This is a genomic window from Ensifer sp. Root1252, assembly GCF_001425885.1.
GTDB classification, from domain to species: domain Bacteria; phylum Pseudomonadota; class Alphaproteobacteria; order Rhizobiales; family Rhizobiaceae; genus Ensifer; species Ensifer canadensis.
Genome location: NZ_LMDT01000005.1, coordinates 1 through 189,987 on the forward strand (window position 1 = coordinate 1; position 189,987 = coordinate 189,987).

Annotated in this window: 167 protein-coding genes and 19 pseudogenes; 90 read left to right on the forward strand and 96 right to left on the reverse strand. The window is 59.4% G+C overall.

Annotated elements, in window-relative coordinates; translation table 11 throughout:
• Positions 1-207, forward strand: a 207-nt coding sequence (locus ASD02_RS39390) for a hypothetical protein (RefSeq protein WP_210178848.1), incomplete at its 5' end; no start/stop codon positions are given.
• On the opposite strand, the pseudogene ASD02_RS07135 reads toward ASD02_RS39390, so the two are convergent.
• Positions 160-288 (reverse strand): annotated as a pseudogene (locus tag ASD02_RS07135) (PhzF family phenazine biosynthesis protein); the annotation flags it as partial. The gene ASD02_RS39390 and the pseudogene ASD02_RS07135 sit on opposite strands and share 48 nt — an antisense overlap.
• 83 nt (positions 289-371) lie before the next feature.
• Positions 372-1,559, reverse strand: a complete 1,188-nt coding sequence (locus ASD02_RS07140) for a PLP-dependent aspartate aminotransferase family protein (protein ID WP_347376820.1) — start codon at positions 1,557-1,559, stop codon at positions 372-374.
• A 41-nt stretch (positions 1,560-1,600) separates the two neighbouring features.
• Between ASD02_RS07140 and ASD02_RS07145 the strand changes: the two genes are divergently transcribed.
• Entirely contained in the window at positions 1,601-2,224 is a 624-nt protein-coding gene (locus tag ASD02_RS07145) for an XRE family transcriptional regulator (RefSeq protein ID WP_057220401.1), read from the forward strand.
• Between the two features lie 280 nt (positions 2,225-2,504).
• Here ASD02_RS07145 and ASD02_RS07150 read toward each other — a convergent pair.
• Positions 2,505-3,066: pseudogene (locus ASD02_RS07150) on the reverse strand (acyl-homoserine-lactone synthase).
• A gap of 363 nt (positions 3,067-3,429) precedes the next feature.
• Between ASD02_RS07150 and repA the strand changes: the two are divergent.
• The 3 genes from repA (at position 3,430) to repC (ASD02_RS07165) (ending at position 7,104) form a co-directional block, all read left to right on the forward strand.
• Positions 3,430-4,653: a plasmid partitioning protein RepA gene (gene repA / locus ASD02_RS07155; protein WP_057220402.1), complete on the forward strand. Its 1,224-nt coding sequence runs from the start codon at positions 3,430-3,432 to the stop codon at positions 4,651-4,653.
• Positions 4,650-5,675, forward strand: a complete 1,026-nt coding sequence (gene repB, locus ASD02_RS07160; RefSeq protein WP_057220403.1) for a plasmid partitioning protein RepB — start codon at positions 4,650-4,652, stop codon at positions 5,673-5,675. The genes repA and repB overlap by 4 nt, the downstream gene beginning before the upstream one ends.
• 196 nt (positions 5,676-5,871) lie before the next feature.
• Positions 5,872-7,104: a plasmid replication protein RepC gene (gene repC / locus ASD02_RS07165; RefSeq protein ID WP_057220404.1), complete on the forward strand. Its 1,233-nt coding sequence runs from the start codon at positions 5,872-5,874 to the stop codon at positions 7,102-7,104.
• Positions 7,105-7,319: 215 nt separating this feature from the next.
• Here repC (ASD02_RS07165) and ASD02_RS38930 read toward each other — a convergent pair.
• The 3 genes and pseudogenes from ASD02_RS38930 to ASD02_RS39575 form a co-directional block, all read right to left on the reverse strand.
• A pseudogene (locus ASD02_RS38930) lies at positions 7,320-8,032 on the reverse strand (ATP-binding cassette domain-containing protein); the annotation flags it as partial.
• 24 nt (positions 8,033-8,056) lie between these two features.
• Positions 8,057-9,376 (reverse strand): annotated as a pseudogene (locus tag ASD02_RS40335) (ABC transporter substrate-binding protein); the annotation flags it as partial.
• Between the two features lie 112 nt (positions 9,377-9,488).
• Entirely contained in the window at positions 9,489-10,112 is a 624-nt protein-coding gene (locus tag ASD02_RS39575; RefSeq protein WP_063978342.1) for a hypothetical protein, read from the reverse strand.
• A 124-nt stretch (positions 10,113-10,236) separates the two neighbouring features.
• Between ASD02_RS39575 and ASD02_RS07185 the strand changes: the two genes are divergently transcribed.
• On the forward strand, positions 10,237-10,488 hold the full coding sequence (locus ASD02_RS07185) for a transcriptional regulator (RefSeq protein WP_057205229.1): 252 nt from the start codon (positions 10,237-10,239) through the stop codon (positions 10,486-10,488).
• Positions 10,489-10,616: 128 nt separating this feature from the next.
• Here ASD02_RS07185 and ASD02_RS39580 read toward each other — a convergent pair.
• From ASD02_RS39580 to ASD02_RS07190, 3 genes and pseudogenes are all read right to left on the reverse strand, one after another.
• Positions 10,617-10,727: pseudogene (locus ASD02_RS39580) on the reverse strand (VapC toxin family PIN domain ribonuclease); the annotation flags it as partial.
• Positions 10,728-11,022: 295 nt separating this feature from the next.
• Positions 11,023-11,319 carry an HAD hydrolase-like protein gene (locus ASD02_RS40530; protein ID WP_347376822.1) on the reverse strand — a complete coding sequence of 99 codons (297 nt, stop codon included), beginning with the start codon at positions 11,317-11,319 and terminating at the stop codon, positions 11,023-11,025.
• On the reverse strand, positions 11,214-11,801 hold the full coding sequence (locus ASD02_RS07190) for a hypothetical protein (protein ID WP_347376821.1): 588 nt from the start codon (positions 11,799-11,801) through the stop codon (positions 11,214-11,216). The genes ASD02_RS40530 and ASD02_RS07190 overlap by 106 nt, the downstream gene beginning before the upstream one ends.
• A gap of 150 nt (positions 11,802-11,951) precedes the next feature.
• Here ASD02_RS07190 and repC (ASD02_RS07195) point away from each other — a divergent pair.
• The 3 genes and pseudogenes from repC (ASD02_RS07195) to ASD02_RS07205 all read left to right on the forward strand — a co-directional run.
• Positions 11,952-12,163: pseudogene (gene repC / locus ASD02_RS07195) on the forward strand (replication initiation protein RepC); the annotation flags it as partial.
• Between the two features lie 441 nt (positions 12,164-12,604).
• On the forward strand, positions 12,605-12,850 hold the full coding sequence (locus ASD02_RS07200; protein ID WP_057214015.1) for a type II toxin-antitoxin system ParD family antitoxin: 246 nt from the start codon (positions 12,605-12,607) through the stop codon (positions 12,848-12,850).
• Between the two features lie 2 nt (positions 12,851-12,852).
• Complete coding sequence (locus ASD02_RS07205) at positions 12,853-13,170, forward strand: type II toxin-antitoxin system RelE/ParE family toxin (RefSeq protein WP_057214019.1); 318 nt, start codon at positions 12,853-12,855, stop codon at positions 13,168-13,170.
• Positions 13,171-13,652: 482 nt separating this feature from the next.
• Here the strand turns inward: ASD02_RS07205 and ASD02_RS07210 are convergent, their stop codons facing one another.
• Complete coding sequence (locus tag ASD02_RS07210; protein ID WP_057258457.1) at positions 13,653-18,794, reverse strand: hypothetical protein; 5,142 nt, start codon at positions 18,792-18,794, stop codon at positions 13,653-13,655.
• Positions 18,795-18,992: 198 nt separating this feature from the next.
• On the opposite strand from ASD02_RS07210, the gene ASD02_RS07215 reads away from it, so the two are divergent.
• Positions 18,993-19,682, forward strand: a complete 690-nt coding sequence (locus tag ASD02_RS07215) for a type I restriction enzyme HsdR N-terminal domain-containing protein (RefSeq protein WP_057220407.1) — start codon at positions 18,993-18,995, stop codon at positions 19,680-19,682.
• Positions 19,683-19,686: 4 nt separating this feature from the next.
• Positions 19,687-20,817, forward strand: coding sequence for a hypothetical protein (locus tag ASD02_RS07220; protein ID WP_057220408.1), 1,131 nt, complete (start codon positions 19,687-19,689; stop codon positions 20,815-20,817).
• Between the two features lie 435 nt (positions 20,818-21,252).
• On the opposite strand, the gene ASD02_RS36760 is transcribed toward ASD02_RS07220, so the two are convergent.
• From ASD02_RS36760 to ASD02_RS07250, 5 genes are all read right to left on the reverse strand, one after another.
• Complete coding sequence (locus tag ASD02_RS36760; RefSeq protein ID WP_082555473.1) at positions 21,253-22,074, reverse strand: putative phage abortive infection protein; 822 nt, start codon at positions 22,072-22,074, stop codon at positions 21,253-21,255.
• Between the two features lie 122 nt (positions 22,075-22,196).
• Positions 22,197-23,864, reverse strand: coding sequence for an NERD domain-containing protein (locus ASD02_RS07235; RefSeq protein ID WP_057220411.1), 1,668 nt, complete (start codon positions 23,862-23,864; stop codon positions 22,197-22,199).
• Between the two features lies 1 nt (position 23,865).
• Positions 23,866-25,689, reverse strand: coding sequence for a DUF1998 domain-containing protein (locus tag ASD02_RS07240; RefSeq protein ID WP_057220412.1), 1,824 nt, complete (start codon positions 25,687-25,689; stop codon positions 23,866-23,868).
• Positions 25,686-28,844, reverse strand: a complete 3,159-nt coding sequence (locus tag ASD02_RS07245) for a DNA helicase (RefSeq protein ID WP_063978345.1) — start codon at positions 28,842-28,844, stop codon at positions 25,686-25,688. The genes ASD02_RS07240 and ASD02_RS07245 overlap by 4 nt, the downstream gene beginning before the upstream one ends.
• Before the next feature lie 22 nt (positions 28,845-28,866).
• Positions 28,867-31,230 (reverse strand): UvrD-helicase domain-containing protein, encoded by a 2,364-nt coding sequence (locus ASD02_RS07250; protein ID WP_082555474.1) that lies wholly within the window; start codon positions 31,228-31,230, stop codon positions 28,867-28,869.
• Positions 31,231-31,354: 124 nt separating this feature from the next.
• On the opposite strand from ASD02_RS07250, the gene ASD02_RS07260 reads away from it, so the two are divergent.
• The 4 genes and pseudogenes from ASD02_RS07260 to ASD02_RS07275 all read left to right on the forward strand — a co-directional run bounded on the left by ASD02_RS07260 (position 31,355) and on the right by ASD02_RS07275 (position 39,829).
• Positions 31,355-34,318 (forward strand): hypothetical protein, encoded by a 2,964-nt coding sequence (locus ASD02_RS07260; protein ID WP_156408371.1) that lies wholly within the window; start codon positions 31,355-31,357, stop codon positions 34,316-34,318.
• Complete coding sequence (locus tag ASD02_RS07265; RefSeq protein WP_057220416.1) at positions 34,318-37,245, forward strand: SNF2-related protein; 2,928 nt, start codon at positions 34,318-34,320, stop codon at positions 37,243-37,245. The genes ASD02_RS07260 and ASD02_RS07265 overlap by 1 nt, the downstream gene beginning before the upstream one ends.
• Positions 37,246-37,570: 325 nt before the next feature.
• Positions 37,571-38,122: a hypothetical protein gene (locus ASD02_RS07270; protein WP_057220417.1), complete on the forward strand. Its 552-nt coding sequence runs from the start codon at positions 37,571-37,573 to the stop codon at positions 38,120-38,122.
• A 194-nt stretch (positions 38,123-38,316) separates the two neighbouring features.
• Positions 38,317-39,829, forward strand: a pseudogene (locus ASD02_RS07275) (ISL3 family transposase).
• Positions 39,830-40,069: 240 nt separating this feature from the next.
• On the opposite strand, the gene ASD02_RS07280 reads toward ASD02_RS07275, so the two are convergent.
• Positions 40,070-40,540, reverse strand: a complete 471-nt coding sequence (locus ASD02_RS07280) for a very short patch repair endonuclease (RefSeq protein ID WP_057220418.1) — start codon at positions 40,538-40,540, stop codon at positions 40,070-40,072.
• Positions 40,541-40,628: 88 nt separating this feature from the next.
• Here ASD02_RS07280 and ASD02_RS07285 point away from each other — a divergent pair, with 88 nt between their 5' ends.
• Positions 40,629-42,140: a DNA cytosine methyltransferase gene (locus tag ASD02_RS07285; RefSeq protein ID WP_244494187.1), complete on the forward strand. Its 1,512-nt coding sequence runs from the start codon at positions 40,629-40,631 to the stop codon at positions 42,138-42,140.
• A gap of 15 nt (positions 42,141-42,155) precedes the next feature.
• On the opposite strand, the gene ASD02_RS07290 is transcribed toward ASD02_RS07285, so the two are convergent.
• The 5 genes from ASD02_RS07290 to ASD02_RS07310 form a co-directional block, all read right to left on the reverse strand.
• Positions 42,156-47,276 carry an FtsK/SpoIIIE domain-containing protein gene (locus ASD02_RS07290; RefSeq protein WP_057220420.1) on the reverse strand — a complete coding sequence of 1,707 codons (5,121 nt, stop codon included), beginning with the start codon at positions 47,274-47,276 and terminating at the stop codon, positions 42,156-42,158.
• Positions 47,277-47,288: 12 nt separating this feature from the next.
• The gene (locus ASD02_RS07295; RefSeq protein WP_156408372.1) at positions 47,289-48,572 is read right to left on the reverse strand and encodes a hypothetical protein; all 1,284 of its coding nucleotides are present in this window, start codon (positions 48,570-48,572) and stop codon (positions 47,289-47,291) included.
• A gap of 19 nt (positions 48,573-48,591) precedes the next feature.
• Positions 48,592-50,445, reverse strand: a complete 1,854-nt coding sequence (locus ASD02_RS07300) for a hypothetical protein (protein WP_156408373.1) — start codon at positions 50,443-50,445, stop codon at positions 48,592-48,594.
• A gap of 257 nt (positions 50,446-50,702) precedes the next feature.
• Complete coding sequence (locus tag ASD02_RS40340) at positions 50,703-50,825, reverse strand: hypothetical protein (RefSeq protein ID WP_277996345.1); 123 nt, start codon at positions 50,823-50,825, stop codon at positions 50,703-50,705.
• Positions 50,826-51,447: 622 nt separating this feature from the next.
• Positions 51,448-52,293, reverse strand: a complete 846-nt coding sequence (locus tag ASD02_RS07310) for a LysR family transcriptional regulator (RefSeq protein ID WP_057220424.1) — start codon at positions 52,291-52,293, stop codon at positions 51,448-51,450.
• Between the two features lie 100 nt (positions 52,294-52,393).
• Between ASD02_RS07310 and ASD02_RS07315 the strand changes: the two genes are divergently transcribed.
• Genes ASD02_RS07315 through ASD02_RS07330 form a run of 4 tightly spaced genes read left to right on the forward strand, consistent with a single transcriptional unit; the run spans position 52,394 to position 55,791 of the window.
• Positions 52,394-52,855: a RidA family protein gene (locus tag ASD02_RS07315; protein WP_057210749.1), complete on the forward strand. Its 462-nt coding sequence runs from the start codon at positions 52,394-52,396 to the stop codon at positions 52,853-52,855.
• Between the two features lie 11 nt (positions 52,856-52,866).
• Positions 52,867-54,024 (forward strand): aminotransferase class V-fold PLP-dependent enzyme, encoded by a 1,158-nt coding sequence (locus ASD02_RS07320; protein ID WP_057220425.1) that lies wholly within the window; start codon positions 52,867-52,869, stop codon positions 54,022-54,024.
• A 20-nt stretch (positions 54,025-54,044) separates the two neighbouring features.
• Entirely contained in the window at positions 54,045-54,833 is a 789-nt protein-coding gene (locus tag ASD02_RS07325) for an SDR family oxidoreductase (protein ID WP_057210753.1), read from the forward strand.
• 16 nt (positions 54,834-54,849) lie between these two features.
• The gene (locus ASD02_RS07330; RefSeq protein WP_057220426.1) at positions 54,850-55,791 is read left to right on the forward strand and encodes an arginase family protein; all 942 of its coding nucleotides are present in this window, start codon (positions 54,850-54,852) and stop codon (positions 55,789-55,791) included.
• A 244-nt stretch (positions 55,792-56,035) separates the two neighbouring features.
• Here the strand turns inward: ASD02_RS07330 and ASD02_RS40345 are convergent.
• Positions 56,036-56,155: pseudogene (locus ASD02_RS40345) on the reverse strand (WGR domain-containing protein); the annotation flags it as partial.
• 119 nt (positions 56,156-56,274) lie between these two features.
• A complete protein-coding gene (locus ASD02_RS07335; RefSeq protein WP_057210762.1) occupies positions 56,275-56,718 on the reverse strand; it encodes a MarR family transcriptional regulator in 444 nt (147 codons plus the stop codon).
• A gap of 112 nt (positions 56,719-56,830) precedes the next feature.
• Between ASD02_RS07335 and ASD02_RS07340 the strand changes: the two genes are divergently transcribed.
• The 5 genes from ASD02_RS07340 to ASD02_RS07360 all read left to right on the forward strand — a co-directional run bounded on the left by ASD02_RS07340 (position 56,831) and on the right by ASD02_RS07360 (position 63,688).
• Positions 56,831-58,276 (forward strand): aldehyde dehydrogenase, encoded by a 1,446-nt coding sequence (locus ASD02_RS07340; RefSeq protein ID WP_156408374.1) that lies wholly within the window; start codon positions 56,831-56,833, stop codon positions 58,274-58,276.
• A 12-nt stretch (positions 58,277-58,288) separates the two neighbouring features.
• On the forward strand, positions 58,289-59,119 hold the full coding sequence (locus ASD02_RS07345) for a p-hydroxycinnamoyl CoA hydratase/lyase (RefSeq protein WP_057220427.1): 831 nt from the start codon (positions 58,289-58,291) through the stop codon (positions 59,117-59,119).
• 21 nt (positions 59,120-59,140) lie between these two features.
• Entirely contained in the window at positions 59,141-60,583 is a 1,443-nt protein-coding gene (locus ASD02_RS07350) for an AMP-binding protein (RefSeq protein ID WP_057220428.1), read from the forward strand.
• Positions 60,584-60,970: 387 nt separating this feature from the next.
• Positions 60,971-62,161, forward strand: a complete 1,191-nt coding sequence (gene mhpT, locus ASD02_RS07355) for a 3-(3-hydroxy-phenyl)propionate transporter MhpT (protein WP_057210768.1) — start codon at positions 60,971-60,973, stop codon at positions 62,159-62,161.
• A gap of 117 nt (positions 62,162-62,278) precedes the next feature.
• On the forward strand, positions 62,279-63,688 hold the full coding sequence (locus tag ASD02_RS07360) for a serine hydrolase (protein ID WP_200951666.1): 1,410 nt from the start codon (positions 62,279-62,281) through the stop codon (positions 63,686-63,688).
• Positions 63,689-64,087: 399 nt separating this feature from the next.
• On the opposite strand, the gene ASD02_RS07365 is transcribed toward ASD02_RS07360, so the two are convergent.
• The 6 genes from ASD02_RS07365 to ASD02_RS07390 form a co-directional block, all read right to left on the reverse strand.
• The gene (locus tag ASD02_RS07365) at positions 64,088-64,690 is read right to left on the reverse strand and encodes a hypothetical protein (protein WP_057220429.1); all 603 of its coding nucleotides are present in this window, start codon (positions 64,688-64,690) and stop codon (positions 64,088-64,090) included.
• 27 nt (positions 64,691-64,717) lie between these two features.
• Entirely contained in the window at positions 64,718-65,035 is a 318-nt protein-coding gene (locus tag ASD02_RS07370; RefSeq protein WP_057220430.1) for a PepSY domain-containing protein, read from the reverse strand.
• A gap of 311 nt (positions 65,036-65,346) precedes the next feature.
• Positions 65,347-66,333: a quinone oxidoreductase gene (locus tag ASD02_RS07375; RefSeq protein WP_057220520.1), complete on the reverse strand. Its 987-nt coding sequence runs from the start codon at positions 66,331-66,333 to the stop codon at positions 65,347-65,349.
• A gap of 51 nt (positions 66,334-66,384) precedes the next feature.
• Positions 66,385-66,951 carry a TetR/AcrR family transcriptional regulator gene (locus tag ASD02_RS07380; protein ID WP_057220431.1) on the reverse strand — a complete coding sequence of 189 codons (567 nt, stop codon included), beginning with the start codon at positions 66,949-66,951 and terminating at the stop codon, positions 66,385-66,387.
• A gap of 410 nt (positions 66,952-67,361) precedes the next feature.
• Complete coding sequence (locus ASD02_RS07385) at positions 67,362-69,410, reverse strand: hybrid sensor histidine kinase/response regulator (RefSeq protein WP_057220432.1); 2,049 nt, start codon at positions 69,408-69,410, stop codon at positions 67,362-67,364.
• Positions 69,394-70,905, reverse strand: a complete 1,512-nt coding sequence (locus ASD02_RS07390; RefSeq protein WP_057217470.1) for an ATPase domain-containing protein — start codon at positions 70,903-70,905, stop codon at positions 69,394-69,396. The genes ASD02_RS07385 and ASD02_RS07390 overlap by 17 nt, the downstream gene beginning before the upstream one ends.
• Before the next feature lie 444 nt (positions 70,906-71,349).
• Here ASD02_RS07390 and ASD02_RS07395 point away from each other — a divergent pair, with 444 nt between their 5' ends.
• Positions 71,350-72,021: a DUF938 domain-containing protein gene (locus ASD02_RS07395; protein WP_057220433.1), complete on the forward strand. Its 672-nt coding sequence runs from the start codon at positions 71,350-71,352 to the stop codon at positions 72,019-72,021.
• A 386-nt stretch (positions 72,022-72,407) separates the two neighbouring features.
• Here the strand turns inward: ASD02_RS07395 and ASD02_RS07400 are convergent, their stop codons facing one another.
• Together ASD02_RS07400 and ASD02_RS07405 are read right to left on the reverse strand one after the other, a co-directional pair.
• A complete protein-coding gene (locus ASD02_RS07400) occupies positions 72,408-74,705 on the reverse strand; it encodes a hypothetical protein (RefSeq protein ID WP_057220434.1) in 2,298 nt (765 codons plus the stop codon).
• Positions 74,706-75,207: 502 nt separating this feature from the next.
• Positions 75,208-75,678, reverse strand: coding sequence for a cyclophilin-like fold protein (locus ASD02_RS07405; RefSeq protein WP_057220435.1), 471 nt, complete (start codon positions 75,676-75,678; stop codon positions 75,208-75,210).
• Positions 75,679-76,014: 336 nt separating this feature from the next.
• On the opposite strand from ASD02_RS07405, the gene ASD02_RS07410 reads away from it, so the two are divergent.
• Positions 76,015-77,592: an adenylate/guanylate cyclase domain-containing protein gene (locus ASD02_RS07410; protein ID WP_082555477.1), complete on the forward strand. Its 1,578-nt coding sequence runs from the start codon at positions 76,015-76,017 to the stop codon at positions 77,590-77,592.
• On the opposite strand, the gene ASD02_RS07415 is transcribed toward ASD02_RS07410, so the two are convergent.
• Positions 77,552-78,448 carry a LysR family transcriptional regulator gene (locus ASD02_RS07415; protein WP_057220437.1) on the reverse strand — a complete coding sequence of 299 codons (897 nt, stop codon included), beginning with the start codon at positions 78,446-78,448 and terminating at the stop codon, positions 77,552-77,554. The genes ASD02_RS07410 and ASD02_RS07415 overlap by 41 nt on opposite strands.
• A gap of 152 nt (positions 78,449-78,600) precedes the next feature.
• On the opposite strand from ASD02_RS07415, the gene ASD02_RS07420 reads away from it, so the two are divergent.
• The 7 genes from ASD02_RS07420 to ASD02_RS07450 all read left to right on the forward strand — a co-directional run bounded on the left by ASD02_RS07420 (position 78,601) and on the right by ASD02_RS07450 (position 85,553).
• The gene (locus ASD02_RS07420; protein ID WP_057220438.1) at positions 78,601-79,047 is read left to right on the forward strand and encodes a (2Fe-2S)-binding protein; all 447 of its coding nucleotides are present in this window, start codon (positions 78,601-78,603) and stop codon (positions 79,045-79,047) included.
• Positions 79,048-79,060: 13 nt separating this feature from the next.
• Entirely contained in the window at positions 79,061-81,307 is a 2,247-nt protein-coding gene (locus tag ASD02_RS07425; RefSeq protein WP_057220439.1) for a xanthine dehydrogenase family protein molybdopterin-binding subunit, read from the forward strand.
• Entirely contained in the window at positions 81,304-81,678 is a 375-nt protein-coding gene (locus ASD02_RS07430; protein ID WP_057210708.1) for a cytochrome c family protein, read from the forward strand. The genes ASD02_RS07425 and ASD02_RS07430 overlap by 4 nt, the downstream gene beginning before the upstream one ends.
• A 184-nt stretch (positions 81,679-81,862) precedes the next feature.
• Positions 81,863-83,053, forward strand: coding sequence for an MFS transporter (locus ASD02_RS07435; RefSeq protein WP_057220440.1), 1,191 nt, complete (start codon positions 81,863-81,865; stop codon positions 83,051-83,053).
• Complete coding sequence (locus ASD02_RS07440; protein WP_057220441.1) at positions 83,050-83,499, forward strand: cyclophilin-like fold protein; 450 nt, start codon at positions 83,050-83,052, stop codon at positions 83,497-83,499. The genes ASD02_RS07435 and ASD02_RS07440 overlap by 4 nt, the downstream gene beginning before the upstream one ends.
• A gap of 22 nt (positions 83,500-83,521) precedes the next feature.
• On the forward strand, positions 83,522-84,538 hold the full coding sequence (locus ASD02_RS07445) for a zinc-dependent alcohol dehydrogenase family protein (protein WP_057220442.1): 1,017 nt from the start codon (positions 83,522-83,524) through the stop codon (positions 84,536-84,538).
• Positions 84,539-84,626: 88 nt separating this feature from the next.
• Complete coding sequence (locus ASD02_RS07450) at positions 84,627-85,553, forward strand: XdhC family protein (protein WP_057220443.1); 927 nt, start codon at positions 84,627-84,629, stop codon at positions 85,551-85,553.
• Positions 85,554-85,614: 61 nt separating this feature from the next.
• Here ASD02_RS07450 and ASD02_RS39590 read toward each other — a convergent pair whose 3' ends face one another.
• From ASD02_RS39590 to ASD02_RS07475, 6 genes are all read right to left on the reverse strand, one after another.
• Positions 85,615-86,160: a LysR substrate-binding domain-containing protein gene (locus tag ASD02_RS39590; RefSeq protein WP_234908021.1), complete on the reverse strand. Its 546-nt coding sequence runs from the start codon at positions 86,158-86,160 to the stop codon at positions 85,615-85,617.
• Positions 86,063-86,482 carry a LysR family transcriptional regulator gene (locus tag ASD02_RS40535; RefSeq protein ID WP_337797736.1) on the reverse strand — a complete coding sequence of 140 codons (420 nt, stop codon included), beginning with the start codon at positions 86,480-86,482 and terminating at the stop codon, positions 86,063-86,065. The genes ASD02_RS39590 and ASD02_RS40535 overlap by 98 nt, the downstream gene beginning before the upstream one ends.
• A gap of 96 nt (positions 86,483-86,578) precedes the next feature.
• On the reverse strand, positions 86,579-87,787 hold the full coding sequence (locus tag ASD02_RS07460) for an MFS transporter (RefSeq protein ID WP_156408375.1): 1,209 nt from the start codon (positions 87,785-87,787) through the stop codon (positions 86,579-86,581).
• 235 nt (positions 87,788-88,022) lie between these two features.
• Complete coding sequence (locus ASD02_RS07465; protein ID WP_057220444.1) at positions 88,023-89,060, reverse strand: nucleotidyl transferase AbiEii/AbiGii toxin family protein; 1,038 nt, start codon at positions 89,058-89,060, stop codon at positions 88,023-88,025.
• On the reverse strand, positions 89,053-89,646 hold the full coding sequence (locus ASD02_RS07470) for a DUF6088 family protein (protein WP_057220522.1): 594 nt from the start codon (positions 89,644-89,646) through the stop codon (positions 89,053-89,055). Before ASD02_RS07470 ends, ASD02_RS07465 begins: the two co-directional genes overlap by 8 nt.
• Before the next feature lie 132 nt (positions 89,647-89,778).
• Entirely contained in the window at positions 89,779-90,105 is a 327-nt protein-coding gene (locus ASD02_RS07475) for an NIPSNAP family protein (protein ID WP_057210717.1), read from the reverse strand.
• Between the two features lie 537 nt (positions 90,106-90,642).
• Between ASD02_RS07475 and ASD02_RS07480 the strand changes: the two genes are divergently transcribed.
• On the forward strand, positions 90,643-90,969 hold the full coding sequence (locus ASD02_RS07480; protein ID WP_057220445.1) for a hypothetical protein: 327 nt from the start codon (positions 90,643-90,645) through the stop codon (positions 90,967-90,969).
• Between the two features lie 294 nt (positions 90,970-91,263).
• On the opposite strand, the gene ASD02_RS07485 is transcribed toward ASD02_RS07480, so the two are convergent.
• Both ASD02_RS07485 and ligD (ASD02_RS07490) read right to left on the reverse strand, forming a co-directional pair.
• Positions 91,264-92,037 carry an SOS response-associated peptidase gene (locus tag ASD02_RS07485; protein ID WP_057220446.1) on the reverse strand — a complete coding sequence of 258 codons (774 nt, stop codon included), beginning with the start codon at positions 92,035-92,037 and terminating at the stop codon, positions 91,264-91,266.
• Between the two features lie 63 nt (positions 92,038-92,100).
• Positions 92,101-93,165, reverse strand: coding sequence for a non-homologous end-joining DNA ligase (gene ligD, locus ASD02_RS07490; protein WP_057215837.1), 1,065 nt, complete (start codon positions 93,163-93,165; stop codon positions 92,101-92,103).
• Positions 93,166-93,446: 281 nt separating this feature from the next.
• Between ligD (ASD02_RS07490) and ASD02_RS07495 the strand changes: the two genes are divergently transcribed.
• The 3 genes from ASD02_RS07495 to ASD02_RS07505 are packed head-to-tail and all read left to right on the forward strand — an operon-like array spanning position 93,447 to position 98,885.
• Complete coding sequence (locus tag ASD02_RS07495; RefSeq protein ID WP_057220447.1) at positions 93,447-94,199, forward strand: ImuA family protein; 753 nt, start codon at positions 93,447-93,449, stop codon at positions 94,197-94,199.
• Positions 94,120-95,631, forward strand: a complete 1,512-nt coding sequence (locus ASD02_RS07500) for a DNA polymerase Y family protein (protein ID WP_057220448.1) — start codon at positions 94,120-94,122, stop codon at positions 95,629-95,631. Before ASD02_RS07495 ends, ASD02_RS07500 begins: the two co-directional genes overlap by 80 nt.
• On the forward strand, positions 95,628-98,885 hold the full coding sequence (locus ASD02_RS07505) for an error-prone DNA polymerase (RefSeq protein WP_057220449.1): 3,258 nt from the start codon (positions 95,628-95,630) through the stop codon (positions 98,883-98,885). The genes ASD02_RS07500 and ASD02_RS07505 overlap by 4 nt, the downstream gene beginning before the upstream one ends.
• Positions 98,886-98,960: 75 nt before the next feature.
• Here ASD02_RS07505 and ASD02_RS07510 read toward each other — a convergent pair whose 3' ends face one another.
• Positions 98,961-100,028 carry a Fic family protein gene (locus tag ASD02_RS07510; protein ID WP_234908023.1) on the reverse strand — a complete coding sequence of 356 codons (1,068 nt, stop codon included), beginning with the start codon at positions 100,026-100,028 and terminating at the stop codon, positions 98,961-98,963.
• Between the two features lie 252 nt (positions 100,029-100,280).
• Here ASD02_RS07510 and ASD02_RS07515 point away from each other — a divergent pair, with 252 nt between their 5' ends.
• Positions 100,281-100,652: a hypothetical protein gene (locus tag ASD02_RS07515; RefSeq protein ID WP_057215852.1), complete on the forward strand. Its 372-nt coding sequence runs from the start codon at positions 100,281-100,283 to the stop codon at positions 100,650-100,652.
• 424 nt (positions 100,653-101,076) lie between these two features.
• Complete coding sequence (locus ASD02_RS07520; protein ID WP_057215855.1) at positions 101,077-101,658, forward strand: intradiol ring-cleavage dioxygenase; 582 nt, start codon at positions 101,077-101,079, stop codon at positions 101,656-101,658.
• A gap of 42 nt (positions 101,659-101,700) precedes the next feature.
• Here ASD02_RS07520 and ASD02_RS07525 read toward each other — a convergent pair whose 3' ends face one another.
• The 3 genes from ASD02_RS07525 to ASD02_RS07535 form a co-directional block, all read right to left on the reverse strand.
• Positions 101,701-103,023 (reverse strand): type II toxin-antitoxin system HipA family toxin, encoded by a 1,323-nt coding sequence (locus ASD02_RS07525; protein ID WP_057215858.1) that lies wholly within the window; start codon positions 103,021-103,023, stop codon positions 101,701-101,703.
• Positions 103,013-103,297 (reverse strand): helix-turn-helix domain-containing protein, encoded by a 285-nt coding sequence (locus tag ASD02_RS07530; RefSeq protein WP_057211187.1) that lies wholly within the window; start codon positions 103,295-103,297, stop codon positions 103,013-103,015. Before ASD02_RS07530 ends, ASD02_RS07525 begins: the two co-directional genes overlap by 11 nt.
• Before the next feature lie 661 nt (positions 103,298-103,958).
• Positions 103,959-104,354 (reverse strand): Ohr family peroxiredoxin, encoded by a 396-nt coding sequence (locus tag ASD02_RS07535; RefSeq protein WP_057215861.1) that lies wholly within the window; start codon positions 104,352-104,354, stop codon positions 103,959-103,961.
• Between the two features lie 326 nt (positions 104,355-104,680).
• On the opposite strand from ASD02_RS07535, the gene ASD02_RS07540 reads away from it, so the two are divergent.
• The 5 genes and pseudogenes from ASD02_RS07540 to ASD02_RS07565 all read left to right on the forward strand — a co-directional run bounded on the left by ASD02_RS07540 (position 104,681) and on the right by ASD02_RS07565 (position 111,059).
• The gene (locus ASD02_RS07540; RefSeq protein ID WP_082555479.1) at positions 104,681-105,988 is read left to right on the forward strand and encodes an epoxide hydrolase family protein; all 1,308 of its coding nucleotides are present in this window, start codon (positions 104,681-104,683) and stop codon (positions 105,986-105,988) included.
• 78 nt (positions 105,989-106,066) lie between these two features.
• The gene (locus ASD02_RS07545; RefSeq protein ID WP_057215867.1) at positions 106,067-106,477 is read left to right on the forward strand and encodes an Ohr family peroxiredoxin; all 411 of its coding nucleotides are present in this window, start codon (positions 106,067-106,069) and stop codon (positions 106,475-106,477) included.
• 92 nt (positions 106,478-106,569) lie between these two features.
• Entirely contained in the window at positions 106,570-109,416 is a 2,847-nt protein-coding gene (locus ASD02_RS07550; RefSeq protein ID WP_057220451.1) for a winged helix-turn-helix domain-containing protein, read from the forward strand.
• A gap of 973 nt (positions 109,417-110,389) precedes the next feature.
• A complete protein-coding gene (locus ASD02_RS07560) occupies positions 110,390-110,644 on the forward strand; it encodes a hypothetical protein (RefSeq protein ID WP_057220453.1) in 255 nt (84 codons plus the stop codon).
• Positions 110,641-111,059: pseudogene (locus ASD02_RS07565) on the forward strand (type II toxin-antitoxin system VapC family toxin). The gene ASD02_RS07560 and the pseudogene ASD02_RS07565 overlap by 4 nt, the downstream one beginning before the upstream one ends.
• A gap of 133 nt (positions 111,060-111,192) precedes the next feature.
• On the opposite strand, the gene ASD02_RS07570 reads toward ASD02_RS07565, so the two are convergent.
• A complete protein-coding gene (locus ASD02_RS07570) occupies positions 111,193-111,936 on the reverse strand; it encodes a 3-keto-5-aminohexanoate cleavage protein (RefSeq protein ID WP_082555480.1) in 744 nt (247 codons plus the stop codon).
• Between the two features lie 217 nt (positions 111,937-112,153).
• On the opposite strand from ASD02_RS07570, the pseudogene ASD02_RS39595 reads away from it, so the two are divergent.
• Positions 112,154-112,598 (forward strand): annotated as a pseudogene (locus ASD02_RS39595) (hypothetical protein); the annotation flags it as partial.
• Positions 112,599-112,624: 26 nt separating this feature from the next.
• Here the strand turns inward: ASD02_RS39595 and ASD02_RS07580 are convergent.
• Positions 112,625-112,921: a type II toxin-antitoxin system RelE/ParE family toxin gene (locus tag ASD02_RS07580; protein ID WP_057220456.1), complete on the reverse strand. Its 297-nt coding sequence runs from the start codon at positions 112,919-112,921 to the stop codon at positions 112,625-112,627.
• Positions 112,918-113,184 (reverse strand): type II toxin-antitoxin system ParD family antitoxin, encoded by a 267-nt coding sequence (locus ASD02_RS07585; protein WP_057220457.1) that lies wholly within the window; start codon positions 113,182-113,184, stop codon positions 112,918-112,920. Before ASD02_RS07585 ends, ASD02_RS07580 begins: the two co-directional genes overlap by 4 nt.
• Before the next feature lie 168 nt (positions 113,185-113,352).
• On the opposite strand from ASD02_RS07585, the pseudogene ASD02_RS36790 reads away from it, so the two are divergent.
• Positions 113,353-113,575 (forward strand): annotated as a pseudogene (locus tag ASD02_RS36790) (GMC family oxidoreductase N-terminal domain-containing protein); the annotation flags it as partial.
• A 13-nt stretch (positions 113,576-113,588) separates the two neighbouring features.
• On the opposite strand, the gene ASD02_RS07590 reads toward ASD02_RS36790, so the two are convergent.
• Genes ASD02_RS07590 through ASD02_RS07605 form a run of 4 tightly spaced genes read right to left on the reverse strand, consistent with a single transcriptional unit; the run spans position 113,589 to position 118,147 of the window.
• Positions 113,589-114,428, reverse strand: coding sequence for an alpha/beta hydrolase (locus ASD02_RS07590; RefSeq protein ID WP_057220458.1), 840 nt, complete (start codon positions 114,426-114,428; stop codon positions 113,589-113,591).
• A gap of 15 nt (positions 114,429-114,443) precedes the next feature.
• The gene (locus ASD02_RS07595) at positions 114,444-115,907 is read right to left on the reverse strand and encodes an NAD-dependent succinate-semialdehyde dehydrogenase (RefSeq protein WP_057220459.1); all 1,464 of its coding nucleotides are present in this window, start codon (positions 115,905-115,907) and stop codon (positions 114,444-114,446) included.
• A 14-nt stretch (positions 115,908-115,921) separates the two neighbouring features.
• The gene (locus ASD02_RS07600; protein WP_057220460.1) at positions 115,922-117,121 is read right to left on the reverse strand and encodes an iron-containing alcohol dehydrogenase; all 1,200 of its coding nucleotides are present in this window, start codon (positions 117,119-117,121) and stop codon (positions 115,922-115,924) included.
• A gap of 21 nt (positions 117,122-117,142) precedes the next feature.
• A complete protein-coding gene (locus ASD02_RS07605; protein WP_057220461.1) occupies positions 117,143-118,147 on the reverse strand; it encodes an Ldh family oxidoreductase in 1,005 nt (334 codons plus the stop codon).
• A gap of 94 nt (positions 118,148-118,241) precedes the next feature.
• On the opposite strand from ASD02_RS07605, the gene ASD02_RS07610 reads away from it, so the two are divergent.
• From ASD02_RS07610 to ASD02_RS07630, 5 genes are read left to right on the forward strand one after another with little or no spacing between them, the layout of a single operon-like run.
• The gene (locus ASD02_RS07610; protein ID WP_057215981.1) at positions 118,242-118,934 is read left to right on the forward strand and encodes a GntR family transcriptional regulator; all 693 of its coding nucleotides are present in this window, start codon (positions 118,242-118,244) and stop codon (positions 118,932-118,934) included.
• Entirely contained in the window at positions 118,931-120,523 is a 1,593-nt protein-coding gene (locus ASD02_RS07615) for a sugar ABC transporter ATP-binding protein (RefSeq protein WP_057220462.1), read from the forward strand. The genes ASD02_RS07610 and ASD02_RS07615 overlap by 4 nt, the downstream gene beginning before the upstream one ends.
• A complete protein-coding gene (locus ASD02_RS07620) occupies positions 120,489-121,484 on the forward strand; it encodes an ABC transporter permease (RefSeq protein ID WP_057220463.1) in 996 nt (331 codons plus the stop codon). The genes ASD02_RS07615 and ASD02_RS07620 overlap by 35 nt, the downstream gene beginning before the upstream one ends.
• Positions 121,485-121,513: 29 nt before the next feature.
• Positions 121,514-122,479, forward strand: coding sequence for a substrate-binding domain-containing protein (locus tag ASD02_RS07625; protein WP_082555481.1), 966 nt, complete (start codon positions 121,514-121,516; stop codon positions 122,477-122,479).
• A gap of 60 nt (positions 122,480-122,539) precedes the next feature.
• Positions 122,540-123,127 carry a DJ-1/PfpI family protein gene (locus ASD02_RS07630; protein WP_057215991.1) on the forward strand — a complete coding sequence of 196 codons (588 nt, stop codon included), beginning with the start codon at positions 122,540-122,542 and terminating at the stop codon, positions 123,125-123,127.
• Between the two features lie 101 nt (positions 123,128-123,228).
• On the opposite strand, the gene ASD02_RS07635 is transcribed toward ASD02_RS07630, so the two are convergent.
• From ASD02_RS07635 to denD, 3 genes are read right to left on the reverse strand one after another with little or no spacing between them, the layout of a single operon-like run.
• Positions 123,229-125,013: an IlvD/Edd family dehydratase gene (locus ASD02_RS07635; RefSeq protein WP_057220464.1), complete on the reverse strand. Its 1,785-nt coding sequence runs from the start codon at positions 125,011-125,013 to the stop codon at positions 123,229-123,231.
• Positions 125,010-125,921, reverse strand: a complete 912-nt coding sequence (locus ASD02_RS07640) for an NAD(P)-dependent oxidoreductase (RefSeq protein ID WP_057220465.1) — start codon at positions 125,919-125,921, stop codon at positions 125,010-125,012. Before ASD02_RS07640 ends, ASD02_RS07635 begins: the two co-directional genes overlap by 4 nt.
• Entirely contained in the window at positions 125,918-126,904 is a 987-nt protein-coding gene (gene denD / locus ASD02_RS07645; RefSeq protein ID WP_057220466.1) for a D-erythronate dehydrogenase, read from the reverse strand. Before denD ends, ASD02_RS07640 begins: the two co-directional genes overlap by 4 nt.
• A 355-nt stretch (positions 126,905-127,259) precedes the next feature.
• Between denD and ASD02_RS07650 the strand changes: the two genes are divergently transcribed.
• The 5 genes from ASD02_RS07650 (at position 127,260) to ASD02_RS07670 (ending at position 132,211) form a co-directional block, all read left to right on the forward strand.
• The gene (locus tag ASD02_RS07650) at positions 127,260-127,976 is read left to right on the forward strand and encodes a FadR/GntR family transcriptional regulator (protein WP_057220467.1); all 717 of its coding nucleotides are present in this window, start codon (positions 127,260-127,262) and stop codon (positions 127,974-127,976) included.
• 154 nt (positions 127,977-128,130) lie between these two features.
• Positions 128,131-129,333 carry a fumarylacetoacetate hydrolase family protein gene (locus ASD02_RS07655; RefSeq protein ID WP_057220468.1) on the forward strand — a complete coding sequence of 401 codons (1,203 nt, stop codon included), beginning with the start codon at positions 128,131-128,133 and terminating at the stop codon, positions 129,331-129,333.
• A gap of 19 nt (positions 129,334-129,352) precedes the next feature.
• Positions 129,353-129,886, forward strand: a complete 534-nt coding sequence (locus ASD02_RS07660; RefSeq protein ID WP_057220469.1) for a TRAP transporter small permease — start codon at positions 129,353-129,355, stop codon at positions 129,884-129,886.
• Positions 129,886-131,163, forward strand: coding sequence for a TRAP transporter large permease subunit (locus ASD02_RS07665; RefSeq protein WP_057220470.1), 1,278 nt, complete (start codon positions 129,886-129,888; stop codon positions 131,161-131,163). Before ASD02_RS07660 ends, ASD02_RS07665 begins: the two co-directional genes overlap by 1 nt.
• A gap of 43 nt (positions 131,164-131,206) precedes the next feature.
• Positions 131,207-132,211, forward strand: coding sequence for a TRAP transporter substrate-binding protein (locus ASD02_RS07670; protein ID WP_057220471.1), 1,005 nt, complete (start codon positions 131,207-131,209; stop codon positions 132,209-132,211).
• An 82-nt stretch (positions 132,212-132,293) separates the two neighbouring features.
• Here ASD02_RS07670 and ASD02_RS07675 read toward each other — a convergent pair.
• From ASD02_RS07675 to ASD02_RS07685, 4 genes and pseudogenes are all read right to left on the reverse strand, one after another.
• Positions 132,294-132,527, reverse strand: a pseudogene (locus tag ASD02_RS07675) (DMT family transporter); the annotation flags it as partial.
• Between the two features lie 149 nt (positions 132,528-132,676).
• A complete protein-coding gene (locus tag ASD02_RS36795) occupies positions 132,677-132,865 on the reverse strand; it encodes a hypothetical protein (protein WP_162255904.1) in 189 nt (62 codons plus the stop codon).
• A 7-nt stretch (positions 132,866-132,872) separates the two neighbouring features.
• The gene (locus ASD02_RS36800) at positions 132,873-133,064 is read right to left on the reverse strand and encodes an ATP-binding protein (protein ID WP_244494188.1); all 192 of its coding nucleotides are present in this window, start codon (positions 133,062-133,064) and stop codon (positions 132,873-132,875) included.
• 114 nt (positions 133,065-133,178) lie between these two features.
• Positions 133,179-133,874, reverse strand: a complete 696-nt coding sequence (locus ASD02_RS07685) for a GntR family transcriptional regulator (RefSeq protein WP_057220474.1) — start codon at positions 133,872-133,874, stop codon at positions 133,179-133,181.
• 119 nt (positions 133,875-133,993) lie between these two features.
• On the opposite strand from ASD02_RS07685, the gene ASD02_RS07690 reads away from it, so the two are divergent.
• The 15 genes and pseudogenes from ASD02_RS07690 (at position 133,994) to ASD02_RS07755 (ending at position 147,702) form a co-directional block, all read left to right on the forward strand.
• Positions 133,994-134,776 carry an SDR family oxidoreductase gene (locus tag ASD02_RS07690; RefSeq protein ID WP_057220475.1) on the forward strand — a complete coding sequence of 261 codons (783 nt, stop codon included), beginning with the start codon at positions 133,994-133,996 and terminating at the stop codon, positions 134,774-134,776.
• Between the two features lie 9 nt (positions 134,777-134,785).
• Positions 134,786-135,985 (forward strand): AGE family epimerase/isomerase, encoded by a 1,200-nt coding sequence (locus ASD02_RS07695; protein WP_057220476.1) that lies wholly within the window; start codon positions 134,786-134,788, stop codon positions 135,983-135,985.
• 7 nt (positions 135,986-135,992) lie between these two features.
• Positions 135,993-137,132, forward strand: coding sequence for a galactonate dehydratase (gene dgoD / locus ASD02_RS07700; protein ID WP_057220477.1), 1,140 nt, complete (start codon positions 135,993-135,995; stop codon positions 137,130-137,132).
• Positions 137,133-137,160: 28 nt separating this feature from the next.
• Positions 137,161-137,931 carry an ATP-binding cassette domain-containing protein gene (locus ASD02_RS07705; protein WP_244494189.1) on the forward strand — a complete coding sequence of 257 codons (771 nt, stop codon included), beginning with the start codon at positions 137,161-137,163 and terminating at the stop codon, positions 137,929-137,931.
• Positions 137,928-138,911 carry an ABC transporter permease gene (locus ASD02_RS07710; protein ID WP_057220478.1) on the forward strand — a complete coding sequence of 328 codons (984 nt, stop codon included), beginning with the start codon at positions 137,928-137,930 and terminating at the stop codon, positions 138,909-138,911. The genes ASD02_RS07705 and ASD02_RS07710 overlap by 4 nt, the downstream gene beginning before the upstream one ends.
• Positions 138,912-138,976: 65 nt before the next feature.
• On the forward strand, positions 138,977-139,936 hold the full coding sequence (locus ASD02_RS07715; RefSeq protein WP_057220479.1) for an ABC transporter substrate-binding protein: 960 nt from the start codon (positions 138,977-138,979) through the stop codon (positions 139,934-139,936).
• Between the two features lie 95 nt (positions 139,937-140,031).
• Positions 140,032-140,784, forward strand: a pseudogene (locus ASD02_RS39600) (enolase C-terminal domain-like protein); the annotation flags it as partial.
• A 1-nt stretch (position 140,785) separates the two neighbouring features.
• Positions 140,786-141,380: pseudogene (gene dgoD / locus ASD02_RS39605) on the forward strand (galactonate dehydratase); the annotation flags it as partial.
• On the forward strand, positions 141,352-141,480 hold the full coding sequence (locus tag ASD02_RS40350; RefSeq protein ID WP_277996346.1) for a hypothetical protein: 129 nt from the start codon (positions 141,352-141,354) through the stop codon (positions 141,478-141,480). The pseudogene dgoD (ASD02_RS39605) and the gene ASD02_RS40350, both read left to right, overlap by 29 nt.
• 654 nt (positions 141,481-142,134) lie before the next feature.
• Positions 142,135-142,280: pseudogene (locus ASD02_RS39610) on the forward strand (LysR family transcriptional regulator); the annotation flags it as partial.
• 203 nt (positions 142,281-142,483) lie between these two features.
• On the forward strand, positions 142,484-143,479 hold the full coding sequence (locus ASD02_RS07735; protein WP_057220483.1) for an ABC transporter ATP-binding protein: 996 nt from the start codon (positions 142,484-142,486) through the stop codon (positions 143,477-143,479).
• On the forward strand, positions 143,472-144,290 hold the full coding sequence (locus tag ASD02_RS07740; RefSeq protein WP_057220484.1) for an ABC transporter ATP-binding protein: 819 nt from the start codon (positions 143,472-143,474) through the stop codon (positions 144,288-144,290). Before ASD02_RS07735 ends, ASD02_RS07740 begins: the two co-directional genes overlap by 8 nt.
• 44 nt (positions 144,291-144,334) lie before the next feature.
• The gene (locus tag ASD02_RS07745) at positions 144,335-145,855 is read left to right on the forward strand and encodes an ABC transporter substrate-binding protein (RefSeq protein WP_082555485.1); all 1,521 of its coding nucleotides are present in this window, start codon (positions 144,335-144,337) and stop codon (positions 145,853-145,855) included.
• A 40-nt stretch (positions 145,856-145,895) separates the two neighbouring features.
• Entirely contained in the window at positions 145,896-146,813 is a 918-nt protein-coding gene (locus ASD02_RS07750; RefSeq protein WP_057220486.1) for an ABC transporter permease, read from the forward strand.
• A 4-nt stretch (positions 146,814-146,817) separates the two neighbouring features.
• Complete coding sequence (locus tag ASD02_RS07755; protein ID WP_057220487.1) at positions 146,818-147,702, forward strand: ABC transporter permease; 885 nt, start codon at positions 146,818-146,820, stop codon at positions 147,700-147,702.
• A gap of 14 nt (positions 147,703-147,716) precedes the next feature.
• On the opposite strand, the gene ASD02_RS07760 is transcribed toward ASD02_RS07755, so the two are convergent.
• Complete coding sequence (locus ASD02_RS07760) at positions 147,717-148,649, reverse strand: LysR family transcriptional regulator (protein WP_057220488.1); 933 nt, start codon at positions 148,647-148,649, stop codon at positions 147,717-147,719.
• 302 nt (positions 148,650-148,951) lie between these two features.
• Here ASD02_RS07760 and ASD02_RS07765 point away from each other — a divergent pair, with 302 nt between their 5' ends.
• The 7 genes from ASD02_RS07765 (at position 148,952) to ASD02_RS07795 (ending at position 153,955) form a co-directional block, all read left to right on the forward strand.
• Positions 148,952-149,737, forward strand: coding sequence for an SDR family oxidoreductase (locus tag ASD02_RS07765; protein ID WP_057220489.1), 786 nt, complete (start codon positions 148,952-148,954; stop codon positions 149,735-149,737).
• Positions 149,738-149,741: 4 nt separating this feature from the next.
• The gene (locus ASD02_RS07770; RefSeq protein WP_057220490.1) at positions 149,742-150,110 is read left to right on the forward strand and encodes a cupin domain-containing protein; all 369 of its coding nucleotides are present in this window, start codon (positions 149,742-149,744) and stop codon (positions 150,108-150,110) included.
• Positions 150,111-150,270: 160 nt separating this feature from the next.
• A complete protein-coding gene (locus ASD02_RS07775) occupies positions 150,271-151,053 on the forward strand; it encodes a transporter substrate-binding domain-containing protein (RefSeq protein ID WP_057220491.1) in 783 nt (260 codons plus the stop codon).
• A 25-nt stretch (positions 151,054-151,078) separates the two neighbouring features.
• Complete coding sequence (locus tag ASD02_RS07780) at positions 151,079-151,756, forward strand: amino acid ABC transporter permease (protein WP_063978343.1); 678 nt, start codon at positions 151,079-151,081, stop codon at positions 151,754-151,756.
• A complete protein-coding gene (locus tag ASD02_RS07785; protein ID WP_057220493.1) occupies positions 151,753-152,520 on the forward strand; it encodes an AroM family protein in 768 nt (255 codons plus the stop codon). The genes ASD02_RS07780 and ASD02_RS07785 overlap by 4 nt, the downstream gene beginning before the upstream one ends.
• Entirely contained in the window at positions 152,517-153,158 is a 642-nt protein-coding gene (locus ASD02_RS07790; protein ID WP_057220494.1) for an ABC transporter permease subunit, read from the forward strand. Before ASD02_RS07785 ends, ASD02_RS07790 begins: the two co-directional genes overlap by 4 nt.
• Entirely contained in the window at positions 153,155-153,955 is an 801-nt protein-coding gene (locus ASD02_RS07795; protein WP_057220495.1) for an amino acid ABC transporter ATP-binding protein, read from the forward strand. Before ASD02_RS07790 ends, ASD02_RS07795 begins: the two co-directional genes overlap by 4 nt.
• Before the next feature lie 177 nt (positions 153,956-154,132).
• On the opposite strand, the gene ASD02_RS07800 is transcribed toward ASD02_RS07795, so the two are convergent.
• The 17 genes from ASD02_RS07800 to ASD02_RS07885 form a co-directional block, all read right to left on the reverse strand.
• Positions 154,133-155,059 (reverse strand): dihydrodipicolinate synthase family protein, encoded by a 927-nt coding sequence (locus tag ASD02_RS07800; RefSeq protein WP_057220496.1) that lies wholly within the window; start codon positions 155,057-155,059, stop codon positions 154,133-154,135.
• Between the two features lie 13 nt (positions 155,060-155,072).
• Complete coding sequence (locus tag ASD02_RS07805) at positions 155,073-156,434, reverse strand: amidohydrolase family protein (protein WP_057220497.1); 1,362 nt, start codon at positions 156,432-156,434, stop codon at positions 155,073-155,075.
• Positions 156,435-156,457: 23 nt separating this feature from the next.
• Positions 156,458-157,840 (reverse strand): amidase, encoded by a 1,383-nt coding sequence (locus tag ASD02_RS07810; RefSeq protein WP_057220498.1) that lies wholly within the window; start codon positions 157,838-157,840, stop codon positions 156,458-156,460.
• Between the two features lie 1,046 nt (positions 157,841-158,886).
• A complete protein-coding gene (locus ASD02_RS07820) occupies positions 158,887-161,004 on the reverse strand; it encodes a type IV secretory system conjugative DNA transfer family protein (RefSeq protein WP_057220500.1) in 2,118 nt (705 codons plus the stop codon).
• A complete protein-coding gene (gene virB11, locus ASD02_RS07825; protein ID WP_057220501.1) occupies positions 161,001-161,999 on the reverse strand; it encodes a P-type DNA transfer ATPase VirB11 in 999 nt (332 codons plus the stop codon). The genes ASD02_RS07820 and virB11 overlap by 4 nt, the downstream gene beginning before the upstream one ends.
• Positions 161,996-163,417, reverse strand: coding sequence for a type IV secretion system protein VirB10 (virB10, locus tag ASD02_RS07830; RefSeq protein ID WP_057220502.1), 1,422 nt, complete (start codon positions 163,415-163,417; stop codon positions 161,996-161,998). Before virB10 ends, virB11 begins: the two co-directional genes overlap by 4 nt.
• Entirely contained in the window at positions 163,414-164,196 is a 783-nt protein-coding gene (locus tag ASD02_RS07835) for a TrbG/VirB9 family P-type conjugative transfer protein (protein ID WP_057220503.1), read from the reverse strand. The genes virB10 and ASD02_RS07835 overlap by 4 nt, the downstream gene beginning before the upstream one ends.
• Positions 164,196-164,930, reverse strand: a complete 735-nt coding sequence (locus ASD02_RS07840) for a type IV secretion system protein (protein ID WP_057220504.1) — start codon at positions 164,928-164,930, stop codon at positions 164,196-164,198. The genes ASD02_RS07835 and ASD02_RS07840 overlap by 1 nt, the downstream gene beginning before the upstream one ends.
• A gap of 153 nt (positions 164,931-165,083) precedes the next feature.
• Complete coding sequence (locus tag ASD02_RS07845; protein WP_057220505.1) at positions 165,084-165,455, reverse strand: hypothetical protein; 372 nt, start codon at positions 165,453-165,455, stop codon at positions 165,084-165,086.
• A gap of 16 nt (positions 165,456-165,471) precedes the next feature.
• Complete coding sequence (locus ASD02_RS07850) at positions 165,472-165,723, reverse strand: hypothetical protein (RefSeq protein WP_156408377.1); 252 nt, start codon at positions 165,721-165,723, stop codon at positions 165,472-165,474.
• A 29-nt stretch (positions 165,724-165,752) separates the two neighbouring features.
• Positions 165,753-166,772 carry a type IV secretion system protein gene (locus ASD02_RS07855; protein WP_057220507.1) on the reverse strand — a complete coding sequence of 340 codons (1,020 nt, stop codon included), beginning with the start codon at positions 166,770-166,772 and terminating at the stop codon, positions 165,753-165,755.
• Positions 166,773-166,956: 184 nt separating this feature from the next.
• On the reverse strand, positions 166,957-167,673 hold the full coding sequence (locus ASD02_RS07860) for a type IV secretion system protein (RefSeq protein WP_057216039.1): 717 nt from the start codon (positions 167,671-167,673) through the stop codon (positions 166,957-166,959).
• Positions 167,670-168,848, reverse strand: coding sequence for a transglycosylase SLT domain-containing protein (locus ASD02_RS07865; protein ID WP_057220508.1), 1,179 nt, complete (start codon positions 168,846-168,848; stop codon positions 167,670-167,672). Before ASD02_RS07865 ends, ASD02_RS07860 begins: the two co-directional genes overlap by 4 nt.
• Positions 168,841-171,252 carry a VirB4 family type IV secretion/conjugal transfer ATPase gene (locus tag ASD02_RS07870; protein ID WP_057216049.1) on the reverse strand — a complete coding sequence of 804 codons (2,412 nt, stop codon included), beginning with the start codon at positions 171,250-171,252 and terminating at the stop codon, positions 168,841-168,843. The genes ASD02_RS07865 and ASD02_RS07870 overlap by 8 nt, the downstream gene beginning before the upstream one ends.
• The gene (locus ASD02_RS07875; protein WP_057216052.1) at positions 171,249-171,539 is read right to left on the reverse strand and encodes a VirB3 family type IV secretion system protein; all 291 of its coding nucleotides are present in this window, start codon (positions 171,537-171,539) and stop codon (positions 171,249-171,251) included. The genes ASD02_RS07870 and ASD02_RS07875 overlap by 4 nt, the downstream gene beginning before the upstream one ends.
• 1 nt (position 171,540) lies before the next feature.
• On the reverse strand, positions 171,541-171,864 hold the full coding sequence (locus ASD02_RS36810) for a TrbC/VirB2 family protein (protein WP_057216055.1): 324 nt from the start codon (positions 171,862-171,864) through the stop codon (positions 171,541-171,543).
• 49 nt (positions 171,865-171,913) lie between these two features.
• Positions 171,914-172,471, reverse strand: coding sequence for a lytic transglycosylase domain-containing protein (locus ASD02_RS07885; protein WP_082555490.1), 558 nt, complete (start codon positions 172,469-172,471; stop codon positions 171,914-171,916).
• Positions 172,472-172,551: 80 nt separating this feature from the next.
• Between ASD02_RS07885 and ASD02_RS07890 the strand changes: the two genes are divergently transcribed.
• Positions 172,552-173,178 (forward strand): hypothetical protein, encoded by a 627-nt coding sequence (locus ASD02_RS07890; protein WP_057216060.1) that lies wholly within the window; start codon positions 172,552-172,554, stop codon positions 173,176-173,178.
• Positions 173,179-173,268: 90 nt separating this feature from the next.
• Here ASD02_RS07890 and ASD02_RS07895 read toward each other — a convergent pair whose 3' ends face one another.
• The 4 genes and pseudogenes from ASD02_RS07895 to ASD02_RS07910 form a co-directional block, all read right to left on the reverse strand.
• Positions 173,269-173,499, reverse strand: coding sequence for a helix-turn-helix domain-containing protein (locus ASD02_RS07895; RefSeq protein WP_156408035.1), 231 nt, complete (start codon positions 173,497-173,499; stop codon positions 173,269-173,271).
• 158 nt (positions 173,500-173,657) lie between these two features.
• The gene (locus ASD02_RS07900; protein ID WP_057220524.1) at positions 173,658-174,653 is read right to left on the reverse strand and encodes a hypothetical protein; all 996 of its coding nucleotides are present in this window, start codon (positions 174,651-174,653) and stop codon (positions 173,658-173,660) included.
• Between the two features lie 337 nt (positions 174,654-174,990).
• A pseudogene (locus ASD02_RS07905) lies at positions 174,991-175,328 on the reverse strand (GSU2403 family nucleotidyltransferase fold protein); the annotation flags it as partial.
• A 251-nt stretch (positions 175,329-175,579) separates the two neighbouring features.
• Positions 175,580-175,816, reverse strand: coding sequence for a hypothetical protein (locus ASD02_RS07910; RefSeq protein ID WP_057210353.1), 237 nt, complete (start codon positions 175,814-175,816; stop codon positions 175,580-175,582).
• 256 nt (positions 175,817-176,072) lie between these two features.
• Here ASD02_RS07910 and ASD02_RS07915 point away from each other — a divergent pair, with 256 nt between their 5' ends.
• The gene (locus ASD02_RS07915) at positions 176,073-176,279 is read left to right on the forward strand and encodes a hypothetical protein (protein ID WP_057216068.1); all 207 of its coding nucleotides are present in this window, start codon (positions 176,073-176,075) and stop codon (positions 176,277-176,279) included.
• Positions 176,280-177,048: 769 nt separating this feature from the next.
• Here ASD02_RS07915 and ASD02_RS07920 read toward each other — a convergent pair.
• The 7 genes from ASD02_RS07920 to ASD02_RS07945 all read right to left on the reverse strand — a co-directional run bounded on the left by ASD02_RS07920 (position 177,049) and on the right by ASD02_RS07945 (position 180,052).
• The gene (locus ASD02_RS07920; RefSeq protein ID WP_057210354.1) at positions 177,049-177,288 is read right to left on the reverse strand and encodes a DUF982 domain-containing protein; all 240 of its coding nucleotides are present in this window, start codon (positions 177,286-177,288) and stop codon (positions 177,049-177,051) included.
• 441 nt (positions 177,289-177,729) lie between these two features.
• A complete protein-coding gene (locus tag ASD02_RS39615) occupies positions 177,730-178,278 on the reverse strand; it encodes a hypothetical protein (protein WP_244494190.1) in 549 nt (182 codons plus the stop codon).
• 130 nt (positions 178,279-178,408) lie between these two features.
• The gene (locus ASD02_RS38025) at positions 178,409-178,555 is read right to left on the reverse strand and encodes a hypothetical protein (protein WP_156408130.1); all 147 of its coding nucleotides are present in this window, start codon (positions 178,553-178,555) and stop codon (positions 178,409-178,411) included.
• A gap of 106 nt (positions 178,556-178,661) precedes the next feature.
• Complete coding sequence (locus ASD02_RS07930; RefSeq protein WP_057218640.1) at positions 178,662-178,919, reverse strand: acyl carrier protein; 258 nt, start codon at positions 178,917-178,919, stop codon at positions 178,662-178,664.
• Positions 178,920-179,002: 83 nt separating this feature from the next.
• On the reverse strand, positions 179,003-179,128 hold the full coding sequence (locus ASD02_RS36815) for a DUF3606 domain-containing protein (protein ID WP_082555491.1): 126 nt from the start codon (positions 179,126-179,128) through the stop codon (positions 179,003-179,005).
• Positions 179,129-179,268: 140 nt separating this feature from the next.
• Positions 179,269-179,490: a hypothetical protein gene (locus ASD02_RS07940; protein WP_057210360.1), complete on the reverse strand. Its 222-nt coding sequence runs from the start codon at positions 179,488-179,490 to the stop codon at positions 179,269-179,271.
• Between the two features lie 358 nt (positions 179,491-179,848).
• Complete coding sequence (locus ASD02_RS07945) at positions 179,849-180,052, reverse strand: hypothetical protein (protein WP_057210362.1); 204 nt, start codon at positions 180,050-180,052, stop codon at positions 179,849-179,851.
• An 84-nt stretch (positions 180,053-180,136) separates the two neighbouring features.
• Here ASD02_RS07945 and ASD02_RS07950 point away from each other — a divergent pair, with 84 nt between their 5' ends.
• The 3 genes and pseudogenes from ASD02_RS07950 (at position 180,137) to ASD02_RS40355 (ending at position 181,343) form a co-directional block, all read left to right on the forward strand.
• A complete protein-coding gene (locus ASD02_RS07950) occupies positions 180,137-180,397 on the forward strand; it encodes a hypothetical protein (protein WP_225906552.1) in 261 nt (86 codons plus the stop codon).
• Positions 180,398-180,640: 243 nt separating this feature from the next.
• A pseudogene (locus ASD02_RS07960) lies at positions 180,641-181,033 on the forward strand (DUF2280 domain-containing protein).
• Positions 181,034-181,235: 202 nt separating this feature from the next.
• Positions 181,236-181,343: a DUF1515 family protein gene (locus ASD02_RS40355; RefSeq protein ID WP_082555492.1), complete on the forward strand. Its 108-nt coding sequence runs from the start codon at positions 181,236-181,238 to the stop codon at positions 181,341-181,343.
• A gap of 127 nt (positions 181,344-181,470) precedes the next feature.
• Here the strand turns inward: ASD02_RS40355 and ASD02_RS07965 are convergent, their stop codons facing one another.
• Positions 181,471-181,668, reverse strand: coding sequence for a hypothetical protein (locus ASD02_RS07965; protein WP_057258458.1), 198 nt, complete (start codon positions 181,666-181,668; stop codon positions 181,471-181,473).
• Positions 181,669-181,838: 170 nt separating this feature from the next.
• On the opposite strand from ASD02_RS07965, the pseudogene ligD (ASD02_RS07970) reads away from it, so the two are divergent.
• A pseudogene (gene ligD, locus ASD02_RS07970) lies at positions 181,839-182,664 on the forward strand (non-homologous end-joining DNA ligase); the annotation flags it as partial.
• Between the two features lie 332 nt (positions 182,665-182,996).
• Positions 182,997-183,611, forward strand: a complete 615-nt coding sequence (locus ASD02_RS07975; protein ID WP_057218647.1) for a GrpB family protein — start codon at positions 182,997-182,999, stop codon at positions 183,609-183,611.
• Positions 183,612-183,739: 128 nt separating this feature from the next.
• Here the strand turns inward: ASD02_RS07975 and ASD02_RS07980 are convergent, their stop codons facing one another.
• The 6 genes from ASD02_RS07980 to ASD02_RS08000 all read right to left on the reverse strand — a co-directional run bounded on the left by ASD02_RS07980 (position 183,740) and on the right by ASD02_RS08000 (position 186,076).
• Positions 183,740-184,075: a helix-turn-helix domain-containing protein gene (locus ASD02_RS07980; RefSeq protein WP_063978344.1), complete on the reverse strand. Its 336-nt coding sequence runs from the start codon at positions 184,073-184,075 to the stop codon at positions 183,740-183,742.
• A 168-nt stretch (positions 184,076-184,243) separates the two neighbouring features.
• Positions 184,244-184,492 carry a hypothetical protein gene (locus tag ASD02_RS07985; RefSeq protein WP_057218648.1) on the reverse strand — a complete coding sequence of 83 codons (249 nt, stop codon included), beginning with the start codon at positions 184,490-184,492 and terminating at the stop codon, positions 184,244-184,246.
• A gap of 68 nt (positions 184,493-184,560) precedes the next feature.
• Positions 184,561-184,734, reverse strand: coding sequence for a hypothetical protein (locus ASD02_RS39150; protein WP_164474907.1), 174 nt, complete (start codon positions 184,732-184,734; stop codon positions 184,561-184,563).
• 80 nt (positions 184,735-184,814) lie between these two features.
• Positions 184,815-185,060, reverse strand: a complete 246-nt coding sequence (locus ASD02_RS07990) for a hypothetical protein (protein ID WP_057218650.1) — start codon at positions 185,058-185,060, stop codon at positions 184,815-184,817.
• A gap of 286 nt (positions 185,061-185,346) precedes the next feature.
• Positions 185,347-185,685, reverse strand: a complete 339-nt coding sequence (locus ASD02_RS07995; RefSeq protein WP_057220510.1) for a hypothetical protein — start codon at positions 185,683-185,685, stop codon at positions 185,347-185,349.
• A 124-nt stretch (positions 185,686-185,809) separates the two neighbouring features.
• Positions 185,810-186,076 carry a helix-turn-helix transcriptional regulator gene (locus tag ASD02_RS08000; RefSeq protein WP_057220511.1) on the reverse strand — a complete coding sequence of 89 codons (267 nt, stop codon included), beginning with the start codon at positions 186,074-186,076 and terminating at the stop codon, positions 185,810-185,812.
• A 48-nt stretch (positions 186,077-186,124) separates the two neighbouring features.
• On the opposite strand from ASD02_RS08000, the gene ASD02_RS08005 reads away from it, so the two are divergent.
• From ASD02_RS08005 to ASD02_RS08015, 4 genes and pseudogenes are all read left to right on the forward strand, one after another.
• Positions 186,125-186,634, forward strand: coding sequence for a hypothetical protein (locus tag ASD02_RS08005; RefSeq protein WP_057220512.1), 510 nt, complete (start codon positions 186,125-186,127; stop codon positions 186,632-186,634).
• A gap of 830 nt (positions 186,635-187,464) precedes the next feature.
• A partial coding sequence (locus tag ASD02_RS39625) for a DUF932 domain-containing protein (RefSeq protein ID WP_244494191.1) occupies positions 187,465-187,789 on the forward strand: 325 nt, incomplete at its 3' end.
• A 1-nt stretch (position 187,790) separates the two neighbouring features.
• Positions 187,791-188,325: pseudogene (locus ASD02_RS39630) on the forward strand (DUF932 domain-containing protein); the annotation flags it as partial.
• Positions 188,326-188,404: 79 nt separating this feature from the next.
• Positions 188,405-188,620 (forward strand): hypothetical protein, encoded by a 216-nt coding sequence (locus tag ASD02_RS08015; protein ID WP_063978346.1) that lies wholly within the window; start codon positions 188,405-188,407, stop codon positions 188,618-188,620.
• Between the two features lie 51 nt (positions 188,621-188,671).
• Here the strand turns inward: ASD02_RS08015 and ASD02_RS08020 are convergent, their stop codons facing one another.
• Both ASD02_RS08020 and ASD02_RS08025 read right to left on the reverse strand, forming a co-directional pair.
• Entirely contained in the window at positions 188,672-189,055 is a 384-nt protein-coding gene (locus tag ASD02_RS08020; protein ID WP_057258460.1) for a hypothetical protein, read from the reverse strand.
• 24 nt (positions 189,056-189,079) lie between these two features.
• Complete coding sequence (locus ASD02_RS08025; RefSeq protein ID WP_057258461.1) at positions 189,080-189,835, reverse strand: ParA family protein; 756 nt, start codon at positions 189,833-189,835, stop codon at positions 189,080-189,082.
• Positions 189,836-189,987 lie beyond the last annotated feature (152 nt).

The window sequence follows — 189,987 nt, forward strand, 5'->3', positions numbered from 1 at the left end:
CTCGTCGACGACGCGAACGAGGTGCTGGACCGACCGGATCATACCGCCAAACCGCCGCCGGAAAACTGTCCGGGATTTAGCGGAATCACTGTCCGGGAATTACTGAAAACGGTGTCCGGAGATTACCGGAAACCCTGTCCGGACTTTGCCGAAACCCGCAGCCAGGTTGTTCTCGTGTGTAATCGCCAGCATCAGTTCATCCGGTAGCCAGTCGTCAAGCACAAGAACGGCCGCGGGGTTCCCCGCGAAGAGGCGGTCGGTGAAAGCGTCGACCTGATACATGCGCATGGCAAATTCCGTACTGCAGATGATTTATCTTTGTTACTATCGGCCTGAATATCAGTCCGGGACGCAATAAGGCATCGGCGGATTCAGCCAGGGCCCTTCAGAGCTTGTATCAGATCGTCGATGATGTCCTGAGGATGCTCCAGCCCGACCGAGAGGCGGAGCAGTCCCGCCGGCGCCATTGTTTTCGGGCCTTCGACGGATGCGCGATGCTCGATGAGCGTGTGTGTCCCGCCGAGGCTTGTGGCCCGCGTCACGAGCTTGAGCCGACCGACGACCCCCATTGCGGCCTCGGCCCCACCCCGAATAACAAAGGACAGCATTGCGCCGTAGCCGCTCATTTGCTGCTGCGCGAGACCATGGCCCGGATCGTCATGCAGGCCAGGGAATAGCACCTTCTCGACATCTGGATGAGCAACCAACGCTTCCGCTATCTTCTGCGCGCCTTGGCAATGTGCCCGCATTCGGATGGGCAAAGTCTGCAAACCCCGCAGAGCCAACCAGCAGTCGAAGGCCGCAGCCACACTTCCCTTGTGTCGCTGGATCATGCGCAACGGTCGCTCCAGCGGCGATCCCTCGGGAACGACGACGACACCCGCCATGAGATCGGAGTGCCCGCCAATATATTTTGTCGCCGAGTGCATGACGGCATCCGCGCCCAGTTCAAGCGGACGCTGAAGCACCGGTGTCGCCCATGTGTTGTCCACTACGGCAAGCGCGCCGCCCTCGTGCGCGATCGCACATGCCGCCTGGATATCGACAATACGGATCAGCGGATTTGACGGAGTTTCGATCCAAACAAGCCCTGTCGGCGCTACCGTGACCGCGACACGCAAGGCATCGAGATCGCGCATATCGACCGGCTTGAATTCAAAACGCTTGCCGATGTCCGTCTCGTCAATGAGCGAGCGGATACCAAAATACATATCGTCCGGAACGATGATACGGCCACCGGTGGCATGCCCCTCGAACACGGCGGTGATCGCCGCCATGCCAGACGAAAAGGCCAGAGCCGCGCTCCCGTCTTCGAGCGAGGCCATCGCAGCCTCGAAGGCGTTGCGCGTCGGGTTCGCATCCCGGATGTATTCAAAGCCGGAGGGAAACGTACCGTCAGCGCCGCGTTGAAAGGTCGTACTCGTGTGCAGGGGGAGCGAAACAGCGCCGGTCGCCGGATCGACGCTGCGGCCGATATGGATTGCCTTTGTCTCGATACGCATCCACGAACCTCCATGTTGGATCTCGACGGCGAAGTTGAAGATTGCGACGCCGGTCATTATAGTGACTGTATAAGGCATAAGGAGTGAAAGTCAATATAATGACCGATATGATGATGGTGGCTGAGACGGAACAACAGCTCGGCTCGGTGCTTGCGAGCCGAATCCAGAATCTCCGGCATGAGCGGACGCTGAGCCTCGACGCACTCGCCAAGCTCACCGGCCTCTCCAAAGGCACCGTGGTGGCACTCGAAAAAGGCAAGGCGAACCCCAGTATCGGCGTCTTGTGTCGGCTGGCTGCCGCCTTTTCACTCTCTGTCTCCGATCTCCTGAGCAATCTGGTAAATGACGCGCCCGATAGTCCGCTTGAGCGCACCACACCAAAGATACTGTGGAGCAGCACCAATGGCAGCCAGGCACAGCTTCAGGTGTCCACGACCGGCCGGACCATGTTCGAGTTGTGGTCGTGGACCATTATGCCGGGCGAGGAGTATCGAGCCGATGCACACAGCCCGGATACACGCGAGCTGATTTCCGTTGCTGAAGGCAGCCTCAGCGTTCGCGTCGGTGCCGAAACCTTGATCCTGAATGCTGGGGAAGGTGCCCGGCTGGTCACGGATCAGGAACACTCCTATGCCGCAGCGGGCAATCGGCCCGCTCGCTTCACCATGGCCGTGCTGGAACGGGGAGGACCGGCCGACGAAACGCCATCCGTGGAGAACTGACGAAATGCCGAATCCGCCGGGCCAAACTGCCGGTCCGCGACGATCCCTTCGCTCGAAAACTGCGGCTTACCTCGTCTCTCTCGACGGTCGCAAAACGGCAATGTTTCGAGATGTAATTCCGCTGTTTCCGGGTGTTGATCGGGCCCCCCAGGGGGAGCACCCTGTTTCGTATCTCAGACCAGCCTTGACGATAGCCCGCCAGTGCAATGCGTGACCGAAGCGCTCGATGAACAGTTCGGGGCCAAGCGGGATGAGCGCGAGCGGGATCACGCATTTCTCCTTATGCTATCTGCTGGGGTGGCAGTTTAGAACGGTATCCAGAAGGACGGAGCTTCGACATTGGTGGACAGTATCCGGGCGACCGCCATCGTTTTACTGATGGGCCCGTCCAAGCGATGTAATGGCCATCCAACGCGCGCAAGAAGGCGCTCGAAACGAAGATCGGTCACGGTGGCGATTTCGATGTAACATTGGCCACGCACCACTCGATGATGCCTGCGGGTTGCCCCGGGGACGCCCCTCTTCCCTCCGCCGGGGCAGCGTCGACGCAGAAACGCGAGCTCTCGACCATGAAAGGGTGGGCGTCCGACCTCCCGCTTGGCAGAAGCGATGGCCCCAAGCGCGGGCAGAAGTCCAGCGCATCCTGCAACCTCGCCACTCGTCGACAGCGCAAGGATATAGTCCGGTTGAAGTGCGTCGAATGCGTCGGTTTCCCGACCATCGGTGACAGCGACTTCCCAACCTAGTCTGCCCGAGAACACCTTAGCTCGAAGCCTATGATGGGCGTCGAGTAGTTGTTGTTTGGACGTGCCCTGCTCTTCCGAAATCGCGATGACCCGCATGCCTTTCTGGACTACGGAAATCGCGGTGGAGATGAGCACGAAATAGAATCGCTGCGCTGTGGTTGGATTATACAGGCTCCAAACAGGTGTTCGGGTCCCAATGCGGTGCGAAGAGATCTCTGTCGCTGCTCGATGATGACCTTCGCTCGTGCATGATTCACAGTAGAACAATTGGCAGCGTGTTCGCGCTAACAAACGGAAAAGATTAGGGAAAGACCAGAAAGTCCACCTGCAGTCCTGTGCCAGAAGGCCGGTGTCGTTAACCTTTTGTTAACCCTAAACTTCTGGACCGCCTCGGAGAAACATGTCTATCCTTGGCGGGTAACGGCCTTCAAACCGACCGAAGGCCGCCAAGAGGTAAAAATGGCGATAGCAAACCGAGTAGAACCCGTCGTGGGCACCAAGGAAGATGCCGGCGACAAAATCATGCGGCATGCCGGGATTCTGTCCGGGCAATTGCAGCAGCTCAGAACTCGCATGTATCCGCCAAAGTCGGAAAAGGCCCTGCGTTCGTTCCTCACCAATGAAGTGTCGAAACTGACGTCCATACCCAATTCCACCCTCAAGCTCCTGTCCACCGAAGGACGTGGACCGGTGCCCAATCGGCTCGAGAACAATCATCGCGTTTACACGCTGTCCCAGATCAATGAGCTGCGGGAATTGTTCGCCAAGCAGAAGCCGGCGGAGGCCTTGCGGTTCCTCCCACGCCGCCGTGCCGGGGAGCATCTCCAAGTTGTTGCGATTGCCAACTTCAAAGGCGGCAGCGCAAAGACGACGACCTGCGTCCACCTATGTCATTATCTGGCTCTCCACGGCTACCGCGTCCTTGCACTCGACCTGGACCCTCAGGCGTCCCTGTCGGCCATGTTCGGCGCGCAGCCGGAGGTCGATGTGGGGCCAAACGAAACAATTTACGCCGCACTTCGCTATGATGAGGCCGAACGTCGGCCAATCCGCGATATTATCCGCAAGTCATACTTCGATGGCATCGACCTGATCCCGGGAAACCTGGAGGTCATGGAGTATGAGCACGAGACACCCCGCGTTCTGGCAAACAAATCGGGTTCTGGCGCCATCTTCTTCGAGCGATTGAAGCTTGCACTCTCCGAGGTCGAGGCCGATTACGACGTCGTTATTCTGGATACGCCGCCGTCGCTCGGATTTCTCACGCTGAGCGCGATATACGCCGCGACCAGCATGATCATAACTGTCCATCCAGCCATGCTCGATGTCGCATCGATGAACCAGTTCCTCCTGATGATGGGCGATCTCATTAGCGTTCTGAACGAGAGCGGAGCCCAGCTGGATCAGGATTTCATTCGATACCTGATAACACGGCACGACCCTAATGACGCCCCGCAATCCCAGGTCGTCGCGATGCTGAGGCACCTGTTCGGTTCCGATGTGCTGTTGCCGACCGCCATTGAGAGTACTGCGGTCGAGGCCGCCGGGCTTGCAAAGCGCTCCCTCTATGAACTCGAGATGGGACAGATTGGACGCGATACGCAAAAGCGTGCCCGGGAAGCTGTTGACGCAGTAAATGAGGCAATTGTTCGCTTGATCAATGACAGCTGGGGACGGGCATGAGCAAATCTCCTCGCAAATCAATCGTCGCCAGTTTTGGGCTGCTGTCAGCGGAGCTGGAAACTAAATTGGTCGAGCAAAAGCCAGCTACCCCGGTGCCGTCAGGCGGCAATCGTGTCGGAGCCGGTGTCGTCGCCGCCGCGCACCGCGCAATCGACGACATCCGATCAGAACGGGACCGGCTGAAAGCCCTCGTTGAGTCGGGTGCAGCCGCCGTTCGGCACTTGGATCCCTCACTCGTTGATCCCTCCCCGTACCCGGACAGACTGCCTGATGATGATGGGGCGAACTTCGAGGCATTTAAGCGCTCGATCGAAACCGAGGGACAGAAGGTTCCGGTTCAGGTCCGCAAGCATCCCTCCAGTCCCGATCGCTTTCAGATTGTCTACGGCCATCGCCGTTGGCTTGCTGCTCGACAGCTTGGCAGGCCCGTACTGGCCCTGGAAGTCGAAATTTCGGATCTCGACCTTGTCCTCGCACAAGGCATAGAAAATGCGAACCGCCAGGATCTCAGCTGGATCGAGCGGGCGTTGTTTGCATCGCGGATGGACCAGGCAGGGATCAAACCGCGCTATATCTACGCTGCTCTGGCGGTAGAAGACGCCGAATTGGCGAGAATGCGAAACGTATACAGGGTCGTTCCTGCCGATATCATCGAGGCTATCGGCCGTGCCCCAAAGATCGGACGGCCACGTTGGCTCGAACTTGCCAAGACGGTTAGCGACGTCCCGACGGCCATCGAAACACTCCGGGCTGCGCTGGTGGAGAAATTAGACGCGACTGAAACCTCCGATCAGCGTTTCCAGCGTCTTCTGAACACCGTCAAGCCCGTCCCTCCAAGGAGGGTTGCGCCGGCGATATCGGATAAACGCGGTAATCGGCTTGCCACCTTGGTGGCGTCTCCAAAAGAGGTCCGAATTGCAGCCGAGGGATCGCTTGGGAGCGAGTTTCTGAAGTTTCTACAGGCGGAGTTGCCCAGCCTTGCTGAGCGCTTTGCCAGTGAACATGAACAGGAGCAATCCTGACAGCTGTCAGGGTTTTCGAGACGTAACAGGAAAGGAAGCGCTGCAAAAGAAAAAGGCCCCCTAAACGTTGCCGTCGTGGAAGCCTCTCTCAAAGTGTGACAACTCGAGAATCGCATTTCCCCGAATCCCAGTCAAGAGTCTTGGCACCGTTAATTTGGTGAGCGGATTTCTTTTGCCTCTTGAAAGGTGAAAGAAAATGGAAAGCAGACATGTAACGACGCCCTTTGGGCGGCGGCCGATAACGCTTGCCTTGGTGAGCCGGCAGATAGCGACGAAAGAAATCAGATCCGACAAAACGACAGACAAGTGGAAGGTCTTCCGGGATGCATCCGAGGCGCGGAAATTCCTAGGCGTCCAGGATCGCAGTTTGGCGGTCCTGGAAGCTCTCCTCAGTTTCTATCCCGAGAATGAATTAAGGCAGGGTTGCCAACTTGTCGTTTTTCCGTCGAACGCGCAACTGACCCTCAGAGCCCACGGTATCGCGGGCGCGACGCTTCGGCGGCACTTAGCGCTGCTCGTCGAAGCTGGGCTGATTGTTCGAAGGGACAGTGCCAACGGCAAGCGCTACGCACGCAAAAACAAGAGCGGCTCGGTCGAGAGTGCCTTTGGATTCGATTTATCGCCGCTGCTCATGCGCGCGGAGGAGCTCGCCCAGTTGGCACAGCGAGTTTGCGCGGACAGGATCGCATACCGCAGGGCCAAGGAAGATCTCACGATATGCCGGCGTGACGTCCGCAAGCTCATCTCCGCCGCAATCGGAGAGGGGGCCGACGGCCACTGGCAGAAGCTGGAGGCCGTTTACCTCGAGCTCGTGCGCCGAATCCCACGTGCACCCGTCTTGTCCGATCTTCATGGCCTTCTCGAGGAAATGGAGATGCTGCGTGAAGCAGTCCTCAACGTATTGAATATAAAGCAAAAAGCGGAATTTTTGAGCGCCAATGATGATCACAATGAGCACCACAAACAGAGTTCAAATACCGAATCCCTCTATGAACTTGAACCGGGCTCTGATGTCGAAGAGCGAGCTATGCCTTGCCAAAACAGGGAACCGGCTAACGTAGCGCTGAAGGTGTTTCCGTTGGACATGGTGTTGCGGGCATGCCCTGAAATCGTTGCATACGGCCCGAATGGGCGGGTAGCCAGCTGGCGGGATCTGACGTCGGCATCCGTCATCGTCAGGTCGATGCTTGGTGTTACTCCATCGGCTTATCAGGAAACGTGCGATGCGATCGGACCGCAAAATGCGGCTGTCATGATCGCCTGCATCCTCGAGCGGGCAGGGCACATAAACTCGGCAGGCGGATACATGCGGGCTCTAACTTCGAAATCAAAACGAGGGCAATTTTCGCTAGGGCCGGTTTTGATGTCGTTGTTGAGGGCGAAAGGAATTTGCGCTCGCAGCGTTCATGATCACGGAGCGTTGCCATGACCTCACAGAAAACCCTGACAGCTGTCAGGGTTTCCAGAGCATGGGATCTCTGACCCGCCCCGCCAGAGCTGTCGAACCGGCGAGCATTTACTGTCAGCAAGTCAGGGGCCGGCGCCAGCGGTGTCGAGAACCTGCCCCTGTCGCCACACGGGGCGGTGGGTTGGCCGCTGCTAGTAGACAAACCTCAAAGGCAACATCCAGAGACTTTTCGCGGCGGGCCCTAAGTCCACCACCTGACCATCCTTGAAGATGTAGACGGTGCTGCAGACCTCCTGGACGACCGCCAGATCATGGGAGATGAAGATCATCGTCATGTCCCGCTCGGCGATCGTGTCCTTCAGAAGCGCGACGATTTCGGCCTGAACGGACACGTCGAGCGCTGATGTCGGCTCATCCGCGACAATGATCTGAGGTCTTGCCAGCAAGGCCCGGGCGATACCAACGCGCTGCGTTTGTCCGCCGGAGAGCTGATGCGGATGGCGGTTGAGCAGGCTTCGGGCAAGACCCAGCCGATCCATCATGGTCGAAAGGTCGGGGAGCGCTCCCCTGGGGCCTATCCTTGCGCCGAACCGAATGCTCTCGCCAAGCGTCTCGTCGATGCTCATCCTGGGGTTCAAGGATACGGAGGGATCCTGGAAGATCATCTGCACGCGACCAAGCAGGCGGCCGCGGCGGCCGCTCTTCGAGACATCAAACTCGATTCCATCGATGGTAACCGTGCCAGCTTGGGCACTGTTCAAGCCTGCGATGATGCGCCCGATCGTCGTTTTGCCGCTTCCACTCTCGCCGACGATGCCGGTGACAGTGCCGCGCGCAAGCCGAAGTTTATGTCTCGCAATCCAAACGTCGGCGCGTTGGCGTTAAAGCTCCACGCAAACCCTCGGGGAGAGAACTGCTTCGAGACGCCTTTTACCGCAAGAAGCAAGTTCCCGCCGCTTTCCGAAGCAATGTGCGGCGACGCCAGAAGCGCGTGCAGAATGAAGTCGACCGCCTCGCCGGAGGTGCCGCCGTACCAGACGGCATAGTCGCCGGCCGCCCGTTTCGTGTTGAACACCGAGAAGGGTGCTGCTGCCGGCTGGGCGATCACGCGCCAATTCGGGCCCAGCTTTGTGCGACAGCCTGAAGGCTTTCGGCGTCGCCGGAATAGCGACCAGCGGGTCCGGCGAGGATAAGATTGAAGCCATCAGGGAAGCCGGCCTTGGCCAGAAGCGCCTTTGCCTCGTCGTAGTTCGGCTCCTGCGACTGCAGTTTCGCCGACGTGCCGGCAGGCCAGTGGGAAACACTTGTGCTGCCGCCGTGCCATAGCCCGCCAGGATCAGAATGCCCCGGTCCACAGCCAGCGCAAGCGCCCGCCGGACCAAGGGGTCCTTGAATGGATTGGGGATCTGCTTGCTCGACTTAGCCGTCACACCGAAAAGCACCTCTCGTGCGACATCGAACTGCACGAAATTGAGGCAGCTCCCACACTCGCAACCTTCGCGTTGCGCTGTTTCACGGAAGCAACATCGCGAGCCGGAATGGCATCGGCTACATCGACTTCACCAGTGCTGAGCGCCGCCACGCGCGCGGCGGGATTTTCGATCACCCGAAACGTGACCTTCGCCCAGCCAGGCTTACCGCCCCAGTAGCTGTCGTTTCGCACGAGTTGCAACGTTTCGCCCGAACTCCAGCTCTCGAGCCTGTACGGTTCTGTGCCAATGGGGCTACGACCTGCGTTCAAGTCTTCCGTCGTCTGGAATCCCTCGGAGGGCCGGTTCATCACGAACATGGAGGAGAAAAAGAGGGTAGGTTGGGAACGGCGCCATTGGTCTCGATGACGACGGTGAGGGGATCCGGTGCCGAGACCGATTTGATGGCGCTCACATAGGAGCGAAAGCCGCCGCCGGGCGGTTTGAGAAAGTCCCGAATGCGCTCGATCGTGTAGACGACAGCGTCCGAAGTAAACGCTGAGCCGTTATGAAAGCGGACGTCGTCGCGGAGCTTGAACTCCCACTGGGTGTCCAGACAGTGGTCGTCAGGACGTCGCAAGACCAGGCTTCAGCTCCAGCTTCTCGTCCTGATAGACGAGCCGCTCGTAGATGTGCGACAGCAGCGAGGTGTTCTCGTTGAGACTGGCGTATTGCGGATCGAGCGTCATCAGCTTTTAGGACGTGGCGATCCGCAGCTCTCCGAGGTCTTGTGCCTGGACCGGCGTCAACGGAGCACTTCCGAGCATGATCGAGATCACAAGTGTCGAAAATAGGCGTCGGCGAAAGGGGCTTCCCAGTTTCATGTGCGGTTCCTTGTTTTGGTTCTTGATAGAGTCGGAACGCCGCGTTGGAGTACTCCCCAACGCGTGGCTTCCAGGGCGAAACGCGTGCAAGGCGTGGTCGCGCGGTCTTCTGTCAGACTGACGCCGAACCGCGGATCACACGCGCACTTGGGACATCACTGTTCAGCCGCCCTGAAACATCGACAGGCGCTGGGACGACAACAGCTGAATGCGCCGGTCCCCCGGCCGAGGCGCTATTGATCTTCAGGAGATCGGCGATGACGGAGCGGATTTGTGGCCATGGATCTTCTTGGCTTGTGGGGGACGGTTGCGACCTGGTGACAACGGCTTGGAGCTTGGCCGTTGCACCGGCAACAGATTGCGCCGGAGTATTCCACAAGTCCTCCGCTGCTCGGTCCTCTGCAATAGACGCACGGTCCTCTGCTTCGAGGGCCTCGTCGTAAGCCCGCGAAGCCGCCGTTGGCGCGGATCCGGATGCGTCCCGGATTGCCGCGGCAACCGAGAGGAGTGACGTTTCGAGTCGCTGCTGACGCAACTGTGATTCGTCCAGACGCTGCCACGCAATGCGCCATTGATGCCAAACCGCGAGTACGGGATCGTCATCGAATGGTCCCAAGGTCGGGGTCTTGGTCGCGGAAAGCTCTTGATATGTGGGTAAAGGGGCCGTCGATCCGAGGGAAGGGCAGTCTTCCATCGTGACCGCAGACAAAGTTCTGCTATTGTCGGAATCAGCCATGATCCGAGCTCCCTACAGCTTAGGTTGTGGTCAGGCTGTGCCAGGTGGTGCGAGCACCGGCACGGCCGATCTGAACCTTTAAGTGCCATATGAACGAAAAAAGTTCAACCGGAAAACGAACTTTATGAACGAAATAACGGGAGCTCAAATTCGCGCGGCAAGGGCCTTAGTTAGATGGACCGCTGAAGACCTAGCCGATTCAGCAAGTGTCGGTATCTCAACGATACGACGCGCAGAAGCGGAAGACGGGCTGCCGACAATCACTGCTGCAAATTCAAAGCTCATCCGAATTGCCCTTGAGGGCGCCGGCATCGAGTTCATCTCTGAAAACGGTGGCGGCGTGGGTGTTCGCTTCAAGAAGCAGCTTAAGTTGTGATGGGGACTTCAGCGGCGGACCACACTCCAACAAACCATTCGACCGCGGCTAACGAGCTAGTCGCTGGCGAGATGCTGAGCGTGGCGACATCGTCGTCGGTCAGAAGCGCAGCAAGCTGATCGCCAAGCCTACCGCTCGAAGTCCGATACATTCAATGTTGCCAATGAGGCGCCACAGGAAAGCGCGCTGGAGGCGATCTTACCATCGAACTGGCTGATCGGGCGATCTGCCTTGCGCCGCTAGATGGGGCCCCAGATTCCATCACTTCGGGGTTTCAGACGCTGTTTAACCGCATCGTCGAGATTTCGGATCGTCATGCTGGCCATTGGCACCTCTCCTTCATCATTGATTGCAGTTCGTCATTGATTGCGTGAATTTCAATGGTAGCTAAGCGGCACCCCGGATGCTCTCGGCGCAGACAGAGCGCACCAGCGACCGCGGAGTTGGAATCTTTTCAGTTAGACGCTGAAAAACCAGTAGCCACCACCCCAAGCTCTGATGATCGCTGTCTGGCAGCGCGCCCGCTTATTCCACTCACCCCGCTTCTCTGCGCTTTGCGAGAATCCAATCGACCGCGGCGGAAATATCGCGCAGTGTCGCCGTCGGTGCAGGCTCGAAACGGCCTTCGTCGCCGTGGCGATACTTTCCGGTGCGCACCAGCAGCGCATGGGCAAAACCGATCCTCAAGGCCCCAGCGACGTCCGTTTCCGCATCGTCGCCGATCATCACGGCCTCTCCTTCTGTGCAGTTGATGGTGGCGAGTGCCGAGCGGAAGAATGCCGGAGCCGGCTTCCCAAGGACAATGGCGTCTCTTTGGCTTGCGAATTCCAGTGCAGCGACGAACGCTCCCGCGTCAAGGCTGAGTTTTCCGTCGGAACCCTGAACGTCCGATTGGCTGCGAGAGCGAGCAATTCCGCTCCGTCGACCAACTCTCGAAATGCCGCATTCAGCGCTTCGTAGTCGAATGCGTCTCCCGCGTCGCCAACAACGATCGCCTTCCCGCGACTGCCTTCCAGGCCTTGAAATTCCTGAATTAGATCGGGGTGTAACAGAAGATGTGGCGATCGCTCGTGCTTGCGAAGCCAATTGCGCGCCGCCTGCGCCGGAGTGAAGAGTTCGTCGCTTGTAACCGAAAAACAAAGCCTGGCGAGCCGGTCGAGTACGGCTTGCTTGTTTGAGCGGGTGGTGTTGCTCACAAAGCAAACCAGGAGACCGGCCTCGTGCAGGCGCGCCACTGCTTCAGTCGCGCCAGGCACGGCATCTTCGCCATCATAGATCACGCCGGCGAGATCCAAGAGCACACCTTTGATCATCACATCACGATGACACGGAGAGACAATGGGCAAGCTCTTCCGACATAGCTGGTTGCAATCTCCCGGAGGATCGGATGCGGGATCCAATCGACCATCACCTGTGTGCGGTCATCAGTGGATCATCCCGAATCCGTCACTATCGATACGGAGGCCAACCAGGACGCCTGCGAGGCGATGGGGCCGGAGAACGCGGCCGCGACGATGGCCTGCATTCTCGAAAGGGCAGGGCACATTAATTCCGCCGGCGGATATCTGCGCAATCTGAGCGACAAGGCGAGGCGAGGCGAGCGGAATTTTCGCTCGGACCAGTGCTGATGGCGTTGATGCGGGCGAACGGCGCCCCGGGGCGCAAGGCGTCGTGACGCAGAAAATGAAGGAATCTTCCAGAGAGAATCGGGTGGATGCCACCTTTTGGGAGGCAGCACGGTCAGCTACGCTGAACCTTACCCAGCATCCGGACACGAGGTTCAGACTTCATTGCGGTCGTTTCCGGTGGGGAGTTCGAGCAGAGACGGATTGATGTAAAGGTTCGCGCGGCCAGATTACACCTCTGTGCGGCTTCGTCTCAATGTCTTCGCCTGGCGGCAATTGGCAGATCGTTGTAGGGGCGGTCGGGCCGGAGCCGCCTAAACGTGTCGATGAATCGGAATTGATCGACATATTCGACTGCTTTCAATCGATAAAAGTTCCGTCACGTCAACCGCATCTAGGTTTGATCATTTGCATCGGAGGTATTGCCGTAATGTCAGTAATTGCGCAAAGATCGTTATTGTGGCATCCTACCAAGCGATAGGAGGTGCGACATGAACGTATCTATTGGTGACCGCTGGGAAGCCTTTGTATCCACCATCGTGAAGGACGGTCGTTACGGTTCCGCCAGCGAAGTTGTGCGCGAAGGTCTGCGCCTGGTCGAGGAACGGGAACAGAAGCTGAGGGCTTTGACTACCCTGCTCAATAAGTCGATTTCCGATGGCGGTGAAGCGTCGGATGCAGAAATTGATGCTGCGCTGGAGGCAAAGGCCGCCCAGCTGACCAAGGAAGGGTTCTAAGCGTGCCGCAGCTTCGCATGCTGCCTTCGGCACTCACTGACCTGCTCAATATTCTCGAATACATCACCCGACAAAGCGGCAGCTTGGTCGTGGGCCGTCGCTTTATCGGGGAACTCCGACAAAAATGTCGGACACTGGCCGACCTCCCCGGCACGCTCGGCCGATCACGGCCAGAATTACGAGCCGATATCCGCAGCTCGGCGTTCAAGGGATATGTTATCTTCTTCCGCTATGTCGACGAACGTTTCGAGGTGGTCAACATCATCGAGGGACACCGTGACATCGACGAGCTGTTTTCCTCGGCCGACACGGACGAGTAGCACCCCGAGACCCAGCTACCAATATCCTCGCGCTCTGCGGGGTGATCGCCCTCGGCAACCAGACGGCGCCTTTGCGGCTCACCATGGCGACAATGGGGCGATGGCTCCGCACAACTGGAAACGCTGGGCGAAACGATCCACTTACTGACCACAATTTAGATTACTGACCAAAATTTAGATAAAGTAGGGCCAGTTGATCTCGACTGCGGATCGCAACTTACAAGGACAATGTTAGAACCTGTTAAGCCGTGACATTGCGGGCAGGGTAGACGTCGAGCTTCTTCGACTCCAAATCCTTCACTATCGATACTCGAGACCTATCGATAGTTATGTGCCGTGAAAATGTGCGTCTGGATGACGGAATTTAAACCTATGTTGACTACCGTTACGGAAATTCTGAAAGTTAAAACAGGTGGTTAACAGACAATTAAACGGCCGCATCGCATGACGATTGCGTTGGAGTCGACAAGCCAAGGTGCGCTCTAGAGAGACGCTTGCGCGATTTGGCGTTCCAGCCGGTGAGCCTTTGGGACGCCCTCTCTCACCAACTTCCCGAGCACGTCCTCGATTCGTGCGCGCAGCGAACTGCCCGTCGCCAATAGTGACGGGTCGAGCGAAACGACCTTTTCCATCCAGGCGACCAAACGATTGCCGAGTCCAGCGTCGACCCAAATATCTGCATTGTTCGGTTGCCGAGTGAGCCAAGCGTCAGCGCTGCTCACGAAGAACGGCATATGCTTCGGAAGGGGGGAAACTTCTAGGAGATTCATCGTAAGCATGGCCGTGAACGGAACTGGGCCTGTGCCAATCAACTCGGCGAGTTTTGGCAAAAAAGGATCGACCTGCTCAACACCTTTGGCATAGAGGTAGCATCTGGACTTCGTCAGTGGATTGTATTCGTTAAAAAAGAGCACTGCAATTGCGGGGCCGATCCGCGTTTCGACCGAAAGTTCTGACCGGCCTTGCTCCCGGCGCCATCCGGGACTGTCCACGAGCCGATCGGCCAATATCTCTCTTAGCCTCACAGCCACGCCGAGGCTTAGCCCCTCACCGTTTAAGAAGGAAGCATCGATTGGGCGAACGAGTTCAACTAAAATATCGAAAAATGAGCGATCGGGGACATTGATGGCGCTTACTGCCAAAGCTTCCGCAGTGTTTGGGTCGAGACGCGCTAATGACCGCGCAAAGATTGAAAAGTATGCATTGTTCCATTCACTAAGGCGGAGGTCTACGTCGGCCGTTCGTTCGAGACCAGCGCCATTAGCGTCGGCGGTCCATTCGGCGTAGGCGTCGACAAATGCAGCCTGCCAATCAAGGTCTTCTGACGCGACGTCGCTCGTCACCATCCGAAGCCATAGGGCAACAGACTGTGTGTAAACGGTCTCCTCCCGCTGATCGCGTTGTGGGGCTGGCGGATTCTTCCCCCCCTGACCAAACGTGATCCCGCGCCTGGTACGAATTTCGTGGCGCGGAAACTCCGGCCAACTGGGTTCCGGACCACCCTCCAGCCAGGCGCGCTCTGCGCTGATCGCGGATTGCACCCGCCGTCGAAAATTGGCCCGGTCTGCCACTTTCTCTTCTTCAGTCGCATCCCATCTGAGGGACTGTCTGATGTTGGCCTGAACCGCGCATCGCAGCAGAGCAGGAATCATTCGACCGTCGATTTGCCGGATGATGGGAAGCGCGGCACCAATTCCCTGCGCAGCCTCAGGGGTATCTCGAGCAGACAAGGCTAGCAATGTATCCCGATCCGAATTCTTGCCAAGACGGCGCCAGAGATTGACGAGTGCGACCGCGGCGATGGCGACCGAGTTGTAGCGAATGCCATCACGCAGAGCCGCGCCGAAATCGCGCTGTTCATTCGCGAAGGTTTCATTGAGCACAGTCCGCACCCACTTCTCGTTTGCATGTAGTAATGGGTCGGAACCATCTCTCGCTACAATCATGGCCGCCGAGGCAAAGGCAGTCCTGCGATCGACGATTTCGTCCTCTTCCGAAGTTGATCGGGCGTTTTCCAGGCGCCCTGCATATGCCATCGCCTGTTCTGCGAGTTCCGCGCCCGATCTTGTCGGGTCCTCCAATGCGTTTTGGATGGCGAGGCTGACATTCACATCGTGCAGACCGTCGGTGTGTTCGGCTTCGAGCGCCGAGAGGTGGCACTCTTCGTCGGGCGGCGACTTGTAGGCCCAGCCGCCGTCGACGGGATGCCAGTTGGCGGGATCTATTTTGTTCAAGGCGTGGCGCGCCATGAATCGTGGTGCATTGAAAGTATCGCCAGATTCGGGAGGACCGTGCCGCGCCACTGTCGATAGGAGCAAGGCGCGAAGCTCGGTAACCTCCGCACCGGCACGATGCGCAAAGTCGCCAATTAGATAGTCCAGAGGGACTTTGCGGGACGGTCGCGCTTTCAGATCGGTTAGTCGAACAACGCCGAACGGCTCTTTCCGTTGAAAAACTCCCAGGCCAAGCGGGTCGAACGCGGGCATTGTATCATGCGCCAGTCGGTCCCTATCCAACGACATGAGTTCGGGGCACCCCAAGTAGGGCACCGCCAATGGCACCGTATTTGGCCAATGCGAAATGAGAACATCAACAGCCACAAGCAAGAAGGCCGCCGATGAGCCCTTCGGTCCCAGAATATCGGCAATAACGTCGGCAGGCGCCTCGCCGCGATCGAGACGGGCGTGTGACCATGCTTCCAACGCCATAAGCCCGGATTCCATCGCGTAGAAGCCACTTGTGCCGCGCGACCACGTATAGGTCTTCGTCCAAGGGAAGAAGCGCGGACCCGACGGCAGGATCAGAGTTATCCCATTGTCACCAGGGTCTCGTCTATTCGTCAGCGTGGCGACCGCGTGGTCCACCAAATCGCGAATGAGAGCCAAGCCGGTCTCAGGTGAGGCGTTGAGAAGGGCCAAAAATGGCCCTTGGGCGGGAGAACTTGGAAGGAAATCCGAATCTAAGTGAGTGAAAACACGATCGCGCAACGGGGACCCATGGTCGCCATCATCGTCTGACGGCGTCGGGATGAGGCCAGTTCGAACAAGCTCGGCAAGCTCCGATGGCGCAGCGTTGGCCAGCATGCCACTGAAGCTGAGGATGCTTTGGATGGTGGGGTTGTTGTGACTTCGATCCAGCACGCTCTTAAGGTACGACCGCGCGCGGTCGGGGGCGCGCCCTGCCATAAGCGCGAAAGCACGTCGCATGATGTCGGCGAGCTTCTCGAGATCATTGTACAAAAAGGCGCCCAAAAAGCGTGGTCTCGGAGCGTGCTTTGAATACAGTCTATAATCGCGTGCCTCATCGATTTCGTCGAGCCAATCGGCCAACGTCTCAGCCATTTTGGGCGTTAACGGGTCAGCGAACAACATTGAGGCGCCCAAGGATTGGAAAAGCTCGACGGTGTCAAAGAGCGCAGGGAGGGGGATATCCTTCTTTCGGCTGAGCAGCCAAAAGACCAGCTTCGTCCAAGAGGTGTTGTTGGGCGCATTGAGTCCTTCGGGGACTGGCGCCGGCAAGGTAACGCCCGCCTGATCGAGTGTCTCCTTGAACGGACGCGATTCCACTGCCATCGCGGTACGGATGAGCTCGCGCAGGAGAGATCCTTCGCCCGCGAAAAGTGTGTTTGCGGCCCTATCAAGCAGTGTATTGGAAATTTCAGATCTGAGAATTGCCAGAAGGGACCAGCGACGCCACGAGGGGTGCGCGCCAGTGATGCTCACGCGGTCAAGCAATTCGCCCCACTGAAGCCCATCTGGTGATCGCTCGAGAACGAAACGCGCTACAAGTTCGACGCCTCTGACCAAGGGGGCAGCAGCGGCGCTAGATAGGGGCAGGCGATCCAATCTGGACAAGTCGCTTCTTAAGATCGAGGCAACGCCCCACTCGCGTAACACGTCATGCCGGAACGACACGCGATCAAGGTCAAGCTCCATCAGCGTTCCGCTGGCGATGAGTGACTCCACTGTTGCGGACGAACAGCGCGTGATGATGTGGTCGGCGCCGGCAAGCGTTTGTTCTGATAGATCTGATAGAAGACGAGCGCGTTCGCGCCGTCCTTCGACGCCGCCGTCCGCCGTTTTCCACCACCGCTCGATGAGATCTATTTCCGAGCGAAGGTCATCGATTGAACCTTGCACCTCAAGGAGGCGCGAAAGCCGGAATAGGTTTCGAGCAATTGATCCCGCTGGGTGGTCGTCGGCAAGCAGCGCCCGGAGGGCGGGTGCAGCTTCCTTCAGCTCTTCAACCTCTTCTGGACCAAGTTCGGCAATTGTAATGGTCGGAGCGCGGCCAAGGCGTTCCAAGGCCTCTGCCGGCAACCAGTTTGGCTCCTCTTTGTCGAAGTCGGTGCGAGCGGTAACGATGACCTGAAAACCCGGTACATTAACTGCGGATCGAACTAGATCGACCACTGTCGCTTTTTTGTCCGCGTCCTGAAAGAAATCCAGGCTGTCAACGAACAGTACCGCTCCGCCATCACTCGCTAGATCTGAAAGAAACTCGTGCGGACTTCCCTCAAGGCCGAGTGCTGCTTTGAACCCGAGCCAACCTCCCGGCGGTGTCCTTTCAGGCGTAAGAACCATCGCACATCCCTGGGCGAGCACCTCGTTCACGATCAAGCCAAGGACGCCGGACTTTCCGACGCCTGGGCCGCCGCGGATCTCGACATAGCGTCCGAGGTCTCTCGATTCCCTCACGATGTCCAATTGAGCTGTGCGTGCTAGCGTGACGCCCCCGATTTTACGCCGGAGGCCTTCGGCGGCGAGCGCCGAAGCATGCTGTAGTGTCTGGCGCGGTCCGTGGTTGCGTCGCGTTCCGCGAAGACGGAAGCCGTCGACCGAGGACAACTCTGTTACCAGCTTTTCACGATCGAATTCTCCACCCGAAGCAGCGGAGCGAATTGCCGCTTCAGTGAGCACCCTCCAGATAGCACTTGCCCTGGGAGCTTCATCCAGATCGAGTACGGCTCGACAACGCTCAGTGGCGAGCTCAAGCGATTGCGATCCTGGCGCACCGTAATCAAAGGTGAGGATTTGGAACCGCCGCAGAAGCTGCCATATGGTCTCGTCGTCGTTCGCACAACCGTACCTGCTAAGATGACCGCGAACCGTTTCTATGAAGGTGCGCATGTCGTCATTGCCGACATTCTTCCGACTAATGCGACCGATGAAGGTAGATGCTGTGCCGAGCTCACGGGCCCATCGAAGCACATCCTGGTAGGCGCCAGTGATCTTGAACGAATTGCGTTCGGTCGCAACGGCGAATTGATGGTCTAGATTGCTGAGGTCGAGATCGCGAAAAGCTCGCCCGAGTTGCTCGACCACATCTTTGAACACAGGGTCGGCCGGCGCAAAGGTGATTGTCCGCTTAACCTGCACCTCCAGCACGGCTGGCGAACCGGTACGCGTCTTTCCTCGAATGACAACATCATCGAGAGGATGCCCTTCTCCAGCCCTTTGCAGTTCGACCTTTTCCGGTACTACACCTGGCAGTCCGCGGGCGTCTGCTTCAGCCAATAGCGTCAGGAGATAATGGGCACCGACTTGCCCCTCAAACAAAGCGCCGGCCGGCCCGCTGGCTGCTGGATTGGCTGCCTGGGTGTCTTTAACGGGACGGTTATTCATGAGAAACCACTCTTATGCCGAGGCGTGCGTTAGCCTCGGGGCGATCAACGCGAGGCACGTTAATTCTTAATCACGAACCATGCAACTTTGACGCTACCGTTTCGCATGGCAATTGATCATAGTCCCCTGAAGTGTTGGTCTGCTGTGAGTCGCGAGCCAACATGTTAAACGCTGTTGCAACTGACTATGTGAAACTCCATGAGCGATTTCTGGACCTTATCCTGGAGTGATCTGTCGACCGAAGCTGATGTCGAGATCCGTGTGGTCCTGCCACTCCTTCGCGCTCTGGGCTACCAGCTTAGCGACATCCGCCCAAAGCAGCCTGTCGAGTTTCAGCAGGGACGGACTCGCCGACCCGGTAGGAAACCGGAGGCAGACTTCGTCGTGTACTCTGAATTGCCCCATACGCGCGACACGGCACTAATTGTCGTCGAAGCCAAACGGCCTACTGAGAAGCTCGAGGAGGGGAAGGAACAGGCGGAATCCTATGCACAGAACCTGCGGACTCCTCTCTTCATCCTGACCAATGGCGTCAACCTTGAATTCTGGCAGCTTCAGCGCATCGGTGAATCTGAGCTCGTCCTCAGCTGCACCCTCGAGCAGCTTGCCGACAGGCGCGGTGATATTGAAGCAATCGCATCGCGACATGCTTTGCTGGCGCTATCAAATCAGCTCCGCTTCAAGAACCTGGCGACTCTCGCGCAGGACCTGTCCTCCTATGTACGCAGCGAAATCCAGAGATGTCGAAAAGATTTGCGCGGGCAGGTATCGTTTTCGCTGCAGCGCTTCGGCGCAAACGAAGTGATCGCGCAGGATGACTTGTTCTCCGATCTCCGAGATGGTGCGATCGTGGCCGCGTCGTCCGGAGCGGCGCCAAATTTCCGATAACACGGTGACCGCCACCAAGTTGCTAGCTGACGTTCTGGAAGGAATTGAGTGTCTCATCGGTACGAATTTCTCCGACAACGTCGGGAAACTCATTCGACGGATGATCGCGGGTCAAAAAGTTGGGCGTCTCGGGCTGAAAGGGCAAATTCGAGAGGGCTACCTTAGTTACTCCGGGTTTGACGCTGGACATAGTGACCCCTCCATTTGCGTTGGCGCCGACGAAGATGCACCGCGCAGCTACGGAATTTCGCTAGACAAGCAGGGTTACGACGCCCAAGGGGGCCGTGTGCTCGGCGCGATTGCTGTTCAAAAAGGCCTCGACGATCTGATAAAGTATCGCTGGTTCAAGGGGGGCCCCATATGGACCGAGGAAAGGGTTTTCGGACAACTGAGGCATCTGGCGCGGCGGCATCGGATGAATTTCACCGCTCCCTACCATCTTCCCAGTTGTTTGCGAGAGCTTGCTCCCTGGAACGGCCGTCGTGTGGGACCGTCGAGCATTGATCGATATCAGTTGATCGATTTCTCAGAGCTGTTGGACGACATTAAAGGGCTAATTTCGTCTGGGTGTTCACAGTTGGCCGCATGGTGGATTGAGCCGTCGGCGGTTTATCTATCCAACCCTGACCACCGAATTCAGCTCGCCAGCACGCTCGATATTTACCATCGCCGATGCCAGGCAGCATACTCTGAGATCGTGCAGCGCGAACTTCCAGGCCTGGCCGAGATGCTGCCTGAGTATCGGTGCATCCCGATGATGTACGAATTGGAAGCAACGGCCCTTAAATCAAACTGGGGTGATCGCCTCGCGCTCGAATTCCATCGCTGGCCGGTAGAGGGCATTCGAGGTGCAGGTGCCAGGGTGGTCTTTCCGGAGAGACGGTCCCTTAGCTCTTCGTCCATAAGTATGGACGCATACGTCAAGCGATCTGAGGAGCTTTTGACGCAGCTGGGTCGACCGAGAAACCAGTATAAAATCGTAAAAGGTGGTGCAACCGTGCCGCGTTTCGACGGTCGCACATATTTGCATACAGACAACGAAGACGAGACTGCGGTCGTGTCGGCCGTCATGGCCATGCTCACGAAGGACTGCAAGCAAGTTTTCGGGTCTATTCCAACATTCCGGTGGACGTAACCCGGAAGCGAGCCTACCCCGCTGGGGAGACTTGCCCCGACCCTGCAGGGACAGGACAATGCCCTTACAAAGGCGAGGCGATCTGTCACCAACGCGCCTTGGGCCGCCACCGTCAAAACGTTCGACCTTGCGGTTGAAAATCTTTGTCGTCTTCGCGCGCGTCTCGCTATGGTTGCCTTCCGATTCAAAGTAGCGACCCGCTGGATGAAAGTTCAGTGGCAGGTCAGGGGATCTTCATCAACTGCAATCGAAGTTGCTAACTACAACCTAGCACGAGCGCTTTCGAGGCCCCTGTCGGGGTTGTTCTGAGATGAGGCGAACTCGACGCCGCCGGACACTTACCTAACGCGACCGAAATCGGTTCAAATTGCTTAACTGACTGAAATTACGAGCATTAGACGTGCATCTAACTACATGCCGCCGGTTCGAATTGGCTCAAGAGCTAGGCTGCGCACTTGGCGCAACATCACGACCGAGGAAAGTTGATGCTGGATAGTGATCTTGAAAAATGCGGCGGCCGAATTCGTCAGGTAGATATTTTGCGATCCTGAACTCGACAAGTAGCTCCTGGAAGCTCCCAGACACTGCGGCAAGGCCATTATAGCAACAAAGAGCAACCTCATGGCTGGTCAGTTGGCTCCGCAAAAGATTTCCGTATCTGTTCTTGTCGTCGTGATCGAGCACTTGATCGCTTTTTATTCGCGATAATATAGTATACAGCAATCGATAATAAGGAGCGAATGTGCTCTCGTATCGGTCGTGACACTTTTCAGTATAAATATTTGCAAGTTTACTCGTGGAGAGGTGTCCAGTGTGCGCCTCTGCAACTTCTGCCCAATATCTTACCTCAAACTGAGCGCGTTTGAATGCCTCCGGGCCATAGACACGTTCGCTATGGTTTTCCTCTTTTTTTCGAGTGCCTCCATCGTACTCATCAGTGTATCTGAATTCTACATCTTCCCGAGCCTCGCGCAAAAGCCGGAGCAACTCATAAAATGTCCTCTCGAACCGTTGAAGGTGTTGATCTTTTGCTGCTTCGTCAATCTGGCGTTGCTGCTGATGGAGCGTCAGAAGTATAGCAATGAACGCCAAAGCAGAAAACAAGGCGTTCAAGCCGCCGAAAGCGTCTCCCCACTGTCCCACACGATCTGGCGTCCACTCCAAGCCGAGAAGCGGGAAAATTGCCGGAGTTGAGGCCCATAGAAGCCATAAAGCGCTCGCGACAGCCGCCGCTCCATACAAAACTTGTCGGCTCATCTCGAAGTACCTTTGTAGCAGATATGATTTACAAGATCGTAGATCTTCATACGGGCGTAGACCATACTGCTTCCACTGGCTTTAATTTTTAAGTGCAGTGCTGCGCTTGAAGGCTGTGCCACTTATTCCCCGATCGCTATGCCAAATCGCGCGATGTCTTGCTCGGTGCCCGCCAGTTCCAGTAGCAAATTTGCTCGACTCGTCGCAACGTAGACAAGTTCCGGTTCGCGGATATCTTCTATTCCTACAACGAAGACGCACGGACGGGAGAGACCTTTAAACCGCCGGACAGTGTCGAAAATAATCCGCTCCGGATGGATATTGTCTGCCCGGCACGTTTCAGCACCTGCGATACGAAACAAGCCGGCTTCAACATCGCTCGTCCGACCCGTCAAAACAGCAATCTGGCCAGGAGTTGCCTGGCCGGAACGCACTAGGTGCGCAACGCGCTCGTTGACACGGGCAAATGCCAGATCGGGTCGTTTGACGCCGATTGCACCGACTGCTTCTCCTTCCGGTCCCACAGCGCGGTTTGACTTCCCTCGGTACCACCTCGACATAAGAGAATGAATCTTGCGAGTATTTCGGAGATTGCGGGTAAGCGAGATACTGGATTGCGGCAACGCGCGGATGAACGTGTCGTCCTGAGCGAAAAGCCGCTGGTTGTCATCGTAAAACACATAAAATTCGCCGTCGTTGATATCGCGCAGGCATAGCCTGAGGGCGTTGAGCCAGCTATCTCGGAAATCCTGACCTTCATCGATGATGATTGTATCAAATCCGAGTTCGGGGCTCGTAGTGACGGCTTCAACAAGAGCTTCCGGAAGCAGGGTTTCGAAATATTCCGGACCACTATTCCTTTGAAGTGACGTTCCTGATTGTTCGGCGAGTGTACGGCAGATCGAGTGAAAGCTGGCAACGACCAGATTTTGTCGATCCTTGCAAATCTCCTTGAGGTAGTTGGCCAAGGGAGCATTGAAACAGGTCAGGAGCGTTCGTCGACCGTCCGCTGAAGACCGGAACGCTTTCTCGATAGCCAGGACAGTTTTTCCGCTTCCAGCACCACCGGATATCGCCATCTCACGATTATCTTCGAGCGAGTCCAGAAGCCACGCCTGTTCGGCCGTCAGCCGCTCGATTACCAGCGCATCCTCGGCAAGACTCGTTCCAATGTGAGCGCGCAGCTCGAAATGGCCTGTTATCAGCTCATCCAGCGCATGCATACCGTCGAGGCCGAGTGGCTGCTCACGCGCATCTCCACCTTCCTTGATCCGGTCAACCAGCCATTTCCCAAGAGTATCCATGTCATCGCCGAACGCTATGATGTCGAGCGGCGCGTCAGGACCGAGTGCGCGCGCGGGTTTGGCGCTTCCCGGCAGAACAGCTGCATGGCGAGCGCGGATAAATCGTCGACCCAGCCGCCTGTTGTCGTTCAGCCGCTTCAAAAAATGATGCTTGCTGCTCCTTGCCTGCGCAATGGGATTCTTGATCTTGAACCGGAATCCGTCCCGATCTGTGCTTAGCCACTGCTCATCCTCTTCGCGGCAACTGACACGCCCACCTTTCACTTCGATGAACAACAGCCCGTACTTTGCGTGGGCCAGAATGAAGTCTGCTTCTCCATCGTGCTCGGCGCCGTCCGTGTCAGCCTGATGCCAGGAGCGCGAATAGTAGCAAACATAGTCGTCCGGGACTTGATCCCGGATACGATCGTACACCCGGACTTCCGAAGATCGTTTTGGATCATTCAGGATATGCGGAACCAGCGTCCTTGGATGCATGCGAGCCATTTCAGTTCCCTTTTTCCAGGAGTTTGTGGAAGAAGCCGAGTGACGGATTCTGGGGCGTACCTACAAGCAGACCCCGATCGAGATGGCGGTTAAAATGCTCGCACGAAGTTTCCGGTACGAAGGCGCAGCAATGACACGCGGCGGATCCGGATCCCTCCGACAGTGACAGGATGCCGGTGCTGCAAAGAGGGTCGGAAGAGCACCATTCCATGTCGCGAAGCGCGGCGAGAAGGATCGGCTCCAGCTCGTCCGCCCGGCCTTTGCGCGAAAGGCCGCCCAGCGTCCCGTCCGCATCAGGGGCAGAAGTGTAGAGCAGGAAACCGCACATCCCGCCTTGCCCCGGCGATACATAAAGGCGCTCGCGTATCGAGGCAGTCGAGTATCCGCTATCGAGCGACAGACGCTCGGCCAGTGCATGGGCTGTTGTGTGAACAAGAAGAAATCTCGGTGAAATTTCCATCGGAAAAGGACGGTCCGAGCCGTTATGCTCCTCCCAGGCGCGTTTGGCAGCAGCATGGGCTGCTGCCGCGCGAGCTTTTACTTCCTCATTATTTTCCCATTCGCTCACTCTGTCCGGAGCGAAGTTCAGAAAGATACCTTCTCCACGAACCTCTATCGCGGGGAGCCAGTTCAGCTTTTCGCGAGACAAGGGAGCAATTTTTGCATTCCGATCCTCGGCCTCTGCCGGGCTCAGGCGTGTGAAACCGCGCAGTGCACGGACTTCACGAAGTCTGTCGACCGACACAAGGTTGGAAAAGTAGACCCCAAGTGAGGCGGGGACCCGCTGGGGATTGATCTTGAACTCAGGGAATTCCTCGTCCCGTCGAGGCCCGGAGCAAAGCATCATGTGCTCATTCAGGCGGAGATCAGCTGAATCGCTCGATAGTATTGTCAGCAACGTTTTTATCTTCGAGGTGAGCTGATCTGCTGTCACAGATTGATCCGGCCACTCAGGATGGATTTTTTGACGGACATACCGGGGCAGCTGCTCCGGATCGTCAAGCTCTTTCAGATCGTCCCAGAACCGCTCAAGATCGTCGCGGAACGAACCACCGAATGGCGGCACATCCAATGCTGAGGCAATGACCGGAAAATAGGCGTTAGACGCGCCTCGCTGAATGGCCACCGGCTCGTTTGAACATTCGCAACCTTCACCCTTGAGCCAGGGTTGGAGTCCATCGCAGCGGATCTTCATGGATTTCAGCGTGCCGGGGCTCAAAGCGCCATCGAGATCTCTTTCTGCCGCGCACTCGGTGCAGTGAACCCGCAGTCCCTTCAGGCCGGATCCGGCGCCCCTGAGCTTGAGCGGTTTCCTGCGGCACCCTTCCGCATGGCGGGGCCAGGATGCCCACGGAAAGTCCTGGAGATGTCCATCTAGGCAGGTAACCACAAACCTGACAGGGACAACAAAAGCTTTTCTGGCTCGCCGCCCGCGACCCGTGCTGCAGGCGGAGCAGAAAAGCTCAGGACGATCGGTTTCCTTTCCCCAGGAGTGACTGCGTTGTAGCAGCTCGCATTTGGGGCACACATGCCAGTCTGGAAACCGGTAGGCAGGTAACAGCCGGTCACGGTTTATATTATTTACCCGTTCCTGACCCACAGGAGGAAGACGAAATCCTCGAACGCCCAGTCGGGCCTGCAGTGGTTCGTGAGAGATGCGCTGGTCGTTCAGCAGCCCTTGCCGTGCTGAAAACTGATCCCATGCCTCAAGCCCCGCAGCGACGACCGAAAGTGGCGCGCCTCCGTCGCCGCGAAAGTCGATAATGGCACCCGGTCCGTTGCCGGAAAGGACCTGGCTCCGTCTGATGTTCCCGATCGGTTTCATTGTCTGTCCTCTCTGCCGCGGGTCTGTTCGAGCAGAACAAATGGAGTCGATGCCTCAACTGAGCGGAGGCTGTTGGGTGTGGGCCTCTGGTATCGGTATCGGCTTTTGTTTCCCCGTGCCGCCGCCGTTTCGGCTGAGGTCAAAAGAGCCGGATCGTAGTCGCTCCAGTATGACTTGAGCCCCTGGAAATCGAACCAGTCAGTCAGGAAAGCATCCAGTTGCTCTCTCGATGCGTCTGCTTCACCGGGATCGATTCTGCGCACGCGTTCGACGATGCGGTCCAGCAAGGCTTCGGCTTCTCTCTGGTGATCATCAATCGCTCCGGGATCTGCCATGCCGGCCACCAGATGACGGACCAGCGCAACAAAGGGAGCGTGTAACGCCCTGTCTCTGGCGCGCGGGGCAAAGGGGGTAACACTTGTCGCCTCGACCTCTCTGTAGAGGCTGTTATGCCAGCTTGCGAACGTCTCGTAGCGGCTTCGGTCACGGGACTTTGCCGCGTTGAAGAGAGTGACAACGAGCCCCGGCCAGCGCCGATCTCGACCAACGCGGCTGGTTGCCTGGATGTATTCGGCTATTGTCTTTGGCTGTCCGTTCACAAGCATGAGCCCGAGCCGTGATACGTCCATTCCCACGGAAATCATATTACTCGCGAGAACAATGTCGACATGCTCTTCATCCTGCCAGCCACGTTCCAGATTTTTGAGATATCGGGGGATGTCGTTTGACCGGACACGGCTGGTGAGCTCGATCTGGTTGTCGGTAAGGCGTTCAGTCTCGCCTGCGCGGCGTGCAGCATAGTCACCAATGCTCCTTGTGACGTCATCACGCATCAGAACGAGAGCGCCGCCCAGCTCACGCAACGAGTTAAAGTAGTTGATCAGTGTCCAGTAACCGTCACGAACATTATCCAGGATTGCCGGATCCGTTGCAGCCTGCAGGAGAGTGGCTGACACGGCCTGCTGGGTGAATTTGGCGGACCGACCGACGGTACTGATACCGACATACCGTCGTCCGGGAAGCGTTCGGTCTTCGACGGCAAAACCCGAGTCACTATAGTCCAGACCAGGTGGCGGAAACTGGAAGGAGGTTCTGTCGAAAAGCGCGCGTATTTGTTGGGATGCGCGCCGGATCGTTGCGGTTGAACCAATAACCTTGGCGCGACGCCCGTCGGACGTGCGGCAAAGCTCATCAACTGCGGTTTCGTAGAGGCCGGCCAGGCTTCCAAGTGGTCCGGAGATAAGGTGCAATTCGTCCTGTATGATAAGATCCGGAGGCGACGCGGGAGTACCGATCCCGAACAGCTTGCCAGTGTGCTGGTTACGGGTGATCTGCGCATACTTGTCCACGGTGCCTATCACCAGAGTTGGCTGCCGATTGTAGACATCTTCATCGACAGTCCACACCGGGAGGCGCTCCATAGCGGAAGAGACGGCGCACCCCGTGGTCTCGCATCGACATTCTACGCAACTGCGGTCCGGAGCAACCCGCCAGTCAAGGGTCCCGTGGCAGCACGGGCAGGCGCGAAGCTGCGCCGGCGAGTTCTCGCTTTCCGGCAATAGGGCTGCCTCGGCATCCTTGACGAAATTTGGAGTAGCGCCCTGACCCACCCACAAGCCTAGAGAGATCGGTGTGTCGGTGGCGAAGTGCGAAGGAGCCTCTGCAGCACCGGCTTTTGCCCGGCCTTTCCGGATCATTTCGCATGCGAGCACCAGAGCTGCAGCTCGCTCGAACTGCTGAACCGTGAGAAGGCGAAGCGTATAGCGCATGAAGGTTGTAACGCCACCTCCGGCCGGATCGCCCGCTGCCCGAAGTCTGCGAAGGAAGATCGTGAAAGCGGTCAGCAGGAGATATGCTTCAGTTTTACCACCACCCGTGGGAAACCAGAGCAGGTCCATGGTCTCCCGGTCATCGTCCTCGGGCCGGGCGATCGAAGACAAGCATAGAAGGGCGAAACCCAACTGGAAGGGTCGCCATTTCAGCCCGTCCGGACTGGTATCAGTTCGCCAGGAGTATTGAAGGGCCATGGCAGCATTGGCCATACGGAAGGCCGCCAGGGCATTTTTGTCCGACAGGACAACGTCGATCCCCGCTCGCATGCGAGTTTCTGCAGAACGGCAGGTGCGCATGTGGACATCGCCTTGTCCAACAAGACCCGCTGGCAGGTTGACGACCCGACCTTCAGCCTCTGTTATCCAGTCGCGGTAGGCATCGACGAATGAGGTCAGTCCCGAGACCAGATTTATGTCATCTGTTTCTGCGAGGTTGGATGCGGACAGGATTTTGTCGATGGGACCGGTCCGGAAGTTGTCGGCACCGCTCGCGCTGACAACGTACACGGTGGATTCCGGAAACCAGCTGGTCGAAACCCAGCCCACGGTGGCTTCAGTCGGCTCGTCCCAGATTGCCGAACATGTGTGCCCCACCGCCCATTGTCGTGCCTGGCGATACAGCAGCGCAGAACTCGAGCGATCTTCATCCTCCAGGTCCGAAGCGCCAGCGGGAGCTGGTTTCGGCACGAAGCCGCAGTTGGCCTCACACCATACAGTCATCTTTACCTGAAAAAGCGCGGCTTTCTCATTCGCAGAGCGGCTGACCTTCTCTGAAGGGCCGGCGTCGTTGCTGATGGCTAGCGTGACCAGCAGGACTGATTTCCATGGCGCGATCCGCAAATGGAGCGTTACACCCGGTTGCCCTTTGTCGCCGAGGTTTATTCCGGGAAAGCCCGGTTGCGACGCAATTTCAAGATCAACAAGGATCTCGGCGCATCGCGGATCTCTTTTCCAGTTCTGCTGCTTCCGGGTCGCTGGCTCCTCGTCTTCTTCTGCCTCGTGCTCAACATAGCGAGCACCATCAACCCTGATCCTCAGAACAGGATTGCCTCCTGCCGGCGCTATTGCAAAGGACAGGCCAGCTGTGCTCGGACGAAATATGGAAGCGGCCTTTATGCTATCAAGCGAAGTACCGTTGATCTCCGCGTCCTCACTCTCGGCTGCCTCATCGTCCTCTTCGGCGGGGATCGCCGTTCTCGGAGGGAAGAGGATGCCGGTAAGGTAGCGATCGGTAGGCCGGTCAGATATTACCTCTTCGGGTGCCTCCGGTCCCATAAGATCCACTTTCATCCGGTCAATCAATGTGTTTCGCGCATCGGACATGAACCTGCCCCCCCTCATAAATTTATCCGGAAACTCTGGCGAAGCCGCCCAGCAAGGGCATCAGCGCCAGGGATGGCTCTCTCGTGGCGGATCCCGCCACCACAACCGTTGTGGCACCCGTAACAGAAATTCCGGATAGCTCCGGCAACCCGGATCCCTCCGGAGCCTTGATTATCTCTCGCAGCACGTCGGTGAATTGCTGGCCAAGTATGCCAATCGGCATTCCGTTGGAATGCAACCGAACCAATAACTGGTCTCTGCTGACGGGCACCGCATCCGCAGTCAATCGATCAGCTGACGCACGCCAGATGGAGTCGAGAATATCTTGTGGAGGGACACCGTGGCCAGACTGCATGAATCTGCTCCACTCGATGAGGTCTCCCTCGAGGCCGATTTCAATCTCTCGATAATCCCGTCGTGCCCGCCAGTGCCGTTCGGGAGTGCCGGCTGTGTAGAAGCGACCGCTGGGCGCCCAGCCCGTACGAAGCTCATCGCTGGCACGCGTGGCCGCTACATAGAGGATGCGTGCCTCCTCAGACCAGTCAACGCCTTCCTCCCGGCGTTCAGCGTTAAACAGAACAAGGACGCGATCTGACTGTCGCCCTTTGATCGCGTGTATGGTCGACAGAAGCGGCCCAGACGTTCCCTCATGATCACTGATGAGATCTGGTGGCGGGTATTCGAGCCCCTCGGCAATTCGGCCAACGGCAAGCTCGCTGCGGCCCTTGTCATCGAGTTCGCGCAGAATCTCCCAGCACTCATCGGACGACCGGGAAATCGAGGTCCGGTAGCCCGCATACATCTGGCCGAATGCTTCTCTGGTCAGTCTCGTGTCCGGATCCAGTCCGCCGAGGCAGGCGCCAATCCACGGCTCGATCCGCAACGGCCTGTCGTCAAGGCGGATGCGAAAGGGTCTTTTCTTCATGCGCATCGCTTCGGCAGCTTCAAGAAGACCCGACCGGTAACGGGTGAGGATCAGGCCGCGGGAGCTTGACGGGTGTCCGGTGTAGTCGCGGATCCGTGTTTCCGAGGCGCTTTTGTCAATCTGGTCACGGAGTTCGAAATATTTGTCCCGGGTTACAGGGTCGTTGGCGCGAAGAAAATCGCGGGCTGACCGGAAAAGCGATCGAAGGCTTTCTGTTCTGGCGCGGTGATCCTGCGATATCCGCATCGTGCGAAATTGTGATAGCTGCTGGACATGATCGAGAAGCGTATCTTTCTCGTTCCGGGAGCTCTGATATCCGTAGATCGCCTGGGCAAAATCCCCGAAGACCGTTATACCGCATTTCGGATGGACTTCGCTGATCAGTGCTTCACAAAACGCTTTTCGCGATCCGACAAGGTCCTGCGCCTCGTCGATGATTACGTGTTCAAGCGGGTCGACGAGATTTCCCACAAGGGGGTCTCGCGTTCGCAAAAGGCCTGCCGCAGCCTGAACGGTCGCATCATGACTGCCTGCCATTCTGGCGCCGGCCGCGACAAGTAATCGTGCTGCGTATGAATCGAAAGTATGTATCTGTACCATTGCGACGCCAGGAATTGACGAAAGACGATTCTTGATCCTCTCCCTCAATTCGGCAACTGCAACACGGGTAAAACTTAACAGGACAATCCGGGAAGGCGCCAATCCTTCCTCCACGAGCCTCACCACGCGCTCGGCTGCAGTGTTCGTCTTGCCGGTGCCTGGTCCTGCCTCCACGACAATGCGCTCTGTCCCGCCTGCTGCTGCGACAAGCTTCTGCTCCATGTCCGGAGCAAATTCGGTTTCTGTTTCTCTTTTCGACGGGACACCGAAGCAGTCTCTCAGGAAGGCAGCATTATGCTCCCCTATCGACCATGAGCCCGGGTCCGGATTGAAGCTTCCGCAGAGCGAAAGCACGATGATAGTTCCCAACGGAACCACCTCATCGGGAGGGATTTGACCATCGGCGGTCAGGAAGCGTGAGGAGATCTCCTCTGTTGTCGTTCGCCGTGTTTCAAGCAAATCAACAAGTGTCGCGGTCGCGTGTCCGGAGACAGTCGGGAAAAGCTCGTGAGGGCCGCGATTAACTATTTCTCCATGGTCGCCAAGCCCGATGACCCGACCGTCAGGTAGCGCAATGCGCTGGTGCGGCACTGCGACAAGAACTTTCTCACCATGCATCAGCCCCGTGCCGATATCTCCGGCTCCGCAGAGTACATCGACAACAGATTCAATTACCGGTCGGCACGCTGCAGGATGATTTTCACCGACAAAGCCCAAGATCCATTCGCAGACAGAGTATCTGCTGACACCCCTTCGAGCCCTGACCATCGCGCGAACAAGATCGGCGATAATACCCCGGTCGAGCTGATTGTCCTGATAGATTTTTTCCAGTCCGGCAAGGTAATATGATTTTGATTCCAAGGGCTTTACTCAGCAACCACACATTGCGAAGATTGTCTGCCGGAGTGATTCCCGTCAATGAATTTCAGTTGCGGGACGCGCAAATTGTCACTCTTCGCCAGTTCGATGTTGTTGGAAGCCCGCCATGCCGGTTGATACGCACCTGAAGGATTGCCACGAAGCGTTTGGTGATCGCTTCAGTCAACTGTCAGTTGACCGTTCAGGTCTGCCGGTATTCGCAATCGAGCACGGCCTCGAAGCTGCTGCCTTGCCGGTGCTCCGTCGGCAGGTTTCCAGACAGCTGGAAATTGATCCGGATCTGACGGGTGTTGGTTGGGGTGTCAGCTACCTTCCGCTTGTCGTTATCGCGGCTGAGGTAGGATACAGATATCGTGGAACCGGGACTGATTTCTGGCCATTGCTTGCGCGAGATCTTGATCTCGATCCGCGGTCAATTTCTCCGGCAGATCTGTCGCATCTCTTCGAATTGTCGCACCGGAAATTTGGCCTTGCCCGACCCGGCGACAGTCCCTGGGAACAACATTTCCCGCATATTTCCTGGCCGATAGGCAATGCGGCAGTTCCACTTGAGGTGCAAGGGCCACTCGCGTCGGCTTTAAGAGCTGCTGTGCGGGCCGGTATTTCCTCTGACAACAAGGATACTCTTCTCGGCTACGTCCGCAATGTAGCTTCTGGGCAAGCAGGCCGACGTTTTGAGAATTGGTTACAGCGAAGCGATCTGTCGCGCGAGGTGATGACGCGACTGCTTGATCCTGCTGCAGATGGCTGGCTTACTGAAACGTTCGTCCGCCGGCTGGACGCGGACGTGCGTCGCGATGTCGAGTCGCGGCGGGCTATCGGCGAAGCGAGGCGCCTGACCGCACGAAGGTCCGGGCGGCAGGCCGATGTTCCGGCGTCAAGATTGCTGATTGCGCTCGACGGTGATCTCGTCGTCAGGCTTTCCGTAAGAGGGCCCGTCCTGACTACTGAACTTCGTGATCAGGTTGTTGCTACCCTGCGAACGCAGGGAGATGTTCTCGGGACCACCATGTCCCGGGATGTCATCCAGCTTCGTCACTTTCTGGCGGGGGGCGAGCTGGATCTCGGTACGACCGCTGATTGGCCCGCTTCACCCTTGCGGCGTGGCGATGGTGCGACAGCCCTGCCGTCACAGGCTGCACAGCTCCTGGACGGCCTGCAGCCTGAACAGACAGAATTTTTTCGGCTGGAGGGTGAAACGCAAGCAGCCATTGCACTCTTGCAGGGTGAGCAGGTCGAGCAAGATTCAAAGATCGTCAGGATCCGGAAAGAACGCGACAGCTTGTCTGTTATCCAGAGGCTTGACGCATCATCAGCAAAAGATGCCGAGATACTCAGAAAGCACGGTCGCGTTGTGCGTAGTGGCCGGCCCATCGTCTTGTCCGGATTGCCGATGGCAGGGACCAACGGTCATTTCGCAACCGGCTTTCCGTTAATGGCAAGAAAAACATTCAATCAGACTGCGCTGGTACTAGATCAGAAAGCTGCGGCAAACGACTGTCTGGCCATCGATGGATGCGAATGGGCAATATTCATGCCTGGAACCGGAGAGCATACAATAGGTCCGGAAGGTTTTGATGTGGCATCCCACGTACCGTTCTGGATCGTCGACCCGCCTGACATCGACGCGGCGAGTATTACCATCCATCCCGCCGGTGCCACGCTCACCGACTTCATGGAAGGAACATTGGAGATCCGGATCCGCGCGCCTCTTCCGCTTGAGAATGTTCCGGTCCAGATCAGACTGGTGGTGGCGGGTGAAGAGGATCTTGTATCGGAAGGCACGATAGACCGGTTGCCAGTCCACATCGCCGGACGCATGCCCCTGCTCAGGGAGCTAAGGACATCGCTGGCAAAACGAGGCATCGTGTCAGCAGCTGCAGCGCGGCTGCAGGTGCGTCTGGAGGGGGTGCTGGCGGAGCAGTTTGTGCTTCTGCCCACGACACACCTTTTCCTCTACGACGAGCACCGCCGGTCGTGGACCGACGCGCAGGATAGCGAGCGGGAGGTTGTCTCGCGGGTGGCAACGCTTTCAAATCTGTTTCCGTCAAAATCGACTGCTGCAAGTGATGAATTCACGCTGCTTCTCCCTGATAGTGAAGATTGGGGAGCTCTCGGTGCGGGCAGGATTCTGCGTGAGAAGAACCTGTTTCGTTTGGGGCAGACGGCATACGTCCAGCCCCTATCTCCTCGCACAGTAAGGGAGGCACCCTCAAGGGATGGCGTTCCCGGTCTCGATGAGATGGCAGGCGCTTATCTTGCATGGCGCCTTGCAGAGGCCGGCGATCCAGTTGCACATTGGTTGCAGCATAAGGGTGCTGACAGCCTTGAAGCCGGTCTGGTGGGTCTTCTCTGCGGGGACAGGTGGCGCCAGATCGAGGAGCGCCTGAACCTCTCAGTCCTCTCGCCTGCCGGTGCACTCTACGTCAGTGCGGAACGACACGGGCTTCTGTCCGGCGACGATCTGCCATCGGTCGTTCGCTCGGCTGATGCTGACTTTCTTGCTCGAAGGATCAGGATCCGTCTCCATCAGGCAATCCCGGATCACGAGACTGCGATAGCCGAATGGAGTGACGACCTCGGAGGCGAGCTCGATCTCGCTGTGATCGAAGCCTATGAGGATTTGCGCAAGCAAATGCTTGACGAGGGTCGCGATGCCTTCGAAGAGCCTGACATGAAGCGGGACGCGCGCACGTGGCTGCTTGCGCTCGAACGTGCGCGCGACATCCCTCGTCTGTCGATGTTCCAGGCGCTTGTCCTTCCGAACCCGAGGTGGGAGTCACTTTCCACGTTTTCTTATGAAACGGCGACCGAGGATGAGATCATCGATCTGCTCGACAGCTGCCATGTCGACGCTTTTCGCCGACCGGGACTGCGCTGGATCGGACGGCCGGAACTACGGGCAATTCTGGAACTGTGGATCTCACCACGAAGCCTTCTCGAGGCGGGAGAATGGCAGCGATATCTGGCAAAGAGCCTTTCCGACATGCAGACGGCGAGGGCGGTGCGCTACGCAGCCCTGAGGCGGAAGCTGTCAAGGCTGGATTTCCCTGAAGAAAGCCTGGCGTGATGGATCACTACCTGCGTTTTGTAAATTGCGTTCAGGCACTAAGGCGTCGAACTGAAGCGTTGGCGATCGCGATGGGAGGCGCTTTGGGTGTTGCAGCTGATCCGTTACCCCACCAGTTCGCGACGGTGCGTCGTGTGCTTTCCGATACAGATGTCCGCCACCTTCTTTCTGACGAGGTAGGCCTTGGCAAGACGGTTCAGGCGCTGATGATAATGAACGCGCTCAGATGGCAATATCCAAAGCATCGCGCTTTGATTGTCGCGCCTGATAACCTGCTCGCGCAATGGCAGGAGGAGTGCTGGATACGCGGCCATGTCATGCCAGCACTGGCAGGTGTCGCCTCTGACGAGGATTCGGAAAAGACACCGGTTTTGCTCGCAAGGCCCCGTGATCTTGTTCGTCGTCCGGGAGATGCAGAGCGGGTCGTAGAGCTCGATAGCCGTAAGTTTGATTTGCTTGTTGTTGACGAGCCGCAGACCATGCCGCGGGAGATTGTACAAACGATCTCCCAAGCTGCTGACGGGTTCCGTCAGGTACTTGTCCTTTCGGCAACCCCGAGACTGGGCGACGCAGTGTGGCGTGATCTGATCATGCGAATGGTCGAGCCGGCGGCCGCCTTCAGGGCCCGCTTTGAGGACCGCGCGATCGGAGACATACTGTCTGACCGTGAGGCTCAAGCGCATTCGCGAAGGGAGCCGGATACTTCCGGAACCTATTTGCAGTTCGCGGCAACACGAAGGGTTATCAGGAATGGCCGAGATGGCTGGGGAGCCTACCTTCCGGTAAGGCGCAACACGCAGGTCCTGATCCAGCCGCTTGCCGCGGAACGTGAACGTCATGCAATTGCTGCGGAGTTGCTTGGCAGCAATGATCGCAGCGCGGATATGCAAGGTCGCCCCTGGACGTCCGTGCGCGCTCTACAAAGAAGTGCCCGGGCAGCAAGAGATGTTCTGGCGGAAATCGCCAGCCAGGGCGGAGCACTGGGTCAGAAAGCGGAGCGTGCTCGTGCCGCATCCCTCGATGACCCCGGTGACAGCAGATTGGAGGCGTTGCTCGATCTTCTGTCCGAAGAGTGGCAAAAAGATACGACAAAAACCTTCATCATTGTTTGTGGGGACAACCCGACAATCGATATGCTGAGAACCGCCCTCCCGCGATATTTTCCTGATCTGGCGGATCGCATTAAAATTCTGAGGCGGCCGGCCACTGCAGAAACTGAGGCCGTGACGAATTTGCGTGAGGTCCAGGAAACACTCGCGCCCTTTCTGGATGGCTCGACCCGCTTGCTCCTTGTCGGAGACTGGGTGCAGGCGGGGCTGAACCTGCACCACGCGGCAAGCCGGGTCGTATTTTATTCGATCCCTTGGGAAATGGAGAGCATCGACCAGTTGATCGGACGCGTTGACCGGCTGGGATCGGCATCCAGGCGTGAGAGACGGCAAAGACAGGTTCGTATATGGCGACTTGTACACGAGGGAGCCCAAGAGGCGGCCATTGCCGATGTTGCGTCGCAGCTGGGGGTTTTCGACGCGCCATTGCCGCCGCTGTCTGATGATGAACGTAAAGGCGTGTACGAAGTCATGTCACAGGCCGCCATCCGCCGCGCTGCGCCCGCCGGGCTTGCCAGGATAAATCCTGCATCTACCGGCCTAGTCACATCCCTTCAGGATCTGGATCCGTTTACAACAGAGAACGCAATTGCCGACTTTGAAGCATGGCTAAAACGGCCTGTTGTTCAACCGGCGATGTTGAAGCGAAAGGTACAGGGACAAATCGAGAATTCGGAGGGGGCGATGCGCTCCTGGCTCGAAACCATTACCAGATCAGGTGACTTTGAAATTGGAACCAAGCCTGACAAGCAAGATCCCGATTTCTGGTTCGGAACGCTTTGGTACTATCGCCTGAACGGGAAAGGGCGCCCTGCCAATATACCGTTTACCCTTCCCGGGACCAGAGCTGAAAACTGGATGTCGGATCACCAGCCCTACATCATCCACCGTTCCCGGATACCTGCACCACCAAGGAAAACGGTAGTCACTGACACCGGGGAAGATGCCGGGCGACCTCTTCACTTTCTCGATCACGGCAGCCTGCTGCACGATGCACTGGTGGAGGGATACGTTTCGGAAGGCCAGAAGACCTTTGGGAGGGCACAGCCCGTCATTCATTCAACAGTGACGCTTCCCGAAGGACATCCGGGAAAAGGGCAACCTCCGACAATGGTCACTGTGGCAGACTTTGATCCGTTCCCGGACGAAATGCTCCCGGCGCTGTGGTCTCCCGCTGCCAGCGCGATTCGTGCGGCTGCTGTCTCTGATACCCAGCGCGACGCGCTGGCTGCCGATCGACTGTCGCTTCATTTCATGGCGCGCGCGGTTCAGCGGTGGGTTCGTCTCAATGCGCCAGCACAACTCTGCAAGGTTGCATCATCTGAGACAGCTGGAAAGTGGGCAGATGTCGCGCCTGATAAAATCGATGCCATCCTGAGGCCACTGGTGTTCGGTGCGCATGTCCAATGCGCAAAGGGGCGGACACCGGTCCGGCCGCTGTTGCGGTCCGAGATCACTGGTGCAGTGAGACGGCAGCAGATTGACGCAATGAATACCAGGATTGGGGAGCTGGATGATAAGGCCCGCACCATCATTTCCCCGCTTACTCACTCATTGCAGTCCAGATTCGCTTTTCATTGGCAGGAAGAATCCCGAAACCGTGAACTGGTGCTCGAACGAAGGAAAAGCGCGCCGATGGATGCCGGGCCGCGCGAGCTCCGGCTGGGCCAGATTGCCGCGCTGGAGCGATCTCTCGAGATGTCGCGGCTCTGCGAGCAGGAGAGTGCGAACATTCTCAGTAACTTCATGGCAATGAAGCGTTCGCCTGAGCTCGTAAGGCCTTTGACCATTGTAGTTGCGTTCGCTGAGCAGGCTTGAAAGCTGAAAGCCCACTGATCAAGTGACCCAGGCAGACAGTATTTCCTTGGTCCACCAAAGCGAGGATCTGACCTGATGACCATGCCAAGAGCCTGTTCCGCGCAGTAGAGAGGCTGATTACAACGAATCTGAGGCTCGTATCGCAGAGATGATCTACGTGCCAGGTCGCTACGTTGAAAATGGTGGTTGATAAAGCACTGTGCGATTGGCGCATTCGTCGGTTGAATCGCTGCTGGCACTTACGGCTGCCTCTTCGCTCGTGCAATGATGCCGACGAACTGGTGGTTGCGGACAGGCATTTTTTGGATAGCTCTGTGGGGAATTAATGCGTTTCTATAGGGTTTTGTTGATTGCCGCTTTCGCGAGCTGTATTTTCAGGGGCGAAATCGCGAGTGCTGATACTGCTGACGCCATTACCGAACTTCGCAACACTCCACTTTCCGCTTTCGATCTTGGGCTCTATTCACTCAAACGAGATTTGCACGAACGTTTCCGAGAACAAGGCATCGAGGTGGAGATGCCTGATAAGCGACTTCGTCAGTACGAGACTGGCGCTGGCTACAATCCGGATAGTGGCTACCTGACAGTGTATGCCATCGGATTTCCTTATCCTCCCATTCCTCCAACATGGAACTTCGCTTCGGAATGTGAGCAAGTTCTCACCCGGATGAGATTTCAACTCGGGTACGATCCAGGCGCCGGGAAACTCTACAAAGAGCCATCGATAATGATGGACCACTTCTTGGACAATTTTCGCGGGCAATTAACTGGCGATATTGCTGAAGCGACGCGAATTATCCTCATTCGGGTAGTCGATGGGCGACGCCGCGAGTGTACGGGCAGACTCATGTCTGGCGAACTGCAAGTATCAGACTGAAAAATGACCTCATTCGGGGCGCCATTAAGTGAGTCGATGGCTAAGGCGGACGTCTGACGCTCGCCTTTTCAAAAATCGGATCGGGCCATTTCCCACATTCTTCGTCAGTCTGTGCCGAGGATAGCGAGATAGCGATGAACTGGCGTTTGTCAAATACACGGGTTGACTGACCTGCCGCTGCGAAACCTGTCGGTATCTGCCCGGATTGCGGAACGCGAAGCCGGCACCGGCACGGCTGGCACAACCGCCGCCTCCAGGACTTGCCTGTTCAGGGTCAAGTTGTGAAAATCAAACTCGCACTGAACCGGTGGCAGTGTAGACACCGGAAATGCGGGCGACGAACCTTCACCGACAGGTTGCCTGAGGTTGCTTCACCCTACATGCGACGAACTGAACGGATGGCTGAGATTGTAGGCTTGATTGGCCACAGGATGGGCGGTCGCCCGGCTGAATACTTGATGCATCGGCTCGGCATGCCGGTCAGCGACGACACGATCTTGCGGCAATTGAAGCACATGAATCCGGCGTCCATGCAAAAAGACAATATTCGGGTTGTGGGCATTGATGATTGGAGCTGGCGGCATTCCTCGCGGCACGGCACGATCATGGTCGATCTCGAGCATCATTCGGTCGTCGAGCTTCTGGACGACCGCAGCGTCGAGAGCGCAAAAGCATGGTTCCAAGAACGTCCGACTATCGAGGTCGTTAGCCGAGATCGTTGTGGTCTGTATGCCCAGGCAGCCCGGGAAGGCGCGCCGCAGGCCCGCCAGGTGGCTGACCGTTTTCATCTGGTCCAAAATCTCAGGGCGGCGATCAAGGAACAGATGAGCGTTTATGGTCACGCCCATGTGAGACCCATTCTCTCCGAAGATGCTATTACCAGCGCTACGGCACAACACCGCCGAGCCCGCTTGGCGCACAGACAATTCCGTCAGGAAATATTCGACACGCTTCAAGCTTTGCGCCAGCAGGGCCTCACCTACAGCGAGATTGCAAGGCGGATACGAGCGCCGCAGCATCGCGAATTGGCTTACTTCCAACGCACCTCGAGACAGAAACCGGGCAGCATTGAATGCGACATCGCCATTGTATTTTGAAACATTTCTGGCTGAATGCTGGAAGAACGGAAACTGCAGTGGGCGCCATCTGTTTTACGATATCAAGTACCGCGGCTACACGGGCGGCCGCTCCAATCTGGAGCGCCTGTTGAAGGTCTGGCGTGAAGCCGAAAACATTCAACCCGACGACTCGCCTCCAGATGTGGATGTTTCAGAACCCGCCGCGATCCTGACACCGGCCATATGATCTCGTCTGTCGTGGCCGCAGCTTTGTGCATAAAACCGCGCGGCCTGCTGACAGATCGTCAGGCCAGAAAGGTCATTGCCTTGAAGTAGGGCTCGACAGTGTTCGCCATAATGCGTGGCTTGGCCATGCGCTTCAACGGCATCTTGCGCAGCAGGAGTTCGGAGGCACTGCATGAATGGATCGACGATGCCATTGATACCGAGCTCACGGCAATCATGCGTTTCGCCAGCGTTTTGCGCCGGGATATTGATGCCGTCAAAAATGCAATCGAACTCCCATGGAGCAACGGTCAAAGCCGAAGGGCAGATCAACCGCCTCAAGATGCTGAAGCGAGCAATGTACGGTCTCGCCGGTCCAGAGCTGATGAGGGCGAGAATGCCGCCGCTGAATCACAGAAGTTGAGGATGAACCCGATTAACTGCAAAGCGACAGGACGGAACCCGACCGGCAGCAGTCCCGGCAGCGGAAAGTGGATCTGGCGCTTCCTGTCACCTGCGACCGGCAAGCGCCGCGAAATGGGACTTGGCAGCTATCCGACGACATCCATTCGGGACGTACGGGTGAAAGCCTTTGAGGCGCGCGGCATCATCGACGTGGAAACTTATGCGGAGAGACCCGCGAGACCAGCTCGGGACCGGAGCATCATCCGCGATCGCAATGAAGACCGGGACTGCCCAGTTCGATCTCCGTTGCATCGCCGACGAGCCAGCCATCCAGTTCTGCGATGGTTGCCTCTATCTGATTGGGTTTGCGGAGGGCACACTCCCAGACCGTGGCCATGCGCCACCCGCTTGCCAGGACAGCAGAGCGAACCGCACGATCCCGCGCCACATTCGCTTCGAACTTTGCCTGCCAGAACTCTGGTCGCGTCGATGGTGTCGTGGCATAACGGCACCCTTCGTGACGATGCCAGAAGCATCCATGCACGAAGACCACCGCGCGGTGCTTGGGCAGAACCAGATCCGGTCGGCCGTGTACCTTGCCGGAATGAAGTCGGAAACGGAAACCGCGGGCGTGCAGTTCTCGTCGAAGCAGCAGTTCCGGCTTGGTGTTCTTGCCCCTTATCCCCGACATCATGCGGGACCGTGTCTGCTGATCCACGATATCGGTCATCTGCACCCTGGTCTTTGACTCCGAACGTAGTATACACCGGCTGGCTGAAACTTGTCAGGAGCCTGCCTTGCCTTCAACATTCGGCATTGTGGATCTGTTTGCCGGCCCGGGTGGGCTCGGGGAAGGATTCGCGTCTTTCGTGGAAGATGGTCATGCACCGTTCCGAATCGGCATCTCGGTCGAGAAGGAGGCCTCTGCACATCGGACCCTCACGCTGCGAGCGTTCCTGCGCGAGTACCGTATCCGCCACGGCGCCTTGCCGGACAAATTCATCCGGTTCCATGCAGGCGCGATTGCGGAACCCGACTGGTCCGAAGTCGACGCCGAAGCCTGGAAGCTCGCATGCGAGGAAGCGCGAGCACTCGAGTTGGGAACCGAGGCTGCCGCCAGCGCGATCGATTCGGCGATTGCCAGACTCAAGGCCGAATACGACGACACGGTACTGATCGGCGGCCCGCCATGTCAGGCATATTCGCTTGTGGGTCGCGCCCGATCCAGGGGCAAGGTCGGCTACGTCCCCGAGGAGGATGAACGACACTACCTGTTCCGAGAGTACATCCGCGTGCTGGACAGGCTTCGGCCAGCCGCGTTCGTCATGGAGAACGTCAAGGGGATCCTTTCCTCGACCGTGGAGAGCCGCCTCGTCTTCGAGATGCTGATGGAAGACCTGTCGTCGCTAGGCACGGGCCGTGGGCATCAGTACGAACTTCGCGCGATACGGATCGAGGACGGCAGGGCCAGCCTTCGGCCTGTGTCGCATCCATCCGACTTCATCGTCAGGGCCGAGCAGTTCGGAGTTCCACAAAGGCGCCACAGAGTGATCATTGTCGGTATAAGGTCGGATCTCGCGAAGAAGGCAGACAGTACCGGCATCGAGGTTGCAAGAACGGCGCGCACAGTCAGCGAGACGATCGGTGCCTTGCCCCCATTGCGCAGCGGAATCAGCCGTGGTGCGGACGATGCCGCAGCATGGGAACGTGAGGTGGCGGACGCGGCACTGTTTCTGGCCGGCTTGCATGAAGAGACGGGGAACGAGCCACTCCGGAATGCATTCGAGTCAGTGGCCGAGCAGATGGCGATCGATACCTCGCGCCGGAGGATCGACGGGCGACTTCCCGAAAGCTACGGCACATCCAACAACGAACTGTTGCGATGGCTGGAGCGTCCGGAGCTGCGCGCCCTCGCACAGCACGAGACACGCGGGCACATGGCATCCGATCTTGGCCGCTACCTGTTCGCCTCGGTCTTCGGAACAGTGAACGGGTACAGCCCGAAGGCTGCAGACTTTCCTCTCGCGCTAAGCCCGGACCACCGCAACTGGCACAGTGGAGTCTTCAACGACCGCTTCCGCGTGCAGATCGCAGAAGAAGCCTCGACTACCGTGACGAGCCACATATCCAAGGACGGGCACTATTTCATTCATCCGGATCCGATCCAGTGCCGCAGCCTGACCGTGCGGGAGGCCGCACGTCTTCAGACATTCCCCGACGACTACTTCTTCCTCGGAAACCGGACGCAGCAGTACGTCCAGGTCGGAAATGCGGTGCCGCCATTCTTGGCGCGCCAGATTGCAGCTCTCGTCCGGTCCGCCATCAGCTGACGGTCCGGACGGGGGTCAGATCCGCGCGCACTGCACGCGGGTGAGCACACCACTTTCCTTGAAGAACGCATCGCCCTTCCCAGTCAGTGACTCCGCGCCGGCATCATCCATGATGACACGGCTTTCCACGGAGCTCTTCACGCGCAGTGCAAGCTGCGCCGGCAGGTTCGACCTCAGGTTCGTGCTGATGACGGTGGCATCCGGCTTCTGGGTAGCGATGATGACGTGGATGCCGGCGGCGCGCGCCTTCTGCGCAAGGCGCCTCAGATGCATCTCGATCGTCTTCTTGGCCTCCGGTTCGGACGTGAGATCAGCATATTCGTCAAGCACGATGACCCGCCTCGGCAGGCGTTCCGCTGCGGGGGCCTGCGCATTGAACTCCGCAAGCGTCCTTACCCTCGAAGCCTTGAACATCTGGTAACGTTCCTGCATCTCGTCCACAGCCCGTTCCAAGATGGCAATCGCATCGTCCTCGTCCCAGCCGATCTGGCCCTCCACGTGCCGCGAGTCAGCAAGATGCTGAAGTTCGGTTCCCTTCGGATCGATCAGCTGCAGCTTGACCTCATCCGGAGTGTAGTGGGCTGTCATGCCCCCGAGAATGGTATTGAGCGCCTCGGACTTGCCACTGCCGGTAGTCCCGCCGATCAGGAGATGCGGGGAGTTCGACGACGTGAAGTCGATCGCCACGATCTTTCCGAAGCGGTCCTCGCCAAGGGGGACCGTCAGGCCCGTTTCAGGTCGCTGCCATCGAGACCAGAGATCGGCCGCATCGACGAAGTATCGATCCCTGTCCAGCTTGGGCACATCGATCGTCATGTAGCCTTCATCGATTGCAAACCGGATCTCCTGTGACGCATTGAGCCTCAGCGCGAGCTTCAGTGCGTCACTCTTCTCGATGAGCTTCTTCGGCTCGACGCCCCTGCCAGGCAGCAGCCGGAAGAGGATCGATGCCGGTCCTTCGATGGCGTGCTCGACCCCGGGCTCCGTCTTGTTGACGCTGATGCCGTACTGGCCGAACGTGTCGAGCATCAACTGGTATCTTCGATCGAGTTCCGCAGCGCCCAATCGGTTGCGGACCACGCCGACGTCCGGATCTGGCACTGTCTGTTCGGTCGGGCGCTCGGTGCGATCCGGATCTTCCGTCCTGACATCGGGATCTGAGGGCACGGGTGTCGGGAGATCGATGGCAGCTACCGCGATGTCAGGAGTGGCAGACAGGGCCGGCGGCTCGATAAAGCCTGTGTTCGGAGGCTCTGCTTCGACCGCTTCATGCACCACCGGGCCGGCAGACCTTTCGACGAGCGACCTGCCACCGGTCAAGACAATCTGTACGCGCGGGTCGGCATCATGTGTCTCGATGGTCATCTCCCGAAGATGCGAGTACTCGCAGATGGAATAGAGCCCGGCAACCTTCACCGACGAGAAATCGCCCTTCCGGAAGCGGTCCCTGATCACTTCCGAAACCCTCGAGCGGCGTGGGATTCTTCCCGATCCCGGGTCCGCCGATATACGGACTGCCTGTTCGCTGACGATGTCGACTGCCGCAAGCAGCGTCTCTCGCCAGAGCTGGCCATCAATTCGATCCGGCTCGGAATCCATCGGAAAGACGGAATCGAACATCTTCAGGCTCTTGTAGACCTGCTCCGCCCCATGCGGATCGTAGCCGGAGCGTCTCAACTTGCTTTCCAGTACCAGCAGGTCGACCGACAGGCCATCGCCCCCGAGGTTCACGGCCAGCCTGATCATGTCGGCGCGCATCGAACCTGCCGACGCGAACCACTCGGGATGCTCGTCGAGCGAGATCCAGGCGACAAAGCCTTCCTTCGTCTCGACGGGGAACTGCCGGTCGGCGATCTGACGTGCGATGCTCAATCCAAGGATTTCCTCGGTGACCCGGGAGATCCCAAGCGCGTCCAGGGTGAGCCTCGGAGAGATCTGCCTCGCCTCCTCATAGATCCTCTGGGCAAGCTTCCCTGCCTTTGCATCTGCAAGTTCGGGGCTGCCTGTCAGTGTGGCAATGCGCTTCAGCTTCCTCCTGAGTCTGTCGACCACGAACTGCCTGCCGGAGTCGGACGACACGATCAGCGTGAAGAGGCCACCGGGTCCGACGCCGTCTCGCAGGGAAAGTACTTCGGGGCGACTTTCAAGTCTTTCGATCTGCTCCCTCGTTATGTGACGTTCGACCGTTATCACCCAGTGCGAGCGTTTGTGCAGGACTCCGAAGAAGCGTGCCGTGTTGTGGAAATTGATACGGATGTCGATGAAATCGGTGGCCTCCGGACGATCCGCAGCAACTGGGTTCCGACGATCATGCCTGACCACGAGGGTCGACCAGTCCGAAAGCGCCTTGTCCGACATCCGGGGACGCAGCGAAACCCAGAGCGCCGCAGCTCCCGCCCCTGACGCAATATAGGTCGGATCATCGAGAAGGGGGTCGAACCTCCCGATCGACGCAGACTCGTCTTCCGTCTTCGCATCGGTGCTTATGTTCTCGTCAAGGAACTGCGGGACGATCGCGAGATCGCAGACAATCCTTTCGAGCGCCTCCTCCGGGTTTTCCCTAACCCTGTCCAGATCGTGCAGATTGAGCTGCACCGGTGGGAAGAGCGCAGCTCCTCCCGAAAGCCGGTTGTCCGTGTCCACCAGCTCGAGGTGCCGCGCGGCCTCATCCCGACATGCCTTTGGCGCCACGAACTCGATCGTCAGGACCAGATTCCGGAACTCGGCCCTGCGAACGCCCTGGACGATATCAGCCGGCAACGCGCTGGCAGAACTGGTGACGATGAGGATCCGCAGACCGTCGATCTTGTAGGGATGTGCGTGGAGATAGGCCGTTATCTGACGGATGACCTCGGACACAAGGCTCGCGTGGAGCCGGTCTCCTGATGCCGTTCCACCGGAAGAGGCAGCCTTCTGGAAATTCTCGGTCCACCCTCGTTCACCGTCCGCAAAGAGGACGTGTCCCTCCGGCGCCGTGTGCAGCGCAGGCTGCTGGTGGGGCGAAAGACCCTCTATCCAGTTCAGGTACAGATTCTCGTTGTGCTCGTTCAGCTTGAGGGATCCCTCGATGGAATCCGCCGCAAGCCTGGACGACTTCGTCAGATAGGCAGCAATCCACCTGAGCTTCAGCGGGTGCGACTGGAGCATGAGAACGCGATCGCCGTCGAAGCCCTGCACGCAATCGGCGTTCAGGAACTCCTGCATGCCAGTGGGGATGTCACCATCGGGAACGAAGACCTGCCGCGCTTCGGCCAGAAGAACCGACCACTGATCGAAGATGTTGTTAAGCATCTCTGCGGAAAGGCCGTCCCTTTCCGCCTCCTGCCGGAACCGGGACCGGATATCAATCAGGCGGCTGATGACCGGGTGCCCGAGCACTTCCTTCCCTATCGGTCGTGCTCTCCTGTTCGCGAAGGGAAGGACCCGGTGCGCGACTTCCTCGATCCACGCCTCGCCGCCACGATTGGAGGGAGCATGAAGCTCCATGCTCACGTCGCCCCTGTCCTCGCCGCAGACCGATATCCAGAACAGCGCAAGATACGGCAGGTCATCCGGCAACCATTCGACTGCGGTTTCGCTGTCGAGCTCCGTGCCATCCTTCGCGTTCACGAAGATGAACTCGAGAGGAAGCGGTCGCCAGACTGTTCCCTCGTCCTCCTCCGATGAGAGGTTGTCGGTCTCGTCGGCCTCGGGATCGATCTCCTTCCTCAGCGGAGGTACCGGCATCTGCCGTGTCAGACGTTCATCGACCTGAAACGAGATCGACCCCATGCCATCCGCAAGAGTTTCCTGTATCCCGACCAGCGACCGCCCGTAGAGGAAGGCGAACAGCCCGGCCGTTGGCCCGTGCTGCTCGGCGAGCGCCTGGCCAGCCCGAAGCTCGATCCTGAACTCGCCTTCCTCCCGAACGTGACGTTCCCTGAAGTCTCCCACAACGCGGGAGAGCTTTATCAGGGGGTTCTGGATCCGCTCGGCAGCGGGTGCTGCAAGCTTCTCCACCATCCGGAGGGTCTGTTTCGAAAGAAGCGCCTTCAGGGGTAACTGTCCCGCATCGTCAGGCAGGCTATCAAGGAATCTGCGGGCATCGTCGCCAGAGCGGTTGTTCAGCCCTGCTTCGACCCCCAGTTCGTCATATTCCGGCTTTCTCGAGATAGCACTGTCCGCTATTTCCTCGGCAAGCCGTTGCCCCAGTGGCAATCCCTTCACGTCCTTGCTGAATACCTGCTCGAAGATCCGATAGGGAATCCGTTCCCTTCGTGCGCGGCTCGGGCCAAGACAGTATTCGCGACATTCGTTGCGCCAGTGGGTCTGAATTTCGGAACCATGCTGGACGCCCTTTTCGTCGGCAAACTTGGTTCTGAGGCAGTCTTCGGCGACCTTTTCGGCATCAAGATCCGCCGAGGGCGATGCAGCCAGTTCGGACCGGAGGAGATTCAGGGAGAGACGCCGACCAGCGCGTCCGGTGGACTGACGCCAGCTTTCGTCGGGGAACATCTCGAGATGCACAAGACATCTGCCGACCAGCGCATCCGTTTCCTCCGGCGTCCAGATCGTCGATCCGGCAGTCACTTCCCTTGCCGCCGCCCGGACGAAGGCTGCAAACTTCCTCACCGGGACAGTGGTGCCCACACCCTTGAGCTCCGTGAGGACCTCCACAAGACGTGCACGAAGGAGCTCATTGCCCCCTGGATCAGGAGAACCAGCCACACGCAGTGCCTGACGGACGATCTCATCGGGAACCGAGAACTCCCCCTCCCTGTCGAACGTGCCATCGAGGAAGTTGACGTCCCGCAGCGTGAAGAGGTTCTTCAACCCCTGCTCGTCACTCTGGACCTTGGTCTCGATGTAGACGAGACCATGCTCGTTCCTGTTCCGATAGTAGGTAATCGAATGATGAGTGTCAGCTCTGAAGTCCGCCGGGAAATCCTCGTGAGAATCGCTGGCGACCAGGAGACGCACGAGGCCGAGATTGCGCCCTGATGCTTCGCTCTGCCAAGTGTGGATGAACTCGAGCGCTTCGTCCTTCGTCAGGTTCTTCAGTCTGAAGGAGTTTCGCTCTGATCCGCCATTGAGTGAGAGGCTTCTTGCAACGATCTCGAACGCCGTGCCTGCAATAATCTTTTCGGTTTCGCTCATTTCGTGATCCGGTTACGAAGCTGTTCTTTGGCTGACCATGCGTGTGGCGTCGGAATACTGGGTCACAAGTCCGGCCGCGATCATCTGAAGCGCCAGCTGGGCCTCGTTCTCTTCGAAGATGCTGGCATCGATCGAGTTCACCAGACCCGAGGCTTCCGCTGCGGTGCGGCCAACGGCGATTCCGAGACGATTATAAAGGATTTCGGTCGCGAACCTCTCGAACGGGAGCTCCCCACCTGTGGGGATTGTCGCAAGCACAATCATCTCGAGGGCATCGACAGAAAAGGTGAAGTGCTTTCTTCCCCTCCAGCTGTTGAGAAATCCGTTCGCCGACGCCGTGGCCCAGAAGAAGCTGCGGATCTTGTTCCGCTGGGGTGGCGTAATGCCTGTCCCCACAGCAGTGACGATGTTGCCGAGCACTTCCTGCAGGCAGCGCTGGGAAACCCGCCGCAATTGCGGACTGCCTGCCCCGCAGTCACAGATGATCGGACTATCCTCGAGATCAAGGATCTGTCGGGCGCGCCGATTCTGCATGAGGACTAGCCAGAAGCCGGTCCAGCCCATGACGGCGCGGACCTTCGCAACCGAAGTCGCATCCCGCTGCTCGAGGATGTTGACGATGCCATCGCGGTAGACATCCTCGAAATCGTCCAGGTTGGCCCGCGTGTGCCGTTCGATCTCGTCGACAACGGGCTGACTGTCCATCCTGCTCTGTCCGTTGATGAACTCCGCAAGGAGCTCCAGAGGGCTCCCTGCCGTTGCCGAGTACAGCTGCCGGAAACCATCCCTGACCCGCTTCAGCCGCGCTTCGTCGGGGTCGGATCTCAGGATCCTGAATACCAGAGCTCCTCCACCCCGAAGGTAGAGGCGCTCGAGACGGACCTGACCGTGGCGCTCGCGCGCGTCCCAGTGGATGAGCGATGGAGTGTAGGGAAAGAAGTGCGCCCTCGACCACTTGGGTTCGGTCGTTCCGTTCGGGATGTCCAGCTGCAGGCAGCGAAGCAATTCCCGCAGGGTCTCTTCCGCGACAGGGTCGTCGAGCAGCACGTCGTGTCTGCGCGGATCATCCTTGAAGCCTCCGTCCCAGACAAGCCGTCGCCCGAAATCGTGCGAGCGGCGGATGATCCTGACCTGTTCCCCGGTCGGGAGGAGCTCGTCGTCAGGACCGCAGTAGACAAGGTTCAGCAGCTCGAGGCCGGGATAGTGTCCTGCCGCATCGAAATCCAGGACACCTCCGAAAAGCTGGCGGGAAACATCCGGCCCCTTCAGGGGCTTCATATTCGCACCATCATGCATGGACAGGCTCATCCTTCCTTCAGGCTCCTGCACCGACCTGTATGGTGCTGCCGTCGATAGAGATCGTTTGCGACCGGCCATCCCTGATGAGATTGATCTGGTCGGTGCTGGCATGTGCCGACTGGGCAATGCGCCCCAGGAAGCTGGCGACCCTTCGTATGTCGTGCTCATAGAACCTGGTGGGAACGTGCCCTGCGGCTGCCCTTAGGATGCAGTCGAATGTCATCAGGTCGAGCAGGAGATCATGGGGCGGGCCTTTCTGGTCAACGATGCGAAGGACCACGTGCCGGTCTATCCAGTCGACGCTTCGCTTCACATGGTGGTCAGCCTCGTCACTTCTTCCCCACTTCTCCGAGAGAGCGATCAGGTCGACATTGGCTGGCCTGATTCTCGCAGCCAGGATGGCGGTTCCAGACATCGATCGTCCGAATGCCGGATCGACAAGATGCAGGGTCGGAACCTTTTCCGAGAACTGAAGTCCCTGGATATGGTGCAGTCCAGCTATCACCTTCTGCTTCAGGCGCGTCCGTTCTGGCACATCCAGCTGACCATGAACGATGGCAAGAAAGTCCGCGCCATGCGGAAAGCCGAGATTCGTCATCTCCAGCGTGTCACCGCTGATGCCATCCATGAAGGCCCGGCGCCTCAGCGCCCTGACCACCCGAACGACGTTTGCGGCCTCGTCGGCCCGCTGGTTCTTGTTGCGTGGATCTCCGATGATCTCGTCGATACCATCGGCTGCATCGATCAGGTCATCTGCAGAGGAAGAAGGACCTTGGAACTGGAGATCCAGCTGACCGTGAGCAAAGATCTCCTGCTCGTTCACGATGCGCTCGTCGATCTCCCTGATGGCCCGCCTCCCGGGATCCAGTCTTGCAAGCTGCTGCATCAGCGGTAGGCTCTTCAACTGTTCCACGGAGAGCGTATCCGGCAGCTCGAAGGCAAGGTTGTAGTACGCGTAGGCCTGCTGCCAACCCTTCCGGCGACGCCGCCTCATCCTGTGGACGTCTTCACACTTCAACCCTCCGGTCAGAAGGTAGGCTATACCCATCAGCATGTCCCGGATGGTGATGACATATCCGATCCGCTCCAGCGTTGCGAAGAGCAGCCGAAGCTTCTGCTTTCTTGTTGCGGCGAGGCGTTCGTCCGCACGCTGCGACAGCAACTCCCGGTTCCGGTTGATCGGGCAGGCCGCCCGCGCGTCGCAATCCTGGCAGTTCTTCCAGCGGACACCTGAAGTCCACTCCCGGATTGCACGATCGCCGAGCGACTGCCCGTCATTGCCTGCTGCCGTGGACTGATGGTTCAGGTTGACGATGTGAATGCGGCCGTCCCGACTGGCGCGTCCATTGGTGAAGGAGCTTTCGAAACTGGCGAGGAGTTCGAGACAACGTGGGCCGGCACTGCCCGAGGACAGGACGGCTCGCAGCCGCCCTTCGTTCGCACAGATGATGGTAACAGCCTTGCTGCCCGCCGACTCTTCAACGAGACCGGCAGCGATTTCCGGAGCGTACTCCGAGAAGTCCTTGAAGATCCTGAGGGCGCGATCTGCGTCTCCCTGCATCCTGGGCTCTATGATCTGCCGGCCATCGCAAGACTGGTTGATGAGCCTCCTTGCCTCTTCCTCGTCGTATCCGAGGAACCGCTCGATTACCCTTCGACAGAGATGCGTCTTCCCGTGGCCAGCGTCGCCGGTCAGGACAACCATGTCAGCGCCCGACTCCACCGCCTGAATCACGTACTGAAACGCGACGGTATCGAGGTTGAGAGAGTCCCTTGCGAGCTGATACTCCTCATAGATCTGGTCATGGGCGGGATCGAACGGCAGGAACCGTGCCATTCTGTCGACGTGGGGGTTCGTGTTCTCCGGCAATCCGCTACTCCGACAAGCATTTCTTGGTTCGAAAGCGCCCCCGCCCGCCCTCCGTGGCAGGAGCACAACAAGCGGTTACACAACTCGGGCAAACACTCAAGCCCCCTAACTAAACCATTGAGGCAAAGGTTGGTGATCCCGCGACAGGCGGGTCATGCATGAGGTGATGATGGACCCGCCTGACCCAGACACTCATCGCTCCTTCATCAGGAAGAGCTGCCAACTGCGGTCGGTAAAACCTGCCGGTATTGTCGACGTCAGATGGCCGCACCACGCTGCAGGTTAATCAGCACTTCAACCTGACACCGCTTTGTGACGATGTCTTCTGCCTTGCGTCCTTTCGCCGCCATTTCAATATCATCATGAGGCTCATCGGCCATACTTCAATAACGATCACTTTTTACGAGACAAAACAGATGACCGACGCACAGGCTTATTCAAGTTTGTAATTTGTTCCTGTTTTGTGCGTCTAGGTTCGCATAATGTATCGACTGGAAGCTGCCCCGGTTGACGCTGGTCTGCATGCTAAACGTTACCGCTCCTGCGGGTCAGGAGACGCATACTTTCCCAAGCAGCGCCCCGGCCGCCTATGCGGTCGGGGCGTTTTTGCGCCTCATCGTCGGTTCAGGTGTGTATTCCGATGAAGTCGGTCATTGGTTCGGAAACGAAGCCGGGCACCTGTTCCTATTTGATTCCGGCGCCACCATTCCGATCTTTAGCCGACCAATTGATGCTTCCGTGGGTTTTCGAGAAACTCGATCGCCAGGCAAGCGCCAGCATTACGATGAGGCTATTGAACGGACGTCATCGGCACGGCAGAGGCGCATAACATGTTCTGGGAGTTTCCCGGCCGACATCGCGAAGCGATAATGGCCCTCCTGGATGAATAACCACCAGCGCATCTCTTCGAGGGTCTGAGCCAAGAGACATGAACGCTGGCGAACACCGCTGCCGCGCTCGTGTTTTGAGGCTTCCAAAAACCCTGGACACCGCAAGGCGCCGTTAGAACCCAGCACGTAGAAAGGTCGCGAGTTCGTCTACGAGTTCAGGAGACTTCTGACACACATATACGCCAAATTCGGCTGTCGGCGCAGGCGGCAGCCCGTACTTTGTTTGGAGGTTTTCGCAATCCGCGGGCAGGCCTTCCTGCAGAAGAAGTCCGATGCCGAGACCTGCCCGCAATGCTGAGATCAAAGCGGAGAAGGTCGAGGCTCTGCAGCCCGCGGTCCACTCTATTCCGTCTTCGGCCAAAAGGGCGAACATCCGATCCTGCCATGAGCAGGAGCCGTCGAAGATGATGATGGGTATGGGGGCGTTTTCGTCCACTTCCAGCATGCGACTCGCGCACCAGATGAGCTGGCGGGAGATAAAGCCAGTCGGAGTTGTTGTAAAGCGGGCGGGGTCGGCCACGACAATGTCGCTACGTCCATCCACCAGCGACCTTGCGAGGTCTGCCGAATGCGAGGAGTTCAAATCGATCTCCACCGAGGGGTGACGCCTCTTGAAGTCCGCGATAGCCGAAGGCAGCCTGGTGACGGCGAGATCTTCCACCATACCGAGCCGAACTCTGCCCGAAAGCTTTTTGCCGACGATTTGCCTGCGCATGTCCTCGCCAAGGGCAATCGTCTTCCTGGCGTAGGCAAGGAAAGTCTCCCCGGCGTCTGTCAGGGAGACACCTTTGTGGGAACGGACGAGCAGCTGCGTGTCAAGATCCATCTCAAGACGCTGCAATTGCATGCTCACGGCGGGCTGCGTTCGAGCGAGACGATCCGCGGCTTTGCTGACGGTCCCAGTTTCTGAAACCGCGATGAAGGCTTGCAACAGCCTCGTGTCGAAGTTCAGCTCCATATAAAATATCCTTATAGCTTTCTAAGAATTATAACACTACACAGCATGGCGGTCAGACGACAACCTCCCCTCACAGTAAAAATGGTGACGGAGACCTGTCGTGAGCTACAAGGAAAAACTCGAAAAGTGCGGCGTTAACTGGCCCAGGCTCAGCCGGCCAGATCTCCCCTTCGCGCCGACCAAGCGAATTGGCGACACGCTTTACGTTTCCGGCCAGATCCCGGAAGTGGCCGACGAAATCGCTTACATCGGCCAGGTCGGCAAGGAAATCGACGTCGAGACGGCGCTCCAGAGCGCGAAGATATGCGCTGCCAACATCGTTTACTGGGTCGAAAAAGCGCTCGACGGCGATCTCGACCGTGTCGTGCAAATGGCAAAGATGAATATCTTCATCAACGCCGTTCCCGGCTTCACCGCTTACTCTCAGGTCGGCAATGGCGCTTCGGAAATCATGAATGCCCTATTCGGCGAGCGTGGGGAGCATGCCCGGTGCGCGGTCGGCATGGGTGGCCTTCCGGCCAATGTTCCCGTCGAAATCGACGCGGTCTTCCACGTGCGCTGAAGGAGAGCGAGATGCCGCCTGTCATTCACTTCAATCACGCGGGCGCAAGCATCCTTGCTCCGGAAACAGTCGAATTGATAGTGGCGCATCTCCGCCGCGAAGCGGAACTGGGTCCCATGGAAGCTGGGGCGGCCGTCGCGGACCGCTTGGAGGCTGGATATGCGAGGGCGGCCCGTCTCCTGGGGTGCGCGGCCACGGACGTCGCGTTCGGGACCGGTCACGGTCAGCTTTACGGCGACATCCTCGCTTCGGTGCCGCTCAAGGCGGGCGACCGCGTCCTGGTAAGCCGCCAGGAGTGGATCGGCAACGTGCTTGCCCTGAAGCATGCGTGCCATGTTTCGGGCGCCTCAATGTCGGTGATGCCGTGGGATGAAACCACCGCGGTAGACGTCGAGGCGGTGGTGAGGTCTCTCGATGCCGACGTGAAGATAGTGGCGCTTACTTGGGTTGGTGCGAGTGGCGCTCTTATCAATCCCGCCGAGGCGCTCGGCAAGGCGTTACGCCAAGCGAAATCGGGAGCCTTCTACATGATCGACGCCAGCCAGGCGATCGGACAACTACCGGTCGATGTGTCGGAGATCGGGTGCGACGTCCTAGTCGCCTGCGGCCGGAAATTTCTGCGGGGGCCACGCGGAACGGCTCTCGCCTATATCTCGCCCAGGCTCGCGGTGTCGATGGTTCCGAGGCGCGTGGACGACCGCTCCGCCAAGCTCGACGTCGGGCGCGCGGCCATCCACCAGAGTGCTCAAGCTGTGGAAACCGCCGAGTTCGCCGTGGCATTGCGCCTGGGGTTGATCGACTCGCTCGAGCGAGCCCTGAGCCTGAATGCGTTCGACACCCGGGTGAAGCTCAACGCACTCGCCACGGAGCTCCGCAACAGGCTCACGGATGTGCCCGGCGTAAACATTCTCGACCTCGGCCGCGACAAGGCCGCGTTCGTGACTTTCGCCATCGAAGGCATTCCATGCCAGCGGGTGAAGGAGCTTCTCGCAGCCCGCGGGATCACGATCGGAAAGAACGGCGTCGGATACACGCCGTTCGACATGGACATCAGAGGCATCACGGAAATCCTGCGAGCCTCGGTCCATTTTGGCAACACTGACACAGACATCGAAAAGTTAGTCCAGGCCGTGCGCGAGATCGCCGCGGAAGCGGCCGAGGCCGCGTGACGGAAGAGGGAATTGGACAGATGAGCACAGCAAACGTGAAGAAGACCGCACTGGTACTGGGCGGCAGCAAAGGACTGGGTTTCGGCGTAGCTGAAGCCTTGGCTGACAAAGGGGTCGACGTGGCGCTTGTGGGCCGCGACGAAGCGACTCTACGCGCGGCCGAGGCAAAGCTCGAAGGAAAGCCCGGCGTGGCGATGTCCTTCTCTTGCGACCTGTTGGAGAAGAAGGGCGTGTCCGAACTCCTAGGCTGGGTCGATCGGCATATGGGGCACGTCGACATACTGCTTCTCAACGGAGGTGGCCCTCCGCCGTTTCCGGCTTCGAAGTTCGAGGAGGAGATCTGGCTTCAGCAGTTCGGTGCGATGTTCCTCAACCAGGTGAGGATTGCGTCACACTTTCTGCCGGGCATGAGGGCTCGGAAGTTCGGCCGCATCGTGGCGGTGTCTTCCACGAGCGTCAAGGAGCCTATCTCTGGGCTGACTGCTTCCAACGCGTTGCGTTCGGCTCTCGCTGGTTGGGCGAAGACGCTGTCGCTGGAAGTGGCCGCCGATGGGGTCACCGTGAACGTGGTCCTTCCAGGAAGGTTCGCCACGGAGCGCACCGTGTATTTCGACACTATGGACGCGGCTGACCGCGGTGTTGATCCGTCCGTGATCGCCGGGGAAAGCCAAGCCGAGATACCGATCGGCCGTTACGGGACACACGAGGAATTCGGGGCCGTCGTGGCGTTCCTCGCAAGCGACGAGGCTCGCTATGTCACGGGGGTGGCGATGCCCGTGGACGGCGGCCTTAGCAGATCGATGCTGTAGCTGGAAGGTGCGGGAAATGGAACTCGAAGATCTTAGGACGAAGTACTCCGGCGCTACTGGCGGCGCGATTCATGATCCGGCGTTGAAGGCGGTCGCGGACGGTCTTTTTACGGGCGATCGCAGAAGATGGCCCTTTGAGGGCGTTCGGACGTTCCTCGACGCGCCCTATGTTGAGGACGCCGCCAAAGCGCTTTTCTCCGGTCAGACGATATCGGGCATCGACGTAGCACTCGTCGGCGTCCCCATGGATCTCGGGGTCACGAACAGGGCCGGCTCGCGCCTGGGTCCCAAGGCGGTTAGGCAGGTCGAGCGCGTCGGACCTTATAATCGGGTGCTCAAGGCGGCCCCGTCAACCGTGCTGAAAGTTGCCGACATCGGCGACGTCCCGATGAGGAGCAGGTTCGACCTGGAAGGCTGCCACGCCGACATCGAGGTGTTTTTCGGTTCACTTGCCGCAAGCGACGTGGTGCCGCTTGCGGTGGGCGGTGACCATTCCATCAGCTACTCCATCCTCAAGGGCTTGGCTCGCAAGCATGGCCCGATGGGAATGTTGCACATAGATGCCCACTGCGACACCGCGGGCATCTACGAAGGTGCCAAGTTCCACCACGGCGGCCCCTTCCGGCTCGCAGTACTGGACGGCGTCCTGGATCCCAAGCGGACGATCCAGATCGGCATCCGTGGTGGCGGCGATTACCTTTGGGAGTTCTCCTACGACTCCGGAATGACCGTCATCCATGCCGAGGAGGTCCAGCAAATGGGCGTGGAGGCGGTGATTAAAGCGGCTATCAAGGTAATTTCGGGCGGCCCCACCTATGTCAGCTTCGACGTCGACAGCCTTGATCCCGCGTTCACGCCGGGCACCGGCACCCCGGAAGTAGGTGGCCTTGAGCCACGCGAGGTGCTCGCAATCCTCGCTCACGCAGATCCTCGCCAAGTGCGGCTGCAACGGCTTTGAGCATTTCTAGCAATTGAGCGCGGATCGCTGTCATTTGCTCATGAGCGCTGGCACCGGGAGGGGAAGAGCACGGCAACAGCGCTGGAGATGCTGGCGATATCTAGTCGGCCTGTGAGCGCGTCGCTGCAAGTCGTGGTTCATCGATTTCTGTCCCAAGCGCCCGACACTCGATGCCGTACCCTAAGTTTCCACGGCTCGCCTTGGGCACATAGCCCGAGGCGGGCAATTTCGCACAGGAGCGCCACTGTCCCCAAGCCCGAATGAGGGTAATCTCGCCAAAGAGTGTTGGCTGTATCGACAACGCATAATAGCGCGCCATGTTTCGACCTGGATCTATCCGTTGAAAGTAGAGGCTGGGGAACAGTGCTGGGTCATGGACACAGCATTGCGTGCCGGAGATTCTGCGTCCAATCAGAATTTTGAATCGGTTGGGGCGAACCGATTCACATTGCTGATGGAAGCCTGACTTCGTACGCTAAGCGGTTAGCGCCCGGGCGCATCCATCCAGACCTTGCTCAGCAAGCGTCGAAGTTCGGCACGTTCTTGCGCGTCTAGCCGTTCCAGCATCCGGTCCTCGTGCTCGTTCAGGCGATGCAGCCAATCGGCAGCTGCTTCCCTGCCGGCCTGTGTCGGAAATAACCGTTGGACGCGCTGGTCGGACGCCTCCGCCTCGCGGGTGAACAGCCCCTTCGCCTCAAGATCTGTGAGGAACTGTACGATGTTGGCGCGTTGCATGCCGAGGATGCGGCAAATCTCGGCCGAGGTCAGACCAGGCTTTTCGACCATGCACAACAGCACACTCAGGCTGATTGGGCGGGCATCCACCTGGGCCAGTGCTTCCACTGCTCCGTTAAGGTCAAAGACAGATGCGCGACGGAGGTGATAGCCGACCAAGTTGAGCAAGGCGCTCTTTTCATTGTCATTCATTTGCCGTCAGACACCTTTCTAAAAAAACCGCTATGCAAGATAGCAATCTTCGCGCTAGTTTCCGTTCGAGCGATATGCCCAACGATTTGGGCAGCATTTTTGGAGGACTGTCGTGAGCATTGTCAATCTTCGCATCGCGGGGGCGGAGCGGGCAGCGAGCCGCACGTTTCGCAGATATAACCCGGTGACGGGCGCACTTGCCAGCGAGGCTGCCGCCGCCAGCGTCGAAGACGCTCGTGCAGCCGCGCAAGCGGCGGCCGATGCATTCCCTGCATGGGCTGCCCTTGGTCCTAACGCCCGTCGCGCGGTACTGCTTAAGGCCGCCGACGCGATCTCAGCGAAGGGTGACGCCTTCGTCACCGCAATGGCTTCCGAGATAGGCGCAACCGAAGGCTGGGCGCGGTTCAACGTGATGCTCGCCGCATCGATGCTGCGCGAGGCTGCGGCCCTGACCACGCAGGTCTCGGGCGAGGTGATCCCTTCGGACAAACCGGGCTGCCTTTCGATGGGCATCCGCGAACCCGCGGGCGTATGTCTCGGCATCGCGCCCTGGAACGCGCCTGTTATCCTTGGGGTGCGCGCGCTTGCCACACCTCTCGCCTGCGGTAATGCCGTGGTGTTCAAGGCGTCCGAAATCTGCCCTCGCACGCACGCGTTAATCGTTGAGGCGCTGGAGGAAGGCGGCCTTCCGCCGGGACTTGTCAGCCTCGTGACCAACGCCCCCGAGGATGCGGCCGAGATCGTCGGAGCGCTGATCGACCACCCGGCGATCCGACGCATCAATTTCACTGGGTCAACCAAGGTGGGCCGGATCATTGCGGAACGCGCTGGGAGGCAGCTGAAGCCCTGCCTGCTGGAACTGGGGGGCAAGGCTCCGCTTCTGGTGCTGAAGGACGCCAATATCGACGAGGCGGTCAAGGCGGCAATCTTCGGAGCCTTCTTCAATCAAGGTCAGATCTGCATGTCCACCGAACGCATCATCGTCGTGGGCGAAGTTGCCGATGCTTTCGTGCAGAAATTCACCGCCCGCGCCGCGCAGCTGAAGGCGGGAGATCCGGCACAGGGCAAGGCCCCTCTGGGTGCGGTCGTGGACGCGCATACGGTGACGAAGGTCCAGTCGTTGATCGAGGACGCGCAATCGAAAGGAGCCATCGTGACCAGCGCCGGCACGGCTGAGGGCGTTCTAATGCCCGCGCAGGTCGTGGACCGCGTCACCTCGGAGATGCGGATCTATGCCGAGGAGAGCTTCGGTCCCGTAGTCGCCATACTGCGCGCAAAGGATGAAGAAGACGCCGTACGGCTTGCCAACGACAGCGAGTACGGGCTGTCGGCGGCAGTATTTACCCGCGACATCTCGCGCGGGATCGCGGTGGCGCGGCAGATACGGTCCGGCATTTGCCACGTCAACGGACCCACTGTGCATGACGAGGCCCAAATGCCCTTCGGTGGCACCGGTGCGTCGGGCTACGGTCGCTTCGGTGGCCGCGCCGGCATAGCAGAATTCACCGAGCTGCGCTGGATCACGATCGAGACTCAGCCCGGACATTTCCCCATTTGAAAGGACAAACACATGGCAAACGACATTGATACTGTGATTTGGGATATCGCGGACGGAATCGCCTGGCTGCGCTTCAACCGCCCCGACAAGCGCAACGCCATGTCGCCCACGCTGAACCGTGCGATGATGGAGGCGCTGGACGAGCTGGAATTCCGCGACGACGTCGGCGTGCTGGTGCTGACCGGCGAAGGTTCCGCCTGGACCGCGGGCATGGACCTGAAGGAATACTTCCGCGAGACTGAGGCCGATGGTCTTGCCGGCACCCGCAAAGCGCAGCGCGAAAGCTATGGGTGGTGGCGGCGGCTGCGCTGGTACCAAAAGCCGACCATCGCCATGGTCAACGGCTGGTGCTTCGGCGGCGGTTACGGACCGCTCTTCGCCTGCGACCTGGCCTTTGCGGCCGACGAGGCGAAGTTCGGCCTCTCCGAGATCAACTGGGGCATTTTGCCCGGCGGCGGGGCGACGAAAGTTGCGGTGGAGCTGCTGCCTTTCCGCAAGGCGATGTATCATTCAATGACCGGCGAGCCGATCGACGGGAAGACCGCTGCCGACTGGGGCCTTGTGAACGAGAGCCTGCCCTTGAAAGAGTTGAAGGCCCGCGTGATGGAGGTCGCAAGGGTGCTTCTGGAAAAGAATCCCGTCGCGCTGAAGGCCACCAAGGACGCTGTCCGTCGCGTCGGCCCGATGAGCTATGACGACGCCGAGGACTACCTCGTCCGTGCGCAAGAGGCCGCGAACTCCTACGATGCCGAGGGGCGGAAGGAGGGAATCCGTCAGTTCATCGACGAGAAAAGCTACAAGCCCGGCCTAGGCGCTTACGACACGTCACGCAAGGCAGGCTGACGATCTCAGGGAGGAGATGTGATGCTGGACTTTACGACCCCCGACCCGGTGGCGCTTCACGCGCGCCTCCGGCCCGATGCTCTTGCGTGTCTCGACCTCGCTACGGGCAAGAAATGGACCTACGCGGCGTTGGATGCTGACATTGAGCGCGCCGTAGCGGTACTGCGGGCCAAGGGAGTGACGGAAGGCGACCGCGTGGCTGTATTAGCTCGTAACTCGGGCTGGCAGGTAGTGATGCAGCAAGCGTTAATCCGCATGGGCGGTATTTTCGTTCCGCTGAACTGGAGGCTTTCCGAACCCGAGATCGATATCCTTTTGGCCGATTGCGCACCGAAGCATTTGTATCGTGACCTGACGGGCTTTGCTGAAGCTGTTGAACTGGCCGTGCCGGGTGACCGTTGCATGCCTCGTTCGCAGTCTGAGACCTGCACGATCCTCTATACTTCCGGCACCTCCGGCACCCCCAAGGGCGCGATGCTGAGCGCGAGCTGCCTCCTGGCCACCGCTGTCAATTTCGGCGTGCTAGGCGAAGTGGACAGCAACAGCGTCTTCCTTTGCGACACGCCGATTTTCCACGTCATCGGCTTGGTAACACAGATCTGGCCCGCGCTCCTGCGCGGCGGGACATGCTTGATCTCACCCGGGTTCGATCCTGAACTGACAAATACGCGGCTGGCCGATCCGGCGTTGCGTGTCACACATTACTTCTGTGTCCCTCAAATGGCCGAGGGGCTACGCCACGCGAGGAATTTTGCGCCGGATCGATGGGCGCTGAAAGCCCTGTTCACCGGCGGCGCGCCGAATCCGGCGGCGCATATCCACTGGTGGTTGGACCGTGGCGTACCAATGGTCGACGGCTACGGCATGACGGAATGCGGCACGATCCTGGGAATGCCTCTCTCGGCCCGGATCGTGCGCGAAAAGGCCGGCGCGGTCGGCCTGCCCGGCCCTCTTACTCGCGTACGGTTAGTTGACGAAGAGGGGCGGGAGGTGCCTCAGGGAACCGAGGGCGAGGTGCTGGTGCACGGCCCGAACGTGATTAGGGGTTACTGGAACCGGGAGGACAGCGCGCTCGGCGCGGATGGTTGGTTGCGAACGGGCGATGTCGGCCGCGCAGATACTGATGGCTACATCACTATCGTAGACCGGCGAAAGGACATGTTCATCTCAGGTGGCGAGAACGTCTATCCGGTTGAGGTCGAATCCGTGATGGCCGCCCATCCAGCCATACGCGAGGTCGCTGTTATCGGCGTGCCCGACTCGCGCTGGGGCGAGGTTGGCCGTGCCTTCGTGGTGCTCGTGCCTGGTCAGGCGATTTCGGAGAACGAGCTGGCCCAGCATTGCGAGGCCTCTCTCGCCCGCTATAAGATCCCGAAAACCTTCGTAACCGTCGATGCCTTGCCGCGCACCGCCTCTGGCAAGGTCATGAAGCACATCCTGCGCGACGAATTCCTCACAGCGTGAACGAACGCCGACTGCTGGCGACGCTCTGTGCCCTGCCCACTCTGTCCGGCAGGGTGCCGAGAGTTCTGCCGCCGATGTCGACCCGGCGCATATCCGACCATTCCGTGCATGCGGTCGAAATCGTGACCCCGTTCAACGAGCAATTAGTACATCTGGGCCTGCATTTGACGGGCTGGATAGCGACGTGGGCGAACGTTCTTCAGACCGTTCCCGATACCCTGGCACGGTGACCCACCGCTGCGCGACAACCGCAAGATTGCTATTTTATATCGCTATTTTACATAGCGTTTTTTCTTGACATAACACATGCCCTGACGACATCTTCCTCGAACGGAAGTCGCAGGAGGAGACGCGCCTTCCACTCACCATTTTGATTTTGGAGGATCGATGGGAATCGGAACATCAGGTGCCGGCAATAGCCGGGCCATACTCATATGCTTCGCCGCAGCCCTTGTCGAAGGTTTCGACATCCAGGTCGCCGGCATCGCGGCGCCGCGCCTCGGCCCGGCGCTCGGTCTGTCGCCAGCCCAGATGGGGATGTTTTTCTCGTCTGCAACGTTCGGGCTGATCTTCGGCGCATTGGCAGGCGGATGGCTTTCCGACAGGCATGGACGGCGGGCAGGACTTGCAATCTCGCTTGCCGTCTTTGGATTGTTTTCCATCGGAACGGCGTTAGCGGGGAATTACGAGACTCTGCTGGTGATGCGGTTCATGACGGGCGTAGGGCTGGGCGGGGCCCTCCCAAATCTCGTGGCCATCGCATCGGAGTCGGCACCAGCGGAGCGCCGTGGCCGCGCCGTCGCGCTCATGTATGCGGGCATTCCCTTGGGTGGCGCCGTGGTCAGCCTGATCTCCATCGCCGGGCTGGGCGATGGTTGGCGAGTGCTGTTTGTGATCGGCGGTCTCCTTCCCTTGATGATCGTGCCTCTGGTCATGAACCTGCCCGATCTGCGCATGGCACCCAAAGGGCGCGATGTGAGAGGGCTTGGAACAGTTCTTGGCAGCGGCAACCTCGTGCCGACGGTATTGCTCTGGGCTGGTTTCTTCTTTTCGCTACTGGTGCTTTATCTCCTGCTCAATTGGCTTCCGGCGCTTATGGTCTCGCGCGGCTTCGGGCGGGCGGAAGCGGGGATGGTCCAACTTGCCTTTAATCTGGCTGGGGCGGCTGGCAGCCTTCTAGGGGGCGTGGCGCTCGATGCTCGGAACCGATCCTTTTGGGTTGCCGGTTCCTTTGGCGGACTGGTTGTTGCGCTTGCGCTTTTGGCCGTGGCACCGGCGAATATCTTCGTGACGCTCGTGGTAGGGGCGATACTTGGCGCAGCGATCATCTCGGTGCAAGCAGTGCTCTACGGCATCGCACCGCAATGCTATCCGGCAGAGGTGCGCGGTCAGGGCGTCGGCCTTGCCGTCGCGGTGGGGCGCTTCGGATCGGTGGCAGGACCGCTGCTTGCAGGAGCACTCGTTGCCGCGGGTCAGAGCGCCTCCGAAGTGCTGACGGGCATCTTGCCCATTGCAGTTCTCGGCGGCATTGCGACCTGGCTTTTGACCCGCCGCAGGCGCGCGACGTCAACCTCGTGAAAAGGTGGGCGCCTGGCGCGCCCGCCTTTCCCACCTTGTTGTCATGCCTGCAACACTGGCAGCTATTCAGTTCGTTCCCCTGTCCTGTCGATTCATATGCCGTCAGGGGGCGCCGAAATGGCTGCACAGGTGACGACCATCCGCAATTTTGGAGAGCGGATTTATCAGCGCCGCGTTTCAGCTGGTCGAACGCAAATTCCATGGACGGTGCGATTGGCAAGCGTCTGCGATTTCGAAGGAACAGTCGAGCGGACATGTGTTCACGTTCGACGCAACAGACAAATGGGAGGAAAAATGAAGAAATTGATCAATCTGGGCGCCGCCGCCATGACGGTCGTCATGCTAAACATCACGACGGCCGGGGCACAACAGCGACTGCCTGACGAGATTGCGAAAGGTAAGCCTTCAGACGTTCCGATCGCGACGCAGATATTGCGCTGGCATATGAATGACGGCGACGTCAATGCGTTTGCTTTCCGCAATATGGACGAACTTTTCACCATTCGCACCGTGCCTCACTCCGGCGCCGCATGGGTCCTCCCGCGGGAGGATCATAAGTTAGATTTTTCATATGAATTCAACGGGAAGACTTTCAGCGCCGAGGAATTTCTGGAACGCAGTTATACAAACGCATTCCTGGTGATGAAAAACGGCAAGATCGTCACGGAAATCTATCGCAATAACAGCGATGCGAGTACCCGTTTCATGGGATGGTCCATGACGAAATCCATCACTGCCATGCTAGTCGGAGCCGCAGTTGCCGATGGATACATCGCGTCCATCGACGATCCCGTCGTAAAATACCTGCCAGAACTGAAAAAAGGCGGATATCGTGAGGTGACCCTTCGACAGATTTTGGAAATGCGCTCGGGCGTGGATTACGAGGAGCGCTACGACTTTGCAAATCCGGGCATTGCCGCGAACAATCATATCAACGCTCTGGTCAAAAACGTCGCGCGGTTTGCCGATGCTGGGCTCGACATTGGCACTGCCGCCAAACCGGGCGAGGTCTTCGCCTATAAAACCATCGACACTGCAATTCTCGGTTGGGTGATCGAACGTGTCACTGGCGGAACAGTTGCGGCCTATACGACCCAAAAGCTGTGGGAGCCTTTGGGCGCAGAGGCGGACGGCTTCTACATCATGGACGGAAAGCCTGGAGTTGGTAGAGAATTTAGCGGGGCCGGTTTCAACGCGACATTGCGCGACTGGGCTCGGTTCGGGCAAATGCTGGTGAACGAAGGGACTGTTGATGGGCGCCAGGTTGTCAACTCGGATTGGATAAAAACGGCGCGCACACCGGTAGGTTCCGAGGCGGGCCCCGAGGGCGGATACGGCTTTCAGTTCTGGACGCGCGAGGGATCGGAGGCCTACAAAGCTTTAGGTTTGCAGGGGCAGTACGTCTACGTAGACCCTGACACGCAGACTGTAATGGTCAAGCTCAGCTATTTCCCGCCGGCCGACGACACCCCCTATGCGGAGACGGAGGCCTTCTTTGGGGCGCTGACGAATTGGGTCCCAAAATAATCCGTCTATCCAATCGCCTCTTGGTACATCCCGTTTGGCGCGGCACTTTAGTCGCGCCAAAGGCGGCGTCATTTCCGGACTCATTACGCAATGGACCATGAGATCAACGTTGTCTTTTGCCCGCGGGCGCGTGATCTCGGACCTCGAGGTCTGGGGGATGAAATCAAGAAAACCGTGGGCGAAATGCCGTGCTACCTTACGTTCGACGTCGACAGCATCGATCCGGCCTATGCGCCTGGCACGGGCACGCCGGTTGTCGATGGGCTGTCGCCAAGGGATGTCATCGAGACGATCCGGGGCATCTCGGACCTCAACATCGTTGGCATGCATGTTGTGGAGGTCTCCCCCCGTTTGATCATTCCGAGATCACCGCTTTGTTGGGGGCGTCGATGCTTGCAGTTACAGGCCAGTTCTATAACGGATCCGTTCTGCCTCGATTTCGGCTTGGGTGAACGGGTCTGATTCATCATCAAAACGCGTCCAGCCTTGTTCCCGGTAATCCGAGCGGCGCCTGGCCAGATCGACCAAGTTGGATCGCTGCAAAATGTTCTGTGCGTCCGCTACCCTGGATTCATCGGTCTTGACGGTTACAACCGTGCCGCCGCGTCGAATGCCTTCGGCATAGACGTGGGCATCATCTTCCGCGACCCCGGATCCCGTCAGCGCTCCGATCAGCCCTCCTGCAGCCCCACCGACAACAGCGCCAGCGGCAGCACCTGCGGCTGTCGCCGCAAGCCAACCGGCCGCAACCACTGGCCCGACGCCTGGAATAGCCATGAGGCCCAAACCGGTAAGAAGACCGCCGGCCCCGCCTGCCAAAGCCCCTAGACCGGCGCCAGTTCCGGCACCTTCGGCCACTCCATTGTCATTGTCAGGGTATCGCTCCGCAGCGTTGCTGGAAACCACGCTTATTTCTTCGTCGGTAAATCCAACATCTTGCAGTGTTCCCACCGCGGCCAGTGCGTCGGAATAGTCATCGAAGAGTCCCGTTGCGGTTTTCATGACCATCTCCAGTTGGGTTCGTTGGAGTTATTTCGCAACCACATTGCCTTGGTAGTCGAGCGAGACCATAACGGACTTTCCATCCTTGGTCGCTGAAGCTTGCCATATGCCCTTGTCATCCAATTTCAGCCCGGTGACGCCGGCATATCCGGCGGCCTCGATCCGTCCTTTGGCCTGTTCTTCAGTGAAGCTGTTCGCGCCCTCGACGGGGGCCGTCGGGTTCTGGCTGTCGGGAGTTGCTACTGCTGGCGTCTCGCCTTGAGGCGATGGCGTGGGTGTTGGTGTTTGTGCGTTCAGCGTAGTAGCCAACCCGGCGAGTAGACAAACCAAAATCAGTTGTTTCATGGGGATGTCCTTTGAGAAGAGGTGCCTCTCTGATCCGTTCAACTAACGAGCACTACTAAGGTTCCGAACGGCTGGGCCGGGGTGTCCAGAATTTGACTGGTGAAGCCGCGCCGTCGTTGTTCGGACGAAGGATTAATGCGCGCGAACCTGCAAATGGAGGGATTGGAGCAGCCTCCCAACAAGGAACATGACCTACTCCAGCGTTACTCCCGGCAGATAATTCCCCGGCAATGGGTGCCCTGGTGCTGCACCTTAAATGCGGAACCTCTTGCCGGGGCTGGTCGACCCCGGTTCCCGCCTTTCAGGCAGCGCTATGCTGAACCCCTTTGCGTGGGGATCAGCAATAGCTTGCCGGTGGTCGCCCGGCTTGCCATGTCGGCATGAGCACGGGCGGCATCAGAAAGCGCGTAGGTTCCACCGACGTGCAGCTTGAGCGACCCATCGTGAATCCAACGGAACAACTGCTCGGTGCGGGCGCGAAGAAGTTCGGGCGTACTGATGTGATCGAAGAATGTCGCATAGCCGATCTTGATGCTCTTCGGCAGGCTCATGATGTCGAGTGGCCCCGGACCGCCAAGCACCGGCCCATACCAGCAGAATGTGCCGGAGCGACGAAGTGCTGCGAGCGACCCCTGAAAGGTCTTGGGACCGGAACCGTCATAGACGACGCTCGCACCTTCTCCCCCGGTGAGACGCAAAACTTCAGCGGCAAACTTCCCCTCCGTGTCGACGATAACGTGGTTCGCGCCAGCCGCTTTTGCGACGTCCACCTTGTCGGTCGACGAAACGCGGCCGATCACATGTCCACCCCTCAGCCGGACGATCTGTGTCAGCAGCAGGCCGACGCCACCCGCCGCAGCATGCACGAGTGCGGTGTCTCCAGGCTGGATCGGGTAGAAATCGGTGGCGAAGTGGCTCGCGGTCAATCCTTGCATCATGAGGGAGGCTGCTGTCTTGTCATCGATAGTATCGGGAAGGCGCACGAGCGCATCCGTTGAGATCAGGACGTGCGAGGCATAGCTTCCTGGCGCGTAGACCCAGGCGACCCGGTCTCCGATAGCGAAACCATCGACCCCATCACCAAGCGCGACGATGCGTCCTGCACCCTCGACGCCGAGAATTTTCGGGTTGGGGCTGTCTGTCCACGCCATGCCCTGGCGCACGCCGATATCCATGAAGTTCACGCCTGCGGCCGCGACTTCGACCACCACATGCCCCGGGGTGGCGACCGGTTCTGGGAGATCGACAAATTCCATCACCTCGGTGCCACCGATTTCATTCATAACCACGGCTCTCATGATCTTCCTTTCTTGACTGATCATTCCAGAAACAAGCAAAATATTTTGCCCTCATGTCACTACCCGAAGCGCGATCCTGGCTAGGGCCTTGAGCTCTTTTGGCCCCGCGCCGCCGCGCGCAGCGATGCGGATGCCGGCAACATTGGCGAAGAGGAAATCGGCAGTCTCTTCCGTGGAAAGCGTTGCGTCGAGATCCCCTTGCGCCTGAGCCTCGCTGATGCATTGCTTGGCGGCATGCTTCAATCGCCGATCAGCAGCCTGATGAATTGCCGTTAGGTCAGGTCGGTTCTGGCCGAACTCGCAGACCGAGTTCACGCCAAGACAGGCCCGTGAAGCATTTTCGACCACTCGGTCCATCATCGCCCGAATGCCGTCCTGGGCACGCGGCGCACCGCGCAGCATGGCGATGTGGGCTTCCGTTTCCGCAGCGGCGTAGCGTTCGACAGCAAGGCAGTAGAGCTTCCACTTGTCGCCGAACGTATCATAAAGACTCTGCCGGCCAATCTTCATCGCACGGACGAGCATTTGGGTGGACGTGCCTTCGAAACCGTGTTCGCGAAACACCTCGATGGCGTCATCCAGCGCCTGCTCTCGATCGAATTCCTTGTTCCTTGCCATGGATGCGATTTAGGTATTCTGGAACGATCTGTCAAGAAAAGAATACGGCGAACGCTCGGGTAACTCCTTTAGAGCGTTGACTATGACATTTCAGGTTCGGTGGTTTGATTCCGTTCAAGGGCGAGGGATAGGAGACATCCTTGCTGCCGGCCTTCTGGTCGTCGAGTGATCTGAACGCCCGAGGAGCGTCAGGAGTGGATACTTGGCAGTGCGACCCAAGCGTCTCGATTGGGGCCGGAGAACGAACCCGCTGCGCGGGAGGGCGTCCGCGGTTGAAATAGAGGGCAGAGGCTGGAGGTCGCGCCTGGGTTGAACGTCGTCCGGCAAGGGCGGAGCATGACGAGCTTCTTTGCAGCCATTAGGCGCCTCGGGCTTTGCATCACGCTGCATCGGCTTCGCATGGACGAAAACTAGAACTTTAGGACTTTGGCAATTTCAAATGCCAATTGATCTTGCGTGTAGGGCTTGCCAAGACGTGGTAAATCTATTCCAGCACCGGGAGGCAGATCGGCGTAGCCGGTTGCAACCAGAATAGGAAGCGCAGGGTTGATTTCCAATGCTGCCTTTGCGAGTTGCGCGCCATTCATCCCCGGCATCGAATAATCCGTAATCATCAGATCGATCTGATCGCCCCCACCCAGAAGCTCCAGAGCCCTTGCGCCCGAATTTGCCTCAAGGACCTCATGGCCGAGATCTTCCAACATATCGACGGTGCTCATGGCGATAAGCGCGTCGTCGTCAACCACCAGAATCTTTGCTCTTGCTGTCACGCCCGGCTGGGCTGGCGCCAGGTCCATCCCCTTATCCTCTATTTTCTGCGTCGTGGAAGGAAACCAGATTTCCGCTTTGGTTCCGTGCCCAGGCGCGCTGAACAACTGAAATTTGCCGTTCAACTGGACAGCAAGCCCATGAATCATCGATAAACCCAAGCCAGTACCCTTCCCCAATTCCTTGGTGGAGAAAAAGGGGTCAATCGCTTTCTTGAGCGTTTCGCCATCCATTCCATGCCCGGTATCTGTTACTGAAATCCGAAGGTAGGATCCCAAAGCTAGCCTATCCTCGGGCATTGATTGAGCAAGATCGAGTTCCACGACGAGTGACCCACCGTCCGGCATCGCGTCGCGCGCATTCACAGCCAGGTTGAGCAAGGCAAGTTCCACCTGATTGCCGTCCACCAGTGCGTGCGGCAGCCCGTTGGTCAAATTCAATCGCAGAGCAATCGCCGAGCCGATGGAACGCTCCAAAAGATCGGTCATGCCGCGGATGAGTTTTTCCAGATCAACGGGTTCGACCTGAAGATCCTGTCGCCTGGCGAAGGCGAGCAGGCGCTGCGTCAGCGCCGCACCACGACGGGCGCCCTGCATCGCACCCTCCAGAAGCCTTGCCGCCTTTGGGTTGTTTACCAGGTGCTTTCTCAACAGGTCGAGATTGCCCATGACGGCCATGAGAAGATTATTGAAATCGTGGGCAACACCGCCTGTGAGCTGTCCGATTGCCTCCATCTTCTGTGCGTGGCGCAAATGCTCCTCAGCCCGCTCCCGCTGCGCCACCTCAGCCAAGAGTGTATCATGCGCCCGGCTAAGCTCGGCCGTTCGCTGAGCCACGCGCTCTTCCAGTGTATCGTTCAGGTCCCGCAACTGGTCTTCGTAGCGTTTGCGGTCAGTGATATCCGACGACACGCCAACCAAACGTTCGGGATGGCCGCTTTTGTCCGATACGACGCGAGCGCGGATTTCCGTCCAGTGAACGCTGCCGTCGGGCCATAGAGTGCGATGGTCTATGGCGTAGTCGCGGCCGCTATCGATGCTTTCCTTCACGGCGTTGAGGACGCGCTCCCTGTCATCCCCGTGGATACTTGAAAGCGCTTCCTCATAGGAAAAAGCCATAGTGGCCGGACGTCCGAAAATTGCCTTGCACGTGTCGGACGCCGCAAACCGCATGCTGTCCAATTCAAGTTCCCAGGTTCCGAGCCGGCCGGCAAGAAGCGCTGTTTGAAGACGCGATTCTCCTTCGCGAAGCTCTTCAATCCGAGCGCGTGCCTCGTACTGGCGTCGCCGTCCCCTAATTGCGGTGCGGGCCACGCTGGCAAAAGTGACAGCATTGAATGGCCGCTCCAGGAAAGTCACGTTACCGAAAAGCTCCGACAGTCTTGCCGCCGCAGGGTTGCGTTCGGGGCTACCGCCGCGATGGGTTAGAATAATGAATGGAAGATCGGACCAGCTAGGCTGGTTGTTTATCCAGGAAGTTATCTGCCGCAGATCGGAAAACCGAAGAGCCTCCTCCGTTGCAACCGCAAAAAAGGTATCGTCATTGAGCGATTGAGCGAATTGAGGAAGATCACTCGCTATCGCACAAGCGATGCCAATTTCCCCCAGCAGCCTGTTTGCGACATCCGCGTCTCGCCCCTGCGGAGTGAAGACCAAGGCCAGTGATGTTACCGGGTCAGGAATTTGCGTCACTCGCGCTTGAGGAATTCAGCAGCGGCCCTGGCGTGCCTACAAACGTCGGCACCCCCCTCAGCACACCTTGGAAACTGGACAGGGGTTCACCAAACGACAACCCCTTGTTGCCTATACCGAACTCGCGGATTGTGTCCTCGTGGTATCCGGTTCGCTTCTTGATGACGGAAACCGCCCGCCGCACCTTGCCGGCCGCCTCGAAATACCGGAGCAAAACAACGGTATCGGCCAAATAGGTCACATCCACAGGCGACTTCATATCGCCAACCAGGCCATGTTGAGCAACGGTCAGAAACGTATTGGTGCCCTGCCTGTTCAAATATTGAAGCAGCTCATGCATGTGGAGAATGAGTGCGTTCTCCTCCGGCATGGAGGCTTGATAGCCGTTGATACTGTCGATCACCACGGTCTTTGCCTGGGCACTATCCACGCGCTCACGGACGCGATGGGCAAACTCACCAGGAGAAAGTTCCGCTGCATCAAGTTGCTCGATATGGAGATCACCCGACTCTCGCATCGTCTCCAGATCGATCCCCATGGCACGCATGCGTGAAAACAACAGACCGAGTTCTTCATCGAAAACAAAGACAGCCGCCTTCTGCCCCCTTCGAATAGTCGATGCCACGAACTGAAACGCAAAGGTGCTTTTACCGGTACCTGCGGGGCCTAAGATCAGCGTGCTGGATCCCAGTTCAACACCCCCACCCAGCAGCGCGTCAAGCGCAGGGATCCCGCTGCTCAACGACACGCGTGCAAAATTCGTCCGGTGTTCAGAAGCTACGAGACGAGGGTAGACAACAACACCACCGGTCTTGATCGTGAAATCGTGATAACCGCCTCGAAACGCCTGACCGCGATATTTCATTACCCGCAGTCTGCGGCGTTCCGGACCGTAATTAGGAGCCAGCTCTTCAAGATGAATGACGCCGTGAACGACACTGTGCACGGTCTTGTCCAAGGTATCCGAGGTCAAGTCATCGAGAAGCAGGACTGTTACGCTTTGCCGGGCGAAAAAGTGTTTTAACGCAAGAATTTGCCGACGATACCTGAGAGAGCTCTGTGCCAAAAGTCGGATTTCCGACAAACTGTCGAGAACAACGCGGCTCGGCTTTACACGCTCGAATGCCTCGAGGATCAGTTTTAGGGTTTCGCCGAGCTCGAGGTCTGAGGAGTACAGCAGGCTCTGTTGCCTGTCGTCGTCAAGAAGCGTTTCGGGAGGGGCAAGCTCGAAAACCTCAATGCTTTCATCGATTGTCAGACCATGCGACGCCGCACCCGCGCGCAATTCGCGTTCGGTTTCCGATAATGTGATGTAGAGGCCTCGCTCGCCAACCTCACTCCCTTGGATAAGAAATTGCAGGGCGATAGTTGTTTTCCCTGTGCCAGGATTTCCTTCCAGCAAAAACACGTGCCCTTTGGAAAGCCCGCCGACCAAGATGTCATCCAGCCCGGATACTCCCGTTTGCGCCTTTTCCACGTTGGGGTCTTCACTCATTCACTGCCCTCATTGTTCGTGCGCTGCCCTCTTTATTCGTGCCGAAAGAACTAGGGCAAAGGAGCGATCTTTCAACTGAAAGGCTTGCCCCTTTCCGGTCATCCTTCCGGCATCCAATTTCCGGCAGGCCACTGCCCGCGCCGGAAACAAACGCGATGTCCCGCCGTTTTAGAGGACAGTCACATACAAAGGGAGGATGATCCCATTGGCGTTGAACAAGCCCCAACGAAGTGGCGACTAGGGGGCCGAAGGCTTCCGGGCTCCGAGTTTCGAAAGCAGACCTTGAGCCTGGCGGGCGCGTGATCTGACGCGAAGTGGACCTTCAGTCGCCCTCGGCTGAACGCACGCGCCGACGCCCCCCTTCGTAAGTCCGAAATCCTTGGTTTCAGTCCCATCATTTCAGCTATAAGGTGGGAGACATCGCCCAAAGGGGATTCAAGGCATATGCCCCCAGAGAAGAAGGACCGTTCGCCTGTTGCGCTGGAACAGCGCGACGTAAGCGCCGACCAGCGCATGTTCTCGCCTTCCGTTGCGCGAAATTCGGCGCCGATCCTCGCGGTCCTAAAACGTGTCCTTCCAACACATGGCGCCGTGCTGGAGATTGGATGCGGAACCGGCGAGCACGCCGTGTGTTTTGCGGGAGCAATGCCCAACCTCACCTGGCAGCCGAGCGATCCGGATGCCGACGCCCGCACCAGCACGTCTAGCTGGATCGAATTCGCAGGGCTGAAGAATGTGCTGGCACCGCGGGATATTGATGTGTGCTCAGGACACTGGGGCGTCGAACAAACGGGGCATTTTGACGCCATCGTGTCGATCAATATGATCCATATCGCGCCATGGGCGGCAAGCTTGGGACTGTTCGCAGGAGCTGGCCGTTTGCTTCACGCTGGTGGGCTTCTTCTTCTCTACGGCCCATTCATGCGCGACGGGGCACACAACGCCCCCTCGAACGCTGCTTTCGACGCGGCTCTAAAGGAGCGCAACCCATCCTGGGGTGTGCGTGATATCGCTGATCTTGAACAAGTGGGTGAGGCCGCTGGACTTAATCTCCGCGAGACGATCGAGATGCCTACCAACAATATGTTGCTGGTCTTCTCCAGCGGTGGTGCCTGAACGACAATCGTCCCAGGTGCCCATGCGACGAGAAATGGGAGGACGCGTCGTGTCAGTCGCCACTGAGCCGGTGCTGGGCGTTGCCAAGGAGATGCGCTCGGTTTTGGCCTTTGGTCAGCGGGTCCTGGAGGGTAGTGGCCTTGGTCCGGACACCTGTGACTTCATGTTCGGTACCCCCAGGGACGGTCGCATGGGGCGAAGCAGAAATGTATCCGGTTCGTGGAGAGCTGCTGCGCGAAGGTGATGACTACTGTTAGTGGCGCAACTTCGACCTCCAGCGTGGTCGACGGCAATGTCTGCTTTCAGGCGGCGGCAGCTCACCTCAACGGACGACAGGCGGGGAGGCGCATTGCGGACTGACGGCCTATCACCAAAAGGGACTAATGTTAGATCATCGGAGGCTTCAGAAGCGCGCCAATCCGCGAGATACTAACCGAGGGAATAAAATCGAAGTCGGCGCAGATGGCCATCGCCTGATCTTTGGTCAATCCCGCTGTCGAGGTAACGTTCGTGTCACCGTTGCCAACAGCCCAAGCACTCTCCCACAGCACCGCCAGCAAGTGGGCGCCGCTCTGCATGTTCTTGACGGTCTTGTTACCGAACTTTCGCCATAGGTGCTCCGCTCGCTCCTTCGGCTTGCCCAAAAAGCTGCCGAACTCGTTGACGACCGCCATCGGCGGAATTGAGGTGAAGGTCTTGCGCATCATCTCAACGGTTAGCTTGGCGGCCTCGAAACCGGTCGTAATCATCTCCTCAGCTTCGGTTTTTGGGGTGCTGAGAAGACCAGCCAGGACCTTCTCACGGAAGGCGCTGATCATGGTGTCTTCATATCCCCCATGGACGCCTTTGCCGAAACGTCTCATCTCCGTCTGGCCCTTCCGCTCGCCGCGCGTGAAGGTGTACTCGACCAGACGCAGCGGATCACCGTCATGCAGATATGAGATATGGAGCGGCTGGCACGCATCCCCAATGTAGTGAGTGAGCGTGCCCGCAGCACACACGAACTCTCGGGGCTTGTCGGCGGCGGCGAACTCGACCATCGCGTCGAATGTTTGCCAGACCCGGAAAGGCAGCAACCCGCGATACTTTTCGGCTATCGCGTCGCCGCTCTCAAGATCGGTGACTGAGTCGTAGAAGGCTGCCCATTTTCGGGGGTCGATGAACGTTTTCGGGTCGTCCCTACAAAGTTCCAGGAGAGTCTTTCCATTGGGATCGGGCTGATCCATGTCGGCGAAATGATTGGGCCCCTCGAAGGTGCGGGCGAATCCCTGCTTCGCGATACGTGGCTTCCAATAGAAGTCCGGCACATCCGCCAGTGCCACAAAATCCGCAGAACCCATTCCTGAGAACTCCCCCGCGAGGATGGTGGCGTCATCGTGACTGATGATGTCGGCATTGTTTTTCATCAGCGTGTTGAGTTTCGGCGACCGGTTCGACAGCGCGACCTGGGCGCGATTGGCGATCGAGAAGTGACCGATGGCACTCCATGTGTCGGGCTGATCGAGATTCCAGTTGCGGACCGGGTCGACGCCTAGCTCGGCACACACGCGCGACAGGAGCGTTGCCAATACATAGCTCTGCGGGCGCGCTTCGCCGGCCGAATAGAGCATGTTTCGGCCCCACTGCATGGCCAGCGGCTGGTAGTCCTTGTGCTTGGCCTTGGACTTAGGCGATTTGCCCTCGTCGTCTGGCTCGAGAAGCCAGAGTGTTCCTGAATCACCGGGGTGGGTTGCGAACGTTGGTTCTTTCGCCTTGTTGGCCTCAGCAGGACGGGGGCCAATGAGCAGGTCAGCGACGTACTCAAACCCGCCATTGGTCTTGTAGCGGTAAAAGAGTGCGGCTATCTCGCCCTCCATCTCACCGCTTGCGGCACCGGTACCACGAACGTCGCGACCGATGAGCGCCAACGAAATGGTATGGACTGAGAGGTCGACCATCTTTCCCATTTGGCCGACATGGCGGATTTCGGCGGTCCAACGGTCGAGATTGTCGATGTCGATGAGGCCGACATCGAGATTGACGTAGACGTCGCGGCCCGGCCAGCCGGGGTAGTGCGTCGTGAACAAGGCGCGCGTCAAATGCTTCTCGGAGCTCACGCCAATGCGCTGTTCCTTACCGCCTAGCCGCGAATAGATAATTTCACCCGCTTCGCCGGCGACATGTCGGTTCGTGAGGGCATAGACGGTGTGACCATCGCTCACCAGGCACGCGATCGTGGCAGCGTACTCCTGGCCCTGGTTGCGCGCGATGACGGGCCACCCGCCGCCGATATTGTTGACCGGAAAGACCGTGCTGAGCGGACGCGTCTCGTTCCGGCTTTCCTTGGGCGCTTCAATCACGCACACCGGGACGCTGCGGCCATCCGGCAGGTATAGCGTCTTCGGCACTAGGTCGCCTGGCTCTAGCTCTTTTTCTGTAACCCAGCGTTCGACGAAAACGAGTATCGCTGGCCAGGAGTAGTAGCGAACTTGCGAGTTCGCGAGCGTGCGCGCGTAAGTGCCGTGGACTTTGCCCTCGCTGCGCTCGGTCGGCCAGCTATCTTTGGTGCGGATGCGGTAGAGGCCGATAGCTGTCGCGATCACGTTCGCGTGGCGCATGAGGTGGATGTGGTACTGGTCTCGTGCATCGAGAAGATCGCGCAACGAGAGTTGGTCATGGGCTCGATCAAGACGTTTCGTAGCCATGCTGCCCCCAACAGAATTGCGATTCTAGTATCGCCTCAACAACTCTCGCCGTCTAGGCCAATGTCTCATGTGTTCCACGGTTGCATTTGGATTTAGTATTAATGGTCACTCGCAAGGTAACCCTGTCACACTCCCTTTTCGAATGTGGCCATTGGAGAAGCAGACCGTCGGCCTCAGAACTCTATCGCGTGCTATGAACGACCAACTTGAGGGCGCAATGCTGCGTTCACAGACTTAAGCGTGGACGTCGCCTTAGAGGCGGACAGAATCGCGCTCCCACCAGATCGCATAATGTATCAACGGGAATAAGGCGATTTGGCCTCGTGCAGTTCAGCTGGAGGAGGCGAGCCGTGGGTGTGGCAACCGGGGGCGGGCATTCAGCGGTGTCAGTCAGGGCAGTTGCCAGTTTGATGTCCCGCCAGCAAAGGTTTGGCGCACCGTGCACTACGGCGTCTGCTGCTTCCGTTTTTCCTCGTCGTATGCGCGGTGGTCAACCAATTTGCTATGGGAGAACTTCGACCGTAACCGGCCGGTCCGCAAGCTTCTCGAGAGTTGCCGGCGACGCCTTATAGGTCCCGATGTGAAGCGTCTGGTCTGAGTAATCGATGCCGGCTGTATTGTAGTAAAAGCCGAGGTTTCCCCACGGGACGAAGTAGATGAGGTCGCCGTCTTCGGGGTCGGATCCGGGCGAGCCGATGTGCTTGAGCTTACGGGGCAGATAGCTGATTTTTTCGCGGCCGGCGAATTCCTCAAGCTTGAGTGTGAGCGGCAGCATCGAAAGGAAGTCGCGCACTGCTGGACTGTCTTCGCCGACTGTTACGTCTACCGTCGTTGCACCATCGGTGAACCGCACGACCCTACCGATCACTGAAGTCGGATTGCGATCCTTTGTTTGAGCAAAGGACATGGTGGGCATTGCGACCGAATGGGCTGCGAGCAAGAGTGCAACCATTTGACGATTGAAGCGCGACATTCTTTCGTTCTCTCGGTTGGCACCGGCTCACTGTTTCCGGCGCGACATGATCGGGATCGAGGGGCTTTCGTTCCTGCTCAAGCCTTTCGACACCGACCAATATAAACGGTCGAGCAGCATCCGATTACCTCTGCCACTTCGCTTGCCGTCATGGGCCTAGTTCATGAGTCCCGCTCAGTCGGGCGAAGATCATCAGCCGACTGATCGATGCGCTTCATAAGCGCATGCGCATTTCCGGCGCTAATCGCGCAGCCAGATCGAAGGTACTGTCTCTACCAGGTTGATCGTTGACCGCCAGCAATCGCCGCGAAGCCATGCAACCCAACGGGAGGATCCATGAAAACCCGTTTTGAGCCAGTGTTGAAGCCTTGGACGACAACGCGGCGATGCGTTGCGCCTCTCCTGGGGCGCGCCCGACGTCGCCTGGCAGGTAAGGCAACCGGCCCCGTGGTCTCCGCGGAGGCGCTCGGCGATGCTATCGATCGTGAAGTAAAAGAGGGCCTTGCCTACATGTTCTGGGGCCGGCTGGTCGCGCTGGGAACGCTCGCCCTGGGGGCGGTCCTTGCCGTCCCGCTCGACCGTTCGGGCCTATATGTGGCTGCCATCGTGGCTTTCGGGTTGCTCAATGCACTTTCCTTTGGCTTGGCACGCAGCAGTCGCTTTGCGACAGTGGCGACATGGTCGTTCGTCGTCATCGACGCAGCGATATTGACTTACATCTTTGTCACGCCTTCGCCGTTCGCCGTCGAAGGCTGGACGTCCCAGCTCAATCTTCGCTTACCGAATTTCCTGTATCTGGGTGTGTTTCTGGTGAGCATGGCGCTCACCTACTCGCCAGCCCTCGTCGTCTGGAGCGGCGCGGTCACCATTATCGTCTGGAACATCGCCTACTGCTGGGTCGCCACGCGGCCCGATTCCATCGCATATGGGAGAGATTTGCTCGATGGCGGGTTGAGTGATGCTGACATCATCGCGCTGGTGCTCGATCCGCGCTCCGTGAGCCTGATCAATCTCTCATATCAGACGATGTTCCTGGTGCTCGTGACGATCATTCTCGCGATCGCTGTTTGGCGCTCGCGCCGGCTTGTTCGCAAGCAGGTCGCGGCGGAGGCCCAGCGCAGCGCCTTGTCGCGCTACTTCTCGCCGAACATCGTCCGCGAGTTGTCCAGCGGGTCGAATGGCTTTGGAGAGCCTTCGCTCCAGACGGCCGCGATCCTCTTTGCCGATATGGTGGGCTTCACCAGGGTTTCGGAGGGGCTCGCACCAGAGGATCTCGTTAAACTGCTGAAGGAGTATCACGCACGTCTGGCGACGGTTGCCTTTGCCCACGGCGGGACCGTGGACAAATATATCGGAGACGAGATCATGGTGCATTTTGGCACCCCTCGTCCCCGGAAGGACGATGCCGCGCGAGCGCTTGCTTGCGCGCGGGACATGCTGGAGCAGGTCCGGCAGTGGAACGAGCAGCGGCTCGCTTCTGGCGAATACCCAATCGAGGTCGGCATCGGCGTCCATTACGGCGAGGTCATCGTCGGAAACATCGGAGACGAGCGTCGCCTCGAATACACGGTGCTGGGCGACACGGTGAATGTAGCGAGCAGGCTCGAACGGCTGACGCGCACGATTGGGACATCCCTTGCGGTCAGCGAGGACCTACTGATCGCGGCACAGGCGCAAAGCTCGAATCTGGGGCCTACAATCGAGGAACTGCGGCCAGATCAGATGCACTTCGTGCGCGGGCGTCGGCGACCGATCGCCGTCTGGTACCTTCCGCGTGCGCACAAGCATGAAGGGCGAGGCGTAGCCAGCCGCCGCCAGCACTCGGTCCCGGCACAGTCGAAGCAAGTGGATCCTATCCTGCCTGTGACCGGAACTACGACCTTTGATATCTCAAGGCGTCTACCACCACCTTGAATGCCGGCGAGTTCTGATGCCGGCTCGGATAGTAGATATAGTAGCCGGGGAAGGGCGGTGACCAGTCGGAAAGCAGCGCGACCAGACGTCCCGCCTCGATATGATCGGTCACCAAGTCCTCCGGCAAGAAGGCTATCCCATGACCTGCAAGCGCGGCGTCTACCATGGGATAGGACGTGTTGAACGCGAGTTGTCCGTCGACCCTGACGCGAAGCTCCTGGCCGTTCTTCTCAAACTCCCAGATATAGAGACCCCCGCCGGTTGCCTGGCGCATGTTGATGCAGTCGTGCTGCATCAAATCCTGTGGATGCTCCGGGATCGGCCGATCTGCAAGATACTGCGGAGAGGCCACGGCGAGCATCCGCCAGTCGGGTCCGATCCTGACCGCGATCATGTCCTTTTCGATGCTTTCGCCGAGCCGAACACCTGCATCGAAGCCGTCTTCGACGATGTTGCGCAGGCCATTGTCACGACTGAGCTCAATCTTGATATCAGGGTACTTCGACAGGATCGGTTTCAGCTTGGGCCAGACGATGGTTTCGAGCGCATGATCCGACAGGGTAATCCTGATCGTACCCGACGGCGTGTCGCGCAACGCCGTAAGTGCCGCCAGATCGCTCCTGATTGCGGATATTCTCGGCGACAACGAATGAAACAAGCGATCCCCGGCTTCAGTCAAGGCAACGCTTCGCGTCGTCCTAGTCAGCAGTCTCAGCCCCATCCGGGTTTCGAGCCGCTTGATCGTGTGACTGAGCGTCGACTGGGTTATGCCAAGCTTGGCGGCTGCCTTGGTGAAGTTGCGCTCCTCGGCAACGGCGAGGAACCATAACAGGTCATTGAAGTCTTCTTTGGCCATCGATTTTCGCTTGGTCCGCCTCGGTCGATTTATGGTGCGTGTCGATAAATGTAAGCGAAGCATGGCGTCTAATCCATAGCCGTCTCCTTTGTTAGCGTCTGTGCTGAGACAGTTTCGTTCGAGATCGTCGTGCGCATCCTAAGGAGACCGCCATGGAACTCACCATCAATGGGACCAAACACCAGGTCGACATCGAACCCGACACACCGCTGCTTTGGATCCTTCGCGACGAACTCGCGATGACGGGCACGAAGTATGGTTGCGGACTCGCCCAATGTGGCGCCTGCACCGTGCTTGTCGATGGACAAGCGACGCGGTCTTGCGTCACTCCCGTTGAGAGCGTCGCCGGCGCCGACATCATGACGATCGAGGCGGTTGCTGATGACCCGGTTGGTCAAAAGGTCGTTGAGGCCTGGGTGGCCAACCAGGTCGCCCAATGCGGCTACTGCCAGTCCGGTCAGGTCATGGCGGCAACGGCGCTCTTGAAACAAACCCCGAAGCCGACGGACGAGGACATTGCCGGTGCGATGGTCAACCTCTGTCGCTGTGGCACCTACAACGCGATCGCGGCGGCTGTCCGCGATGCCGCGCAAGCTTGATCCGAGGTGAACCATGAACGACATGACACCCATCATTCCCGAAGCTCAGGCCACCGAGAACGGCAAACCCTTCAAGGTATCCCGACGCGGCTTTCTTGGCGCATCGCTCGGCGCGCTTGTTCTTGGCGTGACGCTTCCGGCGGCTCGAACCCGCGCACTAGCGGCCGCTCCGGCGTCCGTCACGCCAGGTTCCCGGGTTGCGGCATTCCTGGAAATCCGGCCCGACAGCACGGTACTTTTCCGCAGTGCCTTCATTGAAGGAGGCCAGGGGATCTTTACCGCCATGGCGCAGATCGTCGGCGAGGAACTGGACGTCGATCCGGCGAACTTCGTCGTGGAAGGCGCTCCCCCCGGCCCGGATTATCTCCTGACCGGTGGCGGGCGGTTCACGGGCGGCAGCATGTCGGTCCGCATGAGCTACGACACGATGCGCAAGCTCGGTGCATCCGCTCGGCATATGCTGCTGCAGGCCGCCGCGGCAAAGCTTGGCGTGCCTGCGCCCGAGCTTTCGACGGAACCGGGGAGGGTGGTCCACGCCGCTTCCGGTCGCGCAATCCCCTACGGCGATATTGCCGACGACGCCGCGAATTTGCCGTTGCCGGCTGATGTCACGCTCCGAGATCGAGCAAACTTCCGCTGGATTGGCAAACCTTTCGCGCGGCTTGACGCGCGCGACAAATCGACGGGCAAGGCGAAGTACTCGATCGACCAGACGATCGACGGCATGCTCTATGCGGCCGTCCAGCACAGCCCGCGCCTGGGCGGCGAGCCCGAGATGATGCAGAACGAAGCGGACGTGCGTGGCATGCCCGGCGTTCACTCCATCCATAAGCTACCCGGCGCTGTTGCAGTGGTCGCCAACAGTTGGTGGCGTGCGCGACGCGCTGTCGAGGCTTTGCAGGTGAGTTGGACAGAGGCTGCTTCCGGGATGTCGCACCCCATGCCGGCGGACTTCTCTTCCGAAGCGCATATGGCGAAGTTGAAAGCCACATCCGGTGATGGCGTAGCCTTCGAAACGGAGGGCGATGCGGCTGGCACGCTTGCGGGAGCGGCGCGTGTGATCGAAGCGGTCTATGATGCACCCTATCTCGTGCATGGACAGCTTGAACCGCCATCGGCGCTCGCGCGCTGGAACGAGGACGGATCTCTCGAGCTATGGCTCCCCAACCAGGCACCGGAGATGTTTCAGGCCGATGCCGCGAAGGTCGCCGGCATCGCACCAGAGAAGGTCATTATCCACTCACCGATGCTGGGCGGTTTCTTCGGACGCCACTTTCTCTATCAGACGGCGAACCCGTATCCCCAGGCAATTCTGCTTGCCAAGGCGGTTGGACGCCCGATCAAGCTCCTCTGGAGCCGAGAGGAGGAATTCCTGCGCGATGCGCTCCGGCCGATGGCTGCAGTCCGTTTCCGCGGCGGAATTGATGCCAGCGGCACGCCGGTGGCACTCTCAGCCGTTGCGGTCGGAGAGGGGCCAACGGGCCGGTGGTTCGGTCGCCAACCCGACAAGGTCGACAGTTCCGCCGTCGAGGGGATAGCCGGCAAGGTCTATGCGATCCCTAATCGACGTGTCGGCCAGATCCATGTTGACGACCCCGCGATCATCGGCTTTTGGCGTTCTGTCGGTCATTCGATGAACGACTTTTTCTACGAGACGTTCTTCGATGAGATGGCGGATGCAGGTCAGCAGGATCCTTACGAACTGCGCCTCCGTCTCCTGGCTGGCAGTCCACGTCACAAGACGCTGCTTCAGGCCGTGGCTGATCTCTCCGGCGGGTGGAAGCGTGGACCGTTCGCTGCCGAAGACGGCACCCGGCGCGCCAGAGGCGTCGCTATGGCCTCGCCGTTTGGCAGCGAAGTGGCGACGATCGCCGAGGTGTCGTTGCGCGATGGTGAAATCGCCGTGCATGACGTTTGGGTGGCGATCGATCCCGGCAGCATCGTCAATCCTGCAATTATCGAAGCGCAGATGAACTCGGCCGTTGCCCTTGGACTTTCATCGGCTCTGCTTGAGGAAGTCGTCTACGTAGACGGCGTGCCGCAAGCACGAAACTACGACGGCTATCAGATCCTAACGCCAGACCGCATGCCGCGGGTTCATGTCCGGATCGTCGAGAGCGGTGCGCCCATGGGTGGTATTGGCGAGCCAGGTCTGCCCGGCGTTCCGCCGGCCGTAGCCAATGCCCTCTCAGTCCTCGCCGGCAAGCGTGTTCGAAGCCTGCCAATGTCCAAATTTGATCTCAAGGAGGGTGACGGTTGAAGACACTCGTTCTGGCCTCTTTGGCTTCTCTCATCGTGGCCGGTAGTGTTGCGCCTGCCTATTCCCAGGAGACGGATGCCGCGCCTGGAGCGCGGCTGTTCCAGCAACGCTGCGGCACATGCCATCAGATCGCCACCACTCGCAACGGCGTTGGGCCCCATCTGCAGGGGGTCGTCGGACGGACGGCCGGAAGTGATGAGGGCTTCAAGTATTCTCCCGCCCTCAAGGCATCGGGAGTGACCTGGACGACGGAAACGCTGGATACGTTCCTGACAAACCCGGGCGCGATGGTCCGGGGCACGCGGATGACGCAACGCTTCAACAACGCGGAAGAGCGGCGTGCGATCATCGAGTTCCTCGGCTCGCGCTAGGCACAGGCAAGCATGCGGGGTGGCGGCGGCATTGCTCGGCGCCGCCACCCCGCACTTCGTTGGTTCGCGGATTTATGCGCCTCTTCGATTAATGCAAGTGAACGATGTCGGCTAATTCGATTTTTTCCACCGTGCTAATCAGTTTCGCACGGGAGAAAACTCGCTGAATTGAAGGGCGAAACTAATGACCCACATGACGTATGAAGAGACACTGACGAGACCCGCCGCGGCCTGGGGCGCCGTCGTCTCGATGGCACTTTGTGTCGCGGTACTGATCGCTTCAGAGTTCATGCCCGTCAGTCTCCTGACGCCGATTGCAAGCGATCTTGTCATGACGGAAGGCCAGGCAGGACAGGCAATTTCGATATCCGGGCTGTTCGCCGTGGTGACGAGCCTGTTCATTGCAGGGATCACCCGGAGCATCGATCGCAAGGTTGTCCTGTCATCGTTCTCGGTCTTGCTGGTCGCTTCAGGCCTCATCGTCACATTTGCCCCGAACTACACAGTCCTGATGATAGGTCGCGCACTGCTTGGGATTGCGATTGGCGGCTTCTGGTCGATGTCCACCGCAATTGTCATGCGCCTTTTGCCCGCCACCGCTGTGCCGAAGGGGCTTGCGATATTGAACGCTGGGAACGCGATTGCGGCGACGATATCCGCACCGCTGGGCAGCTTTCTGGGCGACTACATTGGATGGCGCGGAGCATTTTTCTTCGTGGTGCCTTTGGCGCTGATCGCGCTTATCTGGCAGTGGCTGAACATGCCCTCGCTGCCGCCGCGTCGACGGCGCGCCGCCGGCAATGTTTTCCGCCTGCTCAAGCGCAGACAAGTCGCGATCGGCATGACAGCAATCCTACTGCTGTTCATGGGGCAATTTGCGCTCTTCACCTATCTCAGACCCTTCCTCGAGTCCGTCGCCGGCTACTCCGTTTCCGCCTTGTCTCTGGTGCTCTTGTTAATGGGACTCGCCGGCGTGGTCGGAACCTGGAGCATCAGTTCGCTGCTTTCGACGCGCCTTTACCCGATCGTGATTGGTATTCCCCTTGTCATGGCAGCGATAGCTGCAATGCTGATTGCATTTGGCTCGGCGAAGATTGCCGTTGCGGCCCTCCTGATTGCCTGGGGCTTCTTTGGCACCGCCGCGCCCGTCGGCTGGGGAACCTGGTTGAGCAGGGTACTCCACGATGATGCAGAGGCAGGCGGGGGGCTGCAGGTCGCCGTCATCCAGTTTGCCATTACCATTGGCGCGGCTGCTGGCGGATTCCTGTTCGACTGGAGCGGATGGTGGAGTTCGTTCGCATTGGCAGCCATTCTCCTGCTTGGATCGTCGGCGGCAGCTTTTGCGGCGTGGATGGATTGGGAGCGTTCAAGATGAAACGGCAAGCCACCTCGATGACGCGCCGCACTCTGCTCGGCGCGGTTATCGTCGGCACGGCCTTGCCACATCTCGCATGGGCTGAGGAGCAGACACACATGAAGGCACGTTTCATCTTCGCTGATCACGACTTTACGGTGACACTAAATGACAATCCGTCTGCCCGTGACTTCGCCTCGATGCTTCCGCTGGATCTGGCGTTCTCGGATTTCTCCAACGAGAAAATCGCCTACCTGCCGCGCAAGCTCCATCTGGAAGCAAGAGGACCTTTCCCCAACGAGGCTGCAGGCGACCTCTGCTACTACATCCCGTGGGGCAATCTTGCCTTCTTCCACGGCGATTACATCTCAACGAGAGATCTCATTCGGCTCGGTCGCATTGATGGCGGCATCGAGCCGCTGCTCACGCGCGGCGAGTTTCCGCTTCGCGTCGAACGCCTGTCCTGACGCCATCGAAAGGGAGTGAAGCATGCTGGCTACGGTTCTGCACGGCAAAGGCGATATCCGTTGCGAGGAGGTCGCCGAACCAAAAATTCTCAAACCCACCGACGCCATCATCAAGTTGGCGGCGTCCTGTGTTTGCGGCTCCGACCTATGGCCCTACCGTGGGCTCCAGCCGGTGGGCGGGCCGACACACATGGGCCATGAATATTGCGGCGTCGTCGTCGAAGTCGGCGAAGACGTCAAGACGTTGAAGCCAGGCCAGTTCGTCGTGGGATCATTCTGCATTTCCGACAATACGTGCCCCCACTGCCGCTTCGGTTTTCCGTCCTCCTGCGAACAGCGGGAGTTCATGTCTGGTGCGCAGGCGCCCTATGCCCGAATTCCGCTCGCTGACGGCACGTTGGTGGCGACCCCCGAAATGCCGTCCGACGACCTTATCGCGAGCTTGTTGGCCGTTTCGGATGTCCTTGGTACCGGCTGGTATGCAGCAGATGCGGCGCGGGTTCAGCCCGGGTCGACGGCCGTCGTCGTCGGCGACGGCGCGGTCGGTCTGATGGGCGTGCTCTCGGCCAAGCAAATGGGGGCTGAGAAGATTATCGCCATGAGCCGGCACAAGACTCGTCAGAATCTCGCGCTCGAATACGGTGCCACGCATATCGTCTCGGAACGAGGCGACGAAGGTGTCGCACGGGTCAAAGAGTTGACAGGCGGCGTCGGGGCTGAATCCGTTCTTGAATGCGTCGGAACGCAGGAGGCGATGACGCAGGCGATGAACTGCGCTCGTCCCGGAGGACACATCGGCTTTGTCGGCGTACCGCATGGTGTCCAGATCGATGGTCAGACCCTGTTCTTCGCCCAGAAGAGCCTGATGGGCGGCCCGGCTCCCGTCCGCCGCTATCTCCCCTATCTCATGGAACTTGTACTGAACCGTGAGATCAATCCGGGAAAGGTCTTCGATCTCGAGGTTCCTCTCGCTGACGTTGCCGAAGGTTACCGCGCGATGGATGAACGTCGCGCGATTAAGACCCTCCTACGAGTCTGAGAGCGAGGCATACAGCCGGGCGGGCTGCTCCGCCTGGCACTCTAACCTGGCGCCCAGGGGCGGTGGCCGTCCAATTCATGGAACTGATGTGAACGACAATCCGCTTCTCATTTTGCCGACGCCTGTCAGGGCGCGTCTAACGGACGACCCCATTGAACTCCTCAAGTTCGCCGCTGAAGCATTCAAGGACTCGCAGGTAGCGATCGCAACACTGGTTGAAATCCGGGGCGGTGCTGCGCGATCACTCGGCTCACAGGTGATTGTGCTCAGCGATGGTCGCTTTGCCGGGTACGTTTCTGGAGGGTGCGTCGAAGCTGCCGTCGCCGCTGAAGCATTGCTTGCCATGGCACAGGGTCGCGATCGAACGGTGCGCTTCGGCGATGGATCCCCTTTCCTCGACGTTGTGCTTCCGTGCGGAGGAGGGATCACGGTCGCTATCCACGTCATGCGGAGGATGGAAGAAGTCGAAAGGGCGCTCGAATCCTTGAGGCTACGACAGGCGACCGCTCTGAGATACTCGCCCGCCAAACAAACGCTGGACCTGGTCGAACCGGTGGAGCGCGCGGGATGGCTCGGTGACGACTTCTTGATCATCTATCGCCCCTCTACGAAAATCGTCATCTCAGGGCAGACGATCGAAGTGCGAAGCGTTGCGCGTCTGGCAGAATGTTCGGGGTTCGAGGTTACCGTTCTGGCACCGGAGAGGGGACTGCGTTTGATAGAAGAAGTGGTCGATCCGTTTTCCGCCGTCCTGCTTCTACACCATGACCTCGAACAAGAGTTGCCGGTTCTTGAGGCCGCGCTGCGAACCTCATGCTTCTACCTTGGCGCTCTGGGGAGCAGGCGGACACATCAACTGCGCCTCAATCGGTTGCTGAGGCTAGGACACGATCAACCCGAACTGGAACGCATCAAAGCACCGATAGGTCTGTTCGGCCCCGCCCGCGATTCTGCTTCCCTGGCACTTTCAATCCTCGCGGATGTGGCAGCGTCCCGCTCGGGGGCGTTCGGATGAGCCTTGAGTGTTACAAACTCCCCTGTCACCTGCCTCCAAATCCGAGTTCCTCACCTTAGAGTCATCGATAGCGCAGGGCGTCGACCAGCAGTGTGAAGGCAGGCGATGCGAGACGGCGGCTCGGGTAATAGAGATGGTATCCGGGAAACGAAGGGCACCAGTCGGCTAAAACCTGGATCAGCCGTCCTTCCTTCACGAGCGGATCTAAGTGATCGCAGGGCAGGCAGGCAACGCCCTGCCCATCGAGAGCGGCGTCGACGATCATGGCGACGTCGTTGCAGATGAATTGCCCCGTGACCCGGACGTTGATGGGGCGCCCGTCCTGCTCGAATTCCCAGGCGTAGAGTCCACCGAGCGTCGGAAGCCTCAGGTTGATGCAGTTGTGCTGCGTCAGGTCGTGCGGGGTCACCGGCCTCGGATGCCGCTCGAAATACCCTTCAGAACCCGCCACGACCATTCGCATTTCGGGACCGATCTTCACCGCGATCATGTCCTTCTCGACACTGGCGTCATAGCGCTCGGCAACCAGATCCACGAACCTTTGGTCGATTGAGATTTCGATCTTGACCTCCGGATAGTCCGCCATCAGCCGTTTGACGGCGGGCATGATGATCGTTTCCGCGGCTTGCCGGCTGGATGTAATACGGACCGACCCTCCTGGTTTTTGGCGCATGGCGCTCCAGCTCTTCGATCCGGCTCCGAGTGTCGTTGAAGGCCGGCCGCAGCGTTTCCATCAACCGCTCTCCGGCCTCCGTCGCAACGACATTGCGCGTTGTTCTCGCGAGAAGACGAACGCCCATACTCTCCTCCAGCCGGCGCAGGCGTGGCTGCTGATGCCAACGGAAACGATGCTTGATCGGGGAACCCGCGCGGCACGTTGCTCCTCCCAACTCGGGAGTTCGACACTGTTGGGAAAGCTTCACGAGCATTGTGCTGTGTTTGTTTCCGATTTGTGCGTCCAGTATCGCAGAATGTATCGACAGGACCTTATGACCACGGGGCCTCCGGCCATAGGACCGATGTCTTCAAGCGTGGCCCTCTTCAATCCTCGGAAGGAACCACGCGAGAAGCCCTGCAAGTGGGAGGAAGGAGCAGACGTAGTAAACCGTTTCGACACCATAGCTGTCGGCCAGCAGCCCGAGAAGCGCTGCGGCTATACCGCCAAGGCCGAAATTCAGGCCGTAGAACAGCCCACCAATGAGTCCTATCCGGTGCGGCAGCAACTCAATTGCGTAGATCAGGATGGATGCGAAGGCGCTCGCCATGATCAGGTTGATCATCACCGTCAGCACGCCGGTCCAAAAGAGGTCGACGTGTGGCAGGATCAACGTCAGCGGAAGCGGCCCCAGAACCGAAATCCAGATGATACGATAACGCCCGATGCGATCACCGACGATGCCGCCGATCAGCGCGCCCGCCGCCGAAGCCAGCAGGAAGATGAACAACATCATCTGTGCGGAGGGGATCGAGAGGCCGAACTTCTCCATGAGATAGAAGGTGTAGAATGAGCGGAAGCTCTCACCATAGGCATTCTTAGTAAACATCAGCAGCATCAGGACCACCAGGGCTACCCCGATCGTCGCTGGCGCGTGACGAACGGCGCCGCCCGCCTTCTTGCCGTCTGCCCGCATCGCCATGAATGCGGCGCTGATCTCCCGCTGCTTGCTACCGATCCATACAAGAAGTGCCATGGCCATCAACGCGAGAACGGCAAACCAGGCGAGGCTCGGCTGTCCCCAGGGAACGATGATCAGCGCAGCGAAGACCGGGCCGAGCGCGCCCCCCGCCTGACCGCCGACCTGAAACAGTCCCTGCGCCAACCCCTGGCGCCCGCCGGCGGCATAGCGCGCCATGCGCGTCGCTTCCGGGTGAAAGATGGACGATCCAATGCCAATCAGCGCAACTGATACCAGAATCACCGCGTAGCTATGGGCGAAGGCAAGGCTAACCAGGCCAGAGAGTGTAAACATCATCCCCACGACCGGTGAATAGGGCGCGGGATGTTTGTCCGTCACCATGCCGATTATCGGCTGCAGCAGCGACCCGGCGATCTGGAAGGTCATGGTGATCAAGCCGATCTGCACGAAATCCAGCGCATAGGCGTCCTTCAGGATCGGATAGGCGGCCGGGATCAGCGACTGCATCAGGTCGTTGAGGAGATGGGTGAGACCCAGAATGACTAGCACAGCGAGATGCGTCTTGGGACGCGTCATGGTGGGAATGGCGACGGTCATGATTGTTGTTCTTGGCCCTTGGGAAATTCGGCGAGGCGGTTTTCAGCGGCATCGGACCGTTATCGGTAGAACGCGGCGCGCCGCTATGGGAGCTTATGCATCGCTCGAGGGGCAGGCAACCGTTTATTCGCGCTACGAGGGCAAGAGGAGACAATCCTAGCGCGATGGAGATGGCAGCGTTACATCACTGGGAGCCAGCTTCGAGATACCAAGTACCCCGGCCTGTAGATTTGCGCTAGCTATTGATCGTTTCTTGGAGCTTCTCGATTTTTGCAAGTATGACGTCGAAGGTGGGCGGACTGTCATCGAACATCATCGGCGCCATCGCACGATAGTCTGCACGCAGATCCCTGACCCGCGCCTCGCTCGGCATCAGGCGCAGCGTCCCTGGCCGCGCGGTGTCATAGCTGGCCCAGCCCGATCGGAAGAAGGTCGCCTTGTGCTTCGCCACCGTCGCCAGAAGGTCGAAATCGCTTGCTGCGGATTTGCCCTCGTCGGTATCGAGAAGCATGGCGAGGTCGTAATAGTGTCGTGAAAAGTATTGCGGCGTCGCGGATTCAGCAGGGCGATGGACCTCCGCGTGCAACGCCGTGGCCTTCTCCCAAAAGGTCCGCTGCGCAGCGAGAACGGTGACAGCTGCGTCGGGATTTTCGAAGAAGTCGGGATAATCCTCCGCCGCATAGGGGCGCATGACCTTCTGCTCCGTCGGCCAGGGATCGCCGCGCGCGCCGAGTTCGAGCTTCACCCGCGGCGTGATGTAGGCCATGCCCTCATATTCGGCGGTGGGTAGCGCGGTCGGATAGTGGAAGTTCACGTTCTGCGCGTCGCCGGCATCGATCTCCAGCGACCAGGCGCCATCGGTCGGTTCGCCGAGTTGCTCTGTGATGGCGGCGCGAAGCGCCGGAAGCAACTTCTCGGCGATATGCGCCTCGACGTCGCCCACGAGATCTTGGATGAGTTGAGCCGCTTTTTTTCGGCTAATTCCCTCTTTCTCGGGATCACGGTCGCCGACGTAGCCGAGGTCGGCACGATCAAAGGAAAGATCGATATCTTCGGAAAAGCGGCGGATCGCGCCGAAGGCCTTTGAGAGGGACGTGCCGCCCTTGAAGACCAAAGTGGCAGCGTCCTTCCCTTGCAGGCCGAAAAGCCGCTTCAAGGTCCAGCAGACCCAGAAGTCCTTTTCGATGATCGTGTCGGCGACCCCTCGGCCCGCGCCGGTCTCGCCAAACAGGGCCGCCCGATCGGTGGCTGGGAGAAGAGCGACCTTATCCATCTATGTCGCCCGACGCTGCGTTGGCGATCGAGACGAGCGTCGGCCGCATCCAAGCGGGGGCTTGGACCGCGGTGGAGGCAAGTGTCTTCTTGTCGCTGGCCGACAGACGCCGCGCTGCGATCTGTGCAACGTCGGCGGCGCGCACCTGCCCCACATGACGAAGGGCTTGGACGACCGTGCCGGCCGCGCTGCCCGGAGCAATCAGATGCTTGGGCGAGGCGTGACGCAGATCGACCACGCGCTTGCCCAGCACGACGCGGCGGGAGGGGCCATCAGTCAGATACGTGCTCTTCGCCGGAACCTGAGTCGAGAGGCCGAGCGCGTTCGCCGCGCGCGCGCCAGCGATCTGCACCCGTGAGCCGGTCTCGCGTGCAAGCGCCTGCGCAACGTCGTCGGGAGTTGGAGAAAGCGGGCCGAGCTTGGGATGGACCTTGGGGTAATCATACAGGCCACGCGCCAGGCGGCGGAGCTTTCCGGTCTTCGCCAGGCGGGAAAGGGCTTGATCGACCGCTGCGCGCGCCGCCACGTCCAGGAAGTCACGAGGCGTGAAGACGCCGCCACGCCCGCCTGCGCGGGCGCGTCGCATGATCCGATCCGGAACTGATGTGACGTCGACTTTCATGTGTCAGAAAATATGATATCTTTTTCTGACATGCAAGGGCCGCGAAATACGGAGGCGAAAACGGTCGACTGGCGGCAAGCGGCGATCCGTGGTGTCTTACTTTACTGCCGAAAAGGCGGTCGGTGACAACAACTGGTTAGAGATATTGGAGAGGATTTGCCCGTCGCGCTCTGACTCGTCGCGGGCCTTAAGCCATGCGGGATCAGTGGTGAAAGCTTTCCATTTCACCTCGCGATCGGCTAGCGATTCCCAGGCGATGAGGTAGGTGAGACGCTGGCTGTTTTCGCCCACGATTGTGGTGAAGAAACCCGCCTGCTTGATGCCGTGCTTGTCCCATATTGCCAGCGTGTGTTCGGCAAAGCGGTTGAGCAGCGCGGGCAATCGGCCGGGCAGGCAGTCGTAAATTCTGAGCTCATAGATCAAAGTCTTGCTTCCTTATGTGCCTTGAGAAGGACATGTGTTTGGCGCTTGCTCCCTGCGCCCACGATGGCCTCAGAACTTGCAGCAACGTCATTTTCACTGTTAGAACGGGCCCTGCGGGTATGTCCAAACCGCTAATCTCCTGTCAAGCTGATCGCCTGCGTTTAGGCGCCGATTGGCCATGATGTTACGAACGTTGAGCACGGTGGCCAAGTTTGGAAGCTAATCGTGGGAATGGCCGGTTAGAGCAGCCCTTGGCAGTTAATTTTGAGACGGGCGCCAGCAGCAACGCGTTGCCAATCTCCGACAGCAATCTCTCTCGGCTTGTGCAGCCTTCGAGGCTCACTATCTCTAGTGTACCCCAACACTGGAGCATGGCCATGGATCGAAGCGCGGCTGATATGCCGAAAGTATGAAACGAAATTCTTCCGCCGGACCGCGATTGAGAAGTGTGCGTTGGATGCAACGGCATGTGCTTGCTGTCGAAGGTTTACGTCCGGCCTCGAGCATGGGTGACGATGGCTGCGGGATCTGCGACGAATGCCTGGCACCATGACTGCCGACGGCAAGAAACCTCCATCGATCCAGGCGATATTTGAAGACGCGCTAGCGAAACTGCCGGACGGCTATGTCGACGGATATTTTGGTAATCGACCATGGGGCGTGACCGTCAAGCGGTCGCGGGATGGCAAACGGACTTGGCTCTATGGCGAGGAGCTTAGCGGAAGTGATATCGTCAGCTTCAACCTCTATCGACTGGCTGGACATGGACCTATACTGAAGCCGTGCGAAATGTCCTGCGCCAAGGTGATCGAATTCGTTCTCGGCTTTGAGCCCAGCATAGAGAAGGCTGCGTCTCAACCATAATGGCCGAAGAATGAGCACAAGGCCTATATTGCATTGCAACATGTGCATAACTGCACTGCGATTTAAGCGCTGGCGGTCGAGGCAGCCTCTGATATTTTGAGGTCAACGAAGCAATGCACCTCCTCCCGCAGAGCTTCGTGTTCAGGCGACCCACTCCTCCTCCCAAGGGGAGCCTGACAGAACAGCGGCACTCCTCCTCCCAGCCGTTGTTCAATCTTTCGAGAAGCCTGCCGCACCTCCTCCCGCGGCAGGCTTTTTCGTTTCTCCGAGATATTCAAGCCCTGAATTCAGGCATCAAAGCAGACTGCCCTGTTCCACCGGCTCTCCGGATTTCGACACGATCGTGGACCCGTACGGTTCGCGCGACGAAATGATCAGCGCGTCATCCGGTAACGGCCGGGCAAGGTCCTTTGCTTCATCCCAGGGCGCGCGCATCCAGATGTCGGTCTCTTCCTTCGTCAGCAACAGAACCGGCATGGCCTTCTCATGGATCGGCTTCACCAGGTCGTTGGGATCCGTAGTCAAGAACCCATAGAGGTCGTCGGTGGTCAGGCCATCCCTGACCTTTCGGACACTCTGCCATTGCGGCACATGCAGACCGGCAAAGAACATCAGCGACTTCTGCTCATCGCGGGCGAACCAGGCATTTGGCACGTTTCCGCCAACCTTCTGGCTGGCCGGATCCGGTTCCGCGAAACTGGTGACCGGGACGAGGCATCGATTTTCGACACCAAACCATCGTTTCCAGTGCGGAAAACTGAGCTTGCGCACATTGGTCGTGCCGCGGTCGGCCTCCATGCGGATGAGCTCTTCGAGATCGAAAGCCTTGCCCTTGGCCGCAAGTTTCTCGGCCTTCGCTTTGGCCGCCTTCTCGAGCGCGAAACGCGGGGAAGGCAGTCCCCAGCGCGCATGGACCAGTTGCTTCTTTCCGTCGGCGGTGTTGCGGACGATCGGTCCCATCTGATCCGGGTTCATCTGGTAGGCTGGCATCAGATTGATCAGGCTTTCCGCGTCCTGGGCCCACTTTGCGACCCAGTCCTTGTCTTCCATGCGATAAAGGTTGCACATAGCAGGCCATCTACTCCGATTGAGCTCGAATGGCGGACAATCTAGCGGACGGCGCTGTTTTCGCTAGTCGAGCCGGAAGACCTCGGCATTGTCCTGGCGTTCTCGCAAGCCCTTGTAGGATGGGTGGCGGAGTTTCCCGTCCGCCGTCCAGGCGCGAAACTCGATCTCAGCAATCAAGGTCGGTTCGACCCAGATGACATCGGCACTTCCGGAATAGGGCAGGGGCGGCTGCTTTCGCTTCCAGCGGAGCGTGTCCAGCATCTTCCGTAACCTGCTCGCCTCGACTTCTTTGAATCCAGTGCCGACGCTTCCGACGTGGACGAGATCATCCCCACGATACGCAGCAAGCACCAACGAGCCGAAGCCGGCTGGGGACGCTGCCGACTTCTCATAACCGACGATGAAGAAGGCCTCGCCCTGAATGCATTTGACTTTTACCCAATCGCCGGTCCGGCCCGAGCGATAAGGCCGGTCGAGGTGCTTGCCGACGATGCCTTCCAGGCCGAGGCGGCAGACATGCTCCAGCAGGACGGCTGGTTCGGCATCGAGTGTTTCCGATAGCCTGACGGCGCCGGCTTGGTCGCTCTTTGGGCCGTTTAACGTGTCCTCGAGAAGGTGTCGGCGGGACCGGTATTCGATTCCGCGCAGATCGTGCCCGTCCAGATAAACAAGATCGAAAGCGTAGAGGACGGCTTCGGAGGCACGGTTGCCAGCTTGTTTGCCGGATGCGCCCAGCGATTGCTGCAGCAGCCCAAAATCCGGACGACCCTCTTCGTCGAGCACAACGGCCTCGCCATCGATGATCATCGTCGCCGGCCCGAGCGCTCGGGCGGCCTGCTCTATCGCTGGAAACCGGTGCGTCCAGTCATGGCCGCCACGCGTGAGGATCCGGATCCCCCGCGGTTCAATGTGAACGGCAAGGCGATAGCCATCCAATTTCAGCTCCCAGCTCCACTCGCTTCCCTTTGGGGGACGGGTCTTCAATTCCGCCAGCGCAGGCTCGACGCGCTCAGGCATGGGATCGAACAGGAGCTGTGGTTGGGCTGGATTTCGCTTGCCTCGCGGCCGGGAACGGATCGGGGCCTCGGTGTCACGAAGGAGGGGTTTTGATCTCGGAGGCTTCGTCATGCCGGGAGTTCAGCAGAAAAATCTTAAAGACACTGTGACGATCCCGACTTGTCCTCGCAATTCACACAAAGGGGTTAGCGCTCGCAGGCGCCCGGAAAAAATTCGTAGGACGCTATTGGGCTGATTCCTATGGGTATTCTGCTCATTTCTAATGATCAGGATAATATTCCCATCCCTCCGGTTGCTTGACTCTTTTATTGGGTCGGAACAGAAAGAGAACATCCGCATTTTGTTCGACATGATGTCGGCCACCTACACGACCTTGAAGGGAGCCGTGAACGATGACTGCTGCCCGTGAAAGGGTGATTTCCGATTTGCGCGAACGCATTGCATTGCTGGAAGGCGTATCAGCAAGGAAAGCCGGCTGTCTCTCCTTTGGGGTGCCGGAAATCGATGCAGTGCTCCCGGGAGGTGGTCTGGCCTATGGCGCCCTGCACGAATTTGCAGGCGGCGGGTCGGGGACGGTGGATGGTGCGGCAGCAGCCCTGTGTGCGGCGGGCATCGCGGCCCGCACCAAAGGCCCGATCGTCTGGTGCCTGACGCGCCCCGATCTGTTTTTTCCGGCGCTCGCCCAGGTCGGCCTCCATCCCGACCGGGTGATCTTTGTCGAATCCGATAGGGAGGAAGACGTTCTGGCAAATATGGAGGAAGGGCTTTCCTTTGGTGGGCTCGGCGCAGTCGTCGGCGAACTTGTTCGCCTGCCGATGGTCAGCTCGCGCCGGCTGCAGCTGGCGGCTGAGCGAACGGGCACGATGGCGCTTGCCGTGCGACGTTGGCGGCGACAGACGGAGGCGAATGATTTCGGGCAGCCGACAGCGTCGATCACCCGATGGCGGGTGAGCGTGATGCCGTCGGAGGAATTGCCGGTGCCGGGTGTGGGGAGGGCCCAATGGTTGCTGGAATTGATGCGCGTGAAAGCGGGTGAATGTGCTGAGTTTCTCGTGAGGGCGTGCGATGACAAGGGTCGTCTCGATCTATCTTCCGGATCTGCCGACGGATCGCATTCGTCGGGCCGATCCGTCTATTCCGCCTGAACAGGCGATCGCCGTGATCGCGAGGAGCGGCTCGAAACGCTGGGTGTCGGCCGCCGACGCGGCCGCCAGGAAAGCCGGCGTGCATGTCGGAATGCCGGCGGCCAAAGCACAGGCGCTGTTCCGCGGCCTGATGCTGGTCGAGGCGGATCCTGCAAAGGATGCCGCAGCACTCGAACGCATTACCCTCTGGGCGCTGACGCTCTATTCGCCGATCGTCGCGGTCGATGGGATCGATGGGATCGTCATGGATACCGAGGGTGCCGATCACCTCCAGGGCGGCGAGCTCGCCATGGTGACCAAGATCGCCAATCAGTTCCTGGCAAAAAAACTCACCCCCCGAGTAGCGGTCGCCGACACCTGGGGTGCGGCACACGCCTGCGCCCGCGCCATCAGCCGCGAGACGGTCATCGCGCCGACCGGCGAGACCGCGCGTGCCGTCGAAAAGCTGCCGATATCGTTGCTGCGCCTTCCCGGGAAAGTCGTCAGCGATCTGCGCACGCTCGGCTTCCAGGCGATCGGCGAATTGGCCAACACGCCGCGCGCGCCGCTGACGCTCCGTTTCGGTCCGGAGATTGGCCGGCGGCTGGACCAGATGTTCGGCCGCATCTGCGAACCGATCGATCCGATCCGCACCGCCGAGCTCGTCGAGGTGAGCCGCGCCTTCGCCGAACCGATCGGTGCTGCCGAAACCATCGACAAATATGTCGGCCGGCTGGTCGTGCAACTGATCGACGAGCTGCAAAGGCTTGGCCTTGGTGTTCGGCGCGCCGATCTGATCGTCGAAAAGGTCGACGGTTCGCGGCAGGCAATCCGCGCCGGCACGGTGAAGCCAGTGCGCGATGTCGCCTGGCTGACGAAACTGTTTCGCGATCGGACGGAGAAGATCGAGCCCGGTTTCGGGATCGAGAAGCTGACACTCGTCGCCGTCATGGCCGAGCCGCTGGAGGAGCGTCAGAAATCCTCATCGCTGGTCGAGGACGAGGTCACGGACGTGACGCCGCTGATCGATATCTACGGCAACCGTGGCCAGCGTGTTTATCGGGTGGCACCCGTTGCCTCCGACGTGCCCGAGCGCTCCGTCCATCGCATCAGCGCCGCGGCCAATCCGGTCGAGGTCACCTGGGTCAGCCATTGGCGCCGGCCGGTCCGGCTGCTGGCCCGTCCCGAGCTGATCGAGGCCATTGCCTTGCTGCCGGACCGTCCACCGGTCTCGATTACCTGGCGTGGCACGCGCCGGAAGGTCAAGCGCGCCGACGGTCCGGAACGGATCTTCGGCGAGTGGTGGCAGCGAGACGCCGAGATGGAGGCGGTGCGGGATTATTTCGTCATCGAAGACGAGGCTGGCGAGCGTCTCTGGGTGTTTCGCTCCGGTGATGGCATCGATCCTGAAACCGGAAGCCACCGCTGGTTCATGCACGGGATCTTCGCATGAGTTATGCCGAGCTGCAGGTCACGACCCATTTTTCCTTCCTGCGCGGTGCGAGTTCGGCGCAGGAACTGTTCGAAACCGCCAAGGCTCTCGGTATCGAAGCCGTCGGCGTTGTCGATCGCAATTCGCTTGCCGGAATTGTACGGGCGCTTGAAGCATCGCGCGCCACCGGTTTACGCCTCGTTGTCGGTTGCCGGCTCGATCTGCAAGACGGCATGTCGTTGCTGGTCTATCCAACCGACCGGACTGCCTATTCCCGGCTGACCCGCCTCATCACGCTCGGTAAGTCGCGCGGCGGCAAGAACAACTGCATCCTCCACTGGGACGATGTCATTGCCTACAACGACGGCATGATCTGCGTTCTTGTGCCGGATCTGCCGGATGACGCCTGCGCGATCCAGCTGCGCAAGATGGCCGAACTGTTTGGTGATCGGGCCTATGTATCGCTTTGTCTGCGGCGCCGGCAGAACGACCAGCTGCGGCTGCATGAGATTTCCAATCTTGCGGCGCGATTCAAGGTGCGAACGGTCGTCACCAATGATGTCCTCTTCCATGAGCCAAGCCGTCGGCAGTTGCAGGATATTGTCACCTGCATTCGCACCCGCACGACGATTGACGAGGCGGGCTTCGAGCGCGAGCGCCATGCTGATCGTTATCTGAAGCCGCCGGAAGAAATGGAGCGGTTGTTTCCACGGTACCGGCAAGCCCTCGCGCGAACCATGGAGATCGTCCGTCGGTGCACTTTCTCGCTCGAGGAGCTCACCTACCAATATCCAGAGGAAGCGATCGTGCCGGGCAAGGATGCCCAGGCCTCGCTGGAGCACTATGTCTGGCAATGCGTGCCCGATCGCTATCCCGAAGGTCTGCCGCCCGATGTGTTGAAGGTCGTGCGACACGAGCTCGATCTCATCCGCACCATGAAATACGCCCCGTATTTTCTGACCGTCTTCTCGATCGTGCGCTATGCCCGGTCTCAGGGCATTCTTTGCCAAGGCAGGGGTTCCGCCGCCAACAGTGCCGTCTGCTACATTCTCGGCATTACCAGCATCGACCCCTCGACCAACGATCTTTTGTTCGAACGCTTCGTCAGCCAGGAGCGCGACGAGCCGCCGGATATCGATGTGGATTTCGAGCACGAGCGGCGCGAAGAGGTGATCCAGTGGATCTATCGCACCTATTCTAGAGAAAAGGCAGCGCTCTGCGCCACCGCGACCCGCTACAGGGCGCGCGGCGCGATCCGCGATGTCGGCAAGGCGCTCGGCCTGCCGGAAGACGTGATCAAGGCGCTGTCGTCGGGCATGTGGTCCTGGTCGGAGGAGGTCTGCGATCGCAATGTCCGCGAGCTCAATCTCAATCCAGACGACCGGCGTCTTGTGCTGACTTTGAAGCTCGCCCAGCAATTGATGGGCGCGCCACGGCATCTCGGCCAGCATCCGGGCGGGTTCGTCCTAACACATGATCGGCTCGACGATCTCGTGCCGATCGAACCGGCCACGATGAAGGACCGTCAGATCATCGAATGGGACAAGGACGACGTCGAAGCCCTCAAATTCATGAAGGTGGACATCCTGGCCCTTGGAATGCTGACCTGCATGGCCAAGGCCTTCGATCTGATCCGCGAGCACAAGGATCGGGATCTCGACCTGTCGAAGATCGAGCAGGAGGATCCTGCGACCTATGCGATGATCCGCAAGGCCGATACGCTCGGCACGTTCCAGATCGAAAGCCGCGCCCAGATGGCGATGCTGCCGCGGCTGAAACCCCGGACCTTCTACGACCTCGTGGTGCAAGTTGCCATTGTCCGGCCCGGTCCGATCCAGGGCGACATGGTGCATCCCTATCTGCGCCGGCGCGAAGGCAAGGAGGCAGTCGAATATCCGACGCCCGAGCTTGAGGCGGTGCTCGGCAAGACGCTCGGCGTGCCGCTGTTTCAAGAGTCGGCGATGAGGGTGGCGATGGTCTGCGCCGGCTTTACCGGCGGCGAGGCCGATCAGCTGCGCAAGTCGATGGCGACCTTCAAGTTCACCGGCGGCGTTTCGCGGTTCAAGGACAAGCTCGTGTCCGGCATGGTGAGGAACGGCTACACGCCCGAATTCGCCGAAAAGACGTTCTCCCAGCTCGAAGGCTTTGGTTCCTATGGTTTCCCGGAGAGCCATGCTGCTTCGTTCGCGCTGATCGCCTATGCGTCGAGCTTTATCAAACGCCATTATCCGGAAGCGTTCTGTGCCGCCCTGATCAATTCGCAGCCGATGGGTTTTTACGCGCCGGCGCAGATCGTCGGCGACGCCAGAGCCCACGGCGTCGAGGTGCGGCCGGTCTGCATCAATCGGTCCCGGTGGGACTGTACCTTGGAGCGGATCGGCAATTCTGGCCGCCACGCCGTTCGGCTGGGTTTCCGGCAGGTGAAAGGGCTGGCGGTCGTTGATGCCGCGCGCATTGTCGCGGCACGCATGGACAATGCCTTTGTCTCGGTTGACGACATGTGGCGCCGATCCGGCGTGCCAGCGGAGGCGCTCGTCCAGCTTGCCAAGGCCGATGCATTTCTGCCCTCGCTGAAGCTTGAGCGCCGCGATGCGCTCTGGGCGATCAAGGCGCTGCGCGATCAACCCCTTCCGCTGTTTGCGGCGGCTGCCGAACGGGAGATGGCTGTAATCGCCGAGCAGCAGGAGCCGGAGGTCGCGCTTCGGCAGATGACGGACGGCCAGAACGTCATCGAGGACTACAGCCATACAGGGCTGACATTGCGGCAGCATCCGATCGCCTTCTTGCGCAGGGATTTGTCAGTGCGCAACATTATCACCTGTGCCGAGGCGATGAATTCGAGGGACGGGCGATGGGTCTATACCGCCGGTCTTGTTCTGGTGCGGCAAAAGCCCGGATCGGCCAAAGGCGTCATGTTCATCACCATCGAGGACGAGACCGGGCCGGCCAATCTTGTTGTCTGGCCGACACTCTTTGAAAAACGCCGGCGGGTCGTTCTCGGCTCTTCGATGATGGCGATCAACGGTCGGATCCAGCGGGAAGGGGAGGTCGTCCATCTTGTCGCCCAGCAGCTGTTCGACTTGTCAGGCGACCTTGTGGGCCTTGCAGATCGCGATGAAGAGTTCAAACTTCCGGCCGGCCGCGGCGATGAATTCGCCAGAGGCGGCGCGCCCGATCCGCGGGATAAGCCGAAGCCGGTTGTAGCCGCGCGCGACATGTTCGTGCCTGACCTTCATATCGATACGTTGAAGGTGAAGAGCAGGAATTTTCACTGAAATTCAGTCTGAGAGCTGGTCGTTGGTCCTAATCGGTTCAAGGCGAACCATACAGGTGGGCCTGACACCCCTTCATTAGGAAAGACCGTACCAGGCGCCGCGGCCGGCACCGTGCAGGACGAGGTGCTCTTGATCCACGAGTGCCTTGAGATGATCCTTGATAGTGTGACGGCTGGCATCGGTGATCCGTGCAGCCTCCGCGACCGTGATCCGCCCGTGCTCGCGCGCCAACTCGAGCAATATAACGGATAATTCCGGCATGTCGGCGAGGATAATACGCTCGCGCTCCATTTTCTTCTCAAGCCGGGTCTTCTGCCGATGCAGGGCTCTCAAAAAGAACTCGATCCAGGGATTCCAGTCGGGCTCCGCGCTGCGGATCGTTCCCTGCGTGCGCCGAAGCGAGATGTAATAGCTCTCCTTGCTTTGCTCTATGATGCTTTCGAGCGAGCTGTAGGGGACGTAAGCGTAGCCGGCCCGCAGGAGCAGCAAGGTGGTCAGAATACGCGATAATCGGCCATTGCCATCCTGGAATGGATGGATTTCGAGGAAAACAACAACGAAGATCGCGACGACCAAAAGTGGATGGAGCCGCTTTTCTCGCCCTTGCTCATCCAACCAGGAGATCAGTTCTTCCATTTGACGCGGCGTATCGAACGGCGATGCCGTTTCGAAAACGATGCCGAGGCTCTCGCCCTGTTCGTTAAACGCTTCCACGTTGTTGGAGAGGGTTTTGTAGGCGCCGCGATGCCGCTCGTCCTTTGTCGAATGCGCAAGAAGGTCGCGGTGGAGCTGACGGATATGATTCTCGGTGAACGAAATAGCTTCGTAAGCACTGAAGATGGTCTCCATCACCTCCGCATAGCCGGCAACCTCCTGCTCGTCGCGTGTCGTAAACGACCCTAGGCGAATGTTTGCCAGCAGCTTTCCGACCTCTCGGTCGGTGAGGCGTGCCCCTTCAATACGGGTGGAGGAACCGACGCTTTCGATCGTGGCGACACGCCGGAGGCTGGACAGCCGCTCAGGCGCGATCCGGCCGATCGCACGCCAAGCACCTTTAAATTCGTCGATTTCGGCGATCAGCGACAGGATTTCGGGCGTGATCCGGACGGTCGCCGTATTTAGAAATTCCATTTGGGCATCCATTCCCATCCAATTCCTGAGACGCTGTATGCACTATTTATCCATCCATTTCCATCCAATTTTCACGAGGGAGTTCGTCAGATCTGTCAGTCATGAGCTAGACGGCGGTCTTGCATCGGCTTTGCACCCGAATGGACACTGTATCTGCCTAACCGCAATTTCGAGCTTCAAGGTACAAAACATCTCTAAAAACCACCCAGACATTATCATTGATATCGCGCGGTCATTGGTCAGGGCGGGCAGCCAAGGTAAGGAGTGCTAACCGTCGATGACGACATCAAATTCACGACCGGTTTGACGACTGCTCAAGGCGTGCGGGTTGCGTTTCGCGGAACGCCTTTCGTCGAACGGACCGCTCCCCTGAACCAGAATGCGCTTTGGATGCGCTGGGACCGGAACATGGTCGTCGATGCCTATTCCGATATGGTCGAGGAGCTCTCGGCAATCCGTACGGCTGTCGCGATGGGCGACATGTCACCCTTATCCAAATACGTCATTGCGGGTCCCTATGATCTCGGTCTTGGCCGCCTGATCTGTCAAGGGCCGGTCAAGGGTGGTCCACAAACGGCTACCTCACTCGCGCTGCGACGAAACAGGCCATCTGGTACGATGGGCAGCAGCTTCTGAATTAACATTCGGTAATATTTTCGCGAATTGATGACTAGTCAGTATAACCAAATGATTTAATTATATTATTTCAAGATCATGTATTGACGCATCGCGAGCCTATTGGCTGGCGATGCGATTCAACGAGCTACGCGGCACTGTCTGCCAGACACTGTTTGCTGGGTCGTCGCGCCGCTGGGGTGGGGCGCCCACCCAATTCGCCGCGCTACAGGTTTTGATCAATCACTGGCGCTTGTCAGGCATCAGCGAGTTTGCCGTGAGGCACTCGCCAGTTTCGAAGCAAGGAGGGACGAGGGAGCGGGCACTTTAATAGCGAGCGCGCTGCCAGATGAAGTTGTCGGCCGCGAATTCTGGTAATATCTGCCCCACTTCCGCCCAATGGAGCCGCAACGATCTTGGCTTCCATGTTTGGAGATATAACGCCATGCCGACCCGGCGACATTTCCTTATCAGCTTCGTCGCAACGCCGATTGTGCTGCCGAGACTAGGCCATGCAGCCGGCGCTCCTGTGGAGCTGCCGCTTACGGCCAGTTGCGGGGATGACCACGAGCTGACGCCAGCACAGACCGAAGGCCCGTATTTTACGCCGGAGAGCCCTGAAAAACAGGACTTCGCGAGCGATGCACCGGGCGGTGAAAGGATGACGCTTGCTGGTTACGCACTAACCAGGGACTGCCAGCCCGTAGCAAAAGCGATGATCGAGTTATGGCATGCCGATGAGATGGGCGCCTACGACAATAGCGGATACAAGCTCCGCGGACATCAATTCACAGATGCAGAAGGCAAATGGTGGTTCGAGACGATCGTGCCCGGGATCTATCCTGGTCGCACTCGGCACTACCACGTAAAAGTCCAACGGCCCGGCGGGAAGGCGCTGACGACGCAGCTGTATTTTGCCGATGAGCCGGACAATGAGCGTGACCGCATGTTCAATGCAGACTTGTTGCTCGACATCAGAACGACGAGCGACGGAAAATTCGGCCGCTACAATTTCATAGTGGCGTAACCGGCGCTTTGCGTCTCTTGAGCTGCTTGGGCGCTGTCATCTTTAGGCGCTTCCGCCGGCGATCAATGCATCACGTGCGGCGCGAAACGCGTCTTGCAGCGCCGTGTAACCATCAAGTCCTTCAAGAGCGTAGCTATTGAGGAACTGACGCCCCGCGAACAGCTTGCGATCGACCGGGGTCAGCTCGGCTTCCGCGCAGACCTCTTGCCAGTGTGCGGCGATCCCCGTGATCTGCCGCTCGATCAGCGCGGCGGCTTCCGCCTCTTTCAGGTGATAATCCGGCGCGGCTGCAAGGCACGTTGCTAGAGTGCTGGTGCGGCCCTCGCCCTTGATCAGCATGGCCTGCGTGGCTTCGTTGCCCGTGCGGTTTTGCGGGCAGATGTCGTAGGCGGGCGTCAAGGTCAGCCTCTTGCCGTCCCAGAATGCGGCATGGTTGCGGGCATGGTCGTCGGTGTTGCCGCACAGGACGTTGAAGCAAATCCGTCCGTAGAGCTCCTTGAGCGTGTACTTGGGATCGGTGAAGCGGTGGCGGATCAGCTCGGCTAGGTCCTCGTAGGAGGCATAGCGGGCCATCATCTCATCAAGGCCCAGCATCGTGAGGGCCGAGACCATCGCGTGCCGCGTCCAGCCGGCCTTGGTATGCGTGCGGTCAAAGCGCTCGATCAGCAGCACGTCTTTTTGCGCGGCGCGGGTCATCGACACGGATGCCGCGTTGAGCCCGCAGGCGCTTGCCAGCTTCATCGCGATGAATTCCGCCTTTACGACGCTGTATGTGTCGTTGCTGGCCGAGAATTTGGCGATGAACTTTTTTGTCCCGTCATCGATCAGCGCCTTGGGGCGCGCTCCGCCGATCGAGGTGCCGTAATTGAGGGCCTGATCGAGCGCCGGGGTCAGAGGAACGCCCTTTTCGATGAGGTCAGCCGCTTCAAGGAGCTCGTCGAGCGATGCTTGCGCGGCAAGGCGGGGGATATATTCTGTGGCCGATGCCTGAAAATCGAGAGCGCCAATCCGGTCGGAGCCTGACTGGAGCAAATAGGTCAGCTCGCTGATCTCCGGCACACCGGCAGCGTCGGGCTTTTTGCCCGTCAGCCTGTTGATGATCACCCGACGGCCCCAGGCATCGGGCGAGCCGTCGCGGATACAGCTCGCCATCCGCAGGCCGTTGATGGGCGCGATTACGCCTTCCTGAAGGGGCAGTTCGGGCTCATAGATCGGTATGGCTTGCTTTCGACGCCGGTAGCTGGCGCCGTAGGTAAAGATCAGGCGCTCGCCATCCTGGTCGAGGCGGCCTGCAACCACCGGTTCCTTTGCCCCCAGCAACCACATCCAGACAAAGGCTTCAGTGGCGTCCGCCCTAGAAGTCATCATCGACTTCCTTCATCGTGTGGCGGACGCTCTTGGGCAGCAGGGAAAGTTTTTCATCAAGGCGGGCGTTGTGCATCTGCAGGGTGCGCTCATCATAGTCGAACAGACGCACGCCCACGAGGGAGGCGACCTCGAAGACGATGCCGATCTCAGGGCCGGGCGTGCCCTTTTCGATGCTGGACAGCGTCGTGCGGCTGATGCCGGCGCGGTCGGCCAGTTCTTGCGCCGTTAGGCGGCGCTCGGCTCGGCCGACGCGGATCAGTTTGCCAAGCATGGTGAGCGCTTCGCGCGTCACTCTTGAATAGCTTCTCTTGCGTGGCACGGTAGGCACCTCTTTTGTCCATCTAATTGTACGTGAAGGACGGTTGCGCCCAGAATTTTGTACATCTTGCCATGATGCGTACGGCTGAGTCAAAGGTTGTTCATTTGATTGGTCATAAGGGAAGCAACCCCTTGATGGCGCCGCGACTTACGGATTCGCCAAGCCTCGTAGAAGGTCGTCTGGTCGTAGGACGCATCTTTGGTTTTCGTTTTAACCGTCTTCACGAAGAGGGCACCGCTGCGGCTCTACAAGGTAGTGTCACTTTTCCCCTCGCCTCCCTGGAACAAGCCGAAACCCTTATTGCGGATATCGGGGGAATCGATCGCCGGCGTGCCGAACTGTCCAATGTCCCGGCTTAGCTTCCCGACGGCAGGGCCATTGCTCGGATCATCTCAGCGCCCCTTGAGGCGGCCGGGCCCGATAGCGGAACAACGAGATCCTTGGTTCGTCTCGTTTCAAGACCGCGCTCTCGGTCAGGCCGATTGCTCATAAGCGCGCTCTTAACGCCAAGGCTTATGATCCGTCAGGTTTCTCGCGCTGCTTTCGCGATCAATAGCGCCAAAATATTTGCCGGGTCTGCCCGTCATGTACGGGCAGACCCGAGAGATCGTGTTCAGACGAGGTTTGTCACAACGTTGACGTTGCCATGCGTTGCTTTGGAGTACGGGCAAATGCTGTGCGCGGCGTCGAGCAGTTCGCGAGCGATGACAGGATCGATGCCGGGTACGCTGACATTGAAACGGGCGCTCAGGAAATAGTTGCCGTCATCGACATTGAGATCGATCTCGGCATCGACCGCGATCCCGGCCGCGAGCTTGATCTGCCTCTGGGAGGCGGCAACTTCGATCGCGCCCATGTAGCAGGCCGACCAGGCGGCACCGAAGAGGTTTTCAGCGGCCGGATGCGGCTGCTTCATCTTGACGTCGAGAAAGCCGTCGCTGCTGCGAGCGCCGCCATCGCGGCCGTTGGTGTTGTGCGTCTTGCCAGTGAAGAGAACCTTATGGGTCATAGCGAATTTCCTGTCCTAGGTTTTGATGGATTGATCGTCTGCACCTTGTGCTGATCCAAGAGTTACGCTGCTGGGACAGGAACCGCACGTTAGGCGTTGTTAGACGTCAATAGTCGCGATTAACGACATCGGGAGCGTTGTGAGCGGCAAGATGGGAACCGCACCTCAGGGCAGTGCACCGCGAGCGGTCGCTGGCGTCGTCTTCGATGACCATCAAGGTCACTATCATCATCTAACAACGCCTAACGTGTGCATTCGACGGCCTCGGCGTACCCCTTAAAGCAGCACAGGGGTGCAGACGATCCGATTTACCGAGGAGAATGCTAATGACCGTAATCAAGATTGACGTTATCGACGAAGACCGCCGCCGCCTGCTGGGTGCCGTCGCATCCGGGATCGCCGTCCTGGGCACTGCGAGTTTGCTTCCCTCATATGCCAAGGCGGCGACGGGATCTGACACCATCCGCCCGTTTCAGGTGAACATTCCGCAAGCGGATCTGGACGACCTTCGCGCCCGCCTCGCCCGCACGCGGCTACCGGAAAAAGAGACCGTCGGCGACTTTACCCAAGGCGTACCGCTGAAGACGACCAAGCAGTTGCTGGATCACTGGCAGAACAAATATGACTGGCGAAAGGTCGAGGCCCGGATTAACGCCGTACCCAACTTCATTACGGAGATCGACGGGCTGGACATCCATTTCATTCATGTCCGCAGCAGGCACGAAAACGCACTGCCGCTGATCGTGACGCACGGTTGGCCGGGTTCGATCATCGAGCAGTTGAAGATCATCGGCCCACTGACCGACCCGACTGCCCACGGCGGAAGCGCTTCGGATGCATTCCATATCGTCATCCCGTCGATGCCGGGCTACGGATTCTCTGGCAAGCCTGAAGCGACGGGATGGGGACCGGAACGCATTGCCAGCGCCTGGACTACCCTGATGCGCCGTCTGGGCTACACCCAGTTTGTCGCACAGGGCGGCGATTGGGGTGCTGTCGTAACCGACATGATCGGCGTGCAGGCTCCTCCGGAACTGCTCGGCATCCATACCAACATGCCGGGCGCAATACCCGATGCCATCAACGGTGCAGCATTTTCCGGAGCCCCGACCCCAGCAGGTCTCTCGGATGAAGAAAAGCATTCGTATGATCAACTTGTCTTTTTCTACAAGCATGTTTCCTACGCATTCCTGATGGGAACGCGGCCGCAGACCCTCACCGGATTGACGGACTCCCCGATCGCACTTGCGACCTACATGCTCGATCACGACGGGGCGAGCCTGGAAATGATCGCCCGCTCTTTCGACGGGCAGGATGAAGGCCTCAGCCCCGACGATGTCCTCGACAATGTGACGCTGTTCTGGCTGACAAACACGGGCGTATCGGCCGCGCGCCTTTACTGGGAGAACAAGCTCGCATTCTTCGCCGCGAAGGGGGTCAAGGTGCCGGTCGCGGTCAGCGTCTTTCCGGACGAACTCTACCAGACGCCGCGCACCTGGGCTGAACAGGCGTACCCAAATCTCGTGCACTACAACAAGCTTCCAAAGGGCGGACACTTCGCAGCCTGGGAGCAGCCGAAGCTTTTTACCGACGAGGTGCGCGCCGGCTTCCGCAGCCTTCGCAAATCCGGCTGAACATAGGCTGAAGCCTCGGCGCGTGCACTGTACGCGCCGAGTTTTCCAACGGGCGCTTGCCGCCCAAGGAACAAATCCATGAACAAGATTTACACCGCCACGACCGAAACGACCGGGGGGCGCAACAACGGCGTCGTCCGCAGCACGGACGGCGTGCTCGATATCAGGCTCTCGGATCCCGCTTCGACCCAGATCGGCACCAATCCCGAACAGCTCATGGCAGCGGCATGGTCCGCGAGCTTCGCAAGCTCCGTGGCACAGGTCGCTCGGAAGACCGGAATGCCCCTCTCCGCCAATGTCAGAATCCATGCCGAAGTGGATCTGTCCTCGGACGACGACGACGAATTTGTCATTGGTGTTCGAATGGTCATTCAGCTTCCGGGAATGGAAGGTGACATCGCCGCCATGTTGATAGACGAAGCCCGCCGCGTCTGCCCGTTTTCGAGGGCCACACGAGGCAATATTCAGGTCGACTTCAATATCGTGTGAAGCGGCAATTGTCTCAGTAGACGATCATCCTCGATAGCGCGTCCTGGCCCATTGGAGTATAAGCGGCCAATCGGGCGGCTGGGGCGAGCGACATGAACAGTTTCGGCGACGCCAATGCCGACGACCTGACTTTCGGTCCCTTCCGCTTGAGCATCGGCCAGCGCCTGCTTGCGAAAGACGGTGTTGCAGTCGACCTGGGCGCCCGTGCGCTCGACTTGCTGATAGCCCTGACCCTTGCGCCCAATGTCGTCGTTGCCAAGAAAGATCTGATGTCGTGCGTCTGGCCGGATGTGATCGTCGACGAAGGCAGCCTTCGTTTTCACATGACCGGATTGAGGAAAGCGCTGGGCGACGGACAGGACGGCGCGCGCTATATCACCACGGTTGCCGGAAGGGGCTATTGTTTCGTAGCACCGATCTCGCGATCCAGCCGCCTGCGACCAGCGTCCACCACTCCCGATTTCCGTCATGCCCTGTTGCCAGGCCGACTTGATCGAATGATCGGACGAGAGCAGGACGTTCTGCGCCTCGCGGAAAGGGTGATGACGTCGCGAATGGTCACCATCGTAGGCGTCGGCGGCGTCGGGAAGACCACGGTCGCCACTGCAGTCGCGCATCATCTCTCACCGACCTTCAACGGAGCTGTCCTGTTCGCCGATTACGGCATGTTGAGCGATCCGGGTCTGGTCGCGGCGGGGATCGCCTCGATGCTCGGCCTGCCCGTTGGATCCGAAGATGTCCGCCCCAGCCTGATCGCCTATCTCCGCGACAAGCAGATCCTGCTGATCCTCGATACCTGTGAGCACCTGATAGATGCCATTGCGGATCTCGCGGCAGCGATTGTCGACGCCGCTCCGCAGGTGTTTCTCCTCGCAACGAGCCGTGAAGCACTGAGAATCGAAGCTGAAAGCGTTTACCGCCTCGACACCCTCGCCTGCCCTCCAGATGATCCGGAACTTCCCACCGAGACAGTTCTCTCCTTTCCGGCCACGCGGCTGTTCATCGAACGCGCTGCGGCAAGCGGGGCGTCTCTTGAGCTCAGCGACCAGGACGTTCGCGTCGTAGCAAGCATCTGCCGGAAGCTCGACGGCATGGCGCTCGCACTGGAACTCGCCGCGCGCCGCGTCGAGAGCTATGGTCTCACCCAGACCGCCACGCTTCTCGATCGGCATTTGACACTCGGATGGACGGGATCTCGAACAGCACCGCCGCGACAAAAAACGCTGCAGGCAACGCTCGACTGGAGCTTCGGGCTCCTCACGGAGGTGGAACGCCTCGTACTTCGGCGACTGGCAGTCTTTGTCGGTGACTTCACACTTGATGCCGCACTGGAAGTGATTTCCACCTCCGAGATGCATCCGCCGTCCGTCTTCGAAGCGATCGACAATCTCGTTGCCAAATCATTGCTCGCAACCCATCCCCTCGGCGCGACGATGCGTTACCGCCTATTGGACACGACACGGGCCTATGCCCTGCAATCCCAGACCCAAGAGGATCAAGCCGGATTAGGTGCGCGCCACGCGATCTATTATCAACGTTGGCTCGAGCAATTCGGCCCGGATTGGCCGACGTTGTCGACAGGGCCTGAGCGGCTGCCGTATTTCGTAAGCATCAACAATGTACGCACGGCACTGGAGTGGTGCTTCGGGGAACACGGCGACATCAACGTTGGCGTTAGGCTTGCGGCCGCGGCCGCATCGGTCTTCCAGATCATGTCGCTGTTTCCCGAGTGCCAGCGATGGTCGGAACGTGCCCTTCTCGCGCTGGATGACAAGTCGAAAGGCAGCGTCGAGGAGATGCACCTGCAAGCGGGTCTTGGAATTTCCCGAATGTACCTTCAAGGCGGCCGCGAAACCTCACAAGCCGCCCTCGTTCGCAGCCTGCAAATCGCGGAAGAGCGAGGCAGTGCGCTCGATCAATTGCGTATCTTGGGCCCGTTAAGCATGTTGAGCCTGCGCATCGGCGATTTTAATGCCGCCCTTCACTACGCGCGCCGTTGCTCTGCAATCGCCATGACGGTGGACGATCCTGCCACGGTTGAACTGGGTCGCTTTTTTCTCGGAAACTCGCTGCATTTCACGGGCGATTTGGCCAACGCCAGGATTGAGCTCGAGGCGGCAGCGAGAAGCCAACCGCGGTCGCAAAGAACCGCTGCCAGCTATGTTGGCTTCGAAGGAAAACACCTCGCAGGCGGGATTCTGGCTCGAAACCTCTGGCTCCAAGGCTATCCGGAGCAGGCTGAGCTTCGGGCGCGCGAGGCGATCAGCGATGCAGCCAAGCTGGATCATTCCCTGACCCTGTGCATCGCGCTTCTGGGCGGCATTGCTGTCTTCCTGTGGCGCGACGACCTACCCAGTGCCGAAGAGCATATTGAATGGTTGATCTCGCGGGCAGGACTGCATTTCCTCTCACCGTACGTGTCCGTAGCTCAAGGTTTCCAGGGCGAAGTAGCCGTCCGCCGTGGAGACGTGAAAGCCGGGATCGAGACGATTCGTCGATGCATCGAGAAGCTTCATCTGGCGACCTACGAGGTGTTCACAACCATGCTAGAGATCGCACTCGTCAAGGGATTGGTGGCGATCGGTGAGTTCGACGAAGGCTTGACCAGGATCAACCGAACTATCGAGTCTGTCGAGAAAAATGGAGACCTGTGTTACCTGCCCGAACTGCTGCGCGTTAAGGCGAGATTGTTGTCATCGACGCATTCTTCAGATGAAGATGTTGAGGCGTGCCTGACGTTGGCGATCGGAAAAAGTGCAACCATGGGCGCCCGTGCCTGGGAGCTGCGGGCCGCAACCGATCTCGCTGCTCTCTGGCTTGATGATGGCCGGCTGCGTGAGGCGCGAATATTGTTGCAGCCAATTTTCGAGCGGATTGATGAAGATTCGGATACGACGGATGTCAAGGCGGCGAGAGTATTATTGCAGAGGCTATTATAGGTCACAGCGCAGGCAAGGTTGTTGTCGGCACTGAGGTGGCCAACGCACCGGTTTCGCGTTTGCGTTCCATCGGATTGTTCACATAACGCGGAGCGATTTTGATGCGTTGTGCTCGCGTCTGGCGCTCTTGACCATTGAATATCGATGAAACCACAGCAGCGAAATTTTATCGTCGAAGTGAAGTCGGGCCGTCGGCGTTCGGCAGTCCGACCAGCCTCCATTTGGGGTGATACCGATCTGAAGGCGCTGGTGAGGCCGAGAGCGAAGCGCCGCATCTCTTCGCAGCTGTCGGTCAAACCGTCTGCGCCGCGGCAGAGCGCCGAAGGCTGCGATCAAATCGGGGGCACAGTCAGTGGAACTCTACCAGTCGCCGGACCTGCAGCCGTGGCAGAAGAGGCTGTTGTCCTGCCGGCTCACTCCGAAGAGGCTTCGGGCTCGCTCGTAAACGCGATACTTCCGATTAAGGCGCTGCAGGTTCCGAAGCGTCCTCGTCCAACGCGTTTCGTGCGCAGCCCACGAAGCAAGAAGGTGGCGACTGCCGTTCCAGTCGCGGTGGACGAGCTCGCTGCGCTCGAGGAAGAAAACCGCAGACTGAAAGGGCTTCTGGCTCGGCGGGTTCGACAGGAGAATGCTCTGCTTCGAAAGATGCTTGAGCGGTTTGGCGCAAACTAAGACACGCGCGCCTTCGCGCTTCATCTTCAGGAAGTGCGGTATCGCCCTTGATCGGCAATTGGCTCGGCGGCTCTCGGTTGGCCAACAACAGGTGGCGGACGCTTCTTGATGGGGGTCTGTTCGCTAGTGCCTCGACAGTCGCATAATGTATCGACGGGTACTTGGGCGTGGCCTTGACCGTGACCGAGCCATAGAAGCCGGGCTGAAAGCCAACGCTCAAGAATCTCAAACTCCGAAACTCGCAGAATGACTGCAACGGAACTATATTGCAGTCAATGAAGGCGATTGCGAGGGTCTGACTATGGCTATCCTGACAGTACGAAATGTACCTGATGAAGTGCACCGGGCTTTACGCGTCCGAGCGGCGCTTCACGGCCGTAGCACAGAGGCGGAAGTCCGCGAGATTCTGGAACGTGCGGTAAAGCCCGAACAGCGTGTTCGCATCGGCGATGCCTTGGCCGAGTTGAGCGGGCGGCTTGGATTGACCAATGATGATTTCGAAGTGTTCGACCAGATGCGAGAGAAAGCGCCGGCGGAGCCAATGAGGTTTGAATGATCGTCCTGGACACGAATGTCGTCTCGGAGGCGATGAAGCCGGCCCCGGATTTGGCTATACGCAATTGGTTGAATGACCAGGTAGCCGAAACCTTGTATCTGTCCAGTGTAACGCTGGCGGAGCTACTGTTTGGCATCGCTGCGCTACCGGAGGGCCGGCGCAAAAAGGCGTTGGCCGACACGCTTGATGGCCTGCTCGAACTGTTCGACGATCGCGTGTTGTCATTCGACACTGCGGCCGCTCGGCACTATGCGGACCTTGCGGCAACCGCTCGAGCAGGGGGGAAGGATTCCCGACACCTAATGGATATATTGCGGCTATTGCAGCCTCCAAGGGATTTACAATCGCGACACGCGATACGAGTCCCTTTGAGGCGGCAGGAGTCCCCGTCGTCAATCCTTGGAACCACCTATAGACTCGGCAAGGGGCGGGTCTCGGGTTCAACTGGGTTCAAGGCGAAGCATCGAAACTCACCTCGGAGAGCGCAATGGGTGGTGAGAAGTCGCCCATGGCCAGCACACGGGACCGCCGAAATGCGGACGAAACTGTCATTCGAGCGAGGTGTTACCGTGCTGAAAGGAAGGCCGAAAGATTTGAAGCGCATCTGCCACGAGGTCGGCGTTCCCACCCGCTATTTCACCATTCGTAAGTTGGCACCCATCCTCTAATCCAACTCGCGTAGACCAGCGCCGTTGATGCGCGCGGTTGACGAAGTGCCAAACGGTCGCGTCGAACCCGTGTAGAAGGACTGGTCGTAGGATATTCGCGCGCTCAAGAACTTGCGCTATCCCATCCGCGATCGCGTCAGCCTTTCCAAGGTCCTGTTCTTCGATCTCGATGAGGATGCGGAAAGCTCGATGGCAATCCGGAAGCGTAACAAATCGCTCGGCATCCGCGACCGTGGCCAATCCCGCTTCGACGCCGACACCCATGCGGCGGAGCAACGCGATAAGCGCTGGAGCATCCCGCTCGGAGATATTGACGGAGGCGTAGTCGGGCAGCTGCCGCCAAGCAGAGATGCAGTCTCGCGTCTGCTTCTCGTCGCGTTCTATCCACGCGCCCGTTGACACCCCGACAAGACTTCCCGGACAAGCGCGCCGCACGGCGTATATCGCCTCATCGACCGCCAGGAGGCTCTCACGTCCGTCCGGGCCGCAGGGGTGTATGTGAAGTTCGGCAGCCCCCGCGGAGACGCACGCCGCACCGTCGAGGGCAATGGCATCCGCCGTGAGCGGTAGCCGCGGGTGATAGTCGCCAGGACGTGCACCGTTAAGGCAGGCTTGGACGATCATGTTGGTCTCCAGCATTTGTGGGGCCATGTTAGCTGTAGAGAGAAGGTCTGCAATGGGCTCATTCGAGCCGCTCATTGCGCCCCTCGCTGGCGACCGCTTGCGGTCGAAGAGGAGCCGTTCGTCACGAGCCCCGTGCACGGCTTGTTGCGAGGATCTTCACGTTCTGGGCCAAAAACATCGCACAATGTATCGACTGAAACCGCATCTTTCCGCACGCGGAAGGGCGCTGATGAAGGAAATCCTCACTCTTGTCCAACTGCAGCAAGAGGGTGAGGTCCACATCGCCACCGTCGGCGGCTTCGATCTCGTCTATGATGGCGAAAAATTCGGGCGTGGTGACAATTACCACTACCAGACGCTGCTTCAAAGGGGTGCTGATGTGAGATCGAGTTGTCGGCGACCGTCACGTCGCTCGGTGTCATCTCGCGCCGCGAGCACGCACTCGACGGTTTCGGCCAAGAGCAGGAACGTTATCGCCAGAGGCTGGCGGAAATACCAGCGGCGGCTTTCCTCTTACCAGTCGCGGCAGAGTCTTCGCTTTTGCCGACGACCTGGCAGAGAAGCGTCAGAAATTGCGCGAGATCGAAGAGGCACTCGCGGAATCGGCACGGGAGGACGCTGGGCGGAGAAGATCGCCGCTTGGCTCGGTGGTTCGTGCGTGAGATCGTTTCTGATCGACCGACCGAAACTAATCACCGAACAGGATGGCGCCATAGTCGGTGGCGCCATGCAGGACATGGACGATGACCACCTTCGCGGTTTCGACGCGGTAGAAGATCAGGTAATTGCCATGAACGCGCCGGCGGATACCATGGTGCTCGTAGCGCGGGACGAGGGCGAAGCCGTTCGGCCTATCGACGAGATCCTCACACTTGCTCCGCAGCTCCCGGACGAATGAAAGGGCGCGTCGGGGATCGTCCGCAGCGATATAATCGGCGATTTGCTCAAGATCGCTTTCCGCCTCGTTGGAAAACTCAAGGATCATTCCGATTTTTCGGCCTGATCAGCCATCGCACTGTATTTGGCCTCGAGTCGCACGAAAACGTCGCTCGCCGGCTTCGTTCGGCCCGCGTCGGCATCGGCAATGCCGCGCGTCACGGAGGCATCCAGCGCGGCAAGCCGGGTCTCGCGGTCCTGGACCAGTCGCACACCTTCCCGCAGGACTTCGCTTTTCGAGCCATAACGACCTGTGTCGACGAGTTGCTGGATATAGCTTTCGAGCTGCTTTCCCAGATCGGCACTTATCATGCTGTACTCCATTGAATGTGATGGAAGTCAAGATAGGCCGTTTATCAACTATTATCAATCCTCTTGGCGATCACCCGCATTCGCAATGCTGAGGTCCGGGAGTTGCGGATCATATAGATACGATCGTCGTTGTCGGCCTTGTCGACGCGTACACGCGGTACGCCATCGTTCGACGGTCAGCGGGTGAGAGGAGTAGAAGCTCTGATCGATGGTGAGCGACGCCAGTTCATGGCGCATTGCCAAACGGTGCTGTCACTGGGGCGATCAACACGCCAAAGGTTTTGATGCAGTCCGGTATCGGCCCAGAAGACAAGCTGCAATCTCACGGGATCCCCGTCGTGCAACACTTGCCGGGCGTTGTGCGCAATCATAGGATCATCTCGCCTTCGGCCTAGCAGCGCCTGTCAGCCGCGCGAGATCATCTCGACGACCAAACCTCCGAGGCGGCCGAAAGGGTTTGCAAGATCCAGAACGACGCTCATATGGTTGAGACACGGCGCCGACATTAGTTTCACGGCACGGTCATCGATGCTCAGCTTCTTGCTCAGCGCCAGTGCCTGCTCACGAAACGGGGACGTCTCCTCCGCGCCAAATGCGATTATCCGCCGGGGCGAAGGCAACTGGTTTGCCGTCAGAGGGGACCATGCGGCGGCCTCCGCCGGGGTCATCCTAGCTTCATCGCGCAGGAAACTATCGGGAATTTCAGACAGATCGTATATGCCGCTCACCAGCAACATCTCCTGCAGAACGGGCAGGTCAGGGCGTTCCGTTTCTCCCGGGGCTATCGCGGCTAGAAAGGAAGCAAGATGCGCGCCCGCCGAGTGGCCGCTAACGGTCATTTTGTGAGGGTCTGCGCCAAAGTCAATTGCATGTTTCTGAAGCCAGAGCACCGACCGCCGCACCTGATTCACCAAGACATGCAAGCGTTGACCGGGCATCAGGTCATATTCGACGATAGCGGCGATACCCCCGGCTTCAAGGACGGGAGCGGCGACCAAGCGATAGTTTTCCTTCTCACCGGATCGCCAGTAGCCGCCATGAACGAAGACATGCAGTGGAGCGCCAGCCTTGACGTTGTCGGGCAGGATGACGTCCAGGACCTCCCTGTCACGCGCGCCATACCGGATATCGGCCATCAGTTTGGACCTGGCTGAGAGCTGCCGGCTGCGTTCTGTAAATTCGGCAGCGATAGTGTCGAAATCGGGTACGAAATCGCGAATTCGGTAGAGATCTTGTGACGTCATCGGGTTCCTCCAGTCTCAGTAGTCTACTGCGTAGTACTTTGCCTCCATAAACTCCAGAATGCCGGTGACGCCGCCCTCACGGCCAAGACCACTCTGTTTGACGCCGCCAAAGGGTGCGGCCGGATCGGACATCAGTCCCCTGTTGATCCCGAGCATGCCTGTCTCAAGCCGCTTGCCGACCTTCATCGCCCGTTTCAGATCCTGGGTGTAGACGTAGGCGGCAAGGCCGTATTCGGTGTTGTTCGCCAGTTGAACAGCTTCGTCTTCGGTAACGAATTTATAGACCGGCGCGACCGGACCAAAGATCTCCTCACGCGCGATCGCGGCGTCTGCAGGCACGTTTTCGAGAACGGTTGGCGGATAGAAATAACCGTTTTCCGAAAGCGGCTTGCCGCCGGTCGTCGCGCGTGCGCCGGACGCAATGGCGTCCGTGACCAGCCTGTCGATCTTGCGCACGGCATTGGTGGTGATCATCGGGCCGCACTGGGTTGCGGGATCGTAGCCCGGACCGATCGTCAGCCCGGCCATGCGCGCCGTGAGACGGCCGACGAAGGCATCGTGGATGCCGGCCTGGACATAGAAACGGTTGGCGGCGGTGCAGGCCTCGCCAGCGTTGCGCATCTTTGCGATCATCGCGCCGTCCAGAGCAGCCTCCAGGTCTGCGTCGTCGAAGACGATGAAGGGTGCATTGCCGCCGAGTTCCATCGAGCAACTGACCACGGATTTCGAAGCTTCGGCAAGTAGCGTCCGGCCGACGCCGGTCGAGCCGGTAAAGGACAGTTTGCGCACGCGGGGGTCCGCCAGCATGGCGTTGGTCACCGCGCCCGGATTGCTTGTCGTCAGAACGTTCACGACACCCGCCGGCACGCCGGCCTCTTCGCCAAGGCGTGCCATGGCATAGGCCGTCAGCGGCGTTTCAGAGGCCGGTTTCAGAATGACCGTGCAGCCTGCCGCAAGAGCCGGACCGATCTTTCGGGTCGCCATGGCGGCCGGGAAGTTCCAGGGCGTGATCAGGACTGCGATGCCGATCGGTTCGTGATCGACGATGATATGATGCGAACCTGACGGCGTATGGCGATATTCGCCAGGAATACGCGTCGCTTCTTCCGCATACCAGCGAAAGAATTCGGCGGCGTAAGCGACTTCACCGCGCGCGTCAGGCAGCGCCTTGCCGTTTTCCAGTGCGATGAGCGTGGCAAACTCTTCGGCGTGTTGCGTCATGAGCTGGAACCAGCGCCGGAGGATTTCCGAGCGTTGGCGGGCTGGCGTGGCGCGCCATGCGGCGGCAGCAGCATGCGCCGCATCAACGGCTTGCATCGCATCTTCAACAGAAGCATCCGCGACTTCTGCCAGTTTTTCGCCTGTGGATGGGTCCATGACGGCTATTCCGCCGCCCTTTCTCCATGTGCCGCCGATGTAAAGGCCTTCCGCATGAAGAGCAGGATTGGCATATCCGTCGATCTTGGCATGAAACGTCATGATGAAAATCCTTTTCAGTTCAGGCGCGACCGGTCGCCATGATAGGCGGCGGCGATGAGGTTCTGCATGTCGTCGAGGTTCAGGGGCCGCGGATTGTTCTGGACGAGGCGGGCAATGCCGATACTTTGCTCGGCAACCCAGCCGATCCGGCTCTCTTCAAGCCCAAGTTCACGGAGCGTCGAGGGAATCCCTATGTGCGCGAAAAGGGAAATGAGGGCGGGAACGACATCGTCCGGCCCTTTAAGACCCGCCGCCTGGGCTATGGTCCCAAGCTCGTCCTGGATGACCGGCGCGTTCCATGTCATGACGTAAGGCATGAGGCAGGCAACCCCGAGGCCGTGCGCGGTATGGGTGAGCGCGCCGACGGGATACTGTATGGCATGGGCCGCTGCGGTTCCGGCCACACCGAAGGCAAGTCCTGCCAGCGTGGCGCCGAGCATGACCTTTTCGCGCGCGGCTCGATCCGTGCCGTCCTTGCAGGCAGCCTCCAAACCCTGCCAGAGCAAGGAGATGGCACGCAGCGCAAAATGGTCGGACATTTCGTTCTTGCCGACAAAGACACGCTGTTGCGCGATGCCGGGCACGGGCTCTCGGCGAATTGCGGTGAAGGCTTCCAGCGCATGGGTCAAAGCGTCCGACCCCGCAATTGCCGTCAGGGAGGGTGGGCAGGTGAGGGTGAGGTCCGGATCGCATATGGAAACGGTCGGAATGAGGTGAGGGCTGGAAATGCCGACCTTCAGGCTCCGCTCGGCGTCGGAAAGCACGGCGACGGGCGTGACTTCGGAGCCCGTTCCAGCGGTGGTCGGAATTGCTATGAGAGGCATCACGGGGCCCGGAACGGTATGTTCCCCGTAATAATCCTGCGGTCGCCCGCCATGGGTCAGGAGCAGAGCCACGCATTTGGCCATGTCTAGGCACGAGCCGCCACCGACGCCGATAACGAAGTCCGGAGCGAAGTTGCGGGCGCCCTCTGCGCTTTTTGCCGCGGAGTCGACCGGTACATCCGGCAGAGTGGAACTGTCGATCATGACCGCGATGCCGGCATCTTCGAGCTGCCGGACGAGCGCGAGAAAATCGGCATCCGCGGAAAGGCGCATATCGGTGACGATCAGCGCGCGCCGGCCCAGCCGGGCGGCAATATTCCCGAGAGCATGCCGTTGTCCCGAGCCGAAGAGCAGTTCGCGCGGCGCCCTCAGTGTGCCGAAAAGGTTCATTTCCACATCTCCTCCGATGGTTCAGGCGGCCTTGAGCGCCAAAAGACTTTCTAAAAGTTGTTGCGGCAGCTCTATCCCTGCGTTCTCCGCCGCGATGCGGCGCCTGCGTGCGCCATCGCCCGGTACCGCAACCGGTTTTTCGGGGTCGGATGCCGGGGATCGGCGCAGGTGGTCGAGATAGGCTGCAAGCGAGCGGGCGTTCCCGTGTCCGGATGCCGCATCGATGAGAATGAGAAGGTCACCCTTGTTGGCTGCATGAATATCGTCGAGCGTCCCGTGCACATCGGGCGCGAGATCGGAGCCGGCAAGCGCGGCAACGAGAAGTTCGATCGCAAGACCAAGGCCGTACCCTTTGGCGCCGCCGAACGGGGCGATTGCCCCCGACTTGGCCGCGTGTGGATCCGTGGTCGGGAAACCTTGCGCATCCACCGCCCAGTCTGATGGAATAGGCGCACCGCGCATCGCATGGTTGTTGATTTTCCCCATCGAGACGATGCTTGTCGCAAGGTCCAGCACAAAGGGGCGATCGCTGGAGGGAATGCCTATGGCGACGGGATTGGTGCCCAACAAGGCCTGGGTTCCGCCGAAGGGATGAACCAGGGCCTCACTGGTCGACATGACGATGCCGATCAGGTCGCTCCTTGCTGCAGCCTCTGCGTAATAGGCCAGCATACCCATATGGTTGGCGTCGCGGATCGCAGCGATGGCGATCCCCGTCTCGCTCAAGACCGGCCGGATCGTATCCATTGCACGCATCATGACGACCGGTCCAAGGCCGCGCTCGCCGTCGATGCTGAGAAAAGACCGTCTGCGCCATGTCCCCGTTCCATATGTGCGCCCGTCGGCGAGCCCCTTTTCCAACCGGGAGAGAAGCAGCGGCAATCGCTGCAGGCCATGCGACGGCAAACCTCGCAATTCGGCTTCCAGCAGGAGATCGGCCTGGAGGTGAGCATTGGCAGGCGATGCTCCTCTTGCTTCCAGAAGAGCGATCGCCAGTCGTCGAAGCCGTTCAAGTGAAATCCTCATCTTAAATCCTATATCGGATCATATACGATATTGTATTTGACATACGATATCTTATTTGCAACAAATGTCGGCGTGTCAAGAAGCAAGCCGGAGATTGAAGGTGGCATTTGCAGCGGAACGAGAAATCAAAGGGACGAGCCTGCGTCCGAGCAGCGTGGTCGAGGGGGTCTATGACAACATCTATCACCGCCTCATGTCCCTGGAGATCACGCCCGGCGCCCGCATTCCGATAGACGTTCTTGCGCGGGAAATCGGTGTATCACAGACGCCGATCCGTGAGGCTCTCAGTCGTCTGGAGCGCGAAGGCCTTGTGCGTAAGGAGCATCTTGTCGGCTATAGCGCAGCACCTCAATGGACGAAAAAGCAATTCCAGGATCTCTATGCTTTCCGACTTCTGGTCGAGCCGGAGGGTGCCAGGCTTGCGGCAATCAATATGACTCCTGAGGCTTTGCAGCAGCTTGAAAATTCTGCGGCAGACATGGGCAATGGCGGTACGCCCGTCGATCGCAACACGCGATATTCACGCTTTGCTCGGGCGGATGCGCATTTTCACGATGCAATCCTCAAGATCGCCGGAAACGATGTGATCCGGAACACGCTTTCGAACCAGCATGTGCATCTCCATATCTTCCGGCTGATGTTCCATACGCGCGTGACGCAGGAGGCGCTCGAGGAGCACGAGAACCTGCTCATCGCTTTACGATCAGGAGATCCGCAGGCTGCTTTCGATGCCATGCGCATCCATATCGAGCGCTCGCGTGATCGGCTGCTGTCGGCCTTCGAATGAACGCGGTCCTTTCCCCTCAACCCCTGGCCCCGCCGGAAAGTTCGGCGGCCGCGGTTCTCCGGGCCGATTGTCTGGGTAAGGCCTACGGCCCAATTACCGTCCTGTCGGATGTCACGGTCGATGTCCGTGCGGGAGAGGTTCATGCCATCATCGGTGAAAACGGCGCCGGCAAATCGACGCTGATGAAGTTGCTGTCCGGATACGTCGCGCCGACGGACGGTCGGTTGCTAATGGATGGCGAGCCGACGGAATTTCGAAACGCGGTGGAAGCGGAAGACGCCGGCATCGTGCTGGTGCATCAGGAAATCCTGCTTGCCCCGGACCTTACGGTTGCGGAAAACCTATTTCTGGGTCGGGAAATCGGCCGCGGCCTGATGGTGGATGACCGGGCCATGAACCGGCGTACCGCGGAACTTCTCGCGCGGGTCGGCTCGACGGCGCGCCCGCGTGATCGAGTAGGAAATCTGCCGCTTGCCCAGCGCCAGCTGGTGCAGATCGCGCGTGCGCTTCTCTACGATCGAAAGGTCGTCATCTTTGACGAGCCGACGGCGGTTCTGGCGAATGACGAAGTTGCGGCACTTCTCGATATCGTCAGGATGCTGCGCGATCACGGCGTGGCAGTCCTTTATATTTCCCATCGTCTTGATGAGGTGCAGACGCTTGCCGACCGCATAACCGTCCTGCGTGACGGTCGTATGATCGGCACCTGGCCTGCCGCCGGTCTCAGCCAGCGTGAAATGGCCGAGCTCATGGTCGGTCGCGAACTGGAGATGCTTTATCCCCATAAACGCCCGCCCGCAGAAGCAGCGCCTATCCTTTCGGTAATGGATCTGGCGGTCGATCATGGTGCCGAGAGTGCCAGCTTCAGCGTCCGGCCGGGTGAGGTGCTCGGTATCGGCGGCATGATCGGCGCGGGGCGGACCGAACTGATCGAAGGGTTGATGGGTCTTCGCCCCTCGCATGCCCGCAGCGTCGTGCTCAACGGCAAGGACATCAAACACCGATCGGTGCGCACGATGATGGAGGCCGGTCTCGTCTATCTGACAGAGGACCGAAAGGGGAAGGGCCTGCTTCTGGAGGAGAAGCTTGGCCCAAACCTGACGCTTCAGGCTCTTGATACGGTCAATCCAGGTGGCGTGCTCGATAAGCGGGAGGAGCGCTCCCGGCTGGAGAAAGTGGTCGCCGATTACGATATCCGTGTCCGTTCCCTTCGGCTTGACGCCGGAAAGCTTTCCGGCGGCAACCAGCAGAAACTGCTGCTTGCCAAGGTCATGCTGGCGGAACCTTCGGTGGTGATCATCGATGAGCCGACGCGCGGCATCGATATCGGCAACAAGAGCCAGATCTACGACTTCATCGACGCCATGGTGCGAGCGGGCAAGGCCTGCATCGTCATCTCGTCGGAAATGCCGGAACTGGTGGGGCTCGCCGATCGCGTCCTCGTGATGCGGGGAGGCAGGATCGCCGCCGAACTGAACGGCGCTGAAATCAATGAGAAAAACATCGTCTACGCCGCCACGGTCGGCGGGCGCGACGACGTCGGGGAGGACGAAAATGACCACAGCAACCGCAACAATCATACCCTCTGACGAAGGAGGCCGCATCCGCTGGGCGGACTTTGCGCCCTTCATCGCGCTTGCGGTGATCGTGTTGCTGGGCGCGTTGGTAAACTCCAACTTTGTCGCCTCCGCAAACCTGATCAACGTCGTGACCCGTAGCGCCTTCATTGCGATCATCGCTGTCGGAGCGACCTTCGTCATCGCGTCCGGCGGCCTCGATCTTTCGGTCGGCTCGATGATGGCCTTCGTCACCGGCATCATGATCATGGTGATGAACTATCTGGCCCCTTCATTCGGTGCCTGGGCCATTCCGATGGGAGCAGCGCTTGCTCTCGTGGTCGGGGCTCTGTGCGGTCTGTTCAACGGGCTCATCGTCACGATCGGGAAAATCGAACCCTTCATCGTCACGCTCGGCACGATGGGCATTTTCCGGGCTTTCATCACCTTCATGACCGATGGCGGGTCCCTGCCGATCGACCGGGCCCTGCGGGAGGCATACCGACCGGTCTATTTCGGCAGCCTTTTCGGCATACCCTATCCCGTCCAGATAACCTTCGTCGTGGTCATGCTGGGTGCGTTCCTGCTGTACAAGACCAAGTTCGGCCGCCGGCTGACCTCTGCGGGATCCAATGTCGAAGTCGCCCGCTTCTCTGGCGTCAACGTCGCCGCTGTGCGGACCCTCGCCTACGTCATTCAGGGCATCTGCGTCGCCGTTGCGGCCATCTGTTATGTGCCGCGCCTTGGCGCGGCGACGCCGACGACCGGTCAGCTCTGGGAATTGCAGGTCATTACTGCCGTCGTCATTGGCGGAACCCTTCTGCGTGGCGGACGCGGGCGCATTGGTGGCACCGTCGCCGGCGCACTCATTCTCGAGGTCATCGCCAACGTCATGGTCCTTTCGGACATGGTCTCTGAATACCTCGTTGCCGCCGTCCAGGGCGCGATCATCATTATCGCCATGCTGGCGCACCGCTTTACCGCCAACCGCTGAAAACCGCACTGACTTCAAAGGAGGAGAAAATGAAGTCGATGATCCAGAAAGCCGGTCTTTTGTTATCGACCGCAGCATTGGCCCTCGTTCTGCCACTCGGCAGCGCGCAGGCCGAAGACAAGGTGACGATCGCCGTCTCCATTCCGGCAGCCACGCATGGATGGACCGGAGGCGTCGTTTATCACGCCGAGCAGGCGGAAAAGGAGCTGGAGGCTGCGTTTCCGAACATTGACGTCGTTCTGTCCACGGCATCCTCGGCAACCGCACAGGTGTCTGCGCTCGAAGATTTGGCTGCGAGCCGCAAACTCGACGCCCTCGTGATCCTGCCGTTTACCTCTGAGGAACTGACGGGGCCTGTCGAACAGATCAAGCAGAACGGCACTTTCATTTCCGTGGTCGATCGCGGCCTGACCGATCCGAGCGTTCAGGATCTTTATGTCGCCGGCGACAATATCGCCGTCGGCGCCAACACGGCGCATTGGCTCGTGGACAAGCTTGGAGGCGAGGGCCAGGTCGTCGTGCTTCGCGGCATTCCCACGGTCATCGATGACGAACGCATCAAGGGTTTCTCCGATGTCGTCGCCAAGTCGAACATCAAGATCCTCGATATCCAGTATGCCAACTGGAACCAGGACGAAGCCTTCAAGCTGATGCAGGATTATCTCGCCAAATATCCCAAGATCGACGCCGTCTGGGCCAACGACGATGACATGCTGCTCGGCGTGCTCGAAGCAGTCGATAATGCCGGTCGCAAGGACATCAAATACGCGCTCGGCGGCAACGGAATGAAGCAGGTTATCGAGATGGTGAAGGAGAAGAACGAGCGCACGCCGATCTCGACGCCTTATCCGCCGTCGATGATCAAGTCTGCGATGTACATGACGGCCGCGCAGTTCACCGGGCAGGCTCCGGTGCGCGGGTCGTTCCTGCTCGGTGCGCCGCTGATCACGCCGGAAAATGCCGACCAGTTCTACTTCCCGGATTCCCCCTTCTGATACGTAACGGCGCCCGGCCACTCCGGGCGCCGATCATTCAATTCCAACAGGAGATACATTATGAGCGGCAAGAAAATCCTCATGCTGACCGGCGAGTTCACCGAGGAATATGAGATCTTTGTATTCCAGCAGGGGATGGAAGCTGTGGGCCATACGGTCCACGTCATATGTCCCGACAAGAAGGCCGGCGATCGCATCAAGACATCGCTGCATGATTTCGAGGGCGATCAGACCTACACGGAAAAACTCGGCCATTATGCCGACATCAACATGACATTCTCCGAAGTGCGCGTCGAGGAATATGATGCCGTCTACGCGGCGGGTGGCCGCGGACCGGAATACATCCGCACGGACAAGCGCATCCAGGACATGGTCCGCCATTTCCATGAGACCGGCAAGCCGATCTTCACGATCTGCCATGGCGTGCAGATCCTGATGGCAGTGCCAGGTGTCTTGAAGGGCCGCAAGGTCGCGGGCCTCGGTGCCTGCGAGCCGGAAGTTACGGCCGTTGGCGGCACCTATATCGACGTCAAGCCCACGGAGGCTTATGTCGACGGCAACATGGTGTCGGCCAAGGGCTGGACGGGGCTTGCCGCTTTCATGCGAGAGTGCCTCAACGTGCTCGGAACAAAAATCACGCATACCTGAAACGGGAAAGCGTGAACCGCCCGCCCCGTCTTCTTCGGGGCGGGCTGGTGTTCCAAAGGCGTTATCTTGATCACCTCGGGGCAGCGATCGTTTATTTGCGTTCAATGATTATGCCGGGGTGGCACCTTAGCGATCTGGCGGAACGTGTCCGCATGTCTGATGGTGGCGCCGTCGGCCAATTGCGTCACTGTCTGGCGGTAAAGCATCTGCCAGGGGGTGGCGTCGGTCGGAACGTGCGGGATGCCATCGCTATGCCTCCGCTTGATTTCCGCGTCATCGACCAGCATGTCGCATCGGCCCGCATTGAAATCGATCCGAATGACATCGCCGGTCCGGACGTAGGCAAGCCCGCCGCCCGCCGCACTTTCCGGCGAGGCATTGAGGATCGACGGGCTTTCCGCAGTTCCTGATTGCCGGCCATCGCCGATCGTCGGGAGGCTCATGATGCCGCGCTTCAGCAGGTGGTCGGGCGGCTGCATGTTGACGACTTCGGCCGAGCCGGGCCAGCCGAGCGGGCCAGCGCCTCGGATCACCAGGATCGAACGCTCATCGATCGCGAGCGACGGATCGTTGATCCGTCTGTGATAATCCTCCGATCCATCGAACACCACTGCCGTGCCCTCGAACACGCCCTCATGGCCGGGATCGCTCAGGTAACGCCGGCGAAAATCCTCCGATACGACGCTCATCTTCATGATGGCAAAGTCGAACAGGTTACCCTTCAGCACCAGGAAGCCGGCGCGTTCGCGAAGCGGGTCCGCATAAGGCCTGATCACCTCACGGTCATCGGACTGACGCCCTTCCAGGTTCCCCGCCATCGTCCTGCCGGTGACTGTCGGACACTCCCCGTCCAGCTTACCCGCCTGAAGCAGTTCCCACATGATCGCAGGCACGCCACCGGCGCGATGGAACCGCTCGCCGAGATAGGCGCCCGCCGGCTGAACGTTGGCGAGCAGGGGGATATCGAAGCCGTGAACCTGCCAGTCGTCGGGGCTGAGGTCGACGCCGGCATGCTTGGCCATCGCCATCAGATGCGGTTGGGCATTGGTCGATCCGCCGATCGCGGAATTCACCCTGATTGCGTTGAGGAAGGCGGCGCGGGTCAGAATATCCGACGGACGAATGTCCTGCAGTACCAGTTCGACCGCGCGGCGGCCGGTGCGATAGGCCATCTGGCCGCGTTCGCGATAGGCGGCCGGAATGGCCGCGCAACCGGTCAGCGACATGCCGAGCGCCTCGGCCATGGCGTTCATGGTAGATGCGGTGCCCATCGTGTTGCAGTGGCCGATAGACGGCGCCGAACTCAGCGCCGCCTCGAGAAACTGTTCGCGGTCAATTTCGCCGGCGGCGTACTTGCGGCGCGAGCGCCAGATCACTGTGCCGGAGCCGACCAGGTCCCCATCATGGTGGCCGTCCAGCATCGGGCCACCGGAGAAAACGATCGCTGGAATATCGACGGTCGAGGCTGCCATGAGCGCCGATGGCGTGGTCTTGTCGCAGCCGGTCGTCAGGACGACCCCGTCGAGCGGATAGCCGTAGAGGATTTCGACCAGCCCGAGATAGGCGAGGTTGCGATCGAGTGCCGCGGTCGGGCGCTTGCAGTTTTCAAACAGCGGGTGGGTTGGAAACTCGATGGGAATGCCGCCGGCGTCGCGAATGCCGTCTCGCAGCCGTTTGGCGAGGTCGAGGTGGTGGCGGTTGCAAGGGTTCAGGTCGCTGCCCGACTGGGCGATACCGATGATCGGCTTGCCGCTGCGCAGTTCCTCCGGTGTCGTGCCATAGTTCATGAACCGCTCGAGGTAGAGCGCGGTCAGGTCGAGATGATCCGGGTTGTCGAACCAGTCCTGCGAACGCAGCCTGCGAATTTCCTTCTGGTCTTTGCTCACCGGACCTTCTCCCCCTCGTGGCCGTTGATCTTTTCGAGATGCAGCAGCAGGCCGCTATGATCGGTCTCTCCGTGCCCATCGGCAACGAAAGCGCGGAACGCGTCACGTATCATGGAGGTCAACGGCAGGTCGAGCCCGTACACGTCCGACATTGCCGCGACGGCATCGAGATCCTTCAGTTGCAACCGCGACGACCCTCCCGGCTGGAAGGCTCGATCCACCATCCGCTTGCCGTGAAGCTCCAGGATGCGGCTTTCGGCAAACCCGCCCCGGATCGCATCACGGAATTTGCCGCGATCCGCACCACCGGCCTTAACCAGCATCATCGCCTCCGCAACGGCGCCGATGGTGATGGCGACGATCTGCTGATTGGCGAGCTTGCAGATCTGGCCGGCGCCAGAGGGGCCGACATGGGTGACGCGGCCGAGGGGCGAGAATATGTCGTGCAGCCGCTCGATGACGGCGCCGTCGCCTCCGGCCATGATCGCAAGCGTGCCCGCTTCAGCACCGACCGTGCCCCCGGAAACCGGGGCATCGACGTGATGCACCTGCCGCCTGGCCAGCATTTCGGCATGCGCGCGCGCGACTGGCGGCGCGATTGACGACGTGTCGATCACAACGGCGCCGGCCTTGAGCACCTCCGCCACGCCCTGGTCGATCAGGACATTGCCGACCGCGTTGCCGTCGCTCAGCATGGTGAAGACGACATCGGCATCGCGCGCGGCATCGGCGGCTGTGGTCGCGACGACGGCGCCTTGCGCAGCCAAAGCCTCCGCCTTGGAGCGATCGCGGTTCCAGACCGTGACGGCATATCCAGCGCTCAAGAGGCGGCGCACCATCGGTGCGCCCATGAGGCCGGTTCCGAGAAAGGCGATGCGTCGCCCCTTTTGTCCCGTTCCGGTTGTCATTGCAGACTGCCTCCAAGTTCGTCTTCGATATGAACCCTGATGATGTCGTCGAAGGATTTTTCGGCGGTAAAACCGAGCGCAGTTGCCCGCTTCGCCTCAAATCCCGGCGCCCAGCCGGCGCACATGCGCATGATCATCTCATCAGGCTCCCGCCGGATCAGCGCCACTGCCTTTTCGCCGGCGACGCGGCGCAGCGCCTCGATCTGCTCCCCGACAGTCGCGCTGAGCCCGGGCATGGACAGGTTGCGCCAGGGGCCTAACTTCTCGACGTCGATCGTCGCGCCGTGGCTGAGAAAGCCGACGGCGGAGCGGGGCGATGCATGCCAGTGGCGCACTTCTTCCGGCACGGGCAGAACGGCTTCCTGCCCGATGAGGGGCTCGCGCAGGATGTTCGAAAAGAAGCCGGAAGCCGCCTTGTTAGGCTTTCCGGGACGAATGCAGATGGTCGGCAGGCGAATTCCGATGCCTTCGAAGAAGCCGCGTCTGGAATAGTCCGAAAGCAACAGCTCGCAGATCGCTTTCTGCGTGCCGTAGCTGGTCAGCGGTGTGGTGTGGAATTCGTCAGGGATTGGACAGGGCAGGGGCGCGCCGAACACGGCAATCGAGGAGGTGAACACGACGCGGGGCTTGTAGCCATCCTCGCCATTGGCAATGCGGATCGCGTCGAACAGCAAACGCGTGCCGTCGAGGTTGATGCGATACCCCTTGTCGAAGTCGAGTTCGGCTTCTCCCGACACGATGGCGGCGAGATGAAAGATGACGTCAGGGCGTCCGGCGACGAGCCGCGCCGCTTCGCCCGGAGCCGAGAGGTCTGCCGTTTCCAACGTCACCTTGCCGGCGAAGCCCAGTGGCGGCTCTGGCGTGACGACATCGACGAGTGTCATGCTTTCGATCGGCCGGTTGTCCAGCGTGCCGTCTTTGGCCAGGCTCTGTGCGAGCTTGCGCCCGACCATGCCGGCGGCGCCGATAATGAAAATGTGCACCTGTTCTTCCTCCCTTTTTCTGCACGCCGATCCGAGGTAACACGACGGCATCGTATAAATTCTGTTGTAAGGTTGTCTGATAACCTTATATCATTCGTTAGAAAGCAGAATGTTTAATTGCGGCGCCGGATTGATCGACAGGTTTTTCGGTGCCTGACCTATCACGGCTCGATCAGTGCCGAGCACGGTATTGGACGTCTGAAGAAGCAGACTATGAGAGATGTGTATCGCTCCGGTCCGGCGGGGATTGGTTGCGGCATTGAAAATGGCTGTCGATCCGCTAGGCGCGATGAATCCGGGTTGCCATGGATTTCGAGCGGCATTCATAGGCAGCAATTTTTTGAGGCGAAAAGGCATGTCACTGGATTTTGGACAGATCAGGCGCAATGAGCATCTTCCGGCGCGAATTGCCGCCCAGATTGCGCGCGAGATCACGGACGGCCGTATTCCGCCGGGAAGCAAGCTTCCGACCGAACACTTTCTCGCCAGCAGTTTCGGCGTCAGCCGCTCGGTGGTGCGCGAGGCGATTGCCCAGTTGCGCAACGAGGGTCTCGTTGAGACCAGACAGGGCGTCGGCGCCTTCGCAACCGGGATCAAGGCGCGCCAGTCGATCCGCATCGAGCAGGATGATCTTTATGATCGCGCGAGCTTCCGGGATCTGTTTCAGTTGCGCATGCCGCTGGAAATCGAAGCCGCTGGCCTTGCGGCAACTCATCATGTCGATAGCGATCTGGCGAAGCTCGACGAGGCCCTGGCAAGCATGATGGGGGCGGACAAATGGACGGATCAAGGGATCGTTGCTGACCTGATCTTTCATCGTGTCATCGCGGCTTCGACCGGCAATGAATATTTCGCTTTGTTCGTCGGCTTCATAGCGGAGCGTATCAGTCTTGCCATCAACGCTGCGCGGGCCGCGGCGGTTCTTGAGGAGATTGTGGAACTGACGATTGCCGAGCATGTGGCGATCCGCGACGCGGTTGCCAGCCGCGACCCGAAACGCGCGCGCGAAGCGATGAAGCGGCATCTGCTCGCTGCTGCTAGTCGGCTGGGTCTGACCCTTGAAACGGGCTGAAATCTTCCGGCGCTGGCCGCTTGCCGTTTTTGCGGGGAGTGCCACCTTCCCCAAGGCGCCGTTTGTCCGGGTATGATTTTCGGCGCTAGACAGCGCAAGGGAGTATGACTACAAAACAGGTCCAGCTTGTCAGACATCCTGACAAGCTGGCAAGATGGCGGGAGGCCATCGTGTCGTGGATGTGAGGAGGTTTTGCTTGAGTTCGACCAGATCACTTCGAGCTTCGGATATTTTACCTGCAGATGCCACAGATGCGCTGCTTGTTGGCCGCGTCTGGTCGAATTCGGCTGACGGCCCTTGCCCGGTCGCGGTCCGCGGCGAGCGGGTGCTGGACGTGTCGTCGGTTTCCGCAACCGTTTCCGAGCTGCTTGAGCTTGAGGATTTCGCTGGCAAGCTGCATGCGTCGAGTGAGCTTCCCGATCTCGGCTCGATCGATGATTTCCTGTCGGGCCAGGCTGGCCAATTGCTGGCTCCTATCGATCTGCAGGCGATCAAGGCGGCCGGGGTTACGTTTGCCGACAGCATGCTCGAACGTGTGATCGAAGAGCAGGCAAAGGGAGATGCGTCCCGGGCGTCCGATATCCGCAAGCGTTTGGCGCCGGTTCTGGGGGGCAGTCTTCGTGGTGTCGTCGCCGGTTCCGAGCAGGCTGCACGGGTGAAGGAACTTCTGCAGGAGATGAACCTGTGGTCGCAGTACCTTGAGGTGGGCATCGGGCCGGATGCCGAAATCTTCACCAAGTCGCAACCCATGTCGGCGGTCGGCTGCGGTTCGCTGGTCGGTATCCATCCGATCTCGGAGTGGAACAATCCCGAGCCGGAAGTGGTCCTGGTCCTGCGGTCTTCCGGCGAAATCGTCGGCGCCACGCTCGGCAACGATGTCAACCTTCGCGATGTCGAAGGGCGTTCGGCGCTGTTGCTCGGCAAGGCGAAGGACAACAACGCATCGTGTTCGATCGGCCCTTTCATTCGCGTCTTCGATGACAAGTTCACTCTGGAGGAACTCGGGAGGGTCCGCGTTGCCTTGTCCGTCGAGGGACAGGACGGTTTCCGGATGACGGGCGAGAGCCCGATGGAAGCGATAAGCCGCAAGCCCTCCCACCTTGCCCGCCAGTTGCTCAATCGCAATCATCAATATCCCGATGGCGCCGTGCTTTTCCTCGGCACCATGTTCGCCCCCGTGAAGGACCGGCGCGGGGCAGGCCAGGGATTTACGCATGAAATCGGCGACCGGGTGGAAATTTCGACACCCCTACTTGGCCGTCTGGTAAACTGGGTCGATCGCAGTGACGCTTGCCCCGAATGGACCTTCGGCCTCGGTGCGCTGATGAGAAACCTGGCCAAGCGCGGCCTGTTGTAACGCAGACTGGAAGGAAAGCGTGCAAAAGGTAGTCGACCACTTTTACAAGGCTCTCGAATTCCTGCTGATCGTCCTTCTTTCGGGAATGGCGATCATGGTCTTCGTGAACGTCATCCTGCGGTATGCGATCAATTCCGGCCTAACGGTCTCGGACGAGCTCGCACGCTACTTTTTCATCTGGCTGACTTTCATCGGCGCCGTCGTGACGTTTCGGGAGCACGGGCATCTCGGCGTGGAAACCCTCGTTGCTCTGCTCGGCCGCAAGGGCCGCATCCTTTGCATGATCCTGAGCAATCTGGTGATCATCGCCTGCTCGGCCATTTTTTTCTGGGGCACCTGGAAGCAACTGCCGATCAACTGGAGCATGAAGGCCCCGGTGACCGGGCTCTCCATGGGTTTCGTCTACGGCAGTGGCTTCTTTACCGGCTTCTGTTGCGCGGTCATCGCGCTGGAGCGCCTCTTCCGCCTGCTCACCGGTCGGGTAACGCAGGAGGAAATTGAAGCGTTTGCGGGCGAGAATCTCACGATCGAACAGATGGCGGAGCGGACCTGATGACGCTTTTCGTTTTCGTCGCTTCACTGATTGGCGCCATGGCAATCGGGGTGCCGGTCGCATTCTCGCTGATGTTCTGCGGTGTCGTTCTCATGTGGTACATGGGAATGTTCAATACCCAGATCATCGCGCAGAACATGATTGCCGGCGCCGATACGTTCACGCTGCTCGCCATCCCGTTCTTCATTCTGGCCGGAGAGCTGATGAATGCCGGCGGCCTGTCGCGGCGCATTATCGATTTCGCCATTGCCTGCGTGGGACATATCCGCGGGGGCCTGGGCATCGTCGCGATCGTCGCGGCCCTGATCATGGCCAGCATTTCCGGTTCGGCGGCGGCCGATACTGCTGCGCTCGCGGCCATTCTCATCCCGATGATGGCCAAGGCCGGCTATAACGTACCGCGCTCGGCCGGCCTCATTGCCGCAGGTGGCGTCATCGCGCCGGTCATCCCGCCGTCGATGGCTTTCATCGTTTTCGGTGTTGCTGCCAACGTCTCGATCACGCAGCTTTTCATGGCCGGTATCGTACCGGGCCTGATGATGGGACTTGCCTTGGTCGTGGCGTGGCTGATTGTCGTGCGCAAGGACAATGTCCAGCCGTTGCCGCGTGCGTCGGGTGCGGAGCGCCTTCGGGTGACCGGTCGCGCTCTGTGGGCCCTCGGCATGCCTGTCATCATCCTTGGCGGCATCAAGGCGGGCGTTGTGACGCCGACGGAAGCTGCCGTGATCGCCGCGGCCTATGCGCTGTTCGTCGGCATGGTGATCTACCGGGAGCTCACGCCGAGGGAGCTTCCACGGGTTATCCTCCAGGCGGCTAAGACCACCTCCGTCATCATGTTCCTGGTCTGCGCAGCGCTCGTTTCCGCCTGGTTGATCACCGCCGCCAACATCCCCGCGGAAATTACCGGCCTCATCGAACCGTTGATCGATCGTCCGACCTTGTTGATGTTCGTTATCATGATCCTGGTACTGATCGTCGGGACGGCCTTGGACCTGACGCCGACCATCCTGATCCTGACGCCGGTCCTGATGCCGATCATCAAGCAGGCAGGCATCGATCCGGTTTATTTCGGCGTCCTGTTCATCATGAACAACTGCATTGGCCTTCTGACCCCGCCTGTCGGCGTCGTTCTCAACGTTGTCAGTGGCGTCGGCCGCGTTCCCTTGGGCAAGGTAACGGTAGGTGTCTGGCCGTTCCTGCTGGCCCAAACGCTCGTACTTCTGCTCCTGGTCCTGTTTCCTGACCTGGTTATCGTACCGGCTCGCTGGCTGCACTGAGGTCGAAAAGCCACTTCTGTTTCAACATCCATGGGAGGATATCATGCGAAAACTGCTACTTGCCACGACTGCCATCGCCTTCACCCTGTCTGCCTCCGCGCCGGCATTCGCCGAATTCACCGAGCGCAACATACGCGTGTCCAATGGCATCAATGCCGATCACCCCGTCGGCAACGGCATTGCCGCGATGCAGAAATGCCTTGATGAAAAGTCGGGCGGGAAGCTGAAGCTGACGGCATTCTGGGGTGGTGCTCTGGGAGGTGACCTGCAGGCGACCCAGGCGCTCCGATCCGGCGTTCAGGAAGCCGTGGTGACGTCCTCTTCGCCGCTCGTCGGTATCGAGCCGGCACTCGGCGTCTTCGATCTGCCGTTCCTCTTCTCGACCTCGGAGGAAGCCTACAAGGTGCTGGACGGCAAGTTCGGCGATATGATGAACGAGAAGCTGGTGGCCGTGGGCCTCATCAATCTCGCCTATTGGGAAAACGGCTTCCGTAACCTTTCAAACTCGGTTCGTCCGGTGAACAAATGGGAAGACCTGGAAGGCATGAAGGTTCGCGTCATGCAAAACAACGTGTTCCTCGATACCTTCCAGAACCTTGGCGCTAACGCGACGCCCATGGCATTCGGCGAAGTCTTCTCGGCTCTTGAAACCAAGACGATCGACGCCCAGGAAAATCCCTATGTGACCATCGACACGTCGAAGTTCTTCGAGGTGCAGAAATATGTCACCCAGACCAACCACGCCTACACGCCGTTCCTCTTCCTCTTTTCCAAGGCGATCTTCGATACCTACGCGCCCGAGGAGCAGGCCGCTTTGCGGGAGTGCGCTGTCGTCGGGCGTGACGTCGAGCGCCAGGTAATCGGCGATCTGAACAAGAAGTCGCTAGAGAAGATCAAGGCCGCGGGTCTTGAGGTGAATGTGCTTTCGCCAGAAGAGCAGGCCCGCATTCGCGAGAAGTCCATGGTCGTCTATGAAAAGCACAAGGCCGAGATCGGCGCCGATGTCGTCGATGGCATCCTGGCCGAGCTTGCCGCAATCCGCAAGTAAACCGCGGGCAGGCCAGGTTTCGCCACTATCGTCATGGGAGTCCGCTGCGTCAGCGGGCTCTTCGCGTTCAGGACAAGCCGCGTCAGGGTATGTCGAGGCGCGCGTCGGGTCTACGCTTCTTCAACTGTTGCTCGCGGAATAAGATGAACAGCCCGGAGCCGATGATCAGCTCCGCGCCGAACAGCGTGGTGAGACGCGGCACATCGCCGAAGAACATCCAGCCGAAGACGATCGCCCAGAGAAGCAACGTATATTGCAACGGTGCGACCGTGGCCGCGTCTGAGATCTTCAGTGCCCGGTGGACAAGCATGTGCGCCCCCAAATGCGCCTGCGCCGAGCGGGCATAACAAGCGAATTCCGGAGCAGACGCCAAGGGCTTCCAGCCCGAGACAGCGGATGGGTAGGACATCCATTTATCGTCCCGCCCACCCGCTCGAAATCGCGAACCCCACGCGGTTCGCGGGATTAACCCCGACCAGAGCCATCCAGATTCGCATGGATCCACGCATCGATGTCCGTGACCGGAATGGACTGCCGCCTGTTGAACGTCCCGGCCTTGTCCCACGCGACGCCCCGACCCAAGGCAAATGCCGCGCGGTACTTGCGCATCATGTTCTGCGGATCTTTCGCCAGTTCTTCCGTCAGGAAGGGCACGCTCCATTCAGAGCGGCGCCGGACGCCCCTGGGAAAGCAGAATCTCGTACACCTTATCGTAGCCGCTGAGCTCCATAAGCTTGAGGTCGTGAAACAGTTTGGCCAAATGCTCGTTTCGGCGCACGGTGGTATGGAGCACATTTTGGCGCGTGACGCCGAGCGGAAGACGGCCAGGATTTACAACCTCGCGATCGAGCATGGGAAGGCTACCACAACGGAGGTCACCTGAGCCAAACGTCAGATCGAAGGTCCTCTTGGAGAATTTGACCTGACGTCACCCGCCTATTAACAATCCGATCCGACTGCTTCTCGCCTAGAGGATCTCCTTGATCACCTCTCGGACAAAGGATGGATTGGCATTGATGAACTCGTCGAAGTGTTCGACGATAAAACTCAGGTGAGCGTTCATCGCCTGCTCTGCCGCAGCGTTATCCTGGGCCCGCACTGCGTCGATGATTGCCTGATGCTGTGCGAGGAGCGTCGGCACGTGGTCCGGACGCAGGGTCAGCTTGCGCGCACGATCCATATGGATTTTTATGTCGCTGATGAGCGACCAGATGTGCGGACGACCCGCAGCGAGCGCAAGCGCTTCGTGCATCTCTTCGTCGAGCCTGTAGAGCGTATCAAAATCGCCATTCTCAGCCGCTTGGCGCTGCGCGCTCAGATTGGCATCAAGGATCGCAAGGTCCTTGTCCGACCGCGTCCCAGACGCCTGGCACACCAACGCGCATTCCAGCGCAGCGCGGGCGAATTGTGCATCCATGAGAAATTCGCGCCGGATCGGTGAGACGAAACTGCCCTGCTGCGGAACGACGTCCACAAGTCCCTCGTTCTCCAGACGCTTCAATGCCTCACGAACCGGCGTACGACTGAGGCCGAACTCCGCCGCTAGCCGCGTTTCCGACAGCAATTCGCCCGGCGGCAGCGTCAGGTCCAGTATGCGCCGCTTTATGTTGGCGTAAGCCTTCCCTGAGATCGGCTCCCTGCTTGTCGTGTATTTGAATGCCATCCATCGGCTCCCTGGAACTCGCTCACTGTCACAGATTGCCATTACCACATAATTTGTACTAATGCACTTGTATACTAGTAAACCGCATGATATTCCACCGATATAAGGGAGGCATAAGCATGCAGCAGGAATTCAACGGCAAAGTCGCCTTTGTCATGGGAGGTACCACCGGCATCGGTCGCGCAGCGTCCGAACTCATGGCGCAACGCGGCGCATCGGTATCGATGTTCGGCGCGCCGCTCTCTGCCGATGGACAGGACGCCGGGCTATCGCATCTGCCAGCGAGCATGCAGGCCTTCACCGGCGACGGGTCGGACGCTCGCGATGTTTCCGACGCCATCGAAAAGACCGTCCAGGATTTTGGCGGCCTCGACATCCTGATCTGCTCTGCAGCAATCCATCCTTATGGAACGGCCGAGACCACCGATGAGGCGACCTGGGATCGGGTCATGGCGGTCAACGTCAAGAGCGCCTATCTCGTTGCGCATTTCGGTATTCCACATCTAAGGGCGCGCGGCGGCGGCGCGATCGTCAACGTCGCCTCCAATCAGGGCTCGGCAACGGTTCCCAATCTTGCGGCTTATGCCACGAGCAAGGGCGCGATCCTCGCCTTCACGCGCTCGCTCGCCATGGATTGTGGCGCAGACAACATCCGCGCCAACACGGCCAGCCCTGGGCCTATCGATACGCCATTGCTGCGGATCGCCGCCGCAAAGTTTGGTGGCGGCGCCGATCAGGACGACGTCTATCGGGATTGGGGCCAGCGTGTCCCCATCGGCCGCATCGGCCAGCCCATGGAAATGGCCGAGGTGATCGCCTTCCTCGCCAGCGATCGCTCAAGCTATGTCACCGGCGCCGATCTCGTCGCCGACGGTGGCCTTCTCGCCAAACTCGGTTTCTGAGGGCAGCCCATGACCGACTTTCCCGATTTCCGCTCCCGAGCCTTCCTGATCGGACACATCCAGAAAACAATGGATTTTTTCCATCCTCACGGAAAAGATCCGGCTGGCGGCTTCTACACGGTCTACGCCGAAAATGGCGCAGTGCTCGACAGGCAAGCACGGTCTCTCGTTCACACCTGCCGCACCCTGTTCAACTTCGCCAATGCCTACCGAGTCTTCGGCAAGGCGGAATATCGCGACGATGCCCGCCATGCCTTGAACTTTCTCGTTTCTCAGCACCGGGTGTCGCTAACCAGAGGGTATCGCTGGCAGTTTTCGTTCAGCGCGGGCGGGCGCGAGGATGAAGATGGCTCCAACATCACCTACGGTCTTGCCTTTGTCGTGCTGGCCCATGCGATGGCAATCAAGGCGGGTCTGGCCGAGGCAAACGGGTGGCTGTCCGAGATCGTCGAAACGATGGAGCGCCATGTCTTCGAGGCTCGCCACGGGCTCTACGCCGATCAGGCGAGCAGCGACTTCTCTGAGATCGCCCCTTATCGTGGACAGAACGCCAACATGCATGCCTGCGAAGCTATGATCGCCGCCTTCGAGGCGACCGGCGATCAATGGTTCATTGAGCGTGCCGAATTGATCGCCAAGGCGATCACGATGCGGCAGGCGGCGCTGTCCCCACTCAACCAGGTCTGGGAACACTATCGTCAAGACTGGTCAGTCGACCTTGACTACAACAAGGACGATCATTCCGACGGCTACCGGCCCTGGGGTTATCTCTCGGGCCATCAGACGGAATGGGCCAAGCTTCTGTTGATGCTGGACCGACACAAGGCGAGCGATTGGCATGTGCCGCGGGCCATGGCGCTCTTTGACGAAGCAATGGAAACCTCATGGGATCGTGATCGCGGCGGGATGTTCTATTCCTACGGGCCAGATCGCGCCCTCTACGATCGTTCCAAGCAGCAATGGGTGCATGCCGAGACGATCGCGGCTGCCGCCCATCTGGCGGTTGCTACTGGCGGAGACCGATACTGGGATTGGTACGACCGGCTCTGGCGCTACGCCTGGATGAACCTCGTCGATCACCGCCACGGAGGCTGGTTCCGGGCACTCAATGACGACAACTCGATCGCCAGCGCCATCCGCGGCGATCCCGAGCCCGACTACCATAACATGGGCGCCTGCGTCGAAATCCTTAAGCTACTCAAAGATTGAAGCCGTCATGAAAATCGCTCGAATTTCGCCCTTCGTCTGCTACAGCCCGATCTCCGACCTGGTCTTCGTCAAGGTTGAAACGGATGAGCCAGGCCTCTTTGGTTGGGGTGAGTGCTCACTGCCGACGAAACCGAACGGTGTTGCCGGCGCGGTCCGCGATCTGGAAAAGCTGATCGTCGGAGCGGATCCCGAAAGGGTCGAATGGGTCTGGCAGCGCATGTATCGCCATGCCTATTGGCGTGGTGGCCCCATTCAGACCTCGGCGCTATCCGGTGTCGACATGGCGTTGTGGGACATCAAGGGAAAGCTCGCAAACAAGAGCGTCGCATCGCTTTTGGGCGGCCCCGTGCGAGACCGCATCAAGGCCTACGCCAATCTCGGCCTTTCCCTTGATCCGCGGGAGTTCAAGGACCGCGTCGCAGCGGCGGTGGCCATGGGGTTCAAGGCCGTGAAGATCTACCCCATTCCGGCAGTGGCGATGACAGAGGGCCGCAGCACGATCCGCCAGATCGTCTCCTGTTGCGAGGCCGTTCGCGACGCTCTGGGCGAGGACCTCGATTTTGCCGTCGATATGCATGGTCGCTGCAGCGCGTCGCTTGCCATCGTCATCGAAGCGGCGATCCGGCACACAGGGCCGCTTTGGATCGAGGAGCCGGTCCCGGCAGAATCAAATGCCGCACTCGAGCGTCTCGCCCAGCATTCTGCCACGCCGATTGCCGTCGGCGAACGGATGTTCACCCGTTGGGCCTTCCGCGAAGTCCTGGAAAACGAGTGGGCCGGCATCATCCAGCCAGACGTCGCCAACGCCGGCGGCATTAGCGAAATGGCGCGCATCGCATCGCTTGCCGAACTCTATGGCGTCAACTTCGCTCCGCACAATCCGAACGGCCCCGTGCAGGCTGCCGCAAGCCTCAATCTGGCAGCCTTTGCCCAGAATTTCTCGATGCTTGAGACACGACACACCAATCTTGAATGGACGGCCAGGCTCAGCAGCTACGTACCGCGCGTCGACCGCGATGGGTATCTCGCGCTGCCGACAGGCCCTGGCCTTGGCATCGAGCTGAACGAAGAGTTCCTGGCGCACGAGGATCAGGGCCAATGGATCCCGCAATCCTTCCGCGCCGATGGCAGCATTGCTGACTGGTGAGAACGTGACTGACGAAAGGAGAACGTTCGTGACGATAAGTCCCCTGCTTGAAGCCCGCGGCATCGTTAAACGCTTTGGCGGCATCGAGGCACTGAAGGGCGCAAGCTTTTCAATCGCGCCCGGAGAAGTGGTCGCCCTCATGGGCGACAACGGGGCCGGCAAAAGCACACTCGTCAAGACGATGTGCGGCGTGCACCAGCCAGATGGCGGCGAACTGCTGTTTGAAGGAAAGCCGGTCCATTTCGGTTCGCCGAAGCACGCCCAGGCGCTCGGCATGGAAATCGTCTATCAGGATCTGGCGATGGCACCCGATCTCGACGCCGCGGCCAACATGTTTCTCGGGCGCGAGCTGACCCGAAAGGGGCTGCCGGGCCGTTTCGGATTCCTCGATAAAAAGGAGATGCGCGAGCGGACGCGGGCAGCACTCGCTTCGATGCAGGTGCAATTGAAGAGCCTTGAGGCTCCAATTGCGACGCTGTCTGGCGGTCAACGGCAGAGCATCGCCGTGGTTAGAGCCGTCACCTGGGCGGACAAGCTGGTGATCATGGACGAGCCGACGGCAGCGCTCGGCGTTGCCCAAACCCGCGCAGTGCTGGAGCTGATAGGCCGCGTCAAGGCATCGGGCCGCGCCGTCATCATCATCAGCCACAACGTGCCTGACGTCATGGCCGTGGCGGATCGGGTCGAAGTCTTCCGGCTTGGCAGACGCACCGCCCGTTTCTCGCGCTCGGAAATGACCACCGAGAAGATTGTCGGCGCGATCACTGGCGCAATCACCACCGAGGTTTCCCCAGCATGAGTGTAGAATCCCAGACGCCGGCGGCGACAGTCGGCCGCTACATCACCGGATCGGGCCGCATACTTGTCATCCTGCTCCTGATCATCACCGTTTTCTCCATACTGCGTTTCGACAGCTTCGCCAGTGCAGCGAATGTACGCAACATCGGTATGGCGGCATCGATCCTGCTAGTCATGGCCGTGGGCGCCACCTTTGTGATCGTCACGGGCGGCGTCGACCTCTCCGTTGGCGCGGTGCTGGTATTTTCCGGCGTCATCGCCGCCAAGGTGATGGCGATGGCCGGCGGCGAAGGCTGGGGTGCGGCCCTTGCCGGCATTGTCGCTGCCTGCATCGCCGGCACGCTATGGGGTACGCTCAATGGCATTCTTGTGGCGCGTGCGAAAATCCCGCCACTGGTCGCAACCCTTGGGACAATGGGGGCGGCACAGGGGCTGAGCTGGATTATTGCCGGCGAGGACCTGAAGGACGTGCCTATGGTCCTCGGCGACACCGTCGGCGTGGGGGATTTCGCCGGCGTACCGATGCTCGTCATCATCGCCGCGATCGTCACCATTATTGGCGGGGTCTGGCTACGCTCCACTCGTTTCGGCCGCCACACGCTAGCCATCGGTTCGAGTGCGCGCGCGTCCCGGGAAATGGGCATCCCCCTCGGCCGACACCTGATCCGGATCTATGCGCTGGCCGGGTTTCTTGCCGGGCTCGCGGGCATTTTGTCGCTTGCCCGCTACGGTTCGACTACGATTGCCGGCCACGCAACCGACAATCTCAGCGTCATCGCCGCGGTCGTCATCGGCGGCACCAGCCTCTTCGGCGGGCGCGGCAGCGTGTTCTTCACGGCTATCGGCGTGTTGATCCCGGCCAGCCTGGAGAATGGCTTGATCATGGTCGGGCTCAACACCTTCTGGCGCGACGTCATGGTCGGGGTTGTGCTGATCCTTGCCGTCTATCTCGATCAGATGGGCAGGTCCAACCAACGTTAGCCACATGACCAACCTGCCTTCCGAGGGGGAAGGTGAACAGAGATCTCAAAAAGGGAGTGAGCAGAATGAATAGAAACAAGATCGTGGTGTCGGCAACGTCGCTACTGCTGGCGCTTGGCGCCAGTTCGGCAGCAAGGGCCGAGTACAAGCTCGCCTTTATCCCGGGCGTTGGCGGTGACGCCTACTACGGCTCGGTGCAATGCGGCATCGAGGCCGCGGCAAAGGCGCGAGGCGCATCCGTTGAAACCCAGGCGCCGAAGTCCTTCGATCCCGCAGCGCAGGTCCCGATCCTCGAAACGATGGTCGCCAAGAAGCCCGACGCCATCGTTATCGCGCCAACCGATAGCAAGGCACTGTTTGCTCCGCTGAAGAAGGCATCCGAGCAGGGCATCAAGATCGTCCTCGTGGATACGACGCTGGAAGATCCGTCCATCGCGGTTTCCGAAGTCTCGTCCGACAATGTCGAGGCTGGCCGGGTAGCCGGAAACGAGCTGGCCAAGCTGCTTGGAGAACAGAAGGGATCGGTCCTGACCGTCAATCTCAGCCCCGGCGTCACGACGACGGATGATCGCGAGAAGGGTTTTGCCGATGCGATTAAGGCCGCCGGTCAGAATTACCTAGCGCAACAATTCTCCAACAACTCGGTGCAGAAGGCCGACCAGATCGTATCGGCAAGTCTGTTGTCCAATCCGGACCTGGCGGGGATCTTCTCGACTGCGGCCTTCAATACCGAAGGAGCGGTTGCAGCGCTTCGGGCTGCCGGCAAGTCCAAGGATGTCAAGATCGTTGGCTTCAACGCCAATCCTCCGGGCATTGACCAGTTGAAGAAGGGCCAGGTCTTCGCCCAGGTCGTTCTCAAACCCTACGATGAAGGCAAGTTCGCCGGCGAGCAGGCTTTGAACGCTTTGGAGGGAAAGCCCGTCGAAAGGAAGATCCTCACGGGCTCGGTGGTCGCAACCAAGGACAATCTCGATAGCCCGGAAGTGGCCAAGTATCTCTACAGCTTCACCTGCCCAGCCGAATAATTTGGTGCATAGGGGTCGCCGGGCCAAACCGGCGATCCCGAGCTGACCGCTCTCTTTCCCCGCCACGGTTTCGACATTCAACTGGACCTCAGCCCATGAAGATCACCAAGCTCACCACCTATATCGTTCCCCCGCGCTGGCTGTTTCTCAAGGTGGAGACCGACGAGGGTATCGTCGGCTGGGGGGAGCCTGTCGTCGAGGGCCGGGCGCTGACGGTCGAGGCTGCGGTGCACGAGCTTGCCGACTATCTCGTCGGCAAGGACCCGTTCCTGATCGAGGATCATTGGAACGTAATGTATCGCGGCGGCTTCTACCGCGGTGGCGCCATTCACATGAGCGCGCTTGCCGGCATCGACCAAGGACCCGTTCCTGATCGAGGATCATTGGAACGTAATGTATCGCGGCGGCTTCTACCGCGGTGGCGCCATTCACATGAGCGCGCTTGCCGGCATCGACCAAGCGCTTTGGGACATCAAGGGCAAGGCGCTGGGCCAGCCAGTGCACTCGCTGCTTGGCGGGCAGTGCCGCGACAAGATCAAGGTGTATTCCTGGATCGGTGGCGACCGCCCGAGCGATGTCGCCCGCAACGCCAAGGAAGTCGTGTCTGCCGGTTTCAAGGCACTGAAGATGAACGGCTCGGAGGAGATGCAGATCGTCGATACCTACGAAAAAATCGACGTGATCGTTGCGACAATAGGAGCGGTGCGAGACGCCGTCGGCCCGAATATCGGCATTGGTGCGGATTTCCATGGCCGGGTGCACCGGCCGATGGCCAAGGTGCTCGCCAAGGAACTCGAGCAGTTCAAGCTGATGTTCATCGAGGAGCCGGTGCTTTCGGAAAACCGCGANTGGCCGGGTGCACCGGCCGATGGCCAAGGTGCTCGCCAAGGAACTCGAGCAGTTCAAGCTGATGTTCATCGAGGAGCCGGTGCTTTCGGAAAACCGCGAGGCGCTGAAGGAAATCGCCAACCATTGCTCTACGCCGATCGCGCTCGGTGAGCGGCTCTATTCGCGCTGGGACTTCAAGTCGGTGCTTGCSGACGGCTATGTCGACATCATCCAGCCCGATCTCTCCCATGCCGGCGGCATCACCGAATGCCGCAAGATCGCCGCCATGGCCGAGGCCTATGACGTGGCGCTGGCGCCGCATTGCCCGCTCGGGCCGATCGCGCTTGCCGCCTGCCTGCAGATCGATGCCGTCAGCTACAACGCCTTCATCCAGGAGCAGAGCCTCGGCATTCATTACAACGAGGCCAACGATATTCTCGACTATGTCTCGAACAAGGAYGTCTTCCACTATGAGGACGGTTTTGTCTCGATCCCGCAGGGTCCGGGCCTCGGCGTCGAGGTCGACGAGGCCTATGTCATCGAGCGCGCCAAGGAGGGCCATCGCTGGCGCAATCCGATCTGGCGCCATGAGGACGGCAGCGTCGCCGAGTGGTGACGAGGTCGACGAGGCCTATGTCATCGAGCGCGCCAAGGAGGGCCATCGCTGGCGCAATCCGATCTGGCGCCATGAGGACGGCAGCGTCGCCGAGTGGTGAAGTACATTCGGACGATCACGCCAAGGCAGTGAACTGGAAAATGTTGCGGCTGGCGCCTGCTCGTCATCAACCCACACTATCAGAGGGTTTGCCGTTCTATGCCTTTCAAGGCGAGGGACGCAGAGCCGACTTTCCGAAAGCCGCAATCCAGCCTTCCACAATTGATCGCCTGACTGTGAATGCTCTGAAAATCGAAATGGGTTTTAATTTGCGATATGACGGCTGGGGGACGGTCGCGACGAAGTGCTGATCTAACGAAAGTCCGCTTGGGCTGCACCGGCAATCCAGAAGTTATTGGCGAGCGCGGCTTGGGGTTGAACCAGCCCCTGACGCAGAAGGATCATGCGTGGAGACATGCGATGATTGACTATGGCTGGAGGAGGCGGCAATGCCTCCAGTCTTGATCAGAAGCAACAGCCTGGAGTGGCACAATGCTGACGAAGCTTTTCTTCCCTACAAGCATCGGGCATGCAACCATCTCACCCTCGTCTTGGAAGGCCACGCCTGCCGCCTCGAATGTCAGTCGCAAAAATCGCAGGTTGCTCTCCCGCATCTCTCCACCTTTTTCAAAGGCTCGAATTGACACGGGCGCTGATCGCTGTGCGTTGGGCCAGTTCGGCCTATGTCCAGTCGAGAAGAGCACGAGCAGCAATTGGGGAGGCTGAGCATAAAACTGGTGTGTGCGGATCCTGGGCGATGTCGACCTGTCGGCCGAGATGGTACGCTCGGCTGCCGGCAAGGCGGTGAGGAAGACCCGGATCGGAACGGTCTATCCGGCAACCATCGGTCTGCTGCCGGCGCCTGGTACGCTCCAGCGGGGTCAGTGGTTCGAGTCGACGCAAGGCGGTAGACCTCGCGCTTGATCATCGTCGATTAAATCAGCGGATTGGCATAGGCGATTAGCTATAGCGTCATCCGAAAAGGGATACTTTTCCTGCCCGGCATCCTTTTGCCATGATTTCCCCAGGTCCACGAAAGTTCGACATTGGCGGAAGGCGCATCGATGGCTTTGCTGGAGATAACCGATCTAAACATCGAGGTCGTCACGGGTTCCGGCGTGCTTCACGCCGTGCGTGGCATCGATCTCGCTGTCAACGCCGGCGAGACGCTTTGCATCGTGGGTGAATCCGGTTGCGGAAAATCCCTGATGGCGCTCTCCATAACGGGCCTCCTGCCGCACGTCGCCCGGTGTTCGGCAAAAAGGCTGGCTTTCGAGGGGCACGATATCCAGCATCTGTCGCGGCGCGAACTCGAAGACCTCAGGGGTAAGGGCATCGGCTTCATCTTTCAGGATCCGATGACCGGGCTCAATCCGACCATGACGATCGGACGACAGCTGATGGAGGTGCATCTGCGCCATGTCGGACGTGACCGCGAGGCGGCAAAGACGGCGGCGGTCTCTTTCCTGACACGGGTCGGCATCGCAAATGCCGCCACCCGGCTGCGCCAGTATCCGCACGAGCTTTCCGGTGGCCTGCGTCAGCGGGTGATGATCGCCATGGCGCTGATGGCCCATCCGCGGCTCATCATCGCCGACGAGCCGACCACCGCACTTGACGTCACGATCCAGGCGCAGGTTCTCTCTCTGCTCAAGTCGTTGCAGCGCGAGCACGGCATCGGCCTCGTTTTTATCACCCATGATCTCGGCGTCGTCGCGGCTATCGCGGACCGCGTCGCCGTCATGTATGCCGGGGAGGTGGTCGAGACCGGCGATGCCCGCGACGTACTTGCCGATCCCCGCCATCCCTATACCAGGGCGCTCATTTCCTGCGTACCTTCAACGACACCTTCGCCCGCCGGCGTTTCGGTTGAACTCGGCACGATACCCGGACGGGTGCCGCTGCTGCATGGCCGGATCGAAGGCTGCGCTTTTGCGCCCCGTTGCGCGCTGGTCCGGGACCGGTGCAGCACGGAAACGGTACCTGCGCGACCCGCAGGCGCGGTGGAAATCTGCCGCTGTCTTTTCGCCATGGAAAAGAGGGAATTTTTCCATGCATGAGCCCCAGGCAGCGCCCTTTCCCCGTCTCGCGCTGGAAGCGCGGAGCGTCAGTCACAGCTATCCCGGCCATAACGCTATCAAAGCTCTGACCAATGTCTCCATCGCCCTGCGAGAGGGTGAAACGCTTGCTATCGTGGGGGAATCCGGTTCGGGGAAATCCACCCTTTCGCGCATCCTTCTCGGGCTTTCCCCCTTGAGCGAGGGAATGGTGCTTTGTTTCGGAAAGGACATCGGGAGCCTGTCCCGGCGGGAGCGGGCGGCCCGTATGCAGCCCGTCTTCCAGGACCCCTATTCTTCGCTCAATCCGCGCCACACGCTTGCCGAGATCGTCGCGGCGCCTTTGCTTGCGCGCGGCGAAGCCCGCGCCTCCGCCTTGAACCGGGCGACTGGCCTTCTCGAAGAGGTGGGTTTGGGATCGGCCTATGCGCGTCGCCGGCCCTCGGCGCTTTCCGGCGGTCAGCGCCAGAGGGCGGCGATCGCACGCGCCTTGATCGCTAACCCCGAAATCCTGGTTTGCGACGAGCCGACCTCGGCATTGGATGTGTCGGTGCAGGCGCAGATCCTAAACCTGCTCCAGCAGCAACGCCGCGAGCGCAAGCTCTCCGTCCTGCTCATCACGCACAATATCAGCGTGGTCGCCCACATGGCGGATCGCGTGGCGGTGATGCGGCACGGCGAGATAGTCGAAACGGGAAGCGTTCGCGACGTGCTTTTGAAGCCGCGGGAGGATTACACGCGGCTCCTTATTTCTTCTGTACCCGATCTGCACGGTGGGCTCCATTCCGAAAGGCGCTGTGACGCCGCACCGTGACGTCCAATGCATGCCCTGAATTTCCCTCAACACCGGAGTTTGTGATGTCCAGAATGGTTTCGGCTACCGTTTCTCTTTCGCTGCTGGCGGCGTCCGTTGCGGCGGCGACTCCTGCATTCGCCGGTAAGGCGGATGATACGCTGGTTGCGACCTTTGCCGCCCAGCTGCCGAGCCTCGACCGCTTCTATGCACCCGGTCGCGAGGGCTTTCTTCTCGGCCTTCTCATCTACGATACGCTGATCTACCGCGACACACAGACCTTCGAGCTCAAATCGCTACTGGCGACGGACTGGAAGTGGATCGATGAAAAGACGCTCGAACTTCATCTGCGCAAGGGTGTCACGTTCCACAATGGTGACCCCTTCACCGCCAAGGACGTCGCCTACACGTTCAATTTCGCCGCCGACCCCAAGAACAAGGTGTTTGACCGCATCACGTCCGCATGGATCGAGCGGGTGGAAGTCATCGATGATTACACCGTGCGTCTTCATGCCAGCAAGGTGACGCCGCTCGCCTTGCAGTACATCGTCCAGGTGCCGATGATGCCGGCGGACCACCGGGAGAAGGTCGGGCTCCAGGCCTTTTCGGAGCAGCCCGTGGGAACGGGACCCTACAAGGTTGCCGGAAAAAAAGGGTCCGACATCGTCTTCGAGCGGTTCGATAGCTACTTCGACGGCGGGCCCAAGACCAAGCCCGAAATCAAGACGCTCGTCTACCGCACTGTTCCTGACGTGAACACCCAGGTGGCGGAGCTGGCGCGGGGAGGGGTAGACTGGGCCTGGTATATTCCCGCCGACCAGGCTGAACGCCTTGCCGCCATTCCCACCGTTACGGTGGTGAACGCGCCGACCTTCCGCATCGGCTTCCTGACCATGGACGCGGCCGGCCTTGCCGCGCCCGACGGCCCCCTGAAGGACACGCGCGTGCGCCAGGCGATCAACCACGCCATCGACCGGCAGGCCATAGCTAAGACTCTGATCGGCGGATCGGCCGAACCCATTCGCTCCGCCTGCAATCCCATCCAGTTCGGTTGCGAGCAGGATGTGAAGGATTATGACTACGAGCCGGAGCGGGCCAAGCAGCTCCTCGCCGAAGCCGGTTTTGCCGATGGCTTCGACATCGACATCTACGGTTTCCGCTCGCGTCCCGTGGCGGAGGCGATTGTTGGGTATCTCGGTGCTGTGGGCATCCGGGCCAATCTGGTCTGGCAGCAATACTCAGCCGTGGTGCAGCAACGCCGCGATCGAAAGGCGGCACTCGTTATCGACGATTTCGGCTCGTCGGGCATTGCGGATGCGGGAGCCCCGACCAAGTTCTATTTCAACGGCGCGCCGGACGACCAGTCGCGTGATGCCGAAGTCGATACGTGGCTGGAAAAGGCCGGCAGCACCAACGATGCCGACAGCCGCAAACAGGCCTTCTCGGTCGCGTTCAAGCGCATTGCCGATCAGGCCTATTGGACGCCGCTCTTCACCATGCCGATCAATTACGTGATGTCCGCCGAACTCGAAGGCCCCGTGCCGAAGGACGAGAACGTCGAGTTCTGGAAGTACCACTGGAAATGATTACCGGCCCGGTTGTCGCCCGAGGCTATGGGAGGCCGAGATGAAGAACTTTTTAATCCGCCGCGTGCTGATGGCGCTCATGGTGCTTCTCACCATTTCGTTCATCAGCTTCATCATGCTGAAGGTCTCGGGCGATCTGGCCATTTCCCTTGCCGGCGAGAATGCCGGCGCGGACTATGTCGACTTCCTACGCAAGACCTACGGGTGGGACAGACCGCTCTACATTCAATATGGCGACTGGCTGTGGAATGCGCTGCACGGAAACCTCGGCGCGTCGTTCTACTATGGCAAGCAGGTGATGGCGCTGGTGGCCGAGCGCATGCCCGTGACCTTGAAACTGGGTGCGCTGGCGACGGGCCTTGCAATCGCGTCCGCGATCCCGATGGGCATGGCCGCGGGCATACGTCCAGGCTCTCTCGTGGACCGGATCGTGCTGTTCATCGCGCTGCTCGGGGGCGCGACGCCGATCTTCTGGACCAGCTTCCTGCTGATCCTGGTGTTCGGGCTTAATCTCCGCTGGCTGCCGATCACCGGTGGAACCGACCTGCAACATCTGATCATGCCGGCGCTGGCGCTCAGTTTCTACTCCATGCCGGCGATCATCCGCATCGTGCGCTCCGGCATGGTCGACGTTATGGCGTCCGACTACATCCGGACCGCCCGGGCGAAGGGACTGCGCGGTCCGGCGATCTATTTTCGGCATGCGCTGCGCAACACGCTGGTGCCGGTTGTCGCCGTCGCGTCCGTCCAGTTCGGCTTCCTGCTCGGGGGGTCCGTCGTGGTGGAGAACATCTTCGCCATCAACGGGATCGGATACCTCACCTGGGAGGCGATCAATCAGAACGACTATCCGGTCGTACAGGCTTCCGTTCTCACCGTGTCAGCAGCTTACGTGGTGCTGACGCTTTTCGCCGATCTCGTCAACCGCGCAATCGATCCGCGCATTCGACTGGAGTAAATCAATGACGGCATCGACCCCTCTCTTGGCGGATGACCAGCCGAGCCTTTCCCGTTGGCGACTTCCAACCGCCGGGCCGGGACTTTGGGTGGGAGGCGCGATCCTTCTCCTGACGGTTCTGCTGGCGATCTTCGCGCCTTTGCTCGCGCAGCATTCCCCCTACGCCCAGTCGCTGGCCGAGCGGCTCATCAAGCCGATTTTCATGGGCGGAACCTGGGATCATCCGCTTGGCACGGATCATCTCGGCCGGGACGTACTTACCAGGCTGATCTACGGCAGTCGGATGTCGCTGGCGGTCGGTTTCGGCACGATCCTGATTTCGGCGGTCCTCGGCATCGGCCTGGGGCTCGCCGCCGGCTTTCGCGGCGGCAGGACGGACGCCTTCGTGGTGTTCCTGCTGACCGTCCGCCTCAGCCTACCGATCATGCTGGCCGCCATCGCGCTCGTTGGCCTTCTCGGCAATTCGCTGGGGCTGATGATGCTGATCCTCGCCTTCTTCCTCTGGGACCAGTTCCTCGTCGTGTCGCGGGCGCTGGCGATGCGGCTCAAGAATGCCGAGTTCGTCCTTGCTGCGCGCGCGGCTGGATTCTCGGATTTCCACATCATGGTGCGCGAGGTATTGCCCAATATGGTCGGCCCTCTTGTTATCGTCGCCACGCTGGAAATGGCCCACGCGATCATGCTGGAGTCGGCCCTGTCATTCCTCGGACTCGGAATCAGGCCGCCGGCGGCCTCCTGGGGCCTGATGATCGCCGAGGCGAAGGATTTCGTCTACTTCGAAGCTTGGCTGGTCAATATTCCGGGGTGGGCCATCTTCACGCTGGTGGCCGGGATCACACTTTTCGGCGAAGGCCTGCGGACGGTCTTCGAAAACGCAGACGGGCGTTAGGGAAATGTCGCGCGTCAGCTGGGTATACGCGACGTCAGGCCGTGGTCGGCGATGCCGTCGGCAAAGGTACGCAGTTCTGCCCGCAGGTGCTTCAGGAACAGCCGGCCGATGGGCGAAAGTCCTGGATGATTGTGGAAAACCGCGACGAGCGAACGCTTGATTAGCGGGCGGAACGGGCGGGCTACTACCTGGCTCCCTTCCAGATGCTGGAGAACGTAGGGCAGGGTTATCGCCACACCCATCCCCTGTCGCACCATGTCCGATGCGATGGTGGAGAGATTGGTGGTGATGAAACGGGTGTCATCGAGCGGCCGATCGAAGGCCAGGCGCACGTCGAACTCTTGCCGCACCTGCAAACCGAGCGTGATGATGGTTTCCTCGAGAAGATCGTCGGCCGTGACGATCTCCCTGGCCGCGAGGTGATGGCCCGGTGGCAGCAGGCAAGCCATCTCCGTCGTCATCAGCGGATGCTGGATCAGGTCCGGAACCTCGATCGGCAGGAAGGTCAGCCCGAGATCGACCGATCGGTCCTGAACCTTCTGAACGACCTCGCGGCTCGAATAGCTTTCGACGGTGATGCGCACGCCTGGCTTGTCTTTGCGAACCCGCTCGATGGCAAGGGGAACCAGGGCTGCCGTCAGCGGCAGGACCGTGGAGATGGACAGCTGGTTCCGTTGTTCGCCGCGCAGGCGGGATGCCCGGTCGGCCAGCATTTGCATGTTGTCGAGCACGCCGTCTATCGAGGCCAGAAGTTCCTCGGCGGCAGATGTCAACCGCAGGCCGGATTTCGACCGGATCAGCAGGCTGACGCCAAGCTGCAGCTCCAGATCTTTGAGCGCCTGGCTGACCGAAGGCTGGGTAACACGCAAAATGCGCGCAGTCTCGGTGACGTTCAAAACCCTTGAGAAAAGTCTGAAGATTTCAAGGTGACGGATGCTGGGTCGCATGATGAGGCCTCCCGCCGCTTTCTGAAAGTTTTGTTCGGGCCTGCCTGCCGACACGGACCACCTTAGCCGTCGGCACACCGCGCCATCAACTGCCAAATGTGAGCGGAACGCAGCGTTGCTCGGCGCGACGTCCCACTCGTGCTCGCGCGTGGTGGAATTTCAGGGCTTCGCCATGGTCATAGGCGAAGAGCTATATGTTGATAATTTGATCTTCGTAGACATCGCCGCCGCATCTTGAAACTCTTCCTCCATGCCCTCCGTCCGCGTTGCGGGAAAGGGAGGAACGACATAGAGGATGGATCATGGACTTCGGATTGAAGAACAAAACCGCGCTGGTGCTTGGTGCTGGCGGTGGCCTTGGCGGGGCGATCGCTCTTTCGCTTGCAAGCGAGGGTGCGCTAGTTGCGGTGGCCGACATCTCGCTCGACGCTGCAGAGGCGACCGTTGCCCGCATCGTCGGTGAAGGTGGCCGCGCGGTCGCCGTGCAATGGGATCTGGCGAACCTCGACGCGATTGCCCCAAATGTGGCCCGTATCGAAGCGGAATTGGGACCGGTCGACGTTCTCGTCAACAATACCGGCGGGCCGCCGCCGACCCCGGCCGAAGGCCAAAAGGCGGAGCTTTGGCTCGACAATTTCAAGTCCATGGTTCTGTCCGTCATCAAGATCACTGACACCGTATTGCCGGCCATGAAGGAGCGGCGCTGGGGGCGCATCATCACTTCGACTTCCTCCGGCGTAATCGTGCCGATCCCGAACCTCGCCGTTTCCAACGCGCTGCGCATGAGCCTCGTCGGCTGGTCGAAGTCGCTGGCCACGGAAGTGGGCCGTTTCGGCATCACCGCGAACATCGTGTTGCCGGGACGCATCGCCACGCAGCGCATCACCTTCCTTGACGAACAGAAGGCGGGGCGGGAAGGGCGAACCGTTGAACAGGTGGCTGCTTCGTCCACCGCTTCCATTCCCGTCGGGCGTTACGGTGAGCCGGCGGAATACGGCGATGTGGTAGCCTTCCTGGCTTCTGCGCGCGCCTCCTATCTCACCGGCTCGGTCATCCGGGTCGACGGCGGCATGATCGCGAGCGTATGACGCCATGAAGATCGATTGGAACAGCTTGCCGCCTGCCGCCGGACTGCGGACAGGCACCGTGCGCAAGGCCGTCTGTGGCAATCTCATTTCCGCCGTCTTCATCGAAAACGCAGGCGATACCGTCTTCGACGGACGGCTGCACTGGCATGAAAACGAGCAGCTCATGGTCATTCTATCGGGCCTTTGCACGATTGTCGTCGATGGCAAGGAGAGCGAGGTGACACCGGGCGACCTTGTTTTCGTGCCATCCCGGGCGCGGCACGGTGTCGTGGCCTGCGGCCCGGAGGGGTGCAGCTACTACGAGATTTTCGCGCCCCCACGACCCGATCAGTTGCCCGGGTGGGTCGGAAAGCCGGTGATGCATTTTGATTGAACCGTGAAGCGTCGGCGGGCTCCATAAGCGTTCGCCTATGCCTTCATTGCCGGAATGAATCTGGCATGAAAACAAATTATCGGCTCATCTGAGCTTCTGAAAAAAACAAGAATGGGGAACAGGCAAGCTGCTCCACTTGCCAAAACTGGAGATCAACCAAATGAAGATTATCAAACTGCTCACTTTCTCCCTTGTCGGGCTCATCGCCGCCGGTCATGCGGTGGCGGATGATTTCAAACAAGCCCTGGTGCAAGAAGGCCAGTTGACCATCGCGACTACCGGTAACGCACCGCCGCTGACCCTTGTCCAGTCCGACGGCTCCCTCGGCGGCTTCGACGTGGCCCTATGCGAGCGGATCGCCCTGGATCTCGGACTGAAGGCTGAGTTCGTGCGCGTTGATTTCGCGGCGACCATTCCAGGTCTCAAGGCCGGGCGCTTCGATATGATCTGCTCGGCGGTGGCCCGCACGCCAGCCCGCATGGCCTCGCCCGATCTCTATCTTTCCGAACCGACCGTCGAGAACTTCACCACTCTGGTCGTGCCGAAGGATAGCGAGGTCGCCTCCGTCGATCAGGCGCGTGGTCACCGGATCGGCGTCGTGCGCGGCGGGCAGGAAGGGCCTATTCTGGAAAAGATTTTCGAGGGCGACGTGACGGTGACGACTTACCCCGGTATCGCCGAGGAAATGCTCGATCTCAAGAACGGGCGAATCGACGCGGTTTCGATGAACTATCTTACTGCCCGTTTCCATGCGCGGGCAGAGGAGGGCGTGACCGTGCTTGAGCCCGGCTTCGTCGTAGAAAACGTTTCGCCCTATACGCACGGCCTCGTCGTCAGCCGCAACGAACCCGATCTGCTGGCAGCGGTCAATGATGCGCTCGCCAAGCTGAAGGCGGACGGCACGATCGACAAGCTGAAAGAGACATGGATCACCGGCGAGTGATCCTGACGGGAAGCGGACGGCATCCATGGATATGTACTATCTTGCGGAACACCTTCCGCTTCTCCTGCAGGCGGCCTGGGTCACCGTTTGGTTGACGATGCTGACGCTCATTCTGTCGACTGTCATCGCCCTTCCGCTTTCCGTCGTCGGCCTGACCCGCGTCTCGCCCGCCTCCCGGGCGCTGGACATGGCCACCCTTCTGCTGCGCTCGCTTCCGACGCTCGTCATTCTGTTTTTCTTCTACTATGGGCTTCCGCAGTTCGGCATCGTGCTTCCGCCCCTTCCGGTGGCAGTGATCGGGCTCACGCTTTCGGCCATCGCCTACAATATAGAGATTTTTCGCTCCGGCCTGCGGGCGGTCGATACCGGACAGATCGAGGCGGCGCGGGCGCTGGGGCTACCCGGATGGCGCATCTGGGTCCAGATCGTCTTTCCTCAGGCGCTGCCGATCTTCACGCCCACCTACCTCTCCAATGCCACCCTTGTCCTCAAGGGCACGTCCGTTGCCTCGATCATCACCATTCCTGAACTCACATCTGTGGCCAACGAAATCGTTTCCATGACCTATCAGCCCTTCGAAATCCTGATCGCCGCTGCCCTCATTTATATCCTGATGGGGGGCGTGCTGAGCCTCGCCGCTCAGGCCGTACGCTGGAATATGACACGCCGGCTTGCGTCTGCGGCAAAGGAGGTCGGCGCATGAACGGCAACCATCCTCCCTTGAGGATCGGATTCGTGAGCCTCGGGCAGGGCCCGCGCCCCGATCTCGACGCCCTGCATAACCGTCTTTTCGCCGCCCATGGCTTCGAAATCGTGCCGGTCTGGGAGCACGTCCTCGATAACCTGACCGCGACCGAGCTGCAAGCAATAGAGGCCGCCGCCGAAGCACCGGCCATCCGCGCGCTCCATCACGGCGCAGGTTCGGACCGGGCTGTCGGTCCTCCCGGAACCAATACATGGTTCGACCGGGAGGCGCTGACCGGTCGCTTGGGCGCGGCTACCTCCCGGCTTGAAGATAAAGGGGTGACCCTCACCATCGTCTGTGCCGCCGAGATGCTGCCGGCGCTTGATATTCGCTCCCGCCTGCCGGTCATCTTTCCTGCCTATGCGATGACGGCGCAGACCGAGATGCTCGCCCGCACCACGCCGGCTGCGCGCATCGGGCTTGTGGTCTATGGCGACCGCCAGCGCCGGCAGCAAGTCGAGGGGTGGCGGAGCCAGCCTTGGGCCGGAGAACTGTCGCTCCAGTTCAGCGGTGCTGGCAGCGATATCGACGCGATCGTCGGCGATCTCGCGCCTGTCCGGCCGGATCTCGTCTTCATCTGGGCCTACGGTGCCGCAACCGGTCCCGGCGCGGCGGAGCAAATCTCCCGCCGGCTTGGCGTACCGGTGGTTTCCGCCGCCATGGCGGCCGTTCGCATGGCGCTGTCCTTCCTTCCCGCCGGCGCCGAACAGGCATCGCGATGACGGAGGTGGGGCAGACGGTCGCACTTTATGTGCAGGGTACCGGGCAGGCTTTGCTGCTGCTCGTCGTCAGCGGTACGCTCTCGGTGTTGATCGGGCTCGGTTTCATGCTGCTCGATATCGCCGGAAACCGCTTCAACGGCGCCGTGATCCGCATCTACAGTTGGCTCGCTCAGACGACGCCGCCGCTGATCCTGCTTTTCCTCGCATTCTACGGCTCGACCTGGGCTGGCTGGAACGTCTCGCCAATGGTGGCGGCGATCGCCGCCTTCACCTTCTTCGCGGCCGCCTACTACTACGAGATCTTCCGGGCGGCCTATGAGGGTGTGCCCGTCGGGCAGGCCGAGGCTGCCCGGGCGCTCGGTATTCCATACTGGAGCTTTGTTCGCTCGGTTCTGCTTCCTCAAGTGCTCCGCATCGCATCCGGCCCGCTCATCGGCCGCACCACCGTGCTTTTCAAGGAGACCTCGCTTGCCTCGGCGATTTCCACCGCGGAGATCATGAGCGTTGCAAACGGTCGTCTCTATGCGGGTGGCAATCCGCTCGTCCATGTCCTCATCGCCGGCGCAATCTACGCGACGATCAATATCGTTCTCATCCGGATCGAGCGCCGACTTTCCGCAAAGGTCACCTCCCCATGAATACAGCGAAGCAAGACCGGCGCTGGCCGGATCGTCCCGACCCGGAAAACATTGTCGAACTGCGTGGCATTCGGCTGGATTATGGCATTCTCAACGTCCTGCACGATGTCAACTTGACCATACGCAAGGGTGAGACGGTCGCCATCATCGGCCCGTCCGGGTCCGGCAAGACCACGCTCCTGCGGTGCATCAACTACCTGGCGCGACCGACAGCCGGCGAAGTCTGGGTCGACCGGCATCTCGTCGGGCAGGTTGAAAAGGGCGGCAAGCTCCATCCCGCCGCCGAAGGCGTCCTGCGCCTGCACCGTCTGGAGACCGGCATGGTGTTCCAGCAATTCAATCTCTTCCGCAACATGACGGTGCTGCAAAACGTCATGTATGCGCCAGTTGCCTGTCGTGTGACCCCGAAGGAGGAAGCACGAGATCGGGCTGTGCGGCTCATCGAGCGCGTCGGGCTCGGGGGAAAACTGTCCGCCAGGCCCCACGAGCTTTCGGGCGGCCAGCAGCAACGCATCGCCATCGCCCGCGCGCTCGCTATGCAGCCTAAGGTCATGCTCTTCGATGAGGCGACCTCGGCGCTGGATCCGGAACTTGCTCGCGAGGTTCTTGAAGTCATGCGTGAGCTGGCCCGCGAGGGCATGACGATGGTGGTCGTGACCCACGAGATGGGCTTTGCCCGCAACGTCGCCGATAGAGTCGTCTTCATGGAAAACGGCCGCATTGTCGAAGACGGTGCACCCGCGGTGATCTTCTCCGACCAGGCGCCGCAACGCATCCGGAATTTCCTGAGCCACTAGATTGCAAGCCCCTTCGAGTTGGCTTTCAGCACCGTCCTGGAGGGCTTCCATTCAACAATGTCTCTGACACGGTTTCTAAGGAACCGGACTGTGGCGCGGCCGCTCCAATACGGTTTATCAACGCAAATAAGGCCGGTGTCTTTCGACACTGGCCTTATTTGCGGCAAGGCTTCCAGGTCAGCGCAACGCGGCGAGGCGCGCTTCCTGCCGGGCGATCAAACGCTCGAGCTCGGCGATGGCGGCGGCATTCAGCGGCGCGCCGGGCTTGCGGATCGTTGCGGAGGCAATGGCGCCGCGCCGCGCAAGGACGTACTTGCGCACGGCAAGGCCGATGCCGGGCTGCTGTTCGTAGCGCACCAGCGGCAGGTGGGCATCGAACACGTCCTGTGCATGGTCGATGTCGCCCTTCGTTACGCTCTCGCAGACCGTAACGAGCATTTCCGGATAACCGAAACCTGTCATAGCTCCGTCGGCGCCGCGCGCCATTTCCTCCGGCAGGAACACCCCGCCGTTTCCGCACAGAACGGATATCCTTCGGCGTCCCTTGGCTTCGGCGGCGCGCAGGGCGGTAATCTTGTCGAGGCCCGGCCAGTCCTCATGCTTCAGCATCACGATTTCCGGCACATCGTCAACGATGCGGCCGAGTAGGTCGTTGCTGATTTGCACGGTCGTAGCGAGCGGAAAGTCCTGGAGGCAGATCGGCACGTCCACTCCAAGCGTCTCTGCGCATTGCCGGTAATAACCGAGGATCTGCTGGTCGGTGCGCAGGCTCATAGGCGGGGCGATCATCACGCCGGCTGCGCCCATGTCCATCACCGTCCGGCCGAGTTCGCCGATCGCGGCAAGCCCCGGTGCGCTGACGCCGACGACGACGGGAACATCGCCCGCCCGCAGGATGACGCGCTGCGCTACCTCGCGTGCTTCGGACTGGGTCAGCTTGGGAGCCTCGCCCATCATGCCGAGGATGGTGATCCCGCTCGCGCCGGATTCGATATAGAAATCCGTCACCCGGTCGAGACTTTCGATGTCGATCGCACCGTTCTCGTGAAAAGGAGTGACCGCGATGACATAGACACCGCGCGAAGCGGCACTGATTTGCGCCATGAGACGTGACCTTTCAATGTGTTGGAAACCAGCCCAGGCCCTGGCGGCGAAGGTACTGACCGTTGCCCTGCGACAGCAGGATTTGCGAGCCGTTCCAGGCCGGCTTTCCGCGCAGCCAGGTTGCCGCGACGCGAACATCGAACCGGCGGCCGTCGAATGGGCTCCAATTCAATCCGTCATGCGCCTTCGCGGCATCCCAGATGAATTCACCTTGTTCAAGCACGCAGAAATCCGCGTCGAGTCCAGGTGCGAGCGCACCCTTGCGGCTGGAAAGGCCGAAGAAGCGGGCAGGCCGGGCGGCAAGATACTCCGCCGTCAGCCGCGCAGCGTCGTGCCCGCGCGCCTGTGCGGCGGAGAAGAAGGCGGGTACGAGGGTTTCGAGGCCGGGAATGCCGGCGCCAGCCTCGTAGATCGAGACGCCGAGCTTGTTGTCGATCGGCCAGCTGGCATGATCGGAAGACACGAAGGCCACGGTTCCGCATTCCAGCGCGCGCCAGAGGCCGTCAATGGCATCGAGTCGGATCGGCGGGTTTACTTTCATGCGAGCGCCGAGCTGGGCACCGTCGTGTGCGGGGTCGAAGCAGAGGTAGTGGACACAAAGCTCGCCGGTCACAGGAGCGCCGATGCCGGCGAATGCGGCGACCTGCGCGAAACCTTTTTCGTGCGAGATATGGACAATATGGGCGTGGGCGCCGACAGCCTGGCCGAGCGCCAGGAACTGGCCGGTGGCGGCAAGCTCGGCGGCGAGCGGTCGGCTGTCGCAATGGGCGCTGATCCCGTCCCGTCCCGCCGCTCGTGCCTTTGCTGTGCGGGAACGGACGATCTCCTGATCTTCGTTGTGTAGGCCAAGAGGAAGGTCGCGGCCAACAAGTTTTTCCAGAAGGTCAAGCGTCAGCGCTTCGTCTATGCGGGGGAAACGCACCGGGCTACTCTCGAATGAGGAGATCTTGAAGGCGACGACGCCGCCTTCGATCAGAGCTTCCACATGGTCGAGACCGCTTTCCTTCGTCACCGTCGCGTAAAGCGCGACGTCGCAAAGGGAATGGGCCGCGACTGCGGATATCTTTGCCGTGAGCCGCTCCGGTATATCGAGCGGCAGCGGCGTGTCGTAGGGCATGTCGACGATGGTGGTGACGCCGCCGGCAAGCGCTGAGGCGCTCGCCGGCGCAAAGCCGACGAGGCCTTTGCTGTTGGTCGCGTGGGTCTGGCCGTCGATAGAGCCTGGCAGGATGAGGCAATCGCCGTAGTCCACCACTGTTGCAGCGCTGGGCGCCGCGCCGGTGCCGATCTGCGTTATCTTTTCCCCCCGGACGGCCACCCAGCCTGAGTGAGTTCCTTCCGGCGCGACCACCCGTCCCTTGATCACCAAATCCATCGCTGTCTCCTTGTCCTTGCCCGTCAAATTGCGGGTGCGTTCTGAATCCACGGATGGGCTTCTTCGTAGAGCTTGGCGATGGAGATCAGCGACCAGTCCGCTCCGAAGGGGGCGATCAGCTGGAAGCCGATCGGCATCCCGCTTGAGGAAGGTGAGGAGGGGATGGAAATGGCTGGCAGGCCGGCCGCGTTGACGAAGCCGGTGAACGCCCGGTGATAGGGAGGCGCGAAATCCTCGGCTTTCCAGGGCATGGCGCCCGCGGCCGGGGTAAGCACGAGATCGTAGGTGTCGAACGCCCGCGCGAGCTGCTCGTAGATCGAGCGGTAGGCCATCAGCGCGTCGAAGAATTCCACGGCCGTCAGCGCACGGCCCTTTTCGATCATCGGCGGATAGGGCGCTCCGACCTTGCCCTCCCAATCGGTGTCCTTGAGCAGCCAGGCAAGACCAGTCGCTCCCATCACCGGCCAGTGCTTCTCGAACAGGGCGGCATCGAAGGGGGCCGGCCCGTCCTCCACGACGAAGCCGAGTGCCCTCAAGTTGTCCGCCACTTCTGCCACGGAGGCTGCGATCGGCTCCTCCACCGTCATGCCGGCGACCTCGCGTACGAACAGGACCTTCTGCCCGCGGCGCACGGGCTCCACCCCTCCTTTGGAGAAACCGTACGAGGCCCGGTCATGCGCATGGGGGCCTTCGATGGCCGAAAGTGCCAGGGCGAGATCGTCCACGGTGCGGGCGAGCGGGCCGATGATTTCGAAGTCACCAAGGATGGGCGGTAGGCCGTTGACACGGGCGACGCGCCCCGTCGAAGGCTTGAGGCCGACGAGGTTGTTGTAGGATGCCGGACGGCGGATGGAGCCGCCGCCGTCCGTTCCGATTGCCACGGTTCCGATCCCGGCCGCCGTCGCCGCAGCACCGCCACCCGTCGAGGCGCCGGAAGTCAGCGCCGGATCATACGGGTTGCGTGTCACGCCGAAGGCGAGCGTGTTCACATTGCCACGCCCGAGGGTGAATTCCGATACATTCGTCTTGCCCAGGATGACGGCGCCTTGCGCGCGCAGTCTTTCGACCGGCGTCTCGTCTTTCTCGGCGATCTGGCCTTTGTAGAGCGCGCTGCCCCAGGCCAGCTGGAGATTCTTTACCGGAATGTTGTCCTTAATGGTGATCGGGATTCCGTCGAAATCGCCGAGCGGCGTGTTGGCGGCAAAGCGTGCGTCGCTTTCACGGGCCGCCTGGCGGGCGCCTTCGGCATCGAGAACGGCAAATAGGTTGAGAACAGGGTCGATATCGCCCGCGCGCGCCAGGACGGCGCCGATGACCTGGCTTGGCTTGATCTGGCCGCGACGGTAGGCTGCACCGAGCTCGCTCGCCGTGTACTGCCACAGCGGCTTTTCCGTTTCGATTTTCATAATCACTATCCTTCGGAGACTAAATTCTGAGCGCGAGACTGAATTTCTGCTCAATTTTTGTCCAATAGGATCGCGAGATACGACTATAGGCGCTGGACTATACAGAGTGCTTGCATGTGTAGGTTCGGGGCATTGCAGGCCACGAATGCTAGTCTGTCCGTTCTGAAAAAGCGGAGAACCCGACAGCAGGAGCTGATGGTTGTGGCCAGACGATCGTCAACTAGCTACGGCTGCATTCCGTCGCGGTCGAGTATGAGCGCCAGATCGAGGTTGAAAACGGTGACGGCACGCTTCGGCATCTGCATCCCGATTTCTACTATCCGAACGTGTGTCGAAGGTTCCCTTATCTCTGGACGCCATGTCCAGCATGCTGCACAGGCAGGAAGAGGCAATACTGTCAGACCGTGAGCGGCACCTTTGCGAGTAATGTCCCAGATGAAGCCGGCGAGTTCACGTGCAATCGCAGTCAGCACGAGAGACGGAGCACGATGCGCTGGCGTTCGTCGGGAGCTATGACGAGACCAAAGCCTCTATCCACAAGCACCGGCAATGCGCTGCGCGCGCGACCTTTGAAACCCTCTGCCACCGCCATTGCGCCTCGGATCTCAGGAACTGAACCCTGACGCATAGCTTCGTTGTCAGCCCGGAAAGCGACGTTCGGCTCGAGCACTTTAGGGAGACGGGAGTAACGTTCAATCTTGTTCCTCTTTTGTGCGTTTAGGATCGCATAATTTATCGACTGAAACTTGGGCCGATATGCCTCGGTCTTATCCCTTGCGCCCACGGGAAAGGTTTAAAGGTTTCACCTTCCTACTTTCCTGTCGAAGAGTTCGAACACTTCACATTCGAGCACCGTTGGGATCTTTCCCAGAGAGCGGCCTTGAACTGTCAGATCCAGTCGCTGGAAAAGGAACTCGGCGTTCGCCTGTCGAACCGTCGGCCGAACCGGTGCGCTCGGTTGCCGGCAAGGCGAGACGCAAGATCCGGATCGGAAAAAGTCTAATGCCAGTCTTGTCAATCGATTTGTAATCCCGTTGGAAAAGGAGCTATTTGTCGGAAAATGCCGATTGAATCTCTTTTTGAAGCTTTTTCGCCGCCCGTTTCTTCGGGGGCGCGCGTTCGAATATCGTCAATATCCGTTCGAGCGATTTATCTGCTTCGGCTTTTCGCACCGCGGTCTTTTTCATCGCTGATTTAAAGTCCGGTTCGCTTCCCACTGAATTCACGTTGCGAGGTTCGTCGGCGTGCTGTGACGTATGAGAAGCACTTGGTACCTGACAAATTTGCACAGGTATGGATCTGGTCGAAGGCATCATTATCCCCGCTAAGCTTTTCGCCGCAAACTTCCCACCAGGTGTTGTATCAGGGGGAGGTGGACTATCAGAACGATCTTCAGGATGCCTAGTCGTGAAACTGGTTGCGTCATTGGTGACGTGCTGACTTTTCGGCCCGGGTATCTGCAACCACGCGCGTTTCAATAATTCGTTGTCGGCATAGTAGAAATTCCGAACCCCAAAAATTGGTTGCTGATTTCGAAGCTTGATGATGCACCGCGTCTCGTCCATTGAGCCGAGTTCGTCAGGGCGCATCAGGGGCCGCATCGTGGTCTTATGAGACATCGTGGCGCCCTTGCGATCAAACAGGGTCAAGCCCGTGGAAACGGCCTTGTCGACCGTCACTTCCTTCCGCTCGCCCAGCAGCTGCGAAATATACCGCTGATCCTCAGGATCCTGCGCTCCAAGGAAGATTTGAGCGCGGGCGGAGTTGACGAGCGTCTGACGGCCTTCGCGCGTATAGACGTTGTCGATCGACCGGAGCGATTGGACAAAGAACCAGCAGGGGATGCCGTAGCCGCCGAGGACGGTCGCGACCGTGAGCGCGTTTTCCAGCTTGCCGAGGTTCTGGAATTCATCAAGCAGAACGAGCACGCGTCGCTCGTCACGCGCCATCATGTTTCGCGACATGTAATCCATGAACTGGACCATCAATACATTGAAGATCGGGCCGATCAAGCCGATCTGCTGGATGCGGAAATCCAAATAAAGGCTCATATTCTGCCGGCGCATGGTGCGGATGTCGAATGTCGATCGCGCCGTCGCCCGCAGGATCCGATTGTTCTTGAACGGCCGCACCGCTGCGGCGAGCGAGCCATAGACACCATCAAATTGCTTGCTGGCCATGACGGCGAAGCGGGCGAGGGTGGTGTATGTAAAGGGACTAATCCATTCGGCGCGAAGCTTAGTATTGGCGACTTCCTCCAACCACTCACGAAGCGGCTTGTTGCCGCCTTCGATCACATTGAGGACCGTCCCAAGGTTCTTATCCTTGTCGGAGATATCCGGATTTTCCAGTACCCATGACGTAACGCCGGCAAAGAGTGCGCGGGCGTCGGAGATCCAGTAAGCGTCGCCCTTCGGCGTCGGCAAAAGAGCCGTCGCGATGGAATTGATGTCGATATCGCGTTGGTCGGGGTCGATCGCAACGAAGTCGAGCGGGTTGTAGCATTCCGTAGCGCCATTTTCGTCTGCCGGCGAGAAACGTAGCACGCGCGAGAATTTCGAACGATATCCGGCCGTGGCCTCATAGGTCTCGCCGCGGATGTCGAGCACTACGATGCTGTCCGGCCATAGCAGGCAGTTCGGCACGATCAGCGATGCGCCTTTGCCCGACCGCGGCGGTCCGATCACGAAGCCACCGACGTCATCCCCGTCGATCCAGAGCTTCTCTCCGCCGAACAGCCTGGGCTTCATGAACCGACGCCGGCCGGACCCGCGCTGCGTGAATCCGCCTGGAACCTTAATCAAGCTGCCGCCGATCCGGCCGACGAACACGCCACCGGTGCGCGTGAGGCCAAGGGCGCGGGCCTCCTGCGTACTGAGAAAGCGAGCGTCGGTCGATTTCTTCTTGCCTGTCATGGCGGCAACAAGCACAGCGCCACCGGCGAACAGGCCAGTCGCGGCCGCTATCGTCGGCCGATGCCAGTCACTGGCGGCGAGATCGAGCCGCGCCGCGCTATAGGATGCAAGGATATCGTCCTGCAGCGCCTGAAACATCCATATCGAGTTGTCGAACGTATAGTAGAGGCCGGCATAGGCGAGCGAAGCGACGAACGAGGCTACGGCGGCGGCAATCGCCAGCCCGAACAGCAGGATTGCCGGGTTCATAGCACGCCCCCTTTGGTGAACACGATCTCCGACACAACGCGCCGCCCGTCGGGGACCCGCGCGAGCTGGACGACGACGGGGATCACTTCCTTGAGGTAATCGATGATCTCCTGTTTTTCGAGCGCAACACCGCTCTGCATGACCATGAGCGCCAAGCGGTCATAGGCCGAGCGCGCTGAGTTGGCGTGGACCGTTGTCAGCGATCCCGGATGGCCAGTATTGATCGCCTGAAGGAAGGAAAACGCCTCGGCGCCGCGAAGCTCGCCCAACATCAGCCGATCTGGACGCATGCGCAGTGAGGCTTCGAGTAGCTCCTGCGGCGTCACTTTGGCGCGGCCCTGGTCTCCCTTCGAGGCGAGCAATGCGACTGTGTTCGGGGTGATCGGCTTTAACTCGCGCGCGTCCTCGATGGTGACGATGCGCTCCTCTTCTGGAATCTCCTTGAGCAGTGCATTTAGGAAGGTCGTTTTGCCTGTCGACGTACCGCCGGATATGGCGATCGAAACTCGCGAGCGCACGGCAGTTTGAAGAAACTGCATGGCGTTGACCTCGCGCTTCATCATGGCTGCAAGCTCCTCCTCGGCCGTCGAGAGCCTGAGTTGCCGCCCGACCCTGGTATGCTCGAATGCGCCGCGGTTCTTGTAGACCTCCAGCCCTATGTCGTGGATGACCTGCTTGCGGATGGAGATCGCGCCGCCGTCGGGTGCGGCCGGCGGCAAAACACATTGGAAGCGCTCCCCGGTCGGAAGCCATGCCGACAGAATGGGATGCTCGTCGTTGACGACCTGGTTGGTAGAGCCGGCAACGCGCTCGCTCAAGGTCCGTATCCAATCGGCGGTGAACTGCGCATCGACCTCGCGTTCCATGCCGCCGACGCCGAGCCGCTCGATAAACAACTCGCCGGGGCGATTGACGGAGATTTCGGAGACTCGATCATCCGAGAGATAAGGCTTCAACCGCTCCAGCGCCTTTTCGAGAAACGGGAACTGCTTCATTTGTGGATCGGCGCGATCGGATAATAGGGCGTCGAATCGACGTTGCGCCGGATTTGCCCGCCACGCTTCAGCCGCATCATCTCCTGCCGGACCGGATCGGCATAGAAGTCGGAAAAATCGAGATCGCGCCGCAGATAGACGATAATCGACTCCCCTTGGGCGACGTAGATCGTCGGCGGGATCTTCGAGCTTTCCTTGAAAGCCTCGTTGGCAATGTCTTGAAGGATCGCCGATGACTTCTCCGTGGCGATCGATCGCGCCTCCGCGGCCGTTCGGCTCGGTTCGGTTGTGATCGTCGTGACCGCGCCGGTGATCGGATCGACCGTCGAGATCGAACGAGCGCTTTCCGCCGCCGTGTCGCCGAGCGCCGAAACATATTCCGCCGCGCCGCCGATCACCGACAGCATGATCGCAGAACCGAAGCGTTCCCAGAAATGCGTGTCGATCTCGCCGGTGAGCCCGGCGCGGCCGAGACGGTCGGCGCCGGGCGAGGCGATCTCGACGGACAGGCCATCGGACCGGATCACGCGGGACCAGACGATGAAGATGCGCTTTTGGCCGCGCGCCAGGCCGGACTTGTATTCGCCGATGAGGCGAGAGCCTTTCGGAATGAGGACGCGACCGCCGTCGAGAGACCGGACATCCTCACGCACGACGGCTCGCACCATGCCGGGAAGGTCGGTGTTGATGGCCGTCTCCAGAAAGCCGCGGATCATCGTGCCCTGGGCCACAAGCGCGTCGGTCCGATCGAAGCGCGTCGCCTTAACGATGCTGACCGTCTGCTTTTCAGACTGGGCGAGGAACGCCTTGTTCGCGTCGCTTTCCACGCCGGGAACCGCGACGAGCTGGCCGTCGTCAGCAACCGTCACCGAGTGTTCGCCGGTCGACAGGCTTTCGCCGCCGGAGCCGTCGACGATAATTTGGTCCGAGCGGAGCCGCTCCCACCGTGCCTTTTCCTCCTCCTCCCGGCGCTTGGCCTCCAGCTCGGCAAGCCGAGCTTCCTCTTCGGCGCGCCGGCGCGCCTCCTCCATGCGAAGTCGTTCTTCCTCGGCGCGGCGACGCGCTTCTTCGAGCTGACGCAGTTTTTCCAGATCGTCGCCCGCGTTCACGGTAAGGTTGACCGCCGCGGACTCCACTGACTTCTTTTCGGCAGTCGGAATCTGCACAAGGTTCGGATCGGCCGCCTGTTTTACCGGCTCCTCCGGGAAGTTGCGGATGCTGGAGTTCGAGGTCTCGAAAGTCTCGCCTGAAGCTTCGGTCAGGTTGGGGTTCTGCGGGTCGGTCGGCCAGTTGACATAGGCAAGCACACCGGCGCCGACGACAAACAGGAGAGGGAGGGCGAGCTTGCCGAGGCGACCATTACGGTCGTTGGCAACACTGCTCTGCCCATCGAGGTGGTCGAAGTCGATCTTGCTCATCGCTGGCGCTCCTCTTTGCGGTCGAGGCGCTTTGGCCCGTAGGCGTCCTCGATGAGATCGAAGGAATGGCGATTGGCCTGGCGGTTGTAGAGGCAAAGCCATTTGTCGCCGGCGCGCAGCGTGAACTGGCCGGCGATCTTGTCGACGACGACATACTTTCCCTGCGTGCGCAGATTGACGAGGGATTCCTGGCGCTTGCCTTCGACGACGAAGATGGCCGGAATCTCGTCCGGAAATTCCAGATACATATGCGTGCCGTCGTCGAAGGCGACCCTCGGCTTCAGGCTGGTATCGCCGCGGAAGACGTAATCGTAGTTCAACCGGCTCGGGTCGAGATCCTTCAGCAGGGGATCCTTGGCACTCTCCTGCGCGGCTGCCAACAGCCGGGCGTTGACATCCTCGTCGGGATATTTGAACCGAACCTGGAATGCCGCCCGAAGGTCGGCCGCGGCCGAGCCCTTCAGCAGAAGGGCATAGACGCGCTGGTTGGTGACGATGTTGACGTTCGTCTCGGCATTTTCGCGCAGAGGCTTCACGAACAGGATCCCCGACCCCTTCTTCGGGACAATCGACCAGCTCGCCGTGTCGCCGGCCGAGATCGTCTCGATCACCTCCGAGCTTCCAAGCTGGATCATGGTCGAGACGCCGAGTCCTGCAGGAACGGTCACGACCGCATTGTTGTTGAAGGTGATGTAGCGGATGCGGGGATCGGCCAGGGCTGGCGCTATCGCTACGGCAAGTAGCGATAGCGCCGCGAATGAAAGAAGAGATTTCCGCATCAGCGCGCCGCCTTGTCCGCCGGCAGTACTTCCGGCAGCGATTCCTGATCGCGCCGATACTCGGTGGCCTGGAAGCCAAGCGGGTTGTCGAAGCGATATTCGTTTTTTAGCGGCGCCGTCGTATAGCGGAAGCGGACCACCGAAACCCAGTGTTCTCGCCGAAGGCTGTTGTCGCGACGGGTCTCGGTTGAGAAGCGGACCGTCGCCGTGGAAGAGTTGAGGAACGAGACCGATTTTATGGTAACGGCGATGCGCGTATTGCGTCCGAGCATCTTGTCCTTCGACTGCGGGTTCGCGGGCTCGAAGTCGTGGCGGAGATCCGAGGCGGCCTGGCCGGTCGAATAGAGCTGGGCTAGATCGTAATTGTCCTTGAGCGCCCGAGGGTCATACGTCTCGCGCGCCCGGATATAGCGCACGATGTTCGCAGTCTTGACGGCGTGGTTTTCGGAAAGCTTGCTCTCGTTCAAGGAGCGGGCGACTTCCACGAAGCCGGTGGTTTTGTCGGCGATCACCACCACGGCCTCGAACTGCTTCAGCGGCACCAGCAGATTGAGGGCCGAAAGGCTGAGCAGTGTGGAAAAGCCGGCCACGGTCGCCACGGTCCAGGCGATTTTCCGCGAGCGGCGCTCCTTGCGATAGAGTTCCGCCTCCCATGATGCGCCGGCTACCCAGTAGGCGGTGAGATCAATCGGCGGGGTTTCGGGCTTGTTATCGGTTGGCTCTGTGTTGCTCATTGGAGTGTCCGATGGTCCGCCGTCTGCGGCATAATTAACTATAGTTTATTCACTAGGCCAAGTGATCGCCTTTACCGACCACATCCGTGCGGGGAGGGAGCCGGATAGCCTTGAATTCTGGAGTCGCTCAGCTCCGGCGCAGCGGTTAGGAAACTAGCTGCACCATCGCATCAGGATCCTCTTCGAAGCCGTGTTCGTGAAATAGAAGGAGCGATCATCCTTGACGTCGATCTGGACCGTGTCACGATCGCCGTCCGTTTCATCGGAGCCGGCCTCGATCCACAAAACATCGAGAACAAAGGAGCTGCCTTCCTGTTTTAGGGACAGAACTTTCCCGGCGGTCTTGTTCGCGCCGATCCCCTTGTCCTCGACATAGATGAACGCCGCAGCTGCGGCTTCGCAGCCGCCTTCGTCGGGGGCATAAGCGCCCGTCAGTACGGGCAAGATCGAGCTTGGCGTTTGAGACCATGCCAGGCCGGGAAAAAGCAAGCCGACTGCTATGATCGTCGAGGCGATCTTCTTCATCAAGGGACCTCCAAGCTCAAAAGCCGAATACACTGCCAAGGCTGTGAACATATCCGGCGAGCGTGTTGTAAAGATGGATGCAATACTCGGCGAAGGGCTTGAAGAAGATGACGACGACCATGAATACAAGAAACTTTCGGTTGTCTCCGGGCTTGACGCTTTGCTTAGCCTTTTCTGCCATCGGCTCGTTCAAGCGATTTTGCATGTCGATCGCTGCGGCACGTCTACGGTCCTCATCCCACGGATACATCGGCGTTGCCTTTCTCAAGATTGTCCTTCGTCCAAGAGACTGGATCGTTAAAAGTGCCCATTCTTTTCCGTCTCCATTTGAATTGCTCGTGCTCGCGCGTTCTGAACGTCTGCGGATGTGCGGCGGCTCTGTAGCCCTCCACGAAGGATCCCGGTTCTGCCTCTATACGCTCGCCGAGCCCGAAGCATCGTTTCGCGGCCACCAACGATAGCCGAGTCGCCTTGCCCCAACGCGCCGCCCCCAGTAATGCCTGCGGCAAAGGCGGGGATAAACCGGAACACCACGATTCCCAGCAGGCAGACGATCACGAACGGCGCCACATAGGAGAGCTTGCTTTCCGTAGCGGTATTGTTGGCCGTGTTGATGGCAAGCTCGATGAGCTGGTAAAGGAAGGCAAGAAACGCCATCATCAAAGTCTGCGTCACCATCAGATTGACCATTAGCAACAGCCAGCCGTCGGTGAGGCGGAACGTCCAGCGATAGAGTGCCAGTATGATAAATATCGGTGCCAGCGCCAGTGTGATGAACAGCATCAGCTTGGCCGCAAGGATCGCGGCCGCAGCGACCGCGATGAAGATCATCGCGACGACGAACACGACAGCGCCGATCAGCGCGCCGACATATTCGAAGGTGCCGGTGGCAACCTGCTCATAAACCTTACCTGCGGTCTCGAAGACGGCGTCGAGGATCTTCACCACTCCCGTCGTATCGTCGGTTCCGCCATTGAGCACGCCGCCGGACCCAGCGATCGACTCGATAATCGTGTCGGAGATCAGGTTCGGCACGGACTGCACGAGCTTGTAGAGCGTGGCAGAGAAGGCGCCCCAGTTGGTCGCCATATAATAGATGAAGAAGGCTCGGCCGAGCCGCCAGGCCGCCTCCGGCACAGAGAAGCTGTCGCGACCGGCAAGGATCATATAGCCCCACCAGATGACATAGAGGGTGAGCATTGACCCGAACAGAACATTCACCTGAAGCGCAAGGCCCTCGTAGGTGTTCCGAATGAACGTCTCGCCGATCGCGTCCAGCTTTGCGAAAATGTCCGATATGATCGTGGTTGCCGCCATCCGTTCATTCCCTCAGGACAGGCGCGAAGACGCCGTTGACGGGCCGTGCCGGACCGCACAACTCATCCGCCTCCACAAAGCTCGATATCGGCGGGCAGGGGGCATTCTTTTCACCCTTCGTCTGGCATCCGGCAACCAGCGCGAGACCAGAAAGCATTATCGCGACGAGCAATGGCATGCGGCCTCACTTGAACGGGTTGACGTCTTTGTACTGCAGCATCTTGGCTGTCTCCGACTGCTGAGTGAGCCGCATCTGCATTTCTGTGTTCAGCGCCGAAACCCCGCCGTTCGAGACACTGATCAGCTCGTTGATCGTGCGCGCCGTTTCCAGCTGCATGCGGGTATTGGCGTCGACCGAACCCTTGACGTCTTCGGCCGAGCCGATCTGGCCAGTTGCCGACTGCAGCGATTGCTCACGCTGCGAAACGCCTTGCGATGCCTGCTGGGTCAGCGCCGAGAGCAGGGCGGCCGTGTTGACTGTACCGGAAAAGGCATGGTTCATCGCCCCGGCATCCTCGCCTTCGACGATCGCCTTCACTTGCTTGACGAGCTGCAGCCCGTTGATCAGCGTCGCCGCAACGTTCTGTGCGTCGGAGCCAAGACCGCCGAATGACAGCGTGCCGCCGTTCATGATCGAGGAGAACGATGGCGCCGCCGAAACGGACATGTTGCCGCCGAGGCCGGTCGAGGAAATCCCCATCGACCCGTCGCGACTGCCGGACAGCGCGCCGAGGATCTCCTTGGTCTTTTCGAGGATGTTGGTGTTGGTTTTCATGATCTCGCCGGTGTTTTCGGCGTTCTTCCTGGCGATCGCCAGGTTCTTTTTATCGATCACTGGAACGTCGGCGAGGACCGGTGTCGAGAAGGCGAGGACGGTAGCCACGGCGAACGTCTTTTTCATTGCAGACCTCCTTGATCGGCCGCGTTTGCGGCATTCTGGATGAAGAGAAGATTGTTGCCGATCGCGCCGTCGGTGCCTTGGGGGGACATGATCGTGGTTTCCGCATCTGCATCCACGACTACGGCGCAGCGTGGCCAGTCGTCGCGCGACAACTTCATCTGTTCTAGGATGACCGGATCGCAGCTGTACGGATTGACCTTTGGATCGGACTTCAGGGTTTTGGCTGTCTCCGAGATCTTCGACAGCTTCATCTGCATTCTGGCCTGAAGCAGCTCGTTGAAGAGCGTGCGTGCCGTGATCAGGTTATTCACCAGTTCGGCATTGAAGGCTCGCGCCTGTGTATTGTCATCCCACGCCTCCTGATAGATTTCCGAGGCCCCAGCGGACGCTGAAAGACTATCAATGCGCCGGCCCGCCTCCTGGACGCGTGCCGTGCTTGCATCGATGCCGAGAACGACGCGACCGACCGCGCCTACTGCCGCGCTATTCGAGCTGCGCGTAGCGCCGGAGCCATAGTCGACATAGGATTTGAACGACGGCGAAGAAATGTCCTCGATATTCGAGCCGCCGGCATAGGCGTTGAACCAGGCATGGTTCCGACCGACCTTGCCGGCCCAGTTGCTTTGCTCTGAAGCAGTCGAGCCGTTGTACCAGGAGGCTACGCAGGCATAGTCGGTGCTGCCGCATTTGTTTACGCCCATGCCGAGATATTTGACGCCGCCCTCGATGTTCTCCTCATTGATTTCGCGGTCGAAGCCCATACCCTTGCCTGTCTTCTTCGTCAGCTGCATGACGCCCTTCACACCGGTCGGAGAGCCGGAGCACGTCGATATTCCGGACTCGGCGTGGGCCACCGACAACGCAAGGCCGACAGGGACATTGTGCTTGTTTGCATAGTGCTTGATCAGCTCGACGTTTTTGGCATCCTCGTGCACCGCTTGCGCCGGTGAGCGGTAGAGACGGCGGTACTTCTCCTTATTTGAGATGTTGCAGTTCGTGATCGTCTGATCCTCGAGTTGGTGGCCTCGTGTCGCCGTGTCCTTCTTCGAATGCCCTTCATCCTCGGAGCGCTTTTCCTTCATGTCGTTGTCGTTAACAGGAATGTCCGCGATGGCCGCGGGTGCTGGTGCTGTCACCAGTGCAGCGGAGAGCAGGAGAAGGATCGTTCTACGCACTGGTCGCCTCCGGGAGGGTCCAGCCACAAAAATGTGGGAGCCAGGCGGCCGGCTCCTCGCCATAGCTCAGGCGTAGCGTCTGGCATTCGCGTACCGTTTCCGGCCGACCGGACAACACCTTCACCAGATCGGGCATCGCCGACAGGTCGAGCCGAGCGATAATTGAGTCCTGTGCATGCTTGATCAGGAACGTGCGGCTCGCTTTGTCCGCCTGCTTGACGAAGCTGAACTCCTTATCCGAGAGCCCGAAAGCTCTCCGGTAGCTCTCCTCATCGGCGGAGGCGTTGGGAAAGAAGATGTTGGTCATCGTCTGTTCGATGATCGTGTTGCGGAGATCTGAGAGCACCACGTCGGCTGCCGATTGCGTGCCGAAGCCGACGATGCCGTTCATCTTGCGGATGGTCTTCAGCCAATCCTTGATGAAGCCGGAGAAGACCTCATCATCGAGCAACCGCCAGCCTTCGTCGAGAAAGATCATCGACGGTCGGCCGTCGAGGATCTCCTGGATGCGGTGGAACATGTAGAGCAAAACTGCCGATCGCGTACGTTTGTCGGAGAGGATCTCCGTCATGTCGAAGCCGTTCACCGAGCCAGAGAAGTCCAGTTTGTCGGCGGGATTGTTGAACAGCCAGCCCTTGTCACCGGTGGTCCATTCCTTCAACCGGTCGGCGAGGTCGCCAATGCCAGAGCGCATGCGCCCTCGCATGGCCTCGGCGAGCATATCGAGCCGGCGCTGTTGCCGGTTAAAATCCGTATAGATGCTATCAATCGCATCGGAGATGACGGCCATCTCTTCGGCATTGAGCACACGGTCCGAAGGCGTGACCAAATAGGAGACGAGCGTCTTGCCAAAGCTTCGGTTGGCCGGCGTGTCTTCAAGCTGGAGCGGTGCAAAGCCAGTCGGCTCCCCCGGCGAAAGCCGTTCATAGCGCCCGCCCATGGCACGGACGAAAATCTCGCCGCCGCGGTCCTTGTCGATGAAGACGCAGCGCGGCCGTGGCTCGACACGCATGCCTTGCGCCAAGAGGAAGGAAAGCGCCACGGTCTTGCCCGATCCGGTCGGGCCGATGATGGTGAAGTTGCCGACATCAGCCTCATGAAAATTGAAGAAATAGGCGGTTTGGCTGGTGGTCTCCAACAGCGAGATGGGAACGCCCCAATGGACCTTATGTGTCTGGCCGGACGGGAAGTTATGCGCGGAGAACAGCCCTGCAAAGTTCACCGACGAGATAAGCCCTTGACGTGCGATATAGGAGAAGTTGGTTGGCAGTTGCGCCCACCAGGCGGCTTCCTGATTGAGGTCCTCGCGAACGGCGACAACGCCCATGCGCGCAAGTTCGGCGGATACGTCGGCTACGGCACGGTTTAGCCGCGAGAGATCGCGCTCGAACACCGCAACCGTCATGTGGTGTTTTCCGAACACGACTTCGCCCGAGGCGAGCCGGTCGCGCGCCGTCTCGATGTCGTCTTCGACCACCGTGCCGCCATCGTCGGAGTTTGCGATCTGCCTGCTGATCGTCACGATCGCCTCCGTGACGGTTGTCCGATCTTCCGGCGCGAAAGAATGGGTAACGATGAATTCGTAAGGCAGGCGCAGCAATCCGTCGAGCTGGCCGGGCGTCGTCATCGGCGGATATTCCTTGATCGACACCATCGCCGCTACCTTGGAGGTCGAGCCATCCGCCGACCAGATTTCTGTTGCCTTGCGGCCGAACATGATCCGACCGGTCCCGATATAGTCGGCAAGCGACATGCGAGGCAGCGGCATCGTCCGCTCGTCGCCGGCGGCGAGGATCTTGGCGAAAAACTCGGCTGGCTCGGAATAAATACCGCCGTCACGGGTAACGCAGGAAAGAATTTCCGGGCGATAGGAGCGAAAGTCGCCGACGATACCAGAGACCATGTCGTTTAGGTCGCGCAACGCCTCGCTGCTGGCTTCGACCTCATTGTCAGCCATGCGGAAGACGTCGAACATGCGGTCGACCTTGCCGGCGCGCCCGGTCATAGGCCGTCGGATGACCGTGAGGTAAAGCTCATTGACGAACATCGTCCGGTGCTTCAGCCCGTCCATGTAGCGGGCGTTCAGCTCGTCGGCGAAGGGATTATCGAAATCGCCGTCGATTGCTGGCACGATCTGACGACGGATGATAGTGGCGTAAAGGGCAAAACGCGACGATCCGAGCGACCGAACTGTCATGTTGCGGTTGGCCAGGCGCGCATTGATCTCCGCCTGATCCATCGTTTGGTATGGGAGGCCGGATAACCGGATTACCTGCAGAAACAGGCCGGATTTGGTGACGATCGTCGCTTCATCGACATGGCGGAGATACGGGACATGCGTGCCGATCCCCATGTCGCGGGCGCGTTCGCGCCCGAACTTCAAGTCGCGATTGACAATGTTCATGGGGCGTAGCTCCCCGCTTTCCAGAAGTGCCTGTTGCGGATCGCTCTGCGCATCGACAGGAACACCTGCACGACCCGGACGATGTGGATATCCCGCTGGCATAGGTAGAGCGCGACGAAGTGGATCGGCAGGACGACCAGCGGCGCCAGGAAATTCGATGATGCGATGAAGATGACGATCCCGAAGATGCCGTTCACCACGAACACGATGATATCCACCCCGAAATACATTGGAGGCCTCGTCAGCGGCAGGATGAGCGGTTCGACATCGGGAGCATCGTCTTGCATATCAGAGGCCCGCCGAGGACTTCATAGCGTCGACCAGCTCGGCCGCACCGAAAATGATCGCAATGCCGATGATGATCGAAATTGCAACCTGCCAGGCCATGCGTCCAGAGAGGAACAGAAAGCCGAGAAAGCACACTGCGATGATCATGAAAGATCGCGCGACGTTGCCCTGCAGGACACCGACGAACCAGTCAAGAATGCCTTCGATCGGGGCCGCAGATTGCGCATAGGCGAATTCCGGCACCAACGCGGCGGGCGTCGCCAGCAGCGCTAGTGACAGAATAACTTTGCTTCTCGATCGCTGCATCATGGGAAGAATGTTCATTCGAATGTCCTTCGTATTTTTGGGAGGATGGAAGTCGGGGTGAGCGTCGTTACTCCGCAGTCCACACGTGTTCCTCGCGCCATGGGGAGGGCGCCAATGCGACCGTCTCTTGTCGGTGCGCGCTACCGCTGCGCTTTTCCAGGGCCGCTGTTGCCTTTGCATTCAGCTTCCACCGGTTCATCACCTTGACAATGTACTGGGCGGTTTCATTGAATTCGGGGACGCCACCCTTCTGGTAAACCCGCTCTGGACCGGCATTGTAGGCGGCGAGCATCAGCAGCGGATCTTCGAACTCCCCGTAGAGTTTCTTGAGATAACGCACGCCGCCGCGGATATTGGATCGAGGATCGCAGCGATCGGTTACGCCGTAGTCGGACGCGGTTTCCGGCATCAGCTGCATGACACCGATAGCGCCCGCGTCGGAGACCTGATGTTTGCCGCCGGCGCTCTCAACGTCGACCACGGCGAGGGCCAGATCCGGATCTAGCTCCTCCTCGGTGGCAATCGTCCTCACCATCTCCAGAACGTCGGTAGTGTCGACCGCTTCACAAGCATTCGCCGTTACGGTCGACGCGGAGATGAGGAGAGGAAGCAGGGTAATTTTCAAATTCTTGGCCCCAGGTTGAACACCGGCGAATAAACTATAATTAATTCGCAATAGATTCCTCTGTCAACCTGGAAATGGCCATGCATACGCGCATAAAGCAACTCAAGGTTATCAGCCTTGCCGTCACGCTTCTTTCCGTAAGCGCGACACTCTTGAGGGCGGACGGTGAGGATCCCTATGCGGAGCCGTCCCCGAATTACCTTCGCCAGTTCGTACAGGAAGGGATGAAGATGTTCGTGCTGGAGCGCTTCGACGCCGAGGGCAAGCTTGTGGCGCGTTCCATGGAAAAAGTGGACGGCAAGGTCGGGATCGACGGCCCGGTCAAGCGAACGATAGGGGGCCGCGAGATCAGCCTACGGGGCCTGAACGCCTGCCCGTCAGAAAAAGTTCTCTATAATCGTGTGCAGACATGGAGCTGTGTCGATGCCGCGCGCGATTACGCCAAGGCTGTCTACAACGGGCGCGCCAGCGTCATCCTATGCAAGACCCTGCTGCTATCGCCGCCGGAGGGAGAAACAATACCAGCATCATGTTTCCTGCTCGTTGGCGGCAAGGGCGAGCCTTTCCGGACAGTGAACGACGATGACAGCATGGTCTTCCTTGGCCTGGCTGCAATCGGACGAACGCAAGATGGTCGTTCCCGGCGTCCTGACCTTGAAGAATCGCAATCTCTTTCCCAGTCCATGGGGTTTCGCAATGCGGACTAATCTTTTGCTTCTTATCGCTGTCAGTGAACAGCGGCTTCTGCTCAGGAGAAAACCACCGCGTTTGCTTCGGGCGCGAGTTTCGAGCAGTCCTTACAAGGTTTCTGAACCGCCTGCAATAAGCCTGCAAAGGTCGACCTCAAGCGCCTCGCAGATGACCGCAATTTCCCGAATGGTCAGATTTTTCCAGTCGCCCATCTGAATGAGTTCGAATCTGTTTTCGGCAACTCCAGTCAGCAGTGCGAGCTTGCGGGGACTCGTTCCTTTCTCCACCATTTGCTGTGCCAAGTGAGATACAATGTCTGCTGGACTCTCGATTGGCATCGCGGCCTCCCATTTTACGCTTACAACACCGCCAAGGACGAGCTCAATTATTAGATGCAGGTCCTCGGCGGTTCACGAAGCAAACTATTACGCATGGTGATGTAAATTATAATTTACGTCCGTGCGGTTTCGCGTCACGCTGCTAGACGAGATGCCTGCTATGTCCTGCGATCATCAGCCCAAGTCGCCAGTTCGGTGTAGGGTTCAGGATCGTAGACGTATTCGGCGGGGATTGCGGGCTGCGCCATCAATGAAAGATAGCGCCGGAGGTTTTCCTTGCTGTTGCTAGCGGCCAGCCCGTAGAAGTTCCCGCTATTCCACGTGATGACGCAATGCCTGAAATGAGCGTATACCGCTGCTGCCATCTCGGCTAACGTAACCTCGCTGTGGTGCATTGTCGCCAGCACCAGCTTGGACTTACGCTCTATTTCCTCGGCCCCGAAGTACCGGGACTTGAATCCGTAGTCCTTTTGAAACTCCCGCAACTGATACTCCCGGAGATCCGCCGCGCGGAATTTCTCCACGAAGAGCAGAATCCCATCTTCCTTGAGATGCTGCGCGACGAACGCGATCTGCTGACTTCGGTTGGGTGAGTACATTTGGAATGTCGTATCTTCTAGGATGATATCGAAACCGCCAGTGAACGGCTCAAGGTGGATTTCGGAATGGAGATGTTCTTTCGTCAATCGATGAAAGGGGCCGAGAAAGAAACTGGCGTGCGGCGGCTCGCCAAAAGCCAGGAAGCACTTGTAGTTTTCCTCGTTAGGGCTGCAGGACAAAGACTGGATCTTGCTTCGGCTCATCTCGGAAAGCGTGCGCGCCATCGTCCCTTCGGCGGTGCCGAGGCTATAAAGCAGAACCTTGGTCGTGCTCAGTTGGTTGTAGCGCAGGACCGCATGGGCCATACGGAATTCTTCCTCGACACGATAGGGAATGCTGCCGCGATAATGCTGATCGAAGAAGCCCTGGCGGCGCGAATGCAATTCGACGAGCCGATGCAACAACGGGTCGTCGGGCAGGAGGCGCGCATCCACGGTCGGTTTGCGAACTGGTGCGCCACCATTGCCGGCGGCTGTCTCGGCGAAGAAACCGGCTAGATGATTCAAACGCGGGGCACGGTCGCATTCGGTGAAAAACTCTTTAAAATTTTGCATCGCAATACACCTAAGCAGATAACCAGAGGGGCGACGCTGCCAGCTGCAACGGCAGTGGCGCACAAATTTCATGCGCTTAGATTTGCCTTTCCGCGGGCGGCGCCTTATTCCAGGGGTAATGCCGGTTTCGGCAACGCGCTTTCATGCGAATGCCACTTTTGCACGAAAGCGCCACGATCACAACTGCGGGTTATCCAGAGTTGTTCGGCAGCTGATTCTATGATCCGGGTGTTTTGAAACGAATATTGAGGGATTGCTTCTCTTGACGGAGACGTTTGGCTTCCAGCCTGATGAGGTTCGCCGTTCTAATCACAAGACGGTCGTACACCAGCACATGGATTCCCGCGTAGGTGCTGAATGCCATTGACCCGATCAGGACAGCCCGCAGCCGGAACAATCCGGCGTCAGCGAGGGCTTTCGTGACGTCGCCCGCGAATGGATCGGGACCGGGGAGGCCAGCACGAGCGTGCTAACCATGCGCCTCCGTTCCCGGATGTTGCCCTTGATCTCCTTATGGGCCTTCACCCGTTCCGTGATCGCTTCATCGGAGTGGGGGCCGACATAGCTTCGCTTGTCCTTGCCCTCTGGGGTAGGGAGATCGAAATACCAGTAATCACGATCCTTCACGGTTAGGGTCACGAACCATCCCTCCAGGGAGAAGTCCGCCGCGAATCGTGGTCGACGGCATCGACGGGCGGACGCATCATCTTGGCGGTATCGATTCGGCGCGACGCGCTACCTGACGGCGCGGACAAGGAAACGGCCCGGATCGAATGGCAGTATGCCGGCGAGTTCCGGCGTGATCATCCGTTGATCGCAACCATAGCCGCCCAGCTCGGATCATGCCCGAGCAGCTCGAAACCATGGGGCGCGAGGCGCATAGCCTGTGATGGGCAATCGCGTCGTGCCTGCCAAGAGCCTTAAATCTAGAACTCTAAGCCGTCGAACTCCGGCAGTTTGCCCGGAATGTTAGCGGCGACGCTGACGAGCGTAAGGGGCTCGACGCTGTAGGTGGCGTAGCAACGAACCTGTGAAACCTCAACTTGAAGTCCAGTTTTCGCGGCGAACTTCACGGCAGCGTTAAACTCGCGCATCGCCTTAACCAGCCGTTCCTTGGCGCCGCGCTGATCGCGAGTTAGCGGAAATTCCAGGATGTTTGCCATTCGCTTCTCTCGCCTTCGTCCTCAGATCGCTCGCGTCATCACCTGAGCTGCGACTGATGCCAGTAAGGCCGCCAGTGCGACGGCCGTTCCAAATCACACAATCTTCATCCGGCGCCTGGGCGCGTCATCCCAATCATGCCCCATCCGCCCCGCTCCAACTGTTCCTGCCGTTGCGGTGATGATCAACCGTCTATGGCTCATTGAAACATCGCAGGTCCCTACGCGTTTACCACGAGATAGAGAATTGAGGTCTCAAATGTCGATCCACATGAGAGATATCGGCGAGGCGGTGTTCGGATTGTTCCATTGGCATGCTGCTGAAGTAGAGCCCGGCCTAACCGACGATCAGCGGTTGCTCATTGCGGCCTATCGATCCGGTCAGGTGCCGGAGGCCGCTTGGCAGGAGCACTTGGAACACGATCCGGTGCTCGCACAATATTGGCGGACAAATCCGAGGCATTGAACCTGGATTGCACTCCGCGGGGTTCTGCTGGCTCTAATCAGATTGCCAACGCCAGCAAAGTCGCGCCAATGATCAGCAAACCAGAAACCGTCAATCGCACGATCATCAGTAGATCGTGATCGTAATCCTTTTTCTCTCGCTCTGTGTGACGCATTTCAGCCTCCTCGCGTCGTTCCACTAGGAAAACGCCGCTCCTTGGCTGAAGTTGCAATTACGCACGGCGGCCTACTACCACCTCGCGTTCTTTTCACCTTCGATCATCGCTACCGCGTCTGCTTCCATGGCGCGGCACATGGTCTCTTATTCGGCCAGCAGCTCAGCGCGGACCGGATCCTCATTGCGCAGATCGTCGACCATCAAAACCAAAGTGGCGTAGCATTCGCAGAGACTGAGGGAATGCCAGCCATGGCGGCGAGGGCGTGTTGCTCACATAACACTCGAAAAGCCGGCTCTGTTGCACATCAATCAATGCTCGCAACGCTGGAAGCCTCAATTTCAGACGGGATCTACCGATCCTTTCAAGGTCCATAGGGGCCTGATGCCTTGCCCCGACAGCCGACGCCTCGCGAGCTCTACTCGGCTCAGGGTTTCCCGGCCGACTACAAGATCGATTCCGATATCAATGGCCGCCCTTTCCCAAAGAACGTTCAGGTCTCGTGCGTCGGCAATTAGGTCTCACCTCCGGTGGCCGCTGCAATCGGTCCCTCGCTGCCCTCGAAAAGCGCGGGGCACCGGCATGATTCAGTTTCTCACCTCGGGCAGGGCAACATCAACGTTGTCGCAGGATGCCGGCCTCCTTGGCGGCGGCTTCAAACGCCGCCCTTGCTTGCGCGCTAGGGACTATTCCTTTGGCGGCATCCAGGCAGGCCTTCCGAGCTGTTGCGTAACTCGCGCTCTTCGTGTCGGGCCAGGACTTCATCAGGAACGCGACCGCCTCTCGGGCGCTCCTAATGACTTGAAAACGATCATCAATCTTCAACTCAACATTTTCATCCCAGATGGTGATCATCGTGTCCTCCGTTGGGCAGGTTTCCAAAAAACGCATATTAGAGGGATCTGTTCCAAGGCCGCGATCCTGCCGAAATTTTGGGTGGCAGGATGAGGCTCTTCCCCGACATGTGGCCCTTCGGCGACTTGCCGCCGCACTCCAATCTTTGGTGATTCCCTGGCTGTTCTGATTGCGAACCTCGATTAGAGGGAAAACTCGCCGGGCCTTAGGGAGGATGTCACCGCCTCCCGCCATAGCCTAATATTGCCTGAACTTCGGTGCTGACACCTTGCGAAAAGGGACAGGGACGCCATAGCTGGTCCAATGAGCATCGCCGCAGCCCACTATGAAATCTTCTACAAGGAAATCGCCGAGAGCGGGGTCGTTTGGACCATACGTGACGACGCGGGCTTTCCAACTTCGACAAACCAATCAAACGAAGCCGCCATGCCTTTCTGGTCGTCAGAAACTCGGGCTCGGCTCACTATTGAGACTGTTGCGTCGTATCGCGACTTTACGCCACACCAGCTTACCTTGGAGGTGTTTCGCGATCGCTGGTTGGTAGGGTTGGAGAAGGATGCCCTTAGGGTTGGCATAAACTGGAGCGGTGAGCGTGCGACTGGCTTCGATGTAGCGCCCGTCGACGTTCGCAGAAGGCTTGCATCCGGCTCGTAGAAGAAATACATCCAAAATCAGGCGGCCGAAACCGCCCTTTCTCGCGCCCGGTAGGACCTCCAGGAAGCGTCCATATTGAAGCGTTGGTTCGTTTGATGGGTGCGCTTTGAAGTTTGTACCGGGAATTGCCTTCGCTGTCGGATCTCTTTTGCTTTTTTCGTCTTGCAGTGAGACCGGCTCATCGCAGACGAGCAGTAATCGCGCGAAGGTCCAATCGATAGCAAAAGCAAAGGCGCAGCCGAAGCTCAAAAGCACCCGCAAGAGTAGGGCGATGGCGATAGCCGAGGCAAAGGCGCTTTCTGAAGCGCGCAGCCCACGGCAGTGCAAGACACCCAAAAAGGAATGCGGCTACGGCGCGGGTCCTGCCGGAGAAATATGCTCATGCTGGTCAGCAGAGGGTGCGCCCGAAGTTGGGGTCACAGTCAAGTGACACCACTCTTCAAACCGAAACGGCGAACGCCTGCGGTCACTGCGCGATCAGCTGTTTCAGCGGGTTATTGGGGGTGTCGGAGCTGTCTCGGATCCAAAAATCTTCTTTGAGCGCCATGAGGCTAAGTACGGCCCCAACGAGGACGCATAGCAGCACGATGAAGATGATGGCGGATCTGTTCATCACTCATATCAGGCTCAGAATGTGAGAATTCGTGGCGCAACCTTCCGGCGTCGCGTTCAGTTTCCAGCGCCATTGGTATTTGCCTCGCGCCTTAGCCGCGTAATGATTAAATACCGTCGCGCTCACGTGCGGCTACGAACTCGATCGCGTCCCCGACTGTCACGAGCTGTCCCATTAACTCGGTTGTGATGAATACTCCGAACTCTTCTTCGATCATCATCGACAGTTGCGAAATCTTCAGGGCATCTGCTCCTAGATCGTCGACAATCGAGGCGTCGTCCGGAAGGTCAGTAGCTTTGACATCTAACACTTCAATGAAGATCATTTTCATGCGGGTGGCAACATCGGTTCTTGTGATCTTCATAGGGCTGGCTCCGATGCGTTCTATTAAATCTTCTTCTGGTTTTCAGCTAAGGCGTTTGCCTTCTCTCGCGAGTTGCCGGCTTCCTAGATGATCTTGCGGACCTGGTCTTCGGTGAGGCCGTGCTTCCGCTTGAAGTAGTTCAATTCGTAGGCCTGCCCGGCGGCGACGCGGCCGCGATCCCGGCCAACGTTTTTCTTGTCGTCTGCCATTGGGTTCCTCCTTGTGTGTGGCCAAACACAACCGCGAGAGCCCCAGGTATATTCCAAGTTCTGTCGGAGTAGAGCAGTCCGGTGGCTCGCCAGCTCAGAAAGCTGGACGTCGCAGGTTCGAATTTTGCCGCCGCAACCGATTAATGCGCGGTGACTCTGGAGGCATCCGCGCCTTCACCCTGTCCGAGAAATTTCAGCAAGGCTGATAGCAAGGTTTCCGCCATTACCCGGTCGAGCGTGACCTCAATGACCTCGTCGTCCTCGGCCATCAACTCGAGGCGACCGACGAGCGGGTCAGTAGAGACCAAGTCAATATCCTTGCCTTGGTATTCAGCTTCAAGCACGGTCCAGTTGTACTGCATCGCCATCTCTCCTTCGTATTCACGGAACGATGAAACGCCATCGAGACGCGAGGTCTCACTTCAGCAGAAAGGAACCAGAATGCGCTTCCCTAGCTTCTCACATCACCACGGATTCCACCACTTGTTCGTGATCGCGGACATCTTCGCGGCGGTCGCGACGATCGTCGCATTCTTCGCACTCGCCGTCATCCGGTACGGCGTCGGTCGCACATGGCATTCGCAGCCTGGGCACCACTGCCTATCGCAAGATTGTCGATCTCCCGCCAGTCTACCGCGAGAGCTATGACAGCCACGGCCTCAGCCTCGAACCGGATCGAATGCGAACCTGATTCCGCTTGCCGGAAAGGAAGAGCTGGGCTTAATCGCCCGCTCTGCCGAACCCCTGCAAACCGTCAAGTCGGTTGACTGTAGCGCCGAGCGCGCTGACTGCCTCCATTGTGATCGCTAGGCTTTGCATAATCAGGGAAAGATCGTGGTCTTGATCCGGGTGAGCCAATTCGAGCGAACGCGTGTGAAGCCTCTGACTGACAGCGTTCAGCCGCTCGATAATATCCTCGTTCATTCAAACCTCCCGATGTTGTTGCTCCAGTAATGAAAAGGCGCGCGACAAACAAAGGTTCACTCCGGCGCTGACGAAAGGCAAATTATGATCGCCAAGCGCCCTACACCGCCTGAAACAATGTTCGGGGATGACTTCAAATCGTTCGTCCCGGCGGCTGATGTCGGTGAATGGGTCGAAGCGACATTCTTCGACTCTTCATCGCCGGTCGCCAATCCGGAACATGAGCATCTTGCCAATGCCCACATCGGCTATCTCTGGGGCAGATGCAGCCGGCGTCCGCGCAATGGTCGATGCAGCCAACCAGAAGCCCGAGATCGCAAGAGTGCGGATCGCACACGCATGTAGCACGTGTCAGCTAAGGGTGGCCTAGTCCATATCGAAAGCGGTCAGCTCTTCCATGGCTGCTCGCCCCTCGGCCTTCGCTCGGATCCGAGCCCCGACCAAGCGTCCCGATCGGATAGGCTTGCCGCCATCTAATAGGATCTGCCACTCCCACTGGTGCTGCCCGCGTCCAGTAAGCTGCAGTTTCAGTCTATCGGCGCTGTATCGTTCCAATTGCCGCTCCTTTGACGGGACTTTGACGGATCAATGGCCAAACCAAAACTCTCCGATGAGGTCAAGACCTACATCGTGCAGGCGCTGGCTTGCTTCGATAGCCCATCGGTCGTTGCCGCGGCAGTCAAGAAGGACTTCGGCCCCGATGTGAGCCGACAGCTCGTCGAGAGCCACGACCCGAACAAGAAAGCTGCCTCGGGCCTGCGTCCAAGTGGCGCGCTTTGTTCGAGGAGACCCGCAAGACGTTCCTTGAGGACACGCGGCCACCATCGCCATCAGCCACCGCGCAGTTCGGCTGTGGCTCTACAGCGCATGGCCGACAAGATGGAGCAGGCAGCCAAGGAAGTAGGGGACAGCTACACGAACCGGCGAGCAATCACCGGTCCAGACGGTGGCCCTGTAGAGGTGCGTAACGGTCTCTCCTGACCGTGCCTTCCCGCCTATCAACTATCGCATACTTCCCTGAAAGCAAAAGAGCTTAACACCATGAACCGACGCATCAACGCGGCGGGCTTCCGGAAATCTACAGGGAAGGCCGCTTTTTTGCGCCAAAAACTCGCGAGGCCAGCTATGGCTTCATCAGAATTTTGAGTGCTTGGATATCGTGAATCCGCTTTGATAGAAGTTGATGGGCATCGGTGCGCTCGGCGTGACCGGCATTGCGGCGATGGCGCTCGGTGTCAGCTTCGCCGAAGACATACGGCGAATCGTGTTGATTATAATCGGAAAGGTTTAAACCAATCGAGCGTCTCGCCATTCTTAGTTTAAACGCGTAGATTAGATCATTGCCAAATTCTCGCGGCCTTCCGTTCCGCAACTCTGCAGGGAAGGCCGCTTTTTGCGCCAAAAACTCGCGAGGCCAGCTAGGGCTTCATCAAAAGTTTGAGCGCTTGGATATCGTGAATCCCGCTTTGATAGAAACGGATAAGGTCTGCAGCAAGCGTGTCGGCTCGCTCGCTGCCTGGCGACAGATTCAATTCTTCCAGCAGATCATGAAAGACGCTCGCAATCTTTGCGAACTCGTCAGGGAGTATAATCTCGTATCGAGATGCAATCACCATAGCCCTAATCCCAGCCGACATCGAGTATGCGCCGTTGATGGGGATTACACTGGAAATTCGTTTGCCAAGTCTAACCCGATGATGCCGATCTCGTTCATAACCATTCTCCTCGCAGGAACACCCTCCACATATTGTCACATTCGAGGCCGTCGGGGGGCGTCCACCCCATCGGCTACCGCCTGGCCGTGCATGTCGAGCCGAGCGGCGTACGCATCATTGCCCGGGGCGGGCATGACTGGACCCAACGCTTCCCTGCGATCGAGGCCGCGGCAAAGGCGCTAGGCCATGATCCTCGACGGCGAGGCGGTCGTGCTAGACGATGCAGGCCGTTCGAACTTTGGCATGCTGCAGGCGGCACTCGGCGGCCGAGGCGGCAAGCGCGTCGCCGGCGAGGCGTTATTTTACGCCTTCGATCTCCTCTACTTTGACGGTCACGACCTGCGGGGCATGGAACAGCGGGAGCGTCGGACGATGCTCGAAGATGCGATCGCCGAGGGCGGCACGGTTATTCGATTGTCAGAAGAGATCGAGGGCGAGGGTGCGGCTATCCTTGCGCATGCATGCAAGCTCGGCCTTGAAGGTATTATCGCCAAGGACAGGCGGGCGCCGTACCGTTCCGGCCGGCTCGGTGATTGGCTCAAACTGAAATGCATCCAGAGCGACGGCTTTATCGTCGTTGGGTTCGAACCTTCAACGAAAGTGACCGGCGCGATTTCGCGGCTGTTGCTGGCGGCAAGGCGAGGCGACGAACTGGTCTATGTCGGCGGCGTCGGCACAGGCTTTGCTGACAAGATGGCCCGCGACCTCCGCAAGCAACTGGCAGCGATACCGGCGAAAGTGCCGCCGGTCACACTGAAGCGCAAGAACGTCGTGTTCTGCGAGCCCGCATTTGTCGCCGAGATCACCTATACGGAGTTCACCAGCGACGGGAAGCTCCGGCATCCATCGTTCAAGGGACTGCGCGAGCTGGCGGACAACGTCGATGTCTTCGAGCTCAAAAAAAAAATAGGCCCCTGCGTACAGGGGCCGAAGAGTGGGACAGCGGGTGCGGGGGGAGTGCCTGCCGTCCATGGGGTGCGAACAAAACGCGGTTCCCGGAAAATTGTTCCTGTGGATGAGCGCTGCCATAATGTCGACGACGCCTTCTTGGCTCGTTGCTGGATTTAAACCAAACCGCGGTGGTTTCGACACGCAGGGACTGTCGACGAGCGAGTAAGCCGAGATGGCCCCTTTTCATGGTTTCGCTGACAGTTTTTTGACTCGAGGAAGCCTTGCCCATTACTCCGCGACCGTTAGAAAGCCATTGTCGTAGGAGCAAAAAGACAGTCATGAAGAAGAGTGAACACTGGCCGGATGAGGCTTCAATCGTCACCTTCGCAGAGGGCGATCCTGATGAAAATCCATGGGTTGACGGGAAGCCGAAGCGCGAAGAGATTGAGGTCGAGGACTATAGTCCGCTGTGGGTTGAGACGTATGAGGTCCATAAGGCGCGGATTGAGGCGGTTACCCCGAAAATCGCGCTGAGCATCGAGCACGTTGGCTCGACGGCGGTGCCAGGGCTCCCCGCAAAGCCGGTTATCGACATTGATCTGATTGTCGCCGATCCTGAACGGGAGGACCAATACGTCCCGGCCCTTGAAGCACTTGGCTATGAACTAACGGTAAGAGAGCGCTCATGGTATCAGCATCGCATGCTGCGCCATGACAATCCGCGCATCAACCTGCATGTTTTTGGGCCGGGATCTCCAGAGCACGCGCGGCATATTCTGTTCCGAGATTGGTTGCGCGAGCGGCCAGCGGACAAGCAACGTTATGCCGATGCAAAGCTGCTGGCAAAAAACGGGGCTACAACCGCGCCTGACTACAACCTGAGAAAGCAGGATGTCGTGAGGGAGATCTACCGCAAAATCTTCGAGAGCCAAGGCTGGCTGGGAGATAGTTAGACGCGCGATTCACGAGCGAGCCGATAATCCCGACGTGTTTGAGCTCAAAAAATAGGCCCCGGGGAAGAGGGGCCTAATCAAGGTTCGGGGAACAACTTAAACAGAGTGTCCGGAAAAAGGTTCCCGCATCAATCCCGCTCGGCCAAAATTTTCTGCATCCGAGAGAGTTTGCTTTCCGCAATAGCAAGCCGCTGGACAAGCACGTTCGGTCTCTCGGCCTTGTCGTCCATTGAAAAGTCACCGATGATTTCCATCGGGTGGGCGTTCAGGACTTCGCAGATTTGAATCAAGGTTGGAACGGAAAGGCGGTTCGCCCCGCGCTCATATTTCTGGATCTGCTGGAACGTTATGCCAAGCGCCGCCGCCACCTTCTCCTGGGAAAGCCCCCGCATTTGACGGATTGTTCTGAGACGCTCACCAATTTGCAGGGAAAGCGCCATCGAGGTTTCGTTCATCTTGGCCATGTATACGCACTCCGCTTCTGAAACACGGGCCTATATGGAACAAGACCACTTGGCGTCACAACTCGCAGATCTGTGGGTAGACAGGCGCTTTCGAGCGGTGGCGGAGTTCACCCCTCGATGCTTGGCGCCGAGTAGCGCCACGGCGATTATCTCTGGCGCCGACCGGCGTCATCCCTGAACCGGGCGCACGCCACCAGCCGGCGCCTGTATCCGCACCTCGACATTCTTGCGGCCGCACTTGGCGCACTTGGCGTGGCCTCTGACATAGATCGGATGATCGCGCCCGAGCTTCTTCACGAACGGCTCTATCGGGCTGATTCCGCCGCGGCTGCAATCCAAGCACCAGAGATTAAACTGATAGCCGTCATCCAGCAGTTTTCCGAGCGTATCTATAATGACCGGCTGTTTCCTAGACATGCGCTTTCTTCCTCGATCGAGGTTTTGACAAGCCGCATGTCGTGAAAGGGCCCGCCAGCGCCAGTGGGTCAGGACTTCTTGGCCGGTGGCCATTCAATCCGGTGTTCGAAGCAATACCAGTTTGGCGCCGCCCGTCCGTGGGCATAGCCGAACGCGCCCCACTTCCTGCAGCCTGGATGTTCGCACAGGTGCTCGAACAGGCCGCTTTCCGCTCTCTTGGTAGCGCCAACTTCGTCGCTCATGCTCAATGCCTTCTGAGTATGTTTGTTCTACAAATGTTCTCATAGGCACAGAGAGTCAACGACCAGTTTTAGGGAGGGCGTCAGTGATGTTTCGGTGCGAGCAGCACGACGCCGGCGCCGAGGTCAAACATTTCCGTTTCCGCATTCATTGTCAGGTAATTGTTGTCCGCCAACTCGATCAAAGCCTCGGCGACTTCATTTCGTGACCAACCGGCGGCCTCGGCTTTTGCGGCCAAATATTGGAATTCAGCCTCAAGCGCTTCCTGGCAGTGAAGGCTGCGATCGGGATGGCATTTCGAATGCTTCGGCGCGGGGATTTTCGGCATGGCGTTTCCTCCTGCACAATATGTTAGGACGCGGGTTGCCGTGCACAAGGCTTAGCTAATTCACAGATGCTCTCTCGAACATTATGTGCTCCATCCGCGCCGGTATGCCTCCTCGAGCATGTCTCGCCACATGTCGCCATCGTAACTTGCCTCAGCAAGCAGGAAGACGGCCACAAAGCAAAACCTCGCGCAGCCGGGCCAGTGGATCGAGTTCCGACCTATTTCTTAGGTCCGCAAATCAACGGTCGAAGCTCCTGCACGATCACGCCCGCCTTGGGCGATAGCATCACGCCGATCCAGCTGTCGGAAAATGTTCCAGCCTCATCGACAGGTGAAAGCCTTCGTTTGTCGCGAGTTCGATTTTCACCTCACTGCCGATCGGACTGCCGGCGACGGTCTGGACGTAGTGGCGCTTGATCGGATGGTCGTTTCCCGCCTCATCGATCAGTCGGTTCTCGCTATAGTCTACCGCGATTTCGCCGATCTCCCCGCTCGACTTGCAATCGATCAGCCGCTCGCACCGAATGACCGAGGTGAAAGCGCAGGTCCAGGTGAGGCCGCTACGCCACATCGGATTGTCCCCCGCACTTGCGGTGGTCGCCGCAAGGAGCAGTGCCGCAGCCAACGGTTTCTTCAGGATTGTCTCATCCCCCTTTGGTCCGAATGCATAGTTCGAAGCGAAAACGTGGGGCGATGATAAACTATAATTTATAATTCGTGCAATGACTCCGTGACCGGACGATACACGTTCAGTTGTCGCTAGATTTCACGCCCATCATCAACTCTTGCAGAGGAACCTTCAGATTCGTGCTAATCCGCGTAATGACCTGCAATGATGGGTTGGCTGTCCCATTAAGGATTCCAAAATAGTAAGGATTGGTAATCTCACAGAGACGAGCCATATCTTTTTTAGCCAGCCCGCGCTTTTCCCGCTCGCGCTCCATGACCATCGCCATGTTTCGCAGGATCATCGTCCCAAGGTCTGTGTCGGGCTTCTTACGCTTGCTCGTCGCCATAGGATAAACTATAATTTACTCGTTGCTGTGTTTGATGGGATATTGCCGATGTTTGCCAAAGCTAAGTCTGTAACCGTCCTCGTCGCAGTGTTTCTGACGACCGCCGCGCTTCCCACCCCCGCTTCTGGGAGCGAATGGGGTTGCGAAGTCTTGCTGTGCGCGTCGTCTTCCAATCCCTCTTGGCGCGGTGTTCCCGCCTGCCATCCGCCGGTGGCTCGCCTCATCTCCGCGATGAAGAAGCCGGGATTCAATTGGCCGACCTGCCCCGAAGGAGGGACGGGATCGCCAGGCTACGAGAGATATGCGGAATGCCCGGAAGGCTATCAGGTGAGGAGCAGAAGGGACGGCGACGGCTTCCCCAGGAAGGGCGACCTGTGCATCAAGACAGTCAACATTTGCCAAGGCAATGCGCACGGTCTTTACAACTCTGATCGGCAGCGGCGCTGCATACAATCGGTCTCCATTTCTCGGCCTCTCAGGTCAGAGCCCTACTTCTTCGACATCAAGAATGATACTTCTGGCAAAACCGAGCGGCATTGGTTCGGCTTGCACAAGTAAACGGATTCGAGCGGGTAAGGAAGGTTTAATCCATGCGATGTGTCAACCGCCACACCCTTCTCGGCCACGTCTTGAAAGTGAACATTTGCCACCAATCGGGAATGGGTTGCCACATGGTGACAGCAAGTCGGCGACCGCCTGATTCCAGGTTGCGATCCTCGACAAAAAGCAGGCCGAGTGGATCAAGGATAGCCTCGGGCAGGTCTCGTCTATGTCGCTCCCGGATCTCGAATGCCAGCTACGAGCGGGACGGTGAACAGGTTTACACCATCGACGTCATCGCGCAGCATCTTCAACCCGCTTTCGGAGAGCAGGGCTCACAACCATCAATAAAACTCTTGGGCGACTTGTCCCTCTGAGCCACCGCCCGTTCCGGTCGGCCGCGCTCGATGCCGCCGGCACGAAGCCTGCCTTCGGCTGTCTCCGCCGATTGCGGTAACGATCGCTTGTCCAGTCGGGTGCTTCGCGCCCGTACAGGAAGCCCGTTCCGGGCCACATCTTTGTTTCCGCCCCATGACAGCGGTGCCCGAGCCGGTCAAGCGGCCCGTGAAGCCGTTGCATCTTCCGCGCCAGTCCGCCGAGGGCGGACCCGAGAAGATGCGCCACCTTCCGCGCCACACCGCTTGACAGTCTCGCTCCCCGCCGTGGGGCGGGCTCAAGCCCACCCCCTCTGTCCGGGGGAATGTCAGAGGCCATTCCCCCGGAAAGACCGGGGAGGCTTCGCCCGAAAGGGGCTTCCCTTCGGGAAACGGGAAAACAGGAGACAGACAATGAGCATCTACGCCCGAACCGCCCGCTTCGACACCGGCCGCGCCCTGACCGAAACCGAGATGCGCCATATCGCGCCGTCAATCTTTGCCGTGACCGCCCATGAGAGCCGGTCCGAACGTTTCAAACCCATCCCGACCATCGAGGTATTGCGCGGCCTTATGAACGAAGGCTTCATGCCCGTCGGCGCCAAGCAGTCGCGCAGCCGCATCGAAGGTAAGGCCGATTTTACCAAGCACCTCATCCGGCTACGCCGCATCGATGACGGCAAGATCTACAATGTCGGGGATACGGTTTGCGAAATTCTCCTGAAAAACGCCAATGACGGAACCAGCGCCTACGAGCTGATGGCCGGGCTTTTCCGTGTCCGTTGCCTCAATTCCTTGGNCGCCAATGACGGAACCAGCGCCTACGAGCTGATGGCCGGGCTTTTCCGTGTCCGTTGCCTCAATTCCTTGGTGACGCAGACCGGCACCATCGATGCCATCAAGGTCCGTCATTCCGGTGACGTCCAACACAAGGTCATCGAGGGCACCTATCGCGTTCTCGGCGAGGCTGAGCGAACCCTTGCCGCCCCGCAGGACTGGTCGACCATGCGGATGAACCATGAGGAGGCGGGCATTCTTGCGGATGCCGCCCATGTTCTCCGCTTTGGAGACAACGAAGGCGAGACGACCACGCCCATCAGGGCGGAGCAGTTACTTGTCCCCCGCCGCCACGACGACAGCGCCAATGATCTATGGACCGTCTGGAATGTGGTTCAGGAGAACGCCATTAAGGGCGGATTGCGCGGCGTCGGCCGTGACGATCTCGGAAGGCCCCGTCGTGTGAAGTCCCGCGCCGTCAATGGGATTGATCAGGATATCAAGCTCAACAAAGCCCTTTGGCTCCTCGGCGAAAGGATGGCGGCGCTGAAGGCGTGAGCACGCAAGTCAGGTGTGCCGCCGAAAGAGGCGGCGCATCGCCCAGCGCTCGGAAATCCGTCCGTTCGAAGGAAGCATCATGACGACCAAACTTCGCACCCTCACCCCTGAAGAGCACGCCACCCTTCAGGCTTACGCGCTCGAAAACGGTCGCCGTTGGAAATCCAAACTCCGCGAAGACTGGATGAATGCTCGTACCACCGGCATCCTGCAGGCGCTTCGCAATTCGCACGGCCCTAGCTGGTTGGTGTCCTACTCCCTGACGAAGCGATCACCGCCAACCGAAGGCGAGTAGCCAGTGATCCCCGTGACGGCCGACAAGCGTGTAAGCGTCCGCTTCTCCCGGTCAGGAAATATCGGGAATCCGGTCCGCGATTTTCAGGAGATAGTCGTCGATCGCCTCCTCGATGTAGCTGTTGAACTTGCGGCGCTCGACGGCCGCGAGGATCTTCAACGTCTTGTGGACCTCGGCACGAATATGGATTCCGGTGGTGACCTTTTCGGTGTCGCGAAAGCGCTTTCCGGCGATCGGATCGCGGCTTTCGCCTTTGGCAACCAGGTCGCGGAACTGGGTTCGGCCAACGGTCGGCTGTTTTGAGATGGACGCCCCCTCATCTTCGCGGCTTATCCGAGGAGGAGAGGCGGCCGGTTTTTCGCGCACGGTTGGACGCTCGCGGCCAGTCGAAATCAGCCCAAGGACGAGATTCTTGCTGTCCGATCCTTCGCTCATAGCTGAGCCTCCTTCGCGGTCGATCTATAGAGAGCGAGGAGTTCGCCAAGCAGCGTTTCCATTTCTGCGATCGCCTTCGGATCCGACCTCGCCGTGGTCTGCAGATGCCTCCTTCGCGGTCGATCTATAGAGAGCGAGGAGTTCGCCAAGCAGCGTTTCCATTTCTGCGATCGCCTTCGGATCCGACCTCGCCGTGGTCTGCAGCGTTCCGGCCGCGCCAATCGATTGATAGGAGGCGCGCCGCGCTATTGGCTGGGATGCGAGGGCGACCCCACTTTCCCGCAGGATTTCGCGTAGCGGTTCGTGTGCCTTTGCCCGGCCGGTGACGAGATCGTGCTGGTTGATGACGATCATCGCCGCGAGCTTGCGCTTCTGATCCTCCTCGACCACGGGGATGTGATTGAGCGCGAGTTGCATACCGGCGACSACGTCGTCCTGGGTCGTCTGCAGCGGGATCAGAACGATATCGGCGCAGTAGAGGCCGGCGAACAAGTTCTCGTTCGTCGTTCCCTCGATGTCGATGAAGACGACTTTGCCCTGGCGTTGGCGCTGGAGCGCCATTTTGTAGATGCGGTTCGGATCGAGGCAGCTTTCCGCTTCCAGGCGCTCCGGCCAGACATTCATCTGTTTCGACATCGTGACCCAGCGCATCGTGTTGGCGCGGCTATCGGCGTCGATCAGAAACACGTCATTGCCCGCATGGGCTGCCGTCCCCGACAGCGCGCGAACGAGCGTGGTCTTCCCGGTTCCGCCCTTCGGGTTGGCGATAGTGACGATCATGGTGGCTCCTTCAGTTCAAGRATAAATTATAATTAATTACAAAAGTTGCCTTTCGCAACGTAATTATTGCCCGTTGCTCGTTCACCATTGATGATTGATGACCGATGATTGCCCGCTGACGACGGGTAATGGTCAATAGGCAATCAACAATG

Coding starts and splice junctions, on each gene's coding strand:
- ASD02_RS07295 (WP_156408372.1), bottom strand. CDS start 48,572: ATGCATGATGGTGCGAATATGAAGCCCCTGAAGGGGCCGGATGTTTCC.
- ASD02_RS07420 (WP_057220438.1), top strand. CDS start 78,601: ATGGAACTCACCATCAATGGGACCAAACACCAGGTCGACATCGAACCC.
- ASD02_RS07550 (WP_057220451.1), top strand. CDS start 106,570: ATGAACAGTTTCGGCGACGCCAATGCCGACGACCTGACTTTCGGTCCC.
- ASD02_RS07750 (WP_057220486.1), top strand. CDS start 145,896: ATGAAGAACTTTTTAATCCGCCGCGTGCTGATGGCGCTCATGGTGCTT.
- ASD02_RS07950 (WP_225906552.1), top strand. CDS start 180,137: ATGATCGCCAAGCGCCCTACACCGCCTGAAACAATGTTCGGGGATGAC.
- ASD02_RS07235 (WP_057220411.1), bottom strand. CDS start 23,864: ATGGCTCGCATGCATCCAAGGACGCTGGTTCCGCATATCCTGAATGAT.
- ASD02_RS07460 (WP_156408375.1), bottom strand. CDS start 87,787: ATGACCGTCGCCATTCCCACCATGACGCGTCCCAAGACGCATCTCGCT.
- ASD02_RS07510 (WP_234908023.1), bottom strand. CDS start 100,028: ATGGATGCCCAAATGGAATTTCTAAATACGGCGACCGTCCGGATCACG.
- repA (WP_057220402.1), top strand. CDS start 3,430: ATGGCGATAGCAAACCGAGTAGAACCCGTCGTGGGCACCAAGGAAGAT.
- ligD (WP_057215837.1), bottom strand. CDS start 93,165: ATGACGAAGCCTCCGAGATCAAAACCCCTCCTTCGTGACACCGAGGCC.
- ASD02_RS07980 (WP_063978344.1), bottom strand. CDS start 184,075: ATGGCCAAGATGAACGAAACCTCGATGGCGCTTTCCCTGCAAATTGGT.
- ASD02_RS07915 (WP_057216068.1), top strand. CDS start 176,073: ATGTCGATCCACATGAGAGATATCGGCGAGGCGGTGTTCGGATTGTTC.
- ASD02_RS07240 (WP_057220412.1), bottom strand. CDS start 25,689: ATGAAACCGATCGGGAACATCAGACGGAGCCAGGTCCTTTCCGGCAAC.
- ASD02_RS07775 (WP_057220491.1), top strand. CDS start 150,271: ATGAAGATTATCAAACTGCTCACTTTCTCCCTTGTCGGGCTCATCGCC.
- ASD02_RS07375 (WP_057220520.1), bottom strand. CDS start 66,333: ATGAGAGCCGTGGTTATGAATGAAATCGGTGGCACCGAGGTGATGGAA.
- dgoD (WP_057220477.1), top strand. CDS start 135,993: ATGAAAATCGCTCGAATTTCGCCCTTCGTCTGCTACAGCCCGATCTCC.
- ASD02_RS07435 (WP_057220440.1), top strand. CDS start 81,863: ATGACCCACATGACGTATGAAGAGACACTGACGAGACCCGCCGCGGCC.
- ASD02_RS07715 (WP_057220479.1), top strand. CDS start 138,977: ATGAATAGAAACAAGATCGTGGTGTCGGCAACGTCGCTACTGCTGGCG.
- ASD02_RS07260 (WP_156408371.1), top strand. CDS start 31,355: ATGCCGGTTGATACGCACCTGAAGGATTGCCACGAAGCGTTTGGTGAT.
- ASD02_RS07345 (WP_057220427.1), top strand. CDS start 58,289: ATGGCAAACGACATTGATACTGTGATTTGGGATATCGCGGACGGAATC.
- ASD02_RS40535 (WP_337797736.1), bottom strand. CDS start 86,482: ATGCTCGTGAAGCTTTCCCAACAGTGTCGAACTCCCGAGTTGGGAGGA.
- ASD02_RS07425 (WP_057220439.1), top strand. CDS start 79,061: ATGAACGACATGACACCCATCATTCCCGAAGCTCAGGCCACCGAGAAC.
- ASD02_RS07200 (WP_057214015.1), top strand. CDS start 12,605: ATGAACGTATCTATTGGTGACCGCTGGGAAGCCTTTGTATCCACCATC.
- mhpT (WP_057210768.1), top strand. CDS start 60,971: ATGGGAATCGGAACATCAGGTGCCGGCAATAGCCGGGCCATACTCATA.
- ASD02_RS07790 (WP_057220494.1), top strand. CDS start 152,517: ATGACGGAGGTGGGGCAGACGGTCGCACTTTATGTGCAGGGTACCGGG.
- ASD02_RS07365 (WP_057220429.1), bottom strand. CDS start 64,690: ATGAAAACCGCAACGGGACTCTTCGATGACTATTCCGACGCACTGGCC.
- ASD02_RS07655 (WP_057220468.1), top strand. CDS start 128,131: ATGGCGGGAGGCCATCGTGTCGTGGATGTGAGGAGGTTTTGCTTGAGT.
- ASD02_RS07800 (WP_057220496.1), bottom strand. CDS start 155,059: ATGGCGCAAATCAGTGCCGCTTCGCGCGGTGTCTATGTCATCGCGGTC.
- ASD02_RS07415 (WP_057220437.1), bottom strand. CDS start 78,448: ATGGCCAAAGAAGACTTCAATGACCTGTTATGGTTCCTCGCCGTTGCC.
- ASD02_RS07390 (WP_057217470.1), bottom strand. CDS start 70,905: ATGAGTGAAGACCCCAACGTGGAAAAGGCGCAAACGGGAGTATCCGGG.
- ASD02_RS07820 (WP_057220500.1), bottom strand. CDS start 161,004: ATGAACCCGGCAATCCTGCTGTTCGGGCTGGCGATTGCCGCCGCCGTA.
- ASD02_RS07520 (WP_057215855.1), top strand. CDS start 101,077: ATGCCGACCCGGCGACATTTCCTTATCAGCTTCGTCGCAACGCCGATT.
- ASD02_RS07440 (WP_057220441.1), top strand. CDS start 83,050: ATGAAACGGCAAGCCACCTCGATGACGCGCCGCACTCTGCTCGGCGCG.
- virB11 (WP_057220501.1), bottom strand. CDS start 161,999: ATGAAGCAGTTCCCGTTTCTCGAAAAGGCGCTGGAGCGGTTGAAGCCT.
- ASD02_RS07270 (WP_057220417.1), top strand. CDS start 37,571: ATGCGTTTCTATAGGGTTTTGTTGATTGCCGCTTTCGCGAGCTGTATT.
- ASD02_RS07485 (WP_057220446.1), bottom strand. CDS start 92,037: ATGTGCAACCTTTATCGCATGGAAGACAAGGACTGGGTCGCAAAGTGG.
- ASD02_RS07945 (WP_057210362.1), bottom strand. CDS start 180,052: ATGAACGAGGATATTATCGAGCGGCTGAACGCTGTCAGTCAGAGGCTT.
- ASD02_RS07650 (WP_057220467.1), top strand. CDS start 127,260: ATGTCACTGGATTTTGGACAGATCAGGCGCAATGAGCATCTTCCGGCG.
- ASD02_RS07325 (WP_057210753.1), top strand. CDS start 54,045: ATGAGCACAGCAAACGTGAAGAAGACCGCACTGGTACTGGGCGGCAGC.
- ASD02_RS07795 (WP_057220495.1), top strand. CDS start 153,155: ATGAATACAGCGAAGCAAGACCGGCGCTGGCCGGATCGTCCCGACCCG.
- ASD02_RS07940 (WP_057210360.1), bottom strand. CDS start 179,490: ATGCAGTACAACTGGACCGTGCTTGAAGCTGAATACCAAGGCAAGGAT.
- ASD02_RS40355 (WP_082555492.1), top strand. CDS start 181,236: ATGGGCATCGGTGCGCTCGGCGTGACCGGCATTGCGGCGATGGCGCTC.
- ASD02_RS07600 (WP_057220460.1), bottom strand. CDS start 117,121: ATGAACCTTTTCGGCACACTGAGGGCGCCGCGCGAACTGCTCTTCGGC.
- ASD02_RS07920 (WP_057210354.1), bottom strand. CDS start 177,288: ATGATCACCATCTGGGATGAAAATGTTGAGTTGAAGATTGATGATCGT.
- ASD02_RS36800 (WP_244494188.1), bottom strand. CDS start 133,064: ATGCTCGATCGCGAGGTTGTAAATCCTGGCCGTCTTCCGCTCGGCGTC.
- repB (WP_057220403.1), top strand. CDS start 4,650: ATGAGCAAATCTCCTCGCAAATCAATCGTCGCCAGTTTTGGGCTGCTG.
- ASD02_RS07505 (WP_057220449.1), top strand. CDS start 95,628: ATGAGTTATGCCGAGCTGCAGGTCACGACCCATTTTTCCTTCCTGCGC.
- ASD02_RS07320 (WP_057220425.1), top strand. CDS start 52,867: ATGCCGCCTGTCATTCACTTCAATCACGCGGGCGCAAGCATCCTTGCT.
- ASD02_RS07335 (WP_057210762.1), bottom strand. CDS start 56,718: ATGAATGACAATGAAAAGAGCGCCTTGCTCAACTTGGTCGGCTATCAC.
- ASD02_RS40350 (WP_277996346.1), top strand. CDS start 141,352: ATGAGGACGGCAGCGTCGCCGAGTGGTGACGAGGTCGACGAGGCCTAT.
- ASD02_RS39150 (WP_164474907.1), bottom strand. CDS start 184,734: ATGAGCGACGAAGTTGGCGCTACCAAGAGAGCGGAAAGCGGCCTGTTC.
- ASD02_RS08015 (WP_063978346.1), top strand. CDS start 188,405: ATGACGACCAAACTTCGCACCCTCACCCCTGAAGAGCACGCCACCCTT.
- ASD02_RS08005 (WP_057220512.1), top strand. CDS start 186,125: ATGTTTGCCAAAGCTAAGTCTGTAACCGTCCTCGTCGCAGTGTTTCTG.
- ASD02_RS36815 (WP_082555491.1), bottom strand. CDS start 179,128: ATGGCAGACGACAAGAAAAACGTTGGCCGGGATCGCGGCCGCGTCGCC.
- ASD02_RS07265 (WP_057220416.1), top strand. CDS start 34,318: ATGGATCACTACCTGCGTTTTGTAAATTGCGTTCAGGCACTAAGGCGT.
- ASD02_RS07560 (WP_057220453.1), top strand. CDS start 110,390: ATGGCTATCCTGACAGTACGAAATGTACCTGATGAAGTGCACCGGGCT.
- ASD02_RS07595 (WP_057220459.1), bottom strand. CDS start 115,907: ATGACGTTTCATGCCAAGATCGACGGATATGCCAATCCTGCTCTTCAT.
- ASD02_RS07975 (WP_057218647.1), top strand. CDS start 182,997: ATGAAGAAGAGTGAACACTGGCCGGATGAGGCTTCAATCGTCACCTTC.
- ASD02_RS07290 (WP_057220420.1), bottom strand. CDS start 47,276: ATGAGCGAAACCGAAAAGATTATTGCAGGCACGGCGTTCGAGATCGTT.
- ASD02_RS07835 (WP_057220503.1), bottom strand. CDS start 164,196: ATGCGGAAATCTCTTCTTTCATTCGCGGCGCTATCGCTACTTGCCGTA.
- ASD02_RS07695 (WP_057220476.1), top strand. CDS start 134,786: ATGACCGACTTTCCCGATTTCCGCTCCCGAGCCTTCCTGATCGGACAC.
- ASD02_RS07625 (WP_082555481.1), top strand. CDS start 121,514: ATGAAGTCGATGATCCAGAAAGCCGGTCTTTTGTTATCGACCGCAGCA.
- ASD02_RS07465 (WP_057220444.1), bottom strand. CDS start 89,060: ATGGATAAGGTCGCTCTTCTCCCAGCCACCGATCGGGCGGCCCTGTTT.
- ASD02_RS07890 (WP_057216060.1), top strand. CDS start 172,552: ATGCATACGCGCATAAAGCAACTCAAGGTTATCAGCCTTGCCGTCACG.
- ASD02_RS07860 (WP_057216039.1), bottom strand. CDS start 167,673: ATGAAAAAGACGTTCGCCGTGGCTACCGTCCTCGCCTTCTCGACACCG.
- ASD02_RS07810 (WP_057220498.1), bottom strand. CDS start 157,840: ATGAAAATCGAAACGGAAAAGCCGCTGTGGCAGTACACGGCGAGCGAG.
- ASD02_RS40340 (WP_277996345.1), bottom strand. CDS start 50,825: ATGGCCGATGAGCCTCATGATGATATTGAAATGGCGGCGAAAGGACGC.
- ASD02_RS07900 (WP_057220524.1), bottom strand. CDS start 174,653: ATGCAAAATTTTAAAGAGTTTTTCACCGAATGCGACCGTGCCCCGCGT.
- ASD02_RS08020 (WP_057258460.1), bottom strand. CDS start 189,055: ATGAGCGAAGGATCGGACAGCAAGAATCTCGTCCTTGGGCTGATTTCG.
- ASD02_RS07620 (WP_057220463.1), top strand. CDS start 120,489: ATGACCACAGCAACCGCAACAATCATACCCTCTGACGAAGGAGGCCGC.
- ASD02_RS07585 (WP_057220457.1), bottom strand. CDS start 113,184: ATGATAAGTGCCGATCTGGGAAAGCAGCTCGAAAGCTATATCCAGCAA.
- ASD02_RS08000 (WP_057220511.1), bottom strand. CDS start 186,076: ATGGCGACGAGCAAGCGTAAGAAGCCCGACACAGACCTTGGGACGATG.
- ASD02_RS07590 (WP_057220458.1), bottom strand. CDS start 114,428: ATGACGTCACAAGATCTCTACCGAATTCGCGATTTCGTACCCGATTTC.
- ASD02_RS07735 (WP_057220483.1), top strand. CDS start 142,484: ATGGCTTTGCTGGAGATAACCGATCTAAACATCGAGGTCGTCACGGGT.
- ASD02_RS07630 (WP_057215991.1), top strand. CDS start 122,540: ATGAGCGGCAAGAAAATCCTCATGCTGACCGGCGAGTTCACCGAGGAA.
- ASD02_RS07405 (WP_057220435.1), bottom strand. CDS start 75,678: ATGTCGCGCTTCAATCGTCAAATGGTTGCACTCTTGCTCGCAGCCCAT.
- ASD02_RS07855 (WP_057220507.1), bottom strand. CDS start 166,772: ATGGCGGCAACCACGATCATATCGGACATTTTCGCAAAGCTGGACGCG.
- ASD02_RS07780 (WP_063978343.1), top strand. CDS start 151,079: ATGGATATGTACTATCTTGCGGAACACCTTCCGCTTCTCCTGCAGGCG.
- ASD02_RS07785 (WP_057220493.1), top strand. CDS start 151,753: ATGAACGGCAACCATCCTCCCTTGAGGATCGGATTCGTGAGCCTCGGG.
- ASD02_RS07280 (WP_057220418.1), bottom strand. CDS start 40,540: ATGACCGATATCGTGGATCAGCAGACACGGTCCCGCATGATGTCGGGG.
- ASD02_RS07665 (WP_057220470.1), top strand. CDS start 129,886: ATGACGCTTTTCGTTTTCGTCGCTTCACTGATTGGCGCCATGGCAATC.
- ASD02_RS07685 (WP_057220474.1), bottom strand. CDS start 133,874: ATGGCATTCAAATACACGACAAGCAGGGAGCCGATCTCAGGGAAGGCT.
- ASD02_RS07740 (WP_057220484.1), top strand. CDS start 143,472: ATGCATGAGCCCCAGGCAGCGCCCTTTCCCCGTCTCGCGCTGGAAGCG.
- ASD02_RS07580 (WP_057220456.1), bottom strand. CDS start 112,921: ATGATCCTTGAGTTTTCCAACGAGGCGGAAAGCGATCTTGAGCAAATC.
- ASD02_RS07930 (WP_057218640.1), bottom strand. CDS start 178,919: ATGAAGATCACAAGAACCGATGTTGCCACCCGCATGAAAATGATCTTC.
- ASD02_RS07910 (WP_057210353.1), bottom strand. CDS start 175,816: ATGGCAAACATCCTGGAATTTCCGCTAACTCGCGATCAGCGCGGCGCC.
- ASD02_RS07500 (WP_057220448.1), top strand. CDS start 94,120: ATGACAAGGGTCGTCTCGATCTATCTTCCGGATCTGCCGACGGATCGC.
- ASD02_RS07140 (WP_347376820.1), bottom strand. CDS start 1,559: ATGACCGGCGTCGCAATCTTCAACTTCGCCGTCGAGATCCAACATGGA.
- ASD02_RS07895 (WP_156408035.1), bottom strand. CDS start 173,499: ATGCCAATCGAGAGTCCAGCAGACATTGTATCTCACTTGGCACAGCAA.
- ASD02_RS07710 (WP_057220478.1), top strand. CDS start 137,928: ATGAGTGTAGAATCCCAGACGCCGGCGGCGACAGTCGGCCGCTACATC.
- ASD02_RS07495 (WP_057220447.1), top strand. CDS start 93,447: ATGACTGCTGCCCGTGAAAGGGTGATTTCCGATTTGCGCGAACGCATT.
- ASD02_RS07690 (WP_057220475.1), top strand. CDS start 133,994: ATGCAGCAGGAATTCAACGGCAAAGTCGCCTTTGTCATGGGAGGTACC.
- ASD02_RS07185 (WP_057205229.1), top strand. CDS start 10,237: ATGAACGAAATAACGGGAGCTCAAATTCGCGCGGCAAGGGCCTTAGTT.
- ASD02_RS07245 (WP_063978345.1), bottom strand. CDS start 28,844: ATGTCCGATGCGCGAAACACATTGATTGACCGGATGAAAGTGGATCTT.
- ASD02_RS39590 (WP_234908021.1), bottom strand. CDS start 86,160: ATGCCCGCCGTCAAACGGCTGATGGCGGACTATCCGGAGGTCAAGATC.
- ASD02_RS07540 (WP_082555479.1), top strand. CDS start 104,681: ATGACCGTAATCAAGATTGACGTTATCGACGAAGACCGCCGCCGCCTG.
- ASD02_RS07210 (WP_057258457.1), bottom strand. CDS start 18,794: ATGAATAACCGTCCCGTTAAAGACACCCAGGCAGCCAATCCAGCAGCC.
- ASD02_RS07760 (WP_057220488.1), bottom strand. CDS start 148,649: ATGCGACCCAGCATCCGTCACCTTGAAATCTTCAGACTTTTCTCAAGG.
- ASD02_RS07605 (WP_057220461.1), bottom strand. CDS start 118,147: ATGAGGATTTCACTTGAACGGCTTCGACGACTGGCGATCGCTCTTCTG.
- ASD02_RS07530 (WP_057211187.1), bottom strand. CDS start 103,297: ATGCTTGGCAAACTGATCCGCGTCGGCCGAGCCGAGCGCCGCCTAACG.
- ASD02_RS07640 (WP_057220465.1), bottom strand. CDS start 125,921: ATGACAACCGGAACGGGACAAAAGGGGCGACGCATCGCCTTTCTCGGA.
- ASD02_RS07410 (WP_082555477.1), top strand. CDS start 76,015: ATGAAAACCCGTTTTGAGCCAGTGTTGAAGCCTTGGACGACAACGCGG.
- ASD02_RS07745 (WP_082555485.1), top strand. CDS start 144,335: ATGTCCAGAATGGTTTCGGCTACCGTTTCTCTTTCGCTGCTGGCGGCG.
- ASD02_RS07380 (WP_057220431.1), bottom strand. CDS start 66,951: ATGGCAAGGAACAAGGAATTCGATCGAGAGCAGGCGCTGGATGACGCC.
- ASD02_RS07840 (WP_057220504.1), bottom strand. CDS start 164,930: ATGAGCAACACAGAGCCAACCGATAACAAGCCCGAAACCCCGCCGATT.
- ASD02_RS07350 (WP_057220428.1), top strand. CDS start 59,141: ATGCTGGACTTTACGACCCCCGACCCGGTGGCGCTTCACGCGCGCCTC.
- repC (WP_057220404.1), top strand. CDS start 5,872: ATGGAAAGCAGACATGTAACGACGCCCTTTGGGCGGCGGCCGATAACG.
- ASD02_RS07470 (WP_057220522.1), bottom strand. CDS start 89,646: ATGCGACGCGCCCGCGCAGGCGGGCGTGGCGGCGTCTTCACGCCTCGT.
- ASD02_RS36810 (WP_057216055.1), bottom strand. CDS start 171,864: ATGAACATTCTTCCCATGATGCAGCGATCGAGAAGCAAAGTTATTCTG.
- ASD02_RS07480 (WP_057220445.1), top strand. CDS start 90,643: ATGCCTGGCACCATGACTGCCGACGGCAAGAAACCTCCATCGATCCAG.
- ASD02_RS07215 (WP_057220407.1), top strand. CDS start 18,993: ATGAGCGATTTCTGGACCTTATCCTGGAGTGATCTGTCGACCGAAGCT.
- ASD02_RS07985 (WP_057218648.1), bottom strand. CDS start 184,492: ATGTCTAGGAAACAGCCGGTCATTATAGATACGCTCGGAAAACTGCTG.
- ASD02_RS07445 (WP_057220442.1), top strand. CDS start 83,522: ATGCTGGCTACGGTTCTGCACGGCAAAGGCGATATCCGTTGCGAGGAG.
- ASD02_RS07875 (WP_057216052.1), bottom strand. CDS start 171,539: ATGCAAGACGATGCTCCCGATGTCGAACCGCTCATCCTGCCGCTGACG.
- ASD02_RS07670 (WP_057220471.1), top strand. CDS start 131,207: ATGCGAAAACTGCTACTTGCCACGACTGCCATCGCCTTCACCCTGTCT.
- ASD02_RS07765 (WP_057220489.1), top strand. CDS start 148,952: ATGGACTTCGGATTGAAGAACAAAACCGCGCTGGTGCTTGGTGCTGGC.
- ASD02_RS07870 (WP_057216049.1), bottom strand. CDS start 171,252: ATGAACATTGTCAATCGCGACTTGAAGTTCGGGCGCGAACGCGCCCGC.
- ASD02_RS07535 (WP_057215861.1), bottom strand. CDS start 104,354: ATGACCCATAAGGTTCTCTTCACTGGCAAGACGCACAACACCAACGGC.
- ASD02_RS07190 (WP_347376821.1), bottom strand. CDS start 11,801: ATGATCAAAGGTGTGCTCTTGGATCTCGCCGGCGTGATCTATGATGGC.
- ASD02_RS07770 (WP_057220490.1), top strand. CDS start 149,742: ATGAAGATCGATTGGAACAGCTTGCCGCCTGCCGCCGGACTGCGGACA.
- ASD02_RS07145 (WP_057220401.1), top strand. CDS start 1,601: ATGACCGATATGATGATGGTGGCTGAGACGGAACAACAGCTCGGCTCG.
- ASD02_RS07805 (WP_057220497.1), bottom strand. CDS start 156,434: ATGGATTTGGTGATCAAGGGACGGGTGGTCGCGCCGGAAGGAACTCAC.
- virB10 (WP_057220502.1), bottom strand. CDS start 163,417: ATGAGCAAGATCGACTTCGACCACCTCGATGGGCAGAGCAGTGTTGCC.
- ASD02_RS07360 (WP_200951666.1), top strand. CDS start 62,279: ATGGCTGCACAGGTGACGACCATCCGCAATTTTGGAGAGCGGATTTAT.
- ASD02_RS07400 (WP_057220434.1), bottom strand. CDS start 74,705: ATGGCTACGAAACGTCTTGATCGAGCCCATGACCAACTCTCGTTGCGC.
- ASD02_RS07965 (WP_057258458.1), bottom strand. CDS start 181,668: ATGGTGATTGCATCTCGATACGAGATTATACTCCCTGACGAGTTCGCA.
- ASD02_RS07330 (WP_057220426.1), top strand. CDS start 54,850: ATGGAACTCGAAGATCTTAGGACGAAGTACTCCGGCGCTACTGGCGGC.
- ASD02_RS07310 (WP_057220424.1), bottom strand. CDS start 52,293: ATGGAGCTGAACTTCGACACGAGGCTGTTGCAAGCCTTCATCGCGGTT.
- ASD02_RS07525 (WP_057215858.1), bottom strand. CDS start 103,023: ATGACTTCTAGGGCGGACGCCACTGAAGCCTTTGTCTGGATGTGGTTG.
- ASD02_RS39575 (WP_063978342.1), bottom strand. CDS start 10,112: ATGGCTGATTCCGACAATAGCAGAACTTTGTCTGCGGTCACGATGGAA.
- ASD02_RS36760 (WP_082555473.1), bottom strand. CDS start 22,074: ATGAGCCGACAAGTTTTGTATGGAGCGGCGGCTGTCGCGAGCGCTTTA.
- ASD02_RS07615 (WP_057220462.1), top strand. CDS start 118,931: ATGAACGCGGTCCTTTCCCCTCAACCCCTGGCCCCGCCGGAAAGTTCG.
- ASD02_RS07395 (WP_057220433.1), top strand. CDS start 71,350: ATGCCCCCAGAGAAGAAGGACCGTTCGCCTGTTGCGCTGGAACAGCGC.
- ASD02_RS07370 (WP_057220430.1), bottom strand. CDS start 65,035: ATGAAACAACTGATTTTGGTTTGTCTACTCGCCGGGTTGGCTACTACG.
- ASD02_RS38025 (WP_156408130.1), bottom strand. CDS start 178,555: ATGAACAGATCCGCCATCATCTTCATCGTGCTGCTATGCGTCCTCGTT.
- ASD02_RS07990 (WP_057218650.1), bottom strand. CDS start 185,060: ATGCCGAAAATCCCCGCGCCGAAGCATTCGAAATGCCATCCCGATCGC.
- ASD02_RS07755 (WP_057220487.1), top strand. CDS start 146,818: ATGACGGCATCGACCCCTCTCTTGGCGGATGACCAGCCGAGCCTTTCC.
- ASD02_RS07545 (WP_057215867.1), top strand. CDS start 106,067: ATGAACAAGATTTACACCGCCACGACCGAAACGACCGGGGGGCGCAAC.
- ASD02_RS07570 (WP_082555480.1), bottom strand. CDS start 111,936: ATGATCGTCCAAGCCTGCCTTAACGGTGCACGTCCTGGCGACTATCAC.
- ASD02_RS07845 (WP_057220505.1), bottom strand. CDS start 165,455: ATGAAGAAGATCGCCTCGACGATCATAGCAGTCGGCTTGCTTTTTCCC.